Here is a 229579-nt window from a genome sequence, read left to right as displayed (position 1 = left end):
TCCGCCGCACCGAAACGCTGCCGCTCGGCCCCTTCGCGCAACCGAAGAGCGAAGCCGAAGCGCTCGCCGCCTTGCGCGAGCTCGCGGACAAGAACCAGGTGTTCCGCTCCTACATCGGCCAGGGCTATTACAACGCCCATACGCCGACGGTGATCCTGCGCAACGTGCTCGAAAATCCGGCGTGGTACACCGCGTACACGCCGTATCAGCCTGAAATTTCCCAAGGCCGTCTGGAAGCGCTCCTGAACTTCCAGCAGATGGTCACCGACCTGACCGGCCTCGCGATCTCGAACGCATCGCTGCTCGACGAAGCGACCGCCGCCGCCGAAGCGATGACGCTGTTGCAACGCGTCGGCAAACCGAAGTCGAACGTGTTCTTCGTTGCCGACGACGTGCTGCCGCAGACCATCGAAGTCGTGAAGACGCGCGCGACGCCGGTCGGCATCGAAGTGAAAGTCGGCCCGGCCGCTGAAGCCGCCGACGCCAACGCATTCGGCGTGCTGCTGCAATACCCGGGCGTGAACGGCGACGTGCGCGACTACCGCGCGCTGACCGAAGCGATCCACGCGGCAGGCGGCCATGTCGTCGTCGCCGCCGACCTGCTCGCGCTGACGCTGCTTACGCCGCCGGGCGAATGGGGCGCGGACGTCGCGGTCGGCAATACGCAGCGTTTCGGCGTGCCGGTCGGCTTCGGCGGCCCGCATGCCGCGTACCTCGCGGTGCGCGACGAATTCAAGCGGCAAATGCCGGGACGTCTGGTCGGCGTAACCGTCGACGCGCAAGGCAACCCCGCGCTGCGTCTCGCGCTGCAAACGCGCGAGCAACACATCCGTCGCGAGAAGGCGACCTCGAACGTATGCACCGCGCAGGCGCTGCTCGCGATCATGGCGAGCATGTACGCGGTCTATCACGGCCCGCGTGGCCTGAAGACGATCGCACTGCGCGTCAATCGCATCGCCACGCTGCTCGCCGAAGGCGCGAAGCAGCTTGGCTATCAGCTCGTCAACGAAACTTTCTTCGACACGCTCACGTTCGACACCGGCGCACGCACGCAAGCGCTGCACGACGCGGCTACGGCCAGGCGCATCAACCTGCGCCACGTGAGCGCGACGCAAGTCGGCCTGTCGATCGACGAAACCACCACGCGCCACGATCTGGCCGACCTGCTCGCGGTGTTCGCTCAAGCGGCCTTCACGAGCGACGTGCCGCAAGTCGACGCGCTCGACGCCGCGCTCAACGCATCGAACTCTGCGTCGGTGCCGGCCGCGCTCGAACGCACGAGCGCGTACCTGACGCATCACGTGTTCAACCGTCATCATTCGGAAACGGAAATGCTGCGCTATCTGCGCAGCCTGTCGGACAGGGACCTCGCGCTCGATCGCTCGATGATCCCGCTCGGCTCCTGCACGATGAAGCTGAATGCGACGTCGGAAATGCTGCCGGTCACGTGGCCCGAGTTCGGCCAGATCCATCCGTTCGCACCGACCGAACAAACCGTCGGCTACCGCGAGATGATCGATCAGCTCGAAGAGATGCTGGTCGCCGCGACCGGCTATGCGGCCGTGTCGCTGCAGCCGAACGCGGGCTCGCAGGGCGAGTACGCGGGTCTTTTGATCATCCACGCCTATCACGCGTCGCGCGGCGAAGCGCATCGCGATGTCTGTCTGATTCCCGCTTCGGCGCACGGCACGAACCCGGCGTCGGCGCAAATGGCCGGCATGCAGGTCGTGGTCGTGGCATGCGACGCGCAGGGCAACGTCGATATCGAAGACCTGAAGAAGAAGGCCGCGCAGCACGCCGATAAGCTCGCGGCGATCATGATCACGTACCCGTCGACGCACGGCGTGTTCGAGCAGAACGTCCGCGAAATCTGCGAGATCGTGCATGCGCACGGCGGCCAGGTGTACGTGGACGGCGCGAACATGAACGCGATGGTCGGCCTGTGCGCGCCGGGTCAGTTCGGCGGCGACGTCTCGCACCTGAACCTGCACAAGACCTTCTGCATTCCGCACGGCGGCGGCGGACCGGGCGTCGGTCCGGTCGCGGTCGGCGCGCATCTCGCGCAGTTCCTGCCGAACCAGACTTCGTCGGGCTACCAGCGCGCGGAGGATGGCATCGGCGCGGTGTCGGCCGCGCCGTACGGCTCGGCGTCGATCCTGCCGATCTCGTGGATGTACATCGCGATGATGGGCGCGAAGAATCTGACCGCCGCGACCGAAACCGCGATCCTCAACGCGAACTACGTCGCCAACAAGCTCGCGCCGCACTATCCGGTGTTGTACTCGGGCCCCGGCGGCCTCGTCGCACACGAGTGCATTCTCGATCTGCGTCCGATCAAGGACACGAGCGGCATCACCGTCGACGACGTCGCGAAGCGCCTCGCCGACTATGGCTTCCACGCGCCGACGATGAGCTTCCCGGTACCGGGCACGCTGATGGTCGAACCGACCGAGTCGGAGTCGAAGGAAGAGCTCGACCGCTTCATCGAGGCGATGATCGCCATCCGCGAGGAAATCCGCGCGGTCGAGGAAGGCCGCGCGGATCGCGAGGACAATCCGCTGAAGCACGCGCCGCACACGGCGGCGGTCGTGATCTCGGACGACTGGAAGCACGCGTATGCGCGCGAGACCGCCGCCTACCCGCTGAAGACGCTGATCGCGAGCAAGTACTGGCCGCCGGTCGGTCGCGCGGACAACGTGTACGGCGATCGCAACCTGTTCTGCTCGTGCGTGCCGATCGCCGATTACGAGTAAGCAGTGCGAGGCGGCGAGACGTCATGCGTGGCGCTGTGAAGGTCCGTCGGCGTCCGCGAGCGGTCCACCCGCGGTCCTGTCGTTGAAAGCCGCAACCGGCTAACATCACACACCGAATCAGCCTAACGAGGAGTTTCGCATGGCGCGAAAGGTGCGATTGATGCAAAGCCGGGCCGAGGCGGCAGGCGTCCGTCCGTGGCGGCCCGCTTACGCGGTACTGTTGGCCGCAGCGGCCGCGTTGCTGCCGCTGCGCGCGGCGCAGGCCGCGATGAATTTCTGCGCGGCGCCGGCGCTGCAAACGAGCGAGCGCACCAATGCCGACCCCGGCGTCAAGGCGCTCGTCGCCAACGTGCAGGCACATCTGAACGAGCAGCCGCATGCGCTCGCCAAATTGCACACCGAGGGCACGCTGCCGCACGAGGGCATCTACGATCAGAGCGTCGAAGCGGAGAAGGATCTCGACCTGCTGCGCGACGCCGCGCTCGCGTGGCGCGCGACCAGCGACGACCGCTTCCTGAAGCTCGTCGACCGTCTGCTGTACGCGTGGGTCACGACCTATCAGCCGAGCTTCAATCCGATCGACGAAACGCGTTTCGAAGGTCTGATCCTCGCGTACGACATGACCGCGAGCGCGTTGCCCGTCAAAACGCGCAACGCGGCGATGGCGTTTCTGACGAAGCTCGCGAACGGCTACATCGCGCAGATCGACGCGCAGCCGCGGCCGCTCACGGGCACGTTCCGCAACAATTGGCAAAGCCACCGCATCAAGCTGATCGCGATGGCGGCATTCACGCTCGACAACCGCAAGATGATCAACGCCGCGCAGCGGCTGTTCGTCGAGCATATCGGCGACAACATCGCCCCGGACGGCTCGACGATCGACTTCGGCGAGCGCGATGCGCTGCACTACGTGACCTACGATCTGCAACCGCTGGTGACGGCCGCGCTCGCCGCGCGCCGCCACAACCGCAACTGGCTGCAAGAAAAGGGCGCGAACGGCGCGACGCTGCTCGCCGCGCTGAATTGGCTCGTGCCGTTTGCTACCGGCGCTCAGACGCATGAGGAATTCGTGCATTCGAACGTCGCGTTCGATGCAAAACGTCGCGAGGCCGGCTTGCCCGGCTATTCGGGTCAGTGGGATCCGAAGAACGCGACGGAACTGTTTCACCTGGCGGCCCGTCTCGATGGACGCTTTACGCCAGTCGCGCTGCAGCTCGCACCGACGCCGCCCGCGTGGCTCGCCGTGTGCTTGCCGCTGCCGGCGCGCTAAACTCTTTATCTATAGGCAGGGAGCAGTACATGGCAGTCAGCGTCTTCGATCTCTTCAAAATCGGCATTGGTCCCTCGAGCTCGCACACGGTCGGGCCGATGCGCGCGGCGCTGATGTTCGTCCAGGGACTCGAGCGCGACGGGCTGCTCGCTTCCACCGCATCGGTGAAAGCGGAGCTGTACGGCTCGCTCGGCGCGACCGGCAAGGGACACGGCACCGATCGCGGCGTCATGCTAGGCCTGATGGGCGACGCGCCCGACACCGTCGATCCCGAGACGATCGCGCAACGGCTCGAAGCAGTGCGCACGTCGCGCCAACTCGCGCTGCTCGGCACGCACGAGGTGCCCTTCGTGCAGAAAGAGCACATCGCGTTTTATCGTCAGGCGCTGCCCGAGCATCCGAACGGCCTGAAGCTGTTCGCCTTCGATGCGCAAGGGGCAACGCTGCGCGAGTCGACCTATCTGTCGGTCGGCGGCGGCTTCGTCGTGACGGCCGGCGCGCCGAACACGAAGGTATTGAGCGCCGTCGATCAGCTTCCGCATTCGTTCCGTACCGGCAACGAATTGCTCGCGCTGTGTGCGGCGAGCGGCAAGAGCATCGCGCAGCTGATGTCGGAAAACGAGCGCGTCTGGCACAGCGAGGAAGAAACGCGCGCGGGTCTGCTGAAGATCTGGGACGTGATGCAATCATGCGTCGCGCGCGGATGCGGCATCAACAATCCCGATGCCGATGGTCACTTGCCCGGACCTTTCCAGGTGAAGCGGCGCGCGCCGCAGCTCTATCGCGCGTTGACGGGCAACCCTGAGCGCGCGTTGCAGGACCCGCTGTCCATGGTCGACTGGATCAACCTGTACGCGATCGCCGTCAACGAAGAGAACGCGGCGGGCGGGCGCGTCGTCACCGCGCCGACCAATGGCGCGGCCGGCATCATTCCGGCGGTGCTGCATTACTACACGCGCTTCATGCCCGGCGCGAACGAGCAGGGCGTGATCGACTTCCTGATGACGGCCGCCGCGATCGGCATCCTGTACAAGCTGAATGCGTCGATCTCCGGTGCGGAGGTGGGCTGTCAGGGCGAAGTCGGCGTCGCATGCTCGATGGCCGCGGGCGCGCTGGCCGCCGTGATGGGCGGCACGCCGAAGCAGGTCGAGAATGCCGCGGAAATCGGCATGGAGCACAACCTCGGGCTCACCTGCGATCCGGTTGGCGGCATGGTGCAGATTCCGTGCATCGAGCGCAATGCGATGGCATCGGTGAAGGCGGTCAATGCCGCGCGCATGGCGTTGCGCGGCGACGGCAGCCACTACGTATCGCTCGATTCGGTGATCAAGACGATGCGCGAAACCGGCGCGGACATGAAGACCAAGTACAAGGAAACGTCGCGCGGCGGACTGGCGGTAAATATCGTCGAGTGTTGAGTGGTTGAGCGCGGCATTCAATTGCGTGCGATCGCATCGGAAAAGCGCGGGCCCTGCGGCTCGCGTTTTCATTTGCGCAATCGTGTTGCGCGCACGCCGATCGAACAGTTGCGCTGCGCCATGACAGCGCCCACGTGCTCGGCGTAAGCTGTCGAAGCGCCCATCGGCCGCTGTTGCACGTTCCCCCGATGCGGCTCCATCCCAACGCACCCACGCACTGCCAGGAGGCTTCTTCGCAATGTCGCTGCCGAATGCTCCCGCTGCCAATTCCGCTTCCAATTCCGTTATCGCTTCCCATACCGCACGCACGACCGGCGCGCGCCTCGTCGTCGATGCGTTGCTCACACACGGCGTCGAGCGCGTGTTCTGCGTCCCCGGCGAAAGCTTTCTCGCCGTGCTCGATTCGCTGCACGACGAAACCGGGCGCATCCAGACGATCGTCTGCCGTCACGAAGCCGCGGCCGCGAACATGGCCGAAGCGCTCGGCAAGCTGACCGGCCGCCCGGGTGTCGCACTCGTCACGCGCGGGCCGGGCGCGACGCATGCGTCGATCGGCGTTCATACTGCGTTTCAGGACTCCACGCCGATGATTCTGCTGATCGGTCAGTGCGCGCGCGAACATCTCGATCGCGAGGCCTTTCAGGAGATCGACTACCGGCGCATGTTCGGTCAGATGGCGAAGTGGGTCGCGCAGATCGACGACCCGAAGCGCATCCCCGAATATCTGAGCCATGCGTTTCATACGGCCACCTCGGGGAGGCCCGGGCCGGTCGTGCTGGCGCTGCCCGAAGACGTGCTGAGCGATGCCTGCGACGCGGTGCCTGGCGCACCCGCTTATCACCGCGTGGCGGCGTCGCCATCGGCCGCGCAGATCGCGAAGCTGCGCGAGTTGCTCGAAGGCGCGCAACGGCCGATGGTGATCGCCGGCGGCAGCGGCTGGACAGAGGCCGCATGCGCGGACCTGCGGCGTTTCATCGAAAACTGGCAGTTGCCGATTGGACTCGCGTTCCGCTTCCAGGACACCTTCGACAACGAGCATCCGAACTACGCGGGCGACGTCGGTCTCGGCATCAATCCGGCGCTCGCTCAGCGCATTCGCGACGCGGACTTGCTGCTCGCGCTCGGTCCGCGCCTCGGCGAAGCGACAACCAACGGCTACACGCTGCTCGACATCCCGAAGACGAAGCAGACGCTCGTGCATGTGCATCAGGGCGCGGAAGAACTGGGCCGCGTATATGCGGCCGATCTGCCGATCGTCTCGGGCATGCCTGAGCTTGCGGCGATGCTTGCGGAACTGGAACCGTCGCCGTCCGGCAGGCTCGCCTGGGCGGGCGCCGCTGAGGAAGCGCATCGCGCGTATCTGGATTGGCGCAAGCCGCGCCCAATTCCCGGCGACGTGCAGATGGGCGAAGTGATCCAGCAGTTACGCGCCCACTTGCCCGACGACGCGATCCTCACGAACGGCGCGGGCAATTACGCGACGTGGCTGCATCGGCATTTCTCGTATCGGCACTTCCGTTCTCAGCTCGCGCCGACGAGCGGCGCGATGGGCTACGGCGTGCCGGCGGCGCTCGCGGCAAAGTCGCTGTATCCACAGCGCGTGGTGGTCGCGCTCGCCGGCGACGGCTGCTTCATGATGGCCGCGCAGGAGCTCGCGACAGCGATGCAGTACGACCTGCGCGTGCTGTTCATCGTCGTCAACAACAGCCAATTCGGGACAATCCGCATGCATCAGGAGCGACACTATCCGCATCGCGTGCATGGCACCGGCCTCACGAATCCGGACTTCGCGGCATTCGCGCGATCGTTCGGCGCGCATGGCGAAACCGTTGAACGTACCGGGGATTTTCTGCCGGCGTTGCAACGCGCGATCGAATCGCAGCTGCCGGCCGTGATCGAAATTCGCATGCCGCAGGAAGCGAGCACGCCCGCGGCGACGCTCGAGATGATTCGTGAGCAGGGGAGGAAGATGCGCGGGCAGTGAAAATCGCCACGTGGCCTGACAGCGTGTCGAATGCGCCGCCCATAAAAAACCCCGCCAGAGCGGGGTTTTCTATTATCAACCGTAGTCAGCAAAAAACTTACTTGCCGCCCACGCTTTGCAGCGTCGTCCACTTGCCATCGACGACCTTGTACAGCGTGATACCACCGTTCTTCAGATCGCCGCGCGCGTCGTATGCGAGGTTGGCCGACGTCACGGCCGGCTTCGACGTCTTGGCGAGCACCGGCAGGTACCTGGCAGGATCGGTCGAGTTCGCGTTCTTCATCGCGGCGAACATCGCCATCGCGCCATCGAACGCGTACGGCGAGTACGTTTGCACGTCCTCGTTGAAGCGCGCCTTGTACTTCTCGACGTATGCCTTGCCGCCCGGCATTTCTTCGAGCGGCAGACCGGCGAGCGAAGCCACCGTGCCGTTCGCCGCATCGCCGGCGAGCTTGATGAAGGTCGGCGTGTGGACCATTTCGCCGCCCATCAGCGGCGCCTTCACGCCGAGCTGCTTCATCTGCTTGACCATCGGTGCGGCTTGCGAATCCGCGCCGCCGTAATAGATCAGATCCGGGTTCGACGACTTCAGCTTGGTCAGGATCGACTTGAAGTCGACGGCCTTGTCGTTCGTGTATTCGCGATCGACGATCGTCGCGCCTGCCGCCTTCGCAGCCTTCTCGAACTGATCCGCAAGACCCTGGCCGTAAGCGGTGCGATCGTCGACGATCGCGATCTTCTTCATGCCGAGGTTCTTCACCGCGAACGTGCCAGCAACCGAGCCTTGCTGCGTGTCGGACGTCATCATGCGGAAGGTGGTCTTGAAGCCCTGCTGCGTGTATTCCGGCGCCGTCGCCATCGCGATCTGCGGAATGCCCGCGTTCGCGTAGATGCGCGAGGCCGGAATCGTCGTGCCCGAGTTGAAGTGGCCCAGCATGCCCTTGATGCCGTCATCCACGAGCTTTTGCGCGACCGTCGTGCCGGTGCGTGGGTCGGCCTGGTCGTCGGCCGAGTCGAGCACGATGCGAACCGACTTGCCGCCGATCACCGGCTTCGTCGCGTTGAACTCTTCGACCGCGAGCGTGATGCCGTTCTGGAAGTCCTTGCCATAGTGCGCCTGTGCGCCCGTCATCGGACCGGCGAAACCGATCTTCACGTCTTCCGTCGATTGAGCGTTGGCCATCCCCGCCAGCGACATGGCGGCAACCAGAGCTGCGCCTGCCAGCTGTTTCATTTTGTGTTGCATAGCTTCTCCTTGATACCAGGTGTGGATGGAGCGGTGTCGGGGTCGCCGTGCCGCTTCCTTTCTATTGAATAAATCGCCGAGGTTCGCTCAACCGATCGTCATCAAATTCGCATTGCCGCCTGCCGCCGCGGTATTCACGCTGACCGAGCGCTCGGTGAGCAGACGCTCGAGCGCGTAGTCCTCGTCGCCGCTCGCGAGCGCACGGGCCGCGACGCCCTGCACCGACACGATCGGCCCCGCGCGCTTCGCGACCTCCTTCACGAGCGCAAGCAGCTCATCGCTGTCGCCTTCGAACAGCACGGCGTCGAACGGCGCGTCGGCGCTCTTCTTCACGCTCGCGTGGGCCTTCAGCGACGCCGGCAATTGCGAAACCAATTGTTCACCGGCCGCGCCCTCGAACAACGCACGATTTCCCGTAGCCAGCGCCGCCGCGAACTGCACGCGCGCGCCGCTCGCCGTCGACGCGATACACAGCACCGTGCCGCGTGGGCCCAGCGTGTACGTATTGCGCTCGCCGGTCGGCCCCGACAGTACCGCGGTCGCGCCCGCCGGCACATGCGACAGATAGCCGTCGCAACGCGCGGCAAGCTGCGGCTCGCGCTCGGCGATCAGCCAGTCGCGCAACGCGCTCAGCGCGGCCGCCGGATTGTCGCCCTGTTCTGCAGCCTGCGCCGCCTGCGGTACTTCGACCACCAGCGCCTGCGCGAGCGACTTCGGCAAACCAGCCGGACGCGTTGCGAGCAGACGCTGCAGATATAACGCGCCGCCGGCCTTCGGCCCCGTACCCGACAGTCCTTCGCCGCCGAACGGCTGCACCCCGACCACCGCGCCGATCACGTTGCGGTTCACGTAGATGTTGCCTACGTGTGCGCGGCTGATCACGTGCGCGATCGTTTCGTCGATGCGCGTGTGGATGCCGAGCGTCAAACCGTAACCCGTCGCGCGAATCTGTTCGAGCAGCTTGTCGAGCTGGCTGCGGCGATAGCGCACCACGTGCAGCACCGGACCGAACACTTCGCGCTTCAGCTCGTCGATGCTGTCGAGCTCGATCAGCGTCGGCGGCACGAAAGTACCCTGCGTCGCGCCCTCCGGCAGCGGCAGTTGCTCGACCTTGCGGCCCTTGTCGCGCATCGCCGCGATGTGGGCGTCGATGCCGCGCTTCGCGTCCAGGTCGATCACCGGGCCGACGTCGGTCGACAGCCGATCCGGGTTGCCTAGCGCGAGCTCGCGCATCGCGCCCGTCAGCATTTCGAGCGTGCGGTCCGCGACATCGTCCTGCAGACAAAGAACGCGCAACGCCGAACACCGTTGACCGGCGGAGTCGAAAGACGACTGCAGCACGTCGGCGACGACCTGCTCGGCGAGCGCCGACGAGTCGACGATCATCGCGTTCTGGCCGCCGGTTTCGGCGATCAGCGGAATCGGCTTGCCATCCGGATCGAGTCGGCCGGACAGCGTCTTGTTGATCAGACGCGCGACTTCGGTCGAGCCGGTAAACATCACCGCACGCGTGCGCGGATCGGCGACCAGCGCGGCTCCGACCGTCTCGCCATTGCCCGGCAGCAGTTGCACCGCGCCCGCCGGCACGCCCGCTTCGCGCAGAATTCGCACCGCCTGAGCTGCGATCAGCGGCGTCTGCTCGGCCGGTTTCGCGAGCACCGTGTTGCCGGCCGCGAGCGCGGCGGCCACCTGGCCCATGAAAATCGCCAGCGGGAAATTCCACGGGCTGATACAGACCACCGGACCGAGCGGCCGATGCGTGTCGTTCGAAAACTCGTCGCGGATCTGCGTCGAGTAGTAGCGCAGGAAGTCGATCGCTTCGCGGATTTCCGCGACCGCGTTGGCGAGCGATTTGCCCGCTTCGCGCACCACGAGGCCCATTAGCGTGTGCATCTGCGCTTCGAGCAGATCCGCGGCACGCGCGAGGCAGTCCGCGCGCGCTTCGACCGGCGTCGCCTGCCAGATCGGCGCGGCGGCCACCGCATGGCCGAGCGCGGCGCTCACGTGCTCCGCCGTCGCTTCGACGACCGTGCCGACGAGATCACGATGGTCGGCCGGGTTGCGCACGTCGCGCCCGGCGCCGACCGCGATCTGGTTGTCTTCGAGCATTGGCGCCGCGCGCCACGGATGATGCGCGCTCGCGAGCAGCGCCGACGACAGCGACGCGAGCCGATGCTCGTTCGACAGATCGAAGCCCATCGAATTGAGCCGTTGCGCGCCATACAGGTTGCGCGGCAGCGGAATGCGCGCGTGCGGCGCGCCGAGCGGCACGATCCTCGACGCTTCCTCGACCGGATCGGCGACCAGGTCCTTGATCGCGACGGATTCGTCGGCGATGCGGTTCACGAACGACGTGTTCGCACCGTTCTCGAGCAGCCGGCGCACGAGGTACGCGAGCAGCGTCTCATGCGTACCGACCGGTGCGTACACGCGGCACGGGCGGTTCAGCTTGTCGCGGCCGGTGACTTCTTCGTAGAGCTGCTCGCCCATGCCGTGCAGGCACTGGAACTCGTACTGGCCGGGGTAGTAGTTGTTGCCTGCGAGCTGATAGATCGCCGACAGCGTGTGCGCGTTGTGCGTCGCGAACTGCGGATAGACGGCATCGGGCGCGCCGAGCAGTTTCTTCGCGCAGGCGAGGTACGACACGTCGGTGTAGACCTTGCGCGTGTAGACCGGATAGCCTTCGAGGCCGTCGACCTGCGCGCGCTTGATTTCCGTATCCCAGTACGCGCCCTTCACGAGCCGCACCATGACACGGTGGCGGCTGCGGCGCGCCAGATCGATCAGGTAGTCGATCACGAACGGGCAGCGCTTCTGATACGCCTGCACGACGAAGCCGATGCCGTTCCAGCCTTGCAGCTCCGGATCGAAGCACAGCGCTTCGAGCAGGTCGAGCGAGAGTTCGAGGCGGTCGGCTTCTTCGGCGTCGATATTGAGGCCGATGTCGTAGCGGCGCGCAAGGATCGCGAGCGAACGCACGCGCGGCAGCAGCTCGCTCATCGTGCGTTCCTGCTGCGCGCGCGAGTAGCGCGGATGCAGCGCCGACAGCTTGATCGAGATGCCGGGGCCTTCGTAGATGCCGCGGCCGCCCGCGGCCTTGCCGATCGCGTGGATCGCCTGCTCGTACGACGCGTAGTAGCGCTGCGCGTCGGCCTCGGTGGTGGCCGCTTCGCCGAGCATGTCGTATGAATAGCGGAAACCGCGCGCCTCGTACTTGCGGCTGTTCGCGAGCGCTTCGGAAATGTTCTCGCCGGTCACGAACTGCTCGCCCATCAGGCGCATCGCCATGTCGACGCCCTTGCGGATCAGCGGCTCGCCGCCCTTGCCGATCAGGCGCGTGAGCGCTGACGACAGGCTCGTCTCGCTATTGGTCGTCACGAGCTTGCCGGTGATCATCAGCCCCCAGGTCGCCGCGTTGACGAACAGCGACGGCGCCTGGCCGACGTGCGATTTCCAATCGCCCTTGCTGATCTTGTCGCGGATCAGCGCGTCGCGGGTCGCGCGGTCGGGAATGCGCAGCAGCGCCTCGGCGAGGCACATCAGCGCGACGCCTTCCTGGCTCGACAGCGAAAATTCGTGGATCAGCCCTTCGACGCCGCCGCCCTTGCTCTTCGAGCGCAGCGTTTCGACGAGCTTGCCGGCCATCGCCTGCACGTCGCCGGCGAGGTTGGCCGGCAGACGCGCCTGGCCGAGCAGGAACGGCACGCACTCGGGTTCAGGGCGGCGATACGCGGCGGTGATCGCCGCGCGCAGCACCGACTGCGGTTGCACGTTCTGCGCGAAATCGAGGAACGGATGGGACGCGCCGTCTTCCTCGTTCTCGACCGCCGCGCCGTCGGCGAGATCGGCCGTGCCGGTTGCGCCTGACAGTTCGGGCGGCAACTGGCCGTGCTCGATCTTTTCGAGGTAGGCGAAAATCGCCTGCTTGATCAACCAGTGCGGGGTGCGCTCGAGGCGGGTGGCGGCATCTTTGAGCCGGGAACGCAGGAGGTCGTCGACCTTGACGCCAAGGGTGGTGCTAGCCATGTTTCCTTCTCTGATACCGGGCGCGAGCCTGGCGAAAGACTAAAAGTTGGGCGAATCGTACGCCTCCAAATAAAAAGGTGCAACCAAATCGGCAGGTTGGTTGCACCCCGTCGGAAGCCTTATGGAACGTGGGTTTCCGGGTGGTGGCCGACAGTCGAACCGGAGTGTTTTCGATCGGTACTTTCCCTGGCGTGATTCTTTTTGAAATAAGCCTTATCAAACGACTTCGCGCGCCGATATACAGAAGCACGATGACGGACGGCCCGAAACGTCGGTTTCAGGGCACGCAGAAAAGATAAACGGGGTTCCCGAGGGTTGGTGTGATGGAAAAGTGGCTGGTAATACTGGGCATCTGGGCGCTGTGCGCGGCCTGTGCGGTGTTTTTCATTCGAGGCGCGACAAGGGGCTCGAATCGGCGCGAAGAGGAGCGCAAGCGTGCGAGCGCGGCCTCGCGTGGATCGGCGGGCAATACGCGAAACGCGCTGAACGACTGAGATCAGGAGAGAGCGCGCAACGGCTCATGAAGCCGGATGCGCGCGAATGTGGGGATTCGCGACTGGATTGGCGCGGGGATTTGCGCCTGAAGATCGCTGTTGGATCAGCGCGGCCCGAGCGACGGCGCAACCGGCTCGAACCGCGCACAGACATCGCCGGGCGATACCAACTGGTCATGCAGACCACACAGTCGGCTATCGGCGACGCTCGCGCCGAACCCTGAACTGAACACGGCAAGCCCCGGGATACGCTGCTCGAGCGCATCCCGTTCGCTCACGCGATGCCGGCATGCGGCGCAGCAGGGCGCGTCCGCCGCGCTGCTGCGCTCTACGGCGCCTATGTATGGCGTAGCGCCGGCGCCACGATCCATCGAAATCTTCACGGCGTTATCCGAGGCTGTTCCAGTACGACGCGAACACGTGTGCGGACAGCGCGTAACCGATCGCGATATTGACCACCACGCCCGCTGTGAACGCGAGGAACGGCTTCAGACCGGTCGCGGCAAGCGAGCGGAAGCGCGTCGTCAGACCGATGCTCAGGAAGCAGAAGGTGAACGCCCACGTGCGCAGCACCGTGATTGGCGCGACGAACTGCGGCGTGACGACCTGACGGTAATCGGCGAGTGAATAATGGCTCGCGATCCACGTGACCAACGCCGACGCGATCACGAAGCCGATCACGAACTTGGGGAAACGCGCCCAGATCTCACCGGCATTCGCGCGCGCGGCGACGCCGCTGTCCTGCGCTTCCCAGCGCGTCGTCGCGACGATTGCGAGCACGAACGCCCAGATGCCGATCCAGATGTCGCGGCCGACCACCTTCATCAGCGTGAAGGCCTGCAACGACGCTTCCGGCGCGCCGGCGATCGCGCCGCCCGCGTGGCGCGCGAAATCGCCGTACGCCTGGGCGGCTGCGATGCCCGCGGCGTCGGCGAATTCGGAGGTGCCGATCCAGGCGCCGGCGACGGCCGTCGGCAGTCCGAGCGAGCGCGACGCGAACGGCAGCACGAAGATCATCACGATCGCCCACAGCACGACCAGCGTGATCGCGACCGACGCCTGCTCGCGTTTCGCCCGTACCGCGCCGGCAATCGCGATCGCCGCAGACACGCCGCACACCGCGCCGCCGACGCCGAGCACGGCGGCAAAGCGTCGATCGAGTCCGAATGCTCGCGCAACGAGAAAGATCACGAAGAACGTCACCAATGACACGATGCTCGCCTGGACGACCGCGACCGGACCGGCCCACACGAGCAGCGTGAACGGCAGCGTCGCGCCGAGCAGCACGATACCGACCTTGATGTAAAACTCGACGCGCAGCCCGGCCGCGAGCCACTCCGGCAGCGTGAACAGGTTCGACACGAGCAGCCCGAGCGCGAGCGCGACGAGCGGCGGCTCGAGGTTGTACCTGGACGCGTCGACCCATGCGCCGAGCGTCAGAATCAGCGCGGAAGCGACGAACACCACGATGAAGGCGGCGAGAAACGCGCCGACGCGCTGCCGGAGCAGGGCGACGCTCGCGCCGAACAGCACCGCGAATGTCGCGAATAGCGCGAAGTAGTTGGGTAGATGCTTGCCGATGTCCTGCGCGGCCTGCGCGACGCTCGACCATTTGGCCGGCGCAACCGCGAGCCACTTGATGCTGCTGCCCGACGCGAACAGCGCCCACGCGATCACGATCACGAGCAGGCCGACGCCCGCGGCGAGCCAGTCTTCGGTCAGCGAAAAGCCGCTGCCTCGTGCGGTTTGCGCGTCTTGTGTACCTTGCCGCTGACCCGGCGCGGCGCCCTCCGGCACGGTGTGATGGGTGTCGCTCATTGCACATGCCCCGCGAAAGTTGAGTGGCATCGGCGCGAAGTTATTGTCGTTTAGCCTCAAAATGCGCCGATTTGGCGACTATAGGCGAGCGGGATCGCAAAGCGAAACGATCATTCGCTCTATGGATATGACTCAAAGAAGTATGGCGGGCGTCATCTGGCCCGTGGCGTCAGATGTCGAGCGGATCGACTTCGAGGGTCCAGCGCAGCACGCCCTTGAGCGCGCGCAACAGTGGCTGCCACGCGCGCAGCGTAGCCTGCAGCGCCGCGCGCGATGCGCTTTCGATCAGCAGCTGCGCGCGATGCACGTGCATCACCTTGACGATCGTGAGCGGCACTGCGTCGTAGACGGTGACGCGCCCGGCGGCAGGAATCCGCGCAAGTTCGGCGGCGGCCTGCTGCAGAAACGCGAGCGCCGCTTCGAGCGTGCGGCCTTCGGCGCGCAACAGCGCCTGGTAGACGAACGGCGGCAGGTGCGCGTCGCGTCGCTCGGCGAGCGTCGCATTGGCGAAGCCGACGTAGTCATGACGGCACAGCGCGTGATATAGCGCGTGACGCGGATAGCGCGTCTGCACCAGCACTTCGCCCGGCAGACCGGCGCGGCCCGCGCGGCCGCTCACCTGCATCAGTTGCGCGAACAGGCGCTCGCTCGCGCGGAAATCATGCGAAAACAGCGCGGTATCGGCGTTCAGCACGCCAACCAGTGACACGCGCTGGAAATCGTGTCCCTTCGCGATCATCTGCGTGCCGACCAGAATATCGACCTCGCCCGCGTGCACGTCCGAGAACAACGCCTGCGCGCTGCCCTTGCGGCGCGTGCTGTCGGCGTCGATACGCAGCACGCGGGCGCCCGGCACCGCGCTCGCAAGCGTTTCCTCGACGCGCTGCGTGCCGCGCCCGAGCGGTGCGATATCGACGTTGCCGCACTCCGGGCACGAACGCGGGATACGAGACTCCCAGCCGCAGTGATGGCAGCGCAGCGCGCGCTCGGGCTTGTGCAGCACGACGTAGGCGCTGCAGCGCGGACAACCGGCCACCCAGCCGCACGCGTCGCAGGCGAGTTGCGGCGCGTAGCCACGGCGGTTGAGGAACACGAGGCTCTGCTCGCCGCGTTCGAGACGCGCCTTTATCGCCGCGATCAACGGGCCCGACAAACCTTCGATCGATGCCCGCCCGCGCCGGCGCTCGTCTTCGAGATCGATGAGACGCACGCTCGGCAGTGCGGCCTCGGCGACGGCGCGGCGCGACAGCGTGAGCCGCTCGTAGCGGCCCTGATCTGCCTGCCACCAGCTCTCGAGCGACGGCGTCGCCGAGCCAAGCACGACCGGCACGCCGAGTTGCTTCGCCCGATAGATCGCGAGATCGCGCGCCGAATAGCGCAAGCCTTCCTGCTGCTTGTAGGCCGGATCGTGCTCCTCGTCGACGACGATGATCGCCAGCCGCGGCAGCGACGCGAGCACCGCGAGCCGCGTGCCGAGCACGATGCGCGCGCGGCCGGTGTGCGCGGCGAACCAGTTGCGGGCGCGCTCGCCTTCGGCGAGGCCGCTATGCAGCGTGACGATCGCGCTGGCGTCGAGCGCGGCGAAGCGGGCGCGGAACGCCGCCTCGAACTGCGGCGTGAGGTTGATTTCCGGTACCAGCACGAGCGCTTGCGCATCGGGCTTGCCGGCCAGAATCGCGGCGAGCGCGCGCAGATACACCTCGGTCTTGCCGCTGCCCGTCACCCCGTGCAGCAGGAACGGCGCGAAGCCGTGGGCGTCGCGGATCGCTTCGACGGCACTCGCCTGTTCGTCGGTGAGGGTTGGCAGGGCAGGCGCGGGCATGTTCGGCAGCGACGCGGCGGCGGGCACCGTGGCGGCGTCGATCACATCGAGCGTGACCCAGCCCGCCGTCTGCCATGTGTCGAGTGTCGCCAGCGCCTTCGGATGCAGCGCGCGGGCGTCGGCAGCGAGGAGGAAGTCGGCTCGAGCGAGCGCTTGCGCGAGCGCTCGGAGCGCGGTCGCGCGGGCCGGCAAGGCGTCAGGCAATACCGTGCGGCCCTCGGCCGTCAACCGATAGCGCTCTTCCGGGGCGAACAGCCGCGACCAGCGCGACGCGTCGCGCAGCGCCTGCGGCAGCCCCGGCAGCGCCACTTCGCCGAGACCGCGCTGATAGTAGTCCGCGGCGAATGCGGCGAGCGCGAGCCAATGTGTCGACACCGGCGGACACGCCGTGCAGACCTGATCCACATCACGCAGGCGCTCGGCCGGCACATCGCTGTGAGCGGTCACTTCGCAAACGAGCCCCACCACATGCCGCTTGCCAAACGGAACGCTGACGAGCGTGCCTACGACAGCCGCCCCGGAGATGTCGCAGCGGTAGTCGAACAGGGTCGGCAGCGGATGGTCGAGCGCGACGCGGACGAACATTTCGTTCACTCGGCGTGGCGCTGAGGATGAGCCGGCACGAGGCCAACTCGCGGCGCGAGGTGGGTCGCATGGGACGCGAAGCCGTAGAAGTTAAAGTAAAACCTTAATTTCACCGCTAAGTTTTGGATTCGACTGAACAATTGCGCTCGGCTCGCGGCCCTGTGGATAACTTTGTTGAGAACTTCGCTTCGACGGGCCGCAAACGGCGCGGCGACGGCCTTGTGTGGGATTCCGCACATTTCATCACGCGCCCCGCAAACCCTTGCCGGACAAGGCTCAGATCAAATGCGCCGAGCATGTGCAAGGGTCGGGGCACGATTAAAGTCTCTACCGCGCCGCAGCGTGCGAAGTGTGCATAAGTCAGCTCTTGACTTTCGTAAGACCACCATCTGGCGGCCTATTCGCGGAGCTGCGGTCCTTAGGGCGAGAGCCCAATTCGCTGCGATGCAACAAGAAACGGTAATGATTACACACTCACGCGGGCGTAGGTGCGCCACTACGAATAGCGCGGCTGTGACGATGCACTTCGTCGACCAGTTCAGCAACATGCTCTGGCGGCGTGAACTGTGAAATGCCGTGACCCAGATTGAAAACGTGGCCAGGATGGTTGCCGAAACTGTCGAGCACCGCGCGCGCTTCCATGCGGATCGCGGCAGGCGGCGCAAACAGCACCGACGGATCGATGTTGCCCTGAAGCGCCACTTTGCCACCGACACGTTCGCGCGCCTTGCCGAGGTTCACGGTCCAGTCGAGGCCCACCGCGTCGACGCCGCTCGCGGCGATGTCGTCGAGCCACAAGCCGCCCCCCTTCGTGAACGCGATGACGGGCACTTTTTCGCCGTCGTGTTCGCGCTTCAACTGACTGACCACCTGCTCGATGTAGCGCAGCGAAAAGCGCTGATAGATGCCATCGGCGAGCGCTCCGCCCCATGTGTCGAAAATCATCACCGCTTGCGCGCCGGCTTCGATCTGCGCGTTCAGATATGCCGCGACCGAGCGCGCGTTGACCTCGAGAATCCGCTGCAGCAGATCGGGACGCGCGTACAGCATCGATTTGACGGTGCGAAAGTCCGCCGAGCCGCCGCCTTCCACCATGTAGCACGCGAGCGTCCACGGGCTGCCTGAGAAGCCGATCAGAGGCACGCGCTGGCGGCCCTGCGCGTCCTTCAGCGCCGAGCGGATTTCACGCACGGCGTCGGTCACGTAGCGCAGTGTCGCGTCGATGTCGGGCACCGTCAGGCGCGCGACGTCGTCTTCGGTGCGCACCGGACGGGCAAATCTCGGCCCTTCGCCGTTGACGAACTCGAGACCGAGGCCCATCGCGTCGGGCACGGTCAGGATGTCGGAGAACAGGATTGCGGCGTCGAGCGGATAGCGATCGAGGGGCTGCAAGGTGACTTCCGTCGCGAAAGCCGGGTTCTTCGCGAGACCGAGGAAACTGCCTGCGCGGCCGCGCGTGGCGTTGTATTCCGGCAGATAGCGGCCAGCCTGCCGCATCAGCCAGATCGGCGTGTAGTCGGTGGGCTGGCGCTGCAGCGCGCGCAGAAAAGTGTCGTTCAGGAGTTGATGGGCCACGTTGCGTGCGACTGAAGAGCTGAGGGCAAAGGAGCATTTTACCGGAGGCGGCTCCGGACATCGCGCGTCGCGGGGTAATGAATGTGGCGACGGCGCGTCGTGGGAAGCGGGCGGAAAGCAGCTCGGACGCACCTCGATCAACTACCGCCCGCCACTGCCCGCACGGGTCAGGGTCGATGTCTTCCGCTGCCCGGGTCGCCCTGGCTGAACGGCCGATGTTCAAGCCCGCGCTGCCAAGCTACTATCCAACAGCTTTACCGATGAATTGCACACTACACACCACCAGGAGACTCGATGAAGAAGGCAGCACTCGCAATGCTCGGCGCGCTCGCCGGCGTCCTGATGCACGTCGGCGTAGCCAGCGCGCAAAACGCCGCGCCCGCGCCGTCCAGGCTCGACGACATCATCAGCCGCGGCACGCTGCGCGCTTGCACTACCGGCGACTACAAGCCGTATTCGTTCTACAGGGGCGATGGCCAGTTCGAGGGCATCGATATCGACATGGCTGAATCGCTCGCGAAGTCGCTCGGCGTGAAGGTCGAGTTCGTCAAGACGTCGTGGTCGAACCTGATGAACGACTTCGTCGCAAAGTGCGACATCGGCATTGGCGGTGTGTCGCCGACGCTCGAGCGCCAGAAGCATGCGTTCTTCACTCAGGCTTACATGATCGACGGCAAAACGCCGATCGTCCGTTGCGACGACGTCAACAAATATCAGACGGTCGCGCAGATCGATCAACCGTCCACACGAGTGATCGTCAATCCGGGGGGCACCAACGAGAAGTTCGCGAAGCAATACTTCACGCACGCAAACGTGACCGTTTATCCGGACAACGTGACGATCTTCAAGCAGATCCTCGCGGGCAAGGCGGACGTGATGGTGACGGATGCGTCGGAAACGCTGCTGCAGCAGAAACTCAATCCCGGCCTCTGCTCGGTGCATCCGGACAAGCCGTTCCAGTACGGCGAGAAGGCCTGGTTGCTACCGCGCGGGGATGTCGCGTTCCAGCAATACGTCGATCAGTGGCTGCATCTCGCTCGAGCGACCGGCGAGTATCAGGCTATCTCGGACAAGTGGTTGAAGTGAGCCGACCGTGTCCGTTGGAGGCCGTCAGTTGCTGACTGATTGCGAGGGCGGCCTGCGCGCGCCTGGAGATTTGGGTGCCGGCGATGATGTAACGAAGGGCCCTTTCCAATACGCTGCACAAGCGGATTCGCTTTGCTGCATTGCATCACAGGTTTTTCATCGAATTGCGATGTATTTCGGGGCAGGGTCACAGCGCTGGTTCCGCAGGAAATTCTTCGATCGAAAGCTGCAGACGCAACCATTTCACGCTGATGAGTGACCCAATTTCTGCTGCACCAGGCGCCATGAATGGCATCAATCATGCGTATTAAATTGCGGCATAGTCATCGGTAATAACTACGTTTTAAAGGTTTCATTTTGGCAATAAATCCCGCAGCGCCTTATCTGGCGGGCGTTACAACCTGAAACACTTTGTTACCGCGTTCCTAGAGTAATTCGCCCACAATGCCCTCAACGGTTTCAACACGGATGTGGCTGTGTGCGTGGTGTGAGCGGATACGATGCACTTGCCGGTCGGCGCTTGCCGAAGCCCTGTAAAGGGGCATCCCTGCTGGGGCCGTCATCGACGCAGGGGCGTCGTGATAACCGTCCCATCTTTGGTCTCCTCGCGCTAACCCCGTAGCGTGTGGTTTTTAGCGGGCTCCAGGCCCGCTTTTTTTTCGCCTGCTCAAACGTTTGCGCGCGACGAATCCTCGCCGCGCAACTCCCGTTCTACCGTACCTATTGGCATATTTGGCTGCGCAGCGTGCTGCGGCGGCGTCATGCCGTCTTGTCCTCTCTGAGTTTCAACTCGCCGATCATCCGTTCGCGCATCACGAATTTTTGCACCTTGCCGGTCACGGTCATGGGCAGTTCATCGACGAAGCGGATATATCGCGGCACCTTGTAGTGCGCAATCTGTCCCTGGCAGAACTGCTGGATTTCTTCTGCCGTCGCCTGTTCGCCGGTCCGCAGCACGATCCACGCGCATACTTCTTCGCCATACCTGGTATCGGGCACGCCGAACACCTGCACGCTCTGGATCTTCGGGTGACGGAACAGAAACTCCTCGATCTCGCGCGGATAGATGTTTTCGCCGCCGCGAATCAGCATGTCCTTCAGCCGGCCTACGATGTTGCAATAGCCTTCGGCGTCGAGCGTCGCCAGGTCGCCCGTGTGCATCCAGCCGTCGACGATACTCTCGTGCGTCTTCGCGTCGTCCCCCCAGTAACCGAGCATCACCGAGTAGCCGCGCGTGCATAGCTCGCCCGTTTCGCCGACCGGCACGATATTGCCGAGCGGATCGACGATTTTCACTTCGAGATGCGGCTGGATGCGCCCGACTGTCGTCGTACGCTTGTCGAGCGGATCGGTCGTCGAGCTCTGGAACGAGACTGGGCTGGTTTCCGTCATGCCGTAGGCGATCGTGATCTCGCTCAGGTGCATCTTCGAGACGACCTTCTTCATCGTCTCGATCGGGCACGGCGAGCCCGCCATGATGCCGGTGCGCAGCCGCGAGAAGTCGTACGAGGCGAAGGTCGGATGGTCGAGTTCTGCGATGAACATCGTCGGGACGCCGTGCAGCGCGGTGCATTTTTCCTCCGCGGTCGCGGTGAGTGTCGCGGCCGGATCGAAGCCCTCGCCCGGAAACACCATGTTCGCCCCGACCGACACGCACGCGAGCACCGCCAGCACCATCCCGAAGCAGTGGTACAGCGGCACTGGAATGCACAGGCCGTCCTGCTCGCTGAGCCGCATCGCCATCGCGATATAGCGCGCGTTGTTCACGACGTTGCGATGCGTCAGCGTCGCGCCCTTCGGATTGCCCGTCGTGCCGCTCGTGAACTGGATGTTGATCGGCTCCCGGCACGACAGCGTCGCGCCGATCGCATCGAGCCGAGTGGCGTCGAACGACGCACGGCCACGCTCGATCACGTCGGAAAAGCTCAGCATGCCTGGCGTCTCCGTGTCGCACATGCGGATCACGTAGCGCAGTTCCGGCAGCCGCGCGGCATGCAGTTCACCCGGCGGCTGCGTCGCCAATTCGGGTGCGAGTTCCTGCAGCATCTCGAGGTACATCGACGTCTTGAAGCGCTCGGCGGTGATGATCGTCTTGCAACCGGCCTTGTTCAGCGCGTATTCGAGCTCCGCGAGCCGGTAGGCAGGATTGATGTTGACGAGGATCGCGCCGATACGCGCGGTCGCGAACTGCGTCAGCAGCCACTCGACGCGGTTCGGCGACCAGATGCCGACGCGATCGCCCTGCGCGATGCCGAGTGCAAGCAGCCCGGACGCAAGCACATCCACTTCCTGCGCGAATTCGCTCCACGTCCAGCGGATGCGCTGCTCCCGAAACACCACGGCCGGCCGGTCGGGAAAGCGCGCCGCGGTGTCGCGCAGAAGCTCGCCGACGGTCGCTTCGCTCAACGGATTTTCAGTCGACCCGCGCACATACGACAGTCCATCCGCGGGTTCGATGAGCGCACCTTCTCCCGAGCTATGCGTTGCCATGGTGTTGTCTCCGTGAGCGCAAGCGCGCTCGATTGAAATGAATTTGAAATCGATTGTGCACCGGCGCGTATCCGGCCGGCATCAAGTCTTACCCGCACCGCGTCGCATCGACCGCGGCGAGCGGTGACCGTCCGTTTCTCCAACCTCGTGGATTTCGCCGACCTTTACGTAAACGTCAACTAGCTATCAAAAAAAAGCAGCCGCGCAGGCTGCTTTCTTCCACTACGTGCTGCCTTAGTGCTGGCCGCGCAGCTTGCGCAAACGCTGGATTGCCGCGAGCTGCGCCGTCGCGTACGCGAGTTCCGCCTGTGCGGTCGCGTACTCGAGGTTCGAGCCCGTGTTCTGCAGCGCCTCTTCCGCACGCTTGCGTGCGTCTTCGGCCTTGGCTTCGTCGAGATCCTTGCCGCGGATCGCGGTGTCGGCGAGAACCGTCACTGCACCCGGTTGGACTTCGAGGATGCCGCCGGCGACGAACACAAACTCTTCTTCGCCGTTTTCAACTTCGATGCGCACCGCACCCGGACGGATCCGCGTGATGAGCGGCGTGTGGCCCGGCAGAATGCCGAGTTCACCCGCTTCGCCTGGCAGCGCGACGAACTTCGCCTGGCCCGAGAAGATTTCCTCTTCCGCGCTGACGACGTCTACTTTAATGGTTGCCATATGTGTCGACTCCTGTCGACGAGAGTTAGCGCTTGAGTGCTGACTCCCGTCCCATGCAAGGCGGGTTGAGCGTAATCAGAGACGCTGGCTTTGCGCAACACTACCGTTTTGGCAGCCGTGATGCGCGAGGTCGGCGCCCGCTTCGTTACACCCGACCTTTACTGGATCTTCTTGGCTTTTTCGAAGGCTTCGTCGATCGTGCCGACCATGTAGAACGCTTGCTCCGGCAGGTGGTCGCACTCGCCTTCGACGATCATCTTGAAGCCACGGATCGTTTCCTTCAGCGGCACGTACTTGCCCGGCGAACCCGTGAACACTTCAGCGACGTGGAACGGCTGCGACAGGAAACGCTGAATCTTGCGAGCGCGCGCGACGGAAAGCTTGTCTTCCGGCGCGAGTTCGTCCATGCCCAGAATCGCGATAATGTCGCGCAGTTCCTTGTAGCGCTGCAGCGTTTGCTGCACGCCGCGCGTGATCGAGTAGTGCTCTTCGCCGATCACGTGCGGGTCGATCTGACGCGAGGTCGAATCGAGCGGGTCCACCGCGGGGTAGATACCGAGCGAAGCGATGTCACGCGACAGCACGACGGTTGCGTCGAGGTGGCCGAAGGTCGTAGCCGGCGACGGGTCGGTCAAGTCGTCTGCAGGGACGTACACTGCCTGCACCGACGTGATCGAGCCAGTCTTGGTCGACGTAATACGCTCCTGCAACTTACCCATTTCTTCAGCCAGCGTCGGCTGATAGCCCACTGCCGACGGCATACGGCCGAGCAGTGCCGACACTTCGGTACCGGCCAGCGTGAAACGGTAGATGTTGTCGACGAAGAACAGCACGTCGAGGCCTTCGTCACGGAAGTGCTCGGCCATCGTCAGGCCGGTCAGCGCGACGCGCAGACGGTTGCCCGGCGGCTCGTTCATCTGGCCGTACACCAGCGCGACCTTGTCGAGAACGTTCGAGTCCTTCATTTCATGATAGAAGTCGTTCCCTTCGCGGGTACGCTCGCCCACACCGGCGAACACGGAGTAACCGCCGTGTTCCTTCGCGATGTTGTTGATCAGTTCCATCATGTTCACGGTCTTGCCCACGCCGGCGCCACCGAACAGACCCACCTTACCGCCCTTCGCGAACGGGCAGATCAGGTCGATAACCTTGATGCCGGTTTCGAGCAGCTCGGTCGACGGCGACAGTTGGTCGAACGCCGGAGCCTTCTGGTGGATCGCACGCGTGGTTTCACTCGAGATCGGGCCGGCTTCGTCGATCGGACGGCCAAGCACGTCCATGATACGGCCGAGGGTCGGCTTGCCGACCGGCACGCTGATCGGGTTGCCCGTGTTCTTGACGATCGTGCCGCGGCGCAGACCATCCGAAGCACCCAGACAGATGGTACGGACCACGCCGTCGCCCAGCTGCTGCTGGACTTCGAGCGTCAGTTCCGAACCTTCCAGAATGAGCGCGTCGTAGATCTTCGGCATGGTTTCACGCGGAAATTCCACGTCGATCACCGCGCCGATGCACTGTACGATCTTGCCTTCTACCAAAGCAGTAGTACTCATCGCTTTTCCTTTAGATACTCAATTCTTCACTCGCGCAAAGGCGCAGTTTCTCCGATGGGTACGCCGCTCGGGCGCACACGCAACGACCTGCCTGACCGGGGTCAGACGGCCGCCGCTCCACCGACGATTTCCGACAGTTCTTTCGTGATCGCGGCCTGACGGCTCTTGTTGTAGACGAGCTGCAGATCGTTGATGACCGTCTTCGCATTGTCCGAAGCGGCTTTCATCGCGACCATGCGGGCCGACTGCTCCGATGCCATGTTTTCCGCGACGGCCTGATAGACCAGCGCTTCGACATAACGCACCAGCAGTTCGTCCACCACTGCCTGCGCATCCGGCTCGTAGATGTAGTCCCACTGCGTGCTCGGCGTCGTACCGTCTTCTTCCGTGCGCTCGAACTGGTCCGCCGACAATGGCAGCAGTTGCTCGATCACCGGCTCCTGCTTCATCGTGTTGACGAAGCGCGTGTACGCGAGGTACACCGCCGAAATCTTCCCTTCCGAGTACAGGTCGAGCTGCACCTTCACAGCGCCGATCAGTTTTTCCAGATGCGGCGTATCGCCCAGTTGCACGACGTTCGACACGACTTTCGCCTGCAGTCGGTTCAGGAAGCCCAAGCCCCTGCTGCCGATCGCGGTTGCCTCGATCGTCTTGCCCTGGCCTTCCAGTTCCTTGAACTTCTGCAGCGACGCACGCAGCACGTTGGTGTTCATCCCGCCGCACAGACCTTTATCAGTCGTGACGAGGATGATGCCGGCCGCCTTCGCGCCTTCGTTCGACACCATGAACGGGTGACGATACTCCGGGTTCGCGCGGCTCATGTGCGCGGCGATATCGCGGACCTTGTCGGCATACGGGCGAGCAGCGCGCATGCGCTCCTGAGCGCGGCGCATCTTCGATGCGGCCACCATCTCCATCGCTTTCGTGATCTTGCGCGTGTTTTGCACGCTCTTGATCTTGCCGCGAATTTCCTTCATTCCAGCCATTGCTTGCTCCTTTGTCGGCCCGAGTTAGCGCTTTAGCGCTTACTCGGGTCCCATGCAATGCGGCCGAAGTAGCGCGGGAGCATTCGCATGCGGCCCGCGCCGCTTCAAGGTCCGTTTATGCCTTGCGGATCACTCGCGGATCAATAAGCGCCGGACTTCTTGAAGTCTTTGACGGCCGTGTGCAGCAGGCCTTCGTCGTCCTTCGAGAGTTCCTTGGTATCTTCGATACGCTTGACCAGGTCAGCATGGCTCGACTTCAGGTGGTCGCGCAAGCCTTTTTCGAACGGCAGGACTTGAGCAACTTCGAGGTCGTCGAGATAGCCGTTGTTCGCCGCGAACAGCGACACAGCCAGTTCCCACACTTGCAGCGGCTGATACTGCGGCTGCTTCAGCAGTTCCGTCACGCGGCGGCCGCGCTCGAGCTGCTTGCGGGTCGCTTCGTCGAGGTCCGATGCGAACTGCGCGAACGCAGCGAGTTCGCGGTACTGCGCCAGGTCGGTACGAATACCGCCCGACAGCTTCTTCACGACCTTCGTTTGAGCCGCGCCACCCACACGCGACACCGACACGCCAGCGTTAATTGCCGGGCGGATACCTGCGTTGAAGAGGTCGGTTTCAAGGAAGATCTGGCCATCGGTAATCGAGATCACGTTCGTCGGAACGAATGCGGTCACGTCGCCTGCCTGCGTCTCGATGACCGGCAGTGCCGTCAGCGAACCGCTCCTGCCCTTCACTTCACCATTGGTGAACTTCTCGACGTACTCTTCCGAGACGCGAGCAGCACGCTCGAGCAGACGCGAGTGCAGATAGAACACGTCACCCGGGTAAGCTTCACGGCCCGGCGGGCGGCGCAGCAGCAGCGAGATCTGACGGTATGCCCAAGCCTGCTTGGTCAAGTCGTCATAAACGATCAGCGCGTCCTGGCCGCGATCGCGGAAGTATTCGCCCATCGTGCAGCCGGCGTACGGCGCGAGGTATTGCATCGCGGCCGATTCCGAAGCCGAAGCGGACACGACGATCGTGTATTCCAGCGCGCCGGTTTCTTCCAGCTTGCGCACCACATTCATGATCGACGAAGCCTTCTGGCCGATCGCGACGTAGATACAGAAGAGGTTCTTGCCCTTCTGGTTGATGATCGCGTCGACTGCGACCGCGGTCTTGCCGCACTGGCGGTCGCCGATGATCAGCTCACGCTGGCCACGGCCGATCGGCACCATCGCGTCGATCGACTTCAGACCGGTCTGGACCGGTTCCGAAACCGACTTACGCCAGATCACGCCCGGAGCAATCTTTTCGATTGCATCGGTCTTCTTCGCGTTGATCGGGCCTTTGCCGTCGATCGGGTTGCCGAGTGTGTCGACCACGCGGCCGAGCAGTTCCGGACCCACCGGCACTTCCAGAATGCGGCCCGTCGTCTTGACGATGTCGCCTTCCGAAATGTGTTCGTATTCACCCAGAATCACGGCGCCGACCGAGTCGCGCTCGAGGTTCAGTGCGAGACCGAAGGTGTTGCCCGGGAATTCGAGCATTTCGCCCTGCATCACTTCCGACAGGCCGTGGATACGCACGATACCGTCGGTCACGGAGATCACGGTGCCCTGGTTGCGAACGTCTGCGCTCGCTTCAAGGCCCTGGATCCGGCTCTTGATCAGCTCGCTGATCTCAGAGGGATTGAGTTGCATTATTCGCTCCTGATAGTCAATTCTGTTGCGTGCCAGCCGCTAAAACGCGAAGCGCTTCAGGCCGTCAGGACCGTTTGCATGCTGGCGAGCCGCGCGCGGACCGAGGTATCGAGCACTTCGTCGCCGACCGTCACGCGTACGCCGCCGATCAGCGAGTGATCGACTTCGACCGTCGGTTTCAGCTTACGCTTGAACTTGCGTTCGAGGCTTGCGACGAGTTCGTTCAACTGCGCACCTTCGAGCGGGAATGCGCTGACGATCAGCACATCTGCTGCCCCTTCGCGGGCGTTCTTCAACTCTTCGAACTGCGAGGCGATTTCCGGCAGCAGCTGCAGGCGATGGTTGTCCACCAGCATCTGCACCAGATTCTTCGCTTGCGCGTTGTCCTTGAGCGGCGACTTGACCGCGGCCAGCAGCAGATCGCTTACCTGGGCACGGCTCACTTTCGGGCTCGAGGCGATCGACAGCACTTCGGGCAGACGCGCAACCTGTGCCAGCTCCTGCACGAGCGTGGACCAGGCGGCGATGTCACCAGCTTCGGCCACGCCAAACAGCGCTTCCGCGTACGGACGGGCGATGGTTGCAAGTTCGGCCATGATCAGAGCTCGGCTTTCAGTTGATTCAGCAGGTCAGCATGAGCCGCCTGGTCGACTTCGCGCTGCAGGATCTGTTCAGCGCCCTTCACAGCGAGTGCAGCAACTTCGCCACGCAGCGCTTCGCGCGCCTTCACGACTTGCTGATCCGCGTCGGCCTTCGCCTGCGCGATGATGCGGGCGGCTTCCGCCTGCGCCTGAGCCTTGATTTCGTCGGCGACTGCGACAGCGCGCTTTTCAGCGTCGGCAATGCGTTGCTGGCCGTCGTTGCGAGCCTGAGCCAGTTCCTGGTCGACGCGCTTGTGAGCGGCTTCGAGTTCCTGCTTGCCCTTTTCCGCGGCGGACAGACCGTCGGCGATCTTCCTCGCGCGCTCGTCGATGGCGTTGATCAGCGGCGGCCACACGAATTTCATCGTGAACCACGCGAGGATCAGGAACACGACCATTTGCGCAAACAGGGTTGCGTTGAGATTCACGGTGTTTCCTTAAACGTTGCTAGTTCGGAAAGTGAAACGGCAAGGCGCTCATCGATTCTGCTCGATCAGCGCCCCAGTACCCGTTCCGCCCTGCGCCTTTACCAGTTATAGCTCAGGCGCAAACCTCCGAGGAACCTCAGCCTGCCAGCTTCGAGAGCAGCGGGTTCGCGAACGCAAACAGCATTGCCACACCAACGCCAATCAGGAACGCCGCATCGATCAGACCAGCCAGCAGGAACATCTTGGTTTGCAGCGGGTTCATCAGTTCCGGTTGACGGGCGCACGCTTCAATGTACTTGCCGCCCATCAGACCGATACCGATACAGGCGCCGATAGCACCCAGGCCGATGATGATGCCGATACCGATGGCGGTCAGACCCTGGATGTTGGCGATGAAAGCTTGCATGATCACTCCTTTGTGAAAAGTCTTTTAGAACTGGTTGGAACTGGGATTTGAAAAACTACAATTCTTTGCCGACAACGCAGGTTAGTGCGTGTCGTGTGCCTGGCCGATGTACACCAGCGTCAGCATCATGAAAATGAACGCCTGCAGCAGAACGATCAGGATGTGGAAGATTGACCACACTGTGCCGGCGACCACGTGGCCGATGAAGCCAAGCACCGTCGTGTCCGCGCCGAAGCTCCAGAGGCTGCCGAGCAGGGCAATCAGCAGGAACAACAGTTCGCCCGCGTACATGTTGCCGAACAACCGCATGCCGAGCGAGACCGTCTTCGCGACGAACTCGATGATGTTCAGTGCGAGGTTCGGGATCCACAGCAGCGGATGCGCGCCGAACGGAGCGGACAGCAGTTCATGCACGAAGCCGCCAGCGCCCTTGATCTTGAAGTTGTAGTAAATCATCAGCACGAACACGCCGAGCGCGATACCGATCGTGCCGTTCAGGTCGGCGGTCGGCACGATGCGGTGGTGCGGGATGGCTTCGGACAGACCCAGCCAGCCGATCACACGGCCCGGCAGGTCGACGGGAATGAAGTCGAGTGAGTTCATTAGCGCGACCCAGACGAACACGGTCAGCGCGAGCGGCGCGATGAAGGTGCGCGAGCCGTGGATCATGGCCTTCGATTGATCCTCGACCATTTCGACCAGCATTTCGATCGCGCATTGGAAGCGACCCGGCACGCCGGCCGTTGCCTTGCGGGCTGCCAGATGCAGCACGAAGATCGTGACGAGGCCGCACACGATCGACCAGAAAAGGGTGTCGAGATTCCACACATGGATGTCGAAAATCGACGTCTGGTGTGCGGTGGAAAAGTTCTGCAAGTGGTGCGCGATGTACTCGGACGGATCCATTGCGCGCGTGCCTTCGCTAGCTGCCATATCGTTAAAGCCACCCAAATTGTCGAAAATCGTTCGAGGCCGCTCCCGCCGGAACACTGTGTTGCGGGAACGCGCCGGGTGCGGGCCCTGTCTCACCCGCACGCCCGTGCCGGCGCTGCGCGCCGGCCTTAAATTCTTTTTGCTGCTGTTTTTTGTGCTGCTACCTTAGCGCCACGCCAAGGCGATCCAGTAAGTCTTCAGCGCGATGAGGTAGGTCACGAGCAGCGGAATCCAGCGTACGTCGTGATACCAGAAGGCGATTGCGACAAACATCGCAATCGTTGTCCCCATCTTGAGTGCTTCGCCGATCATCCAGCTCATCACGGTCTCGGCGCCGCCCTGCTTTTTCAGTCGTGCCGCGAACAACGCGCCCGGCACCCAGCAGATCGCCCCTCCGAGGAACGCGGACAGCGCAGCAGCGCCCGGCGGCTTGTAGAACAGCCACCACAACAGCGTTGCGACCAGGGACAAAACCATTTGCGCTGCGACGACCCTGAACGGCGTTACGCGCGATGGACGACCCACGCCGGGACCAAACAGCTTTTCCGCCTCGGCCCGCGTGAGCGGAACGATATTGTTATCTTCCTGCGCGTCATCCCACGCTTCGGCCGGATCGAACTGCCGACTGGAGGACATCTCGGGTGCGGAGCGTTCAGCGCGGTGTCTGTCGTCACCATTCTCCGGCGACAGATTCGACGTTTTGACCGCCATCGCAATGTTCCGAAAGTCTCGTTCAGCCCGCGAGTTTACGCAGCGCTTACGGGGTTGCCGTGCAATTAAATCCGGGCGATTGTAAGCGATAGTTGCAGGCAATTCAAGACTTTAGGCCAGCCTATAACCGCGTGAAACTTCCCTTCATGATGCGGTAAAACGTACGCTAACGACGCGAAACACGTCAAATGTAAGGCGGGCGGGGGGCGGCAAAACCCGTGCGGGTGGTCGCGTGGATCGAAGCTCGTTGGCAGCGCGTTCCGACGCAGCGGCAGACGTCTCGAAAATGCAACAAATGCCTCGTTTTTAAGGGCTGAACGGGATAGCTCTTCTAATGAGCTGAATCAGCCTCACCGCAAATTTCGATGATGATCGGGTCGCTTTTGATAGCGGCTCGTCAGGATGATTATCGCGTGAATGTGGAGCGTCTGAAGCTAGGATTCCTGATTATTCGTGCATCGGTTGTTTGGGAATCCACAATAGTCGCTCGCACCGAGGTAGACCAACTCGCGGCAGTGCTCATGCACAGGCCGCCAGCCGTTCACCACTCTTGCCTGCTGAGCGCCAATCTGTGCTCAGACGTTCGCGTTCCCGCGCAAACGAACCAGAATGCCTTCCAGCGCGTCGAGATCGCCGAAGTCCACCAGCACCTGGCCGCGACCACGTCGGCCGAGCTTGATTTTCACCGTAGCGGACAGCAGGTCCGACAGTTCCTCTTCCAGGCGTCGCGTGTCACGGCCGCCGTCCGGATTCGCGCGGGCCTTGGCCGCCGGCGTCACCTTCGTGGTCATCGCAACCAGCTTTTCCGTCTCGCGCACAGACAGGCGCTTGTTGACGACCTGGTTGGCCAGCGTGATCTGCGTCGCGGCATCGACGGCGAGCAGCGCGCGAGCGTGGCCCATGTCGAGATCGCCGGCGAGCAACATCGTCTGTACCGGTGTCGCAAGGTTCAGCAGACGCAGCAGGTTCGACACCGCGCTGCGCGAGCGGCCCACCGACTCTGCCGCCTGCTCATGCGTGAAATTGAATTCGTCGAGCAGGCGCTGGATCCCCTGGGCCTCTTCGAGGGGATTCAGATCCTCGCGCTGGATGTTTTCGATCAGCGCCATCGCCGCGGCGGCCTGGTCGGGCACGTCCTTCACAAGCACCGGCACCTCGTCGAGGCCCGCAAGCCGCGCCGCGCGAAAACGCCGCTCCCCCGCGATGATCTCATAGCGGTCCGCCGCGATCGGACGCACGAGAATCGGCTGCATCACCCCTTGCGCGCGGATGCTCGCCGCAAGCTCCTGCAGCGCGCCTTCGTCCATGCGCGTGCGCGGCTGGTATTTGCCCGCCTGCATCTTGCCGAGCGGCAATACGTTCGGTGCGCCGTCGATCACCGCTGCCTCGGTGATATCGGCGGTGCCGCCGAGCAATGCCTCCAGACCGCGGCCCAGTCCCTTCTTTCTTGCTACTGCATTCATCGTGCTTCCTCGATCCGCTTAGGATGCCTGGGGCGCGTCGTTCAGCGCGCGCACCCGCTCAATCATTTCGACGCCGAACTGCACGTACGCCTGCGCGCCTCGCGACGCCCTGTCGAACACCACACCGGGCAGCCCGTAGCTGGGCGCCTCGGCCAATCGCACGTTGCGTGGAATCACCGCGTCGAAGACCTTGTCGCCGAAGTGCTCTTTCAATTGATCCGAGACTTGCTGTTGCAACGTAATGCGCGGATCGAACATGACGCGCAGCAGACCGATCACCTTGAGGTCGCGATTCAGATTCGCATGGACCTGCTTGATCGTGTTGACGAGGTCGGACAGCCCTTCGAGCGCGAAGTATTCGCATTGCATCGGAATGACGACGCCGTGCGCGGCGCATAGTCCGTTGAGCGTCAGCAGTGACAAAGCGGGCGGGCAATCGATCAGCACGAAATCGTACTCGCCCTCGACCCCGGCGAGCGCCGCCTTCAGTTGACGCTCGCGATTCTGCATGCTGACGAGTTCGACCTCGGCGCCCGCGAGCTCACGGTTCGCGGGAAGCACGTCGTATCCGACCGCCTCGGGCCGTACGCGCGCATCGGCCACCGACACGTTGTCCACGAGCACCTCGTAGACCGTGTTCGTACATTCGGCCTTGTCGATGCCGCTGCCCATCGTGGCGTTGCCTTGCGGGTCCAGATCGATGAGAAGGACTCGCTGTCCCTGCGCTGCCAGGCTCGCGGCCAGATTGACTGTGGTGGTCGTCTTGCCGACGCCGCCCTTCTGGTTCGCAACGCAGAAGATTTTTGCCATCGTTGGTGTGTCCCTTTTGCTGCTTGGATGAAGTGAAAATCGTTGAGGGTGTTGACAGGCCGAAGCGGCCGTCAGCTTTCGGGGTCCACTCGCACCTCGATCAGATGCCGCTCGGCGTCGAGCGACGGCACGTTCAGCCGGATGATCTGTTCCACGTGAGCGCCCGCCGGCAGACGCGCGATTTCGGCATCCGACCGCATACCCTTCATCGCCCAAATTGCGCCCTGCTCCGCAACCAGATGACGGGCCAGTGTAACGAAATCCGAGAGTTCTGCGAACGCGCGCGAGACAATTACGTCGAACTTTGCCGGTACTTCGGCGCCAGGCCGCAGCGTCTCCACCCGACCGGTCACAACCGACAGGTTCGCGAGGCCCAGTTCCGCCTTCGCCTGCGACTGAAAGGCAGTCTTCTTATGGACGATGTCGTTCGTCGTGATGGTCCAATCGGGCAGCACGATCGCGAGCACGATGCCCGGCAGCCCCCCGCCCGAACCGACGTCGAGCACCGACGACGGCCCGCGCGGCGCCAGGTGCGGCACGATCGATAGCGAATCGAGAATGTGCTGGATTAGCATCTGCCTCGGATCGCGGATCGCTGTCAGGTTGTAGACGTTGTTCCACTTCGCGAGCAGCGCGACGTAATCGAGCAGCTCGCGCTGCTGCGCGTCGCTGAGTTCGAGACCAAGTTCACGGACACCTTCCGCCAGCAATGACGCCAAGGCCTGCTGGTCGATTCCCCTCTGCGCTGCCGTCATTGAACCACCGGCGTGCTGTCGGCGCCGGGCTCGGCGGACTTCGACGGACGACGCCCGAGGCCACGCTTCAGATGGACCATCAGCAGCGAGATGGCGGCAGGCGTGATACCGGAAATACGCGACGCCTGTCCGATCGTTTCCGGCCGGAACTGCATCAACTTCTGGCGAGCTTCGAACGACAGCCCACGGACCTCGGTGTAGTCCAGCCCGTCAGGCAGACGCGTGTTCTCTTGCGCCTCGTTGCGTTCGATCTCACCGGCCTGTCGGTCGATATAGCCCTGATATTTGACGGCGATTTCGATCTGTTCCTTGATTTGCGCGAGCAGCACGGGGTCTTCCGCAAGTGCTTCGGGTGCGCCACAAGTGCCGTCACGCAGCCCGCAGACGCCATCGTAGCTGACGCCCGGACGACGCAGCAGGTCCGCGAGACTATATTCGTGGTCGATTGACTTGCCAAGCAAGGCGGTCGCCTCTTCTGCCGATAAGGTCTTAGGATTGACCCAGGTTGAACGCAAGCGCTGTGTTTCACGTGAAACAGCGTCACGCTTGCGACTGAAGGCGTCCCAGCGGCCGTCATCGACCACGCCGAGTTCGCGCCCGATCTCCGTCAGCCGCATATCGGCGTTGTCTTCGCGCAAGCTCAGACGGTATTCCGCGCGGCTCGTGAACATCCGGTACGGCTCGGACACCCCGCGCGTGACTAGATCGTCCACGAGCACGCCGAGATAAGCCTGGTCGCGACGCGGACACCATGCTTCCTTGCCTTGCACGAACAGACCGGCGTTGATGCCGGCCAGCGTGCCCTGCGCAGCTGCCTCTTCGTAGCCGGTCGTCCCGTTGATCTGTCCGGCGAAGAACAGGCCACTGATCACCTTCGTTTCTAGGGATGCCTTCAGGCCACGCGGATCGAAATAGTCGTACTCGATCGCGTAGCCCGGGCGCAGGATATGCGCATGCTCGAGGCCGCGCATCGAACGCACCAGCTCGAGCTGCACGTCGAAGGGCAGGCTCGTCGAGATCCCGTTCGGATAGAACTCGTTGGTGGTCAGACCTTCCGGCTCGAGGTAGATCTGATGCGATTCCTTCGACGCAAACCGGTGAATCTTGTCCTCGATCGACGGGCAATAGCGTGGCCCCACCCCCTCGATCACGCCGGTGTACATTGGCGAACGATCGAGACCGCCGCGAATGATGTCATGTGTCCGTTGATTCGTATGCGTGACCCAGCACGGCACCTGGCGCGGGTGCTGCTCGACACGCCCGAGGAACGAGAACACCGGCACCGGGTCCAGATCGCCGGGCTGCTCTTCGAGCTGCGAATAGTCGATCGTGCGACCGTCGATTCGCGGTGGCGTACCGGTCTTAAGCCGGCCCTGCGGGAGCTTCAGCTCTTTCAACCGCGCCGACAGCGAAACCGCAGCCGGGTCGCCCGCGCGTCCGCCGGTGTAGTTGTTCAACCCCACGTGAATCTTGCCGTCGAGGAACGTGCCCGCCGTCAGCACCACCGCGCGCGACCGGAAACGAATACCCACTTGCGTGATGGCGCCGACCACGCGGTCGCTCTCGACCATCAGATCGTCGACGGCCTGCTGAAATAGCCAGAGGTTCAGCTGATTCTCTAGACGATGGCGGATCGCCGCTTTGTACAGCACGCGGTCAGCCTGAGCGCGCGTCGCGCGGACCGCCGGTCCTTTCGACGAATTCAGGATCCGAAACTGGATGCCGCTTTCGTCGGTAGCGGCCGCCATGGCGCCACCCAGCGCGTCGACCTCCTTGACCAGATGGCCTTTGCCAATGCCGCCAATCGACGGATTGCAGCTCATCTGACCAAGGGTCTCGATGTTATGGGTCAAAAGCAGCGTTTTGTTGCCCATGCGCGCCGACGCCAAAGCAGCTTCGGTGCCGGCATGACCGCCGCCGACGACGATTACGTCAAATTCTGTGGGAAAAAGCATCGCGGGATCTCACGCCAGATCGTCGCGTGAGCCTTCAAAAGAAATGTATGGGCGAATTATAACGGGTTCAGTTTCGGCCCGAATTTCGTCCGAATGGTGAAACAATAAAAAAGCGGTGTGTTTCACGTGAAACACACCGCTTCCAGAGACAGCGATCAGCGAAATAAGTGCGGGCTTATGCGATCTTTTTGGCAAGACCGAGATAGGTTTCGATCACCCGGGGATTTTGCGCGAGGTCGGTTGCCGGTCCTTCCAGTGCCAACTCGCCGGTTTCCAGCACGTAGCCGTAGTCCGAGATCTGCAATGCAGCGCGCGCATTCTGCTCGATCAGCAGCGTCGCGACGCCCGTCTGCCGCAACGCGCTGATGATGTGAAAGATTTCCTTCACGATCAGCGGCGCGAGACCGAGGCTCGGCTCGTCCAGCATCAGCAGATCGGGCTTGCCCATCAGGGCGCGGCCGACCGCGAGCATCTGCCGCTCGCCGCCGGAAAGCGTGCCGGCCGCCTGCTTGCGCCGCTCCTTGAGCCGCGGAAACAGTTCGAACACCGGTTCCAGCTGATCGAGAAAGTTGCGCTCCCCTGCTCGCTTGCGCCGGTAGGCGCCAAGCAGCAGATTGTCCTCGACGGTCATCGAAGCGAAAAGCTCGCGCTTTTCCGGCACCAGGCACATCCCAAGCGCAACGCGTTTTTCGACCGGCATCGCGCTGACGTCGTCGCCCTGATAGGAAACCGCGCCTTTCGCATGACCGGACGTCGGCAACGCGCCCATGATCGCATTCAGCAGCGTCGACTTTCCCGCGCCGTTCGGGCCGATCACGGAGACGATCTGCCCCGCCCGCACCTTGATCGCCGCATTGTGCAGCGCTTCAACCTTGCCGTAGCGGACGGACAATTGGCTCACTTCGAGAATCGGTCCCGCCGCCGCCACGCCGGTCGTTGTCATGTCGTCCATCATTCCACCCCACCCAGATACGCTTCGAGCACCGCCGGATCCTGCTGGACTTCCTGCGGCAGGCCCTCAGCGATCCGCGTGCCGAACTCCATCACCACGAGCCGGTCCGTCAAATTCATCACGAAATCCATGTCGTGCTCGACGAGCAGCACGCTCATCCCTTCTGTCTTCAGTCTGCGCAGCAGTTCGGCGAGCTGAAGCTTTTCCTGATACCGCAGACCAGCGGCCGGTTCATCGAGCAATAGCAGAGTCGGGTCGCAGCACAGGGCGCGCGCAATTTCGAGAATCCGCTGTTGACCAAGCGCCAGGCTGCCCGCTTCGTCATACATGTGCTGTTCGAGGCCGACGCGGCGAATCTGCCGAGCGGCTTCGGCCATCAACCGCTGCTCTTCGGAGCTGTTCAGCCGCACGACACTGCGCCACACGCCCGCATGGCCACGTAGATGCGCACCGATCGCGACGTTCTCGAGCACGGTCATACCCGGCAGCAGCTTCACGTGCTGGAACGTCCGGCCGATGCCGCGCTTGACGATTTCACGCGAACTCAGCGCATCGATGCGCTCGCCGCGGAACGTGATCTCGCCGCTTGTCGCCTGCAGCACACCGGTCACGAGATTGAAGGTCGTCGACTTGCCCGCGCCGTTCGGTCCGATCAGCCCGATGATCTGCCCTGCTTTGACCTCGAAGCTGACGTCGTTCACCGCGACGAGACCGCCGAACTGCTTGCGCGCCTTGTTCACCGTCAGCAGGTCTTCGCCGGTCTGTGGCTTGTTGCGCTGCGGCAGAGGATCCGCGTGATCGGCGAGATGCGCCCGCGGGCCACGCGGGAAAAAGCGCGCGACGAACGGCCAGACGCCCTGCCGCGCGTACTGCAGAAGCAGCACCATGATGATGCCGAACACGATCACTTCGAAGTTGCCGTTCTCGCCGAGCAGTTTTGGCAGCAGCGTCTGCAAATAATCCTGCAGCACGGTCAGGATCGCCGCGCCGAGCACCGCGCCCCAGACGTGCGAGACGCCGCCCACCACCGCCATGAACAGGAACTCGATGCCGTGATTCAGTCCAAACGGCGTCGGATTCACGGCGCGCTGCAAGTGCGCGTACAGAAAACCCGAGACCGACGCAAGCACCGCCGCATAGACGAAAATCACGACGCGCATCCAGCCGGTGTTGACGCCCATTGCCTCGGCCATCAGACCACCGCCGCGCAACGCGCGGATTGCGCGACCCGGCCGGCTATTAAGCAGATTCTGAACAGAGACGACAGCACCGAGCACGACCACCCAGATCAGGTAATAGATATGGCGGCCGGACTCGAGATTGATCCCGAAAACATTCAACACCGGGATGCCGTTGATGCCGTCGTACTTGCCGAGCATGTCGAGATTGCCGAACAGGTAGAACAGCGCGAGCCCCCACGCAATCGTGCCGAGCGGCAGAAAGTGGCCGGATAGGCGCATCGTCACGAGACCGAGCATCAGCGCAACCAGGGCAGTGACGATCACGCCCGCGATCAGTGCGAGCCACGGCGACACGCCGAAGTTCGTCGTCAGATACGCGGTTGCATACGCGCCGATGCCAACGAACGCGGCCTGCCCGAAGCTCGTCATCCCGCCGATGCCGGTCAACAGCACGAGGCCGATCGCGACGATCGAATAGAGACCGATGTAGTTCAGCAGCGTGACCCAGTACTCGGGTACATGGATCGGATACGGCAGAACCGGCAAAGCGAACAGCACCACGAGGAACAACCAGAAGAACTTCTTTTGCATGATTCGTTTCATCGTGTCACTCCTCTTCCTCTTCGGCGTGCGGACTCGCAAGACTGCGCCACAGCAGCACCGGGATGATTAACGTGAACACGATCACTTCCTTATAAGCACTAGCCCAGAACGACGAATACGACTCCAGCAGACCAACCAGAATCGAGCCGGCCGCCGCCAGCGGATAGCTGACCAGACCGCCGATGATCGCGCCCACGAAGCCCTTCAAACCGATCAGGAAGCCCGAGTCGTAGTAGATCGTCGTGAGCGGCGCGACGAGGATGCCGCACAGTGCGCCGAGCCCCGCCGCAAGCGTGAATGCAAGGCGTCCCGCCTGCGTGGTGCCGATGCCGACGAGCCGCGCGCCGAGCCGGTTCACCGACGTCGCGCGCAACGCCTTGCCCGAGATCGAGCGATCGAAGTACAAATACAGCGCGCCGATCAGCACGGCCGCGGTGCCGATCACCCACAGGCTCTGTCCGGAGATCGACAACGTGCCGATGTTGAACGTCGCATCGGAAAACGCGTTGGTGCGCGAGCCTTCGGCGCCGAACATCACGAGGCCGAGACCGACCATCACGAAATGCACGGCCACCGCGACGATCAACAGCAGCAGCGTGGTCGCCTCCGCGATCGGCTCGTAGGCAAGGCGATACACGAACGGACCCATCGGAATCACGATCAGCAGCGTCAGCGCGATCTGCACGATCATCGGCAGCGGCTGCAGGAAGATGCCGCGCGTGAGTGCGTAGACCGCGATCGGAAACAGCAGGTACTTCCCCGCCAGCACGGGCAGCGTGCGCGCCGCATGACGACGCCGCTCAGCATGCCGCAACACGGCCACCGTCTCGACGACGAAGCATGCCGCGCCCATCGCCATCAACAGCCAGCAGGTGGCCGGAAACTTCTGCGTTTGCAGTGCGGCGAGCGTCAACGCACCGTACGAAACGAACTCCCCTTGCGGGATGAAGATCACCCGCGTGACGGAGAACACCAGCACCAGCGCAAGCGCGAGCAGCGCGTAGATCGCGCCGGTCGTGATGCCGTCCTGCGCGAGGATCGCCGCAATTGATAGATCCATACTTCCTCGTCCTGAAGCGTCGAAATCGAACAACCGGGAAACAGTCGCGACGGCGCGGTGCGAAGCCGGCCATCGATCTGCATGTCTGAAAAGACAACCGCCGCGCCGGGACGCGGCGCGGCGGTCGATGCCATTGTCGTCGAACACAATGGCAATGCGGCGTCATGCACCGCAGATTGCGCGAGAGGCGCGTACCGCTACTTGTTTTTGTAAATCGTCTTAGTTGTTCTGCAACTTCCACTTGCCGTCGACGATCTGCACGATCACGCGTGCGCGCTGGTCGAGGCCGTTGTGGTCGTTCGCGGTGGTGTTCATGATGCCGTGCGACACTGGCAGCTCCTTGATGTTTTCGAGCGCGTTGCGCAGCGCCGCGCGGAACTCCGGCGTGCCCGGCTGGGCGGTCTTCAGCGCGACCGGAATCGCAGCCTGCAACATCTGGCCGGCATCCCATGCGTGGCCGCCGAAGGTCGCGACCGAACCCGCGCCATAAGCCTTCTCATAGGCGTTCTTATAGGCTTCCGACGACTTCTTCACCGGGTTCGAATCCGGCAATTGATCGACGACGAGAATCGGACCGGCCGGCAGCAGTTCGCCTTCGCAATCCTTGCCGCACACGCGCAGGAAGTCGTTGTTCGCGACCCCGTGAGTCTGATAGATCTTGCCCTTGTAGCCACGCTCCTTCAGCGTCCTGGCCGGCAGCGCCGACGGCGTGCCCGAGCCCGCGATCAGCACCGCGTCGGGATTCGCGCCCATCGTCTTCAGCACCTGGCCCGTCACCGATGCATCAGTGCGGTTGAAGCGCTCGTTCGACACGATCTTCAGGTTGTGCGCTTTCGCGGCGGCGTCGAACGTCGTGTTCCAGCTGTCGCCGTATGCGTCCGAGAATCCGATGAAGCCGACCGTCTTCACGCCGTGATGCTGCATGTAATCGGCGATCGCTTCGGCCATCAGGCTGTCGTTCTGAGGTGGTTTGAATGCCCATGCGCGCTTCGCATCCATCGGCTGAATGATCGCGGCCGATGCCGCGAGCGAGATCACCGGCGTCTTGCCCTCAGCGGCCGGATCGAGCATCGCGAGCGAATTCGGCGTGACGGTCGAGCCGATGATCGCGTCGACGTGGTCTTCGTCGATCAGCTTGCGCGTGTTCTGCACGGCCTTGCTGGTGTCCGACCCGTCGTCGAGGATGATGTACTGCACGCTCTTGCCGCCGATCTCCTTCGGCAGCAACGCGATCGTGTTCTTTTCAGGAATCCCGAGCGACGCGGCCGGCCCCGTCGTCGACAACGTGACGCCGATCTTCACCTGCGCGAATGCAGCCCCCGCGCCGCACATCAGCGCCATCGCGATGCCGGTGCGTACCCAATGCCTTGTCTTTTTCATTGCGAGTCTCCAAACGCTTTGAAAAGCGCCTATCTGTAAACCGGCTTGCTGGGCCGGGTGTTTGAATCTAGTGAGCGGGTTCAGGTGTGCCAAGCATGGTTTTCCCTGCTCGGCACGCATACCTTCCCCAGCTGCGTTGGGTACCGCTCCTCTCGCGTCGCGCGAGTGCGCATTCGCGTCATACACCGCGTTTCTGTGCCGCGGCTTTATTCCAACCAGGCATCTCACAAACCACTAATATGTTAGTAGTTTGCGTTCTGCATTATCGACGGTCAAGAGAGCGTGCGCCAAATGCGGGTTTGTCCTGAAGCAGCGAAACCACACTTTTGCGCGATGCGGACACCTGGCCCGGGTAATAAAAAAGACGCGTCAACTGCACGCGTCTTTTTCGATGAGGTCCCGTGGCGCAGAGCCTTCGCTCAGTCGCCGGAGAGCTTCCACGTGCCGTCGACGATCTGCACCATCACGCGCGCCTGCTGATCGAGGCCGGCATGGTCGTGCCCGTTCATGTTGAAGATGCCGTGCGACGCGGGCAGATCTTTCGTGCCTTCGAGCGCGGCACGCAGCGCCTCGCGGAATGCCGGCGTGCCTGGCTGCCCCTTCTTCAACGCGAGCGGGATCGCATGCTGCAGCAGCAGACCCGCGTCCCATGCGTGACCGCCGAACGTCGACACCGACCCCGAGCCATATGCCGTTTCATACGCATGCTTGTACGCGAGCGCGCTGTTCTTCACCGGATTCGCCTCAGGCAGTTGCTCGGCGACCAGCAGTGGGCCAGCGGGCAGCCACGTGCCTTCGCAATCCTTGCCGCACACGCGCAGGAAGTCGTTGTTCGCGACGCCGTGCGTCTGATAGTACTTGCCCTTGTAGCCGCGCTCCTTCAGCGTTTTCTGTGGCAGCGCGGCCGGCGTGCCCGCACCGGCGATCAGCACCGCGTCCGGGTTCTGCGACATCATCTTCAGCACCTGGCCCGTGACCGATGCATCGTTGCGCGCGAAGCGCTCGTTCGCGACGATCTTGATCTTCGCGAGATCAGCGGCTTTGCTGAATTCCTTGAACCAGCTCTCGCCGTACGCGTCGGAAAAGCCGATGAACGCGACCGTCTTCACGCCGTGATTGGCCATGTGCTGCGCAATCGCCGTGGCCATCAGAATGTCGTTTTGCGGCGTTTTGAAGACCCATCCACGCTTCGCGTCCATGGGCTCGACGATGCCTGCGGACGCGGCCAGAGAGATCATCGGCGTCGAGGTTTCGGCAGCGACGTCGATCATGGCGAGCGAGTTCGGCACGACGGTCGAGCCGATCAGTGCATCGACGTGGTCTTCGCTAGTGAGCTTGCGGGCGTTCTTGACCGCCTGGGTGGAATCGGTTGCGTCGTCGAGGACGATGTAGTCGATCTTCTGGCCCGCCACTTCTTTCGGCAGCAGCGCGATCGTGTTCTTTTCCGGAATGCCGAGCGATGCGGCCGGTCCTGTTGCCGACACGGTGACGCCGATTTTCACGTCCGCGAATGCATGGCCGCTCCAAGCAGCCGAGACCCCTGTGGCGACCAATGCCGCGCTGATCCAACGCAATGCCGACTTCATCCTGCTCCTCTATTAACCCCGTTATTCAATTGCAATTAAATCCGCGGATTTAATTGCCAACCCAATGGTCGGTGAATAGCGAGTGTAGCGGACGCAAGCGCCGTGCTGCAAGCGTTTCGCAGGCTTGTGATGTTTACCTCAGCGGCTAACGGAGAGTAAAAAATGGCGCGTGAAATAGCCGGGAGATCGCGTCAAAAAATTTGATAAACACAAATAAAAAAGCGCTGTTGGATATCAATCCAACAGCGCTTTCTTCTGGGCACTGAGTGCCTCACTTGTCTCCTCGTTCTCCACCTGCAAATTCGTGGTGCATCAGAACTGCATGAAGATTAAACGACCACCCCAACAGTCACAACTAGCAATTACCCTAGTGGTGCACTGCGGCACCGGATTGGGGCGCGTAGGGCGCTTTTCGTCGCACGGTTTGCCACAGGTTCACCCGAGTCCCTGATCCAGCGGACCTTCAGCACGAGCCGCAATTAGATCGGACGTCGAAGCAATTTCGTACCGCACTGCATCAAGCGAGCGACCACGCGGGCGGGATCAAACAGCCACTCTCAAGCCCGCAACGGTCGCACTCGCGCGACGATCTCACCGACGATGCCGCGCCGAAACGCCAGCACACACGCGATGAAAATCAGCCCGGTGACGATCGTCACCGATTCGCCGAGCGAGCGGAACCAGTCGATGCCGGTCATCGACGCGAGTGCCGAGCCGATATCGCCGAGCCTGTCTTCGAGCGACACGATCAACGCGGCGCCGAGCAACGGCCCGAACAGCGTGCCCATGCCGCCCACCAGCGTCATCAGGATCACGAGGCCGGACATCGTCCAATAGGCATCGCTCAGCGTTTCGAAGCCTTGCACCAGCACCTTCAGCGAACCCGCGAGACCCGCAATGCCGGCCGACAGGATGAATGCGAGCAGCTTGAAACGGTCGGTGTCGTAGCCGAGCGACACCGCGCGCGGCTCGTTTTCCTTGATCGCGACGAGCACTTGCCCGAACGGCGAATGCACGATCCGCACGATCAGCAGGAAAGCCGCGACGATCACCGCGAGCACGACGAAATATAGCGCGACGTCCGAAGAGAGATCGAGCACGCCGAACAGCTTGCCCCGCGGCACGCCTTGCAGACCGTCTTCCCCGTGCGTGAACGGCGCCTGCAGGAACACGAAGTAGACCATCTGCGCGAGCGCGAGCGTCACCATCGCGAAGTAGATACCCTGACGGCGAATCGCGAAGAAGCCGACGACGAGCCCAAGCAGCGTCGCCGCCGCGGTGCCGCTCAGCACGCCGAGCTCCGGCGAAAAGCCGAGCGTCTGAATCGCATAGCCGGTCACGTAACCGGCCGACGCGAGAAACATCGCATGACCAAAGGACAGCAGGCCCGTATAGCCGATCAGCAGATTGAAGGCGGCCGCGAACAGCGCGAAGCACAGCACCTTCATCACGAAGAGCGGATAGATGCCGAGCACCGGCACCGCGAGCAGCACGATCAGCAGCAGACCGTAGAGCACCTTTCTCTGCATCATTTTTCCCTGCCGAAAAGACCCGCCGGACGCACGAGCAATACGAGCGCCATGATCACGAAGACGACGGTCGCCGACGCCTCGGGGTAGAACACACGCGTGAGTCCTTCGACTACGCCGAGCATCAGGCCGGTCAGGATCGAGCCCATGATCGAGCCCATGCCGCCGATCACGACCACCGCAAACACGGTGATGATCATCGACTGGCCCATCAGCGGCGAGACCTGAATCACCGGCGCGGCGAGCACGCCGGCAAACGCCGCGAGCGCGACGCCGAAGCCGTAGGTCAGCGTGATCATCAGCGGCACGTTGACGCCGAACGCCTCGACGAGCTTCGGGTTTTCGGTGCCCGCGCGCAGATACGCGCCAAGCCGCGTCTTCTCGATCACGAACCATGTCGCAAAGCACACGACCAGCGACGCGACCACCACCCATGCGCGATAGTTCGGCAGATACATGAAGCCGAGATTGGTCGCGCCCGACAGCGCCGACGGCACATCGTACGGCTGGCCCGACGAGCCGTAGATCGAATGGAACACGCCCTCGATCACGAGTGTGAGGCCAAACGTCAGCAACAGGCCATACAGATGATCGAGCTTGTAAAGCCAGCGCAGCATCGAGCGCTCGATCGCGACGCCGACCAGCCCGACGATCAGCGGCGCGAGCACGAGCATCACCCAGTACGGCAGATTGAAATACGACAGCCCCATCCACGCGAGCATCGCCCCGAGCATGAACAGCGCGCCATGCGCGAAGTTGATCACGTTGAGCAGGCCGAAAATAATCGCCAGCCCGAGGCTCAGAATCGCGTAGAACGAGCCGTTCACGAGCCCGAGCAGAAGCTGGCTCAGCATCGCCGGTAGCGGAACGCCAAAGATGTCCATTGAAGCCCTTAGCCCTTCAAGCCATCGTCAAGGTGAGATCGGTGACGCACGATCCGGCCGGCACGCGACGAGCGGCGACGCTGCCCATCGCGTGCGGCATCTGAAACGGTTATCCGCCAGCGCGTGCCCCTGCAGCGCCGGCGGTTCTCTCAGGTCTGCGCGGTCCTCGACCGCTTACTGCGCCCGCGCTTACTTCCACAGCGCGCAGCGGGTTTGCGCCTTGGTCGTGAAGACCTGATCGCCCGGAATCGTCGCAGTGATCTTGTAGTAATCCCACGGCTCCTTGGATTCCGCCGGCGTCTTCACCTGCATCAGGTACATGTCGTGGATCATGCTGCCGTCCTGACGGATGTAGCCCTTCGCGTAGAAGTCGTCGATCTTCGTCTTGTGCAACTGCGCCATCACCTTGTCCGGATCCGTCGAGCCCACCGCCTGCACCGCCTTCAGATAGTTCATCGCCGCCGAGTAGTCGGCAGCCTGCAGGCTCGACGGCATCTTCTTCATCTTGTCGAAGTAGCGCTGCGACCACTTACGCGTGTCGGCATCCTTGTTCCAGTACCAGCTGTCCGTCAACACGAGACCTTGCGTCGTTTCGAGACCGAGGCTGTGCACGTCGTTGATGAACATCAGCAGCGCGGCGAGCTTCATCGTCTTGGTGATGCCGAATTCCTTCGCGGCCTTGATCGCGTTGATCGTGTCGCCGCCCGCGTTCGCGAGGCCGAGGATCTGTGCCTTCGACGCCTGCGCCTGCAGCAGGAACGACGAGAAGTCCGACGCCGACAGCGGATGACGCACCTCGCCGAGCACCTGGCCGCCGTTCGCCTTCACGACCTCCGCGGTCGCTTTTTCGAGCGCCTTGCCGAATGCGTAGTCTGCCGTCAGGAAGTACCAGGTCTTGCCGCCCTGCTTCGTCACGGCCGAGCCCGTGCCGTTCGCGAGCGCGGTCGTGTCGTATGCGTAGTGGATCGTGTACGGCGTGCATTGCTCGTTGGTCAACGTATCGGCGCCGGCGCCGACGCTGATATAGACCTTGTGCTTCTCGCCCGCGACGGTGTTAGTCGACAGCGCGGTCGCCGAGTTCGTGCCGCCGATCACCATGTCCACGCCGTCGCGGTCGAACCACTCACGAGCGCGCGATGCCGCGATGTCCGCCTTGTTCTGGTGATCCGCGTACAGCACCGTGATCGGCTTGCCGTTGACCTTGCCGCCGAAGTCGGCGACCGCCATCCGGATCGCTTCAAGACCGCCCTGCCCGTCGATATCCGCGTACAGCCCCGACATGTCCGTGATGAAGCCGATCTTCACGGCATCGTCGGCCGCTTGCGCGCTGCCCAGCGTCAGTGCGGTGCCGGCGGCGACTGCGAAACAGAGTGAGGCAATTCGCGCGAGTGGGTTCTTTTTCATGCATGTCTCCTGGTTCTTCGCTTGTGGTTATCAGAGGCAGTCGGGCGCGCGTGTGTCCGCGTCTATACGCCCAGTAAATCGTGCAGCACCGGCATCTTGCCTTCGAGCTCGCTAGCCCCGAAATGCTCGACGATCATGCCGTGCTCCATCACATAGAAACGATCCGCGAGCGGCGCGGCGAAGCGGAAGTTCTGCTCAACCATCACGATCGTGTAGCCGCGCGCCTTCAGCGTAACGATCATGCGCGCGAGCGCCTGCACGATCACGGGCGCGAGCCCTTCCGAGATTTCGTCGAGCAGCAGCAGATTCGCGCCGGTGCGCAGAATCCGCGCGACCGCGAGCATCTGTTGTTCGCCGCCCGAGAGCCGCGTGCCCTGACTCATGCGCCGCTCGTGCAGATTCGGGAACATCGCGTAGATTTCCTCGAGCGACATCATGTGCGCCTTGTCGCCGACGGGCGGCGGCAGCAGCAGATTTTCCTCGCACGACAGGCTCGAAAAAATGCCGCGCTCTTCCGGGCAATAACCGATGCCGCAATGCGCGATGCGATGCGTGGGCAAGCCGACGGTTTCGCGGCCGTCGATACGGATCGAGCCGGTACGGCGACCCGTGAGGCCCATGATCGCGCGTAGCGTCGTGGTGCGGCCCGCGCCATTGCGTCCGAGCAGCGTCACGACCTCGCCGCGGCCGACCGACAGATCGACGCCGTGCAGAATGTGGGATTCCCCGTACCAGGCTTGCAGTCCCGCGATTTCCAGCGCGGGTGCGCCGCTTTTCGTTTCGTTCGCTTCGAGGCCTTCGCGCTCGACCGTCGTATTCATGCGTGGGCTCCGGCGAGCGCCGCGTCAGCGCTGCCCATGTAGGCTTGCATCACGAGCGGATTCTTCGACACTTCCGCGTAGCTGCCCTCGGCGAGCACTTCACCCCGTTGCAGCACGGTGATCGTGTCGGAGATACCGGCGATCACATTCATATTGTGTTCGACCATCAGGATCGTGCGTCCGGCCGACACTTTCTTGATCAGCGCGGTCACGCGATCGACGTCCTCATGACCCATGCCTTGCGTGGGCTCGTCGAGAAGCATCAGTTCCGGCTCCATCGCGAGCGTGGTCGCGATTTCAAGCGCGCGCTTGCGGCCGTAGGCGAGCTCGACCGTCAATACATCGGCGAAATCGGTCAGGCCGACCTGGGTCAGCAGATCCATCGCGCGATCGTTCAGACGGCGCAACGTACGCTCGCTCTTCCAGAAGTGAAACGCGGTGCCGAGCGAGCGCTGCAACCCGATGCGCACGTTCTGCAATGCCGTCAGATGCGGAAATACCGCGGAAATCTGGAACGAACGGATGATGCCGCGCCGCGCGATCTGAGCTGGCCGTTCGCCGGTGATATCGACACCGTTGAAAACGATCTGGCCCGCGGTGGGTTCGAGAAATTTGGTGAGCAGATTGAAGCAGGTGGTCTTGCCCGCTCCATTGGGGCCGATCAGCGCATGGATCGAGCCACGGCGCACGCGCAGGTTCACACCGTTCACGGCGACAAAGCCTTTGAACTCGCGGGTGAGGCCGCGCGTTTCGAGAATCGTATCGCCGAGAATCATGTTCCCTTCCATACGGAGTAAGGCGAAGCACTACGATCTTTCCGCGCGAAGCTCTGCGCGACTTGTTGTTTTTGCGGCACCCCTTGCCGCTCCTTGGCGTGCTGCACCAATCCGTACGGTAATCCATGGCGTGGCACGCAGCATGGCTGCCATTGTCGCGCCAATGATGCAGCGCAATCATTGGGATTTGCACTTAGGGAACGAGGCCCGCGCCGTGCGTATGTGGCGCGCGGTTCACACGCTTCACGTACGCGGCGAAAAACCTGACCGATGCGCTCACCGAGTCATGTCACACAACTGACATCGACGCGTCAACACCGGTATGCGCGGCCATGCTGCCGCTCACGCGCGCGCGGCGATCCTCGCGGATCATGTCGCTGGCGCGCTCGGCGATCATCAGCGTCGGCGAATTGGTGTTACCTGACGTGATGTTGGGCATCACCGACGCATCGACGACACGCAAGCCCTCGACTCCGATAACTCGTAGCCGGTTGTCGACGACCGCGGCGGGATCGTCGGTCGTGCCCATGCGGCAGGTGCCGACCGGATGGAAGATCGTCGTGCCGACCGCGCCCGCGGCCTGCTGCAATTCTTCTTCACTTTGATACTGGAGGCCCGGCAGGATCTCCCGTGGCTGATAGCGCGCGAGCGCGGGCGCCGCGACGATGCGACGCGTCAGACGTAGCGCGTTCGCGGCGACGTGGCGGTCGTAGTCGGTCGACAGATAGTTCGGCGCGATCAACGGTGGCGCGCAAGCATCGGCCGACGCAATATGAATGCTGCCGCGCGACGTGGGGCGCAGCTGACACACCGAAGCCGTGAACGCATTGAAGCGATGCAGCGGTTCCCCGAAGCGATCAAGCGACAAAGGCTGCACGTGATACTCGAGATCGGGTCGCGACAGCGAGCGATCGTCGGCGTCGGACTTCGCGAACGCGCCGAGTTGCGACGGCGACATCGACATCGGTCCGCTCTGAAACAACGCGTACCGCATGCCGATCATCAGCTTGCCCCACCAGTGCGCGGACATCGTATTCAGCGTGCGCACGCCCTGCACCTGATACGCCATGCGCAGTTGCAGATGGTCCTGCAGATTTTCACCGACACCGCGCAGATCCTGAACGACCTCGATGCCGAGATTCTGCAGACGCGCGCCATTGCCGACACCGGACAATTCGAGCAGTTGCGGCGAGTTGACCGCGCCGGCGGAAAGGATCACTTCGCAACGCGCTTTGGCGAGATAGTCGACCTCGCCGCCACGATATTCGACTCCGGTGCAGCGGCGGCCATCGAACACGACACGCTGCGTGTAGGCACCGGTGATGACCGTGAGGTTCTCCCGCTTCAACGCGGGCCGCAAAAATGCCTTCGACGCATTCCAGCGAATGCCACGCTTCTGGTTGACGTCGAAGTAGCCGACACCAGTGTTATCGCCGCGATTGAAATCGTCGGTGGCGGGGATGCCGGTTTGCTGCGCGGCTTGCGCGAACTCTTCGAGAATCTTCCATTTGAGGCGCTGCTTCTCGACGCGCCACGGTCCGCCCGCGCCGTGCGCTTCGTTGGCGCCGCCGTGGTGATCCTCGCTGCGCCTGAAGACCGGCAGCACCGCGTTCCAGGACCACGTCCTGTCGTTCGTCACACGCGCCCACTCGTCGTAGTCTTCCCGCTGACCGCGCATGTAGATCATGCCGTTGATCGACGAACTGCCGCCGAGCACACGCCCGCGCGGATACGACAGCGTGCGGCCGTTCAGACCCGGCTCGGCCTGGGTCTTGTACAGCCAGTCCGTGCGCGGATTGCCGATGCAATACAGGTAGCCGACCGGCACGTGAATCCAGTGATAGTCGTCCTTCCCTCCGGCTTCGAGTAGCAGCACGTGGATGTCGGGATCTTCGGTGAGCCGGTTCGCCAGCACGCAGCCGGCGGTACCCGCGCCGACGATGACGTAGTCGAACTCGCCTTCGAGTCGCCGCGCGGCGCGAGGCGTACTGTCGGTATGACTCATCGTTCAGCCTCCTAAGCATTTTCGCGGCGCACGCGTGGCTGCTCGATCGCTTCCACGCGTGCGCCGCGAAGCGCTTTTATTGCGCTTTTATCGTTTTCCTGGCGCGCTTGCCGACTTGATGCCGCGCAAAGCCGCCAGCTTATTTGGCGACCGGCATCGTGAATTCGGCGCCCTTCGCGATGCTGTCAGGCCAGCGCTGCATGATGCTCTTGTAGCGCGTGTAAAACCGCACGCCTTCCTCGCCGTACGCATGATGATCGCCGAACAGCGACTTCTTCCAGCCGCCGAACGAATGCCAGGCCATCGGCACCGGAATCGGCACGTTGATGCCGACCATGCCGATCTCGATCTGCCGGGAAAACGCGCGTGCAATGCCGCCGTCGGACGTGAACAGCGACACGCCGTTCGCAAACTGATTCGCGTTGATCAGTTCGACTGCGGAGGCGAAGTCGGGCACGCGCACGACGCATAGCACCGGTCCGAAAATCTCCTCGCGGTAGATCTTCATGTCGGGTAACACGTCGTCGAACAGCGTGCCGCCGAGGAAGAAACCCTTCTCGTGCCCCGCGACCTGATGACCGCGCCCATCGACGACGAGCTTCGCGCCCGCGGCGACGCCAGCGTCGATATAGCCGAGCACCTTGTCGCGATGCGCGCCGGTGACGAGCGGCCCCATCTCGGCCGCCGCTTCCATGCCGTTGAGGATCTTCAGGCTATTCACGCGCGGCGTCAGACGCTCGATCAGCTCATCGGCGATATGCCCCACCGCGACCGCCACCGAAATCGCCATGCAGCGCTCGCCGGCCGAGCCGTAGGCGGCGCCGATCAGGGCGTCGACGGCCTGGTCGAGATCGGCGTCGGGCATTACGACGAGGTGATTCTTGGCACCGCCCAACGCCTGCACGCGCTTGCCGCGCTTCGTGCCTTCGGTGTAGATGTATTCGGCGATTGGCGTGGAGCCGACGAACGACAGCGCGCTGACTTCCGGATGCACGAGCAGCGCGTCGACCGCGACCTTGTCGCCGTGCACGACGTTGAACACGCCGTCCGGCAGGCCGGCTTCCTTCAGCAGTTCGGCGAGCCGGTTCGACGCGGACGGATCGCGTTCGGACGGCTTCAGCACGAAGGTGTTGCCGCACGCGAGCGCGACGGGGAACATCCAGCACGGCACCATCATCGGGAAATTGAACGGCGTGATGCCCGCGACCACGCCGAGCGGCTGCCGCAGATTCCAGTTGTCGATGCCGCCGCCAATCTGATCGGTGAAATCGGTCTTCAGGAGATTCGGGATGCCGCACGCGAATTCGACGATCTCGATGCCGCGCATCACCTCGCCCTTGGCGTCGGAAAACACCTTGCCGTGTTCGCGCGTGATCAGCTCCGCGAGCTCATCGTGATGACGGTCGAGCAGTTCCTTGAACTTGAACAGCACCCGCGCGCGTTTGATCGGCGCGGTTTCGCTCCAGGCGGGAAACGCGGCTTTGGCGGCAGCGACCGCGGCGTCCACCTCGGCGACGCTCGCGAGCGGCACGCGCGCGCTGACGCTGCCGAGCGCCGGATTGAAGACGTCGCCGAAGCGCCCGCTCGTGCCTTCGACCGTCTTGCCGTTGATGAAATGGCTCAGCGCGGGTGCACTCGCCGCGCTGCGTGCGGCTTCGTCCTGCGCGGTTGCGTCGGAATATGTCTCGCTCATCTCGTTCCTCTTTCCTGTGAAATCTTCCGCTTCGCGCTCGATGCCGCGCGCACAAGCGTGCTGAACACCAAGCGTACGGCCCCTACGAGCGACAAATCCAATGAGTAATGCTCAACTGCGCCATAAGCCGCGCTAATATCAGCATATGGATCTGACTCTCCTTAGGGCCTTCGTCACGGTCGCACGCGAGGGCAACCTTACGCGTGCCGCGGTGCAACTGCATCTGACCCAACCTGCCGTCAGCCTGCAAATCAAGCACTTGCAGGAGACGCTCGGCGTGACGCTGTTCACGCGGAATTCGCACGGGCTCGCGCTGACACGCGACGGCCAGGCGCTGCTGCCGCATGCCGAACGCGCGCTCGGCGCGGCAGCCGACGTGCAGCGGGCGGCGCAGACGCTGCGCCAGGAAGTACGCGGGCGCCTGCGCATCGGCACCATTCTCGACCCCGAGTTTTTGCGCCTCGGCGGTTTCCTGAAGCAGCTCGTCGAGACCTGGCCGCTGATCGAAACCGCGCTGCGCCACGGCATGTCGGGCTGGGTGCGCGAACAGATTCGCGCGGGCGAGCTCGACGTCGGCTATTACATTGGCCTGCCCGCCGACGACGACACGCGCGACGGCGCCACGTTTCACGCGGTCACCCTCACGCATTTCCAGTATCGCGTGCTCGCGCCGGCGGGCTGGAAAGATCGCGTGAAGGGTGCGCGAGACTGGCGCTCGCTCGCGGCGCTGCCGTGGATCTGGACGCCGCCGGCGTCCGCGCACAACCGGCTGCTGTCGCGCTGTTTCGGCGAAGCGGGTGTGAAGCCGGTCAAGGTGGCCGAGGTGGACCAGGAGCCGTCGATGCTCGATCTGGTCAAATCGGGCGTCGGTCTCACGCTTGCGCGCGACGCAACCGCGATCGCGGAGGCGCATGCGCACGCGCTGACGATCGTCGATGGCATAACCGTGCCGACGCAGCTGAGCTTCATCACGCTCGACGAGCGCAAGGACGAGCCAGCGATCGCGGCGGCGTTGAAGCTGATCGAACAGCAGTGGGCGATTTGAGCGGGGACGGTCTGACGCGTTGCGATATGAGCCTCGCTAATGCCCGCCCTCTACCACTTGTCCGCCGAGCTGAAACCGCTCCGTCACGAAGTTTTTGCTAGATTGTCGGTTTGCGCTCGCGCAACGCCCTCGCAACTTTCCGTTCCGCCTGGCTTCGTCCTTCCCGGCGGGCTCCGCCCGGCAACACCAGCAACTCCGGAGCCGCCGGTCACTTCCCCCATCCACAGGAGCCTGACATGGCACGCAACATCGAAATCAAAGCCCGCGCCCAGCATTTCGACCAACTGCGCGAGCGCGCCGCACAGCTCGCGACGGACGCGCCGCTGATCTTCCGCCAGCAGGACTTTTTCTACGACGTGCCGCGCGGCCGCCTGAAGCTGCGCCAGTTCGACGACGGCACGCCGGCCGAGCTGATCTTCTATCAGCGCGACGACCGCGACGGCCCGAAGGCGTCGTACTACACGCGCAGTCCGGTGACGAATCCCGAAGCGATGCATGCGCTGCTCGCGACCGCGCTGACCACGCGCGGCATCGTCTCGAAAGAGCGGCACGTATATCTGAGCGGGCGCACGCGGATTCATCTGGATCGCGTCGACGGTCTCGGCGATTTCGTCGAACTCGAAGTGGTGCTCGCGCAGGACGACGACGAAGAAGGCGGCCACGCGGAAGCACAAGCGATGTTCAAGAGCCTTGGCGTATCGGAAGCGGATCTGGTGCCGGTCGCGTATGTCGATCTGCTGAATGCCGGCGACGAGCCGCAGCGGGCGGCATAGAGATCCCGTCACCGCAGGGCCGCGGCAAGGCATGCGCGGCTCCCTCTTCCTGTCAGTCGGCACTGCCGGCAACGGCTTCGAACCCTCAAACCGCCGCCGCCCCCGGCGCCAGATGCCCGAGCGGCAACGGCCCATTGCGCTTGAACGTGGTCAGCACGATATTCGAGCGCACGCTATCGACACCCGGCACGCGCATCAGCTTCTTCATCACGAAGGTCGACAGGTAATTCAGATCCGGCGCGACGATGCGCAGCAGATAGTCGGCATCGCCGACGACCGCGTGACATTCGAGCACTTCGGGCAGCAAGTCGATCTGCTGCTGAAACTGCTCGATGATCGAATCGCCGTGATGCTTCAGCTTCAGGCTCGTGAAAGCGGTGACGCCAAGCCCAAGCTTTTCGGGCCGCAGCACGACGCGATAGCCATCCACCACGCCGACCTGTTCCAGCCGTTGCAGGCGTCGCCCGATCTGCGACGGCGACAGCGGCACCTGCTCCGCCAACTGCTGATGCGTGGCGCGGCCGAAGCGCTGCAGCACGTCGAGCAGCGCGAGATCGAAGTGGTCGAGTTCAAGCATGGCGAAATCCCGCATTAATTGGTCATTTAGCGTACGATTATCGCATATCAACCAGCTTATACGCGAAACTTGCGCCCCTTCCGCACGTGCTTCGCGCTGGAACGCGTGATGCGCACGCGTTATCGCATCGATACGTTCCAACAAACCTATTTCGTCATCGATGACTTCGCGCAACTTTTCCACGTCGCGCAAACCGACTTCACGCCGCGGCTGACGAAGCTCGCCAACGCACCTGCCTACGCGGCGGGCGACCTGTTCGACGGCGACTGCGTGATTGCGCGCGGAACCCGCGAGGGTTGGAACACCGGCGGCGACGTTTGAACGAAAAGCCATCGCAAACCGATCCGGCCCAGCGTGCGGGCGAGCGTTGCGCAACCATGAAAAAATGACGGATTCGTCCGCCTGCCGGCGAGCGAGTTCGACGAGCGAGGTAACACCATGATTCAGAAACTGACGTCCGACGAGCGAACCCAGCAACTGGCGAAACTGAATCGCTGGCAAAGCGTGGCTGAGCGTGATGCGATTCGCCGCGCGTTCGAGTTCGCCGACTTCAACGAGGCCTTCGGCTTCATGACGCGCGTCGCGATCAAGGCGCAGGAGATGGACCACCATCCCGAGTGGTTCAACGTGTACAACAAGGTCGACATCACGCTGTCCACCCATGAAGCGAACGGCGTGACCGAACGCGACATCGCGCTTGCCGCATTCATCGACGGGATTACTATGTAATACAAATAATTACGGGCCTTTATGCGTGTTTATGCATAACTCGCCGCGTAATCAGGTGACCATGAAAGGACAATGCAGGCAATTCCCTAGGCAAACCTTCAGTTCGACAGGCTATTCTTAAGTTGAACGTAAGCTTCCCAGGCCTGCCTTGCAATCGGGTCGAAACGATCGAGTGATAGCGACTGCTGACGCTGTACAATCAGCAGCGCATACGGCTTGGAGAGCGCGCTTGCCTCCTTGCACAGAACGTGTTCGTCGCCGCTTGAAGGTGAGCGGGTGCGCCAGAAGTTGATCGCGGCTTCCAGTTCGTGAATGCTGATCTCGGACATGACTTCGTGATGGCTGGCACGGTGCTTCGATTCGGCTCGACAGCTGCTTCGTGGCGCGTCTGCCGCCGCTTCGCACGCTGGCTGTGTAGCAGGCGCCCCGGCGAACCACTTGCCCAAACGCCTAAACCCATTGTAATTGAGCGAAATCCATGCGACTCCTTCTGATCGAAGATGACCGCCCCATCGCACGCGGCATCCAAAGCAGTCTCGAACAAGCCGGCTTCACCGTCGACATGGTCCATGACGGCATCTTTGCCGAGCAGGCCCTCACGCAAAATCGCCACGAACTCGTGATCCTCGATCTGGGTCTGCCGGGCATCGACGGCATGACGCTGCTGTCGCGTTTCCGCCAGAGCAACCGTCACACGCCGGTGATCATCCTGACCGCGCGCGACGAACTGAACGACCGCGTGCAAGGCCTGAACTCGGGCGCGGACGACTACATGCTGAAGCCGTTCGAGCCGGCCGAGCTCGAAGCGCGTATTCGCGCGGTGATGCGCCGCAGCGGTCCGCACGGTGACATGCCGCGTCCGGAAGTGTCGTTGGGCGGCGTGCGGCTGTCGGGTGTCGACCGCCGCATCTTCAACGACGACAAACCGCTCGAACTGTCGCCGCGCGAATTCGCGGTGCTCGAAATGCTGCTGCTGCGTCATGGGCGCGTCGTCAGCAAGGCGCAACTACAGGATCATCTGACACACTTCGGCGGCGACCTCGGCGATACCGCGATCGAAGTTTACGTGCACCGCGTGCGCAAGAAGCTCGAGAACTGCCGTGTCGAAATCGTCACCGTGCGTGGCTTTGGCTACCTGTTGCAGGAAATTCGCCAGGCCGCATAATCGTCGTGAAGGCCGCGCATTGCGTCGCGGCCTGACGGCCCTGGAGCTGCGCCGCGCACCGGCTGTGCCCGCGGCGCCTTGTGCCGGGCCCCGGGCCGTTTCAAGGCGCCTCGCGCCATTACTACCGCAGTTGCCACCGCAGTCACAACTTTCCCGCGCGTTCGATCATGCACCAGCCGGCCGCCAATAGTCTGCGCCGCACGCTGCTGCGGCGCCTCGCTGCTCCCCTGTCGCTGCTCGCGCTGATGAGCGGCCTGATCGCTTACTGGCTCGCATGGCAGTACACGCAGCACGTGGTCGACCGTTCGCTCGCGGACCTCGCGACCGCGATCTCCAAACAGATCCAGATTGCCGGACCGGAAGCGCCGATCACGGTGCCGCCGCTCGCGCAGGCGATGTTCTCCGACCCGGTCGAACATCTGGTCTACCGGATCAGCACCGGCGACACCGAAATCGCCGGCGATCACAATCTGCCGCTGCAAGGCACCAACGTGCGCCGCATGCATTACGCGTACGTGTTCGAGACGCAGCACGAAGGCGTGACCGTGCGGGTCGCTCAGGTGCGCGTCGATCAGCCGAGCGGTAATCCGATCGTCGTCGAAGTCGGCCAGCCCGTGCATCACCGCTTCCGCATCGCCGCCGAGTTCCTCATCGCGATCATGATGCCGTTATTGCTGCTGCTGCTAGCCGGCTGGGTGATCGTGTGGCGCGTCGTCAATCAGCAGCTCAATCCGCTGACGGCGCTCGCCGATTCGCTGAACCGGCAAACGCACACGTCGCTCGAGCCGGTCGACGAAACCTATGTGCCGGACGAGATCCGTCCGCTGACGGGCGCGCTGAACGCGTTGCTCGATCGTCTGAAAGCCGCCCTCGATGCGCAACGTAAATTCATCGCCGATGCCGCGCATCAGCTGCGCACGCCGCTCACCGCCGTGAAGCTGCATGCGGAGCAGGCGGTCGTCGCACGCGATCCGCAGCAGACGCTCGCCGCCGTGCGCGAACTGCGCGCCGCGGCCGATCGCGCCGTGCGGCTGTCGAATCAATTGCTGTCGCTCGCGCGCGCCGAGCCGGGCGAACAGGCGGCCCGCTTCGTCAATGTCGACATGGCCGCGCTCGCGTTCGACACCGGCGCCGAATGGGTGCCGCGCGCCCTACCGGTACACGTGGACCTCGGCTTCCAGCGCCTCGACGATCCGTCCAACGATGACCCGCTGATGGCGCGCGGCAACCCTGTGCTGCTCCATGAAGTGATCGCGAATCTGCTCGATAACGCGCTGAAGTATGTGCCGCCTTCGCGGGTCGACGGCGGGCGTATCACGGTCACAGTTTCGCAGACGCTGATCGACGATCTGCGCATGGCCGAGATCGTCGTCGAAGACAACGGGCCGGGCGTGCCGCGTTCGCAGCAGGCGGATCTGTTCAAGCGATTCTTCCGCGGCGACGGGCAGACCGAGGCGGGCGTCGACAGCGGCGCGGGTCTGGGCCTCGCGATCGTCCACGACATCATGGTGCTGCATCATGGCAGCGTGCATTACGAGGACGCACCGGAGGGCGGCGCACGCTTTATCGTGAGGATTCCGTTGCTGCCGCCCGGTGCGTCCGCAGGCGCTGCCACCGCCAATGATGCCAACGCACGGCGCGCCACGAAAAAACCGGCGCACTCGGCGCCGGTCGATTTGTAGAAGGTTTGCCCGGCTGCCGCGGCGGCGTTCGCCTCAGCGCTTCGATCAGCGCAGACAGCTACCGCCGCGCACCGACCCGCGGCTCATTTCTTCTTCGATTTCTTCGCCGATTTGCTCGACTTTTCGCCCTTGTCGGCGCCTTTACCCGACTTGCCGCCGCCCTTGCCCTTCTGCGGCGGTGCCAGCATCGTGCCGCGGCACTTGCGCGCGCCGCAGCGGCATTCGTATTCTTTTTTCAGCTTTTTCGTCTGACGCGCGTCGATCACGAGGCCGTAGTCGTAAAAGACTTCCTCGCCCTCCGCGATATCGCGCAGCGCATGCACGTACACGTGTCCGTCGATTTCCTCGGCTTCGCAGTTCGGCGCGCATGAATGATTGATCCAGCGCGCGCTATTGCCGTTCACCTTGCCGTCGATGACCTTGCCGTTATCCAGCGCGAAATAAAACGTGTGATTCGGTTCAGCCGGATTATGCGGATGGCGGCGCAACGCTTCTTTCCAGGTAATCCGCTCGCCCTTGTATTCGATCAGTCGCTCGCCGGCCGCGATCGGTTCGAGGGCAAACACGCCTTTGCCGTGCACACCCGAACGGCGCACGGCGATCCTGCGTGAATTCATTGAATGAATCCTTGTGAAGAACTGGGGAATCAAATCTGGCAATCGTCAGGCACGTCGTGCACGCGGCTTTTTTCTGACGCGAATAGCAAACGCGGCGCCCTGAAAGCGCCGCGTCGACTTGCGACGCGCACCGCGCCACAACCGGCATCCTACACGTTGTCCACGGCTTCCTTCAACCGTCAGCCGATGCGTTCGTTCAACGTGCGACGGGCGTCATCGTTGACCAAACGAAATGTCGCCGAACAGCGCCTTCTGCTCACGCGGTTGTGAACGCCAGTACTGCGGCGGCGCTTCGACGGTCGCACCGAGGTTAGCGGCGGCGTGCCACGGCCAGCGCGGGTTATAGAGCAGCGCGCGAGCCAGCGCGATCAGATCGGCATCGCCCGCTTCGATCAGCTGCTCGGCGTGCAGCGGATCAGTGATGAGTCCGACGCCGATCGTCGTCAGACCGGTTGCGTGCTTGACCGCCTTCGCGAACGGAATCTGATAGCCCGGCTCGAGCGGAATTCGCTGCAGCGGCGAGACACCGCCCGACGACACGTCGATCCAGTCGCAGCCGCGCTTTTCCAGCTCGTGTGCAAACGCGATCGTGTCTTCGAGCGTCCAGCCGCCTTCGACCCAGTCCGTCGCCGACACGCGCACGCCGACCGGTTTGTCGGCAGGAAATGCGGCACGCACGATGTCGAAGATTTCGAGCGGAAAACGCATGCGGTTTTCGACCGAGCCGCCGTAGTCGTCGGTGCGCTGATTGGCGATCGGCGACAGGAACTGATGCAGCAGATAGCCATGGGCGGCATGCACTTCGAGCGCATCGATGCCAAGACGCGCGGCGCGCCGTGCGGACGCGGCGAACGCCTCGCGAATCCGGTTCAGGCCGACGACATCGAGCGCGAGCGGCGGCTCCTCGCCCGGCTTGTGCGGCAGCGCCGACGGCGCATGCGGCAGCCACCCGCCTTGCGACACCGAAATCAGCTGGCCGCCTTCCCACGGCACGTGGCTCGATGCCTTGCGGCCCGCGTGCGCCAGTTGCATCGTCACGTAGACGTGCGAATGCTTGCGGATCGCGGCCAGCACCGGCACGAGCGCCTCTTCGGTCGCGTCGTCCCACAAGCCGAGATCGCCGGGGGTGATGCGCCCGTCCGGCTCGACGGCGGTTGCTTCGATGCACAGCATGCCCGCGCCGGACAGCGCGAGACCGCCGAGGTGAATCATGTGCCATGCGGTCGCTTCGCCGCGTTCGGCGGAGTACTGGCACATTGGGGAGACGACGATACGATTGGGAAGCGTCACGCTACGCAGCGTGAGCGGAGAGAAAAGCGCGCTCATGGATTACGCCCAGTGAAAGCCCGAGAGCGATCGAGGATAGCACCGCACGCGGTTTACTGCATGAACGTGGCACCTGGCTGGCCGCTTACGTCGCCATTCGGCTAGCCATTCAGACTTGCGTCTCGACGTGATCGAGCCATTCGCCAAACATGCGGCACGCGGCGGCTTCGAGCACGGGACCGTATCGACCGGTGTCGGCGCGCAACTGACGCGCGTCGATGCCGTGGCCCGAGAGTTCGTTCGCATTCCCTATCAGCCAAGGTTCGAACCGATCGGTGCGGATCTCGGGATGACACTGCAAGCCCAGTACGTGATCGCCCCATGCGAAGGCCTGATTCTCGCAAGCCGGGGTCGATGCCAGACGGGTCGCGTTGGCCGGCAGATCGAAGGTGTCGCCGTGCCAATGCAGCATCGAGGTATGAGCGCCATCGAGATGACGCAGCGGCGAGGCGCGGCCGGCATCGGTCAGCGTGAGCGGCGTCCAGCCGAGTTCGGCCTGAGCCGCGGGGTGGACGCGCGCACCGAGCGCCCGCGCGATCAGTTGTGCGCCAAGGCAGATACCGAGTGTCGGCAGGCCGGCCGCGATGCGTTTTTCGATCAACGACAGCAGCGGCGCGAGCGTGGGGTACAGCGCGTCGTCGGTAGCGCTGATGGGGCCGCCCAGCACGACCATCAGCGACGCGGCAACCGGATTGGGCGCCTCGATACGGGCAACGCCCACATCGAGATAACGGACCGGACGCCCGCGCTCGCCGAGCACGAGCTCGAGACTGCCCAGATCCTCGAAGTGCACATGGCGGATGGCGAGTACTTCCCGATTCATCGGCCTGCCCTATCTTCAGGTTGACTAACGACCTGCCGCCAACGACTTTATCCTTGCACGGCACCAGCCGGCAAGCAGGCGGCGCATACCGCCCGCCGTCGCCGGCCAGGCCATGTTAGCGGATTGCCCAGCAAGACGCCGGTTATTGGGCGAAGATCTTCCAGGTCTTCTTCTGGGTGGCGACGTCCGCCGTTTCATGCACGGAGCAGTCGAGACGCACATCGGTGTCCAACATGTTCAGGTCGAGCAGCGCGCAGTGATGCGGCGTCTTCTTCGGATTCTTGCTCGGCTGGAAATGCGTGCAGCTCAGGCACATACGATGCGACGGAATCGTGTTTTGCGCTTCGAGCTGATAGATGGTCTTGAGCAGCGTGCGATAGAACACGGACTGCTCGTCCTCGCCCAGCGTGCCGACCGCCTTCGAGAGGAAGTCCGGCCATTGCGCGGCGCGTTTGGCAGCGGTGCGGCCACGCGAGGTCAGACGTACCGCGAGCGCGCGACCGTCGTCGAGTGCGCGACGCTTTTCGACGAGGCCCTTGGTCTCGAGCGTGCTGACCGCATCGCTGGTGGTCGCGGCAGTCAGCGCCGTTTCACGCGCGATTTCGCCGAGACGCATCGGCCCCTTTCGTTGCATCAACAGCACGAGGATCTCGCCCTGGGTCGGCGTAAGGCCCGCGCCTTCCGCCCATTCCCAAGCCTGGCTTCGCATCGCCGTGCTCAATCGCAAGAGGCTGTGGGTCACTCGCCCGGCTGCCTGTTCTCCGTATACGCCTTCGCTCATAATCTTCGATTCGTTTATTTACCGCTTTGGTGCAATGCCGGCGGCTGCCTGCCGGAGTACACCCGTTGCGTGTGTGGGGTAGCTTCGTCCAACCGCGGATGAAACCGTTTGTACTATCTCAAAAATACACCGTCTTGGAAGCCGAAGGCGGCGAAAAACGACATTCTATGCGACAGCGGCTAATCGTACAGCTAACTTATCCAACGCGAGCTGTGGATAAGCAGGGGAAAACGTTTGGACAGCCTGTGTACCGTTTTGCAACAAGCACTTGCAGCGTGTTGAACGTTTCCTCGGTTGCGCTTGCCAGGCGTGGCCGGAGCCCGTTTTACGAGCACAGTTATCATTTCCCCAGCGCATTGACTTTGCAGGAAATTATTCAGTTGTCCACAGCCTTTGGCAATGCCTGCTTACGACTACTAGGCTGGTATACGTAAACTTTCGAAAAACCTGAAGGGTTGCGCGCGCGAAAAACCATAAAAATTTTCTTACGAAAAAAAACCCGCACGCGGCGGGTTTCGTCGGAACGTCGCGTAGCTGGCGCACGCAAACGGTTTCATGAAGTCTTCGCGACTAGGCGCGCCACTGCAGACACTGCTGGCGTACCGCTTCGTGCAAGGACTTTTCCTGCGCAAACACACTGCGCAGCCACGTCGCGTCGTTGACCTGACCGCGCGCGATCGCGCCGACTTCGGCCAGCGCATTCACCGAGCCGAGCGCTTCCGCATGCGGTCCGATCTGTTCGAGCGTTTCCAGAATATCTTCGGAAATCGTCTTGCGTTCACCGGTTTGCGGATTGATGCAGGTACCACCGAGTCCGAAGCGGCAGGCTTCGAAACGGTTGAACGTGTAGACCAGATAGTCGTCTTCCTGCGGCATGATCGGCTTATCGAGCAACAAATGACGCGCGAGCGTCTGGATGTAGCAGGCGATCGCCGCGGCGCGATCCACCGAAAACGGCGTATCCATCACGCGGACCTCAATCGTGCCGAAGCCCGGCTTCGGACGGATATCCCAGTAGAAATCCTTCATGCTGTTGACCACGCCCGTGTGGACCATCTTCGAGAAATACTCCTCGAAGCTGTCCCACGTCAGCACGAACGGCGCGCGGCCCGACAGCGGAAACGCGAACACGGAATTCAGACGTGCCGAATGAAATCCGGTATCGACGCCCTGTACGAAAGGCGACGACGCGGACAACGCAATGAAATGCGGGATGAAGCGCGACATCGAATGCAGCAGATACAGCGCGCTGTTCGGATTCGGGCAACCGATGTGCACGTGCTGGCCGAACACGGTGAATTGCTTCGCGAGATAGCCGTATAGCTCGGAAATATACTGAAAGCGCGGCGTATCGACGATCTGCCGCTCGCTCCATTGCTGGAAAGCATGGGTGCCGCCACCGCACAGACCGACGTTCAGATGATCGGCCGCGGACACCAGCGTGTCGCGAATCTTGCGCAGATCGGTGACCGCCTGTTCGTGCGACGTGCAGATGCCGGTCGACAGCTCGATCATGCTTTCGGTGATTTCCGGCGTGATATTGCCGGGGATTTTTTCGTCCTTGATGAGGCGCAGCAGATCCGTGCCGGCTTTGGTCAGATCATAGTCGTGCGTATTGACGATCTGCATTTCGAGCTCGATACCGAACGTGAACGGTTTCGAGTCGATGAAGGGTTCGAGTGACATGGCGTCCCCTGAGTCAGGTCGTTTGAGGCGAAGGAATTGAAAGACGGGTTCGTGAAACGCGCATGGCAGCCCATGCGCGTTTCACGCTTACCCCTCGCGCCGCTCGGCGACGAGCGCGAGGCTGCGATAGACGAGCCACGGCCCGAGAATCTGCAGCACGAAAATCGAACACATAGCGATTGCGCGCAGCTGCGGATCGAAGTTCGGATACAGGTTGTACGTGTCGTCGACGAGCAGATACGCGAGCGCCGACATCGGTGACAAGGACAGGCCGAGCGCGATGCCCTGCTTCAAGTTCAGCCCGCTCGGCTTCGCGAACGCCAGCACGCCGACCAGCTTCGCGACGAGGCGAGCAACGATCAGACCCAGCGCGGCGACTCCGCCCAACGCGATGTGCTTCCATTCGAACGACGTCAGCGTCAGCACGAACAGGATCACCGTCAGCAGCCAGCCCGCGGTGCCGAAATGCTCTGGCCACAACTGCGGACGCACTTCGTGATTCTTCACGATGATGCCCGCGGCGAGCAGCGCGAGAATCGTCGACAGCTTGAACAGATGCGCGATCGCGATCGCGAGCAGCACGAGACCGAACAGCGCCACGAACGAATGCTCGTCCTGCATGTTCAGGCGCCGATAGAAGAACGTGCAGGTGCGCGCGAGCAGATACGCGAGCACGAGCGAGCCGACCAGCAGGTACAACGGCTGCAGGATGGTCGCGAACACGTTGCCGTAAACCTCCTGATGCAGCCAGCTCGACACGAGCTTTTCGATCACGACCGCGTACATGCTGTTCAGCGCGGTCAAGGTCAGAAGACGCTGCGTGACCTGGCCTTCCGCGCGTAGTTCGGTTTTGAGCTGGATCACCATCGCGGGCGATGTCGCCATCGCAATCGCGGCGAGTACGGTCGCGACCATCAGCGGCACGTGCAGAAACAGCAACACGGGCAGCACCAGCACGAAAGTCAGCGTGGCTTCGGCGACGCTCGACAGAATCAGCCACGGATTGCGGCGGATCCAGCGCAGATCGAGCCGGCTGCCGAGTTCGAACAGCAACAGGCCGAGCGCGACGTCCAGCAGCGGCCGCGCGGCGCTCGCGGAATCCGCATCGATCACGCCAAAGCCTGCCGCGCCGGCCACGAGTCCGATCACCGCATAGCCGGAAATGCGCGGTAAACGCCACGCGCGATAGCAAAGCTCGCCGCACAGACCGGCGGCAAGCAATGCAAGACCCGCCCAGAAAATGGCGTCGGGCGAAAGCGGCCACGCTGGCAAAAACGAAAACGCCGAATTCATCGTAATGGGTTCTCCTTGGCAGCAACGGCAGACGACACGAACCGGCGCACACGCACGCCGTCACGAGCGCATCGGGAGCGCACGTTGTCGCAAGCGCTTCGCGAAATCAGCGTTGCGAGGTTTCAATGATCGGATGATCGGAATGCGCCACGGCCGCGAAGAACCGCACGGAGTCGGGCACATACACGGGATGCGGCAGTAGCAACAGGCGCGCTGAAGGAACGCCGTCGACCTTGAATCAGATTCTGTTTGACCGGCACCGTTCCATTGCTGCGCGTGCCGTCAGTTGCTGTGGCACGACGCGGAAAAACGGGGATTGTGCCATAGCTTTTTCCGGGTTAACCGAAAAGACGTTAACTCGCAGGCAAAACGGTAAAAAAGAACGTTATTTTTCCAGTGAACGGAAAAAGCGACCTTTTTTCGAGGTATCGCATCAGTTTCGACCACGTCGCGAACGGCGAATCGGCTCCCGGGCGTTACCGCTACTTCGGTGATTTCGATGCGCGGATTTGTCGTTAACGCAGCGCGTCGAGCGATCCGTTTTACGCGAACTCGAACGAAATTCAGCTAGCCCGATAGGCAGGGCGTTAGCCCCGTCTTTGCTGTTTACTGGTTTACCGTATGTATACGTAGTAACAGTTAACAAGCTGCCTCGGTTTCTGTGGATAACCTATGTTTACCGAAACAAATCATCGAGTTCCCGGCCGCATAACCGGATGCACAGCATGTGCGGCGGCTGCCGGTATACGCGAGCAACTTTTCGCACTTTTTCGCGATGTCCCAGTTACCCCGTTTACGTCCACAACGGTTCCACACGACTTGCGCCGGTTAACCGCGCGGTTATCCACAGGTCGCAGTGGATAAGCCGGAGTCCTGGTTAACCTTGTTTACAGGGCGGGCGGAGTTAACGTGCCGGGCGCGGAGATAACTTCGCAATGGTCGAAGCCGGTTAACCGATCGTTCCCTGTCGCAAGGACCGCAGCAGAAAACGCCCAGGGTCGATGTCTTCCGCGAGATCGCGTTCGAGCGGCCACGGCTCGCCTTCGATCTGCGAGGCGATCAGTTCAGCGCCGAGCGCGGCCCACACCAGCCCGCGAGAACCATAAGCGAATGCGCCGTACAGACCGTCGAGACGCGGCAGATCGAGCGGCCATGCGCCGCGCAGGCGGGCAGCATCGCGGGCGGCAGCGGCTTCGTCGGCGAGCTGACCGATCATCGGCATGCGATCCGAGGTCACGCAGCGAAACGCAACGCGTCCGGCGAGCGAGGTCAGCGGCGCGGCATCGAGTGCGCTTGCGAACGACGGCAACATCTGCGCGACGCGCTCGATATTCTCGCGATGACCGTCCGCGCGCAGCGACGGGTCGGGGTCGTCGAGTTCATAGGTCGCGCCTGTCAGCGTGACATCGTTCGCGAGCGGCACGGCGTAGCCCTCGCCGATCACCGGCAGCGCAAGCGGCGCGACGGTACCCGCCGGCAGCAAGCTCAACTGACCACGAATGCTGCGTGTCGGCGCATGACGCAAGCCAGCGATGCGCGCAGCTTCATGCGCACCGGCGACGATCACGACTGGCGCTCGCGCGACTACCTTTCCCGCGGTATCGAAGACGGTCCACTGATCGCCGGAACGTTCGAGCCGCGCGACGTCGACACCGAAGCGTCGTTCGAGCAAGCCGCCTGCCGATGCGAATTGCGCCGCGCACAGCGAAGCCGGATCGATCCAGCCGCCGCGCGGAAAGAACCAGCCGCCACGCGCGAGCGGCACGCCGGCGAGTCGCTCGGCATCGGACGCGCACACCGGCGTCACGTAGTCGGACGGATAGCGGAACGCGCCGATGGCCTCGCCGATTGCGCGTGCCTCGTCGTCGTCCGCGGCGATCTGCAGCAGACCGCGATCGCCGCGCGCGAGCCGATGCCCTGCACTTTCGAGCGCGGCCCAACGATTGAGCGCGTACAGAAAGCCCGCCCGCGTGACGCGCGACGCGACGCTGTCGTCGCGCGAAATCATTGGGTGGAATACGCCGGCTGGATTGCCAGACGCATCTTGTGCAACCGACGCATGCCGCTCGAGCGAAGTCACGCGCCAGCCGCGCGCCGCAAGCCGCTCGATCACCGCGCAGCCGGCCAGTCCCGCACCGATCACGACCGCGTGTCGTTCGTCGTGCCCGAACGGCGCGGGCGGCTCATAACGGCGCACACGCCAGCGCGGCGCGAAGCGGCCGACCAGCATCGCGCGTTTCCAGCCGAAGCCGTCGACCTTCCGATACTCGAAGCCGCATTGCGTCAATGCGCGTTTGACGTCGCCCGCGCTGCTATAGGTGGAGAAGGTCGCGTCATCGCCCGCGACGCGCGCGAGCGCCTTGAAGATCGCCGGGCTCCACAGCTCGGGATTTTTCGCGGGCGCAAAGCCATCCAGATAGAACGCATCGGCACGCAGCCGCAAGGTGGGCAGGCTGTCGAGCGCATCGGCGAAGATCAACGTCAACACGACGCGGCCGCCTTCGAATTCGAGCCGGTGCGTGCCGGGCACGAGCATCGGCCAAGCGTTCGCGAGCGTGTTCGCGAGCCCGGCGATCAGCGGATCGGAGATCGTCGTTGCGTGAACGCGGCGCAGATCGGCGGCGCTAAACGGATGTTTTTCGGTCGACACGAAATGCAGCCGCTCGCAGCGAGCCGGATCGGCGCGCCATGCGGCCCACGTGACGAGAAAGTTGATGCCGATGCCAAAGCCGGTTTCGAGCACGGTGAACGTACGGCGGCTCTGCCATCTTTCGGGCAATTCGTTGCCGCGCAGAAAGACGTAGTGAGCCTGCTCGAGCGCGCCGACGGCGCTGTGATAGATGTCGTCGTAGTGTGGTGAAAAGGGGCTGCCGTTGTCGCGGAAAGCGAGGACGGCGGGGATCAGCGGATCGGTCATGCGCGACGGGAAAACACGCTCAAAAGGTCGCTCGAAAGAGCGGGTTCGATGGTTCGAGCCGGCGCGCGCTGCGCGCGAGTCGCCGTAAAAGACCCATCAGGACGCATTTAGACGCTTTGCTGCGTTGGCAAAAACCAACGCTAACCCCCGCCAGGACTGGGTTTCAGCCCTCGTTTAGGGGGTGCAGAGGGGCAAAATTTCGATTTCCTTGCAAGAACGGCCCGAAAACCGTGCAATTCCTCGAAACCCTTATCCTGATTGGGTTTGCGCTGCGCTATCATAGCAAGCGCCGCGAAGGGAGCGGCAGCACGGCCGCCGAACAGGGTTTTGTCCGGCGCGGGAGATCGTCAGGATCAGGGCCGCAGCTGCTCGACGGCGCGGTGCGCGCACGTATAATCGGCGCGGTCGCGCTGTTCGTATCAACCTAACTCAGAAAGGAACCTTAATGAACAAACAGGAACTGATCGACGCTGTCGCAGGACAGACGGGCGCCAGCAAGGCTCAAACCGGTGAAACGCTGGACACGTTGCTTGAAGTGATCAAGAAGTCTGTGTCGAAGGGTGAGGCGGTCCAGTTGATTGGCTTCGGCAGCTTTGGTTCGGGCAAGCGCGCAGCGCGTACGGGTCGTAATCCGAAGACCGGCGAAACTATCAAGATCCCGGCTGCCAAGACCGTCAAATTCACGGCAGGCAAGGCGTTCAAGGACTCGGTCAACAAGCGCTAGGCAGATTCCTGCCGGGCAGTTGACACCCGCGAGAAAAACCCGCCAGTGGCGGGTTTTTTTTCGTCCATGCATATGGTTCAAGCGCGGGACGTGCTTCGTTCAGTCATGACGATGCGCGTTCTCGCCGTGGTCATGTCCGCCATGTTCGCAGTCGTCGCCGTGCCCGTGATGATGATGGCCGCGATCATCATCATGATCGTGGTCGTCGAACTCCCACGCCGGAAACGGATCAGGGAACTGCTGCCAGGCTTGCGGCCCGAGCGCGTATTCGTCGTCGGTGAGCAGACAGGCGTCGAACTTTGCGCGCCAGATGGCGGGGTCGATATCCACGCCGATCAGCACGAACTCCTGACGACGATCGCCGATGCTGGTATCGTCCGGCGCGCCGTACCAGTCGGCGGCGATTTCGGCGGCCAGCTCGTCGTCGCCTGCCGGCCATTCGCTGCGATCCTGCGCGGCCCACCACATGCCCGCCGGACCGTGCCGGCAAGCGCCACCGGCCTGCGATAGCGAACCGCCGATATCGTTGCGCGTCGCGAGCCAGAAGAATCCCTTGCTACGCAGTACGCCCTTCCACTCCCGATGCAGCAGCTCCCACAGCCGCTGCGGATGAAACGGCCGGCGTGCGCGATAGACGAAATGGCCGACGCCGTATTCGTCGGCTTCGCTGCGATGCATGTGGCCGTGTTGACCGCCGTGCTCGTGCTCGAGTGCCGCGAGCCAGCCCGGCGCATTCGACGCTTCGTCGAAATCGAAGCGTCCGGTGTTCACGATCTGGTCGAGCGGCACGTCGGCGAAGCGACTCACGAGCTGCACCGCGCGCGGGTTCAGGCGTGCGAGGATGCGCTGCAAACGCGCGAGCTCGTCGGCGCTGACGAGATCGATCTTGTTCACGACGAGCACGTCACAAAACTCGATCTGCTCGATCAGCAATTCGACGATCGTACGGTCGTCGTCTTCGTCGACCGTGATGCCGCGTTCGGCGAGTGCATCGGCCGACGCGTAATCGCGCAGGAAGTTGAACGCATCGACGATCGTGACCATCGTATCGAGCCGCGCGACGTCGCCGAGCGACGCGCCTTCGTGGCCCTCGAATGTAATGGTGTCGGCACTCGACATTGGCTCGGCGATGCCGCTCGATTCGATCACGAGCGCGTCGAAGCGATTTTCGCCGGCGAGGCGACGGATTTCGTTTTGCAGCTCGTCGCGCAGCGTGCAGCAGATACAGCCGTTCTCGAGTTCAAGAACCTGCTCGTCGACGCTCGACAGGTCGGCCGCCTGGCGCATGAGCGTCGGGTCGATATTGACCGCGGCGAGATCGTCGACGATCGCGGCGACGCGCAACCCGGCGCGATTTGCGAGGATGTGATTCAGGAGCGTGGTCTTGCCGGCGCCCAGAAAACCGGAGAGCACGGTGATGGGCAATAGCGGCTGGTTCATCGCGGTACGGAATACGGGAGGATTGAAAGGCGTGCCGGGGGCGGGGCCAAATGGTCGGCGTCGCTGCGACGGCGCGACAGCAGCATGAAGCCGCATTGTGCATTAAAACGGGCGCAGCCTGCGCGAGCGACAGCGCTGGGGAAGCCTACCGCGCGGGCATCAACTTCCAGCTGCGCAGAATCGCGGCGATCTGTTGCGAGTATTTGTCCCGCAACGCCGGCGTCTCAGAGTGGTATGCTCCGACCGCCTGCCAGGTATTGCCGTACTTGTTCATCTGGCGGCGCAGATGCCACGCCGCGATATAAACGTTCTTGCACGGCTCCATCAGCGTGCCCTGCGAGATCCCGTACTGGGCGAGCACCGGCAGATGCACCGAATTGATCTGCATCACACCGTAATCGGTCGAGCCGTTCGCGTTCTTGTGCTGCGCATCCGGCCGGTTGTGCGACTCCTGCCACGCGATAGCCCGTAAAATCAATGGGTTGACCTTCTGATACTTAGCCGCTTCGTCGAAGCAGTCGGCGCGCGCGGAGCCGGCTGCGACGAGCAGCGCGAGCGTGGCGGCGACGGTGACGAGCGGACTTTTCATCGGTCAACAGGATTGGATAAACCCGAGGTAAGAATCGGTAAGGCAGTTTGCCGGCCGCATTTTCGGCCGCAACGGCAAGCTGGCCGGGCATTTGTCGAGCATCGGGGAAAACCCGCGTCAGCAAACACATAGCAGTGAGTCGAACGGCTCGTATCATACCGGCAGTCCGACCTTCGTCAAGTTGGCTAACCGACATAAGACCGTACAAAGCCGGGTAATGGCGTCCAGGTACGGTGCCGGTTAGCTTTCAATTTAATAACCACCCTGCGATTCCGTAAGGATTCGCATGAGGCTCCTTGTTTTGTTTCAAATCCGACATGAAAAGCTGTTACTGTTCGTTTTTTTCGGACGTCGGGACGCTGGAGCTCGAAGCGAAACTCGCTTTTGGGGCCGGCTCACAGACCGACCGGGCGGTAGCTTGCTGCCAGGTCCGCATCGCATGACCGTCGGTGGCAGAGGCTGCCGGCATCGATATCACATTCCATGAGAAGAAATTGTATGGCTTTGCGTCGCGTGGCAACGGCGCTGCTGGTGGCTGGACTGATCACCGCGCAGACAGCACAGGCAGAGGTGACACTCAACTTCGTCAACGCCGACATCGACCAGGTCGCCAAGGCGATCGGCGCGGCGACCGGCAAGACGATCATCGTCGATCCGCGGGTGAAGGGGCAACTGAACCTCGTGTCCGAAAACGCGGTACCCGAGGATCAGGCGCTCAAAACCCTGCAGTCCGCGCTGCGCATGCAGGGCTTCGCGCTCGTGCAGGATCACGGCGTGCTGAAAGTGGTGCCCGAGGCCGACGCCAAGCTGCAAGGCGTGCCGACCTACGTCGGCAACGCGCCGACGGCGCGCGGCGACCAGGTCGTCACGCAGGTCTTCACGCTGAGGAACGAATCGGCCAACAACCTGCTGCCGGTACTGCGTCCGCTGATTTCGCCGAACAACACCGTCGCGGCCTACCCCGCCAACAATACGATCGTCGTCACCGACTACGCCGACAACGTGCGACGCATCGCGCAGATCATCGCGGGCATCGATAACGCGGCAGGCCAGTCGGTGGCGGTCGTGCCGCTGAAGAATGCGAATGCGATCGACATCGCGCAGCAGATGAACAAGATGCTCGATCCGGGCGCGATAGGCAGTACGGACGCGACGCTGAAGGTGTCGATCGCGTCGGATCCGCGCACCAACTCGCTACTGATGCGCGCGTCGAACACCGCACGTCTCGCGGCGGCAAAGGAGCTCGCGAAACAGCTCGACGTGCCGACCACGATGCCGGGCAACATTCACGTCGTGCCGCTGCGCAACGCGGACGCGACGAAGCTCGCGCGCACGCTGCGCAACATGCTCGGCAAGGGCGGCGGCGAAGGCTCGTCGGGCGGCGCGAACGAGGCGAACTCGTTCAACCAGAACAGCAGTGGCGGTGGCGGCGGCGGTCTGTCGAACGCCAGCAATTCGACGGGCACGTCGGGCACGCCACCGTTGCCGTCAGGCGGACTCGGCGGCAGCTCGATGAACTCGCCGTTGGGCGGCGGCGCCTCGGGCTCGAATAGTAATAGTGGCGGCTTTCTCGGCGGAGACAAGGAGAAGAGCGAAGACCAGGGCGGCGGCATGATCACGGCCGATCCCGCAACCAACTCGCTGATCATCACGGCGCCCGAAGCGACGTACCGCAACTTGCGCGCGGTGATCGACCAGCTCGATGCACGTCGCGCGCAGGTGTATATCGAGGCGCTGATCGTCGAGCTGAACTCGAATACGAGCGGCAACCTCGGGATTCAGTGGCAGGTCGCGAACGGTAACCTGTTTGCCGGTACCAACCTGTCGACTGGCTCGGGCAACAGCATCATCAACCTGACGGCGGCCGCGGCCGCTGCCGGCTCGACCGGCGGTCTCGCTACGGCACTGGGCGCCCAGAACTTGCAACAGGGCCTGAACGTCGGCTGGATCCACAACATTTTCGGCGTGCAGGGTCTCGGCGCGCTGCTGCAGGCGCTGTCGCAGACCGCCGACGCGAACGTGCTGTCCACGCCGAACCTGATCACGCTCGATAACGAAGAAGCGAAGATTATCGTCGGTACCAACGTGCCGATCCAGACCGGTTCGTACTCGAACCTGACGAGCGGCACGACGAGCGCGGCGTTCAACACGTTCGACCGTGTCGACGTCGGTCTGACGCTGCACGTGAAGCCGCAGATTACCGACGGCGGCATCCTGAAGCTGCAGCTCTACACGGAAGATTCGGCGATCGTGAACGGTACGAACAACGCGGCGACGAACCCGGCGGGCCCGGAATTCACGAAGCGTTCGATTCAGTCGACCGTGCTGTGCGATAACGGCGAGATCATCGTGCTCGGCGGCCTGATGCAGGACAACTACCAGGTCAGCAACAGCAAGGTGCCGCTGCTCGGCGACATTCCGTGGCTGGGCCAGCTGTTCCGCTCCGAGCAAAAGACGCGCGACAAGACTAACCTGATGGTATTCCTGCGCCCGGTCATTCTCGCCGATCGCGACACCACCCAGGCCGTCACGGCGAACCGCTACGACTACATCCAGGGCGTGCAGGGTGCGTACCGTTCGGACAACAACATCATGAGGGATCGCGACGATCCGGTCGTGCCGCCGATGCCGCTCGGCCCGAGCCAGGGCGGTGCGCCGGCGCTGAACCTGTTCGATCTGAACCAGATGCGCCGCCAGCAGATGATGCCGCAGCAGGCACCGCAACAGGTGCCTCAACAGGTACCGCCGCAGGCCGTGCCGCAAGCCAGCGCGCGGCCCACCACGCAACCCGTGCCGCAATCGATGCCGCAAACCGTGCCGCAACCGGCGGTCGTCGATCCGGCCAGCGGCGTGGTGCCGAGTACGGTATCGCCGGGAGCGCGTCCGTGACGCAGACGCCCGCGCAAACCGCGCCATCGCAAGGTCTGTTGAACGGCGACGCCGTCGGCGAGCGCGCGGCGCCCTCGCCGCTCGCCGCCCGGCTCGTGCCGTACGGTTTCGCGCGCAGCGGCCAGGTCCTGGTCGCGCATCAGTATGCCGATAGCCTCGAAGTCTGGATCAGCGAGCGCACGAGCGAAGCCGCGCTTGCCGAAATCGCGCGCAACTACGGCACGGTATCGGTGGTGCGCGTGCCCGCCGACGATCTCGCGCAGGCGATCAACCAGGCCTACGCGCGCCAGGACGGCAGCGCCGCGCAGGTGGTCGGTGAAGTGGAAGGCGAAGTCGATCTGTCGCGTCTGATGCAGGACATTCCCGAGGTCGAGGATCTGCTCGAATCGGAAGACGACGCGCCGATCATCCGCATGATCAACGCGCTGCTCACGCAAGCGGCGCGCGAACAGGCATCGGATATTCATATCGAGCCGTTCGAGAATGCGTCCGTGGTGCGCTTTCGCGTCGACGGCACGCTGCGCGACGTGGTGCGGCCGAAAAAAGCGCTGCACGGCGCGCTGATCTCGCGGATCAAGATCATGGCGCAGCTCGACATCGCGGAGAAACGTCTGCCGCAGGACGGCCGCATTACGCTGCGCGTCGGCGGTCGTCCGGTCGACGTGCGCGTATCGACGCTGCCGACCGGCCACGGCGAGCGCGCGGTGCTGCGGCTGCTTGAAAAAGACGCGGCGCGACTGAATCTCGAAGCGCTGGGCATGGCATCCGACACGCTCGGCAAGTTCGACAAGCTGATCGGCAAGCCGCACGGCATCGTGCTCGTGACGGGCCCGACCGGCTCCGGCAAGACCACGACGCTGTATGCGTCGATGTCGCGACTGGAGACGGCGACCACCAACATCATGACGGTGGAAGACCCGATCGAATACGACCTGTCCGGCATCGGCCAGACCCAGGTCAACGAGCGGATCGGCATGAGCTTTGCGCGCGCGTTGCGCTCGATTCTGCGTCAGGATCCGGACATCATCATGATCGGTGAAATCCGCGACCTCGAAACCGCGCAGATCGCGGTGCAGGCCTCGCTGACCGGCCACCTGGTGCTCGCGACGCTGCACACGAACGACGCGGCATCCGCCGTCACGCGTCTGACCGACATGGGCGTCGAGCCGTATCTGCTCGCGTCGTCGCTGCTCGGCGTGCTCGCGCAGCGGCTCGTGCGGCGGCTGTGCCCGGTGTGTCGCGAAGAGCGCACGGAAGAGGACGGCAGCAAGCGCTGGCATCCGGTCGGCTGCGACCGTTGTGGCCAATCCGGTTACGCGGGACGGCGCGGCGTCTACGAGCTGCTGCTGATCGATGAGACGATCCGTTCGCTGATCCACCGCAACGCGGCGGACGCCGAAATTCTCGAAGCGGGCCGCGCGCACGGCATGCGCACGCTGCGCGAGGATTCAGAGCGCTGGCTCGCATCGGGACTGACGTCGCTCGAAGAAGTGATTCGCGTGACGGGCGGAGCATAAGCGCATGCCGGCATTCCGTTTCGAAGCGATCGACGCGGCGGGCAAGGCACAAAAGGGCGTGCTCGACGCCGACAGTGCACGCGGCGCGCGCACCAACCTGCGCTCGCAGGGACTCACTCCGCTCGTCGTCGAACCGGCGGCGTCGCGTACGCGCGGCGAGCGCAATCAGCGGCTCGCGCTCGGGCGTCGTCTGTCGCAGCGCGAGCAGGCCATTCTGACGCGGCAACTCGCGAGTCTGCTGATCGCGGGCCTGCCGCTCGACGAAGCGCTCGCGGTGCTCACCGAGCAGTCGGAGCGCGACTACATCCGCGAGCTGATGGCGGCGATTCGCGCCGAAGTGCTCGGCGGTCATTCGCTCGCGAATGCGCTGCAGCAGCATCCGAAGGACTTCCCCGAGATCTACCGGGCGCTCGTCGCGGCCGGCGAACATACGGGCAAGCTCGGCCTGGTGCTGTCGCGGCTCGCCGACTACATCGAGCAGCGCAATGCACTGAAGCAGAAGATCGTGCTGGCGTTCACGTATCCGACGATCGTCACGATCATCGCGTTCGGCATCGTCACGTTCCTGCTCAGCTATGTGGTGCCGCAGGTCGTCAACGTGTTCGCGAGCACCAAGCAGCAATTGCCGTTTCTGACGATCGTGATGATGGCGCTGTCCGGCTTCGTGCGGCACTGGTGGTGGGCGATGCTGATCGGCGTGATCGTAATCGTCTATCTGGTTCGCGCGACGCTCAGGCAACCGGGCCCGCGGCTCGCCTTCGACCGCTGGCTGCTGACCGCGCCGCTGATCGGCAAGCTCGTGCGCGGCTATAACACGGTCCGCTTCGCCAGCACGCTCGGCATTCTGACCGCGGCGGGCGTGCCGATTCTGCGCGCGCTGCAAGCCGCGGCCGAAACGCTCAGCAACAATGCGATGCGCGAGAACATCGACGACGCGATCGTGCGAGTGCGCGAAGGTACGTCGCTGTCGCGCGCGCTCGGCAACACGAAGACGTTTCCGCCGGTGCTCGTGCACCTGATCCGCTCGGGCGAAGCGACCGGCGACGTGACGACGATGCTCGATCGCGCGGCCGATGGCGAAGCGCGCGAGCTGGAGCGTCGCACGATGTTCCTGACGAGCCTGCTGGAGCCGCTGCTGATCCTGGCGATGGGGGGCGTGGTGCTGGTGATCGTGCTCGCGGTGATGCTGCCGATCATCGAACTGAACAACCTCGTGCAGTAGTAGTCGTCGTAGCGCGAGGAAGGAAGAGAAAGGATTTGCGCGGCATGCGGTATCAGCCGCGCAACCGCTTCGGGTTTCAGCGCACGTAAATGGTGGGACCGCTGGAGTAGGCGGGGAGGAAGATTTCCGAGTGGGCGCCATTGCGGTCGATGATGATCGAGCGGGCGCGGACTTCGGAGAGCCTGGTGCCTTGCATCAGCGTGCTGCCGAGCGACACCGCACGCGGCGGCTCGCCACCGACGCTGACGATTGCCGCGGCGCCTTTGCTCAACGCGAGGATGCCGAAGAGATGGATGTCCTGATTGACGTTGCGCGTGAGCTGTCCGCCGAACAGCGTCGCGGCCTGATCGGTCGAGACCTGCGCATGCGCCGCCGCAGCCGGCAACGGCGCGCCGGACAACGTGATGAGCGTGATGACCCAGTAGGTCAGCGTCGCGCAGAAAGCGGCGAACAGCGCGAGCGACAGGAGGCGGATTTGGATGGCGTTCATGCGCACATTGTACGGACTATTGTGAAAATTGCGGTGGGTTGAAGCCCTTCAACTGCATGACATTAAAATGACGGCCCGGCGTGTTCAATCTGATAAGCCGGGCCGAAAATTTCACCTGAAAAGAGGTAGCAACCTATGCAACTGTCGACCATTCGCCGCGCTGACAACGCGGGTTCGCGCGGCCGTCGTCAACGCGGTTTCACGCTGATCGAAATCATGGTCGTGATCGCCATTCTCGGCATTCTCGCCGCGCTGATCGTGCCGAAGATCATGAGCCGTCCGGACGAAGCGCGGCGCGTTGCCGCGAAGCAGGACATCGGCACCGTGATGCAGGCGTTGAAGCTCTATCGCCTCGACAACGGCCGCTATCCGACCCAGGAGCAAGGCCTGCACGCACTGATCGAAAAGCCGTCCACCGACCCGGTGCCGAACAACTGGAAGGACGGCGGCTATCTCGAGCGTCTGCCGAACGATCCGTGGGGCAATGCGTACCAGTACCTGAATCCCGGCGTGCACGGCGAGGTCGATGTGTTCAGCTACGGCGCCGATGGCAAACCGGGCGGCGAAGGCAACGACTCCGACGTCGGGTCCTGGCAATGAACAGGCTGAACCCGGCATCCCGGCAGACTCGATGATGTTCATGCACGCGCCCTCCTTGCCACCGGTTCGGCCGCTTGTTTCGCCAGGCGCCCTGCCCGCCACGCCGTTATGTTCGCGGCGCGTGCAAGCGTGCGTGCTTCACCGATGCATTGCTGTATGAATTTCCGTTGATCGTCGATGGCCGGCACTATGCGCACGTCCGCTTGCAAGTCCCGTGTGGACACTCCGTGTACGCCTTCGCGGCCGCGCTCCCGCCTGCGCCGCCGCCGCGCGGCAGGCTTCACGCTGCTCGAAATGATGGTCGTGCTCGTGATCGCGGGCCTGCTCGTGTCGCTGACCGCGGTCACGATGACCCGCAATCCGCGCACCGATCTGAACGAGGAAGCGCAGCGTCTCGCGTTGCTGTTCGAATCGGCTGGCGATGAAGCGCAGGTGCGCGCGCGGCCGATCGCGTGGCAGCCGTTCGAGGGCGGCTTCCGTTTCGATCAACGCACCCAGGACGGCTGGCGTCCGCTGCGCGACGAACTGCTCGGACCGCGTCAGTGGGAAGGCGGCGTGACCAGTGTCGCGATCAGTTACCCGGGCTCGGATTCGCACGCCGATCGCATCGTGTTCGGTACCGAGGCGATCGACGTGCCGGTCCAGGTCACGCTGTTTTCGGCGGCCGGCCAGGCGACGATCGTCGGTACCGGCAATGGCCGCTACGAGGTGCGCTGAGATGCGGATGCTTCGCTATGGCAGGTCGGTCCGTGCCCCTTCCCTCTTCATGATGCGCGATGTCGGGTGCCGCGAGGAGCGTGGCTTCACGATGATCGAGGTGCTGGTCGCGCTCGCCATCATCGCGATCGCGCTTGCCGCGTCGCTGCGCGCGGTCGGCAGTCTCGCGAGCGGCGAAGCCGATCTGCACCGGCGTCTGCTCGCCGGCTGGAGCGCGGACAACGCGCTCGCGGACCTTCATCTGAAGCATGCATGGCCCAACATCGGCTCAACGAGCTTCGATTGCTCGCAAGGCAATCTGCAACTGCGCTGTACCGAGCATGTGACGGCGACGCCGAATCCGGTGTTTCGCCGTGTCGAAGTGATGGTGACGATGCCTGGGCAGTCCGGCAATCTCGCGCAGATGGTCACGGTGGTCGCGAATGAAAACAACCGCTCGCTGTGAGCGCCGCCGCCGTTATGGCGCGCGCGGCTTCACGCTGATCGAACTGCTGGTCGCGATCGCGATCCTCGCGGTGATCGCCGTGCTGTCATGGCGGGGGCTCGATCAGATCATCCGCGGCCGCACGACGATCACGAACGCGATGGAAGACGAACGCGTGTTCGCGCAGCTGTTCGACCAGATGCGCATCGACGCACGCCAGGCCGCCAGCGACGACGAATCGGGCCAGGCCGCGGTCTCGGTGTCCGGCAACGCGCTGAAGATCGTGCGGCACATGGTGCTGCCGGCCACCGCGCCGCGTCTGCAGGTGGTGCGCTATCAGATCTCGAACGGCCGCGTGGTGCGCTACGCGTCGCCGCCGCTCGGCAACGTCGGCGAATTGCGGCGCGCGTTGCACGGCAGCGACGAAGGCTGGAGCGCGGTGCCGCTGATGGGTGGCGTCGGCTCGATCTCGGCGCGCATGTACGTGCCGAAGCTCGGCTGGACAATACGGATGAACGACGTACAGACCGCGATGACCGAGGCCGTCAACAACCTGAAGGTGCCGCAGCTCGGCAACGCGCCGATGCCGCGCTCGGTGACGGGGCTCGAGGTCAGCATCGGCGCAACATCGCTCGCGCGGCCGGTCACGCGCGTTTTTCTGGTCGGAGAATGACATGACGTTCTCCTCGTCGTCGTCGAAAAAGTCGGCATCTGGTTCGCGCGTGGCCGGCGCGCGCGAGCGCGGCGTGGCCATCATCAGCGCGCTGCTCGTGGTCGCGCTGTCGGCGATCCTCGTGTCCGGCATGTTGTGGCGCCAGCAGGTGCAAATCCGGCGCATCGAGAATCAGCGGCTGTTGTCGCAGGCGCAATGGGTCGCGCGCGGCGCGCTCGACTGGACCCGGCTGATTCTGCGCTCCGAAGGCGATACGTCGGCTGGCATCACGTATCTGGGCGGCTTGTGGGGCGTGCCGATCGCGAAAACCCGGCTGTCGGATTTTCTCGGCCAGATTGGCGAGGTACGCGCTGAGCAAGGCGCGGCCACCTACCTGTCGGGCTCGATCGAGGACGCGCAGTCCCGATTCAATCTGCGCAATCTGGTCGCAACTCCGGCGCCCGGCGTGACGCAAATCAGCGCCGAGCAGATGGCCGCGTATCAGCGCCTGCTGGTGTCGCTCGGCCTGAGCGGGCAGCTCGCCAAAGTGACCGCGCTGCACGTGCGCGCGGGGCTGTCGCAATCGGCGACGCGCTTTCAGACCGGCACGTCGATCAGCAGCACGCCGCAGGTGGGTGGCGGCGGCGGTATGACGGGCGGCAACTTCACGAACCAGCCCGGCATCGAGGACGGCGACGACAACGTGGCGGTCGCGCCGCTGCTGATGACGAGCGTCGATTCGCTGCTCGACATTCCGGGCTACACGCCGGAGATCGTCGCGAAGCTGCGGCCGTTCGTCACCGTGCTGCCTACGACCACCGCGATCAACATGAACACCGCGTCGGCCGAAGTGATCGCGGCGGTGGTGCCGGGCATGACCGTGTCGCAGGCGCAAGCACTCGTCGCGCGGCGCCAGACCGTGTTTTTCCGCAACGCCGGCGACGTGCAGCTCGCGCTGACCGCCGCCGGTGTGCAATCGGTGTCGATCGATCCGAACCAGTTCGACGTCAATTCGAGCTACTTTTTAGTCCACGGCAGTGTGCAGCACGAGCGCGCCGAAGTGGATCGCACGACGCTCGTCTATCGCGATCCGCTAACTCACACCACGCGTATCGTGCGGGTACAAGACCAACTATGAACAACGCAATCCACAGAGAGAGTGGCCTTTGAGCACGCTGATCGTCCTATTGCCACCGCGTGATCCGGCGGTGCCCTCGCAGGAATGGCAACTGCCCGAGCTGCCGTTCGTGCTGCTCGACAAGACGGGGCGCACGCAGCGCGCCGGCCGCTCGGCACTCGCGCTGCTGCCGCGCGCCGGCACGACGGTGCTGATGCTCGCCGCGCGCGACCTGCTGCTGATGCCCGCGACGCTGCCGCCGCTGCGTGGCCCGAAGCTGCGCCAGGCGCTGCCCAATATCGTCGAGGATCAACTGATCCAGGACCCGCAGACCTGCCATATCGCGGTCGATCCGCAGGGGCTTGGTGAAGGTCGGCACCTGCTCGCGATCATTGATCGCGGCTGGTTCCGTTTCATCTGTGAGGCGTTCACGGCGGCCGGTCATCGCAGTCTGCGCGCGGTGCCGGTCACGCGTTGCCTGCCGCTGGCACCGGTGACCGAAGTTGCCGCGAACGACGATGAAACAGCCGAAGTGCGCGAGCCGGCGATGGCCGGCGGGGCGAGCGTCGCGACGTCGCTACCGGGCATCGCGCCGGTGGTCGCGCCCGAAGCGCCGTCCATCGTGCCGATGGTGGCCGCGGTGCTCGGTGCGGTCGTGCAGACCGCACCCGCGCTGCTCGTCGAAGGCGCGCTCGACAGCGGCGTGCCGCGCGTCGAACTGGCGATTGCACGCGGTGTCCAGGGCGAGGGTTTCGCGGCGCCGGCCGATGCGGTGAACGCGACGCTGTCCGCGCTAGCGGGTGCGGCGCCGGTGTCGCTGTACATGCTGACTGAGGTGCCCGGCAACGAGCCGAACCAATCCACGACGAGTCCCGCGCGGCTCGCCTCGCATATTCACGGCGCGAGTCCGCTGCCGTTCGAGCAGCTCGCGCGGCGCGCGCTCGAATGCCGCTTCGACCTGTGCCAGTTCGAATTCGCGTCGCAGCCGTGGCGCCTCGATCGCGCGACGCTGCGGCGTCTGCGTCTGCCGATCGTGCTCGCGCTCGCCGCGCTCGTCGTCGCGATCATCGGCGCGAACGTGCAGTGGCTGATGCTTGCGCGTCAGCGTGACGCGATCAACACGCAGATGACGGAGCTGCTGCTCAATACGTTCCCGAAGACGACCGTCGTACTCGACGCGCCCGATCAGATGGCGCGTCAGGTGCAACAGCTGCGCGTGGCGGCGGGCGAGCTGTCGCCGGAGGATTTCCTGTCGCTCGCCGACGGCCTCGCGCGCTCGCTGTCGCCGCTGCCGGTCAACGGCATTGCCGCGCTCGACTATCACGAGCACCGCCTCGACGTGACCTTCAAACCCGCGGTCAAGGTCGACCCCGACTTCGCCAAGCGCCTCGCGCGCAACGGCCTTACCGGCGCGATCGACAGCAGTACCGGCAAGTGGACCATCAGGAACGGACAATGAAAGCTGAACTCGCTCAAACATGGGCTGGCTTCTGGGACCAGCGCACCGATCGTGAAAAGGCGCTGCTGACGTGGGGCGGCGCCGCGCTCGCCGTGGCGATTGCGTGGTCGGTGCTGTGGGCGCCCGCGCAGGATGGCCGCGCGCACCTGCGTGAATCGCTGCCCAGCCTGCAGCGGCAGCTTGCGCAGATGACCGCGCAGTCGAACGAGGCGCGCTCGCTGTCGGCGGCCGCGCAAGGTGTCGCGCCGACCGGCGCGGCGCTGAAGGACGCGCTTTCCGCATCGCTCGGCGAACATGGCCTCGCCGCGACGCAGGTGCAGTTCGTCGGCAACGCGGTGCAGGTGCAAATGAAAAACGTGGCGTTTCCGGCCTGGACCGCGTGGGTCGATGACGTGCGCAAGCAGTTCAAGGTGCAGGTCTCCGAGGCGCACATCACCGCGTTGAAAGACGACGGCCAGGTCGATCTGACGGTCGCGCTGCAACCGTCGACCGCGAAATAACAAACGCGCCGCTCGCTACAGGATCTCGCATGAATTACTGGATGTGGCGCCTGCGTGCGGCGCTGCCGTGGCTGGTGGTCGCCGTTTTGTCGGTGGCGGCCGTGACGCTCGCGTTACTGCCGGCCGCCTGGATTACGCCGCAGTTCGCGCGGCAAACGCACGGGCACGTCAATCTCGTCGACGCCGAGGGCTCGCTGTGGCACGGCTCGGCGACCCTGATGCTGGCCGCCGGCGCCGATATGAGCGCGGCGACGCTGCTGCCTGGTCGGATCGAATGGCGCACGGCGTTCTGGCCGCTTTTCACCGGACGCGTGCGCATGGTCATGCGCCATAGCGAGGCGATGCCCGACCCGGTCACGGTCGAAGCGACGCCGCGCGGCGCAACCGTCACGCCGGGCGTGCTCGCGGTGCCGGCGTCGCTGCTCGCGGGGCTTGGCGCGCCATTCAACACGCTCGATCTGCAGGGCAACGTGCAACTGTCGTGGTCCGGGTGGCGCAGTTTCAACGGCGAAGCGTTCGGCCAACTGACGATGACGCTCGACGACGTCAGCTCCCGGGTGTCGCTCGTGAAGCCGCTCGGGTCGTACCGGGTCAGGTTTCAGGCGCAGGGCACGTCGTCGGTGCTCGATCTGAGCACGATCAAGGGTCCGTTGACGCTGACCGGCAGCGGCACGGTGTCGGCCGCATCGATGTCGTTTCATGGCACGGCGAGCGCCGCGCCGGAACAGCACGATAACCTCGCCGGCCTGCTGAATCTGCTTGGCCGGCCTAGCGGGCCGGATACGGTGGCGCTGACGTTCGTGCACTGAGTTGGGGCTGACGTGCGCTGATGTGTGCCGAGGCGCGTGGTTCGCGCGCGTGGCGCGATGAAAAAAGAGGCATGGCCGCGAGTTGCGACCATGCCTCTTCTGTTTTGTGGCGTTGCTGCGCGGCGAGCGCAGCGGACATTATTTGCTCTGCACCCGCGCTTGCGGCGCGTCTGTGCCCGACGCGGTGCTCTGTGCGATGGACGGCGCGCCGACTGAGGTGGCCGCAGCCGTCGGCGCCGATGCCGGCAGCGGCGCGGGCGCCGCGACATCGCCGGTCTCGCGATTCATCTGCGACGCGTCCCAGCCGCCGCCGAGCGCCTTCACGAGCCCCACCGACGACACCATCCGCTGCCCGGCGATATTCTCGAGCTTCTGTTCGGCCGTGAAAGCCGTGGTCTGCGCGGTCAGCACATTGACGAAGCCGACCGTACCCGCCTTGTACTCGTTCGTCACGATGGCGAGCGCCTGGCGCGCCGAGTCGACCGCCTGCCGCTGCACGACGATTTCCTGTTCGAGGATGCGCAGCGACACGAGGTTGTCCTCGACGTCCTGGAACGCGGCGAGCACCGTCTGCCGATAGGTCGCGACATCCGCGTCATAAGTGGCACGCGCGGCCTCGGTTTGCGCTTTGCGCAGGCCGGCGTCGAAGATCGTCCCGGCCAGTTGCGGGCCGAGCGTCCAGAAGCGCGACGGCAACGTCAACAATTGCGAGAACACCGAGTTCTCGAAGCCGCCGGTCGCCGACAGCGTCAGCGACGGGAAGAAGGCGGCGATCGCCACGCCGATCTGCTCGTTCGCCGCCGCGGCCTTGCGTTCCGCCGATGCGATATCCGGCCTGCGTTCGAGCAGCGCGGAGGGCATCTGCGCAGGGACGGCGGGCGGCGTCGCGGTGAGCGGCATCGGCGGCAGGGAGAACATCGACGCGGGCACGCCGACCAGCACCGCGATCGCGTGCTCGTCCTGCGCGCGCTGGATGCCGTTGTCGATCGCGGCGGCCTGCGCCGATTGCAGCTGCGTTTGCGCCTGGATCACGTCCGAGCGCGCGGCGACGCCGGCCGCGTACTGATTCTGCGTGAGTTGCAGCGAGCGCTGATAGGCGATCACGGTGTCGTCGAGCAGCTTCTGCGTGGAGTCGAGCGCGCGCAGCAGGAAGTAGGTCTGCGCGAGCGTGGCCTGGGCGGACAGGCGCGCGTTCGCGAGGTCGGCGGCCGCGCCCTGCTGGCCGGCTTTCTGCGCGTTGACCGAGCGCGTGACCGAGCCCCACAGGTCGGGCTCCCAGCTCGCCGTCATCTGCACGTTGAAGCTGTTGGTGATGCCCTCGCGACTGGTCGCCGTAGTCGCATTGCCACTGGATTGCGTGCCGTTGCCCGAGCGCGTCGCGCCCGCCGACGCACCGATCGTCGGGAAGTACGCTGCCCGCGCTTCGCCGACGAGCGCGCGCGCCTGCCGGTAGCTCGCGGCGAATTGCGCGATGGTCTGGTTCGCGGTGTTGAGCTTGGCTTCGAGTTCGTTGAGCTTCGGGTCTTCATAGATCGCCCACCAGTCGCCGCGGTCGTGTTGATCGGCGGGTTCGGCGACTTTCCAGCCGGGCGCGGCTTCCTTGAACGACGCGGGGATCTCGGTGGCCGGCCGCTGATAGTTCGGACCGACCGCGCAGGCGGCCAGGAGCGTCGCGCAGGCCGCGCTCACGGCAAGGGACAGGACGCGCGGCGCAAGCGCTCGCGACATTCGATCAGACTGCATGCAATGAATTCCTTCTGGACGCCGCAATGCGGCCGGGAATGGCGCCACCGGCCGGGCGAGATCGTGGTCTGCCGGAATGTTAGCGTATGAGCCCGGGCGAGCGCGGGAAACTGAAAGCCGAAAGGTTAATGCGATGCGGTGCGCAGGTGTGTTACTTGCGGTGACGCGCTGGTTACGCGTTGTTACCGGCGGCGCGAGGGGTTGCGGGTTCGCGGTCGTTCAGATGGCTAGACGAAGCGAAACTGTGTGCCGAAAAGTGCGCTGCGAATCGGTGCACCTTCAGAGCCGCGATTCCGTGGATTGGGTCTGCTGGCGTTGACGCTGACACGCGAGCTTGCCAGCGGAGGCCCGGCACGACGCACCGCCAGGCGCGAGGCAAGCGTTACCGCTGTTGGCCGTCGCGGGGACGAGGTTTCCCGCCTTTATCACGAAGCTTTCCTTCGGCAGCACGATCTCGCTGGATTCCGCGCCCACAACGCTGCCTTTCCTCGCCCGCTTCGTCCCCCTTCGATGCTCGGCCCACGCGAGCAACGCGACACCCACCGACCCACCCGGCAGCACGAACAGTCCCGCAAACAGCGCGAGCTTCCACCAGCGGTGTCGGCCCTGGAAGGTATGGAGTGCGGAATCGGTCAGTGAGCGGCTGAGGCCGCCAAGCGTGTTTTTGAGGTACAGCATCGGGGAAATCCTTTGGCGCGCGTCGCGAGGCGGGCGGCGTGCGATCGATCGGTCAGAACATGGTCTCGAATGGCGCAGGATGCGCGAAACTCATTGCTTGTCATAATATTGACTATGCAATCAAATTTCAAGATACTGTGCGGCGCAATTGATTCGACTGTTGTATTTCGGTTGGCCTCGTTGCGCACCGCAAAATGCGATTTGACTTGTCTGCTTAGGCAGCTAAACTTCGTCTTGCCTGGATGTTGCGGATACCCCATGACTGATGGCCCCTACAAAGCGGACGAGGTCGAGCTCACGAGCAGTCTCGGCTACTACCTGACGAAAGCGCGCAACGTGCTGGTCGAGCGCACGGACCGTGCGGTCAAGCCGCTCGGGCTCACCGCGCAGCAGATCGGCGTGATTCTGATGCTGTCGTCGCGGCGCGCGAGCACGCCATTCGAGTTGTCGCGCGCGATGTCGTACGACAGCGGCTCGATGACGCGTCTGCTCGACCGGCTGGAAAAGAAGGGCTTCGTCGTGCGCACCCGCAGCAGCGACGACCGACGCATGGTGAAACTTGAGCTGACGCAGCAGGGCCACGAGGCCGCGCGCCAGTTGCCGAACCTCGGCGCAACTGTGCTGAACGACCAGTTGCGCGGTTTTACCGCGGAGGAGCACGCGACGCTGATTCACCTGCTCGCCCGTTTCATCGCAAACGGTCCCGAGGGAGACGCCGACGTGGGTTGCGGACCGGCGCCACCGCCGGACGAGCCGCCGGGATGAGCCGAAGCATGCGTCAAACAATGGTCGTCGTCGGATGGCGGCGGCGCGTCATCACGAAGTACTAGCAGGACAATCACGAGGCGCTTTTGCAAGGCGTCATTGTCATCAGATATCTGTCTGGGCAGAGGATGATGCGGCATGCAAGCATGGTATCTGAAACACGCGATAAGGCTGCCGCGACAAGCTTTCGCCGCCTGAGGAGAACAAACCTATGGATGCCACGGCTTCCAACGCCACGCTGCCCGCAGCAGAACTCGCCCCGCTCCAGGGCGGCACGCTCGCGCTGCTGACCGTCGGCCTTGCGCTCGGCACCTTCATGGAGGTGCTCGACACCTCGATCGCGAACGTCGCGGTGCCGACCATTTCCGGCAGCCTCGGCGTCGCCGCAAGCCAGGGCACCTGGGTGATCTCGTCGTACTCGGTCGCCTCGGCGATCGCCGTGCCGCTGACCGGCTGGCTCGCGCGACGCGTCGGCGAGGTACGACTTTTCACGCTGTCCGTGCTGCTGTTCACGATCGCGTCGGCGGCCTGCGGTTTCGCGCACAACTTCGAATCGCTGATCGCCTTCCGGCTCGTGCAAGGGCTCGTGTCCGGGCCGATGGTGCCGCTGTCGCAGACGATCCTGATGCGCTCCTACCCGCCCGCCAAACGTGGACTCGCGCTCGGCTTATGGGCGATGACTGTGATCTGCGCGCCGATCTTCGGCCCGGTGATGGGCGGCTACATCACCGATAACTTCACGTGGCCGTGGATCTTCTACATCAACGTGCCGATCGGCCTGTTCTCGGCGTTCTGCGCGTATCTGCTGCTGCGTGGCCGCGAGACGCAGACGACGCGCCAGCGCATCGACGCGGTGGGCCTCGTGCTGCTCGTGACCGGCGTGTCGTGTCTGCAGATGATGCTCGACCTCGGCAAGGACCGCGACTGGTTCAACTCGACGTTCATCGTGGCGCTCGCCGTGATCGCGCTCGTGTCGATCGCGTTCCTGCTCGTGTGGGAGTTGACCGAGAAGGAGCCGATCGTCGACCTGTCGCTGTTCAAGGATCGCAACTTCGCGCTCGGCGTCGTGATCGTCTCGTTCGGCTTCATGGCGTTCTTCGGCTCGGTGGTGATCTTCCCGCTATGGCTGCAAACGGTGATGGGCTATACGGCCGGCCTCGCGGGTCTCGCCACGGCACCGGTCGGATTGCTCGCGCTGTTTCTGTCGCCGATGATCGGCAAGAACATGCATCGGCTCAATCTGCGCATGGTCGCGAGCTTCGCGTTCATCGTGTTCGCGCTCGTATCGTTCTGGAACTCGACGTTCACGCTCGACGTGCCGTTCGGCCACGTGATCCTGCCGCGGCTCGTGCAGGGGATCGGCGTCGCCTGCTTCTTCGTGCCGATGACGACGATCACGCTGTCGAGCGTGTCCGACGAGCGTCTTGCAAGCGCGTCGGGTTTGTCGAACTTTTTCCGCACGTTGTCGGGCGCGATCGGCACCGCGATCAGCACGACGTTCTGGGAAAACGACACGATCTATCACCACGCGATGCTTGCAGATACGGTCAACACGTATTCGGCGAACACCAACGCCTATACGAATGCGCTGGCGGGCGCCGGGCTCTCCGGCGACAGCCTGACCGCGCAGCTGAACCAGGTGGTGACGAGTCAGGCGTACATGATGGCCACCAACGACTTCTTCCGCATCTCGGGCGCGGCGTTTATCGTGCTGGCGGTGCTCGTGTGGATCACGAAGCCGCGCAAAGGCACCGGGCCTTCATTAGGACACTGAAGCAAACGCGCGGCAGCGGCGAACGCATCGCCGCTGCGGCCACCGCTCGATCTATTGCGACATCGCCTCGCCATTCGGCAGCCTGGTCGTGTTACGGGGCATCGTCTCCGGATGCGTCGCATCGGGCGCGTTCTGCGATGGCGTCGCGCTGCCTTGCGGCGCGCTGGCGGCTGTGCCCGTGGTGCCTCTCACATACTGCTTGAAATCCGCACCGGCTTCCCACGGATTCGGCTTGCAGCCGAGCGAGCTGTCGCAATGCGCCGAAAAGCCGATCGTGGTAGTGCCATCGGGACCTGCGGCGCGCGTGATCTGAAACGCGAGCGCGCGCTTGCCGCCGTCCGGGCCGGCGGTCTGGATCAGCGAGTCGTTAGCGGTCTCGATCTTGTACTTCGAATGACTCGCGACCCACGTTTGCGCCCGTTGCCACCAGAGGTCGCATTCGGCCTTGTTCGAACACGTCAACGGCCTGGTCGCGATCTGCATGACATCGGGATCGACCTGACCCTGGGTCGAGCATGCCGTCGTCGCCAAGAAACACAGCGCGGCCAACAGAGCTTTGTTCCTCACGTCGATACCTCCCCTGTGGAGCATGTCATAAGATTTTGGACCACCCCATCGAAGCGGTGTTTCACCCAGATCAGAGAATCGCGACGTCGCGCGGAGTATTTGCCGATTCCGGGGACGCCTGAAGAGCGCAATCCGTAGAGGTTACCTGCGCGTTACTCGGGGCAAAGAAAAAGCGGCCACGTGGGCCGCTTGAAGCACTTCCAGGATGCTGTGGTCCGAACGCTCAGACGCTGAAGCGATTGAGCGTATAGGCCCGATACGCAGCGACGAACGCATCGAACGAACCAACCTCGTCGCGTTCGAGCTTCGTCTGTTCGTCGAGCGATCGCACCGCGAGGTCGGCAAACGCCTTGGACTGCGCGGCATCGAGCGGACGCGCACGGAAGTACGCGGCGTGCGCTTCGCTTTGCGCGAGGCCGAACGCGAGGAAGCTTTGCTGCTGGTCGCGCATCGTTTGCAGCACGCGCGCCGATGGCGTCAGCGACACGTCCGCGAGCTTCGCGCGTTGCGCGGCGACCGCGCGCGCGTGTTCGTCGCCGCCCTTCAGGCTGTCGAGCACGGCCGCCGCGGCGTCGATTTTCACGAGCAGTTCGTCGGCCCAGTCGATCATCGCGACCGGCTTGCCGTCGCGAACCAGTTCGAGGCCTGGCTTGCGGCCTTCCATCGTCACGCGGCCGAAGTTCTGGTTCGCTTCGGTGTACGCGGGCGGAGGCAGGGACGCGCTGTCGTCGAGCGCGCATACGAGCAGGTACGCGTCGAGAAAGCGCGACGTTTCGAGCGAAATGCCGGCCGGCTCGAACGGATCGATGTCCATGCAACGCACTTCGACGTATTGCACGCCGCGCGCGGCGAGCGCATGCAACGGCCGCTCACCCGGATACGTGACGCGCTTCGGACGAATCGTCGAATAGAACTCGTTTTCGATCTGCAGCACGTTGGTGTTGATCTGCACCCACTCGCCGTCGCGTTGCGTGCCGATCTGCTCGTAGGCGGGATACGGCTGGCTCACGGCTTTCGCGAGCGCGTCGAGATAGCCGGGCAGCGTGTCGTAGTCGGCGTGCAGCGCGGCTTGCGCGGTCGTGTTCGAATAGCCGAGATCGCTCATGCGCAGGCTGGTCGCGTACGGGCGGTACAGCGTGTCGGCGTCGAACGTCTCGAGCGTGTGTTTGCGATCGCGGAGAAAGCGCCGATCGAGCGCTGGCGACGCGCCGAACAGATACATCAGCAGCCAATTCGTGCGGCGGAAATTGCGGATCAGCGCGAGGTAGCGGTCGGACTGGAAGTCGACGGCGTTCGCGGTGGATTGCTGATCGGCGTGCAGCAGGCGCCACACGTCTTCGCTCAGCGAATAGTTGTAGTGGATGCCCGCGATGCACTGCATCGTGCGGCCATAGCGCAGCGCGAGGCCGACGCGGTACACGTACTTCAGCTTGCCGATGTTCGAGGTGCCATAGTGCGCGATCGGAATGCCATCGTCGGTGGCGGGCAACAGTCCCGGCATCGAGTTGTTCCACAGGATCTCGTCGCCGAGCTCCGCGTAGACGAAACGATGCAGCACGTCGAGTTGCGCGAGGGTTTCGGCGGCGTCCTGCTCAGCCGGCGTGATCAGCTCGAGCAGCGCCTCGGAGTAGTCGGTCGTCAGCGACGGGTGCGTGAGCGCCGAGCCGAGCCCGCGCGGATGCGGCGTCATCGCGAGCTGGCCGTTGCGCGTCACGCGCAGGCTTTCCCTTTCGATGCCGCGCAGGCCGCGTATCAGCACATCGCGCTGCGGGCTCGAGTCGAGCACGGACAGGCGGTGCGAAAGCGCGTCGGTCGTGCAGGAAGGTGTGGTGTTTGGCATTGATGCAAGTCGGGCGTTGCCGGTCGCCGTGTATCGCCAGACGATCCATAGACGGTATAGCGGCTGACAACGTTCGGCGGAATTTTCAGTAGCGGGCACTTTAACATCTCGCCAGAACCGCTGCTTGCGGCCGCTTCGGCGGAGTTTCAGCGGGCACGTCGAGGTCGCGCTGAACTACGCCATCGGCATCGGCACGTCGCGACGACGCTCAGCTCATCCCCCGCGCGCAGCGCCCGCCCGATCCGCCACCTCGTTCCACAGATGCATCGCGGCATACGCGCGATACGGCCGCCACGCGTCGGTGCGGCTGCGCTGTTGCGCGGGCCGTACGAGCGAAGGATCGCGCGCGCAGATCGATTGCATCAGCACGAGATCCGCCTCGGGCCATGCATCGGGATCGCGCCATGCACGCATCGCGACGTATTCGACGGTCCATGGGCCGATGCCCGCGAGCGCGAGCAATGCGGCGCGCAGGCTCGCGGCGTCGACGGTGTCGCTGCTGTCGAGCGGCACGTCGCCGCTCGCGACCGCACGCGCGAAGCCCTGCAACGCGGCGACGCGTTTGCCCGGCATGCCGATCTGCGCGAGATCGACTTCGGCGAGCGCGGCCGGCGTCGGAAAACGCCACGCGGTGTTTTCGTGCGGATGCCCGTCGATGCGTTCGCCCGCTCGCTGCACGAGCCGTCCGATGATGGTCGTCGCGGCCTTCACGCTGACCTGCTGACCGACGATCGCGCGCACCACCAGTTCGAAGCCGGACCACGCGCCCGGCACGCGCAGGCCGGGCACCGCGGCGACGAGCGGCGCGAGCCAGAGGTCCGCCGCGAGTCCGGCGGCGATCTTCTTCGGATCGGCGCGCAGATCGAACATTCTTGCGATTGGCGCGGCGAGTGCATCGGCGTGGCGGCTCGCCGGCCCTTCGATGCTCGCGACGATGCAGCGCTTGCGCGGATGCAGCCGCACGCTGAGTGTGCCGCTGTCGCCGTTCCAGTCGATCGCGCGACGATACGCGCCGTCCTCGACGGCTTCGACGCCAGGCGTCGCGCGGCCGCTGAAAAAGCGCAGCAGCCGCGGCCAGTCGAACGGTGCCTTGAACGGCAATTCGAGAGTTGCAACCTCGTGAAGCGTGCTCAAGCGGCGTGATCCAGTTGGGAGTTGTGGGAGTCGGCATCTGTGCGGCTTGCGTCGCGGCGGGGCGCGTCGCTGGCTGAAACGCCGCCTGCGTGCTGCGCCTCATTGTCGAGCAACGCGGCCTTGCGCGGCAGCCCCCAGCGATAGCCGGCGAGCGCCCCGCCCTTCTGCACGACGCGATGGCAAGGAATCGCGAGCGCGACCGGGTTGGTCGTGCATGCGCTCGCGACGGCGCGCACCGCCCGCGGCGAGCCGACCGCCTCGGCGATCTGCGAATAGCTGCGTGTCTCGCCGTACGGGATTCGCCGCAGCGCATCCCATACGCGCTGCTTGAATGCGGTCGACGCGATATCGAGCGGCAACTCGAAGTCCTGGCGCGTGCCGCGCAGATACGCGTCAATCTGTGCGATGAACGGCGCGAGCCGGCCGGCGTCTTCGCGCAGCTCGGCATTCGCGAACTCGCCGCGCAATTCGTCGATCAGCAGCGCGGTGTCGTCGCCGAAACCGATCTTGCAGATGCCCTTGTCAGTCGCGGCGACCAGCACGAAGCCGAGCGAGGTCGGCGCGCTCGCATAGCGCACCGTCAGGCCTGCGCCCTTGCGGCGATACGCGGACGGCGCCATGCCGAGCTCGGCCGGCGCGCTGTCGTACATTCGCGACGGCGAGCCGAAACCGGCGTCGAGCGTCGCGCGCGTGACGTCGGCGCCGCCCTGCAGCGCATCGCGCAACGCGGCGCCGCGCTGCGCGGCCTGGTACTGACGCGGCGAGACGCCGACCACGCGCTTGAACAGGCGCTGCAAATGGAACGGGCTCACGTGCACGGCATCGCTCAGTTGCGCGAGCGTGAGGCGCTGCTGCGGATCGGCGTCGAGCGCGGCGCACGCCCTGGCGACGATGTCGAGCTCGCGCGGCAGACCGCCGGGCTGGCAGCGCTTGCAATCGCGAAAGCCCGCGGCGCGCGCGGCGGCGGCATCGGTGAAGAAAGCGACGTTTTCGCGGCGCGGCTGGCGCGACGCGCACGACGGCCGGCAGAACACGCCGGTCGTCCTGACCGCGTAGAAGAATGCGCCGTCGGCATCGCGGTCGCGGTGGGTGACGGCGTCCCAGCGTTCGTCGTCGGTGCGCCACTGGGTGGTGTCGACGTCGGCGGCGGCGCGCATGGGGGCGGAATGGCGAGTGGTGGGGTTCATGATGTCCTGGGGCCCGGATGGGCAGGCAGTGTCGATGCTCATCAATCTAGGCCCGAACGCTACACAGTACGCGCCGGATCTTGCTCTGTCATTCGGACGCGCTTGTCCGTACCCATAGTGGGGTCAAACCCGGCAAATCGCGATCCGAAACGCCTTGGAATGCCCTGCGGCCGGACGTTTTGCCTCAAAGTGCGGCAATTTCGCACGATATCGGGTTTTCCCTTAAAAAGTTATTGCGTCGCACCAAGCCGATGTGTATATTAGTCCTTGTCTCCTCCATGTCTCCTCCTGATATGGATTCAGCCCGCTCCACTTGAGCGGGCTTTTTTTTGCCTGCGTTTTCTGTCCGCGCCTGGTCCGCATTTGGTCCGGTTCGCCCACGACTTCCCGCCGATCCACTCCGCCCTTTCCTTTCTCCTACACTTCCTAATCGGTTCTCCGAACTAGCGAAAGGGCGTTCGACATGAAAATCCACATTCGCGAGATCGACCACGTCGTGATCCGGGCGACGCACGTCGAAACTCTCGCGCGCTTTTACTGCGACGTACTCGGTTGCAGCGTTGAAAAGGAGCAGCGCGAACTCGGCCTCACGCAACTGCGCGCGGGCCGATCACTGATCGATCTGCTGCAGGTCGGCGCGAAGCTCGATCGCGCGGAAAACGGCGCGGCGGGCACGGGGCGCAACATGGACCACCTGTGTCTGCGCGTCGAGTCGTTCGACGCCGACGCGCTGAAGGCGCATCTGAGCGCGCATGGCGCGCGGCTCGGCGAACAGGGAGTGCGTTATGGCGCGGACGGGTTCGGGCCGTCGCTGTATCTGTTCGACCCGGAGGGCAATATGGTCGAGCTGAAGGGGGCGCCGGAAGCGGCGCGGGTCACGTCGCTCTGAATGCGAGAACGAAGCGGCGCAAAAACTGGTTCAGACCTGAGCCGTCACGCATCGGCGGGCGCCTTCAGTATGGTCCAGTCGATCTTCACCGCATCGGCTTCGGCGCTGCCGAGCCATGCTTCGCCGTCCTGCACCGTGCATTGCAGCCGCATCGTGCGTTCGGCAAGCGAGCCGAGCGATGCCGCGACGTCTTCGCCGAGCGTCCAGACCGTCACGTTGCGCAGGCGCTCGACCTTGTTGCGCACGCCCTGCCACCAGATTTCCGAAGTACGCCCGCCATACGCGATCACGACCACGTGATTCGCCCGCCCGCTCGCCTTGGCGATGCGGCGCTCATCGGGCTGGCCGACCTCGATCCACGTGTCGATCGCGCCGGTCAGATCCTTCGCCCACAGATCCGGTTCGTCGACATCCGACAAACCTTTGCAGAACTCCAGCCGTTCCTGCGCGAACAGCGCGAACGCGGCGACGCGGACCATCATCCTGTCGTCGGTTTCGGAGGGGTGACGGGCGATCGTCAGCGAATGGTCGGCGTAATAGTGCCGGTCCATGTCAGCGATCTGCAGTTCCGCCTTGTATATCGTCGATTTGAGAGCCATGCCGTTGCTAAACCAGGCGCTCGCTCCACCGGAGCGCAGCGAAAATGAATCGTCGACGGCGCGTTGCCGTTTCTTGTGTTTGCTGTACATCGTATGTTCCTCCCGCGCCGTCAGCCGGTGCCTATGACACAGAAGGAAGCATTTACCGGGCCACTGCCGGTTCCGTGGTCGTGCCGTACACGTCGCGAGCCGCATCTCGCAGCGCGTCGAGCACGACGGCGGCCGCCGGCGACAACAGATGCGACTGGCGCGTGATGATACCGAATGTATCCATCCTGCAAGGCAAATCGATCGGGACGCGCTTCAATACCCCGTACTGTTGGTACTGACGCGCCACTTCATCGGGCAATACCGCCAACATGTCGCTTTGCAGCAGCAGGCTCGAAATCGCGAGGAAGTTGTTCGTATTGACGACGTTCTGCGGCGGATTCAGGCCGATCTGCGAAAACACCAGATCGAAGCGATGGCGCAGCACGCTGCCCGGCGGATGCAGCACCCACGCTGCGTTGACGATACCGCGCAGCGTCAATCCCGTTTCATTTTCGAGCGGATGGCCGGGACGCGCGACCACGCACAGCGGTTCGTCGGCGAGCGGTTCGTAGCGCACGTCGGTCTTGAACTGGTTCTGCCGTTCGAGCACGCGGCCGATCATGATGTCGAGATCCCCTTCGGCGAGCCGCGGCAGCATCACGTCGGAGGTCTCGACCTCGGCCCAGATCTGCAACTGCGGATAACGCTCCTTCACGCTCGCGATCGCGCGCGGCACCATCGTCGCGGCGGCCGCGGCGATCACGCCGATACGCACCTGACCCGCGAGCCCCGAGCGCAGCGCCGAGATTTCGTCGTGCGCCTGGCTCAGGTTCGACAGCACCATGCGCGCGTGGCGGATCATCACCTCGCCGTACAGCGTCGCATGCATACCGTGCGGCGTGCGGTCGAACAGGCTCACGCCGAGCATGTCCTCGAGCTCTTTCAACAGGCGCGACGCGGCCGGTTGCGTCATGCCGAGCACGTCGGCCGCGCGGCGCACGTTGCCCTCCTCCTCCATCGCGGCAAGCAGCAGTAACTGGCGCGTCTTCAGCCGCGCGCGCACGAACCAGTTCGAATAGCTACGCGTCATCGCAGGGTCTCCTGGGTTTTTACGAGCGATGTTTGTACGTTCTTCCTCTGAAGCTCCATGATGCCATACCGAAACTGATATCGGAGAAGCCTAAAAAGGGATTGGAAAGTTATTGGGCCGGCTCATACCATTCGTGGACTTTGTGAACTTACGGTGCGCCTTTTTTCGCCGATGAACCGCGATCCGCTCGTCCCCCTCGTTGCCAGCCCGTTTCGCCATTACATCAATGGCGGATGGGAGACCGGCGCGACCACGGGCCTGTCGCTCAATCCGTCGGATCTCGACGAGCCGGTCGGCGAATACGTGCGCGCCGACGTGCGGCAGACCGACAGCGCGATCGAGGCTGCGCACGCGGCGTTTCGCGACTGGTCGCTCGCCTCCGCACAGCGCCGCGCCGACGCGCTCGACGCGATCGGCAGCGAAATGCTCGCGCGCCGCGAGGAGCTGGCCCGGCTGCTCGCGCGTGAAGTCGGCAAGGTGCTGCCCGAGGCGCTCGCCGAAGCGACGCGCGCAGGGCAACTGTTCAAGCTGTTCGCGGCCGAGGCGCTGCGCGCGTTCGTCGAGCCGCTCGCGTCGGCGCGTGCCGGCGTCGAAATCGACATGACGCGCGAGCCGCTCGGGGTGGTCGGCATCATCGCGCCGTGGAGCGCGCCGCTCGCGATCGCCGCGGCGAAGATCGGCGCCGCGCTCGCGCACGGCAACTGCGTCGTCTACAAGCCGGCCGAATCGGCGCCGGCCTGCGCGGCGGCGCTCGCGTCGATCGTCAGTCGCGCGGGCTTGCCGGCCGGCGTGTTCAACCTCGTGATGGGCAGCGGACGCAAGGTCGGTGCGCGCATCGTCGCACATCCGCTCGTCGCGGCGATCAGCTTCTCAGGTTCGTCCGACACCGGCACGCGCGTGCTGCAGGCCGCCGCGACGCGCCAGGCGCGCGTGCAGCTCGAGATGGGTGGCAAGAATCCGTTCGTCGTGCTGGCCGACGCCGATCTCGACGGCGCGGTCGACGCGGCGCTCACCGGTGCCTTCAGCGCGACCGGCCAGCGCAGCACGGCTGCCGCGCGGCTGATCGTCGAACGCGCGGTGTTCGCGCCGTTCGTCGACGCGTTGCAGGCAAAGCTCGCGAAACTCACCGTCGATCACGCGTTGAAGCACGGTACCGATATCGGCCCGGTGGCGAACGCCGCGCAGCTCGAACGCAATCTCGACTACGTGCGCGTCGGCGAGCAGGAAGGCGCGCAGTTGCTGCGCGGCGGGCGGCAACTGGAGCGCGCGACGCGCGGCTATTTTTTCGAGCCGGCGCTGTTTATCGGCGAATCGGAGCATCGCATCGCGCGTGAAGAGATTTTCGGGCCGCTCGCGGTCGTGCTGCGCGCGGACGATTACGAACACGCGCTACATCTCGCGGACGACACCGCCTACGGACTGTGCGCCGGCATCTGCACGCGCTCGCTCGAACGCGCGCGGCATTTTCGCCGCCACGTGCAGAGCGGTCTCGTCACGATCAATCTGCCGACCACGGCCGTCGAGCATCACGGACCCGGCGGCGGGCGCAAGGCGTCGGCCTATGGCGCGAGCGATGCCGCGTTCTGGACCGCCGTGAAAACGGCGTACCTGGCGAGCTAGAAGCAATGAGCCGCGCCACCGTTTTCACCGCGACTCGAGCGAACCGCCCGGCGTGCCGCGCGCAGATCCGCCCCGATTCGCGCGACGGCTGACGCCGCCCGCGTTACCCCGCTGCAACTACACGACATCAACGCAGCTTTTCACCCCCAGGAGACAGTAGATGACCAGCAAGCTTCGCCGTTTGACCCTGACCGCGATGGCCGCCGCCGCCCTCGCCGCCCCGTTCGCCGCACAACTGTCCGCCCACGCGGATGAGCCGCTCAAAGTCGGCTTCCTCGTGAAGATGCCCGAACAGGCGTGGTTCATCAACGAACAGAAAGCCGCGAGCGCGCTCGGCAAGAAGGACGGCTTCTCGGTCGTCAACATCGGCACGCCCGATGGCGAAAAAGTGCTGGCCGCGATCGACAACCTCGGCGCGCAAGGCGCGAAGGGCTTCGTGATCTGCGCGCCCGACGTGCGTCTCGGACCGGCGATTCAGGCGCGCGCGAAGCGCTACAACATGAAGTTCGTGACCGTCGACGACCAGCTGGTCGATTCGACCGGCAAGCCGCTGGCGAACGTGCCGCACCTCGGCATGTCGGCCTTCAAGATCGGCAACCAGGTGGGCCAGGCGATCACCGACGAAATGAAGCGCCGCGGCTGGAAGCCTGAGGAAGTCGGCGCGCTGCGTATCACGGACTATGAGCTGCCGACCGCGAAGCTGCGCACCGACGGCGCGACGCAGTCGCTGCTCGCCGGCGGCTTCAAGAAGGAAAACGTCTTCGACGCGCCGCAGAAAACCACCGACGACGAAGGCGGCTTCAACGCGGTGTCGCCGGTGCTCGCGCAGCATCCGAACATCAAGAAGTGGGTGATCTTCGCGCTCAACGAGGAAAGCGTGCTTGGCGGCGTGCGCGCGACCGAACAGCTGCATATTCCGGCCGCGGACGTGATCGGCGTCGGCATCAACGGCGCGGGCGAGGCGTTCGCCGAGTTCCAGAAGAAGGAACCGACGGGCTTCTACGGCACGATCGCGGTCAGCTCGACGAACCACGGCAAGGAAAGCACCGAGAACCTCATCGAGTGGATCAAGGACGGCAAGCAGCCGCCCGCCGACACGCAGACCACCGGCAAGCTGATGGTGCGCGGCAACTGGCTGGACGTGCGCAAGGAACTGGGTATTTAAGCGAGGTTCTCGCAGCAGACGGCGGGCCGCCTCGTGCCTCGCGTTTAGCGCGAGCGCGGCCCGCTCAGGTTCATCCGTTCGAGGTTTTTCGATGACGTCCTTATTCACCGGGTCTGATGCCAGCGAGGCGGCGCTCGCGCCCTCGCCTGCATCGACGCCCGCATCCGACGCCCCCTATCTCCGGCTCGACGGCATCACCGTGCGCTTTCCGGGCGTGCTCGCGCTCGACCAGGTCTCGCTAGAAGTGCGCCGCGGCGAGGTGCACGGCCTGATGGGCGAAAACGGCGCCGGCAAATCGACGCTGCTGAAGGTGCTGTCCGGCGTCAATCATCCTGTCTCGGGCACGTTGTCGCTCGACGGCGTCGAGCAGCAGTTCGCGACGACCAAGGCGGCGATCGCCGCGGGCATCGCGATCATCTATCAGGAACTGCATCTGGTGCCGGAGCTGACGGTCGCCGAGAATCTGATGCTCGGCGCCCTGCCGAATCGCTTCGGCGTACTGGACGAAAAGGCTTTGGTCGCGCGTGCGATGCGCGAGCTCGAACGGCTCGGCGAAAAGCTCGATCCGTCGCAGCAGGTCAAGCATCTGTCGATCGGTCAGCGGCAGATGATCGAAATCGGCAAGGCGCTGATGCGCGACGCGCGCGTGATCGCGTTTGACGAACCGACCAGCTCGCTGTCGTCGCGCGAAACCACGCAACTGTTCCGCATCATCCGCGCGCTGAAGGCCGAAGGCCGCGCAATCATCTACGTCACGCACCGGATGGATGAAGTCTACGAACTGTGCGATCGCGTCACCGTGTTTCGCGACGGCCGCCGCATCGACACCTTCGAGGCCGGCGCGGGACTCGACCGCGATCGGCTGATCAGCTGCATGGTGGGCCGCTCGATCACCGATGTGTACGGCTATCGCGCGCGCGAGCACGGCGACGTGCAGCTTCAGGTCGACGGCCTGATGGGACCGGGCCTGCGCGAACCGGCATCGTTTTCGGCGCGCAAGGGCGAGATCGTCGGCTTCTTCGGGCTCGTCGGCGCGGGCCGCTCCGAGCTGATGAAGCTGATCTACGGCGCGGTCAAGCCGAGCGCCGGCGAGGTCGCGCTGAAGGGCAAGCGCGTGCAGTTCGCCACGCCGCGCGACGCGGTGCGCGCCGGTGTCGCGCTGTGTCCCGAGGATCGCAAGCAGGAAGGCATCGTGTCGATCGCGTCGGTGTCGGACAACCTGAACATCAGCTGCCGCCGCCACTTCAGCCGCTTCAACGTGCTCAACGGCCGCAAGGAAGCGCAGACCACGCGTGAATTCATCGGCAAGCTCGCGATCAAGACGCGCAACGGCGACACGCCGATCGGCACGCTGTCCGGCGGCAATCAGCAGAAGGTGATCCTGTCGCGCTGGCTCGCCGAAGAGATCGACGTGTTCCTGATGGACGAGCCGACGCGCGGCATCGACGTCGGGGCGCGCAGCGAGATCTATGCGCTGCTGTATGGGCTCGCCGAGGCGGGCCGCACGGTCATCGTCGTGTCGAGCGATCTCGCCGAGGTGATCGGCGTGACCGATCGCGTGATCGTGATGAAGGAAGGCCGCATCGTCGGCGATCTGCCGAAGGCGCAGGCCACGCCGGATGCGCTGATCAAGCTGGCATTGCCGCGCTGATCGCCCAACGGATCGCGCCACCAACCAGACCCCCTACCGAATACCGCAACGAAAACGGCATTGAATGGAACAGACATCATGAATACACCTTCCACCGATTCCTCGACCCCCGCCGTCGCCTCCGTGGGCTTGACCGCGCGCGCCGCGCGCACCTGGGACCTGATCAACAAATCCGGCATCGTGATGGTGTTCGTCATCCTGTTCGCGGTGCTGTCGCTCACGGTCCCAGACTTTCTGAGCACGCGCAATATCCAGGGCCTGCTGCTGTCGGTCACGCTGATCGGCTCGATCTCCGTCACGATGATGTTCGTGCTCGCGCTCGGCGAGGTGGACCTGTCGGTGGCGTCGATCGTCGCGTTTTCGGGCGTGGTGGCTTCCGTGCTGATCACCGCGACGCACAGCGTGTTAGTCGGCATCACGGCCGGCGTGCTCGCGGGCGGCGCGGTCGGGCTCGTCAACGGCACGCTGGTGGCGCGCTACAAGATCAACTCGCTGATCGTCACGCTCGCGATGATGGAGGTCGTGCGCGGCCTCGCGTACATCACGTCGAACGGCGACGCGGTGATGATCTCCGAGGAGCGCTTCTTCGACCTCGGCGGCGGCTCGTTCCTCGGCATTTCTTATCCGATCTGGAGCAACATCGTCGGCTTCGTTCTGTTCGGCTTCCTGCTGAAAAAGACCGTGTTCGGCAAGAACGTGCTGGCCGTCGGCGGCAATAGCGAAGCGGCTGTGCTCGCGGGGCTGCCCGTCACGCGGATCAAGATCACCGTGTTCGTGCTGCAAGGCCTCGTGACCGGCTTCGCGGGCGTGATGCTCGCGTCGCGCATGAGCCTCGGCGATCCGAAGACGTCGGTCGGGCTCGAACTCGGCGTGATTTCCGCGTGCGTGCTCGGAGGTGTGTCGCTGACGGGCGGTGTCGCGACGATCTCCGGCGTGCTGGTCGGCGTGCTGATCATGGGCTCGGTGCAGGACGCCATGAGCCTGCTGAACGTACCGACGTTCTATCAGTATCTGATTCGCGGCGGCATCCTGCTGCTCGCGGTTCTGTTCGACCAGTTCCGTCGCAGCAAGCGCGTGCACTGACGCGCCGTTGCTCGTGGCCGGTTTCCTGCGCTTTGCGAGAAGGCGTACTGCCGATGCGGGTCGATAAAACCCGCATCGGCTTTTTTATTGCAGGTGAAGCCTGGCAAGTATCAAAAGCAATAAAAAACGGCTTGGCATCGGAATGCCCAAGCCGTCTCTTTTAGCTCACGCGCTCACGCCTGCGACTTTTAAAGCCGCAGCGGATACGCATGCGACCGTATTCCGGCTTTTGCCGGAATACCGGTGTTGTACTTATTGCTTGATGAATCGGTCGTTCGCCCAGAGCCCCTCGGTATCGCTATTGGCTGAATTCACGAACTCGACGTCGTGGCCGACTACGCGCACCACGCGGAAACTCGAGTCGGTCGGAGTCGACACGCATTGATATCCGGAGAAGAATTCCTGCATCTGCTGCTGTTCACCGGCTTGCGCGTGGTGATCGGCGGCATCGAGCTTGTCCTTCGATACGCAGCCATAGGCATTGGCCTTGAACTGGATCGTTTGCTGCGGCTTGATCACGACGTCTTGCGCCTGAACGCTAGCGGCAGCCAAACCCGCGATGGCGAAAACAACGGCAATTCGAGTTTTCATTCGTTCCTCCGGGGCGGGCCGAAAAAAATCTCGGTTAGCTATGTATTTAACTTTAACGGTGGACCCGCATCTCGCACTTTAGGAGAACCGATGAGAACGACAAGCACATCTTGTGTGCGATCGCAACAGTGGCGAATTGTCGCACCTGCTGTCGAAGCTGATTAAAGCTTGAGCACACGCCCGACTGAATGGCAATGAAATGAATAACTAAAAATCCACTCCCGCACACGGCTTAGCTGGTAAAGCTTTGTGCACGCATTCACGTAAACGCGTAGCGTCAATTAAGCGATTTAATACAATTTAATCAATGGGTTTGTGCATCGCACACAAAGTCATTCCACAGGCAAAAGCTGCGATGCGCAATAACGGGGCAAGTGCAGAAAATAAACAGTGCCAGCCGTCTCTCACGGGCTTTGGTGAAACGCTTGCAACGCGCCATTGCCGAAAAGGCATGAAAAAAAGCCGCGCGGCGCAAAGCCGCGTGGACAGGCGAGGGGGGCGCGATCGCAGTGCGATGTACCCTTCGCGTGCGGCCTGAATCCAGGTGGATCTTCGTCGAGCCCATATGCGGGTACAGGCGGTGCTCTACAATGAAAACGAATCTCCTGCACCCGGAGGCTATCGTGAACGAGCACGTAATACTCGGGATTTTTCTGGTCGTTCCGCTGCTGATCGTCATGTTTCTTTTTTCCGACGAACTGTGGCAGGAGCATCGAGACCTGCACGACGGACGGCCGTTGCGAGCGCGTCGCCGACGCATCGACTGGCGGCATCCGCTACGCCGTTCGCGCGAGCGGCTCTGAGATTGCGAAGCGGGTCCCCAAAGAAAAAAAGCCTGCCACAGGGGCAGGCTGAAAAAAGAGATCCACACTCAATGCCTTGAACACAAGGCAATAGCAGTCTAGTCGCGACGCGCCAATCGGTGGTTTCAACGGCTTTTACAGTTGTTACCGGGCGTGACCGTAATGCGGGGCGCGACGTTGCGTCGGCAGGCCTCGCGTCGCGCTTCAGTGGGCGCGCCAGTGCGCGCGAATCTGTTTGGCGAGCGCTTCGAGCGTGTCCGGATCGGCGATCTCGCGCGCATGCAGCTTCAGCGGTTGGCCTTCCCAGCGCGGAATCACGTGGAAATGGACGTGCGGCACTGTCTGTCCCGCCGCCGCGCCGTTGAACTGGCCGATGAACACGCCGTCAGGACGCAGTGCCGCGCGCACCGCGATCGCGAGCTTTTGCGCCATGCGCGTCGACGCGACGAGCGCCGCATCCGACAGATCGAAAATTTCCGCGACCGCTTCCTTCGGCACGACGAGCAGATGGCCGTCGGCCTGCGGCATCAAGTCCATGAAAGCCAGCGCCTGGTCGTTTTCGGCCACCTTGATGCACGGTAGTTCGCCGCGCAAGATTTTGGCGAACGGGTTGCTGTCGTTGTAGCTCATCGCGTTTCCTTTCATTTGGGCTGGGTTCGATTCACGGGTCGAGCGGGGTACTGATTTTCGCGTAGCTTCGCTCCGCGGGTTTCCTATTCTCTACCCGAACGCTTACGCCACGCGTGCGGCACGCCGGATCGCTTGAGGTGGCTGGCCGAACGCGCGCAAAAACGCGCGCCGCATCCGCTCGGGGTCGATGAAGCCAGTGTCGGCTGCGACGGTTTCGATCGAATGACGGCCGGTTTCGAGCATCGTGCGAGCCGCTTCGACACGCAGCGCCTCGATCGCGCGGGCCGGCGACTGGCGCGTCTCGTCGCGAAACGCGCGGCTGAACTGGCGCGGGCTCAGATGCGCGACGTCGGCGAGCTGCTCGACGGTCAGCGGCTCGCGCAGATGGCTCTTCGCATACGACAGCGCGTTCTGGATCCGATCGGATTTCGGTTCGAGATCGAGCATCGCGGAGTACTGCGATTGCCCGCCGGTGCGCCGGTGATAGACCACGAGCTTCTTCGCGATCGCGCGCGAAACCGCGACACCGAGGTCGTTCTCGACGAGCGCGAGGCACAGATCGATACACGCGGTCATGCCGGCCGACGTCCACACCGAGCCGTCGACGATGAAGATGCGGTCCTCGTCGACCCGCGCGCGCGGAAAGCGCCGTTGCAAATCGCGCGCATGCGCCCAGTGCGTAGTCGCGTGGCGGCCGTCGAGGATGCCCGCTTCGGCGAGCACGAACGCGCCGGTGCAGATGCTCGCGGTGCGGCGCGAGGCGGCGAGGGCGTCGTTCAGAAACGCGAGCAGCCCCGGCGACGACGGCGCGATCTCCATCGCGCCGGTGACGATCACCGTGTCGTAGGCGGGATCGCCGAACGGGCGCGTCGCGACCTCGACGCCCGCCGAGCTGCGCACCATGCCGCCGTGCTCGGAGATCACCGTGACGTCGTACGCGGGCTCGCCGGTGTCCTGATTGGCGAGTTCGAAAATCGATACCGCGACCATGTCGAGGATCTGAAAGCCCGGAAAGACCACCACGCCGATGCGTTTCATTTGCGATGTCCGGAAACGAGGGAAATACGACATTTGAGACAAAACAGTACGCGCCTAAACTCAGCTCGTCAACCCCCGCCGTATCAGCGCAAATGCCGCCAGGCGGCGAGTTCACGGATGTTCCCATTCACCGGACAGGGCGGCCGCATCATGCGCAGCCCGCAAGGAGAGCTTCAATGGCAACGCAGGCAGACAAGGGCGTACAAGGCAATTCGAACGAAGGCAAGGGTACGGCGGTGGTCACGGGCGCATCGTCGGGTATCGGCGCGGTCTACGCGGACCGGCTCGCGCGACGCGGCTACGACCTGCTGCTGATCGCGCGCGACGGCGCACGCCTCAGCAGCCTCGCCGACCGGCTGACGAAGGAAACCGGCCGCCGCGTGAGCACCGTCAGCGCCGATCTGACCGACAAGGCCGACGTGCGCCGCATCGAGAACCAGTTGCGCGCCGAGCGCGGCATCACGATGCTGATCAACAACGCGGGCGTCGGCGCGACCGCGACGCTGCTCGACTCCGACATCGATGAACTCGAGCAGATGATCGAGCTGAACGTGACCTCGCTCACGCGCCTGACGGCGGCGGTGTTGCCGGGCTTTATCGCGCGCGGCGCCGGTACGGTGATCAATATCTCGTCGATCGTCGCGCTGGCGCCGGAATTGTTGAACGGCACCTATAGCGGCACCAAGGCCTACGTGTTGAACCTCACGCAGTCGCTGCATCACGAGGTGGGCGGCAAGGGCGTGCGGCTGCAGGCGGTGCTGCCGGGCGCGACGAGCACCGCGTTCTGGGATCGCGCGGGTCTCGCGGTCGAGAACCTGCCTTCGCAGATCGTGATGAGCGCCGAGGACATGGTCGACGCGGCGCTTGCCGGTCTCGACCAGGGCGAGCTGGTGACGATCCCGTCGTTGCCCGATGCCGCCGACTGGGAGCGTCTGAACAGCGCGCGTTTGCATCTGCAGCCGAATCTGTCGCGCAGCGCGCCGGCCGAGCGCTATACGCGCGCCGTGGCCGCGTAAGCCGAAGGTTGAGGAGGGCGGCGCCAGACTCAGCCGCTCACGGCCACCTGATTCCTGCCGTCGTGTTTCGCGCGATACAGGCCGACGCCGGCGGCCTCGATCAGCGTCGTGACCGGTTCGGCGGCCGACGGCACCACCATCGCCGCGCCGATGCTGATCGTGACGACGCCCTCTGCCGAGCCCGCATGGGTGATCGCGCGGTCTTCGACCGCGATGCGGATTTTCTCCGCGAGCAGGCGCAAGCCGCCCGCCGACGTGTCCGGCACGACCACCGCGAACTCCTCGCCGCCGAAGCGCGCGGCGAGATCCAGTGAATGGCCGAGGCATGCTTCGATCGTATGCGCGACGCTCTTCAGCACTTCGTCGCCGGCGACGTGCCCATAGGTGTCGTTGTAGGCCTTGAAGTGATCGACGTCGATCATCAGGAGGCCGAGGCCGGTCTTGTCGCGGGTGCCGCGGTGCCATTCGGCGGCCAGGTACTGGTCGAGGTAGCGGCGGTTCGACAGGCCGGTCAGACCGTCCGAATGCGTGAGCCGCTGCAACTCCAGATTCGTCGCCAGCAGTTGCCGCTGAGATTGCCGCAGCGCGCGGTACGCCTCGTCGCGTTGCAGCAGGTGTAGATACGCGCGCGAGTGATAGCGGATGCGCGCTATCAGCTCGATGCGGTCGGGCAGCTTCACGAGGTAGTCGCTCGAACCGGCCGCGAACGCCGCGCTTTTGACGAGCGGCTCTTCGTTGGTCGACAGCACGACGATCGGGATGTCGCGAGTGGCGGCATTCAGCCGGTATTGCCGCACCAGCGTCAGACCGTCGGTGCCCGGCATCACGAGATCTTGCAGGATCACCGTCGCGCGCGTTTCTTCGGCGCAGTGCACCGCGTCTTCCCATGACGCGCAGTAGCGAAAGTCGATGCCCGGCTCGTCGGCGAGCGCCTCGCGCACCCCCTCGGCGATGACCGCCTGGTCGCCGACCAGCAGCACCGTGATCGGGCACTCGGCCGCCGGCGGGTCGGCGAGCATGCGAGCGAGCGCGTCGTCGCTGGCGAGACTGGGCGCATCCTCCGCGACGAGCGCGTGCGCCTGCGCGTTCGCGTCGTCTGCGGGATGCAGCGTTGCGGCGTTCTGGGGCGGTTTAGAGGTATCCATGTGGTTCGGCCAGGATGAAGTTCAGGGAGGGCACGTCAGCTTGCGGGGAGGCGAGGCGCTCGTTGACCACTGCCATTGGTCAGATAATAGTCGGCGCGCGCATCAAGGCCAGCGCGGCGATCTTCCCCGCGATGCCTGGATGAAAAGCAGCGCAATGCCTTGGGTGGGTTAACGCGTCCAACGTTATGCACCTGTTACAGAGTTAATCTCCGGTTACCAACTGCAGCATCTATTTCCGCGCGCGCCGGCGACAATTCGTCCATGCCTGAACGGCGGGAGCTCAATATGAAAAAGATCGCAGTGGCGTTGGTAATGGCGGGTAGTTTGACGGTGGCGGGCCAGGCGTCCGCGCACGGACACGGCGGCGATGTGGTGGGTGCGCTGATTGGCGGCGCGGTGCTGGGCGCGGTGGTCACCTCGGCGTTGACGCCGGCGCCGGTGGTCGCGTATCCGCAGCCGGTCTACGCCGAGCCCGCGTACCAGCCCGCGCCGGCTTACGTGGCACCGCCGCCCGGATATTGCTACGACCAGTATCAGCGCGCATATGTCGCGTGCGGCGCACCGCCGCCCGGACAGTACGGCTATGCGCAACCGCAACCCGAGCCGCAGTGGTGAGCGCGGCCAGGCTCTGATGCGCGGATGATTCAGCCGAACAACGCGCAGACAAAAAGGCCGTCGCCCAATGCGACGGCCTTTTTCCATTTGAGGCACGGCTTAATGCTTGTGATGCAGCCACTCCGCGTAATGCGTGTCGAGCCAGCGCTCGAGCCTGGGCGGCCTGGACGGGTCGCGGTGACGCGACATCATCCAGATGGCAAGGCCGACCACCAGCATGACGGCGGGCCCCATCAGATAAGCGAGCATTGATTCAGGCATCGGAACCTCCGTATCGGCTTGCATCCATCTCTCAGTGTAGGCGAAGGAAGCGGGGAAAGAACGACGATGTCAAACGGTCCAGAGAAGCGAAAAAAGGCGCATTTGCGCCCGGTTTGGAAACCTGTTTTTTTGATGAATTTTCCTTTATTTGCTTAGGGTCTGGGCGAGGTCGCATTAGCCTGTGTACCATCCTGTTACCGGCCTGACGGCAAGCGTCACATGGCGCCAAAACCCATGACAATGCCGTCAAGCCGTCCCGTTCGCCGTCTACCGCGCGACTTCCATCTGGCTATCGACAAAGTCCGCCCAACTCTGAAGCATGCGACGCTGCCACGCCGCTTCGTCGGTTGCTTCACGCTTCGCGATGTCGCCCCCCGCAGCTGTTTGCTGTTCCATGTCGCGCAGATGCGACGACGCGGTGCGACGAAAGTCGTGGAGCACGAAATGCTCCACGTCGAGCCCCAATGCCTTGACTGCCTGGTTCAGCGTGCTTTTCGCGATCGGCCGATCGTCGCCCCTGACGCTCGGGAACACGAACGTCTCGCTGGTGCGCCCGCGCCGCAGCTCGCGCAGCAGCGCAACCGCCTGACGCGGCAGACGGACGACGCGGTCCTCGCGCGCGTTCAGGCGCGCGGCGGGGATCGTCCACAGCGCGTCGTCGAGATCGAACTCGACCCATGTCGATTCGACGAGGTCCGCTTTGCGTGCCATCGTCAGCACCAGCAGATGCAGCGCGAGCTTCAGCGGACGGCGGATATTGGATGTGTCGATCGTGCGCAGCATGACACCGATCTCGGCGCCGGACAGCACGCGGGTGCGGCTGTCGAAGGTCGCGATCGAGCGCGCCGGTACGACTTCCGCGGGATTGCCGGTCGCGAGCTGGCGCGCGATCAGGTATGCGTACAGGCGCTTCACGACGTTGCGCGTGTGCAGCGCCATTTTCGGCGAGCCGCGGCTTTTGATGCGCTCGCAGATCGCGACGACGTCGTCAGCGGTGACCGCGCCGATCGGCTTGTTGCCGATCGCGGGCAGCACGTCCTTGTCGAGCGCGCGCCGCGTGGTGCGGCGATATTCATCCGACTTGCCGGCCAGCGCCGTCGCGAGATAAAGCTCGGCCGCTTCGCGCAGCACGTCGGCCTTGCTCTCGGCACCGCGATCGCGCCGCGCGGTGGCGACCGGCGAGATGCCCTGCGCGACGAGCGCTGCGTACCTCTGCGCCTTCGCGCGTGCGACGCGCAGCGAAATCATCCGGTAATCGCCGATGGTCGCGAGCGGCTGACGCTTGCCGTCCAACGTATAGCGGAAGCGCCAGACCTTGGTGCCGGTCGTCATGACCTCGATCACGAGGCCGTTGCCGTCGGCGACGCAGTAGCGGGTCGCGCGCGGTTCGAGCGCGCGGATCTCGGATTCGGTGAGCGGGGTGGCGAGGCGGGGCATGCTTTGGGGACGCTGTACGTTTAGGCTCGGACAGCTGGATTCTAAACCTTTGCCCGGTTGTGTACCAAAAATCCGGCGGGTTTTTGGTCGACGGAGTGCGATTTTCGCGTGTGCGGCAGCGGCGCCGATCCCGCCGCGAGAGCCTATATGACGGCCGCATTGCGGCGACGCACAAGTTCGGCGTTACTTACCGATACAGAATCGGCTGAAAATCACGCCGAGCAGATCGTCCGAACTGAACTCACCGGTGATCGAGTTCAGTTGATCCTGCGCGAGCCGCAATTCCTCGGCGAACAGATCGAGCGCCTGCGCGTTCTGCTCCGCATGCACGGCGGCGGTCGCCAGATGCTCGTCGGCCGCGCGCAACGCGATCAGGTGCCGCTCGCGCGCGAGATAGACGCTCTCCGCGCCCGCCTGCCAGCCGGCAATCCGCAGCAGTTCGTCGCGCAGCAGCGCGACGCCGTCACCCTTCTTCGCCGACAGCCGCACCTCGCTAAGTTCGAGGTCGGCGTCGAGCGCCTGCGTCGCGGGCGCGAGCCCTGTCAGGTCGGTCTTGTTCAGCACGCGGACGACGGGCACGCCGCGCGGAAAGCGTCCGGCGATCGTTTCGTCGCCGGCCGTCATTCCGGCGCGCGCGTCGAGCAGATGCAGCACCACGTCCGCGCGCTCGATCTCGCCCCACGTGCGCTCGATGCCGATCTTCTCGACCTCGTCCTCGGTCTCGCGCAGGCCGGCCGTGTCGATCACGTGCAGGGGGATGCCTTCGATCTGGATCGTCTGCGCGACCTTGTCGCGCGTGGTGCCGGCGATCGGCGTGACGATCGCGAGTTCGGCGCCGGCGAGCGCATTCAGCAACGACGACTTGCCGACGTTCGGCTGCCCCGCCAGCACGACCGACAAACCTTCGCGCAGCAACGCGCCCTGGCGCGCCTCGCTCAGCACGTGCGCGAGACGCTCGCGTATGCGCACGAGCTTGCCGCGCGCGTCGGCGGCTTCGAGGAAGTCGATTTCCTCTTCCGGGAAGTCGAGCGTCGCTTCGACCAGCATCCGCAGCGTGATCACCTCTTCGACCAGCGCGTGGATGTCACGCGAGAACGCGCCGTCGAGCGAGCGGCCGGCCGAACGCGCGGCGGCCTCGGTGCTTGCCTCGATCAGATCGGCGACGGCCTCGGCCTGCGCGAGGTCGAGCTTGTCGTTCAGAAACGCGCGACGCGTGAATTCGCCGGGCTCGGCGAGCCGTAGACCGAACGCGCGGCCGGCGTCGATGCAGCGCTGCAGGACCAATTGCAGCACGACCGGGCCGCCATGGCCTTGCAGTTCAAGCACGTGCTCGCCGGTGTACGAGTGCGGCGCCGGAAAGTACAGCGCGATGCCGCGATCGAGCGGATTGCCGCTCGTGTCGAGAAACGGCACGTAGCTCGCGCGCCGCGCCGCGAGCGTCTGGCCGGTGAGGGCCTGCATCAACGGCTGGGCCGCCGCCGCGCCAGCGCGGCCGAACGAAATCCGCACGACGCCGATGCCTCCCCGGCCGGGCGCGGTAGCAATGGCAACGATGGAATCGGAGTCGGTCGTGAGCATGTGAAGTCGGGCGAAACGGGAGGGGAAGGGCAGGGCCGCGTCGGTCGAGCCGGCGCGAGGCATTGTAACGCGCGCGCCTCGCACGGAAGGGCTGGCGACAAGGACGCGAAGCGGATGACGTGCCCGTTCGCCCCTATCGGTTGAACAACTCGGATTTATCCCAATTAAGCTAGGATTATTACCGCGCTACTTAGGAATTATTGAGACTCGGCAGGAACTGCAGTTCAGGCAAAGCCAAGCCTGGCAGTCGAGAGATGAAAAAAATCAAATTCGCGCAATGCGTTATGGGGCGCGCGCTGCAAGCTAAAACTATCTCAAATAAGAGAAAACAAAGCTTGATCGGTTGTCAACTGGCTGAACTCCGAATTGCACAATCTGGCCCATGCCGACCGACAAAGAAAAAGCCGCCTTCGCCAAGAGGCTGAAGGATCTGCTGGAGCCGCTGAAAATCCGCGGCGGGACCAAACTCGCCGAGCAATTCAATCTTCGCTATTACGGCGAGCGGCCCGTGACGCCCCAGACCGCACACAAATGGCTGACTGGCACGACGATCCCGAAGCCGGACAAGTTGCGCACGCTCGCCGAATGGTTGAACGTCAAGGAGCACTGGCTCCATTACGGACCACCGCCCGGCGCCAGCGCACGACCGATGGCACGTGGCGAAAAATATCCGCCGACACCCGAAACGATCGAACTCGCTTCGAAGATCGCATCGTTGACCCCGAAGGACCGGAATCTGGTCGAGGAAATGATCGTGCGTTTTTACGGCGAAGATTCCGACGAAGAGTGAACGACGAAACTCAAGCGCAGCCGCCCGCCGCATTTCCTTCAACCGCACCATAAAAAAAGCCGCCCGGTTCGCACCGGGCGGCTTTTCGTTTTGAGCTTGCGTCACGGCGGCCCTGCGGGCCACCACCGGACGGAACCTCAGGCCGGCTTCGCCTTCGAGCTGCCCATCATCCGCGTGATGTAGTACTGCTGCGCGATCGACAGCACGTTGTTCACGACGTAGTACAACACGAGACCCGCGGGGAAGAAGAAGAACATCACCGAGAACGCGATCGGCATGAACATCATCATCTTCGCCTGGACTGGGTCCGGCGGCGTCGGGTTCAAGCGGGTCTGCAGGAACATCGACACGGCCATCAGGATCGGCAGGATGAAGTACGGGTCCTGCTGCGACAGATCCTGAATCCATAGAATCCACGGCGCGCCGCGCATTTCCACCGACGACAGCAACACCCAGTACAGCGAGATGAACACGGGGATCTGGATCACAACCGGCAGACAGCCGCCGAACGGATTGACCTTCTCGGTCTTGTACAGCTCCATCAGCGCCGCGTTCATCTTCTGCGGATCGCCCTTGAAACGCTCGCGCAGCGCCTGCATGCGCGGCGTGATCGCCTTCATGCGCGCCATCGACTTGTAGCTCGCGGCCGACAGCGGGAAGAACACCGCCTTGATCAGCACCGTGAGCAGCACGATCGACCAGCCCCAGTTGCCGACATAGCTGTGGATCTTCGACAGCAGCCAGAACAGCGGCTTCGCGATGATCGTGACCCAGCCGTAGTCCTTCACCAGATCGAGACCCGGCGCGATACCTGCGAGCATCTTTTCTTCTTCCGGACCGGCGAACAGACGCGCGGACACGCTGACGGTCTGGCCCGGTTGAATGGTCGGCAAAGCCTCCTTCATGCCGACGCGATACAGCGACGGATCGATCTTCTCGGCGTAGAACTCGCGCTTCACGCCTTCCTGCGGAATCCAGGCCGACGCGAAGTAGTGCTGGACCATCGCGACCCAGCCGTCGTTGGCCGACGTCGCGAAGTTTTGCTTGTTCTTGTCGAGATCGCTGAACGTCATCTTCTGGAAGTGATGCTCGTTCGTGTAGACAGCCGGTCCGATGAACGTGTGCGAGAAGCGTGGCGTTTCGACCGGCTGGTCGTCGCGCACGAGTTCCATATAGAGCTGCGGCGTCACCGGCGTGGTGCCGACGTTCTGGACCTTCGTCTCGACGCCGATCACGTAGCTGCCGCGCGTGAACGTATACGTCTTGATGACCCGGAGGCCGCCCTTTTCCGGTGACTCGAAGCTCATCTGGAACGAGTTCTGGCCGTCGGCCAGATGGGTCGGCTGATTCGGCATCAGCGTAAAGATGTCGTTGTGATTCGGGAAGTCACCGCCGAGCAGGCCAGTGCGCGCCAGATACGTGTGATTGTTCGTTTTGTCGAACAGCGTGATCACGAGATCCGGCTGCTTGCCGTCGCCCTGCTTGACGAGCGACAGGCGCGACAATGTGGCACCGCGGGTGTCGATTTCGCCGCTATAGACGTCGGTGCCGAACTTCACGGGCTGCGATTGCTCGGCCGCTGGCGCGTTGCCCGGCGCGGCCGCGTTGGTGGTCGGCAGATCGGCCGGCTGGGTGCCCGGTGTCGTGGTGCCCGGCGCGGCGCTGCCGGCGGTCTGGGTCGGCGTCGTGCTCGGGAAGAACATCGACGGGCGTCCGTGGTCGCGTTGCCAGTTGTCGAACAGCATGACAGCTGACATGAAAAAGATGACCCATAGGACGGTGCGTTTGATATCCATGCGTTGTCTCAGTGTCGATGGAACGGCGCGTCAGCGCTTTTCAGAGGTGGGTGGCGGGACGAGATCGATGCCGCCCGCGGAAAACGGGTGGCAGCGGCAAACACGCCTCACGGCGAGATAAGTCCCGCGCGCGGCGCCATGATACTGGATTGCCTCGCGCGCGTAATCAGAGCAGGAAGGGTAAAAACGGCACCGGTTGCCGAGCATGGGGCTCACGGCAAGCTTGTAAAAGCGCAATAAAGCGAAGAGTACCGTTTGCATGGCAGGTGCGGCCGTACGGCGCCGCGCAACGTGAAGTACAGGACGACGCCCGCGCTCTGAAGCTGCCGGCGCAACGCCCGTTGCGGCGACCGTGGTGCGGGCGGTCACTGCGTCATTCCGTCCTGGGCGCCTCCGCGGGCGGCGCCTGACGACGGGTAATTTCGCGCGCTGCCTTGTCGAGCAGCGCCTCGATTTCGCTGCGGCACAGCGACTTCAACGGCGACGACGACGCGCTCGGCAAAGCTTTTTTGTCGAAACGCGCGTGTAGACGCAGCAGCACATCCCAACCGCCGAATTCCGCGCGACGCAGCCGGAAGGCTTCGCGCGCGATCCGGCGCACCAGATTCCGCGTAGCCGCGCGCGGCGCATACTTCTTACCGATCACGAGGCCAAGACGCGCCTCGTTGCCGGTGGGCCGGCCGTACACGACGAAGTGTGCGGTACGGCGCCACGGCCGCAAACGAAAAACGGATGAAAATTCATCCGTTTTTAGCAGCCTTGCGGCTTTGGGGAAGGCGGCTTGCGCTCGCAACGGAACCGAGCCCGGTTGCTGCGCCCCGGCCGCTCCCGCTTCGCCGCGGGTTTCGGTCACAGCGCGCAATCCGCTTGCCTTAGATCGCGAGGCGCTTGCGGCCCTTCGCGCGACGTGCGTTGATGACCTTGCGGCCGCCAGCGGTCTTCATGCGAACGCGGAAGCCATGGGTGCGCTTGCGACGGGTAACGGAAGGTTGGTAAGTACGTTTCATGTTGCTCTCACTTGATCGAAAAAAACCGCGCGATCATCGCTGAAAGCGCAATGGCCGGTGGTTTACTGAAATTGGTTTTCGCGGAACCCGCTATTTAAACTGGTTTTCCGTTGGTCGTCAATAGTTTAGCCGTCGTCTGGCGCAGCCGGGGGTTGCCGGACCAAGCGATCGGTCCCTGTGGATAACTCACTTTCGGGTTCGTTTTGGCGTTAGAATCTCGCCTTACTTCCCAAAAATGTTGCACGCCGCTCCGGCACGCTTGTCCCGCAGACCGTTGTGGCACAGGCGCCTGGGGCCGTTACGCCTGGCTGCTCAGGGCCTTGTTGCGCGTCCGCGACAGGGGCAGCGGCGACCGCCGTGCACACCATAACGATAGCAACTTGATGAACGAATTCTGGCAACACTGTTCCGCATTGCTGGAGCGTGAGCTTACGCCCCAGCAGTACGTGACGTGGATCAAACCCTTGGCCCCGGTCGCCTTCGACGCCGATGCGAACACGTTGAGCATTGCCGCGCCGAACCGCTTCAAGCTCGACTGGGTCAAGAGCCAGTTCTCCGGCCGCATCGCGGATATGGCCCGCGATTTCTGGCATGCGCCGGTGGACGTGCAATTCGTATTGGATCCGAAGGCCGGCATGCGTAGCCCAACGGCCGCGGCGCCGGCTCCGTCGTCGGCACGCCCGGCTTCGGCCGCGCCGCAGGGCGGTAATGCCGGCGGCGTCGCGGCCGTCCATGCGGCTGTCGGCGCCGTGCACGCCGCGCATGCCGCGCGCGCGAATCCCGCAGCCGCGGCTGCGGCGCTCGCAGCGCAAAACGCGAATTCGCGCAGCGCCGCCGAAGACGTCGCAGACCTCGATCTGCCGAGCCTGGACGCGAACGAAGCCGCCGCCGGACGTCGCACGTGGCGCCCAGGCCAAGGCGTGGGCGCGACGGCATCCAGCGAGAGCGACTCGATGTACGAGCGCTCGAAGCTGAACCCCGTGCTGACCTTCGACAACTTCGTGACCGGTAAGGCGAATCAGCTCGCGCGCGCCGCGGCGATCCAGGTCGCCGACAACCCCGGCATTTCGTATAACCCGCTGTTCCTGTACGGTGGCGTGGGCCTCGGCAAGACACACCTGATCCATGCTATCGGAAATCAGTTGCTGATGGACAAACCCGGCGCGCGGATTCGCTACATCCACGCGGAACAGTACGTGTCCGATGTCGTGAAGGCGTACCAGCGCAAGGCGTTCGACGACTTCAAGCGCTACTACCACTCGCTCGATCTGCTGCTGATCGACGATATTCAGTTCTTTTCGGGCAAGTCGCGCACGCAGGAGGAATTCTTCTACGCTTTTGAGGCGCTGGTCGCCAACAAGGCGCAAGTGATCATCACGAGCGATACGTATCCGAAGGAAATCTCGGGTATCGACGATCGCCTGATCTCGCGCTTCGACTCCGGCCTGACGGTGGCGATCGAGCCGCCCGAACTCGAAATGCGCGTCGCGATTCTGATGCGCAAGGCGCAATCGGAGTTCGTGAGCCTGAATGAGGACGTCGCGTTCTTCGTCGCGAAGCATCTCCGCTCGAACGTGCGCGAGCTCGAGGGCGCGCTGCGCAAGATCCTCGCGTATTCGAAGTTCCACGGCCGCGAAATCACGATCGAACTGACCAAGGAAGCGCTGAAAGACCTGCTGACGGTGCAGAACCGGCAGATTTCGGTGGAAAACATCCAGAAAACGGTCGCCGACTTCTACAGCATCAAGGTCGCGGACATGTATTCGAAGAAGCGTCCGGCGAACATCGCGCGGCCGCGGCAGATCGCGATGTACCTGGCGAAGGAATTGACGCAGAAGAGTCTGCCGGAAATCGGCGAGCTTTTCGGCGGGCGCGACCACACGACGGTGCTGCACGCGGTGCGCAAGATCGCCGACGAGCGCAGCAAGGACGCGCAGCTGAATCACGAACTGCACGTGCTGGAGCAGACGCTGAAGGGCTAAACGGGCTGGCCGCACGCGACCGTGAAACGGACGTCGGCGGCAGGAAACGCTGGAAGCGGCCACGCAGTGGTTTGAATGAGGCCGCGAAAACGCTGTAAATCGAGAAACGGGCAGGGGACCCCACAACCCGGCGGCGCTGTCGGGTCCGAACGGGAAATGACAAGGAACGCGACGGTAAGCGGGCAGAAGCGATGTAAAAAGCGCGGCAAACCCGTGACGAATTTGCGGCGCAACCGGCCAGAAGTGGCGGAACAACGAGCCTGCGAACCGGTAGCGCCGCGCAGCGGCGCGACAAGTCGGCGGCAGCCCGGACCACGCCGTACAAAATCGACCTGTTTATTCCCGAACTCGCCCCCATTTTAGTGAGGCGGTCCCGTTTTCAGGCACAATACAGGTTTAACCGCCCGGCGGCGACGGGCGGATTTCACGCCGTGTCGGGCGCTTTTCAGGGCGCCGGCGGGGAGCCGTGGCTGCGCGCTGAAAAGCTTGTCCCGTAAGGCGTGCAGGCCGTTATATCAACGAAGGAACCCTATGCAACTGGTCAAGACCGAACGCGACAACCTCCTCAGGCCGCTGCAAACCGTGAGCGGCATCGTCGAACGCCGCCATACGTTGCCGATCCTCGCCAATTTGCTGATCACCAAGAACGGTCCTGACGTATCGTTCCTGTCGACCGACCTGGAGTTGCAGATCACCACGCGCGCCGATTTCGGCGTGGGCGGCGATTCGGTCGCGACCACGGTGGCGGCGCGCAAGCTCCTCGACATTCTGCGCGCGATGCCTGACGGCCAGGTCACGCTGACGCTGAACGACAAGCGTCTGACCGTGCAATCCGGCAAGAGCCGCTTTGCGCTGCAGACGCTCGCCGCGGACGAATTCCCGACCGTCGCTCAGGCCAAAGACTACGGCGCGAGCTTGGTGGTTCCTCAAAAGACGTTCCGCCAGCTGCTCGGCATGGTCCATTTCTCGATGGCCCAGCAGGACATCCGCTACTACCTGAACGGCATGCTGCTGGTGGTGGACGGCGATCAGCTGATGGCGGTCGCGACCGACGGTCACCGTCTCGCGTTCTCGTCGATGAAGATCGAGGGCTCCTTCGCGCGCCACGAAGTGATCATTCCGCGCAAGACGATTCTCGAACTGCAGCGCCTGCTCGAAGACATCGACGACACGCTGAAGATTGACATCGCGCAGACGCAGGTCAAGTTCACGTTCGGTCAGGTTGAACTCGTGTCGAAGCTCGTGGAAGGCAAGTTCCCCGACTTCCAGCGCGTGATTCCGAAGTCGCACCAGAACAAATTCCAGATTGGCCGCGAAGAACTGCAGCGTTCGCTGCAACGCGCGGCGATTCTGACGTCGGATAAGTTCAAGGGCGTGCGCTGCATCGTCGAGCCGGGCCAGTTGAAGATCATGTCGACCAACGCCGATCAGGAAGAGGCGCAGGAAGAACTGGAAATCGCATACGACGGCGACAGCGTCGATATCGGGTTCAACGTCACGTATCTGCTCGACGTGCTCGCGAATTTGAAGGTCGACATGCTGCAGGTGAGCCTGGGTGATGCCAGCTCCAGCGCGTTGATCACGATTCCCGAGAACGACGAATTCAAGTACGTGGTGATGCCGATGCGCATCTGACGCGTCCAACATCAAGAAGAACACCAAGGGGCGCAGCGCCCCTTTGGCGTTTTTATGGCGTTTTGAAAAGTCCAGAGCAGCAACCTTGCAGTAACGCAGAACCGGAAAAAATCCATGACTGAAACGAACAATACGCAGCCCGATAACAGCTACGGCGCCTCGTCCATCCAGATCCTCGAAGGTCTGGAAGCCGTGCGCAAGCGGCCTGGGATGTACATCGGGGATACATCGGATGGCACCGGTTTGCACCACCTCGTGTTCGAAGTGCTCGACAACTCGATCGACGAAGCGCTCGCCGGCCATTGCAACGACATCCAGGTGATCATCCACGCGGACAACTCCGTGTCGATCACCGACAACGGCCGCGGCGTGCCGACCGGCCTCAAGATGGACGACAAGCACGATCCGAAGCGCAGCGCCGCCGAAATCGTGATGACCGAGCTGCACGCCGGCGGCAAGTTCGACCAGAACAGCTACAAGGTGTCGGGCGGCCTGCACGGCGTGGGCGTGTCGTGCGTGAACGCGCTGTCGGCGTGGTTGCGCCTCACCGTGCGCCGCGACGGCAAGAAGCACTTCATGGAATTCCACCGTGGTGTGCCGCAGAACCGCGTGCTCGAAGAGATCGACGGCGTGACCACGTCGCCGATACAGGTGATCGGCGACACCGAAAACCGCGGCACCGAAGTGCATTTCATGGCCGATGAAAAGATTTTCGGCAATGTTGAATACCACTACGACATTCTCGCGAAGCGGATTCGTGAGCTTTCGTTCCTCAATAACGGTGTGCGGATTCGATTGGTGGATCAGCGCTCGGGTAAGGAAGAGGATTTCGCGTTCGTCGGCGGCGTGAAGGGTTTTGTCGAGTACATCAACAAGAACAAGTCCGTGCTGCACCCGAACATCTTCCACATCATGGGCGAGAAGGATAGTGTGGGCGTCGAAGTGGCGATGCAGTGGAACGACAGCTACAACGAAAACGTGCTGTGCTTCACGAACAACATTCCGCAGCGCGATGGCGGCACGCACCTTACCGGTCTGCGTGCGGCGATGACGCGCGTGCTGAACAAGTACATCGCCGATCACGAAGTCGCGAAGAAGGCGAAGGTCGAAACGTCGGGCGATGACATGCGTGAAGGGCTGTCGTGCGTGCTGTCGGTGAAGGTGCCGGAGCCGAAGTTCAGCTCGCAGACGAAGGACAAGCTGGTGTCGTCGGAAGTGCGCGCGCCGGTGGAAGAAGTGGTCGCAAAGGCGCTCGAGGAATTCCTGCTCGAGACGCCGGGCGACGCGAAGATCATCTGCGGCAAGATCGTCGATGCGGCGCGTGCCCGCGATGCGGCGCGCAAGGCGCGTGAGATGACGCGCCGTAAGGGCGTGCTCGATGGTGTCGGTTTGCCCGGCAAGCTCGCGGATTGCCAGGAGAAGGATCCGGCGAAGTCGGAGATTTATATCGTCGAGGGTGACTCGGCGGGTGGGTCGGCGAAGCAGGGGCGTGATCGGAAGTTTCAGGCTATCTTGCCGCTGCGCGGCAAGGTGCTGAACGTCGAGAAGGCGCGCTACGACAAGCTGCTTTCTTCCGAGCAGATCGTTACGCTGATTACCGCGCTTGGCTGCGGGATCGGCAAGGAAGATTACAACCTCGACAAGCTGCGCTATCACCGCATCATCATCATGACCGATGCTGACGTCGATGGCGCGCACATCCGGACGCTGTTGTTGACGTTCTTCTATCGGCAGATGCCGGAGATGATCGAGCGCGGGTATATCTATATCGCGCAGCCGCCGCTTTACAAGATCAAGGCGGGGAAGGATGAGCGGTATCTGAAGGATGAGTCGGAAGTCAACGCTCATATTCTTCGGCTCGCGTTGCAGGGGTCGGAGTTGGTGGCTTCTGAAGGTGCGACTCCGATTACCGGGGATGCGTTGGGTGAGTTGGCTCGGGCTTATCTGTTGGCGCAGGCAGTGGTTGATCGGTTGAGTCGGCTGTATGACGCTGGTGCGCTCGAGGCGGTGATGGATGGCGTCGTTATCGACCTCTCCAGCGAGCAGGCGGCCGAAGCTTCGGCTCGCGCGCTTGAGGCGAAGCTGCGGGATGATGCGCTGAAGCCGGAAGTGCGCGTTACGACGATGTATGACCCTGTGCGGGAGCTGCGCTCGCTGCGCGTCGCGCGGACGCATCATGGGAATCAGAAGATTTCTGTGATCGATGAAGAGTTTCAGTTGACTGCGGATTATCAGCAGCTTGTGACGACCGCTAATACGTTCAAGGGGTTGATTGGCTCTGGCGCTGTGATCAAGCGTGGGGAGCGGAGTATGGCTGTCACCGACTTTAAGAGTGCGATGAAGTGGCTGCTGGCTGATGCTGAGAGGAATATGTCCAAGCAGCGCTATAAAGGCCTCGGGGAGATGAATCCGGAGCAGCTTTGGGAGACGACTATGGATCCTGCGGTGCGGCGTCTTCTTCGGGTGCAGATTGAGGATGCTATTGCTGCTGATGGCATCTTTACTACGCTCATGGGGGATGATGTGGAGCCGCGCAGGGCCTTTATTGAGTCGAATGCGTTGAGGGCGGGGAATATCGACGTTTGAGGGTGTATGTAGGTAGACGCATAACCTGAGAAAAACGGGCCCGTAAGTTGAGAAACTTATGGGTCTTTTTATTAATAGTCAGGCTGATGAACAATACTTCGACGTGCTGATACTGCTTGAGCTTTTCTTCCTGCTCGCCGAGTCGACATTCAGGCCAAACAGCTGTTGGTGGCTTTCTTCGAGTTTTTGCTCCTCTCCCGCTCAGGAATCAACCTGGGGGCGGCGAAGTGAAATGGGCGCCACGCTCGCGCGCCGACCGCGCTCGGCGATTCCGGACGGCTAAAGGCGACTCGAATCCTCGACTTTCTGGACATGCGCGACCCGGCGAATCGATAAAGTGTCTGCCGTCTGCCGTCTGCCGTCTGCCGTCACCGTCTGTCGTATCACGACAATTCTGTCATTTGCATTGCATTCCTGCCCGGACCGCCTATAACGCTGCATAAATAACTCTGTCCGTACTCATGGGAGACGGCCATGTTCGCAAGTGTGAGAGGCTTGCCGTTCCTTTTGCTAGTCCTTGTGCTCCTTTGCATTCCGCGCGTCTCCTACGCGCAGGTGGCGCGAATGGAAGTCATTCCATTCGAGTCGATGACGCTTACAGACGAGCAATTTCTGGCCGGAAGCGAAGACGGCAAGCGCGTGACGATAGCCGGTGAATTGCGGCTGCCTCGATCCGGGACCGACAGGCTGCCCGCCGTCATACTGCTGCACCCGTCTGGGGGTATCGGCGGCCAGATAACGGACTGGGAGCAGTGGTTCCTGTCCTTGGGCGTTGCCACTTTCGTTGTCGACAGTTTCACGAGCCGAGGCATAGAAAACACAATCAATGACCAGAGTCAGCTTGGCAGACTCGCCCAGACAGAAGACGCGTATCGCGCGCTCAGCCTTATTTCCAAAAACCCTCATGTCGAGGCGAGCCGCGTGATGCTAATGGGCTTTTCCCGTGGAGGGCAAGACACGCTCTACGCGAGCATGGTGCGCTTCCAGAAAGCGCATGCCGATGCGTCCACTCCAGGATTTGCAGCCTATGTTCCGCTTTACCCGGACTGCAGTGCCCACTACCTCGATGACGACAACGTATCAAAGGCTCCCATTCGCATATTCCATGGAAGTGCAGACAACTATGACCCGGTCGCGCCTTGCAAAGCCTATGTGGAACGGCTGAAAGCCAAGGGGGCGGACGTAGAGCTGACCGAGTTTGCCGGGGTTAATCATATTTTCGATGCGCGCGCCTTCGCACATCCAACCCCCCTGCCGAAAGCGCAAACAGTGCGCAATTGTGCATGGGAAGAACACAGTGCGGGACAATTGCTTAACGTCAAAAGCAACCTGCCATTCTCATATGCGGACCCCTGTGTCGAACGGGGCGTGACAATCGGGTACGACGAGAGCGCGACGGAGCAAACGAAGAAGGCAATAGCCAACTTGGTTACCACTACGCTCAAGCCGACACCGACACGTGCCCCGTAATTCCGTTGAGACTGGCGGGAACAGCATTGCTTTGGGCTGTTACGTAAAACGCGCGGAGATTTGCTTTCTGCGCGAACGGGGCGCCACTATTCAGTTGCCGCTAACGAGATCTTCAAAAAATGGCCTTTCACTCGAGGCCACTTATCCACATCCCCCTTTGGACAACTTTTGTAAAAACAGCCGAACACATTGTGGGCGAAACCTTGATAAATGCGCCGCGTTAACCGGTCGGCTAAAACTTCTCCCTGGCTCCGTTAACCTGTCCGCCCGCGCTCCCAAGGGTTATCGATTCTGCAGCGCGTTGATCCGTAAACGAATTTCCACGTTATCCACAGCCGAACGCCCCACTTGTTAACTATTACTACGTATACATATATAAAGACTATAAAAACCGGAGAAGCACGCCGAAACACGCGCAACGTATACGCACATAACGACAGCAACATCGCAGGACGCAGAACCAGCGAGCACCAACGCAGCCACCCACACCTCACCCCAACGGCAAACAAATCTCCGTAACCAACTCCGCAGGCGCAGTCTCCTTGGGACTGTTCAAATACTCCTCAAACACCGGCGCATCCGCTGCCTCCCTCCCAGACTGCACGAGCCAGGTCCCGTACAACCACTCATAAGCCGCTCGCATATCGCTATACGGCCCAACATGCCGTAACACCGCATATTCCCCACCGCGTATACGCGTGGCAGAAACCGCCCCACCCATCCCAACGGCCGAAGCCACTTCAGCCATCACAGGCCCCGGCAACAACACACCCGCCTTCGACCGCAACGCCTTCTCCTCGACCACTCCCGGATCATCGAAGTAAACCCCGATCATCCGCATCTGCGCCTCCAGCAGATTATGTTTCGCAAGCCACCCCAACAAAGCATCAAAAGCCTTTCCGATCTGCATATAAGGTCCGACATGATCGACCGACAAAATCTCCATCGGCTCCACATAACGAATCACGACCTCACGAATCATCGTCATCTGATCGTCTCCTGAAAGCGCCGGACGAAACCGGCTATGCGTGCCTTGCCTGCGATACTGCGCCGGCGGCACACCAAACACCGCGCGAAACGTCCGCGAAAAAGACTGCAAACTGCTATACCCCGAACGCTAGGCAATCTGAGCAATCGGCATCGAACTACTCGCAAGAAAACCTGCTGCGCGATGCAACCGTAAACGCCGCACGGTCGTCGCGACCGTCTCGCCATACATCGCCTGATAAATCCGGTGCCAGTGATACGGTGACAAACAAGCAATCTCGGCAAGCCGTCCTATATCGAGCGGTCCGTCGAGGCGATCGTAGATATGGTCGAGCACGCGTGCGAGTCGCGTCTCGTATCGAGCCCGATGTTCTGATTCGTTCATGACTGGACCGCAGAAAATTGGCGCGAGAGGATGCGAACAAAGTATCACGTCAGCGAGTGTCAGCCGTTTACCAAATCCTGCGGATTTCAAGCGGTGCGCACAAAGGGGATTGAGCGCCTGTTGACCGCGCCCCGTGGACGCGAGCAGGAGCGCCAAACACAGCATCGGCAAACAGCCCCAATCTCCGCAACGTGACGCTGCCGCCGTTTGGCGCTATCGTGTAGTGAGCAGCACCAGCACCAGCACCAGCACCAAGCAACCCGCAGCATGTAACCGCCGTTCCCATTCCTACCCGCGTTCGCGCGAGGCGATGGAGCCGCAAACATGAGCTACACCGAGTCGATCGGCAGTCGCACGTACCGCTTCGCCGACCTGAAGACCCTGCTCGCGAAAGCGAGCCCGCAACGCTCGGGCGACCAGCTCGCAAGCATCGCGGCAGCGAGCGAAGAAGAGCGGGTCGCCGCCAAAATGGCGCTCGCCGAGGTGCCGCTACGCACGTTCCTGAACGAACCGCTGATCCCCTACGAAACCGACGAAGTCACCCGCCTGATCATCGACGATCACTCGCCAGCAGCCTTCGCCGAAATCTCGCATCTGACGGTAGGCGACTTCCGCAATTGGCTACTCAGCACCACAACCGACACCGACGCACTCACCCGCATCACCGAGGGCCTAACACCAGAAATGGTCGCCGCCGTCTCAAAGCTGATGCGCAACCAGGACCTGATTACCGCCGCCCGTAAGCGCCCGGTCATCACCCGCTTTCGCAACACGGTCGGTTTACCGGGCCGCATGTCCGTACGCCTGCAACCGAACCACCCAACCGACGACGTCAAAGGCATCGCCGCCTCGATGCTCGACGGCCTGATGTACGGCTGCGGCGACGCGCTGATCGGCATCAACCCCGCGAGCGACAACCTCGCCGCGATCACGAAGCTGCTGCAGATGATCGACGACTTCCGCCAGCGCTATCAGGTACCGACGCAGTCGTGCGTACTCACGCACGTGACGAGCACGATCGCCGCGATGGAAAAAGGCGCGCCGGTCGATCTCGTATTCCAGTCGATCGCCGGTACCGAAAAAGCGAACGCGAGCTTTGGCATTTCGCTCGCGCTGCTGCAGGAAGCGTACGAGGCGGGGCTGTCGCTCCAACGCGGCACCGTCGGCAGCAATCTGATGTACTTCGAAACGGGGCAGGGCAGCGCGTTGTCGGCGGATGCGCATTTCGGCGTTGACCAGCAGACCTGCGAGGCGCGCGCCTATGCGGTCGCGCGCAAGTTCAAGCCGTTTCTGGTGAACACGGTAGTCGGTTTCATCGGCCCCGAGTATTTGTACGATGGCAAGCAGATCACCCGCGCGGGTCTCGAGGATCACTTCTGCGGCAAGCTGCTCGGCGTGCCGATGGGTTGCGACATCTGCTACACGAACCACGCCGAAGCGGACCAGGACGACATGGACAATCTGCTGACGCTGCTCGGCGTAGCGGGCATCAATTTCATCATGGGCGTACCTGGCGCGGACGACGTCATGCTCAACTATCAGAGCACGTCCTTTCACGACGCGCTGTACGTGCGCGACGTGCTCGGTTTGCGCCGTGCGCCGGAATTCGAGGAATGGCTGGAGTCGATGCAGATCATCGACGCACGCGGCGCGTTGATCGGCGCATCGGCGCGGCAACCGCTGCTCGAGAGCGCGCGCGACTGGATGGGGATCGCATGAGCGAGAACGACGCACTCGACAAGGACCCGTGGAGCGCACTGGGTCGGTTTACGCAGGCACGCATCGCGTTGGGCCGAGCGGGCAACAGCCTGCCGACCGCACCATTGCTCGCGTTCAATCTCGCGCATGCGCAGGCGCGCGACGCCGTGCACCATCCGCTCGACGTGGACCCGCTGCACGCACAACTGCGCGCGCAAGGTTTCAACACGCTCGACGTGCATAGCGCCGCGCCGGATCGCGAGCATTATTTGAGGCGCCCTGATCTTGGGCGGCGTCTGTCGGAGGAGAGTCGCGCGACGCTTGGCCGACTACCATCGCAATCAAGCGATGTGCTGTTTGTGATCGGCGATGGTCTATCGGCGTTCGCCGCATCGAAGCAGGCCGTACCGTTGCTGCAAGCTATACATCCAAAGCTCGCGGGTTGGACCATCGGTCCCGTAGTGGTCGCGCGTCAGGCACGCGTCGCACTCGGCGACGAGATCGGCGAATTGCTCGACGCGAAAATCGTTGTGATGCTGATCGGCGAGCGGCCGGGTTTGAGTTCGCCGGATAGCCTCGGCATCTACGTCACGTACGCGCCGAAAACGGGGTGCAGCGACGCCCAGCGCAACTGCATTTCCAACGTGCGCCCGCAAGGCCTCGACTATCCGCAGGCCGCGCACAAGCTGCACTATCTGCTCACGCGGGCGAGGAAGCTGAGACTGACAGGGGTGGGCTTGAAAGACGACAGCAATGAGCTGCTAGCCAGCGCTCCGACGCATCCTGCCGTGAACGACGGTTCAGCGTAGGACGCAACGAGCGCAAACCTCGCACGCCCACTCACTTGCGCAACAACCTCAACCCATTGCCCACTACCAGCAAACTCGCACCGACATCTGCGAACACCGCCATCCACATCGTGCCGAAGCCCATCAACGTCAGCACGAAGAACACGCTCTTGATGCCAAGCGCGAGCGCGATGTTCTGCACCAGCACCCCGTACGTCGCCTTCGACAACCGGATAAACGCCGGAATCTTCCGCAGATCGTCGTCCATCAACGCGACGTCGGCGGTTTCGATCGCGGTGTCGGAACCCATCGCACCCATCGCGAAGCCGATGTCAGCGCGCGCGAGCGCGGGCGCATCGTTGATGCCGTCGCCGACCATGCCGACCGTCGCGCCATCGCTCGACCATTGCGTGAGCGCGTCGAGCTTGTCCTCGGGCAACTGATCGCCGCGCGCTTCATCGACGCCGACCTGGTGCGCGATCGCCTCGGCGGTATGACGGTTGTCGCCGGTCAGCATCGTGGTGCCGACGCCGAGCCGCCGTAATTCGGCGACGGCGGCGCGGCTCGTTTCCTTCACCGTGTCGGCGACCGCAAACAGCGCGAGCACGCGCTGCGCATCGGCGAGCATCACGACGGTTTTGCCGTGCTGTTCGAGCGCATCGAGACGCGCTTCGAGTTGCGGCGAGCAGCGGCCCAGTTCCTCGACCAGGCGATGATTGCCGAGCCAGTACCCGATACCGTCGATATCGCCGCGCACGCCGCGTCCAGCGATCGCGTCGAACGCATCGACGTGCAGGTGTTCGACGCCGTCGTCATTGGCGGCAGCAGCGATCGCCATCGAAACAGGGTGGTCGGAGCGGCCCCCGAGGCTTGCCGCAAGCGTACGGTATCGGAACGTTTCACCCGCGTCACCAACCACCTCAAACTCCGTCTGCACTGGCTTCCCGTGCGTAATCGTCCCGGTCTTATCGAGCGCCAGCCGGGTCAGCTTGCGACCCTGTTCGAGATAAACGCCACCCTTGATCAGAATCCCCTTGCGCGCCGCGGCCGCGAGCCCGCTGACGATCGTCACCGGCGTCGAAATCACGAGCGCGCACGGACACGCGATCACGAGCAGCACCAGCGCCTTGTACACCCACGCGTGCCAGGCTCCACCGAACACGAGTGGTGGGACCAGAGCGACGGCGAGCGCAATCGCGAACACGATCGGCGTATAAACGCGCGCGAATTCATCGACGAAGCGCTGGGTCGGCGCCTTCGTGCCCTGCGCCTCCTCGACCGCGTGGATGATCCGCGCGAGCGTCGTGTTGCCGGCGGCCGCCGTCACTTGATAATCGAACGAGCCCGCCTGGTTGATCGTGCCGGCGAATACGGCGTCGCCGATCGCCTTGTCGACGCGCAGGCTCTCGCCGGTGATCGGCGCCTGATCGACGCTCGAGCGGCCCGCGACGATTTCGCCATCGAGCGCGATCCGCTCGCCCGGCTTCACGCGCACGAGCGTCCCGGGCACGATCGCGTCGACGCGGACGGGCTGCCACGCTCCATCGGGCTGCTGCACGCTGGCCTGTTCGGGCGTGAGCCGCATGAGCCCTTCGATCGCGTTGCGCGCGCGGTCGAGCGAGCGCACCTCGATCAGCTCGGCGATCGTGAAGAGCACCATCACCATTGCCGCTTCGGGCCACTGGCCGAGCAGCGCCGCGCCGGTCACGGCGATGCTCATCAGCGCGTTGATGTTCAAGTTGCCGTTGCGCAGCGCGACCCAGCCCTTGCGATATGTCGTGAGGCCACAGGAGGCAATCGCGACGACCGCCATACCCGCCACCACCCAGGCCGGCGCGCCGAGCCAGCTAGCGGCTTCTGAGGCTCCCGCGACGATGCCGGCGAGGATCAGGGGCCACCACGGCTTGCGCATTGCGTCAGTGGCTGCCTGGGGCACCGCGTCGGCGTTCCCACCCTTTCCGGCGTCGCTTGCCAGTTCGGGCGTGAAGTCGAGCGAGCGCAGGGCGGCCAGGACCGACTCGAGCGCCTCCGGCGCGTGGACGACAGTCAGCACGCGCTGCATCAGGTTGAAGTCCATGCTACGCACGACCGGCATACGGCCGAGTTTCTTGCGGATCAGCGCTTCCTCGGTCGGGCAGTCCATCTGCAGGATGCGGATTGCGGTGCGAAGGTCGTCGCCGAGGGCTTCGGACGGAGGCAGGCGCAGCGACGCAGGCGCAAAAGCGCTAGCGGCGCAGCAAGCGACAGCAGCGTGATCATGGGCGTGGCCGTGATCATGGTCGCGCCGCGCATCAACGTCGCCGCAACCCCCGTGTGTACAGGCTTCCTCGCGTTCCGGACGATCGGTGGCAATACGGCAGGTGTCAGGCATTGGTGGCTTCCTCGTGCGATTTGTGGTCTAGTAAACACCCTGAAGCCACTACAAGGTCAAGGCCGCGTGGAGGAAGGGTCCATGAAAATCGGCGAACTGGCGAAAATCGCCCATTGCACGACGGAAACCATCCGTTTCTACGAAAAAGAGCGCCTGCTGCCCGAGGCGGAGCGCACCGAAGCCAATTACCGCAGTTACACGGCAAAGCATGTCGAGCGCCTGCGCTTCATTCGCAATTGCCGCGCGCTCGACATGACTCACGACGAAATCCGCGCATTGCTGCGTCTGACCGACGCGCCGGCGAACGGCTGCGGCGGCATGCATACGCTGGTCGACGAGCACATCGCGCACATCGACACGCGTATCGAAGAACTGCAGCAGCTGAAGGCGCAACTGACGACGCTGCGCGACCAATGCCACGGCGAGCATCCGGTCGAAGACTGCGGCATCGTGCACGGCCTGACCGACATGGATGTGGCCGTGCCGCGTCCGCGGCATACGCATCTCGGCTGACGCCATGCTTGCCGTCGAGCGCTATCGCGTCACGACCCAGCGCCGGCGCGGCAACCCCATACACGGCAAGGCCGCAGTGCGACCTTGCCGATCGATCATCGAATCCAGTTGGAGAATCAACGTGTTCACCTGTAGAAATCAGTCCTGCGGCGCGCAGTGGGAGCAATCCGACGTCGTCATCAAGAACGAAGGCCAGGGGCTGCTGTTCCGCTGCCCGCTGTGCGGCGCGCGCAATTACGTCGAGCGTTTCGACGGCGACAACGGCGCGGTGCTGTACGAGCAGTTGCCGGGCCGCCCCGATCAGGGCCCGATGGCCGAGTAATCGCGATTCCTACAGACGATCCTATGAACAGTCCCACCGCCGCCGGCGCCGCATTCAGCGAACTGCCGCTACCGCCCGCCACCCTCGCGAACCTGACGCAGCTCGGCTACGTCGAGATGACGCCAATCCAGGCCGCGAGCCTGCCGATCGCGCTCGCCGGTCAAGATCTGATCGCGCAGGCGAAAACCGGCAGCGGCAAGACCGCGGCGTTTTCGCTGGCGCTGCTCGCGCGCCTCGATGTACGCAAATTCGGCACGCAGGCAATGGTGCTGTGCCCGACGCGCGAACTCGCCGATCAGGTCACGCAGGAAATCCGCCGTCTCGCGCGCGCGGAAGAAAACATCAAGGTGCTGACCTTGTGCGGCGGCACGCCGATGCGTCCGCAGACGGCGAGCCTCGAACATGGCGCGCACGTCGTGGTCGGCACGCCGGGCCGCATCATGGATCACCTCGAACGCGGCAGCCTCGATCTGCAATCGCTGAACACGCTCGTGCTCGACGAAGCCGACCGCATGCTCGACATGGGTTTCTTCGACGACATCGCGAAAGTCGCCAGGCAATGCCCGAAAGAGCGCCAAACGCTGCTGTTTTCGGCGACGTACCCCGAGGGCATCGCGAAGCTGAGCCAGCAATTCCTGCGAAACCCGAAGGAAGTCAAACTCGCCGAGCGGCACGAGGACAGCAAGATCCGTCAGCGCTTCTACGAAGTGACCGAAGACGAGCGTCTGCACGCGGTCGGTCTGCTGTTGAATCACTATCGTCCGGTCAGCACGATCGCGTTCTGCAACACGAAGCAGCAGTGCCGCGATCTGCTCGACGTGCTGCGCGCGCAGGGCTTCCATGCGCTTGCGCTGCACGGCGAACTCGATCAGCGCGAGCGCGATCAGGTGCTGATCCAGTTCGCGAACCGCAGCTGCTCGGTGCTCGTCGCGACCGACGTCGCCGCGCGCGGCCTCGACATCGCGCAACTCGAAGCGGTGATCAACGTCGACGTGACGCCGGACCCGGAAGTGCACACGCATCGCATCGGCCGCACGGGCCGCGCCGATCAGGAAGGCTGGGCGCTGAGTCTCGCGAGCATGGACGAGATGGGGCGCGTCGGTGGGATCGAGCAGGCGCACAAGCGCGACGTCGAATGGCACAAGCTGGCCGAGCTGAAGGCGGCCAGCAACGACCCGCTGCTGCCGCCGATGGAAACGCTGCAGATCCTCGGCGGCCGCAAGGACAAGATCCGTCCCGGCGACGTGCTCGGCGCGCTGACCGGCGACGCCGGCTTCGCGGGCTCGCAGATCGGCAAGATCAACGTGACCGACATGTCGACCTATGTCGCGGTGGAGCGCAGCATCGCGCGCGAGGCGGTGCGCCGGCTCAGCGCGGGCAAGCTGAAGGGGCGCAAGGTCAAGGTTCGTTTGATGGACGAAGCATGATTCACCCGAAGTTCCGGCTTTCATTGAAAGTCCAATAACTCGAAAAACGGCCGCGTCAGCGGCCGTTTTCGCGACCGGGCCGCTCAGCATCACATTCCTTCATACCTACGCAGTTACCCGCATTCCCCGAAATCCGCACCGCGTCCCCGCAAACCATGAAGCCGCCGGCTTAGGCCTGCGTCGAGCGGCTTCGCGCGAGCCATGAAGAAAACGCATGCCGCGCATGACAAAGTTTCGATTGTGAGCGTTCTTTGGCTGATGCCTAATCACCCCACCGGAAGGAACGCCCCGCCGCCGCCATTCGCGCGGCCGCCGGCGGGTGTAGAAAGGGAGAAAGTCTTATGCAGAGCGCCATGCAAGCCCGCTCGAAACTGCCGGACGTCGGCACCACCATTTTTACCGTGATCGGCCAACTGGCCGCGCAACACGATGCGTTGAACCTGTCGCAGGGCGCGCCGAATTTCGCGCCGGACCCGAAGCTCGTCGACGGCGTCGCGCAGGCGATGCGCGCCGGCCACAACCAGTACGCGCCGATGGCCGGCATCGGCGCGCTGCGCGAAGCGCTCGCCGACAAGGTCGAAACGCTGTACGGCGTGCGCTACGACCCCGCCAGCGAGGTGACCGTGCTCGCGAGCGCGAGCGAAGGTCTTTATTCGACGATCAGCGCGCTCGTGCATCCGGGCGACGAAGTGATCTACTTCGAGCCGTCGTTCGACAGCTACGGCCCGATCGTGCGCCTGCAGGGCGCGAAGCCGGTCGCGATCAAGCTGTCGCTCGATCACTTCCGCGTGAACTGGGATGAAGTCGCCGCCGCGATCACGCCGAAGACGCGCATGATCATCGTCAACACACCGCACAATCCGACCGCGACGATTTTTAGCGACGCCGATATCGAGCGGCTGAAGGCGCTCACGCGCAACACCGACATCGTGATTCTGTCCGACGAGGTCTACGAACACGTCGTGTTCGACGGCGCGAAGCATCAGAGCATGGCGCGCCATCAGGAACTCGCCGAGCGCAGCGTGATCGTGTCGTCGTTCGGCAAGTCGTACCACGTGACCGGCTGGCGCGTCGGCTATTGCCTCGCGCCCGCCGCGCTGATGGACGAGATCCGCAAGGTCCATCAGTTCATGGTGTTCTCCGCCGATACGCCGATGCAACACGCGTTCGTCGACGCGCTCGCCAATCGCGACAGCTACCTCGGCCTGTCCGACTTCTATCAGAAGAAACGCGATCTGCTCGCGCATGCGCTGCGCGAATCGCGCTTCGAGCTGTTGCCGAGCGAAGGCAGTTTCTTTATGCTCGCCCGATTCCGCGGCTTCTCCGATGAAAGCGACAGCGATTTCGTGCTGCGCCTGATCCGCGATGCGCGCGTCGCGACGATTCCGCTGTCGGCGTTCTACACCGACGGCACGGATTCGGGGCTGATTCGCCTGAGTTTCTCGAAGGACGACGCGACGCTGCTCGAAGGCGCGCGGCGTTTGTGTGAAATCTGAGCGCGCGAGAGCACACTCGAAGTATCGAAGTCATCAAAGTATTCGAAGAATGAAGGGAGATGTTATGAAGTTGCTCAAGTGCTTGTTGGCGCTGGCCTGTGCCGGCGCGTCGCTCGCAACATCGTCGGCCGCAAGCGCCGCCGATACCGCGACGCTGCGTTTCGGCCTCGAAGCGCAGTACCCGCCGTTCGAGTCGAAAGGACCGAACGGCGAACTGCAAGGGCTCGATATCGACGTGGGCAACGCGGTCTGCGCGGCCGCGCACATGACGTGCAAGTGGGTCGAAACCTCGTTCGACGGCCTGATTCCGGCGCTGCAAGGCCGCAAGTTCGACGCGATCAATTCAGCGATGAACGCGACCGAGCAGCGCCGCCAGGCGATCGATTTCACGACCGTCGTCTATCGCGTGCCGTCGCAACTGATCGCGCGCAGCGACAGCGGTTTGCAGCCGACGCCTGAGTCGCTGAAGGGCAAGCGCATCGGCGTACTGCAAGGCTCGATTCAGGAGACCTTCGCTAAGGTGCATTGGGAACCGGCCGGCGTGATCGTGCTGCCGTATCAGGATCAGAACCAGGTCTATGCCGATCTGACGGCTGGCCGTCTCGACGGCACGCTCGTGCTCGCGCCGGCCGGACAAACGGGCTTTCTGTCGAAGCCCGAAGGTAAGGGCTACGCATTCGTCGGTCAGCCTGTGCGTGACGACAAGATTCTCGGCAGCGGCATCGCATACGGCATTCGCAAGGGTGATACCGCGCTGCGCGATCAGTTGAACGCCGCGATCGCGAAGGTGCAAGCCGACGGCACGGTGAAGACGCTCGCCGCGAAATATCTCGGCAATATCGACGTCAGCGCGAAGTAATCGCGTAGCGTTCGGGCGGCGGCGCCGTTTGCGAGCGGCGCCGCGCGTTCGCTTGTTGGCCATGCGTTTGACGGCTACGATACGTAGGCTTCGCGAAGTCGGAGACAACGGCGAAGTCGGCGGATCAACCGGAGAGCGCGCATGAGCGAGACGATCGAAGCGACAAGCGCTGCGAACACCGCACGCGCAAAAGGCGCAGACGCGCCGCGCTTCTGGCGCAGCGCGGCGCTGCCGTTCATCGAGGCGCGTTCCATCGACGATGGCCGCAAGGTCTGCTACGCCAAACATTCGCACGAAACGTTTTCGATCGGCGCGGTGACGGGAGGCCGCAGCGTGTATCTGAACCGCCACGCGCGGGAATGGGTCGGCGCGGGCGCCGTCGTGATGATGAACCCCGACGATGTGCACGCGTGCAACCCGGTTGCCGGCGAGCGGTGGTCGTATCGGATGCTGCACGTCGACGTTGCGTGGTTCACGAAACTGCAGCACGAGCTGGGCTTCAACGAGAACCATGCGTTCCGCGCGTTTTCGCAGATCATGACGCTCGACGCCGCGCTGTTCGACGGCCTGAACCGGCTGTGCGCGATTCTCGCCGGTAACGACGACGACAACGACACCCTGCGCAAGGAAAGCGCGGCCATCACCTTCTTCTCCAGCGTGCAGCAAACGCTCAATCCGGCGAGCCTGCCCGAGCGTGCCGTGAGCGGCCAACTCGCGCGCGCCGCGGAGTACATCGCCGAAAACTGCACGCGCGCGCTGAAACTCGACGATGTGTGCGAAGCCACCGGGCTGTCCGCGTCGCACCTGATACGCGCGTTCAAGCTGCGCTACGGCATGACGCCCCACGCGTATCTGATCAACCGACGCATCCAGTACAGTCGCGCGCAACTGCGGCGCGGGGCACTGATCGCCGATGTCGCGCTCGATGCCGGCTTCGCCGATCAGGCGCATTTGCAGCGCACCTTCGAGCGGCTGGTGGCGGCGACGCCGGGCCAATATCGCAGCGGAGCGTGACGCGGCATGAAGCCGCCTCAGGAAGCAGGCGCGGCTCGCGTCACTCCACAAGCAGATACATTGCACTGAGCGCGAGCAGCGCCGCCATCACGCGATTGAACACCCGGACCCGCTTCGCTTCACGCAGATGCCTGCGCAAAAACGTGCCGGCATACGCCCAGCTCGCGATCGATAGATAGCAGATCACGAAGTACAGCACCGTGAATTGCCAGACGAGCCCGCCGTCGCCGCCTGCCGCATACGCGCCCATGCCGGCCAGCGACGCGAGCCACGCCTTCGGATTGAGCCATTGCATGGCCGCGCCGTGCGCGAACGACGGCCCGCGCGGCGGCTTGTCCGCGCCGAGCTGGCCGTCATCGATGGTGAGCTTGTAGGCCATGTAGAGCAGAAAGCCCACGCCCGCCCATTTGACGATCTCGATCAGATTGGGAAAGCGCGCGAGCAATTCGTGCAGGCCGAGGCCGATCAACAGAAGCAGCAACGTGAAACCGACCGTCGCGCCAGTGACGTGCCGCAGACTCGCGGCGAGCCCGTGCTGCGCGCCGGCGCTCAGCGCGACGACGTTGACCGGGCCGGGAGAAATGGAACTGGCGAGCGCGAACGCGGCCATCGAGAGTAATGCGGTCATCGGATGCCTCGAAACGTGAGTGTGCGAATGGATTGCGACGCTCAACGGTAACGAGGCGGCGAGGGCATGTATTGAAGGAAATTGCCCAGTCGATAAGAAGTTAAAACCGCTGCGGCTTCAACGGTTCACAAAAACATTAGGTAATGACGCGATGATTCGATAACAAACACGCGTTTGAATTTAAAAAAGAAATACGCGCAAACGTTACCGAGGAAAAACAATTTTTGAATTATCAGGTAAATTCTATTTATCGAAACTTATGATATGCCCCTATGCAGCGGGCGATTATTCGGCCCGATAAACAGTCCGAAGCCTCGAAAATGCGTGATTCCACTTGCGTATGGATTCGCTATCTGCTCGGTGCTCTGTCCCAACAAACCGGAAGCGTAGTGAGCACTTCGACAAACTGAGTCCCGCCGTTGGAAACGCAGAGCACATGATCCACAAAAGAAAGGCCCGGTTTCGCGTCTTGATCGCACGGGCGCGCAGATGGCGGATGCCACGCGATGGCGTCATCTACGCGGGATGCGGCGTGGTGCTCGCAATGCTCGCGCTGTGTGGCTACGCGCTGTATCAGAGCCGCGAGGATGCGATTGCGCGCGCACTCGATTCGACGCGCGATGTCGCGACGATCACCGAGCGCGACATCGCGCGCAATTTCGAGCTGTACGCGCTGTCGCTGCAGGCCGTCGCCGATGGCCTCGGGCGTCCGGGCGTGCTCGATTCGCCGCGTTTGCGGCGCGAGATCCTGTTCGATCGCGCGGCGACCGGGCAATACGTCGGCGCGATGGTGGTGATCGACGCACTGGGCAACGTCGTGATCGATTCGGATAGCGACGTGCCGCGCGGGGGAAACCTCTCGGACCGTCCGTACTTCAGGATTCATCGTGAAGATCCGGATCTCGGGCTCGATGTCAGCGCGCCGTACAACTCGAGACTCAGACCCGGTTCGCGTAGCATCGCGCTGAGCCGGCGACTGTCCCGGCCTGACGGATCGTTTGCGGGAATCGTCGCGCTCGGTATCGATCAGGAGTATTTCGCGAGCCTGTTCGCGGATCTGCGGATCGGGCAGCATGGCTCGGTGTCGATCGTCAGAACGGACGGCACGATCATCGTGCGACGGCCCGACGATCGACACGTGACGGGCAGCGACATCAGCAAGACGCCGTTCTTCCAGCACCTGCTCGCGAAAGACGAGGGCAGCTTTATCGCGTCTTCGCCGCTCGACGGCGCCGAGCGGCTTTACTCGTTCAGACGGATTCCGCAATTGCCGCTGATCGTGCTGGTCGCCGAGGCGACCGACGATATCTATGCGGGCTGGTGGGGGCGCGCGCTGACGATCGGTTCGCTGATGCTGATCTTCGGGATCGGCGTGATCGTGTTGGCGGCGTGGCTCGGCGCCGAGTTGCGGCGTCGACAGCGGGTGGAGCACGAGCTCGAACGGCTTGCCGGCACGGACGGACTCACCGGCCTGCCCAATCGCCGCGCGCTGTGCGAAACGCTCGAGCGCGAATGGCTGCGCGCGCGCCGCACGGGCAGCGTGTTATCGCTGCTGTTCGTCGATATCGATCACTTCAAAGCCTATAACGATACCTACGGTCACCAGGCCGGCGACGTCGCGCTGACCGCGGTCGCGCGCTGCATCCGCAGGGTGATCCAGCGGCCGGGCGATTGCGTCGGTCGATACGGCGGCGAGGAGTTCGTCGTGGTGCTGCCGGATACCGACGCCGCCGGTGCCGGGGTGGTCGGCGAGAACATCCGCGTGGCGATCGGCGAGTTGGACATCGCGCACCAGGGCTGCGAGTTCGGTCGCGTGACGGTCAGCATCGGCGCGACCACGTCGCGGTCGGATCGGGTGACGGATGTCAGCGTCGTCGTTCGGGCTGCCGATGAGGCGTTGTATACGGCGAAGGCCGGTGGCAGGAATAGGGTTGCGCAAATGGGAGTTGGGTGACCGGTCGCTCCTGATTTTTCTGCACCGGAAATGAAGAAGGGTTGCGACGCTTTCGCGTGCAACCCTTTCTGATTTCCGCGACGTGCTACCTCGCGCCGGTTGTCGATGCCTGGATTAGAACGAGCCAGCGATAACGCGCACCAGCCCACTGCGCAGCGGCGGCGCTGCTTCAGCGAACTCGAGATTCACCTTGTTGGCGACGCTCAAGATGCGGGTCTGATACGTACGATAGTTCGTATCTTCGCTGTAGGTCACGGTTGTGCCGCCACTGTTGCCTTGGTGCAGGTTGTGTGTGGAGTTTTCGTGGCTCGCTACGCCACTGTGCTGGCGCTCCTTGATTTGCACGTCGGTAATGGCGGTGTAGTACACGTCTTTAACTGCAGCGTTGGCGACCAGTTCGATCAGGCCGCCCGCGAGGGCCGCGCCAGCGATCGGCGCGGCATGTGTGCTACCAAACGATGCCGCGGCGGCCGCGCCAAGAAAGGCACCGCCAAGAGGGGCGCCATATCCGCCGAATGCTTCCTGGGCCGCCGACGGAGCGACCTTGCCTACCTGCAGGATGTTTGCCTGAAGAATATATTGCGCATGGTCGGGGTCTCCGACGATGCGGTATCCCTTGCCCGAGACGGCCGCTTTCACGTCAGCCGCGATGTCGAAATCAGGCTTGTCGGAGGTATTGCGAATCTGCACGAAAACAGTCTTTTTCGAATCGGCGACCGGGTCCAGGAAGATCGTGTCCGACATCTTTGTCTGGACATCCAGGTCGTGCTTGCTGATCGCAACCTGGGTCGCCGCACACCCGGTCAGCAAGCTGGTGGTGCCGGCCGTAGCCAGAAGAACTGCTGTAAGTGCAAGTTTGTTCAATTTCATAACTTCCCCTGTGTTTCTGCAGCAGATCACTACGGTCCCCTGCTGCACGCTGGCCAATCATTTGAATTAATTTCTTCGCAGATACCCGTCCTTGCATTCTTGTGAGGAAAGGAAGGGCATGTGGAATGTCGGCCGCTAGCTTGAGAATCTTTAGGGTTAGAAGTGAAATTATGCTAACTGGTTAATGGCATGGCCATTACGCGGGAGCGGGTGTTGGGCGTATGGTGATAGGGTCGCCAGCTTGCGTAATCTCGCAGTAGTTTGCGAATGGGCGTGCCGCAGCCGGGTTGTCCCATTTACCGGCACAGGCGACAGAACGCAAAAAGCCCGGTCGCAGTGACCGGGCTTTTTGCTTGAATCTGGTGGTGGGGCGTGAGTGACTCGAACACTCGACCTACGGATTAAGAGTCCGCTGCTCTACCAACTGAGCTAACGCCCCAACAGAAGCGAAATTATGCAGGATCTTTTTGAGATTGCCAAGCCCTTTTCGCAGTGTTATTAAAACGATCGCATCGCCCGAACTTGAGCGTTCCCTCGACAAAGCCGCCATCCCGAAAACATCGACGCGTCCAACGCTGCCGGTATCATGTCGCGGACACCTCCCGCACGCAGCATCGCGGCTTTCGCCCGGGGATTCCCATGGATGACAAAGAGATTACGGAGCTGCTCGACCGAGTTCTCGCCCCCTGGGTCCGGGCGCTCACGTTGACGCCGATCAAGGTCGACGAGGAAAGTGCCACGCTGCGTCTGCCGTTCTCTGGCGAGTGGCGACACTCGGGCGGCAAGATCAGCGGCCAGGTATTCATGGCGGCCGCGGACACGGCGATGGTCGTCGCCATCACCGCCGCGCTCGGCGGCTTCAAGCCGATGAGCACGGTGTCGCTGAATATCAACTTCATGCGCGCGGTCCGCAAGGGCGATGTGCTGATCAAGGCGCGCGTGCTGCGCATGGGCCGCAATCTCGTGTTTGGCGAAGTCGAACTGTTCGACGAAGGCGGCAACATGGCGGTTCAAGCCACTACGACTTACGCGCTGCTCGAGTGAATGCGCGTCGGACCCGAGGGCGCCGCCAACACAATCTGCGCGCAGCAAGAGCAAAGGAAAGCAAGGAAAAGCAGCATGTTCGATCAGGTCGTATTCGCCGGCGGCGGCAACCGCTGCTGGTGGCAGGCGGGTTTCTGGGACGTCGTGCAGCCGCAACTCGACATCCGTCCGCGCGTGATCACCGGCATTTCGGCCGGCGCCGCAACCGCGTGCATGATTTACACGCGCGGCGACTCCGACTGGGTTATGCGCTATTACGAAGACGCACTGCGCCACAATACGCGCAACGCCTACTGGGGCAATCTGCTGCGCGGCGAGTCGGTGTTCCCGCATTACCGGATCTACCGTCAGGCGCTGCTCGATATCTATGGCGACAAGTTTTCCAGGCTCGCGCAGGCGCCGGAAATCCGCATCGGCGTGTCGCATCTGCCGCGCTGGCTCGGCGCGAGAAGTGCGGTCGCGGCAGGGCTGGTCGCGTACAACATCGAAAAATACGTGCGCAAGACGCTGCATCCGACGCTCGGTCGGACGCTTGGCTTTCATCCGGAATTCGTGCGCGCGCAGGATTGCGCGAGCGTCGACGAGTTGGCCGACCTGATCCTGCAATCGTCGAGTACACCGCCGTTCACGCCGGTTCTGCGGCGCAACGGCCGGCCGGTGCTGGACGGCGGCATGGTCGACAACGTGCCGGTCGGCGCGCTAGATGCCGACGCGCCGGGCAACGTGCTCGTGATGGTCACGCGTCTTTATCCGCGGCCGCAGATGTTCGTCGTGCCACACGGCGTCCAGCAGCGGCTTTACGTGCAACCGTCGCGCAAGGTGCCGATTTCGAGTTGGGATTACACGAGTCCGTCACAGATGGTGCACGCCTATAACCTTGGCCGTGCCGACGGTGAGGTCTTCCTTGAACGCATCCCTGCATTGATGGAGGCGGGAGCGCACGAAGCGCGATGAGCGACGCGGCGGGCGGGGCGGGCACACATCTGATCCGCTGGCCGCCTCGCCCACCAATCACCGCCGACGCCCGCCCTGCAACGCCTCCGGATTCGCGACACTGGCGGTATCGCCGGCATCGAACGCGAGGATGTTGTTGAACGCCGCCGAAAAATACAGTTCGTAGCTCTCCCGCTCCACGTAGCCGATGTGCGGCGTGCAGATCACGTTCTCCATGCGCAGCAGGCTGTAGCCTTGCAGGATCGGCTCGCTTTCGTAGACGTCGATCGCGACCATCCCCGGACGGTTGTGCGACAGCGCGTTCACCAGCGCACTCTCTTCGAGCAGCTCGGCGCGGCTCGTGTTCACGAGCAGCGCGGTCGGTTTCATGCGCATCAAATCGTCCTGCTTGACGATGCCACGCGTGTCGTCGTGCAGACGCAGATGCAGGGACAGCACATCGCTGGTCTCGAACAGTTCCTCACGACTCGCCGCGACGCTGTAGCCATCGGCGCGAGCGGCTTCGCGCGAGTGCTCGCGGCCCCAGATCAGCACGTTCATGCCGAACGCCTTGCCATAGCCAGCGAGGAGTCGGCCGATCTTGCCGTAGCCCCAGATCCCTAGCGTCTGTCCGCGCAGCACTTGCCCCAACCCGAAGTTCGGCGGCAGCGCCGACGTCTTCAGCCCCGACTGCTGCCAGGCGCCCTGTTTAAGGTTTGCCACGTATTGCGGAATACGCCGTTGGGCGGCCATGATGAGTGCCCACGTCAGTTCGGCCGGCGCGACCGGGGAACCGCTGCCCTCGAGCACGGCAATGCCGCGCTCGGTACAGGCCGCTAGATCGATGTGGCTCGACACTTTGCCAGTCTGACTGATCATGCGCAAACGCGGCAGCTTGTCGAGTAGTTGCGATGTGATGCGGGTACGTTCGCGAATCAGAACGAGGGCGTCGACTTCCGCAAGACGGCTCGCAAGTTGTCCGAGACCGCGCACGGTATTGTTGAATACTTTGACTTCCTGGTCGGCCAGCAATTGAAAGCAGTCGAGCTTGCGAACGGCGTCCTGGTAATCGTCGAGGATGGCAATCTTCATGGTATGTAATTTGCGGCGCACCTTGTTGGTGCGAACGGAATGTTATGCTGACTGTCCCACCATGTGACTTAGGTCACACGTTAGTCTGGCTAGATGCCCTACCGTAGAAGCTGTCGCACACAAAAGAACGGCAACGCTACGTGAAGGCGAATTGAGAACGTTTTTAGCAGTTTGTTGCGTGTTGAGGCAAGCCGCTTTACACAAGGTTGCAGAAGCCTTGTAGGAAGCGCGCCTCCGCCTGGCAAGCTGTGTGGCCCAGGACGATCTGCGCAATCATGCGCCGCCAGTGGAAAATTGACACGTCGGCGCGATGAATTCAATGCCTCTCGCATGCAGCGTCCCCGGGCTTGTACCGTTTTTCTATTGCTTCAAACGGAGACAAGTCGATGAATCATCCCTCGTTCGAAGGCCAGCCCACTATCGAGGCGCCCACATGGATCAAACACCGCAAGCTGATCGACTGGGTCCAGCGCATCGCCGCGCTGACCAAGCCTGAAAAAGTGGTCTGGTGCGACGGCTCGCAGGAAGAATATGACCGCCTGTGCGCGCAGTTGGTCGAAGCCGGAACCCTGAAGAAACTCAACCCCGCCAAGCGTCCCAATTCCTATCTCGCCTGGTCCGATCCGTCCGACGTCGCGCGCGTCGAGGATCGCACCTTCATCTGCTCGCAGCACGCAGAGGATGCTGGCCCCACCAACAACTGGATCGCCCCGGCCGAAATGCGCTCGACGCTCGACGGCCTGTTCGATGGCGCGATGCGCGGCCGCACGATGTACGTGGTGCCGTTCTCGATGGGCCCGCTCGGCTCGCCGATCGCGCATATCGGCGTCGAGTTGAGCGACAGCCCGTACGTCGCGACCAATATGCGCATCATGACGCGCATGGGCCGCAAGGTGTATGACGTGCTCGGCGAGGACGGCGAGTTCGTGCCGTGCGTGCATTCGGTCGGCGCGCCGCTCGCGGAGGGCGAGCAGGACGTGTCGTGGCCTTGCAACAAGACCAAGTACATTGTGCATTTCCCCGAATCGCGCGAAATCTGGAGCTTTGGCTCGGGCTATGGCGGCAATGCGCTGCTCGGCAAGAAGTGCTTCGCGCTGCGCATCGCATCGACGATGGGCCGCGACGAGGGCTGGCTCGCCGAACACATGCTGATTCTCGGCGTCACCTCGCCGGACGGGCGCAAGCATCACGTGGCGGCGGCGTTTCCGTCGGCGTGCGGCAAGACCAACTTTGCGATGCTGATCCCGCCGGCGGGCCTGAACGGCTGGAAAATCTCGACGATCGGCGACGACATCGCGTGGATCAAGCCGGGCAAGGACGGCCGCCTGTACGCGATCAATCCGGAAGCCGGCTACTTCGGCGTTGCGCCGGGCACGAGCGAAAAGACCAACTACAATGCGCTCGCCACGTTGAAGGAAAACGTGATCTTCACGAACGTCGCGCTGACCGACGACGGCGACGTCTGGTGGGAAGGCATGACCGACGAGCCGCCGGCGCATCTGATCGACTGGCAGGGCAAGGACTGGACGCCGGCCGAGGCAAAGGAAACCGGCCGCAAGGCGGCGCATCCGAACGCGCGCTTCACGGCGCCGGCTTCGCAGTGCCCGTCGATCGACGCGGACTGGGAAAACCCGGCCGGTGTCGCAATCGACGCATTCATCTTCGGTGGCCGCCGCTCGACCACCGTGCCGCTCGTCACCGAAGCGCGCAACTGGGTCGAGGGCGTCTACATGGCGGCGACGATGGGCTCTGAAACCACCGCCGCGGCGGCTGGGCAACAGGGCGTGGTGCGCCGCGATCCGTTCGCGATGCTGCCGTTCTGCGGCTACAACATGAGCGACTATTTCACTCATTGGCTGAAGACCGGCGAGCGTCTGCGGCAGTTGAGCGCGAAGCTGCCGAAAATCTTCTGCGTGAACTGGTTCCGCAAGGGCGCGGACGGCAAGTTCGTGTGGCCTGGCTTCGGCGAGAACATGCGCGTGCTGAGCTGGATGGTCGGCCGCATCGAAGGCACCGCGCAGGGCGAAGAGCATGCGTTCGGCATTTCGCCGCACTATGAGGACATCGACTGGAGCGGGCTGAACTTCAGCCGCGAGCAGTTCGAGCAGGTGATTTCCGTCGATGACGCTGCATGGCGCGACGAGCTCGTGTTGCACACGAAGCTGTTTGACACGCTGCAACACGGTCTGCCGCCGGCACTGACTGAGGCGAAGCGCGCGCTCGAGGAAAAACTCACAGCGTGATTATGTGAGTGCTCACTCAGCATAAAAAGCCGCCCTCGGGCGGTTTTTTCGTTGGGTGCCCGGTTTATTTCCGTTTTTTCGAGTTCCGCAACGGCCGAACGACCGTTGCGTCTGTTCGAACAAAAAAGACAGAGCAAGCTGCAGCGCAGCAGATTGTTTTTGATTTGGGAATAATCGCTGGTCCGACCCCGGTTTTATCGACACAGTCGTACCAAAATTGACAATATTTCCTATTTTGCGGGCAACTTCTGCACGATTTTGCGAGTCGTAGGAGAATTCCAAGTTCGCTTCACTGGTTTTCACCAATTGTCAGGAAGCAGTAACAAGGCAGGGAGTCGTCCTATGGATCATTTGCAGTCGATGCGAGTTTTCGTCAAGGTGGCGGATCTCGGCAGTTTTGCCCGCGCCGCGAGCGCCATGGATATTTCCAACGCGGTCGCCACCCGTCACGTTGCCGACCTCGAGGGCCGTCTTGGTACGCGGCTGCTCAATCGCACGACCCGCAGCTTGTCGCTGACCGAATCCGGTCAGGTCTACCTCGAGCGCGCCCGTCAGATTCTCGACGAACTGGAAGACGTCGAACAGATGGTGGTCGCTCGCAATCACGAACCCGTCGGCACGCTACGCATCGTCGCGCCCGTCGTGTTCGGGCTGCATAACCTCGCGCCCGTGCTGCAAACGTACGCGGAGCGCTATCCAAAAGTCATTCCCGACGTCACGCTGGTCGATCGTCAGGTGGACCTCGTCGAGGAGGGCTTCGACGTCGGCGTCGTGATCGCGCGGCAAATGCGCAGCGCGAGTATCGTTACGCGGCGTCTGACCACGGGCTGCATGACCGTCTGCGCGACGCCGGCTTATCTGGAAAAGCATGGCATGCCGACGCGTCCCGAACATCTGCTCGAGCACCCGTGCCTGAGCCTGCCATCCGAATACTGGGGCGATGAACGCGTGTTTACGGGGCCGGAAGGTGAAGTGCGCGTGCGGCCGTCGAACGTGATCGTCGCGAACAACACGGAGATGCTGAGACAGTTTGCGCTGCTCGGCATGGGCACCGCGATTCTGCCGAGCTATCTGATCGGTCGCGACATGACGCGCGGCCGGCTCGTGCGTTTGCTCGGCGATTACCGTTTGCCGCAGGTCGAGATCAATATTGCGTACCCAAGCCGCCGTCACCTGCCGGCCAAGGTGCGCACGTTCATCGACCATCTGGTCGAGCACTTCAACCAGACGCCGAACAGCGTGCTCGGCGAGCAGTGGATCAAGGACGGTCTGGAGCGTCCGGCGACGTCGGCCGCGTTCGAGACTGCCGAGTCGCGCGCACCGGAAGCGTTCGATGGCGCCGAGCCGCTGTCGCGGCTTCTCGATAGCGAGCTGTCGCCGGCGGTGCCGAAGCCGATGACGAAGTCGTCCAATCGCAGTCCACGCCCGACGGCGTTGTCGCCGCTGTAAATCTCTGAATGTCGAAGCCCGCAGCGATGCGGGCCGGCATTAAAAAGGCGCAGTCACCTCAAGTGACTGCGCCTTTTTTCATGGACAGATGCGGACTACACCGCGGGCTGTGCACGGATCGCCGACTGCGGTGGCTAATGTAGCTATTCCTGCTACCACCGCGAGCCGCCGATCCGAATCTCGCCCTACTAGCCGGCTTTTCGCGCCGCGGTCTTTTTCGCCGGTGCCTTCCTGGCCGCCGCGGACTTGGCGGCGGGCGCCTTCTTCGCCGCCACCTTCTTTTCCGCCGGCTCGGCCTTCACGGCCACCGCGGTATCACCTTCGTCCGCTTCCGGCATCGCCTTGGCCGCGGAACGAGCACCCGAAGTCTTCGCCGCTGCGGTCTTCGCCGCCGCCGGCTCCTTCTTCTCGAATTCGAAGCCGATCTTGCCGTCGTTCTGCTTGACGAGGAAAGCTTTGAAGTTACGGCCGGTACGCGACGACTTGAAGTTCGTCAGCAGATCGGTGCGACCCTCCTCGAGCAGTTTGGCCATCTGCTCGCGGGCGATTTCCTGCTGCAGGATCACCTTGCCGGAACGGAAGTCGCACGACTTCGGATTCGCCACCGAGTTTTCGCAGACGTAGCTCATGCCATGCTCGAAAACGCGGCCTTGGCACTTCGGACACGCGCCGACCGGCTGCTGATCGGAGAAGTCGGGCGGCTCGCCGTCTTCGCCGGCCGCGTCCTGGCCGAAGTCGAACTCGAGCTTGTAATTCTTGATCTCGTCGTCGAGCGACAGTTTCAGGATCGCCGAGAACGGCCGCCCCATCTTGCTGCGGAAGCCCGACAGCGGCCCGATCGTCTTGTTCTGCAGCAGTTCTTCGACTTCGGCGATCTCGAACTGACGGCCGCCCGGAATCTTCGAGATCGAGAACTCGCACTTCGAGCACGCGAAACGCCGGTAGTTTTCCTTCACCTGGCCACCGCAATTCGGGCAAGGTGTCTGCAATGTCGCGTAATCGCCCGGGATCGTGTCGGAATCGTATTCCTTCGCGCGCTTGACGATAGTCTGCGTCATGCGCGCGATTTCCTGCATGAACGCGTCGCGTGGCAGGTTGCCGCGCTCCATCTGCGACAGCTTGTATTCCCATTCGCCGGTTAGCTCCGGCGCAGTCAGCTCCTTCACGCCGAGGCCGCGCAGCAGCGTCATCAGCTGGAAGGCCTTGGCGGTCGGAATCAGATCACGGCCTTCGCGGATCAGGTACTTTTCGGTGAGCAGACCTTCGATGATCGCCGCGCGCGTTGCCGGCGTGCCGAGCCCCTTGGCCGCCATCGCTTCGCGCAATTCGTCGTCTTCGACCAGTTTTCCCGCACCTTCCATCGCCGACAGCAGCGTCGCTTCGTTGTAGCGCGCTGGTGGCTTCGTGACCAGTTGCTGTGCGGCGATCTTGTCGGTCTTGACCTTTTCGTCTTTCTGCACCGGCACGAGGTTCGCATCGTCGCCGCTGGTTTCGCGGCCGTAGATCTGCAGCCAGCCCGGCTCGACGAGCACCTTGCCTTCGGTCTTGAAGTGATGGCCGACCACCTCGGTGATACGCGTCGTCACTCGGGATTCGGCGGCAGGGAAGAACACGGCGAGGAAGCGCTTCACGACGAGGTCGTAGAGCTTCTGCTCCGGCTCGGACAGATTCTTCGGCGCCTGCAGCGTCGGGATGATTGCGAAGTGGTCGCTGATCTTCGAGTTGTCGAAGATGCGCTTGTTCGGTTTCACCCAGCCCTTGTCGAGCACCTGCTTCGCGAACGGCAGGTAGTTGTTGCTCTCCTTGAGCATGCCGAGCGTCTGCTTGACCGTGTCCAGATAGTCTTCCGGCAGCGCGCGCGCGTCGGTTCGCGGATAGGTCAGTACCTTGTGCTTTTCGTACAGCGCCTGAGCGAGACCCAGCGTGTTCTTTGCCGAAAAGCCGAAGCGGCCGTTGGCTTCTCGCTGCAGACTGGTCAGGTCGAAGAGCGCGGGCGACAGCTGCGTCGACGGTTTCGACTCCTCGGTCACCGTGCCGAGCTGGCCGCGGCAAGCCGCGACGATCGTCTCTGCCGCTGGCAACGCCCAGAGGCGCGAATCGCGCTTCTCCGGATCGAACTCGTCGCGCTTGAATTTCGGGTCGAACCAGCGGCCTTCGTAGAAGCCGGCCGCGCAGACGAACTCCGCCTTCACTTCCCAGTAGTCGCGCGGCACGAAGCGTCGAATCTTCTCTTCGCGCTCGACGACGATCGATAGCGTCGGCGTCTGCACGCGCCCGACCGTGGTCAGGAAAAAGCCGCCGCCCTTGCTGTTGAACGCGGTCATCGCGCGTGTGCCGTTGATGCCAACGAGCCAGTCCGCCTCCGAGCGGCAACGCGCCGCGTCGGCGAGCGGCTGCATCTCTTCGTCGCTGCGCAGACGCGCGAAACCGTCGCGAATGGAGCCGGCCGTCATCGACTGCAGCCACAGCCGTTGCACCGGCTGTTTGGCTTTCGCGTGCTGCGCGATCAGGCGGAAAATCAGTTCGCCCTCGCGCCCCGCGTCGCATGCGTTGATCAGACGGTCGATGTCCTTGCGCTTCATCAGCCTGGTGAGCACCTTCAGGCGCGACTCGCTCTTCGCGATCGGATTCAGATCGAAATGCGGAGGAATGACGGGCAGATTGGCAAAGCTCCACTTGCCGCGCTTGACTTCGTAGTCGTCGGGCGCGGCGATTTCCAGCAGGTGGCCCACTGCCGACGAAAGGACGTAGTCGTCGCTTTCGTAGTACTCGTCATGCTTGGTAAAGCCGCCCAAAGCGCGCGCGATGTCGTTCGCGACAGAAGGCTTTTCGGCGATGATCAGTGCTTTGGACATGACTCGATGTGAGGTTGGTAGATCCGGGTTGGTGGCCTTGAGGGCCAACATGGCGCGCGACGCTCGCTTGAGACCTCTTTCGACCCAATAACGACCGCTTTATAGCACAAGGTGCGAACCCAACGGGTCAAGTGCCATAAAAGCGCGTCATCATAATTGCGCGTCCAGAGGTTGATCAACTGCGGCAAACGCCGCGTGCGGACAGCGATGCCAGCCGCGATGCTGTCCCAAATGATCGGCGGGGACCTGTGCCGCAAGTCGCGCGTCGCGAGGCTTTCCGTTTGACCGGGCGGCGCGCGAGGCCGCCTTCAGGCGACCGCCAGCGCCGGCCGCAGCTTTGGCGCACCGGTTACGCCGGGCAGCGCGGTCAGATCCGACAGCATCCGCTCGACGATCGACACCTGTGGCAAAACCGTACCGAAAAACCGTGTCGTCACCGAGTCTTCGATCAGGACGGTCGGGAAATTCTCGACGTCCAGATCGTCGAACCGATCCGCATGAGTTTCGATGTCGATCCATGCGAAACAGACTTCCGGGTGCCGCTCGGCCAGTTGGTTGAAGGAGACCCGGTACTCGCGACACGTTCCGCACCACTCCGCGCACAGGCATGCAACGAACAGCGTGTCGGGTTCGTTGACGCGCTCGGCGATCCGGTCCTGGTCGGTGTCGAGGTTCAGCGCGGGCATGAAGTGATTTCCTTGTGTGTTTTGTCGGGTGCTTTGGCGCGAATGTAGCATGGCCGGTCGCGAAAAGTTGCCAATCTGCATTGACGCCGGTCAGTCTCGGCTCAGTCATGATGGGCTCGCATGAAGCGGCCGCCGGGCAGCAGCGTGACCTCGCCGGCGAGTTCGAGCCGGAGCAAGGCGGCGTGCAGGGCGGCGTTCTCCATCTCGGTACGGGCGGCGAGAATTTCAAGCGTGGTCGGCGAATGGCCGAGCGCGGCGAGCAGACGCTGTGCGTCAGGGGCGAGCGCCGGCTGCGGGGCCGGCCCGGACGCCGGTGCGTCGGCGAAGGCTGCGGTCGTAGCGGGCAAAGCGGTCCCACCCGACGAAACGTGCAAACCCGCATGCTCCAGCGGCACGGCCCGCTTCGCCGAGCGTCTCGCATCGCCCGCCGGCCGCGGGGCAAAACCGAGCTCCTCCAGCACCTCGTCAGGCGTTTCCACGAGCCGCGCTCCCTGCTTGATCATCCGATGACAGCCGCGCGACAACGGCGCGTAAATCGATCCGGGCAACGCGAACACGTCGCGCCCCATCTCATTGGCAAGCCGCGCGGTAATGAGCGAACCGGAACGCATAGCCGCCTCGACGATCACGACTCCGCTGACCAGTCCAGCGATCAGCCGGTTGCGCTGTGGGAAGTTGGCGGCGCGTGCCGACGTGCCGAGCGGCCACTCCGAGAGAATCGCACCCTGCGCGGCGATCTGCCGCGCGAGCGCTTGATGCGCGGCGGGATAGACGAGGTCCGCGCCGGTGCCTACCACCGCGACCGTTCCGCCGACACCTTCCAACCCGCCCCGATGCGCGGCGCCGTCGATGCCGAGTGCGAGCCCCGATACGACCGTCACGCCCGCCGCCGACAGTTCTCGCGCGAACCGCCGCGCATCCTCGATGCCCTGCGGCGTCGCGCTGCGGCTGCCGACCAGCGCGACCGCGCGCGTATGCAGCAAATCAAGCCGGCCCTTTATATATAGGAGCGGTGGCGGATCGGGGATCGTCAGCAGCGCGGGCGGATAGGCGGGATCGTCGAGCGTGACGATCTGGTTGCCCGGCTGCTCGCGCCATGCGAGCACTGCATCGAGCTGGCCGTCGAACGCTGGACCCGGCGGCGCCAGCACCGCGCGCGCCGCGGCGTCACCGGCGACCTCCGCGAGCGTCTCCGGCGACTGCGCCAACAGCGCCTGCGGCAGCCCGAATGCGCCCAGCAACAGGCGCAACGCCGCGGGTTTTAGGCCCGGCGCAAGTGACAACCGCAGCCAGGCGGCAAGTTCGATACGGGTCGCGGGCAAGGTCTGCATGCGGGTCGCTCCTCTGGCGGGGCCTGCGGGCAGGCGGGCGCCATGCTAAAATTTTCATCATCCGAAATAAAAACGCGGAAATAAAACGGCAATGAGCCGCGAATAATCGCGGCGCCGCGCTTACCGGCGCGGGTTCGTCGTCGGGCGCACGAGGCGCGTTGAATCGAACCGGTTCGACATCATCTATCCTCTGCGTATTACGACGGGCTCACAACCTGGCCAAATGGCCAACGCGAGCCTCCAACGGTTGGCGGCGTCTCAAATCACACTCGAAATCATGGCTTTACTGAGCATCCTCAATTACCCGGACAAACGGCTGCACAAGGTGGCGAAGCCAGTCCCGGAGGTCAACGACCGTATCCGCCGTCTCGTCGCGGACATGGCCGAAACGATGTACGCGGCGCCCGGCGTCGGCCTCGCCGCCACCCAGGTGGACGTGCACGAACGCGTGATCGTGATCGACGTGTCGGAAACGCACGACGAACTGCTCGCGTTCATCAATCCGGAAATCGTCTGGTCGAGCGATGAGAGGAAGTTGTCGGAAGAGGGCTGCCTGTCGGTGCCCGGGATCTACGACAACGTCGAGCGTGCCGAGAAAGTGCGCGTGCGTGCGCTCAACGAGAAGGGCGAAACGTTCGAGCTCGATTGCGAGGGGCTGCTCGCCGTGTGCATCCAGCACGAGATGGATCACCTGATGGGCCATGTGTTCGTCGAGTATCTGTCGCCGCTGAAGCAAACGCGCATCAAGAGCAAGATGAAGAAGCTCGCCCACGCGATGTAACGCGCTTTCAACTTGCCTACCGCCCCATTCATGAGTCATTCGTTGCGCGTCATCTTTGCCGGCACACCGGAATTCGCCGCGGCCGCGCTGGCCGCGATTCATGGCGCCGGGTTTGCCGTGCCGCTCGTCTTGACGCAGCCGGACCGGCCGGCGGGTCGCGGCATGAAGCTGCAGGCGAGTCCGGTCAAGCGCTACGCGCAGGAGCACGGCCTCGCGGTTGCGCAGCCCACGTCGCTGCGCCGCGCTGGCAAATATCCACAGGAAGCCGCCGCCGGAATCGAGCAACTGCGCGCGACGCCGCACGATGTGATGGTTGTCGCCGCCTACGGGCTGATCCTGCCGCAGGAAGTGCTCGACATTCCGCGCTTCGGCTGCATCAACATCCACGCGTCGCTGCTGCCACGCTGGCGCGGCGCGGCGCCGATTCATCGCGCGATCGAGGCGGGCGACGCGCAAACCGGCATCACGCTGATGCAGATGGACGCTGGACTCGACACCGGCGCGATGATTTCCGAAGTACGCACCCCCATCTTCGCCGACGACACCACCGCCACGCTGCACGACCGCCTCGCCGGGGACGGCGCGCAACTGATCGTCGACGCACTGATCGAACTCGAGCACAGCGGCAAGCTGACGTCGATCCCGCAACCAACCGACGGCGTGACCTACGCCGAGAAAATCGCCAAGCACGAAGCGGCGCTCGACTGGCGCCGGCCGGCCGAGGCGCTTGCGCGTCAGGTGCGCGCGTTCGACCCGTTCCCCGGCGGCGCCGGCACGCTCGACGACGGCAGCACCGTCAAGATCTGGGCCGCCACCGCCGTAGCCCCGCCGGCGTCGGGCAGCAACAAGGCGCCAGGCACCATCGTCGAGGTTGCGCCCGACGGCGTGCTGGTCGCTTGCGGCGAAGGTGCACTGCGTCTGACGCAATTGCAGAAGCCCGGCGGCAAGCGCCTGCCGGTGCGCGAATTCCTTGCTGGCTCGCCGCTCGCCGCAGGTCAGCGCTTCCAGCTTCCCGAGGCGCAATAAGCGCGTCTCGCACGCCGGAGCATCGTCCATTCGGCCGGTGTTCTCCGCGCCCGCCGCGAGCGTGACGCGCGTTAGAATCCTCCATGCAGCAGACCAGGTTTTCGAGGGTTCGTCACATGTTCGGCATCGTCCATTTCGAGTTTTTCATCGTCGCGGTTTTTCTCCTGAACATCACGCCGGGGCCGGATACCGCTTATATCGTCGGGCGCAGCGTCGCCCAGGGCCGCGGCGCGGGGCTGATGTCGGCGCTCGGCATTTCGGCGGGCTGCTGCATTCACTCGCTTGCCTGCGCGTTTGGACTGACCGCGCTGCTGGCCGCGTCGGCCACGGCGTTCACCATCGTCAAATTCGTCGGCGCGATTTATCTGATCTATCTGGGGGTGCGCCTGATCTTCACGAAACCGGCCGCGGATGCGCCCGCCGGCGATGCGCGCGCGTCGTCCACGCCGAAGTCGCTGCGGCAGTTGTTCCTGCAAGGCTTCTGGACCAACGTTCTGAACCCGAAAGTCGTGCTGTTCTTCGTGTCGTTCTTCCCGCAATTCGTCACGACGGGCAGCGAACACAAGACCTTCGCGCTTCTCACGCTCGGCGCGGTCTTCGTGCTGATGAGCATGGTCTGGAACAGCTTCGTCGCGTGGATCGCGGGCAGCGTCACGCAGCGTTTCTCGGGCAAACCGGCGGTCAAGCGCTGGCTCGATCGCGGCGTCGGCAGCGCGTTCGTCGGGCTGGGCATCAAACTCGCGAGCGCCTCGCGATGATTGAATTTTCCCGCATCGCCCCTATCTAACATTTCGCTTACAATCTGGCGCCGCAATCGCGCGGCACGGAGATGAAGGCCACGCTCGGGGCAAGGAGTTGCAGACATGTTTAACTGGGTGAAAACCGCGATGTTGATGGCCGCGATTACGGCCCTTTTCATCGTGATCGGCGGGATGATCGGCGGGTCGCGCGGCATGATGGTCGCGCTCGTGATCGCCCTTGGGATGAATTTCTTCTCGTACTGGTTCTCCGACAAGATGGTCCTGCGCATGTACAACGCGCAGGAAGTCGACGAAAACAGCGCGCCGCAGTTCTATCGGATGGTGCGCGATCTCGCCACGCGCGCGAACCTGCCGATGCCGCGCGTCTACCTGATCAACGAAGACGCGCCGAACGCGTTCGCCACCGGCCGCAACCCGGAGCACGCGGCAGTCGCGGCGACCACCGGCATTCTGCGCGTACTGTCCGAGCGCGAAATGCGCGGCGTAATGGCGCACGAACTCGCGCACGTGAAGCATCGCGACATTCTGATCTCGACGATTTCGGCGACCATGGCCGGCGCGATTTCCGCGTTGGCGAACTTCGCGATGTTCTTCGGCGGCCGCGACGAAAACGGCCGTCCCGCCAACCCGATCGCGAGCATCGCGGTTGCGCTGCTCGCGCCGATTGCGGGTGCGTTGATCCAGATGGCGATTTCGCGTGCGCGCGAATTCGAAGCCGACCGGGGCGGCGCGCAGATTTCGGGCGACCCGCAGGCACTGGCGTCGGCGCTCGACAAGATCCATCGCTATGCGAGCGGCATTCCGTTCCCGACGGCCGAGGCGCATCCGGCCACCGCGCAGATGATGATCATGAATCCGCTGTCGGGCGGCGGTATCGCGAGTCTGTTCTCGACGCACCCTGCGACCGAGGAACGCATCGCGCGTTTGATGGAAATGGCGCGCACCGGGCGCTTCGACTGAGGCGCCGCGTCGCTCGGCGCGTCGAGCCTGAAGTACTGAAGAGCGGGCCCGCGAGGCCCGCTTTTTTTCACACCGTTCGTCGCCACTGCGCGACAGCGTCTGCGGCCACCACCCACGCATGGCGGCGCCCCACCGGCGCCACGCTACAATGTGCGCTGATTGCGCCGCGCGCACCGTGCGGCTTGCCCTTGTTCCCTTCATGACTTCAAAGCCTTCCTCGCGTTTTGCTTCCTCGTCGGCGCGTTCGCGCGAATCCCGTTTGTCGACGCTGCAACTGTCGCCCGAATCGCTCGGGTTCGCACTCGATTGCGCGGCCCAGGCCGTCGGCGCCGTGCGTCTCGGCGCGGCCCTGCCCGCGGCGCTGCAAAGCGTTTTCGTGGCGGTGCCCGAGGACAACGCCGCAGCGGCGCGCGGCGCGGTGCAGGATATCGCCTATCGCACGATGCGCCGTCTCGCGACCGCCGAGTGGCTGAACGCGAAGCTGGTGAAGAAGGCGCCTCCGCCGCACGTCGCGCATGTGCTCGCGTGCGCGCTCGCGCTGCTCGTCGACGACGAAGCGAGCGCCGCCTATACGCCGTTCACGGTCGTCGACCAGGCGGTCAGGGTGATTGGCGCGCGTCGCGAGTTCGCGTTCGCGAAGGGGCTCGTCAACGCGGTGCTGCGCAACTTCTTGCGCGAGCGCGACACGTTGCTCGCCTCCCTGCAAGCCGATGAAGTAGCGCGCTGGAACTATCCGGCCTGGTGGATCGACGCGGTGAAGCGCGCATGGCCCGAGGCGTGGCAATCGGTGCTGGCCGCCGGCAACACGCAAGGTCCGCTGACGTTGCGCGTGAACGCGCGCCATTCGACGGTCGACGCCTATCTGCAAGTGCTGCAACGCCAGCAGATCGCCGCAAGCAAGGCTGGCGAGTACGCGGTCACGCTCGCGACGCCAATGCCGGTCGAGCGCATTCCGGGCTTCAGCGAAGGTGTCGTGTCCGTGCAGGACGCAGGGGCGCAACTCGCCGCGCAATTGCTCGGCGTGCGCGACGGGATGCGTGTGCTCGACGCATGCGCGGCCCCTGGCGGCAAGACCGGGCATCTGCTCGAACTCGCCAACATTCAAGTGGTCGCGCTCGAAAGCGATGCGTCTCGCGCGCGCCGCATCGGCGAAAACCTGCGGCGTCTGAAGCTCGAAGCGGAAGTGCGCATCGGCGACGCGGGCAACCCCGCGCAATGGCACGACGACCTCGACCAGCCGTTCGACCGCATCCTCGCCGACGTGCCGTGCTCGGCGTCGGGCATCGTGCGGCGTCATCCGGATATTCGCTGGCTGCGTCGTCAGTCCGATATCGCCGCGCTCGTCGCCGAACAGCGCCGCATTCTCGACGCGCTGTGGCCGCTCGTGAAACCGGGCGGCGAGTTGCTTTACGTTACCTGTTCGATCTTTCCCGAAGAGGGCGAGTTGCAGGCACAGTGGTTTGGAAACCAGCACCAGGATGCGGTACGATTGGACGCGCCGGGGCAGCTTTTACCCTCAGTTGCCCGCGCGCCCGCCGACCCATCGGCCGGTTCTCATGCTGGACGACCTGCTGAATTCAGCGCCGGCACGGACTCAGACCACGACGGATTTTTCTACGCGCGCTTTCAGAAACGGTGACCATAAAACGCTTCTTCCCGCTTCGGCTCGCTGCCGTGCTCTGGATCGCGCTGGCCGTCTGGCTTGCAGCGCCGGGCGCGGCGCACGCTGACTCGATAGCGGTGCAGCGGGCGTCGCTGCAGGCCGACAACGGCGGCTGGAGTCTCGACGCGCATTTCGAATTCCAGCTGAACAGCAATCTCGAAGACGCGGTCAATAAAGGCATTCCGCTTTATTTCACGACCGATTTCGAACTGAGCCGGCCGCGCTGGTACTGGTTCGACGAGCAGCCGGTCAGCGTGTCGCAAAGTTTGCGGCTGTCGTTCCAGCCACTCACGCGCGAATATCGCGTGTCGAGCGTGCAGTCGGGCGGCTTGCAACTCGGCTTTTCCACGCTCAACGATGCGCTCGCGGTGATCAAGCACGTGACGTCGTGGCACGTGATCGACCGCAATCAGGTGCGGGTCGGCGAAACCTATAACGCGTCCGTGCGCATGCAACTCGACATCGGGCTGATGCCCAAGCCGTTCCAGATCGACGCGGTGAACAACCGCGACTGGAACCTCGCCTCCGATTGGAAGCGCTTCACTTTCACGGCCGCCGATCGTGCTAAATAAAGTGCGCTCATCTTCCACCAGTGTCAGCAGCATCGTCGTGCGCGTGCTCGTGTCGACGGTCGCGGTGACGGCCGTGTTGCTGCTCGTGTTGCTGGCCGCCGCCAGCGCGAACACCGAATTCTTCGACCGCTATTACCAGTGGCTGTATGCGGCCAACGTCGCGGTCGCATTGATCTTTCTGCTGGTGGTGGCGACGCTCGTCGTCATCATCATCGTGCGATTACGCACGGGCAAATTCGGCACACGGCTGCTCGCGAAGCTCGCGTTCTTCATGGCGCTGGTCGGTGTGGTGCCGGGCGGCATCATCTACATCGTGTCGTATCAGTTCGTGTCGCGCAGCATCGAATCGTGGTTCGACGTGAACGTCGAAACCGCGCTCGCGTCCGGCCTCAACCTCGGGCGCGGCATGCTCGACGCGTCGCTGTCCGATCTGCAGACGAAGGCGCGTCTGATGTCCGAGCAGCTCGCGAGCGCGGATGCGGCCGGCACCACGTTGACGCTGCTGCGTTTGCGCGACCAGTTCGGCGTGCAGGACGCGACGATCGTCGAGCCGACCCGCAGCATGTCTGGCGCGACGCCGGACATGCACGTGGTCGCGCAGGCATCCGGCAACTACGCGATGCTGCTGCCGAACGATCTGCCGACACCGCTGATGATCGAGCAGGCGCGTGGCCACGGCTATGCGGCGATCGAAGGCGAAGTGGACGGCGATCCGAATGCGCACGGCGGCAAGGGAGCGCTGCGTCTGCGCGTGGTGCAGCGTATTCCCGATGCGAACGCGTCGCTATTGCAGCCCGCCGAGCGCTTCCTGCAACTGACGCAGCCGGTCTCGACGACACTCGCGCGCAATGCCGACTCGGTGCAGCGCGCGTATCGCGAGTATCAGGAGAAGGCGCTCGGCCGCACCGGCCTGCGCAAGATGTACATCGGCACGCTGACCCTGTCGCTGTTTCTCGCGACTTTCATCGCGATGATGCTCGCGCTGGCGCTCGGCAATCAGCTCGCGCGGCCGCTATTCCTGCTCGCGCAGGGCACGAAGGAAATTACCGAGGGCGACTACACGCCAAAGCGCGAGATCAAGTCGCGCGACGAACTCGGTTTCCTCACGCAGTCGTTCAATGCGATGACGCGGCAGTTGTCGGAAGCGCGCGGGGCGGTCGAGAAAAATCGTATCGCGCTCGAGCATTCGAAAGCGTATCTCGAGAGCATCCTCGCGAACCTGACCGCGGGTGTGTTCGTGTTCGACCGGCAATTCCGGCTGACCACCGCGAATCGAGGCGCCGAGCGGATTTTCCGTCAGCCGTTCCAGACGGTGCTCGGCTCGTCGCTCGATCAGATCGGCGTGCTCGGCGAATTCGGCGCGATGGTGCGCAAGGCATTCGCCGATCGCGAAGCGGCGAGTGAAGACGGCCATGACGACAACGGCCATTGGCAGCAGCAGTTCTCGGTGCCGGTGCCCGGCGAAACCGAGCCGCTCACGCTGCTCGTGCGCGGCGCGCGCCTCCTCGCGGCGAACGAGCGCGACGCTGAAGGCATGCAGACCGCGGGCTACGTGATCGTGTTCGACGACATCTCCGACGTGATCTCCGCGCAGCGTTCGATCGCATGGGGCGAAGTCGCGCGGCGCCTCGCGCACGAGATCAAGAATCCGCTCACGCCGATTCAACTGTCGGCCGAGCGTTTGCAGATGAAACTCGCCGACAAGCTCGCGCCGTCGGATGCGGACGTGCTGAAGCGCGGCGCGACGACGATCGTCAATCAGGTCGCCGCGATGAAGCAGATGGTCGACGATTTCCGCGACTACGCGCGCACACCGCCCGCGGTACTCGCGCATCTGCAATTGAATGGTCTGGTCAGCGAGGTGCTCACGCTGTACGGTATCGAAGAAGGCAAGGGCGCGATCCAGGTCGAGCTGGCGGCCTTGCCCGCGATACGCGGCGACGCGACGCAGTTGCGTCAGGTGATCCACAACCTGCTGCAGAACGCGCAGGACGCGGTCGCCGAAGTCGCGCATCCGCGTGTTTTGCTCGAGACGAGGACAGTAGAATACGGAGACCCCGACGCGCAAGGCAAGGCACGCGTCGCGGTGCGTCTGACAGTGTCGGACAACGGACCGGGCTTCCCCGCGCGTATCCTCACGCGCGCGTTCGAGCCGTACGTGACGACCAAGGCCAAGGGTACGGGTCTGGGACTTGCGATGGTCAAGAAGATCGTCGACGAACATGGCGCGCGCATCGACATTCGCAATCGCATGAAGGCCGGCGACGTGATCGAAGGCGCGCAGATTTCGATTCTCTTCCTTCAACTGGCGGACGACCCCGCGCAGCCGGGTGCACCTGGTTCGGGTGCCCATCCGGCGCACGGCGGCGCGTCGCAGGGAACGACAAAAGCAACAGTGCAGACAAGGGCAGCGTAAATGGCAACCATCCTGGTGGTAGATGATGAAATGGGCATCCGGGAACTGCTCTCGGAGATCCTCAGCGACGAGGGACACGTCGTGGAGGCCGCTGAAAACGCGCAGGAGGCGCGCGAGTTCCGTCTGCGTCAGGCGCCGGACCTCGTGCTGCTCGACATCTGGATGCCGGACACCGACGGCGTGACGCTGCTCAAGGAATGGGCCGCGCAAGGTCAATTGACGATGCCCGTGATCATGATGTCCGGTCACGCGACGATCGACACCGCGGTCGAGGCCACCAAGATCGGCGCGCTCAACTTCCTCGAAAAGCCGATCGCGTTGCAGAAGCTACTAAAGGCGGTCGAGCAGGGACTCGCGCGTGGTAACGCGGCGGCCGTGCCTGGCGGCGTGGCTGCGAAGCCGGCGTTGCCGGTCAGCGCATCGTCAGTCGCGTCGTCGGCCGCGTTGCCGATACTGTCGTCCGATGGCGTCGGCGGCGGCGCGCTCGTCGCGCAAACCGCGTCGATCTCGTTCGACATTCCGCTGCGCGATGCGCGCGATGCGTTCGAGCGCGCGTACTTCGAATATCACCTCGCGCGCGAGAACGGCAGCATGACGCGTGTCGCGGAGAAGACCGGTCTCGAGCGCACGCATCTTTATCGCAAGCTGAAGCAACTCGGCGTCGATCTCGGCAAGAACAAAGGGGAGTGAGCGCCACGTGTTGCATGCGAACGCGGCCCGGCAGATTATTTATGAAAGGGCTTGCTGAACTGCGGATCGCTTGATATAGTTTCGTTCTTCGTTGGCCCGGTAGCTCAGTTGGTAGAGCAGCGGATTGAAAATCCGCGTGTCGGTGGTTCGATTCCGCCCCAGGCCACCAGGATTCAGCCCCAGGAAATCGCAAGATTCCCTGGGGCTTTTCCGTTTGGCGGACAAGTCGTCACTTCGGCTTGCCACGCAGTTGAAGCCGCGCGCGTGGGACAGCTGGTGTCGGCGACTTCGGTGTGGCGTGATAAAATCGCGCCAGTTCAAGGACTTGCATGCAGGCGTCGCACGCGGTCGTGCACCGCGCGAATGCAGTGCCGAGCATGTCGCACCGAAGCACCCAATCCTTCGCCCGACGATCGGCGGTATAAGCGCCCAGTCACGTTCCCGCGCAACGCGCGACCTATACTGCTTTGGGCCGGCACAGTGCCGGCACACGTCGCGCCGCGTTGCTTGCATGGCGCACCTCGCGCAGCGCGACGTGGCACTCTCATTCACGGAGTATCACGGTGATCCGCAAAGACGCTAAGCGTAGCGCGCTCGTGCTGTTTTCCGGCGGCCAGGATTCTGCCACGTGTCTCGCGTGGGCGCTCGACCGTTACGACACGGTCGAAACGGTCGGCTTCGATTATGGTCAGCGTCATCGTGTCGAACTCGAATGCCGCGAAGGATTCCGTCAGGCCGTCGTGCGTGCGTTTCCGGCGTGGGCCGATCGTCTCGGCGACGATCACACGATCGACCTGTCGCTGCTCGGCGCGATCAGCGACACCGCGATGACGCGCGAGATCGAAATCGAAGCCACGGCCAATGGGTTGCCGAACACGTTCGTGCCGGGCCGCAATCTGATGTTCATGACGATCGCCGCGGCCATCGCGTATCGGCGCGGTTTGCAGGTGCTGGTCGGCGGGATGTGCGAGACGGACTTCTCGGGCTACCCCGATTGCCGCGACGACACGATGAAGGCGCTGCAGGTCGCGCTGAATCTCGGCATGGACACGCGCTTCGCGCTGGAGACGCCGCTGATGTGGCTCGACAAGGCCGACACGTGGCGCCTCGCGCGCGCGCTCGGCGGCGACGCATTGGTGGAACTGGTGCGCGTCGAGACGCATACCTGCTACGTCGGCGAACGGGCCGAGTTGCACTCATGGGGCTTCGGCTGCGGCGAATGCCCGGCATGCCGGTTGCGCAAACGCGGCTACGAGGCCTACCTCGCCGGAGAAAAAGTCACCGAACCGGTCTGACGGCTCGCGCGAGAGCGCGCATCATAGATTCAGGAACACAGGACAGAAAGCAGCATGACGTACGCGGTCAAGGAAATTTTCTACACGTTGCAGGGCGAGGGCGCGAATGCCGGGCGGCCGGCCGTGTTCTGCCGTTTCGCGGGCTGCAATCTGTGGTCGGGCCGCGAAGAGGATCGCGCGGACGCCGTTTGCCGTTTCTGCGACACCGATTTCGTCGGTACCGACGGCGAGAACGGCGGCAAGTACCGCACACCTGACGAACTGGTCGCGATGATCGCGTCGCAATGGCCGCAAGGCGAGGGCGAACGCTTCGTCGTGTGCACTGGCGGCGAGCCGATGCTGCAGCTCGATCAGCCGCTCGTCGACGCGCTGCACGCGGCCGGCTTCGAGATCGCGATCGAGACCAACGGCTCGCTGCCCGTGCTCGACACGATCGACTGGATCTGCGTGAGCCCGAAGGCCGACGCGCCGCTCGTCGTGACGAAGGGCAACGAACTGAAGGTCGTGATCCCGCAGGACAACCAGCGCCTCGACGACTACACCAAGCTCGACTTCGAGTATTTCCTCGTCCAGCCGATGGACGGCCCGTCGCGCGACATCAACACGAAACTCGCGATCGACTGGTGCAAACGTCATCCGCAGTGGCGCCTGTCGATGCAGACTCACAAGTATCTGAACATTCCCTGATTTGCCGTGCTGACGATTACCCGAAAACTCGAATTCGATGCGGGCCACCGCATTCCCGATCACCGCAGCCAGTGCCGTAATCTGCATGGCCATCGCTACGTGCTCGAAATCACGCTGCAAGGCGATCTGGTCGACACCGAAGGCGCGCCCGATCGCGGCATGGTGATGGACTTCGCCGACGTGAAGTCGCTCGCCAACGAGCACCTGGTCGACAAGTGGGACCACGCGTTTCTCGTCTACGAAGGCGACACGCAGGTGCGTGACTTCCTCGACAGCATGGCGGGTCACAAGACGGTCGTGATCGATCGCATTCCGACCGTCGAAAACCTCGCCGCGATTGCGTTCGACATTCTCGCGAACGTCTACGACGCGCACTACGGCGTGAACCTGCGCCTGCACAAAGTGCGTCTGTACGAGACGCCGAATTGCTGGGCCGAGGTGGTCCGCGACTCGCTTCCCACCTGAATCCACGCCCCGCCACGCGAACGAACTCTCGCGTTATTGTCACGGTATGATCGTTCCGACCAACACACGGAGCGAGACATGCCGGTCACAGCATCGCGTCGCAGCAGGCAACGAGGCCGTCAGCGCCCCGGTGCCTGCCTGATCCACTATCTGGCCCCGCTTCGCATTGCAAACCTGCGCGAGGCCAGCCGATGAGCACCTTCACCAACTCCCTCAAACAACGTCTGAAGGACAACGCGCCGCTGATCGGGCTGTGGTTGTCGCTCGGCAGCGAGGCCGCCGCGGAAGCACTCGCGCACGCCGGCTTCGACTGGCTGCTGATCGACATGGAGCACGCGCCCAACGATAGCGGCGGCGTCGAGTCGCAATTGCGCGCGATTGCCGCCGCCCATCTGCCGAGCGAGCCGGTGGTGCGGGTGCCCGCGAGCGAGCCGTGGCTCGTCAAGCGCGTGCTCGACGCCGGCGCGCGCACGCTGATGTTCCCGAACATCGAATCCGCTGAAGACGCGGCACGCGCCGTGCGGCTCACCCAATATCCGACCGCCGAGGCGCTCGACGGCCTGCGCGGCGTCGCGGGCGTCGTGCGCGCGGCCGGTTACGGCATGCGGCGTGATTACGTGCAGACGGCCAACGCCCAGATCGCGACGATTGTGCAGATCGAATCGGCGCGCGGCTTGCGGGAGGTCGAGCAGATCGCGGCGACGCAGGGCGTCGATTGCCTGTTCGTCGGGCCGGCCGATCTGGCCGCGAGCCTTGGTCATCTCGGCGACGCGAAACACGCGGACGTGCAGGCGGCGATGGCGCATATCGTCAGCGCGGCGGACAAGGCCGGCATTGCCGCCGGCATCTTCGCGATGGACGTGGCGAGCGCGCGGCAGCATCGCGACGCCGGTTTTCGCTTCGTCGCGCTAGCCGCCGACGTGATCTGGATGTTGCGCGCGACGCGCCAGGCATTACAGGAGGTGAGGTCATGAACGGCAGAGTGCAGGGGGGCGCCGGGCGGATGATCACGCGAGTGACCGCGCAAGTGACCATGGCGGCGGCGCTGCTCGCGACTGGGGCGTGGAACGCCGCGTATGCACAGGATCACGTTGCCAAGGCGAACGATCCGCAGACGCAATCCGCGGTGGCCGACTACAACGCCGGCAACCTTGGCGCGGCGCTGAGCGAATTCCGCCAGGCCGCCGAGCGCGGCAGCCGGCTTGCGCAGTTCAACTACGCGATGATGCTGCTCAACGGCGAAGGCACGCCGGTCAACGTCGACGAAGGCAAGAGGTGGCTGCGCAAGGCCGCCGACGCGAACATGTCGCACGCGCAATACGTGTACGGCAAGATGTACGACGATGGCGAGTTCGTCGGGCGCGATCCGGTGGAGGCGCATCGCTGGTTCATGAAGGCGGCCGCGCAGGGCCATGTGCAGGCGGAGCTCGCGCTCGCGAATCAGTTCCTCGACGGACGCGGTACCGAGCGTGACAACAAGCAGGCGTTCGTCTGGTACAAGAAAGCGGCGCAGGGCGGCGACATGACCGCGCAGTACGTGACCGGCTCGTTCTACGAGCGTGGCGGCGATGGTGTCGACCGGAATCTGAATGTGGCGCGCGCGTATTACGCGGCCGCGGCGGCGCAGGGCGATCCGGCCGCGCGCCTGAAGTATCAGCAGTTGAGCGCGCAGCTGCGCGATCAGAAGGAAGTGAAGCCGCAGTAACGAAGCAGCAATAAAGGGCGCTCGCAACGAGCGCCCCTTTTTTGGATTGTCGTTTGCTGCGTGCCGCTAGCTACGGGTTAGCTCTGCATCAACCGCTTCTGTCGCGCGACGCTCATGATCAGCCCGACCGCGACGCCCAATGTAGTCAGCGCGGTGCCACCGTAACTCATGAACGGCAACGGCACGCCGACCACCGGCAGGATCCCGCTCACCATGCCGATATTGACGAACGCGTACGTGAAGAACGCCATCGTCAACGAGCCGGCCAATAATCGCCCGAACAATGTCGCGCCGTTGGCCGCGATGTAGAGCCCGCGCGCGATCAATAGCATGTACAGCGTGAGCAGCACGATTCCGCCTGCCAAACCGAACTCTTCCGAAAACACCGCGAAGATGAAGTCGGTGTGCTTCTCGGGGATGAACTCCAGATGCGCCTGCGTACCCTTCAGCCAACCCTTGCCGAGCGGGCCGCCCGAGCCGATCGCGATCACCGCTTGAATCGTGTGGAAGCCTTTGCCGAGCGGGTCAGAGGTCGGATCGAGCAGCGTGCAGATGCGGTGCTTCTGGTAGTCGTGCATCAGCGGCCACTGCACTTCGGGCTGACAGATCTTGTCCTGGAACGCCGCGATCGACGCAACCGCAATCACGGCCGCGATCAGCACCGGCACGATCAGCTTGAAGCTCAGCCCCGCGAAGTAAATTACGAACAGGCCGGCCGCGAACACGAGCACGGCCGTGCCGAGGTCGGGCTGCTTCGCGATCAGGCCGACCGGCACGATCAGGATCACGAAGCCGACCAGGTAGTCGTACCAGCGCATCACGCCTTCGCGGCGCTGGTAGTACCAGGCGAGCATCAGCGGTGTGGCGATCTTCATGATTTCCGATGGCTGGATCACCACGCCGACGTTGATCCAGCGCTTCGCGCCCTTGCGCGTAAGGCCGAACATCGCGACCGCGACCAGTAGCGCGATCCCGAACGCGTAGAGCGGGACCGCGAAGCGCATCAGCGTATTGGGCGGCACATTGGCGAGCCCCCACATCAGCACGAAGGTGAGCAGGATGTTGCGCAACTGGTCTTCGACGCGGCCCGGCATGTCGAGTGTCGCGCTGTACAGCGTGACGATGCCGACGCACAGCAGCAGAAACACGATCAGTGCGAGCGGACGGTCGAAGCCTACGAACATCCGCTTGATGCGCTCGAGCCAGGCGCGCTTGTCGAATTGCATGCCTTTCTCCTTATTCGTCGATGCCGCCGGCGGCCGGCTGGCGCGGCGACGAGCCCTGGAAGCTGTCCTCGCGCGATGGTGCCGCGACGCTCGGCGCCGGCTCGCTTGCCGGACGGGGTTGGTGCGGGGCGCCGGACGTACGCGACGCGGATTTCTTTGCCACGGACGAAGCCGCTGCCGGCGCGGTGGCCGGCACCGTTGCCGCCGCGCCAGCCGACGCCGCCACCGGCGCAGACGCGCCATTCGCGCCCGAGGCCGGAACGGCCGCCGACGCACCGGAGGCCACCGCGGCAGCCGCCGCCCCAGGCATCGGCAGTGCCGTAAAGCCCGCCGCAATCTTGAGCGAGTGAGCGCCCTCATGCGAGGCCGGCGTATCGCCGACCTGCGGCGCGGATGCTTCGAGCGTGGTCGATGCCGCTACCGCGACGGCCGCTTCTTCCGCGCCGGGCTTGTTCTTGCCGACCAGGTAATAGTCGAGCACTCTGCGCGCGATCGGACCGGCCGCCTCCGCGCCCCAGCCGCCGTTTTCGACGACCAGCGCGAGTGCGATCTTCGGTTGATCGGCCGGCGCGAAGGCGATGAACAGCGCGTGATCGCGCAAATTCTCGGCAACCGCGTGACCTTTGTAGTTCGCGCCTTGCAGCGAGTACACCTGCGCGGTACCGGTCTTGCCGGCCGCCTGATATGGCGCGCCCGCGAACACTTTGGCCGCCGTGCCGTTCGTGACCACGCCTTCCATCGCGCGCTTGATGAAGTCGATGTCCTGCTGCTTGACCGCGATCTTGTCGCTCGGATCGCGCACCACCGGCCGCGTGTCCTTCGTGATCGGATTCTCGATGTCGCGCACGAGGTGCGGCTTCATCACGACGCCGTTGTTCGCGAGCGTTGCGGTGGCATGGGCGAGCTGCAGGATCGTGAACGAGTTGTAGCCCTGGCCGATGCCGAGGCTGACCGTTTCGCCTTCGTACCACTTCTGCTGCTCGGGGCGGCGGTACGCGTGGCGCTTCCAGTCGGTCGACGGCAGGATGCCCTTCGCTTCGCCGGCGATGTCGATGCCGGTGATCTGCCCGAAGCCCCACGGCTTCATGAAGTTCGCGATGTTGTTGACGCCGAGATCGTGCGCGAGCATGTAGAAGTACGTGTCGTTCGACACGACGATCGCGCGGTTCATGTCGATCCAGCCTTGGCCCGAGCGCACGTCGTTGCGGAACGTGTGGCCGCCGAACGTGTAGTAACCGGGGTCCTGGAAGCCCCAGCTCGGTGTGCGCTTGTGCAGCGTCAGCGCGGCGAGCGCCATGAACGGCTTGTAGGTCGAGCCCGGCGGATAGGTGCCGTGCAGCGGCCGGTTCAGGAGCGGATGGTCGGGCGAGTTGTTCAGTTCGTCCCAGGTCTGCTGGTCGATGCCGTCGACGAAGGAATTCGGATCGAAGCTCGGCGCCGACACGAACGCGAGCACGTCGCCGGTGGACGGCTCGATCGCGACGAGCGCGCCGCGGTGTCCGGCGAACGCCTGCTCGGCGACCTGCTGAAGGCCGATGTCGAGCGACAGCACGAGGTTGTTGCCCGGTGTCGCCTGGGTGCGCGACAGCGTACGCACCGGGCGGCCGCCCGCCGTCACCTCGACTTCCTCGAAACCGGTCTGGCCGTGCAGCTCGGTCTCGTAGCTCTGCTCGACGCCGATCTTGCCGATGTAATCGGTGCCCTTGTAGTTGTTCGCGTCAAGACGCGGATCGTAGTGGTCCGGGTCGCTGTCGTTCTGATCGCTGGCGTCGTCGATGCGGTCCTGGTCGCGTTGCGAAATCCGTCCGATGTAGCCGATCACATGCGCGGCGGTCGGCCCGAGCGGGTACTGGCGGAACAGCCGCGCGCGCACTTCGACGCCAGGGAAGCGGAAGCGCTGCGCGGTGAAGCGCGCGACTTCGTCGTCGGTCAGGCGCGTGCGGATCGGCAGACTTTCGAAGTTCTTCGAGTCTTCCTGCAGCTTCTTGAAGCGGCGACGGTCGCGCGCATCGATCGACACGACGGTGGCGAGGTTGTCGATCACGTTATCGAGCGTGTCGTTCAGCTTCGACGGGGTGATTTCAAGCGTATAGGCGGAGTAGTTCTTCGCGAGCACGACGCCGTTCCGGTCGGTGATGATGCCGCGGTTCGGCACGATCGGCGCGACGGAGATGCGGTTTTCATCGGCTTGCAGCGAGTACTTGCTGTAGTGCCAGACCTGCAGGAACAGGAAGCGGAAGCCGATCAGCCCGAAGCAGACAAACACGAACAGGCCCGCCGCCGCGACGCGCAGGCGGAATTTCGTGAGCTGCTGTTGAGTGTCCTTGAATTCGGTCATGCGATTCTGCAAAAGGCCGGCATGCGGCCATCAAGAGTGTGCGCCCAAACTGGCCGCGGCCGGTGGGTCCGATGCGGGATCAAATGGGGCGCGTATCGTCCGGGTCGGCGGGGCGGCGCTGCGGCATCAGCAGCAAGATGCTGGCGACCGGCCACAGCGCCGCTTCGACGAAACCGTCGATCAGATAACTCCAGCCCGGAAACGCCGCGCCGGTCAACAACCGGATCACGAACGGTACCAGTTGCGCGACGACGAGCAGCGGCATCACCGCGAACATTTGCACGCCGAGCGACATCCACAGCACGCGGCGGTGAATCGTGATCGCGCCGTACGACAGCAGCGTGTAGGCGAGCGCGTGCTCGCCGAGCAGGCTCGCGTTGTGCACGTCCATCAGCAGACCGAGCAGAAACGCGATGCCCATGCCCACCTTGCGCGGCTGATGGACATTCCAGAACAGCAGCACGAGTGCGACGAAATCGGGCACGCCGGCGAGACGCCCCCACGGCATCAGGTTCAGCAGGAACGCGGAAGCGAGGCTGAACGCGATGAAGTACGGGTTGACGGGCTGCAGGATGTATTGCGGGCGATTCATGGCTGAGCCCCCGGCTCGGCTTGCGGCTTCACGTTCTTCGCGGCGGCCGGCTTTTCGGCTTTCCTGTCGGCTGCGGGCTTTTCGGACTTCTTGTCGGCCGCAGCTTTGCCCGGCGCCTTTTCCACGGATTTGGCTGCGGGCTTTTCGGTCGGCGCTTTGTCGGCGGCGTTCCTGTCGGCTGGCCTGGCGGCGGATTTGTCCGCCGCGCCCTTGCCGTCCGCTGCTTTGGCGCCCTTCTTCGCTTTCGCTTCCTTTGCGACGGTTGCCGCATCGGGTTCGTCCGCCGGGCGCGGCGGCGCGTTGTTCTGGACGTGCAGCACGAGCACCTGACGCGCACCGCGCACCGCGGCGACCGGCAGACTGACTACGCGCGCAAACGCGGTGTCGGCCTGCTTGTCGACGCGCACGACCTTCGCGACCGGCAGCCCCGGCGGATACACGCCGTCGAGGCCGCTCGTGACGAGCTCGTCGCCGGTCTGGACGTCGGCGCTGATCGGCACGAAGCGCAGATCGAGCGTGTCGCCCTTCGGCGTACCGTAGATCACGCTGCGCAAGCCGGTGCGCAGAATTTCGACCGGCACCGCCTGGTCCTTGTCCGTCAGCAGCGTGACTTCGGCCTGCAGCGGGAACACCCGTGTGACCTGGCCGATCACGCCATCTTCGTCGACGACCGGCGAGCCGTTCTGGATGCCTTGCTGCGCGCCGCGTCCGATCACGACCTTCTGCGTGAACGGATCGCGCGTGTCGTACTGGATTTCGGCGGGCAGCGATTGCGTGGTGAGGCTCTGCGACAGTTGCATCAGCGCGCGCAAATGGCCATTTTCGGCGGCGAGCGACGCGGCCAGATTGGCCTGCTGCGACAGCCGCAGATCCTTCGCGCGCAGCTTCGCGTTCTCGTCGCGTAGCGTGGCGCTCGTCACGGCGAGGTCGGCGGCGCCCATGAAGATGTCGCGCGGCACGAGCGCTGCGCGCTGCAAAGGATAAAGACCCGCGCCGAGCACGCCGCGGACGATTTCGAGCGTCTGGAAGCGGGCATCGGAGATCAGCAGGGCGAGCGCCAGCACGACGAAGAACACCAGTCGGGCCAGAGCGGAGGGGCCTTGCTTGAACAGGGGCGGCGGACTGTATTCCATGGTCGGCGCCGGGGGCGTGAGCGGTTGGGTGAGACGGCGACGCGCAAGGCGCGCGCGGTCAGCGCGCGGAGGCTGGTCGGCCCAGCCAACGACAAAGCGGCCCACAAGGGGCCGTGTGCCAGATCCGCGCTACTGACATGGGAGGAAGGCTCGCTTACTCGTACGAGAAGATGCTGCCGAGCTTGTCCATGCGTTCGAGCGCCATGCCCGAGCCGCGCACGACGCAGGTCAGCGGGTCTTCGGCGACGAGCACCGGCAGGCCGGTTTCTTCGGCGAGCAGGCGATCGAGGTCGCGCAGCAGCGCGCCACCGCCGGTCAGCATCATGCCGCGCTCGGCGATGTCCGCGCCGAGTTCCGGCGGCGTCTGTTCCAGTGCGATCTTCACCGACGACACGATCTGGTTCAGCGGATCGGTCAGCGCTTCGAGGATTTCGTTGCTGGAGATCGTGAAGCTGCGCGGAATGCCTTCCGACAGATTGCGGCCCTTCACTTCCATTTCCTTGACTTCGGAGCCCGGGAACGCGGAGCCGATTTCCTTCTTGATCGCCTCGGCGGTCTGCTCGCCGATCAGCATGCCGTAGTTGCGGCGGATGTAGTTGACGATCGCTTCGTCGAACTTGTCGCCGCCGACGCGCACCGAGCCTTTGTACACGATGCCGCCGAGCGAGATCACGCCGACTTCTGTCGTGCCGCCGCCGATGTCGACGACCATCGAACCCGTTGCTTCCGACACCGGCAGGCCCGCGCCGATCGCGGCAGCCATCGGCTCTTCGATCAGATACACCTGCGAGGCGCCCGCGCCGTGCGCGGCTTCCTTGATCGCGCGACGCTCGACCTGGGTCGAACCGCACGGCACGCAGATGATGATGCGAGGCGACGGCGAGAACATGCGCGATTCGTGAGCAGTCTTGATGAACTGCTTGATCATCTGCTCGGTGACGGTGAAGTCGGCGATCACGCCGTCTTTCATCGGGCGGATCGCCTCGATGTTGCCCGGCACCTTGCCGAGCATCTGCTTGGCTTCCTTGCCGACTGCCTGAATGGTCTTCTTGCCGTTGGGGCCGCCTTCCTGGCGGATCGACACGACCGACGGTTCGTCGAGAACGATGCCCTTGCCGCGCATGTAGATAAGGGTGTTGGCGGTGCCGAGGTCAATCGCCAGATCGTTGGAGAAGTAACTGCGCAAAAAACCGAACATTCAAAATCCTGTCTCGCTGGGGGCCGGGCCTCGCACCGTATGCGTAGGGCGGCAGCGGAAAAATAACAGCTTCAACCGGGCGGTAGCGACGCCACATGAACTTGAAGCCGCGGGGGAGTCTACCGGAGGCCGTTGCAAAGCCAGGGCGGAAAGCGCCGGACGTTCTTGGAATTGTCCGTAAGGCCTTGGTAAGTCGGTCCGGGTTTGGGTCGAACGCGTAATGATACCTTATAATTTTGGATGTTTTGAAGGAAACGGAGCGCACATTTTGTCGTTGCCGCTCCTTTTTCCGGATTGTCCTATCTTGTCGTAACCCGCTGTTACAACGCGACTTTTTAACTGTTGTGACATTCCACCCTTTCCGGTGACTGCATGGCTCTGACCCTGACCGATGTAAAACGCATCGCGCATCTCGCGCGACTCGAACTGGCCGATGCCGACGCCGAGCACACGCGTGCCCAGCTCAATGATTTTTTCGGCCTCGTCGAGCAGATGCAGGCGGTCGATACCACCGGCATCGCGCCGCTTGCCCACCCGATCGAGCAAATCGAAGACGTCGCGCTGCGTCTGCGTGACGACGCCGTCACGGAGACGGTCGAGCGCGAGGCTTTCCAGCGCCCCGCGCCGGCCGTTCAGGACGGCCTGTACCTCGTGCCGAAGGTGATCGAATAAAGACCCGCCCGGCAGACCCCGGGTCTGGCGTCGGCGCGAGCCTCCGTGGTCCAGACGCGCGTCCTCGCCGCGAAGCTTGCCGGACCGGTCTGCCGACGGGCAACCGAACGCCTCCACGGCGGCGTGACCACGCTGCCGCGCTTTCCAGGATAAAACGCAATGCATGAAAAAAGTTTGAGCGAACTGCGCGCTGCGCTCGCGGCCAAGGAATGCTCCGCAGTCGAACTGGCGCAGCTGTACCTGAAGCGGATCGACGCGGCCAATAGCCTGAACGCGTTCATTCAGGTCGATCCGGAACTGACGCTCGCGCAGGCGAAAGCCGCCGACGCGCTGCTGCACACCGGCCATGCGGGCCCGCTGGTCGGCCTGCCGATCGCGCACAAGGACGTGTTCGTCACGAAGGGCTGGCGCTCCACGGCCGGCTCGAAGATGCTCGCGAACTACGAAAGCCCGTTCGACGCGACCGTGGTCGCGCGTCTGCAGAACGCCGGCATGGTGTGCGTGGGCAAGACCAACATGGACGAGTTCGCGATGGGTTCGTCCAACGAGAATTCGTATTTCGGCGCCGTGCAGAATCCGTGGGACCGCAAGGCCGTGCCGGGCGGTTCGTCGGGCGGCTCGGCTGCCGCCGTGGCCGCGCGTCTCGCGCCCGCCGCGACCGGCACCGACACCGGCGGCTCGATCCGCCAGCCGGCGTCGTTCTCGGGCATCACCGGCATCAAGCCGACGTACGGCCGGGTGTCGCGCTACGGCATGATCGCGTTCGCGTCGTCGCTCGACCAGGGCGGCCCGATGGCGCAAAGCGCCGCGGACTGCGCGACGCTGCTCAACGCGATGGCCGGCTTCGACGAGCGCGACTCGACGAGCCTCTCGCACGAGCGCGAGGACTACACGCGCTATCTCGGCAAGTCGTGGCAGGACGGCGGCACGGACAAGCCGCTCGCCGGTCTGCGCATCGGCCTGCCGAAGGAGTATTTCGGCTCCGGTCTCGCCGACGACGTGCGCGCGTCGATCGACGCCGCCTTGAAGCAGTACGAAGCGCTCGGCGCGACGCTCGTCGAGGTGTCGCTGCCGAAGACCGAACTGTCGATCCCGGTCTACTACGTGATCGCGCCGGCCGAAGCATCGTCGAACCTGTCGCGTTTCGATGGCGTGCGGTTTGGCCATCGCGCGGCCGGGTACCGCGATCTGCTCGACATGTACAAGAAGTCGCGCGCCGAAGGCTTCGGCCCGGAAGTGAAGCGCCGCATTCTGGTCGGCACCTACGTGCTGTCGCACGGCTACTACGACGCGTACTACCTGCAGGCGCAGAAGATCCGCCGCATCATCGCGCAGGACTTCCAGCAAGCGTTCAAGCAGTGCGACGTGATCATGGGACCGGTCGCGCCGTCGGTGGCGTGGGACATCGGCGCGAAGGGCGACGATCCGGTGCAGATGTATCTGGCCGACATCTACACGCTGTCGGTGAGCCTCGCCGGCCTGCCGGGCATGAGCGTGCCGTGCGGTTTCGGCGCGGGCGCGAACGCGCAGCGTCCGGTCGGTCTGCAGATCATCGGCAACTATTTCAACGAAGCCCGGATGCTGCAGGTGGCCGACGCGTTCCAGCGCGCGACCGACTGGCACCGTCAGGCACCGGCAGGAGTGTGAGCACCATGACCAAACAATGGGAAGTCGTGATCGGTCTGGAGACCCACACGCAGTTGTCGACACATTCGAAAATCTTCTCGGGCACCGCGACGCAATTCGGCGCCGCGCCGAACACGCAGGCCAGCCCCGTCGATCTGGCTTTGCCGGGCACGCTGCCGGTGATGAACCGCGGCGCGGTCGAACGCGCCATTCACTTCGGCCTCGCGATCGGCGCAACGGTGGCGCCGCGCAGCATCTTCGCGCGCAAGAATTATTTCTACCCGGACCTGCCGAAGGGCTACCAGATCAGCCAGTACGAAATTCCCGTCGTGCAGGGCGGTCAGATGACGATCCAGGTGCCGGCCAATGAAAAGGCGGGCAAGGAAGCGTACGAGAAAACCATCAACCTGACGCGCGCCCACCTCGAGGAAGACGCGGGCAAGTCGCTGCACGAAGACTTCGCGGGCATGACCGGCATCGACCTGAATCGCGCCGGCACGCCGCTGCTCGAAATCGTCACCGAGCCGGAAATGCGCAGCGCGGCCGAGGCCGTTGCCTACGCGAAGTCGCTGCACACGCTCGTCGTGTGGCTTGGCATCTGCGACGGCAACATGCAGGAAGGCTCGTTCCGCTGCGACGCGAACGTGTCGGTGCGTCCGGTCGGCCAGAAGGAATTCGGCACGCGCACCGAGACCAAGAACCTGAACTCGTTCCGCTTCCTCGAAGAAGCGATCCAGTACGAAGTGCGTCGCCAGATCGAGCTGATCGAAGACGGCGGCACGGTGGTGCAGGAAACGCGTCTGTACGATCCGGACAAGCGCGAGACGCGTTCGATGCGCAGCAAGGAAGACGCGCATGACTACCGCTATTTCCCCGACCCCGACCTGATGCCGCTCGTGATCGACGCCGCGTGGGTCGAGCGCGTGAAGAGCGAGATGCCGGAACTGCCGGAAGCGATCCAGCGGCGCTTCGTGTCGCAGTACGGACTCACGCCGTACGACGCGAACGTGCTGACCTCGAGCAATGCGACGGCCGCTTACTACGAAGCGGTGGTCGCCAAGTTCGGTGCGGCCAACGCGAAGGTCGCGGCGAACTGGGTGATGGGTGAAGTGTCGTCGCAGCTCAATCGCGAAGGCCTCGACATTGCCGCGTGCCCGGTCTCGGCCGCGCAGCTGGCGCTGGTTCTGCAACGTATTGCCGACGGTACGATCTCGAACAAGATCGCTAAGGAAATCTTCCTCGCGATCTGGGAAGAGAAGGCCACCGACGAAGCCGCCGCCGATCGCATCATCGAGGCGAAAGGCTTGAAGCAGATTTCGGACACCGGCGCGCTCGAAGCGATCATCGACGAAGTGCTCGCCGCGAACCAGAAGTCGGTCGACGAATATCGCGCCGGCAAGGAAAAGGCGTTCAACGCGCTGATCGGCCAGGCGATGAAAGCAACCAAGGGTAAGGCCAACCCTGCTCAGGTCAATGAATTGCTCAAGAAGAGGTTGTCCTGAGTTGAAGTGCCGCGGCCGGGCGTGATCGCGCCCGTGTCACCACGGGCCGTTGCCGGATCCAAGCAGGGCAACGGCCCGTTTTATTTTGCGGACCCGCTTCAGCCGGTTAAGCGTAGGTAAGCGTAGACCTTGGAGTGTATGCATGACAAAGCAACCCGATCTCGACGATTTCCGCGTGCCGTATTTCGACGACGGCAAGAAAAAAAACCACTTCTCGCTCGACCATTTCGATCCGAAGGCGAAGCCGTTTTCGAGCGGCTCGAAAGACGCGGACCGCGCGCGTCTGTCGGAAGTAGGCCTGCTGCTCGACAACCTGCAGGAGCGGCTGCACGCGCAGCGCAAGCGCCGCGTTCTGCTAGTGCTGCAAGGCATGGACACGAGCGGCAAGGACGGCACGATCCGCGCGGTATTTCACGAAGTCGATCCGCTCGGCTTGCGCATCGTGCCGTTCAAGGCGCCGACGCCCGTCGAACTCGCGCACGACTTCCTGTGGCGCGTGCATTCGCAGGCACCCGCGGCCGGCGAGCTGACGATCTTCAACCGCAGTCACTACGAAGACCTGCTCGTGCCGACCGTGCTGGGCGCGCTCGACGCCGCGGGGTTCCAGCAGCGGTGCCGCCACATCCGTCAGTTCGAGGAGATGCTCGCCGACAGCGGCGCGACGATTCTCAAGTGCATGCTGCACATTTCAAGGGACGAGCAGCGTGTGCGTTTGCAGGAGCGCATCGACGATCCGCTGAAGCACTGGAAATTCGACGTGTCGGATCTCGAAGCGCGCAAGCAGTGGGACGCGTATCAGTCGGCGTATCGCGACACACTGGCCGCGACGTCGACCGAATACGCGCCGTGGTACGTGATTCCGGCCGAGTCGAAGACGCATCGCAACGTGATGGTCGCCGAACTGCTGCTGCGCACGCTCGACGCGCTGAAGCTCGAATATCCGCCGGCCAAGGAATCGCTGAAGGGCGTCAAGGTCGAGTGAACGCGGCCTTGCCCCTTGGCTTCAGAAACGAATCGAACAAAAGAGGAAAGACATGTTGCGTGTGATTACCGCCAACCTCAACGGCATCCGCTCGGCGGCGAAGAAGGGCTTTTTCGACTGGTTCGGCGAACAGGGCGCCGACGTGCTTTGCGTGCAGGAAATCAAATGCTCGCAGGACGACATGACGCCGGAGTTCATGGCGCCGCATGATTTCACCGGCTATTTCCAGCATGCGGTAAAAAAGGGTTATAGCGGCGCGGGCGTCTATACGCGTCATGAGCCGGACGAAGTGGTTATCGGCTTCGGCAGCGAGGAGTTCGACCCGGAAGGGCGCTACGTCGAGCTGCGTTTCGGCAAGCTGTCGGTGGTCTCGGTGTATGTGCCGTCGGGGTCGAGCGGCGACGAGCGCCAGCAGGCCAAGTTCCGTTTCATGGACGAGTTCATGCCGCATCTCGCCGAGCTGGCGAAGGAGCGCGAGGTCATCGTGTGCGGCGACGTGAACATCGTGCACAAGGAAATCGACATCAAGAACTGGAAGAGCAACCAGAAGAATTCGGGCTGCCTGCCCGAAGAGCGCGCATGGCTCGACAAACTGTTCGACGAAGTCGGTTATGTGGACGTGTTCCGCACGCTCGACCAGCGGCCCGAGCAGTACACGTGGTGGAGCAATCGCGGTCAGGCGTATGCGAAGAACGTCGGGTGGCGGATCGATTACCAGATCGCGACGCCGGGCATCGCAAGCAAGGCGAAGCGCACCGACGTGTTCCGCGACATCAAGTTCAGCGACCATGCGCCGCTGACCGTCGACTACGACCATAAGGTCAAGATCAAGAAGTAAGCAAGGCGCGGCGCTTGAGCGCGCCGCTCTCCGACAGCACCGATATCAGTCGCGCGCCGGCTTGCGGGTCGGCCGACCGATGCCTGCATAATCGGGCAACTCGTCGACGCTCTTGCCGATTGCCTTCGCGTACAGCGGCAGCATGTCCGGCAGCCGCTTGATGATGTCGTCGCGGCGCGCCGGCGTGTACGGGTGCACGTAGATGAAGCCCTGGCCGCGACTGCCGCGCGTCGCCTGCGCGAGCTTATCCCATAGCGTGACCGCCGCGCGCGGATCGAAGCCGGCGCGCGACGCGATATCGCTGCCAATCACGTCGGCTTCGGTTTCGTCGGTGCTCTCGTACTTCATTTCCAGCAGACGCGAACCGATGCCGAGCGGCGCCATGCCCAGATCGGCGAGGCCGAACAGTTGCGGAATCGTGCCGGACGAATCGAGCTGGCTCGCCTGCAACTGACCGAGCCGCATGCGCGCGTGCTCGCGCAACGCGTGCGCGATCTCATGGCCGATCAGCATGCCGACCTCGTTGTCGTTCAGGCGGACGCGATCGAGAATCCCGCTATAGACGACGATCTTGCCGCCCGGCAGGCAGTACATGCGGATGTCGTTCGAGCGCACCACCGCGACTTCCCACTTCCAGAGCTTGGCTCGCTCGTTCCATTTCAACGAGTACGGAATCATCCGGTTGATGATCGCGCGCACGCGCGTCACGCGCGCGTCCGTCTCGCCGTACAGGCGGTTCGAGTGGCTGGCGCCGTAGACGATCTGGCTGAACTCCTCAGCGGCCTGCGCCTCGAGCATCGACGACGGGATCAGGTTGCGGAACACCATGTAGCCGCCGTAGCGCAGTTGCGGGCTCACGTAGTAGGGCGGCGGGACGGCCGCGGGGGCCGATGCCGCGGCGGGCGCTTTGGCGGTGGCGGGAGGGGGCGCGGGCTGCGGCGCGGAGCCGGAGGTAGCGGCGCCCGGAGCGCTACCGCTAGCGCTGGGCGTGCCCGGGGCACCGGCGTTGGCACCGGTGCTGTTATTCGCGCCGGGATTGGCACCGCCGGCGCTGTTGTTGCCGCTGTTGCCGGCTGCAGCCGAAGTCGCGTTTTCCGCGGCGCTGGTGCCGCTGGTCGCGGACCTGGCCGCAGGCATTGGGGCCGGGTTGGGCGTCGGACCGCTGGTGGTCGCGGCGGCGGCGGCCGGCGCGGGCGCTTGCGCGCCGCTCACCGGGCTCGCGCCAGTCGCTGGCGTGCCGGCCGCATAGGCGCCCGCCGGCATCGCCAGCGCGACGCTCGCGCAACCGAGGATGCTCACGGCGCCGAGTGCGGTGCGGCGCGCGCGGGTCGGAATCGGTACCTTCACGACCGGTCCCTCCACGGCGCGATACGCACCAGCAGCAGCATGCCGGGCACCGCGAGCGCGGTGCAGAGGATGAAGTAGTCGAACCAGCCCATCCGCGCGACCACATAGCCGCTCGCCGCCGACGCGAGCGTGCGCGGCACCGACGCGAGGCTCGTGAACAGCGCGAACTGCGTCGCGGTGTAGCGCGGATCGGTGGTGCTCGCGATATACGCGGTGAAAGCGGCCATCGTGAGACCGGTGGCGAAGGTCTCGAAGCCGTACACGAGCGCGAGCGCGACCGAGCGTGGATCGAGCTGCACGCTCCAGTCGATGCCGACGAACGACAGCAGCTTCGTCGTCCCCTGGCTCAGTGCGACGGCCATGTTGTAAATCGCGGCAAGTCCGGGCGAATCCGGGCCGAGATGCGCGAGCCACGCGAAGCCGAGCGTCGACACCATCTGCAGCAAACCGAAGATCCACAAGCCGCGGCCGATGCCGATCTTCATCAGCCAGATCCCGCCGACGATGCCGCCCGCGAGACTCGCGCCGAACGCCGTGGTCTTGGCGATCACGCCGATCTGCGTGCGCGAAAAGCCGATGTCGAGGAAGAACGACGTGGACAGCGTGGTCGCCATCGTATCGCCGAGCTTGTACAGGAAGATGAAGCCGAGCACGAAAAGGGCAGTGCGCCAGCCGTCGCGCTGAATGAATTCCCTGAACGGCTCGACGATCGCCTCGCGCAGATTCTTCGGCGGCTCGCCGTGCACCTCGGGCTCGCGCACCACCAGTGTCATCAGGACGCCCGGCAGCATGAACGCGGCCGTTACGATGAAGACGGTGCTCCACGGCAGATGATCGGACAAAATCAGCGCGAGCGAACCGGGCACGAGCGCCGCGATCTTGTACGCGTTCACGTGCACCGCGTTGCCGAGGCCCTGCTGCGTGTCGCTGAGCAATTCACGCCGGTACGCGTCGATCACGATGTCGGAGCTCGCGCCGAAGAACGCGACCAGAGCGGTCAGCGCGGCGACGGTCCAGATCGATTCGCGTGGCGACACGAAACCGAGCGTCGCCATCGCGCCGGCCACGAGCAATTGCGTGACGAGCATCCAGCCGCGCCGTCTGCCGGGCCGCCAACCGGGCACGCGCGGTACGTAGCGGTCCATCAGCGGTGCCCAGACGAATTTCCAGGTGTACGGAAACTGGATCAGCGCGAAGAGGCCGATTTCCTTCAGATTGACGCCTTCCGAGCGCAGCCACGCCTGCACGAGGTAGACGAGCGTAAACAGCGGCAATCCCGACGTGAAGCCGAGAAAGACGCAAATCAGCATGCGCGTATTCAAAAACGCGCGCCAGCCGGGATGTTCTTCGTGAGCGGTAAGTGCGGGCGCCTCGTGCGGCGGGTTCGACATGTGGATAAGTGACGTTAGCTTTTCTTGACGCGATAGACCGCAAGACTACCACGCCAGTTCACGCCCCAACGCACCACCTGTCCATCATGCAGCACGACGCGATCGAGAATCTCGATGCCGACCTCGGGCGCGAGCGCTTCGAAGTCCTTGATCGTCAGCACACGCACGTTCGGCGTGTTGTGCCATTGATAAGGCAGCGACTTCGACACCGGCATACGCCCCTGCAACACCGACAGCCGATGCGCCCAATAGCCGAAATTCGGAAACGACACGATGCATTGCTTGCCGACGCGCACCGTCTCGCGCAGGATCGCCGCGGTCTGATGAATCGTCTGCAGCGTCTGCGACAGCACCGCGAAATCGAAGCTGCCGTCTTCGAACAGGCGCAGGCCGTCTTCGAGATTCTGCTGGATCACGTTGACGCCCTTCTGCGTCGCGGCGAGCACGCCGGCGTCGTTGATCTCGATGCCGTAGCCCTGCACGTCCAGTTCTTCGTTCAGCAGCGACAGCAACGAGCCGTCCGCGCAGCCGAGATCGAGCACGGTCGCGCGCGGTTCGACCCAGCGGGCGATCGCGCGGAAGTCCGGGCGCAATGCCAGGTAATCAAGTGCTCGCTGGTTCATGCGTTGACCTCGTTTGCAATGCGTTCGTAGTAGGCGCGCAGCAGGTTGTGATAGCGCGCATCGTCGAGCAGGAAGGCGTCGTGGCCGTGCGGCGCGTCGATCTCCGCATAGGTGACCGTGCGCTTGTGGTCGAGCAGCGCCTTCACCAGTTCGCGCGAGCGTGCCGGCGCGAAACGCCAGTCGGTCGAGAAGCTCGCGATCAGATACTTCGCGGTGGTGTGCGCTAGCGCGGCGGTCAGATCGCCGTCGAAGGCCTTGGCCGGATCGAAGTAATCGAGCGCGCGCGTGATCAGCAGGTAGGTGTTCGCGTCGAAGTAGTCGGCGAACTTGTCGCCCTGATAGCGCAGATACGATTCCACTTCGAATTCGACGTCGAAGCTGAAGTTGTAGTCATCGAGCGCGCCTTCCGCGCGACGCAGCGAGCGGCCGAATTTTTCGGCCATGTCGTCGTCCGACAAATACGTGATGTGCCCGATCATCCGCGCGACGCGCAGGCCGCGCTTCGGTTTCACGCCGTGCGCGTAGTAGTTGCCGCCATGGAAGTCGGGGTCTGACAGGATCGCCGAGCGTGCGACCTCGTTGAACGCGATGTTCTGCGCGGACAGTTTCGGCGTCGATGCGACCACGATGCAATGCGCGACCCGCTCCGGATACATCATGCTCCACGCGAGCGCCTGCATGCCGCCGAGACTGCCGCCCATCACGGCGGCGAAGCGCGTGATGCCGAACGCGTCGGCGACGCGCGCCTGAGCGTTGACCCAGTCTTCGACGGTGACGACCGGAAAGGTCGCGCCATACGGCTTGCCGGTCGCGGGGTCGATGCTCATCGGCCCGGTCGAGCCGAAGCACGAGCCGAGGTTGTTCACGCCGATCACGAAAAACCTGTCGGTATCGAGCGGCTTGCCCGGGCCGACCATGTTGTCCCACCAGCCGATGTCCTTCGGATTGTCGGCGTACACGCCCGCCACGTGATGCGATGCGTTCAGCGCGTGGCACACGAGCACCGCATTGCTGCGCGCGGCATTGAGCGTGCCGTAGGTCTCGACCATCAGGTCGTAGCCTGCGAGCGAGCTGCCGTTGCGCAATGGCAGCGGCTCGGTGAAATGCATTTTTTGGGGAGCGACGATGCCGATGGATTCCATTCATTCCGCCATTGAGTCAACAGGGCGGCTAAACGGCGTCGGCGAAGCACGAAGAGAAGGACGGTGTGCGCAGCTGACGACCTCTTTAGCCGCATTTATAGTGAACCGCGGGCCTGGGGCCAAGGGTTCGCGCGCCCGCAATCGAGTCAGCAAATCGGCGCGTGAAGGGGTGTGAAACCGGGTGCAACGTGCTTCGGGATGCCTTGGCGCGGTCCGTTATGCATCGGAAGGCCGCGGCAACATCAGGCGCAAAGTATAGCGGAAAATTCCGCGCGGCAGCGGCACGGGCGATGCCGCGCGAAGGGGGCGAGTCCTCGCGGACTACTGAAGAATCAGCAGCAGTTGCTCGTCCGCGTGTTCGGCGGGCGGCCGCGCGAAACCGCTGCGCACATAGCGATGCCAGCGGCCGATCACGTAGCTCACCACCAGGCTCGCGCGAATTGCAGGATCGTAGTCGGCAGGCAACGCAGCGGATTGCGGTGCGGTCTGCGGGCCGGCGTTGCCTGTGACGTCGTTATTCGCACGGGCAAGCGCTTCGGTCTGCGCGAGCCGCAAGCACTGCTTCAGCGATGCCTCGACGCGCTCGAGCATCTGGTTCACGCGCTCGGTGAGTCGCTCGTGCTCGCCGATCAGCGCCTCGCAGGTCAGCACGCGCGTCATGCCGGGATTTTTCGCGGGAAAGTTGAGCAGCATCAGCGCGATCGCGCGCGCCTGCAGCACGCCGTTGTTTTCGTGATTGGTGATCTGGTTGATGAGGCCGAACAGCGTCTGCTCGATGAACTCGATCAGCCCTTCGAACATCTGCGCCTTGCTGGCGAAATGGCGATATAGCGCGGCTTCCGACACACCGAGCCGGGCGGCGAGCGCGGCCGTGGTGACCTTCTCGCGCTTCGGCGCCTCGAGCATGCTGGCAAGCGTCTGCAGGATGTGCACGCGACGCTCGCCCGGCTTCGGACGCGGCGCGCGTGTTGCGGCGGGCGCCGCCGCGGGGGAGGCTGCGGCTGAGGTTTCGTCAGGCTTGTCGATCGGCTGCATGGCTGTGGTCCCCCGGCTGATGTCGTTGGCGGCTTTCGTCCCTACTGTCCCGGCTTGCGTCCCTTCCATCGAACCGAGCGCGTGCCCAGTCGTAGCGATTTTAGCGAACGAATGCTGCGGTCGACATAATGCGGCCGGCCGGTGCCGGGCAGGCGCGTCGGTACACCGTCCGCGTGCGGCTTGCGCGGCAGGTGCCCGGTGATCCACACGGTGCGGATGCCGAGCCGTCGATAGTTTTTCAGGTGCGAACGCGTGTCCTCGACGAGGATCGCGTCTTTCAGCGACACGTGCGCGTCGCGCATCGCGCGGCGCAGCATCGCGTGATCGGGCTTCGCGCGCCATTGGCGGCGATCGCGCATGTGCTCGATCGCGATCACGCGCTCGAATAGCCGCTCGATGCGCAACTCGGCGAGCACCGCGCGCGCGTAGGTTTCGGGCGCGTTGGTCAGCACGATCTTGCGGCCCGGCAGCGCCGCGATCAGACGCGCGACGCCGCGCTCGTGACGGATCATCGAGCAGAGGTCGGGGAACGTGTGCACGACCTTCAGGAAGTCGTGCGCGTCGAGCGGATGGTGGCGCGTGAGACCGAGCAGTGCTGCGCCGTAGCGCAGCGTGTAGCCGGTGCGCAGACGGTTGGCTTCGTCGATGTCGACTTGCAGCGCGTCGATGATGTACTGGGTCATGCCGCGATTGATCGCGGGGAAAATGGCATGTGACGCGCGGTGCAGCGTGTTGTCGAGATCGAACAGCCAGACGGGCTTGCCGCCTGCGAGGTCAGGACGGCGGCGCCGCGAAGTGGGGGTGCGCATGGTGAATTTCTTCAGCCGCTGACGGGCGTTTCATGCTGCGGATGCGCAGAGATTGCCACATCAACATCAACGCTCGGGGGCGCGCATGGACTGCCGGCTGCGAGGTGGGGCACAGGCGTCGCGCCGCTCGGACGCAACCCCTGTGCCGGGGATGCCGCAACGATCAATGCGAGCGGATCATCGTGCCGAACGGCTGTTCGGTCAGAATTTCGAGCAGCACCGAGTGCTCGATGCGGCCGTCGATGATGTGCACCGAGCGCACGCCGCTCTTCGCCGCATCGAGCGCGGACGAGATCTTCGGCAGCATGCCGCCGGAGATCGTGCCGTCTTCGAACAGACCGTCGATTTCGCGCGCCGACAGGTCGGTCAGCAGATTGCCTTCCTTGTCCATCACGCCGGGGATGTTGGTCATCATGACGAGCTTTTCGGCGTTCAGCACGACCGCCAGCTTGCCCGCGACGAGATCCGCGTTGATGTTGTACGACAGGCCGTCTTCGCCGAAGCCGATCGGCGAGATGACCGGAATGAACGCGTCGTCCTGCAACGCCTTCACGACCGCCGGGTTGATCGACTCGACTTCGCCGACCTGGCCGATGTCGACGTACTGGCCCGGAGTTTCGCGATCCGGCATCAGCATCTTGCGCGCGTGGATCAGGCCGCCATCCTTGCCGGTCAGGCCGACCGCGTGGCCGCCGAAGTGGTTGATCAGCATCACGATGTCCTGCTGCACCTCGCCCCCGAGCACCCATTCGACGACTTCCATCGTCTCTTCGTCGGTGACGCGCATGCCCTGGATGAACGTGCCCTGTTTGCCGATTTTCTTAAGCGCCTGGTCGATTTGCGGACCGCCGCCGTGCACGATGACCGGGTTGATGCCGACCAGCTTCAGCAGAATCACGTCGCGCGCGAAGCCCTGTTTCAGACGCTCTTCGGTCATGGCGTTGCCGCCGTATTTGATGACCACGGTCTTACCGTGATACTGACGGATGTAAGGCAGCGCCTCGGCCAGAATTTCGGCTTTCAGGGTGGGCGCAATCTGCGAGAGGTCGGGAAGCTCGGACATGGCGGCAGGCTCGGGCACGGAACAGTTGAAACAGCGCGAATTGTACAGGACTGGCGCGCTGCAACAGGGTTTTCGGCCGCGGCGCGAGCGACGGGCGGTGCAGGCTTGGCGTACCGCACCATGACGCGCCGCGGGGGTGGCGAACAGCAAGCGTAACGCACTTGCGTGACGGCTGTGCATTGGCCGAACGGACGACTGCACCTGAGCGTGTCAGTCATGGCATCATGGCTTGATCAATGTCCCCGGCCCTGAGCGCCGATCTGCGATGAAATCGTCTTCCCCCCGCTCCGAACGCAGCGCACGCTGTCCGCGCTGCGGCAATGCTTTCGACTGCGGCATGCAGACTGATCCGTCCAACTGCTGGTGCCGCGCGCTGCCGCCGCTACCGGTCGAGCGGTTAAAGCCAGGCGGCCGGTGTCTGTGCCCGGAGTGTCTGGCCGCGGAGATTGCACAGGCGACACACGAGGCGAGTGAGCATGAGCGGCCGTGATGGTCGGATTTGCCCCGGGGCCGATCAGAAACCGCCGACGCGCGGCGATGCTGCGCCACCCGCGCCCGCAGATCGCGCACAATCGCTTCCAGCGCCGGCTCCGATTCGCCGAACCGCGACTGCCGATCCGGGGCGATCGCGTCGGCGTGCCGGCTGGCCATCCGCAGCGTGTAGCCGGCGCGGAATTGTGCGACGGCGTTTTCCGGGTCGAGTGGGGCGATAATGGCGGGCGTCGTCGAGCGCGTGCAGTTTGGCCGCGGCGGCGAAGCAACGGGCTTCATCTGCCGCGGCGCCACTGGCTCGGGCCGCGGCGGCGTAACGGGTAGACTAGGGTCATGCACCGTATAACCAACACCGGCCGCGTCAATCTCGGTCATCTGTTCTGGCTGCGCAGCCTCGCGATCATCGGTCAGCTGCTGACGATCGCGTTCGTGCAGATCTTCCTCGGCGCCAATCTGCCGTTGCCCGCGATGCTGCTCGTGATCGGGCTCGAAGTGCTGTTCAACGCGCTCACGTGGTGGCGCGTGTCGCAGCAGCGTCCCGAGTCCAACCTCGAGCTGTTCGGGCAGATCTGGGTCGATCTCGGGGCGTTGTCGGCGCTGCTATTCCTGTCCGGCGGCACCACCAACCCGTTCGTGTCGCTGTACCTGCCATCGCTTGCGATCGCGGCGGCCGTGCTGCCGTGGTATCTGATGGCCTGGCTCGCGGCGTTCGCGGTCGCCTGCTACGCGATGCTCAGTTTCGATTCCGTGCCGCTCAATCTCGAGAATCCCGCCAACCTGTTCGACTACTACCGCTCGGGCATGTGGGTCAACTTCATGGTCAGCGTGGGGCTGATTGCGTGGTTCGTCGCGCGCATGTCCCGAGCGCTGCGGCTACGTGACGCAGCGCTTGGAGAAGCGCAGCAGCGCTTGCTCCACGACGAACGGGCGGTCGCGCTCGGCGTGCAGGCGGCCACCGTGGCCCACGAAATCGGCACCCCTCTGTCTACAATCGCGATGTTGTCCGAAGAATTGCGCGACGCGGCGCGGACCGACGCGGGACTCGCCCCCTACCGCGCCGATCTCGAGCTGCTCGAGCAGCAGATGATGCTGTGCACGTCGGCGCTCGCGCGGTTGCGCAGCCGCGCAACGACCACGACGAACCGCCAGCCGGTCGACGAATGGCTCGAATCATTTGCCGAGCAATGGCGCCTGCGCCATCCTCACGTGAAGTTCGAGCGGCTTGGCACACCGCCCGCCGATGTCAGTCTCAACGACACGGCGGCCGTCAGCCAGATACTGACGATCCTGCTCGACAACGCCGCGCGCGCGAGCCGCGATCACGTGACACTGTCCTGCGTGCTCGCGCCACGCGGCGACCAGATCGTGTTCGAAGTGTGCGACCACGGTCCGGGCATTCCGGCCGCGCTGCGCGGCTCGCTCGGCGCGATGCCGGTGGAGAGCACGCAGGGCGGTCACGGCGTCGGCCTGTATCTGGCGTTTTCGGCGGCGGCGCGTCTGAAGGGATCGATCGAACTGACCGACGCCAACGGCGGACGGCCGCGCGGCACGCGTGCGGTGCTGCGACTACCGCTCGCCGCGCGCAAGATTTCCGGAGCGAGCCCACATGGCGCCGCGCCATCCAACACGGAGAAACAGGCATGAGCGAGAAGAATTTTCTGGTGATCGACGACGACGAAGTGTTCTCCGGCATCCTCGCGCGCGGCTTGACGCGGCGCGGCTACACGGTGACCGAAGCACACAACGCGGACGAGGCGATCCGGCTCGCGAATCAGCAGAAGTTCAGCGAGATCACCGTGGACCTGCATCTCGGCAACGACTCCGGCCTGACGCTCGTCGCGCCGTTACGCGATCTGCAGCCCGATGCGCGCATGCTCGTGCTGACCGGCTACGCGAGCATCGCCACCGCGGTGCAGGCGGTCAAGGACGGCGCCGACAACTATCTCGCAAAGCCCGCCAACGTCGAGACGATCCTGTCGGCGCTGCAAAGCGAGGCGAGCGCGTTGCAGGCCGAGGAGGCGATCGAGCATCCGCAGCCGCTGTCGGTGGCGCGGCTCGAATGGGAGCATATCCAGCGTGTGCTCGCAGAACACAACGGCAATATCTCGGCGACCGCGCGCGCGTTGAACATGCATCGGCGCACGTTGCAGCGCAAGTTGGCGAAGCGGCCGGTGAAGCAGTAGGCGGCGATCTTCTGGCGCGGCGTTGGCTGTTCGAGGCGCCGCCGCGGGAAGGGCGGCACAAAACAAAACGGGCTGCCTATGCGAAGGCAGCCCGTTTTTCATGCATCAGCGCTTCGCGCTGCCACCGCGCATGTCAAAGCACGTAGCGCGACAGATCCTCGTCTTCGGCGATTTCGTTCAACGCGCTATCGACATACGCCGCGTCGATCTGCACTGCATGGCCCGAATGATTGCCGGCCGAGAACGACACTTCTTCGAGCAGTTTTTCAATCACCGTATAAAGACGCCGCGCGCCGATGTTCTCGGTCTTCTCGTTGACCGAGTACGCAATCTCGGCGAGACGGCGGATGCCGTCGTCGGCGAATTCGAGGTGCACGTCTTCGGTCGCGAGCAGGGCCTGGTATTGCTTGACGAGGCTCGCGTCCGTCGACACGAGGATCGATTCGAAGTCGTTGACCGACAGCGAATCGAGCTCGACGCGAATCGGAAAGCGCCCCTGCAGCTCGGGAATCAGATCGCTCGGCTTCGCGAGGTGAAACGCGCCGCTCGCGATGAACAGGATGTGATCGGTCTTCACCATGCCGTACTTGGTGTTGATCGTCGTGCCTTCGACGAGCGGCAGCAGATCGCGCTGCACGCCCTGACGGGACACTTCACCGCCGCCCGCTTCGTTGCGCGACGCGATCTTGTCGATTTCGTCGAGGAACACGATGCCGTTCTGCTCGACGTTCTGCACCGCCTTGCTCTTCACCTCTTCGTCGTTCAGCATCTTGCCGGCTTCTTCGTCGGTGAGCACCTTCAGCGCTTCCTTGACCTTCATCTTGCGGCGCATCTTCTTGCCGCCGCCGATGTTGGCGAACATCGAGCGGATCTGCTCGGTCATGTCTTCCATGCCCGGCGGCCCCATGATGTCCATGCCGACCTGCGGCTGCTCGACGTCGAGCTCGATTTCCTTGTCGTCGAGCTGGCCTTCGCGCAGGCGCTTGCGGAACGTTTGACGCGTCGTGCTGCCTTCATCGGCGGTGTCGGTCGAGCTCGAGCTCGAACCGAAGCCGACCGGCCGTGCGGTTGGCAGCAGGATGTCGAGGATGCGGTCTTCGGCCAGATCGCCGGCCTTGGTCCGCACCTTGCGCATTTCGGTTTCGCGGGTCTGCTTGACCGAAATTTCGATCAGGTCGCGCACGATACTGTCGACGTCGCGGCCCACGTAGCCGACTTCGGTGAATTTGGTCGCTTCGATCTTGATGAACGGCGCGTCCGCGAGCTTCGCGAGACGCCGCGCGATTTCGGTCTTGCCGACGCCGGTCGGTCCGATCATCAGGATGTTCTTCGGCGTGATTTCCTGGCGCAGCGGTTCGTCGACCTGCTGACGGCGCCAGCGGTTGCGCAGCGCGACCGCCACGGCCTTCTTCGCGCGGCCTTGGCCGATGATGTGTTTGTCGAGTTCGGAGACGATCTCGGCGGGGGTCATGGTGCTCATCGATGGGTCCTTACTCGATCGTCTCAATGACGCGGTTATGGTTCGTGTAGATGCACATGTCGCCGGCGATTTCCAGCGACTTTTCCACGATGTCGCGCGGCGACAGCTCGGTGTTGTCGGCAAGCGCCTTCGCGGCCGCCTGCGCGTACGCACCGCCCGAGCCGATCGCACAGATGCCGCCTTCGGGATCGAGCACGTCGCCGTTGCCGGTGATGACGAGCGTGGTGGTCGCGTCCGCGGCGATCAGCATCGCCTCGAGACGACGCAGCATGCGGTCGGTGCGCCAGTCTTTCGCGAGCTCCACGGCCGCGCGCGTCAGATTGCCCTGATGTTTTTCCAGCTTCGCCTCGAAGCGGTCGAGCAGCGAGAAGGCATCCGCCGTGCCACCGGCGAAGCCGACCAGCACCTTGCCGTTGTAGATGCGCCGGACCTTCTTCGCGCCGCCTTTCATGACGATGTTGCCGAGCGTGACCTGGCCGTCGCCGCCGAGCGCCACCTTGTTGCCGCGGCGCACGGAAACGATCGTCGTGCCGTGAAATTGCTCCATATGCGTTCCTCTTTGCAAAACGGGTAGAACGCGGCAGCGCTGTGCGCTACCGCATGAATCCAGTCAGCGGACGGCGCGCCGGCTGGCGCGCTCGTGAGCGCATGTCCGATCTATTTTAGGGCGCGCGCGGTCATATCAAGATCCGCCGGAAGGCATAGGACGAAAAACTGAAAATCCGCTCAGGGAGCCTGAGAAACGAGGCGGGAAGGGACGGCGGGGCGGGACGGATGGCGGAGCATGCGCGGATGTCGCGCAAAAAGAAAAGGCGCACGGTTCACCGTGCGCCTCTCGACGAAGCAGCGTTTTCAGGGCGCTAAGCCGAAGCCGCGCCGCAGATAATCAGTCGCCGAACAGCTTCTGGCGCAGTTCGCGGCGCTCCTGGGCTTCGAGCGACAGCGTAGCCGTGGGCCGCGCGAGCAGACGCGGAATGCCGATCGGCTCGCCGGTTTCCTCGCACCAGCCATAGTCGCCCGCCTCGATTCGCGCGATCGATTGCTGCACCTTCTTCAGCAGCTTGCGTTCGCGGTCGCGCGTGCGCAGTTCGAGCGCATGCTCTTCCTCGATCGTGGCGCGATCGGCCGGGTCCGGCACGATGACCGTTTCGCGCAGGTTCTCGGTCGTCTGGCCGGCATTGCGGAGAATGTCCGCCTGCAACTGTTCGAGCCTGTTCTTGAAGAAGGCGAGCTGATCCGCATTCATGTAATCCTTGTCGCTCATCTTCAGGATTTCGGCTTCGGTCAAGAGTCGTTTCGTCGTCATCTGGCTTACTTCTTCAATGTGAGGCAAAACTCATAGGGCCCGCACTTTCGTATTGCCCGCAAACGCGTCGCGCGGACGCGCAGCGCAGGGTGGCCACGAACGTTGGACTGTCGTGACGCCGAAGCGCCTGGCGCCCACACACCGGGCGTTGCTAGCTACGCCGCTGCGGGGCCGAACTCCTCTGGAAACCGATTCACACATGCTCCTGAGGCATCGCTCGCCGACGAGCGCGTGCCTTTTCAGGCCGTGCCCGCCGGCGTTTTCGGCGTGTCTCCGGACAAGATTTTCCGGCGCCGTTTCAGGCCCGTCGCGGGATACGCGCGACCGGGCAATTCGTTGTCATTCTCCAGTGGGCACGTATTGTAACTGAATCACAATACGGCACCGCAACTGCTGAAAGCCGGCCTGCGGCGCTGCGATATCCCGAAAATATAACGCGCAGAAAGCCAAAAAGCGATGGTCGTGCACGCTTTAATACAGCAGGGTTTTCACGCGTTTTTCATATGGCCTGGATTCGAAAGGCCTCGGCGCCGCGGCGTCGCAGTTTCAGCAGAGGATTCACGCCCGCGCAGTCGGCGGCGGGCGTCTCACCGCACTAGAAGTAGCACGGCGCATGCCGCGCTGCGGGCGGCGCGTCGTGGGCTTGCTCCGAGGCTTGCTTGCGCGACGGCGCTGCGCCCGCTCAGGCGAGGCAGGCGTCGAGACCGTCGGTGATCAGATCGCGCGGCAGTTCGATGCCGATGAACACCATCTTGTTGGTCTTCTTCTCGGCCGGTTGCCATTTCGCGGCGAGGTCGCTGCCCATCATTTGATGCACGCCCTGGAACACGACCTTGCGATCGACGCCCTTCATGTACAGCACGCCCTTGTAGCGCAGCAGGTGCTCGCCATAGATCTGCAGGATGCCGCCGAGGAAGTCTTCGAGCTTGTTCGGATCGAACGGACGATCGCTGCGGTACACGAATGACTTGATCTTGTCGTCGTGATGCGCATGGTGGTGATGTCCGTGATCATGGCCTTCGTGATCGCAATGGCCATGGTCGTGATCGCAATTGGCGTGATCGTGGTCATTGTCGCCTTGCGTGTGGCCGTGCTCGTCGTGCGCGTGCGCGTGGCTATGCGCGTGTTCGTCTTCACTCAGGAAGTCCGGATCGATTTCGAGCTTCGAGTTCAGGTTGAAGCCGCGCAGATCGAAAATTTCCTTGATGTCCGCCTCGCCGAAATTGACGACCTTGATCGCCGCCTTCGGGTTCATGTGCAGCAGACGGTGGCGCAGATCGGCCACGTGCCGCTCGTCGACGAGATCGGCCTTCGTGATGAACAGCCGGTCCGCGAAACCGACCTGGCGCTGCACCACTTCGTGCTCGTCGAGCTGATGATTCGCGTGCTTCGCGTCGACCAGCGTGATGATCGCGTCGAGCAGGAATTCGCTCGCGATCTGGTCGTCCATGAAGAAGGTTTGCGCGACCGGGCCCGGATTCGCGAGGCCGGTGGTTTCGATCACGACGCGGTCGAAGTCCACTTCGCCCGCCTGCTTCTTCGCGGCCAGATCATTGAGCACGCGCGACAGGTCGCCGCGAATCGTGCAGCAGATGCAGCCGTTGCTCATCTGGATGATCTGCTCGCTCGTGTCCTGCACGAGGATCTCGTTGTCGATGTTCTCTTCGCCGAACTCGTTCTCGATGACGGCGATCTTCATGCCGTGCTTTTCGTTCAGGATGCGCTTGAGCAGGGTGGTTTTGCCGCTGCCGAGAAAGCCGGTCAGGATGGTGACTGGAATCATGTGGGTCGCCTGTAAGTCGTGAAACGGTGCGTGATCGGACGCTAGCGCGCAAGGCTAGCCAGATGCGTTAGGCGGGCCGCCGCTGCCAGATGGCGCGGACCCTGTCCAGCCGGTCATTGAAACATATTTGCCAGGCGGGCGCAGGGGCGGCCGCCTGCGCGGAGGCGGCCGTCAGCCGCCGCCACGCGCAATCACCGGGAAAATAAGGGCGATCAGGTGATTTGCAACAGCAGCCCCTTCAGATACTCGCCTTCGGGGAACGCAGTGAGCAGCGGATGATCGACGCCCGCGCCAAGGCGCTTCAGGATGCGTGCGTCGACGCGTGCGTCGGCGGCCGCGCCCGACACGATCTTCTGGAACAGCTCGGGATCGATCGCGCCCGAGCACGAGTACGTGAACAGCAAACCGCCCGGGCGCAGCAGCTTCAGGCCCGTCAGATTGATGTCCTTGTACGCGCGCGAGGCGCGGTCCACGTGCTCGCGCGATGGCGCGAATTTCGGCGGATCGAGCACGATCAGGTCGAAGCGATCGCCTTCGTCGTAGAGGCGCCGCAATGTCTTGAACGCGTCGGCGTCGAGCCAGGTCGCGCGGTCGGCGTCGAAGCCGTTGGCCGCGACGTTCTGCTGCGCGAGCGCGAGCGCTTCACCCGACGAATCGACCGACACCACGCGCTTTGCGCCACCCCTGAGCGCCGCGAGCGAAAAGCCGCCGGTGTAGCAGAAGCAGTTCAGCACGTCGCGATCTTTCGCGAACTGCTGCACGAGCAGGCGGTTATCGCGCTGGTCGACATAGAAGCCGGTCTTGTGGCCGTTGCGCACGTCGACGTGATAGCGCACGCCGTTTTCGCTCGCGATCAGCTTCTCGGAAGGCGGCTCGCCCGCGAGCACGCCGGTGATCTGCTCGAGCCCTTCCTTCTGACGGATCGACACGTCCGAGCGCTCGTAGACGTTCGGGCAGCCGGTCGCGCCGACCAGCGCCGCGACGATCGCGTCCTTCCACGCTTCGACGCCGGCCGCCATGAACTGACAGACGATCTGGCTGCGCTGATCCGCGTCCTCGGCGACGTAGTAATCGACGATCAGGCCCGGCAGACCGTCCGCCTCGCCGAAGATCAGCCGCACGGCGCCGGTGTCGCGCACCATCGCCTGACGATGCGCGAACGCGCGCTGAACGCGGCGCTTGAAGAACGCGTGATCGATCGGCTCGGCTTCGTCGAAGCTCCAGACGCGCGCGCGGATCTGCGAGTGCGGGCTGTAGGCGGCGCGGGCGAGAAAGCGGCCATCGTGCGCGCGCACGAGCACGGTCGCGCCGGGCGCGGGGCGGCCGTCGACGTGCTCGATCGCATTGGCATAAACCCACGGATGGCGGCGCAGCAGCGATTTTTCTTTCGACGGTTTGAGCGTAACGGTATTCATCAGGTGTAGGTAAAGTGCAAGCGAAGGCGGCGCGTCGTGGCGCGCGGCGTCAGTCGCGTGATCAGTTGCGTTTCTTTGCGCGAGGATGCGCGCTGTCGTAGACGTGGGCGAGGTGCTGGAAATCGAGGCCCGTATAAACCTGCGTCGCGGTGATGCTCGCGTGGCCGAGCAGCTCCTGCACGGCGCGCAGGTCGCCGCTCGACTGCAGCACGTGCGTCGCGAACGAATGGCGCAGCACGTGCGGATGCACGTTGGCCGGAATGCCGGCGGCGAGCGCCGCGCGCTTCACGCGCTCGCGCACGACGTTCGGCGACAGCCGGTTGCCGCGCGCCGACAGGAACAGCGGATGCGGATCGTGGCGGACCATCGGTTCGCGCACCGCGAGCCATGCGTTCAGCGCCGCGACCGCCTTGCTGCCCACCGGCACGACGCGGCGCCGGTTGCCTTTGCCGAGCACTTCGACTTCGCCGGAATCGAGTTTCAGCCAGCCGGCCGAGCGATAGCCGTCGACGTCGGCGAAACGCACGTCGAGGCCGACCAGTTCGGCGAGGCGCAAGCCCGACGAGTAGAACAGCTCGAGCATCGCGTGATCGCGCAGGCCTTCAGGCGAGTCGGCGGGCGGGCTGTCCATCAGGCGCGCGGTGTCGTCGACGGAAAGCGCCTTCGGCAGCATTTTCGCCTGCTTCGGCGCGCGCACCGCGGCGACCGGATTGGCCGGCAACTCGACGTGGCCCGCGAGCCAGCGATAAAACGCCCGCCATGCCGACAGCCGATGGCCGATCGACCGCGCGGTGAGACCGCCCGCATGCGCGCGCGCGACGGCGCCGCGGATGTCGACGGCGGTGAGGCTTTCGAGCGCTCGGCCTTTGGCGAGCTGCTTCAGTTCCGCGAGCTCATGCGTGTAGCCGCGCAGCGTGTGCGCCGACAGCCGCCGCTCGTGCTCGAGATGCGACAGGTAGGCGGCGATCGGGTCGGCGGCGGTCACGGTACGCGGTGACGTTGGGTGGCGCGGCTCAGCGCGGCAGCAGCCGGCTCAGCGCGGCGCTCGCGAGCGCGCCGATCTGCGTGAGGAAATCGGTGGCCATGCCTTCGTGGAAGCGCCGCGGGTCGGATGAGCCCATCACGAGCAGGCCGAACGTCGGCGCGTCTTCGACACCTTCGGGGTCGCGCAGCGCGAGCAGCGCGATCGATTCGGTGCTCTGCGCCGTCCCGTTCGACGCGACGCCGAGGTCGTCGGTCGCGCTCGTTGCCGCGCTTGCCGCCGGGTTGGTCGTCCCGTTGGACGCGACCGCAGCTTGCGCGAGCCATTGCGCGGCCTCGAAGCCGGTGTTCGCGCCGCAGTACGGCGTGCTCAGGCTGCCCGCGAAAATGCGCACTTCCTCGCTGACGTGGCGCGCGAAGTCCGCTTGCGCATACGGCTCGGCGATGTCCCACACGCGCAGCGCCGCTTGCGGCACGTCGAAGATGTCGCGCAGACCGCCGGCGATCGTGCGCGGCAGCGCGTAGGGATCGCGCTCGGCCATCACACGGATGGTCCAGCGGTTGAATTTCGACGCGATGCTGTCGTTCTCGTGACCGTAGCGCAGCAGTTCGGCAAGACGCCGCTCCAGATGCTTGTTCTTGTCGCGCAGCATCTCCATCTGCCGCTCCTGCAGCGACACCGCGGCTTTGCCGTGCGGGTTCGCGAGCCGGATCGTCGCGAGCGTTTCCGCGTGTTCGACGAAGAATTCGGGATTGGCGAGCAGGTATTCGGCGACTTCGCGATCGTTCATGGTTTCGGCTAGAGGACTACGGGACGGCCGCCTCACGGCGGCGCGTCGGTCAATGAGTTAGACGGAGGGTGCCATGTCGGCCGGGCTGGACGGATTGTGCTGCGTCGAGTCCGACGAGGCGCTCGACGCCTCTTCGGCCAACTCGATCTCCCCTTCGAAGACGGTGGCTGCGGGGCCGGCCATCAGCAGCGGCGCGCCTGGGTGCGCGCTGTCCCACGTGATGGTCAGATCGCCGCCGTGCGTATGTACGAGCACCGGCGAATCCAGCAGCCCGCGCCGGATGCCGGCCGCGACCGCCGCGCACGCGCCGGTGCCGCACGCGAGCGTTTCGCCCGCGCCGCGTTCGTAGACGCGCAGCCTGATCTCGTTGCGGTCGACGATCTGCATGAAGCCCGCGTTGACCCGCTGCGGGAAGCGTGTGTGCCGCTCGATAGCCGGACCTTCGACGAGCACCGGGAACACCTCGGCATCGTCGACGACCTGCACGGCGTGCGGATTGCCCATCGACACCACCGACATCCAGCGCGTCATGCCGTTCACGTCGAGCGGCCAGAGCGTATCCGCGCCTTCGCGGCGGCCTTGCAGACCCTTGGTCGCGAACGGCACGAGTTCGGGGTCGAACACGGGCGTGCCCATGTCGACGATCACTTCGCCGTTGTCCTGCATCGTCAGCGTGATCGTGCCTTTCTGGACCTGCACGCGCACGCTGCGCTGGTCGGTGAGACCGCGCTCGCGCACGAACTTGACGAAGCAGCGCGCGCCGTTGCCGCAGTGTTCGACCTCGCCGCCGTCGCAATTGAAGATGCGATATCTGAAATCGACGCCTTCGACGGTCGGCTTTTCGACCAGCAGCAACTGGTCGGCGCCGACGCCGAAATGGCGGTTCGCCAACGCGCGCACCTGCGCCGTGGTTAGATCAACCGGTTGGGTATAGCCGTCGAGTACGACGAAGTCGTTGCCCGCGCCGTGCATTTTGGTGAATTTGAGCTTCACGTTTTCCGTGTATCCGTTGCTGCGTAGGGCTTCGCGCGTGCGGGCGGAGCCGGAAATCCCGGCCTCACCGGTCGTTGGGCGAATCGCCCATTGGAGCCGTGCCCGGCCAATAGCAGATGATACACGTTGGCACATCGGAAACGGTACGGCAGGCGAGGAGCCCAGCCCCACCTTCAATACACCCCCGGCACCCCCGGCGGGCGTGTCTTGAACCGCTTGTGCACCCAGTAATACTGCTCGGGCATCAGCGGAATCTGCTCTTCGAGAAACTCGTTCATGCGTCGCGCATCAGCGTCATCGTCGCCGGTCGGATAGTCGTCCCAAGATTTGAAGACCTTGAGCCGGTAGCCCTTGTAGTTCGGCAGCACCTCGCCGATGAACGGTACGACCTGCGCATGCCCGACCTTGGCGAGACGGCCGACCGCGGTCAGCGTGCAGGTCGGCACGCCGAAGAACGGCACGAACGTCGAATTGCGCGCGCCGTAGTCCATGTCCGCGCCGAGCATCACCGGTTTGCGTTCGCGCAGCCAGCGCAGCACGACGCGCGCGCTGTCCGCGCGGCTCGCCATGTCCGCGCCGAAACGCGCGCGCGCTGCTTTCGCGGCTTCCTCGAACTCCTGATTCGACATTGGCTGATAGAGGGAGCCGCACTGGCGCTTCAGCGAGTAGTTCAGAAAGATCGAACCGGCCTCGATGCCGACAAAATGAAAGCCGAGAAACAATGTGGGCGGCAGGTTCGGGTCCGTCAGGTCGATCGCGCTGTCGAGCTGGATCAGCTTGTCGAGCTTCTTCGCCGAGCCGAACCACTGCACGCTGCGCTCGAGATAGCTGCGGATCGCATGACGGAAGTGTTTTTGCGCGACGTCCTCGCGGCGCTCGTCGCTCCAGTCGGGGAAGCACAGCTTCAGATTCGTATGAACGATGCGCTTGCGACGGCTCGGGATCTGGTAGAGCAGCCAGCCGAGCCCGTCACCGAGACGAGCGACCAATCCGTAAGGCAACAGCGCAAAGAGTTTGAGCAGCCCGATCGCGAGCTTCGCGCCGTAGCGGCTCAGCATGCAGCCTCCAGGCGCGCGGCGCCGCAGGGGGCGAAATTGTGGAAAGCGGAAAAATTGAGGTGATACCGCACTCGTTTCGACTCTGTGACATTCAAAGGAAGTCGCTATAATAAGGGCTTCGCCGAGTTAATAGACAACTTGCGGGGCGAAGCCGGCGGGTGCGGTCCATGGGTTTTCATGGGTTATGCGTCCATCGGTCAGGTAATCCGCTAAAGCGTCGCCGCTTCAGACTCCCGAAGTCGGCTACGTGGAACGCAACCGTAACCACTAACAGGAGTCTGCAACGTGGCAAACGACTATCTCTTCACTTCCGAATCCGTTTCCGAAGGCCATCCCGACAAAGTCGCGGACCAGATCTCGGACGCGATCCTCGACGCCATCCTCGCTCAAGACAAGTACTCGCGTGTCGCGGCCGAAACGCTGTGCAACACGGGTCTCGTCGTGCTGGCCGGTGAAATCACCACCACCGCGAACGTCGACTACATCCAGATCGCGCGCAACACGATCAAGCGCATCGGCTACGACAACACCGACTATGGCATCGACTACCGCGGCTGCGCGGTGCTCGTCGCCTACGACAAGCAGTCGCCGGACATCGCCCAGGGCGTGGACCGCGCGCACGACAACAACCTCGATCAAGGCGCGGGCGACCAGGGCCTGATGTTCGGTTACGCGTGCGAGGAAACGCCGGAACTGATGCCGCTGCCGATCCACCTGTCGCACCGCCTCGTCGAGCGTCAGGCGAATCTGCGCCGCGACGGCCGTCTGCCCTGGCTGCGTCCGGATGCCAAGTCGCAGGTCACCGTGCGCTACGTCGACGGCAAGCCGCATTCGATCGACACCGTCGTACTGTCCACCCAGCATTCGCCGGACATCGAGCTCGACACGCTGCGCGAAGCGGTGATCGAGGAAGTGATCAAGCCGACGCTGCCGGCCGAGCTGATCAAGGGTGACATCAAGTTCCTCGTGAACCCGACCGGTCGTTTCGTGATCGGCGGTCCGCAGGGCGATTGCGGTCTGACGGGCCGCAAGATCATCGTCGATACGTACGGCGGCGCGGCTCCGCACGGCGGCGGCGCATTCTCGGGCAAGGATCCGTCGAAGGTGGACCGCTCGGCAGCGTACGCCGGCCGTTACGTCGCCAAGAACATCGTGGCCGCGGGCCTCGCATCGCGCTGCCTGATCCAGGTGTCGTACGCGATCGGCGTCGCCCAGCCGACCTCGGTGATGGTCAACACGTTCGGCACCGGCCGCGTGTCGGATGCGACGATCACGGAACTCGTGCGTCAGCATTTCGACCTGCGTCCGAAGGGCATCATCCAGATGCTCGACCTGCTGCGCCCGGTCTACGAGAAGAGCGCGGCGTATGGTCATTTCGGCCGCGAAGAGCCGGAATTCACGTGGGAAGCCACCGACAAGGCGCTCGCACTCGCCGAAGCGGCAGGCACTGAGCCGGTCGCGGCGCTTGCCGAATAAGGGCGAGCCGATCGCCGCTTGAAAGCAAACAAACCCCGCCGGCGTGAGCCGGCGGGGTTTTTCTTTGTCTATCGATGGCGTAGCGATGCGGCCGCGCGAAGCACGTCGTCGAGGCGGCGCGCTCGAAGTCTTGCGGTGCTCGAAGTCAGCCCAGCGGTGAACGGCCAGCCGGTCGGCAGATCAGCGGTCTAGCCACTCAACGCGCAACTGCAATTCACCGGCCCAGCAATCTCACCGGCTCGCAAACGCAAACGCAAACGCGAACCACCCGCCGCTGCTCGCCGACAGGCGACGCGGTCGGCGGCTCGCAGGCGTGCGCATCGCCGGCGCGCGTTTCGCGACCGCGAGGCGCAACGGAGTCGGTTTGCGCAGCAGCGTGCGCAGCGACAGACGGCGCGTGCCGCTCTGCTGGCGTAGCGCCGAGAAGAACGTATGGAACCAGGTGCGAAAGCCGTCAATGGCCTTCGCGTCGCGCCACTGCTCGCCGAGCGCGCGGGTGCGCGCGGCATGATGGCGCAGCGCCCGCATCATATGGCGGCGCGCGGGACGCGCCGCTTTCAGCGCGGCGCGGGTAAGACGGGTGCTCAAAAGAGTATGCATGGCTTCACATTTAGGCAATGAACCGCACGTCGGCGCGTGCACCGGATGTGCACGGACAAACAGCACCATATGTGCCAATGACGGGGTTGCGATGAACGGCCTGAAAGCGGGAAATTCGGTCCGGGTCGTGGCGCGGGAGATTGCGACGCGAAACACGGCGCACAGCGCAGCGAAGGTACAACGCGGAGAAACCGACGGCACGGGCCCTGACGGCCTGCGCACAACAGAAAACTGCGTAAGCGACGATCGACATGCGAGCAGGCTACACGGGAATCATGACGTCAGAAAGTCGGTTATTACCCTGCGAGACCGGATTTCTCCGCGGATCGAATCGTCGCGGATGCCAGTCTGCTGTCACCCCTTACGGGCGATTTGCGTGCGCGTTTGCCCAGCGAATGTGCGGTGCGGGCGCGCCGCGCGCCTGAAACCGGTGCATTGGCGCGCCGCGAAAAGCGAAGGCGACCGCCGCAAAAGATCAGCAGGACGCAGGAGCCTCTGGCGGTGAACCAACGCATCCCGATCGCGCCCGTTTTACAATCGAACATCAGTTAGTCGACGGTAACGGAACGCCATGTCACTCCATTCGAAGAAAGAGCAGATTCAAACGTTGCGGGAGCAGGGTTTTGTCGTCGTGCCAGGACTCGTGTCGCCCGAGCGTTGCGAGGAGCTGAAGCGGATCGCGCAGCGGCAGCTGCAGGAAGCGGCGGCGCCGATCGAATTCGAAGCGGATTTGCAGTATCCGGGCGCGCCGTCATCGAAGGATGCTCCGGGCGGACATACGGTGCGGCGCCTGCTCGACGCGTACGGTCGTCACCCCGCGTTCGCGCAATGGGCGACCGCGCCCGAAATCCGTGGCTGGATGGAGCTGTATTTTGGCGAGGAGCCGCGGCTATCGCGCGCGCATCACAACTGCATGATGACCAAGCACCCCGCGTACGGCAGCCTGACCGGCTGGCATCGCGACGTGCGCTACTGGTCGTTCGAGCGCGACGATCTGGTGTCGGCGTGGCTCGCGGTCGGCCCGGAAACCGTCGATAATGGCGCGCTGTGGTTCGTGCCGCAATCGCACGGCGCCGCGTTCACATCGGACCGTTTCGACGAAGCGAAGTTTTTCCGCGCGGATCTCGCCGAGAACGAGGCCGCGATCCGCACGGCCGTGTCGCCCGAGCTGAAGACTGGCGACGTGGTGTTCTTTCACTGCAACACGCTGCACTCGGCCGGCAAGAATCTGAGCGACCAGGTGAAGTTCTCGCTGGTGTTCACCTATCACGGCGCAAGCAATGTGCCGCTGCCCGGCACGCGCTCGGCCGCGAAGCCCGAGATCGCGTTCTAGATTATTTTGGTCGCGAGCCTCGCGCCGACGCTCAGCGCTTGCGCCCCGACATCGCGATTCCCGTCAGCCCGGCGAGCGTCGCCACCACGCCCGCGACGATCAGCACGATCGCCTTGTTGCTTGGCGAGCCGGTAAAGAAGCGCGACACGTCGCTGCTCACCGAATTGAATGCCTGCCCGCCGAAATACAGCAGCACGATACCGCCGACAATCAGCGCGATCGAAATCGCTTTCGTCATCTGCACCTCCCATCAACCTGAACCGGCCAGAGTGTAGGTGAGGCGTGCGTGCTCGTCCATCCCGCATACTGGTTGCGCTGCAAGCGCCGCGTCGATTGGCTAACATAGCGGTCTGGCCGCACCGCGGCGACACCACAACAACAAATCTCCTCAGCAGCATGCCTCCCGCAACGCGCGAATCCTCACGCCCTCCATCCTCGGGCGATCTCATCGACAAGGACACTAGCAATGGCTTACGAAGCAGCTTCAGAACGCTATTCGGACATGCAATACCGCGTCTGCGGCAAGTCGGGTCTCAAACTGCCGGCGCTGTCGCTCGGCCTGTGGCACAACTTCGGCGACACCACGCCGATCTCGACGCAGCGTGACATCCTGCGCACGGCCTTCGACCTCGGCATCACGCACTTCGATCTGGCGAACAACTACGGCCCGCCGTACGGCAGCGCGGAAACCAATTTCGGCCGTCTGTTCAAGGACGATTTCAAACCGTATCGCGACGAGTTGCTGATTTCGTCGAAGGCCGGTTGGGATATGTGGCCCGGTCCGTACGGCCAGGGCGGCGGCTCGCGCAAATATGTGCTCGCGAGTCTCGATCAGAGCCTGAAGCGCATGGGCCTCGATTACGTCGACATCTTCTATTCGCATCGCTTCGACGCGCACACGCCGCTCGAGGAAACCGCGGGCGCGCTCGCGAGCGCGGTGCAGCGGGGCAAGGCGCTGTACATCGGCATCTCGTCGTACTCGTCGGCGAAGACGCGCGAAATGGCGAAGCTGCTCGCCGAATACAAGGTGCCGCTGCTGATCCATCAACCGTCGTACAACATGCTGAACCGCTGGATCGAACACGACCTGCTCGATACGCTCGATGAAGTCGGCGCGGGCACGATCGCGTTCACGCCGCTCGCGCAGGGATTGTTGACCGGCAAGTATCTGAACGGCGTGCCGGAAGATGCGCGCGTCAACAAGCCGGGCGGCGGTTCGCTCAAAGACGAGCATCTGAGCCCGCGGAACATCGAGCACGTGCGGAAGCTCAACGACATCGCGCAGCGCCGTGGTCAGAGCCTCGCGCAGATGGCGCTCGCGTGGGCGTTGCGCGACCCACGCGTGACCTCGGTGCTGATCGGCGCGAGCCGCGCGGAGCAGGTGCGCGAGAACGTCGGCGCGCTGAAGAAGCTCGCATTCTCGGCCGACGAACTCGCCGAAATCGATCGCTATGCGACCGAAGGCGGGATCAATCTGTGGGAAAAGCCGTCGACGGATCAGGCGATCTGATCGCGTGAGGAGCCGTCCGCGCAACAGGCGGACGCACGCAAGGGCAAAACGAAGCCGCACGCTCAGCGTGCGGCTCTTCTGCAGGTACTTCGCCGCGCCGCTACACGAGCGCCGGCAGACCCTCGACCAGCGCCACCGCGCACATCACACCGATCAGCGCGCCCAGCACACGCAGCCCGTTGTGTCGCAACTCGGTCTTGCAGGGCAGCGCGCCGACGAATAGCGCGCCGGCCAACGCCATCGGAATGACCAGGATGAAATCGCCGATCGTAAAGTAGGTCATCTTCGTCTCCTCCCATGCGGGATGGTTGCTGTGTCGTTTCAGCAAGGGCCGCGGCTTCGAAATCATGCAGCGCCTTTGCACGAATCGAGTATAGGAGACCGATCGAGCGGCGCGACGGCGCAAGCTGGCGCGTCGGCGCTTATTCGTAAGCTGCTGAACCCAAGCGTGGCGCGGCCCGCGGCGATTGGCGCGGCGCAACAAAACGCGGCGGAAAATATCAAACGTTCGCTTACGCAAGCCTTTCGTTTTGCCGCCGATCCATGCGGGTTGGCTGATTGCGGCCCGGCTCGCGGTGCCCGCACCGCGCAACGCGACCGATGCGCCGGACTATTCGCGCCCGCGCAGGCGGCTCGCCGCGATCAAGCCGATCACGAGCAGCGCACCGACTAGCCCGACGACGCCGTTCCAGCCATGACCGGCCCACACATGGCCGCCGTACGAACCGACCAGGCTCGAGCCGATGTAGTACGCGAGCAGATACAGCGCAGCGGCCTGGCCTTTCGCGTCTTTCGCCAGACGCCCGACCCAACCGCTCGCGACCGAATGCCCGGCAAAGAACCCGAACGTGACGCAGGCGATACCGGTCGCGATCGCCGCGAGCGGATGCAGCATCGTCAGCGCGAGGCCGAACACCATCAGCAGCAGGCTCCCGATCAGCACGCGTGCACGGCCGAACGTGTCGGCCATGCGCCCGGACCATGGCGACGCGACTACGCCAACCAGATAGACGATGAAAATCGCGCCGATCTCCGTCTGATTCAACCGATACGGCGGCGCGAGCAGCCGGTAGCCGATGTAGTTGTACAGCGTGACGAAGCTGCCCATCAGCACGAAGCCGAGCAGGAACAGCAGCGGCAGACCCGGTCGCGTGAACTGGCGCAACAGCAGCGTGCGGTGATGCGCGAAGCCGAGCCCGCGGCGCGGCACGAAATGGCGCGACGGTGGCAGCAGCGCGCGGAACGCGAGCATCGACAGCAGGCCGAGCACGCCGATCGTGCCGATCGCGACGCGCCACGAAAACAGATCCGCGACCACGCCGGTGATGACCCGCCCGGCCATGCCGCCGATCGCCGTGCCGCCGACGTACAGGCCCATTGCCAGACCGAGGCCGTCGGGATGCACTTCCTCGGCGAGATAAGCCATCGCGACCGCCGGCACGCCGCCGAGCGCGAGCCCTTCGAGCGTACGCAGCACGAGCAGCTGGTGCCAGTGCGGCGCGACCGATACGCCAATCGTCAGCACCGACGACACCGTCAGCGACAGCGTCATCAGCTTGTGCCGGCTCCAACCCTCGGAGACGAAACCGGCGACGAAGATCGCGAGCGCGAGCGCAGCAGTGGATAGTGACAACGACAGACTGCTTTGCGCCGGCGTTACGTTGAACGCTTCGGAGAACGACGGCAGCAGCGGCTGCACGCAGTAGAGCAGCGAAAACGTCGCGTAGCCGGCGAACAGCAGCGCGAGGCTGGCACGCCAGTACGCGCGCGAGCCGCGTTCGAGATAAGGGATGTCCGACACGGTGGTGGTGCTTGCGCAAGCAGCTGAAGCTGCGCCGCGGGAGGGAACGGCAGATGCAGTCCGCTGGGGTTGCCGCGGCAGGGTCACAACAAAACTCCTTGGGTCACACGGAAACGCGCAAAAGTGTTAAGGATACGCTGAAAACGCGTTTCAAGCCGGCGTCGCGGGCAACGCGGCGTGCCAATGGTGACCCGCAGCGCTCCATCCGCAACATATCGCGCGCCTGTCTCCCGGCGCTAGCCGTGCGCCCCGGCTTCACTGCCCGGCGCCGGCGCCCGCGTCGCCCCCGAAGTCGCCGTCGACGGATGCACGAGCGCGTCGTCGCCCGGCAGTATCGACGTATCCCAGCCGCCGCCGAGCGCCTTCACCAGCGCGACGCTCGCGGCCATCCGGCGGCGCGCGATCGCGGCCGCGTTGCGCTCGTTGGTCAGCGCGATCGTGCCGGCATCGACGGCGGGGAAAAAAGTCGCGGCCGATAAACGGAAGCAACAGCAGCGACGCGCAACAGCACGCGAGAAACAGCGTGACGAACAGTCCCGGTCGCGCGACTCGCGCTTCGTGATGTAAATCCGCGGGCTTGTGGTGATAGCGCAGCAGATACTTCGCGAGCGTCGGCACAAGCGTACGCGAGAAGAAGTACGACGCGAGCATCGCGAACACCACCGCTTCGGCAAGCGGAATGAACAGATAGTGCGCGACACCGGTGAGCAGAAACATCGGCACGAACACGATACAGATCGCCAGCGTCGACACCAGCGTCGGAATCGCGATCTGATGCGCGCCGTCGAGAATCGCCTGTTCTAGCGTCTTGTCCTGTTCGAGCTGATGGTTGATGTTTTCGATCGCGACGGTCGCATCGTCGACGAGAATCCCGACCGCGAGCGCGAGGCCGCCGAGCGTCATGATGTTGATCGTCTGACCGAGCGCGGACAACGCGATGATCGACGTGATCATCGACAACGGAATCGATACTGCGATGATCAGCGTCGCGCGCCAGTTGCCGAGGAACAGCAGAATCATCAGGCCCGTCAGGCACGCGGCGATCAGCGCTTCACGCAATACGCCCTGCACGGATGCACGCACGAACAGCGATTGGTCGGCGACGGGATCGATATTCAGCGACGGCGGCACCAGATTGCGCAGCGTCGGCATCATCGTCTTGATGCGGTCGACGATATCGAGCGTGGACATTCCGTGTGTTCGATATCGTTGACCGCCACCGACAAGCCGCGCTCGTAGTTCAGCGCGATGCGCCGCTCCATTTCGTCGGCGGGCAGGCCGTTATACGACCAGATGACCGAGAGCACCGGAATATCGATGTTCGGAAAGATGTCGGTGGGCGTGCGCAGAATGGTCAACGGTCCGACGATCAGCAATAGCAGCGCCAGCACGACGAACGTCTAGGGGCGCCGTAGCGCGAGACGAACGATCCACATGACTAGCGCAGACGAATGAAATGAGCGGCGAGCGCGCCGCGCGGATCGGAAACCCAGGCGCGCACCACGGCGCGAAGGCAGGTGCGAAGCCGCGCGGCGCCCGCATCTGGCAGATCGTTCTGGCAGTGCAGGTTTTTGATGTCTCCCCCCGCAGGGTTTATGATGGTCTGCATTACGACGTCTGACGCCGAGATAATCGGCCGTGCGCAGCGTAATGGGAATAGGGCGAAACGACGGGTGAAAGCCTTCTATTCGCCTTCCCAAAGCCCCGCAAAGCGGGAACAATGACTCGAACCTCTTACGCGCCATGCGCGCGACAGATTAAGTGCGCACGCAACGTCAAATGCGAAGCGGCGTTTTTATCATCACCTCGACCGGCGTGAAATCATAAAGCCGGCTAAGGGAAGCGGGGAATTATCATGGAAGTCGGTTCCATTGTCCGATCGGTACATATCGCCGTGCCGCAAGGCGCGCGCGGAATCGTCATGCGCATTCTTGGCGACATGGCGATGGTGGCGTGGTACGCCGGCGAGCCCGGCGCCTCGCAACAACTCAATACCGAACCCTTTTTCCTGGAAGATCTGATCGATACCGGCGACCTGATACGTCCGGCCGGCGCGCAGACGCATTGAACGAGAGGCTTACCGGTTGCTCATTGCCGTTGTGTGATCCGCAGGTGCGGGCTGTAGTGATGCTGTAAGGTGAGATCGGCTCGCCAGCATCGCCGTGGGCCGATGCGCGCGTCGATTCACGGCGGGTCCCAAATCAGCCCGTATTTCTAGCGATGCCACGCACGCATTGTGAGTCGTCGCCCTCGTCTTTACCCGCGGCGCGGCGCACAATGCGGGGCATGAACGACACCGACACCATTCCCGACAATTCCCATCCCGAGGCCGGCGCCGATGGCGCCGTGCCATTCGCGCGGCTCACGCCGGAAACCGTGCTCGACGCGATCGACGGCGTGCTCGCAACGACCGGCGTGCGTACCGACGGCCGTCTGCTGCCGCTCAACAGCTACGAAAATCGCGTGTATCAGGTCGGCGTCGAAGACGGTCCGCCCGTGGTCGCGAAGTTCTATCGTCCCGAGCGCTGGAGCGACGCGGGAATTCTCGAAGAGCACGCGTTCGTCGCCGAACTCGTCGCGCGCGAGATCCCAGCAGTGCCCGCGCGCGTGCTCGATGGCCGCACGCTGCACAGCTTCGACGGCTTCCGCTTCTCGGTCTTCGAGCGACGCGGCGGTCGCGCGCCGGATCTCGACCGGCGCGACACGCTGGAATGGCTGGGGCGTTTCATCGGACGCATTCATGCGATCGGGCAGACCCAGGACTACGCAGAACGTCCCACGCTAAACATCGACACGTTCGGCTACGAGCCGCGCGACTTCCTGCTCGCGCACCGTTTCGTGCCCGACGATCTGCGCACCGCGTGGGAAACCGTCGTGAATCTCGCGCTCGAAGGCGTCGCGGGTGCGTTCGAGCGGGCTGGCGAGATTCGCAGGCTGCGTCTGCACGGTGACTGTCATCCGAGCAACGTGCTGTGGACCGACGCGGGCCCGCATTTCGTCGATTTCGACGACAGCCGCATGGGGCCCGCGATTCAGGATTTGTGGCTGCTGCTGCCGGGCGAGCGCGCGGAGGCGTCGCGCGCGCTGGCCGATCTGCTCGCCGGTTACGAGGATTTCTGCGAATTCGAGCCGCGCGAGCTGTATCTGATCGAAGCGCTGCGCACGTTGCGGCTGATTCACTATCAGGCATGGCTCGCGCGCCGCTGGAACGATCCGGCGTTTCCGGCCGCGTTTCCGTGGTTCAACACACAGCGCTACTGGGAAGATCGCATCCTCGAGATGCGAGAGCAGATCGGCGCGATGCAGGAAGGGCCGTTGTGGCCGGTTTGACGTGTTGACGGTCAAGGCGCCTGCGACGCCACATTCGACGACTCCACCAAGGTCGATCTGACGATCACCTCCGCGCGCACGTCCCGCCCAATCGCTTCGATTGCGGGACGCATGCGCGTGAAATCGTCGGGCGTGCAGACGTCGCTGTCGAAATGGGTGGCGCCGTCGCGCGTCATCGTGACCACGTTGCTGCGCGGGTCGAACGCGTACTGCGACGTGAAATCGACGAAGCGGTCCTGCGTGCGTTGCGCCTCCGGCATGTCGAGCACGCGAAAATTGGCCGGCAGTTCGATGCGCGCGCGTTCGTGGATCGCGAGGTTGTGGCACACGAACGGCTGCGTGCGCTTGCGTTCGCCGAGCCAGTAGCGCGTGTCGGCTTCGACGCCGCCGCCGAGGCTCGTCAAGGCCGGAATCGAGGCCGTCATGCCGGTCACCACGAGACTCTCGAGCGTGCCTTTCATCGTCAGCGTGAGCGGGCCGTCGGCCGCGCTGAGGTCGCTCGTCGTCAGCGTCGCGGTGCCGCGCAGATTCGCGTTGCGCAACTCGGTCTGAATCGATTCCTCGCGTTGCGCGGGCGTTTGCGTGCGCAGCCGCGCGCGGGCCTGCTCGGCGTACGGCCCGGCATCCTGCAGCCGATACGTGAAGCTCGCCGAGCCATCCGGTTCGATCTTGATCGCGAGATCGGTGCTGCGCGACATCTGCGCGGTGGCCGGCGTTTGCGCGAGCACGCCGTCGCCGATCAGCACGGTAGGACGGTCCATGTCGGACGAAGGCAGAAAACCGAATTCGACGTTCGACGCGGTCGAATCCGCGTACATCTGCAAATCGGGCAGCCACGTGATCGCATGATTGATGACGCCGTAGCCCGGCACACTCGGCAGCGTGTAGATCGTGCCGCTGCTGATCAACGCCGGCTCGTTGCGCACGCCGACCGCGTCGAGCAGCGCGCCGTAGAGCGCGACGTGGTCCTTGCAGTCGCCATAGCGGTTCGCGAGAATCGCGCTCGCGCTGTGCGGCACGACGGCGCCACGTCCGACGTAGATCGCGACATAGCGGATATTGCGGCGAACCCAGTCGTACAGCGTTTTGGCTTTGTCGTGTGGGGTGTGATCGTGCGCGGTCAGCTGCTGCGCGAACTGGGTGATCGCGACGTCGTGCGCGCCCGGGTCGGCCGCGGAGCTGCGATAGGAGGCGGCGAACGCGGCATAGCTCGGGAAGGTCGACACCATCAGCCGATCACCGTACGACACGTACGCGACCGAGCCGCGTTCGAGCCGGTCGAAGTGTGCCTTGTCATAGCGGAATTCGTAACGCGTGCGGCCGTCGCGCGTGACCGGTGTCACTGCGCTGAAGCCGCGCGCGTCCGCATACAGCGGCTTGTCGGCGGGCAGGTCGTAGATCAGGCGGAAGTTGCGGGTCGGCGCGAGATCGGGCGGTGTGAAGTCGCTGAATTCGCCCGGCACTATCGGCTGACGCTGCGTCTTGCGGTACGTCAGATGCACGCGCGCGCCGGGTTCGACCGCGGGGAACACGATCACCTTTTCCTGGATGTGCTGGAACATCGGCGCGTCGAACGAGCGGACTTCCTGCACGTCGCGGATCTGCTCGGGCGCAACATCGTGGCGCTTGCCGTCGGCGGTGACCGTGTAGGCCTCGAGGATCTGCACGTCGGCCATGTTGCGGTTGAACCAGACGTATTGCTGAGCGACCCGCTCGACGCCGGCTTCGTTGTTCACGCGCAGCGTCATCGAATCGAGCTTCGCATACGAGCCGTCAGCGTTGACGGCGAAGGTCTGCGTCTCGGCTTCGTTGGTGTAGGGATCGTCGAGGTTGAGCGGCGCGCTCGCGCTCGCGGCGTGAATGCCGGCCAGCCAGCCGGCGGAGGCAAGGACCACGAGGCAGCGTCGCATGACGGCGGGCTACACGCTGCAAGCGGCGCCACCCGACGCCGCAATCTCCCGCGCGGCCTTCGCGCCTTCGACCTGCAATAGCGTCGGCAGCGACACGCCATTTTTCGCCGCCGTCACCTCCGCCAGAATCGACACCGCGATCTCGGGCGGCGTCCTGCTGCCGATATAAATGCCGACAGGTCCATGCAAGCGGGCCAGTTCGGCTTCGTTCAGATCGAACTCCTTCAGGCGCTCGCGTCGCGCCTGATTGTTCCTGCGCGAGCCGAGCGCGCCGACATAAAACGCCGGCGTCTTCAATGCTTCCATCAGCGCGAGATCGTCGAGCTTCGGATCGTGCGTGAGCGCGATTACCGCGCAGCGCTCGTCGAGCTTCATGTCGATCACGGTATCGTCCGGCATCGTGCGTACGATCTTCGTGCCCGGCACGTCCCATTCCTCGGTGTATTCCTCGCGCGGATCGCAGACCGTCACCTGATAATCGAGCCCCACCGCGATATGGCACAGGTAGCGAGACAACTGCCCGGCGCCGATCACTAGCATCCGGTAGCGCGGGCCGTGGATCGTCAACAGACGCTCACCGTCGAAATGCACGCCGTCGGTCGCCTGCGCGTTGTCGAGCCGCACCGCGCCCGTCGTCATGTCGAGTTCGCGCGCGACGAGCCGGCCATTTTCGACCGCGTGACACAGCTCGGCGATGCCGCTTTGCCGCGTCAACGGTTCGAGCACGAGCTGGATCGTGCCGCCGCACGGCAGGCCGAAGCGATGCGCTTCCTCGGCCGTGATGCCGTACTTCACCGCCTCCGGATGTGTCTGCTCGATGCCCCGTTGCCGCACGCGATCGATCAGATCGTCTTCGATGCAGCCGCCCGACACCGAGCCCACCACGAGGCCGTCGTCGCGCACCGCGAGCATCGCGCCCTCGGGACGCGGCGACGAGCCCCACGTCTTCACGACCGTCACGAGGAGCGCGCGATGTCCGTCCGCCAGCCAGCGGGCGCTGGTTTTCAGAACTTCGAGATCCACGCTGTCCATGATTTCTTCCCTTTCTTTGCTTCGCCGCCGGACTCGCCGTCCGCGGCCTCGTTCGATTCCGTTTGCCCGGAGGCGGATGCGGCTTCGGTATCCGCCGAGGCGTCGCCTTCCGCTGTTTCATGAGCGCTATTGTCTCCCGACAGCTGGGCGCTCAAGCGCTTGAAAAACTCCCCCGCAATCTTGCGCGCCGCACCGTCGACGAGCCGCGAGCCGATCTGCGCGAGCTTGCCGCCGACCTGCGCATTGGCGGTGTAGGAGAGCTTCGTCGCGGCATCGCCGTCGGCTTCGAGCGTGACATGCGTGTTGCCCTTGGCGAAACCCGCGGCGCCGCCCTGGCCTTCGAACACAATGGTGTAGGTGTTCGGCGCATCGATATCGGTCAGTTGCATGCGCCCCTTGAAGCGCGCCTTGACCGGGCCGACCGCCGCGACCAGCGTGACCAGGTACGCGTTTTCGCCGTCCGGGTCGATGCTTTCGCAGCCGGGGATGCAAGCGCGCAGAATCTCCGTGTCGTTCAACGCGTCCCAGGTTTGCTGCTGCGCGACCGGCAGCGTATGAGTTTCGCTCAATTCCATGACGTTGCTCCTGCGAGTGTCGTCGCGGCGACGGCGTGGCGAGGCGCGCGCGTCAGTTGCGCGAGATCGTGGCCGAACGCTGCGAGACTGTCTAGATTATGAACCGGACGATGCGCGTCGACATACGGCAGGATCGCCTGCACGCCGCGCGCCTTCGGAGTAAACCCGCTGAACCGCAGCAGCGGATTGAGCCACACGATGCGATGCGCGAAGCGTGCGAGGCGCGCCATTTCGGTATCGAGCACGTCGATCGCTTCGTGATCGAGACCGTCGGTGACGAGCAGCACCGTCGCACGACCTGTGAGCACGCGGCGCGCCCAGCGTCGGTTGAACTCGGCGAGCGCTTTGCCGATGCGCGTGCCGCCCGACCAGTCGACCACCTGATCGCTGAGCGTCGCGATCGCGACGTCCGGATCGCGTTCGCGCAATGCGCGCGTCGCGTTCGTGAGCCGCGTGCCGAACAGAAACACCTGCAGACGTTCGCGCGACTGCAACAACGCGTGGCAAAAGTAGAGCACCGCGCGCGAGTAGTTGCTCATCGAGCCGGAAATGTCGAGCAGCAGCACGAGCGGCGGCTTGCGCTCCACCCTCGCGCGATACTTCCACACGGTCCAGTCGCCACCGGCGCGCACCGCATGCCGCGCGCTCGCGCGCAAGTCCGCATGCGTGCCGTGCGATGCCGCCTTCAGGCGCCGCGTCGATTCGGTTGCGAGCGGCAGCCGCTGGCCGCGAATCAGATGCCGCAGCGTGCGCCATTCGTCGGCGTTCAGCGTGTCGAAATCGCGATGACGCAGCCGCTCTTCTGCGCTGAACGTCAACTGCGCATGCAACTCGTGCTGTTCGGTTTCCTGCGGCGCATTCAGATGCGGCGAGGGTGGCATGCGCACCGCGAGCGCATCGGCGAGACGGTTGTTGCGCTTCGGCGGTGGCAGCCCGTCGCGCACTTTCGGCAGCAGCAGCGCGCGCAGCTTGCCTTCCCAATCGGGGTCGCGCCAGAACAGATCGAACGCGGCATTGAAGAGTTCGCGTTCGTCGGGCGCGGTGACGAGCAGCGCGGCAAGCGCGGCGTGCACGTCGTCGCGGCGGCCGAGGTCGATCCACTGCAACGCGGCGAGTGCGTCGACTGCTTGTGCGGGCGACATCGGCAAGCCGGCGCCGCGCAGCACGCGCACGAAATGGACGACGTTGCGCGCGAGCGTGGGCGCAGTGTGCTGGTTCGTGTCGTCGAGCCTGCCTGAGCCGGTTCCGTTCGTCATGCCTACGACCCTCACCCGGACAGACACTGCGCGATCTGCGCGGCATCCACACGCGCGAGATCGTCCTGATACTTGAGCAGTACGCCGAGCGTGTTCTGCACCGATTGCGGATCGAGCTCCGTGACCGACAGCGCTTCGAGCGCGCGGCACCAGTCGATCGTCTCGGCGATGCCGGGCGCCTTGAACAGATCCATTCCGCGCAGCCGATGCACGAAGTCGACCGCGCGCCGCTGCAATTGCGCCGACGTTTGCGGCGCGCGCGCGGCGACGATCTCCAGTTCGCGATCGCGGTCCGGATAGCCGATCCATTGATACAGACAGCGGCGCTTCAACGCGTCGTGAACTTCGCGCGTGCGGTTCGACGTCATGATGACGAGCGGCGGCTGCGTCGCGCGCACGGTGCCGTATTCGGGAATCGATACCTGGAAATCCGAAAGGAGTTCGAGCAGGAATGCCTCGAACGGTTCGTCGGCGCGGTCGATTTCGTCGATCAGCAGCACGCGCCGCGCGCCGGGATGGTTTTCGTCGGGCATCAACGCCTGCAGAAGCGGACGCTTCAGCAGGAATTCGCCACGATATAGCGTGTCGTTGTCGGGGCGCTCGCCGCTCGCTTCGGCAAGCCGCAGCGCCATGATCTGGCGCGGGTAGTCCCATTCATAAAGCGCGCTCGCGGTGTCGAGGCCTTCATAGCATTGCAGGCGCAGCAACGTGGTGCCGAGCATGCCCGCCGCGGCTTTCGCGAGCTCGGTTTTACCGACACCCGGCTCGCCTTCGACGAACAACGGCCGCTCCATGCGCAGCGCGAGATACAGTGCGGTCGCGAGCTCGCGGCTCGCGAAATAGCGTTGGGCGGCGAGTTGGGCGAGGGTGTCGTCGATCGAAGCCGGCTGCATGGTGATCCTGAATCTGCGCGACAGGCCATGGCAAAGCGTGGCGCGAGTGAAGAACGCAATGGCCGCGAGCCCGGCGTCGAACTGTCGCGCCGGCTCGCGAAGTGAACGAAGCCGGCTTGCGCGCACCGTGGTGAAGGCGCGGCAAGCCGGGGCGCCTGGCGAGGATCGCTAGGCATTTGCCTTCGTGACCGCGCGCGCCGCGAGCACCGGAATCAGATGCGCGCGATACGCGGCGCTCGCGTGCATGTCGTCGTTCAGCTCGTCGGGCGACACGCTGACCGCGCGTGCCGCGTCGGGGGTGAAGTTCGCCGACAGCGCGCTTTCGAGCTCGGCCACGCGAAACACCGATGACGCCGCCCCCGTTACCGCGACGCGCACGCCGCTCGCGGACTTCGCGACGAACACGCCGACCAGCGCGAAATGCGAGGCCGGATTGCGGAATTTCTCGTATGCGGCACGCTCAGGCACCGGAAACTCGACGGCGACGATCAGCTCGTCGGGCGCGAGCGCGGTCTCGTACATGCCGACGAAGAAATCGCCCGAAGCGATACGCCGCCGGTCCGTGACGATCGTCGCATCGAGGCCCATCGCCGCCGCCGGGTAGCACGCGGCCGGGTCGTTGTTCGCGAGCGAGCCGCCGATCGTGCCGAGCGCGCGCACCTGGCGATCGCCGATATTCGCGGCCAGCTCCGCGAGCGCGGGCAACACGCGCCGCACGTCCGCGTGTTCGGCGACGTCCGCGTGACAGACGGCTGCGCCGATCGTCACCGTGCTGGCGTCGACGGTGATCGTCCTGAGCGCGGGAATGCGCGTCACGTCGATCAGTTGCGACGGCTGCGCGAGACGCAGGCGCATCGTCGGCAGAAGGCTCTGGCCGCCGGCGAGGAACTTCGCGTCGCTGTCGGCGGTGAGGGCTGCGGCGGCCGCTTGCGGATCCGTCGCGCGTTGATACTCGAATGAATACATGTCGAATGCTCCGCTCAGGATCGTTGGGTCAGGCTTGCTTCGCCGCTTGAATCGCGGACCAGACGCGATGCGGCGTGGCCGGCATCTGCAGATTGGTCACGCCAAGCGGCGCGAGCGCGTCGATGATCGCGTTGATCACGGCCGGCGGTGAGCCGATCGCGCCCGCTTCGCCGCAGCCTTTGACGCCGAGCGGATTGTGCGTGCACGGCGTGCCCTTCGACGTTTCGACCGTGAAGTCGGGCAGGTCGGACGCATGCGGCATCGCGTAGTCCATGTAAGAGCCGGACAGCAACTGGCCGCTGTCGTTGTCGTACACGCAGCGCTCGAGCATCGCCTGACCGATGCCTTGCCCGAGCCCGCCATGCACCTGACCTTCGACGATCATCGGATTGATCACGTTGCCAAAATCGTCGACCGCGGTGAACTGCTGGATGCGGGAGACGCCGGTGTCCGGATCGACTTCGATCTCGCAGATATACGCACCCGACGGATACGTGAAGTTGGTCGGATCGTAGAACGCGCTTTCTTCGAGCCCCGGTTCGAGCACGTCGAGCGGATAGTTGTGCGGCACGTACGCGGCGAGCGAGATCTCCGCGAACGCCTTGGTGCGGTCGGTGCCCGCGACGCGGAACACACCGTTCCTGAACTCGATGTCTTCAGCCGACGCTTCGAGCAGATGCGCGGCGATCTTCTTCGCCTTTGCTTCGATCTTGTCGAGCGCCTTCGAGATGGCCGAGCCGCCGACCGCGATCGAACGCGAACCATACGTGCCCATGCCGAACGCGATGCGGCCGGTGTCGCCGTGCACGATCTCGACGCTTTCGAGCGGAATGCCGAGGCGGTCCGCGACGACTTGCGCGAAGGTCGTTTCATGCCCCTGGCCGTGACTGTGCGAGCCCGTGAACACGGTGACCGAGCCGGTCGGATGTACGCGGATCTGGCCGACTTCGAACAGGCCCGCGCGCGCGCCGAGCGCGCCCGCGATGTTCGACGGCGCGAGACCGCATGCCTCGATGTAGCACGAATAGCCGAGGCCGCGGCGCTTGCCGTTCTTTTCGGATTCCTGCCGGCGTGCGGCGAAGCCCTCGACGTCCGCGAGCGTGAGCGCGCGCGCGAGGATCGCGTTGTAGTCGCCGGTGTCGTAGGTGAGGCCGACCGGCGTCGCGTACGGGAATTGCGTGATGAAATTGCGGCGGCGGATTTCCGCGGGGTCGAGTTTCATCTCGCGCGCCGCGGCTTCCACCAGGCGCTCGACGACGAACGTCGCTTCCGGCCGGCCCGCGCCGCGATACGCATCGACGGGAACGGTGTTGGTGAAGACGGCCTTCACTTCGGCGTAGATCGCGGGCGTCGCATATTGGCCGGCGAGCAGCGTCGCGTACAGGATCGTCGGCACGCTCGACGCGAACGTCGACAGATACGCGCCCATGTTCGCGATCGTATGCACGCGCATGGCGAGGAACTTGCCGTCGGCGTCCAGCGCAAGCTCGGCTTTGGTCACGTGATCGCGGCCGTGCGCATCGGAGAGGAACGCCTCGGAGCGCTCGGCGGTCCATTTGACCGGCCGGCCGATCTTCTTCGACGCCCAGGTGAGCGCGACGTCTTCGGCGTACAGGAAGATCTTCGAGCCGAAGCCGCCGCCGACGTCCGGCGCGATCACGCGCAGCTTCGATTCCGGCAGCGACAGCACGAACGCGGCCATCAGCAGCCGCTCGACGTGCGGGTTCTGATTCGCGACGTACAGCGTGTAGCTCTCGTCCTGCGCCGAATAGTTCGCGTTGACCGCGCGCGGTTCGATCGCGTTCGGCACGAGGCGGTTGTTGACGATATCGAGCGTGGTTACGTGCGCGGCTTTCGCGAACGCGGCGTCGGTCGCGGCCTTGTCGCCGTGGCCCCAGTTGTAGCAGACGTTGTCGGGCACTTCGTCGTGCACGGCCGCTTGACCAGGGTCGGCCGCATGCGCGGTATCGACGACGGCCGGCAGTTCTTCGTAATCGACCTCGATCAGTTCGGCCGCATCTTTCGCCGCCTTGATCGATTCAGCGATCACGAGCGCGACCTGATCGCCCACGTGCCGTGCTTTCGTATGCGCGATCACCGGATGCGGCGGCTCGTTCATCGGCTTGCCGTCGGTGCTGTGGATCAGCCAGCCGCACGGCAGTCCGCCGACGTTGTCGGCGGCGAGATCCGCGCCGGTGAAGATCGCGATCACGCCCGGCGACTGTTTGGCCGCGCTCGTGTCGATGCTTCTGATCTTCGCGTGCGCGTGCGGTGAGCGCAGGAACACCGCGTAGGTTTGCTGCGGCAGCACGATGTCGTCGGTGTACTGGCCTTTGCCGGTCAGGAAGCGATAGTCTTCCTTGCGTTCGACGGCGGCGCCAATCAGGCTCTGTGTATCGGGTGCGTTCATCGTCGGCTCCTCAGGCGGCGGTTGCGCCGGTGGCATTCGCGCCGGCAGATGCGCTCGATGCGGCGGACTTCATACCCGCGGCGCCTTCGAGCACGGCCTTGACGATGTTGTGATAGCCCGTACAGCGGCATAGGTTGCCGTCGAGCTGCTCGCGCACCTCGTCGCCCGTCAGATCGGGTTGACGCTGCACCAGCGACACCGCGTTCATCACCATGCCCGGCGTGCAGAAGCCGCATTGCAGACCGTGGCAGTGCTTGAACGCGGCCTGCATCGGATGCAGCGCGCCGTTGTGCGCGAGCCCTTCGATGGTCGTGACTTCCGCGCCATCGGCTTGCACGGCGAGGATGTTGCAGGACTTGATCGCGCGGCCGTTCAGATGCACGGTGCAGGCGCCGCATTGCGCCGTATCGCAGCCGACATGGGTGCCGGTCAGACGGAGTTGATCGCGCAGGAACTGGACAAGCAGGGTGCCAGGGTCGACTGAGGCGCTCACGGGCGCGCCATTGACCGTCAGACTGATGCTGATCGCCATGAAGCTGTCTCCTTTGTCGACCGCAGTTAGCGCTTCAGCGCTTACTGCGGTCCCATGCGTTTATCGCGGTCGATCGGAGCGAGCGCGTTGGCGTATCGATCCCTGCCTCGGCGCAGACCACGATCCCATGCAAGATAGTTGCTGTGGGTGAGACCGGACCTGTGATTGTTATTGCTCCCTGCTTTGCTTCGACTGCGTGCTGACTTCGATTCGCCAGGTCCGATGAGGGTACTACGGGTTTTACAAATCTGCCGAAAAGTAAAGCACAAATCGCGCGGGCGCGCTATGAGGGGAAGTGTGTCGGCGCGCACGAGCGCACGAAGAGAACACGGCGGCCACGGAATGGGACGCCGCAAAGACAAGTGCCCCGTCTGCGGAGCATGACGGGGCGCATCGATAGATCAGCGGAAAGCGAGGCCACGCTCGCGAGCATTCAGCTCATTGGCGTGGCTTCATCGAAACGGCGCTTTACTTTGCCAGTTTCGAATGACGGCGCGAGTAGCCGAAATAGATAACCATGCCGATCAGCAGCCAGATCACGAACGCGCCCCACGTGATGCCTTGCAGGTTCAGCATCAGGAACAGGCACGATGCGACCGCGAGCACCGGCACGACCGGCACGCCAGGGCAACGGAACGCGCGCGGCAGCTCTGGGTGCGTCTTGCGCAGCACGAGCACCGCGATCGACACCATCGAGAACGCCGCGAGCGTACCGATATTGATCAGCTCAGCCAACACATTGAGCGGCACCAGCGCGCCGATCAGGCCGAAGAAGATGCCGACGAGCCACGTCGTGAAGAACGGCGTCGCGAAACGCGGATGCACTTTCGACAGCTTCGCGGGCAGCAGGCCGTCGCGCGACATCGCGAAGATCACCCGCGTCTGACCGTAGGCCATCACGAGAATCACGGTCAGCATGCCGAGCACGGCGCCGAGGTCGATGAAGCCGGCGACCCAGTTCTGCCCCGCGAGTTGCAGCGCGTACGACACCGGGTGCGAAATGCCCATGAACTTCCCGGACGGCACGATGCCGGTGACGACCGCGGCCACGGCCACATACAGCACCGCGCACACGCCGAGCGACGCGATGATGCCGATCGGGAGGTCGCGCTTCGGATTCTTCACTTCTTCGGCCGCCGACGACACCGAGTCGAAGCCGATGAACGCGAAGAACATCACCGCGGCCGCGCCGAACACGCCGCTCCAGCCGTGAGGCATGAACGGGTGCCAGTTGGCCGGCGTGACGTGAAACACGCCGACGCCGATCACGAGCAGCACGACGACGACCTTGATCGCAACCATGATGTTGTTGATTCGCGCGGATTCGCGCACGCCGAGCGACAGCAGCGTGGTGATCGCCATCATCACGAGGAAGGCGGGCAGGTTGAACAGCGTTTCGTGTCCGGGGACGGCGCCGGGGGCTGCGCTCAGCGCCATCGGCAGCGATACGCCGAAGCCCGACAGCAACGACTGCAGATAGCCGGACCAGCCGACCGACACCGCCGAGGTCGCGAGTCCGTACTCGAGCATCAGGTCCCAGCCGATGATCCACGCGGCCAGCTCGCCGAGCGTCGCATACGAGTACGTGTAGATCGAACCGGCGACCGGAATCGTCGATGCGAATTCAGCGTAGGCGAGCGCGGCGAAGCCGCAGGCGATCGCCGCGATCAGGAACGAGATCATCAGCGCGGGACCGGCCTGTAAGGCGCCCGTGCCGGTCAGCACGAAGATGCCGGTGCCGATGATGGCGCCGACGCCGAGGAAAGTCAGGTCGAGCGCGCCCAGCGCCTTTTTCAGGCCGGCGGTCTGAGCGCTCGCCGCAAGCATGTGCTCGACGCTCTTTTTGCGAAACAGGGACATTGGCGTGGGTCTCCAGTGGTGCACGCGTGTTGCGCGCCGAATGTCGGGAAAACCCGCGATTCTAGCGGATGCGTGTCGCCGGGCTGGGTCGCGCGGCGCTTTTCTGGGCCAAGGCGATGGGCGGAAACTCCCGCCAGGAGGTGATTTCGAGGAGGTCTTGCGGTGCCGGAAGCGGGGCGGCAGTGAAGCTATTTACTGAATAGTCAATTGATGAGGATGGAATCTCTCCGATTGCGCCGGCGCCACGATCGGACGACTGCGGCGCAACGCCGCAGGCACGGCTGGCGGCGCCTGCTGGGCTAGCCCGCCATCGCGGGATTCAGATCGACGAGGCGGTTGCTCATTACATAGAAGGTCAGCTCGGCGTTGTTGCGCAGCTTCATCTTGTCGAGCAGCCGCGTGCGGTACACGCTGACCGTCTTCACCGACAGCGACAGCGCGGCCGCGATATCGGTGAGACGTTTGCCGGACGCGAGCATGCACAGCGTCTGGTACTCCCGATCGGACAGCTTTTCGTGCGGCAACTGCTCGCCGTCGAACGACACGTAGTCGGCGAGCGCCTCGGCCATCTCGGGGCTCACGTACTTGCGGCCCGCCGCGACCTGCTGGATCGCGCCGATCATCTGCGCGGCATCGACCGTCTTCGACAGATAGCCGGACGCGCCGGCTTTGAGCGCGCGCACCGCGTACTGGTCCTCGCGGTACATCGAGAACATCAGCACCGCGACGCGCGGCGCCTTGCGCTTCAGACGCTTGAGCACCTCGACGCCATTCATGTCGGGCAGCGAAATGTCGAGCAGCACGACGTCGAAGCTCTGGTGGACGACCAGGTCGAGCGCTTCGGAGCCGCTTTGCGCCTCGGCGACCTCGCGTGCGACGCCGCGATCGAGCAGCAGATGGCGAACGCCCTGGCGGACCACCGCGTGATCTTCGACGATCAGGATGCGCAGGCTCATGGTCGCGGGCTCACGATTGCAGCGCGCGCCGGGCGGCGCGCGGCGTTGGGGCGGCCGCGAGCAGCGCGTGCCACGCGAAGCGGGCCTGGATCAGGGTGCCGCGCGGGGTGATGGCGGCGTTGCTGCCAGTGCCGCTGTCCTCGCCACGACCGACGCTCGTGCGCCTCGCGCTGATTCGCAGCGTGCCGTCGAATGCGGCGCAGCGCGCCTGCATGCCGGCGAGGCCGAAATGACCGCCGGTTTTTTTCTGGCCACCGCGTTCGCGCGCGCCGCGCGGCAGGCCGATGCCATCGTCGCTGACGAGGAGCCTCAGATGACGCGCACCAGTTTCGACGCGCAGGTCGGCGCAGGTCGCGCGCGCGTGCTTCGCGACGTTGTTCAGCGCTTCCTGCGCGACGCGGAACACGGCGAGCGCGGCATCGGCGGGCAGGCGCGCGAGCCGCGCGTCGCCGCTGCAGGTGAAGGTGGTGCGCAAGCCGGTGCGCGTGGAGAAGTCGCGGGCCCAGCACTGCAGCGCGCCGGCGAGGCCTGTCTCGAACGACGGCGCGTGCAGTTGCGCGATGGCGTCGCGATTTGCCGCCTGCACGGCGTCGAGCGAACGATTCGCGACCGCGAGCGCGGCCGCGCATTGCGGCGGCGCGTCGGGGGGCAGCCAGGTTTCGATGCCGGCGAGCGCGAAGCGCGTCGCAGTCAGCTCGGCGCCGACGCCGTCGTGCAGCTCGCGCGCGACGTGACGGCGCACGCTTTCCTGCGCGTCGACCAATTCGGCCGACAGCTCGCGTACCCGCGCGCGCAGCCGCTCGATCTCGCGCGCGGCGAGCGATGGCATGTCGAAGCCATCACGCTGCGCGGACGAAGCCAGCGCAGCGTTGAACGGGACGGCAGTCGACGTATCCATGAATTTCCCTCTCAGGAGGCGGAGTGGACGGCGAAGCGGGCACGCGCAGACGGAATCAAAGCCTGCGAATCACGAGGTTTCGCGTCGGACGAAACACGATGGCCCAACGTAACGAAATTTACATTCAGTAACAACTCTGGTGGACGACGATCGGTGCATGAATTCGTCTGATCTCGCGGTGCGATCATATCTCAAAAAGATTAAAAAAGCAGTCGCACCAAGGCTTAGCGCAGAGTCTTCAGAGATTACATGATGTTTACCGCGGACTCGTGCTGTCAGAGGAATTCTGACAGCGAAGGTGACGCAACGCGCTCCAATTTGTAACGGAGCAACAAAAAAAGGAGCCCGGAGGCTCCTTTTTTGGAATTCGCGGCGCGCGGGCCGCGAAGAAGAATGCCGGCCGGCTTAGCCGACGAAGGCCTTTTCGACCACGTAATGGCCCGGCTCGTTGTTGCTGCCTTCCTTGAAGCCCGCGTCTTCGAGCAGCTTGCGCGTGTCGCGCAGCATGTGCGGGCTTCCGCACAGCATGACGCGGTCGTCCTCGAGCGAGAAACCCGGCACGCCGAGGTCGGCGAACAGCTTTTCGGTTTCGATCAGCTCGGTGATGCGGCCGCGGTTCTGGAACGCTTCGCGCGTGACGGTCGGGTAGTACAGCAGCTTTTCCTGTACGAACTCGCCCAGGTGTTCATGCGCCGGCAGGTGCTCGGTGATGTATTCCTTGTACGCGAGTTCGTCGACGAAACGGCAGGTATGCGTGAGGACCACGCGCTCGTAGCGGTCGTAAATGTCCGGATCCTTGATGATCGACATGAACGGCGCGAGGCCCGTGCCGGTGGACAACAGCCACAGCGTCTTGCCCGGCAGCAGGTTGTCGGCCACCAGCGTGCCGACCGGCTTCTTGCCGATCAGCACTTCGTCGCCGACCTTCAGGTGCTGCAGACGCGATGTGAGCGGGCCGTCCTGCACCTTGATGCTGAGGAATTCGAGATGTTCTTCGTAGTTCGCACTGGCGAGGCTGTATGCGCGCAGCAGCGGCTTGCCCTCGACCTGCAGGCCCACCATCGTGAACTGGCCGTTTTCGAAACGGAACGACGGATCGCGCGTGCAGGTGAAGCTGAAAAGCGTATCGGTCCAGTGATGGACGCTCAGGACGGTTTGTGAATTCAGGTTGCTCATGGCTTCTTGGATAGTGCGAAAACAAAGGCGGCCAGTCGTCTGAGCCGGCCGGCACGGCAAGGGGCGATGCTGCGCTGACCCGTGGTCGGGACTCCCGCGCAATCCGTCATTTTACCGTGCCCGCCGGGGCGGGGCCGCGGCGCTGCGGTCGAGCGTGGTAAAGCGGGTTGCCAAACCGGGAAGCGGCGGCGCCGGCTTGCTGGCGCCGCGAAGTACGTTGGCGTGAGTGCGGCCGTGCTTCAGCGGGGTACGGCGATTCGGCGAACGCCGCGAAGGGCGGCTGCCATTGGTTGCCCGGCAGGCGCGAAAGCGACGCGCCGCAAGGGCAACATTGTCAAGATGATACCGAAAGGCGGCGTGCGCTGCAGCATTGACCCTGCTGATAAAACTGGCAAACGGGGCGGAACCCTGCCGGCGCCATCGAGATCGCCTCGTTTTCGACTTTCGTTTGCGTGCCGCGATTTTTTGGGGAATACGCCCGACGTTGCCTCGTTTACGCAGGACGCGAGTCGCGCGAAGCCAGACGGTGCGGTGGCTGCGCGACTCGTCCTGGCGGCTGCGGCCGCCCATGTGAGTAGGAGGTGTCAAATGGAGGCTTCTCGTGCGATATCTGCATCCGGTTTATACACTGGCTTCGACGGGTTGGTGATACTCCTCAGGGCGGGCTCGTCAAGGAACTGAAAGATCCCAACCTGCTGGACGCCCCCTGGGATCTCACTGTGATCGACGGGGGGCGATTCGTCCGGGTCTTCGTCGCGGATGTGTTGAACGGAAAGGTCGCGCGGATCGATCTTGCCATCGGCGAGGATGGCGTTCAGGTGCTGCCTGGCTCCACGAATACGGCGACCGTCTGGACGTTGCGCACCGACAGTCAATAAGGAAACCGGGGACGACGATCGGGGACGTCGTGACGCGTCGGGGACGCGTCACGGTCACACGGTTTCGCGGCGAGTCTATCGGTACACAGAGATGGGTCGGGGGCGGCGATTGTGGCTGCAAGCCTCGGCCAAGTAAGGAAATTCTGTCCGATGGAATTGATGACGCCAATTCGCGGGTGCCGCTTGCTCACACCGCCGGCACCCGCTTTTTTCCGCGCTGTTTCAACACGCGCGCCTGCAGCACGATCACGAGTAGCAGGAACACGCCGCGAATCACCGATTGCCAGTACGCGGACAGACTGATGAACCCGAGCCCGTTCTCGAAGTTCAGCAGATTGAACACGAGCCCGAGCAGCAGCACGCCGGCAATCGTCATCGCGACGGAACCCTCGCGCCCGTGGCGACGCTCAGATTCGCGGAACGGCACCAGGTTGATCTCCTGGTAGATCGTGCTGATGCCCGCTTCGCGCGCCTGCTTGGGCGTGCGGAAATCGAGCATCGTCGTGACGAGCTGCAGCTTGTCCATCTCGGCCATCGTGCTTTGCACGACCGTCTGGCCGTCGCGCATCACGGTCACGCGATCGCACAGCGCGTACAGCTCGTCGAGCCGGTGCGAGACGAAAATCACCGCGCGGCCGTCGTCGCGCAGCTTGCGCACGACGGTGAACAGCAGTTCGACTTCGCGCTCGTCGAGCGACGACGTCGATTCGTCCATGATCACCATCTTCGCGTCCGACGACACCGTGCGCGCAAGCGCCACCATTTGCCGCGATGTCTTCCTCCAGTAACCGGTGACGGTTTATTTGCTTTTCGTGCTGCTCGGGATTGCCTCTGTCCAGCCGGGGGGCCGACGTTGGTTCGCCGGCGAGCGCGCGATTGGCTATGACCCACCGTCGCGCTGTCTTCCCGACCCGACGTGCCGATTATTCCACTCAAAATTATTATCGGTCAATCACTAATAATATTAGTTGTCGCCGGTTTTGCCTCGGTAATTACCCGGACCGAGGTGCGTTCAACCAGCGGTCCGTCGAGCTTGACCGTGCGATGGCGCACCGGCGCGCCGGCTGCGCGGTTGTGCTCTTCCTGCAGCAGCGTTTCGACGGCCCAGCGGCCGAGTTCGTAGTTGGGCAGCACCACCGTCGACAGCGGCGGATGCGTGTGGCGCGCGATTTCCTGGTCGTCGTAGCCGAGCACCGACACGTCCTCGGGCACGCGCAGGCCGAGCTGCTTGAGCGCCTCGATCGCGCCGATCGCGGTCAGGTCGTTGGCGCAGAAGATCGCGGTGGGCGGATTGGCCTCGCGCATCAGCGACAGCGTCAGCTCGAAGCCGAGGCCGGGGCTCCAGTCGCCGTCGCGCACGAGTTCGGCCGCGAAAGGCAGATCGGCGGTCGCGAGCGCGGTGCGGTAGCCCTTCAGGCGGTCTTTCGCGGCGTCCTGCCACGGCTCGCCGTTGATGTAGCCGATGCGCCGATGGCCGGCCTGCAGCAGGTACTCGGTCGCCAGATGGCCGCCCGCGACCTCGGCTGGCACCACGGACGAGAACGTGCTGTCGCCGGTGTAGCAGTTCAGCAGCACGGTCGGCACCTGCGACAGCGCGGTCGGCGGCGCGACCTTGCGCGTGTAGACGGTCGCGTAGATCACACCGAACACGTGCGGATTGGTGAGGACCGTGTCGAGTACCTGTTTTTCGATGTCGGCGTTGCCGTGCGTCGAGTAGACCGCGAGCATCTTGCCGCTCACGTACGCGGCGTCGCGCGCGCCGTCGATGTTGACGACCGGGTGCGGGCTCGTCGAGATTTCGTCGGCCAGATAGACGATCAGGTTGCGCTCGTCGCTCGATGCCGCTACGGGCGCGCGCAGCGACAGCCGGTAGCCGAGGTCGTGCGCGGCCTTCAGCACCTTGTTGCGGGTCGCATCGGAGAATTTCGCGCCGGCCGCGTTGTTGAGCACGAGCGAAACGGTGGATTGCGACACGCCGGTGAGCTTGGCGATGTCGGTCATGGTGGGACGGCGTTGAGTCGATTTTTTCATTGTGCGGGCCGCGCGGAGGCGGCGCTGAAGCGGGGGATGCCAGCGGCATCATGCTGCTGACGGTACCACTAATAATATGCGCGCGGCAACGCGCGCTAACCCGCCATTTGGGAACGGAGCATACGGTCCGTTACTGGCCTTTTTTGACCGAATTTATTACTAATAATATTGACCAATGGTGCGGTGTCGTGCGATTCTCGCTCGGGGCGGACTGAGGTGGTCCGCCGGCCGCGGGGTGCGCGGCATGTCAAAGGAGATATGAATGCACGTTGATGCCACTTTCCGCTCGCGGTTTCGCCGCGTCTGACCATGCGCGACGTTTCCCTGAATCCTGCCCGGCCGCGCGAGGCACATGCCGTGACTCGATCGGCGACTCAACGCTCATGGCTCGACGATCCCGCGCTCGCCGCGCGCCTCGTCACGTTGTCGGCCGGTGCGTTGCGAGCGGTGCTCGCGCCGGACGTTGGCGGCGCGCTCGCGGCGTTCTACGAAGTCACGCCGGAAGGTCCGTTGCACTGGCTGCGGCCGGCGCTGCCGGAAGCGTTCGAAGCGCGCGATCCGCTGCGCATGGCGAGCTTTCCGCTGTTCCCATACTGCAACCGGATTCGCGATGCGCGCTTCGCGTTCGACGGCGCGACGATCGATCTCGCCGGCAACGACCCGCGTTTCGCCCACGCGCTGCATGGCAACGCTTGGCGGCATCCGTGGCGCGTCGGCGCGCGCAGCGAAAGCGCGGTGGACTTGCACTTCGAGCACGAACCGGATGCGAGCGTGACTGGCGACTGGCCGTTTCGCTATCGCGCGCGGCAGCGTATCGAGTTGCGCGGTGGCGCGCTCCACATCACGATGTCCGCGCGGAATCTCGCCGGCCGGCCGATGCCGTTCGGCATGGGCCATCATCCGTACTATCCGCGCACCGCGTCGACGCGCATCCATGCCGACGTGCAGGCGATGTGGCATGCGGACACCGACGTGCTGCCGACGCATCTCGGCCCGCATCCCGCCGTCGACGCATTGCGCGCGGGCATGTCGCCCGATGCGTTCGATCTCGACAACAACTTTTCGAACTGGTCGCGCGTGGCGACGATCGCGTGGCCCGACGAGCGCCGCAATCTGACGATGCGTGCCGACGCGCCGTTCGATCACCTGGTCGTGTTCGCGCCGGTCAACGATCCGCAGCTATGCGTGGAACCGGTCACGAATACGACCGATTGCTTCAACGCGGTTGGTACACAAGAACACGTCGGTGGCTGCGTATTGCAGCCGGGGGACGAGATCGAAGCGGCGTTGAGCTGGACGCCGCATCGCGAGTGAGGGGGACGCGCTTTCCGTTGGCGAAAGCTCAACCAACAGACGCGCTCACTCCAGCCGCAACTTCGCCATATACGGTAAATGATCGGACAGCCACGCGGTCTCCTGCGTCGGCTGGATCCATTCGACCGGCTGCATGTCGCGCACGAACATCTTGTCGAGCGACAGCGCCGGCGAGAACGCCGGGAACGTGCGCGCCGGTTCGCCGAGCAGCGTCGCGACTTCCTGCAAGCCATGCTCGCGAAAGAGCGGCACCGAGTCGTTGCGCCAATCGTTGAAATCGCCGGCCAGCACGAGCGGACCGTCGGGGGCTTCCTTCGCGATCCAGTGCGCGATCCAGTCCATCTGCCGCAACCGCGCCGGACGCGTCAGCGCGAGATGCGCACAGAGCAACGTGACGAGTCGTCCGCCGAACGTCGCACGCGCGACCAGCAGGCCGCGCTTTTCGAAGCGGTGCGCGGAGATGTCCCAGCGGCCGCCGAGATCGAGCGGATGCGGCGACAGGATCGCATTGCCGTGCCGCCATGACGGCTTGAACACGTTCGGGCCGAGCGCGACTTCGAGTTCGAGCGCGCGCGCGATTTCGGTTGCCTGACAGTGCCATACGTCGGTCAGTGGATCGCCCATCGGCGTGCCGAAACTGCTCGCCAATACCGGCGACGGCATACGCCGCGCCATCGCTTCCTGCAGGAAGTATGCGTCCGCGTGGGTCGATTGAACCCAGCGCTGCATCGCCTGCCAGGCCTGAAAACCGAGCGGTGTGCGGCCCTTGTGCAGGTTCCAGCTCACCGCGACGAAATCGTTCGGCGCGAGGTTCTCGCGGATCAGTTCTTCTGGGTTTCGCATGCCGCGTTATCCACGTGTTCTGTTTGAGCGCGTCGGTAAGGCGCGCGGTTCCTGTCAGTTCGGATTGCTGCTGCCGGTCGCGGCGCCATTGCCGCTCATGCCGCCGTTCGTGCCGTTGCCGTTCGCACCGTTGCTCACGACGTTCGCATGCACGCGGTACACGAGGTTCGGATTGTGATCGACGATCGTCCAGCTCGCCCATTGATCCGGCGGCACCACGAGACCCGGGTGGCTCGCGCTCACCTGGCGCGGCTGCGGCGGCAGCTTGCAGCCGATGTCGGTGCGCGCCGCATTGTCGTCCTCGAGCGTTTCCTGTGTGTCGATCGAAAACATCACGCCCTCGGGATCGACGCGCAGCGGCGACACCGTGATCGTGCGTGACAGATCGATGCTGCCGGCCGGCTGGTCCTTGCAGCCGACCTCGTGTTGCACGACCTGGTGATGCGTATCCGTGCGAGCCTGGCCGACGGTGGTGGTGCCGTCGAACGAATCGATCTGCTGGCCATCTTTCACCACCTGCAGCTGCCATTGCACGACCTGCTGCGCTGGCCGTTGTTGCCCGTGGGCGAGCAACGAAGCGCCAAGCAGCATGGCCACGATACTGGTTTTCCACATAAAAAGGATCTCCGCTCACGCGTCGCTTGCGTGGGTGCCTCGTAGCAATTAGAGAGCCATCTTACCCCCGATGGCCGCAACGATTTCTGACACGGTCGAGGAGGGCCGGTTCAGCAACACGCCATTCCCGATAAGGATGGGATGCCAGCGATCGTTAGCAGCAGAGCCACATGACTGCTGGCTTGCACGCGTTTGTGTCCTCGCTACACTGGACTCGAACCGGCGCTCACAAGGCGCCGCCGCTGCAGAATCAGCCAGACGGGGTGAGCGATGACGACAGCAATGGTCAAACAGGAAATCGCCGTGGCCTCGTTCAGCCGGGTGTATGACCTCGACGAGGTCGAAAGTGCGCTGAACGGTCTCGGCGAGGGCGCGAACGAGGCGCTGCGCGCGACCTACGAAAAGATGCTGAAAACCGGCAATCTGCGATTCTGCGTGAAGCCGAACCGGATGCCGTCGATCGACGATCTGATCGGCGCGCTGCCCAATTTTTCCGCACCGCTCGACGACATCCGCAAGCAGGTCGCGCTGTGCCTCGAAACCGAGGACCGGCTCGAACTGATGCCGATCCTGTTGCTCGGCGAGCCCGGCATCGGCAAGACGCATTTCGCGAAGCAGCTCGCGCGCCTGCTCGGCACCGCGTACCAATACGTCGCGATGAGTTCGCTGACGGCTGGCTGGATTCTGTCGGGCGCGTCGTCGCAATGGAAGAACGCGAAGCCGGGCAAGGTGTTCGATGCACTCGTGAACGGCAGCTACGCGAACCCGGTGATCGCCGTCGACGAAATCGACAAGGCGAGCGGCGATTCGCAATACGATCCGCTCGGCGCGTTGTACGCGCTACTCGAACACGACACCGCCCAGAGTTTCATCGACGAGTTCGCCGAGATACCGATCAACGCGGGCAACGTGATCTGGATCGCGACCGCCAACGACGAACGCGCGATCCCCGAGCCGATCCTGAACCGCATGAACGTCTACGAGATCTCGCCGCCGGACCACGCCGGCGCGCGACGCATCGCGCAGTCGATTTACGACGAGATCCGCGGCGCGCACAACTGGGGCCTGCGCTTTCCGGGGACGCTTGGCGAAGCGACCCTCGATGTGCTCAAGCGGGCGTCGCCGCGCGAGATGCGCCGCGCGATCCTGAACGGCTTCGGCGCGGCGCGCATCGCGGGACGCGACCAGATCGAGCCCGCCGATATCCGCCTCGATTACGGAAACCGGCGAAAACCGATCGGTTTTTGAGGTTTTCGGTCGGTTTTTTGCACCCAAACCCCGCTTCTCTGGAATTTGGGGAGCTGTCTCGGCAAATTCGGACAGCCTGCGTGGTGAATGCCGGGGCAATTATTGCTATTTTCGATGTGGAGCGCAGAATCGAGCCAGCTTGCGCCGCCATCGCCTGGTCGGCGCGCACGAACGTTTGTCACTTCTGTCTGTACCGAGTCGTACAATTTTCCGTGGCGGTGATAAAAAGACATAAGCAGACCAGCGGACAGATGCGTTCGACAACAAACGGAACGCGGCGGCGAGGTGCCGTTCTTGTCTTCCTTCCATCGGCTGAACGAGGCAGCGCGCGGCCCAATGCGCCGCGTCAACGGATATGGATCAGATCGAATGTGTAGTGATCGGCGCCGGCGTGATCGGCCTCGCGACGGCGCGCGCGCTGGCGGCGCGCGGGCGCGAGGTGATCGTGCTGGAGGCCGCCGACGCCATCGGCGTGGGCACGAGTTCACGCAACAGCGAAGTGATTCACGCGGGCATCTACTACCCGCGCGGATCGCTGAAGGCCACGCTGTGCGTGCGCGGCCGCGAAATGCTGTATGACTATTGCGCCGAGCGCAACGTGCCGCATTCGCGCTGCGGCAAGCTGCTCGTCGCCACGTCGCGCAACCAGATTCCGCAGCTCGAAAGCATCATGGCCAAAGGGCGCGACAACGGCGTGCTCGACCTGTTGCGCGTCACCGGCGATCAGGCGCAGGCGCTCGAACCGGCGCTCGAATGCGTGGAGGCGGTGTTTTCGCCGCAGACGGGGATCGTCGATAGTCATCAGTACATGCTCGCGCTGCAAGGCGATGCCGAGCGCGACGGCGCCGTGTACGCGTTCCATGCGCCGGTCGAGGCGATCGAGGCTCACAACGGCCGTTTCACCATCGCGGTCGGCGGTGCGGCGCCCACCACGATCAGCGCTGCCTGCGTGATCAACAGCGCGGGTCTGCATGCGAACGCACTCGCGCGCAAGATTCGCGGACTCGACTCGCGCCACGTGCCGCCGCTCTACTTGGCGCGCGGCAATTACTTCAGCATTTCGGGGCGCGCGCCGTTCAGCCGCCTGATCTATCCGATGCCGAACGAAGCCGGCCTCGGCGTGCATCTGACGCTCGACCTGGGCGGCCAGGTGCGCTTCGGCCCCGACGTCGAATGGGTCGATACGATCAATTACGACGTCGATCCGCGTCGCGCGGAGTCGTTTTATGCGGCGATTCGCGCGTACTGGCCGGCCTTGCCCGATGGCGCGTTGCAGCCGGCGTACGCCGGTATTCGTCCGAAGTTGTCCGGCCCGGGCGAGCCCGCCGCGGACTTCATGATCCAGGGGCCGGCCGCGCATGGCGTGCGCGGGCTCGTCAATCTGTTCGGCATCGAGTCGCCGGGGTTGACCGCATCGCTTGCGATTGCGCAGCGGGTCTGCGAGCTGAGCGGGCGGCCTTGAGGCTGCGTTTGGACCGTACCGATCCGCTTATCTTTAGCATTTGGAATATCACGGGCGACGGCGACGTTGCTATGCTTGGCGAACGCTGTCATCAGAACGGCGTTGATTCCCATATAAATGGAGTGCGTTCCCCATGAGATCTTCCCGTCGTACGTTTTTGATCACCAGCATCGGTGTGGCATCGACGTTCGCGCTGTCGCGCCAGGCGTTCGCCGACGCGCCGAAAGTCTCCGAAACCGATCCGACCGCGCAGGCGCTTGGCTACAAGGCGGACGCGAGCAAGGTCGACAAGGCGAAATTCGCCAAATACACGCCTGGCGAGCAATGCAGCAACTGCAGCTTCTTCCAGGGCAAGGCGGGCGATGCCTACGGCCTCTGCCCGATGTTCGCGGGCAAGCAGGTCGCGGCCACGGGATGGTGCAGCGCCTATAACAAGAAGGCCTGATCAAGCCTGCGCTTGAGGTGCTTGCAAGTGCGCACGGGATGCGCCGCAATCCCGCGGCCCATCCCGTGATTGTGCGCATAGTGGCGCTGCGCGGCGCGTGCGGCGCAAGCCGGGGTGGTTTTTCAAAGCTTCATTGCAGTGGACCGCTGGACTTTTAGCGGCGCGCATTCATCAATGGTGGTCGCCTGTCGAACCACGGCCGTGCCGCCTCGAGTTGCGCGGCGAGTCTGAACAGAGTCGCCTCGCCGCCGCTACGCGCCGCGAACTGCACGCCGATCGGCAGCCCGCGCGCATTCCAGTACAAAGGCACCGACATCGCCGGCTGGCCGCTCAGGTTGAACAGCTCCGTGCATCCGGCCCACGCGAACGCCTTGTTCGACGCTTCGAACAGCAGTTTCTTCATCAATCGTTCTAGCGGCATCGTGGTGATCGCGCGCATCTGCATGCGCTCGACCGAGCTTGGTCGCATCTCGCCGATCTTGATCGGCGCGGACGCGAGCGTCGCGCACAACAGCACGTCGTAGCGGTTCAGCAGGTCGGTCAGACGCGCGGTGATGCGGCGCTGTTCGTCGAGCGCGGCCGGTAAGCCCTGCTCGCCGAGCTTGCGGCCGACGTGCGCCATCGCCCATGTCGAAATCTCGAACTCGCCGCGCGTTGGCTTGTGGCCGGTGATGCGCTCCGCGTTCAGCACGAGGTCCTCGGCGGTCACCGACCACAGCGTCAGGAACGCATGACGGACCGCCGCGAAATCGACGCCGAGCGACACCGGCTCCAGACGATGGCCGAGTGAGCTCGCGAGTTGCGCGGCGTCGTCGAGCGCGGCGCGCGCATCGGCCGATAACGACGGCGCGAGCATCGGCTCGGTCACGTAGGCGATCGTCAGCGGTTTGCACGGCTCGCGCGTCGCGCCGAGAAAGGTGCCGGGCGCGCCGCTCGGCCGCTCGGCGTTGCCGGCCAGCAGATCGAGCAGCAACGCGCTGTCGCGCACGCTGCGCGACACGGCGTGATCGATGCCGAGTTCGCCGGCGCCGGCCTGCGCCGCGCGCGGCACGCGACCGCGCGAGGGTTTCAGGCCGAACAGTCCGCAGCACGACGCCGGAATCCGGATCGAGCCGCCGCCGTCCGACGCATGCGCGAGCGGTACGATGCCGGCAGCGACCGCCGCCGCCGCGCCGCCGCTCGAACCGCCCGGCGTGTGATCGATATTCCACGGATTACGGCACGCGCCAAATAGTTCGGGCTCCGTATAAGGCATCTGGCCGAGTTCGGACGTGCTGGTCTTCGCGAAGATATTCAGACCCGCCGCTTTCGCGAGCGCGACGACCGGCGCATCCTGAGTCGGAATGAAGTGGCGGTAGTGTCGGCTGCCCATTGCCATCGGCAGTCCCGCAACGGGCGCGCCGAGATCCTTGATCAGGAACGGCACGCCGGCGAGCGCGGCGTGGGCGGCGGAGTTGTCCGTTCCGTTCGCGCCGTCGACGGTATTCGCGCGATTCGCGTCTTCGCGCGACGCACGTTGGCGGGCCGCATCGTAGTCCTTCAGAACGACCGCGTTGATCGCGGGATTGACGGCCTCGGTGCGCGAGATCGCGACGTCGATCAATTCGCGCGCGCTGACCTGGCGCGTGCGCACGAGTTCGGCGAGGCCGATGGCGTCATGAGCGAGATAGTCTGATTGCACGTCGGTTGAGCCCTCGCGGTCGGTTGGCATGCTGCGTCGAATTCGTGGCCGGCCATGCACGCGCGACTGGGGCGTTTCGCTCGGCATCGCGTTGCCCCGCTCGGGCGTCGCACATGTGAAAAGACGGCGTGTCGGCCGACACGCCGTCTTGCACAGAGTACCCGAGTTGAGCGCCGACGTGACTCATGTGAATTCGAGTGCGCACTTCAAATGCGCGAGCGTGCGATCACATGCGCAACGCGGCGGGGCCGACTGAATGCCGGAACCGCGGATTACATCCGCTCGCCGAGGAACGTCAGCGTGCGGCCATGCGCCAATGCCGACGCGTGCTGGTTGTACGACGCACGCTCCGAGCAGTTGAAACCGTGATCGGCGTTCGGGTAGATGTTGAATTGCACGTCGGCGCGACCCGCGAAGCGCTCCTGAATCTGGCCGATGTCCGACGGCAGAATATGCGCGTCGAGCTCGCCGTAGTGGAACTGCATCGGCACCTTGATGTTCGCGGCTTTGTCGAGATGGTTATGGATGCCGCCGCCGTAGTAGGCGACAGCGGCGTCGACCGAACCGGCCGCCGCGGCCAGATAGGCGAGACGGCCGCCGAAGCAGTAGCCGATCGCCGCGATCTTGCCGGTCACTTCCGGCAGCGCGCGCAAGGCGGCCGCAGCGGCGCCGAGGTCGGCGACCGCGTCGTCGACCTTGGTTTTCTGCATCAGCTCGATGCCCTTTTCGCGATCCTTGCCGTCATACGTCAATTCGACGCGCGGCTGCACGCGCCAGAACACGTCCGGGGCGAGCGCGACATAGCCGTCCTGCGCGTACTGATCCGCGACCGAGCGGATATGGCCGTTCACGCCGAAGATCTCCTGAATGATGATGACGGCCGGTCCCTTGCCGCCCTTCGGCAGCGCGAGGTAGCCGCCGAAACTGTCGTCGCCGGCGGGGATGTCGATCCATCGGGAAGTCGTGCTCATGCTGTTCTCCATTGACTCGCGCGAGCGCCGCGCGAGGTCGGTGTGTACGAAACGCTCAAGGCCACGAGGCCCTGCAACGGGCGGTTAGTTTGCCATCAAAAGAACCGCCTTGCAGCGAGGCGGGACGGGGCCTCGCGGGTGATGCGGCGTGCTTCCATTCTCGTCAGGCGATTGAAACGATCTCGATAATTCATTTCTCCGCGATGGCGCGTGTCGGTAAAGTCAGCGCGTGATGGCTCGCGCGTGTCAGCGCATCTCGCGAACATGTTGGCGAGCGCATGAATCAGCACATCGACGGCTTTGCGCCGGAAGGAAACGAACATGAATGAAGGCGGTTTCGTGACGCCGTTCGCCGAGCACTTCCAGATGCGGGTACCCGTCGTGCAGGCGCCGATGGCCGGCGGCGCGACGACGCCGGCGCTCGTCGCGGCGGTATCCAATGCGGGCGGACTTGGTTTTCTCGCGGGGGCGGCGCTCGCCTGACTTTCGCGCGCAACTGGAAACGCTGATCGAATTGCGGGTGCCGGTCGCCGGCTTTACGTTCGGACTGCTAGCAGCGGACGACGTCGAGCGTTTGCACGCGAGCGGCAGCTATGTAGTTGGGACTGCGACGCATGTTGCCGAAGGCATCGCGTGGCGCGATGCGGGCGCCGATGCCGTCGCCGCGCAAGGCGCGGAGGCGGGCGCGCATCGCGGCACGTTCATCGGCGCATTCGAAGATGCGCTGGTCGGCACGATGGCGCTCGTGCCGCAACTGGTCGACGCGACCGGGCTGCCGGTGCTCGCGGCCGGCGGCATCATGGACGGTCGCGGCATCGTCGCGGCACTCGCGCTGGGCGCGCAAGCCGCGGTGATGGGCACCGCGTTTCTGACCACCCGCGAGAGCGCGATCCCCAAGGTATGGAAAACCCGCGTGCGCGGCATGGCAGATACCTCGACCACGGTGACGCGCGCGATCACGGGCCGCCACGCGCGCGGCATCCGCAATCCGTTGATACAACGTTTGCGCGAATCGGCGGACAGCATCGCGCCGTATCCGGTGCAAAACGCGTTGACGCAGGAGCTGCGGCAAAACGCGGCGCGTGCGCAGAACGGCGATTACCTGTCGTTGTGGGCGGGGCAGGGTGCGCTGCTTGGCCACACGCGCGACGAAGCAATCGGCGCGATCGAACTGATGGCGCAGCTCGAGCAGGAATGGCAGGCGGCCTCCGTGCGAATCGCCGCGTTCTTGCGTTGATTGCATGGCCGATTTAAGGCTGATTTAAGTTTTTTTACCGCGCTCACAATCCTGTGCGGCACGCCACATTTTTGAGTTGAAAAACCCTTCGAATCATATGTGACAGAAGCCGGAAAATGGCTAAATCCGCGCCCGCGGAGAAACTTCCCAATTAGCGGAAACCCGCATGGGCTGGGGCTTTCCGGCCCGCTCG

The 229579-nt window shown here is 64.0% G+C and carries 200 protein-coding genes, 2 tRNA genes and 5 pseudogenes (1 of these 207 running past the window's edge); 86 read left to right on the top strand and 121 right to left on the bottom strand.

Annotated elements, in window-relative coordinates:
• The 4 genes from gcvP to F6X39_RS01290 all read left to right on the top strand — a co-directional run.
• On the top strand, positions 1-2753 hold the 3' portion of the coding sequence (gene gcvP / locus F6X39_RS01305) for an aminomethyl-transferring glycine dehydrogenase (RefSeq protein WP_187615218.1). Its footprint begins 184 nt before the window's first position; only the last 2753 of its 2937 coding nucleotides appear in the window; its start codon lies off the left edge, out of view; it ends in the stop codon at positions 2751-2753.
• Positions 2754-2892: 139 nt separating this feature from the next.
• Positions 2893-4023: an alginate lyase family protein gene (locus F6X39_RS01300; RefSeq protein ID WP_090802419.1), complete on the top strand. Its 1131-nt coding sequence runs from the start codon at positions 2893-2895 to the stop codon at positions 4021-4023.
• A gap of 29 nt (positions 4024-4052) precedes the next feature.
• Positions 4053-5441: an L-serine ammonia-lyase gene (locus F6X39_RS01295; protein ID WP_187615216.1), complete on the top strand. Its 1389-nt coding sequence runs from the start codon at positions 4053-4055 to the stop codon at positions 5439-5441.
• Between the two features lie 238 nt (positions 5442-5679).
• The gene (locus F6X39_RS01290) at positions 5680-7425 is read left to right on the top strand and encodes a thiamine pyrophosphate-binding protein (protein WP_187615214.1); all 1746 of its coding nucleotides are present in this window, start codon (positions 5680-5682) and stop codon (positions 7423-7425) included.
• A gap of 97 nt (positions 7426-7522) precedes the next feature.
• Here F6X39_RS01290 and F6X39_RS01285 read toward each other — a convergent pair whose 3' ends face one another.
• From F6X39_RS01285 to hemE, 6 genes are all read right to left on the bottom strand, one after another.
• Positions 7523-8671: a branched-chain amino acid ABC transporter substrate-binding protein gene (locus F6X39_RS01285; RefSeq protein ID WP_187615212.1), complete on the bottom strand. Its 1149-nt coding sequence runs from the start codon at positions 8669-8671 to the stop codon at positions 7523-7525.
• A gap of 87 nt (positions 8672-8758) precedes the next feature.
• Positions 8759-12697, bottom strand: a complete 3939-nt coding sequence (gene putA / locus F6X39_RS01280; protein WP_187615210.1) for a trifunctional transcriptional regulator/proline dehydrogenase/L-glutamate gamma-semialdehyde dehydrogenase — start codon at positions 12695-12697, stop codon at positions 8759-8761.
• Between the two features lie 598 nt (positions 12698-13295).
• A complete protein-coding gene (locus F6X39_RS01275; protein WP_260321177.1) occupies positions 13296-13469 on the bottom strand; it encodes a hypothetical protein in 174 nt (57 codons plus the stop codon).
• A gap of 109 nt (positions 13470-13578) precedes the next feature.
• On the bottom strand, positions 13579-15009 hold the full coding sequence (locus F6X39_RS01270; RefSeq protein WP_187615208.1) for a YeiH family protein: 1431 nt from the start codon (positions 15007-15009) through the stop codon (positions 13579-13581).
• Positions 15010-15178: 169 nt separating this feature from the next.
• Positions 15179-17416: a primosomal protein N' gene (locus F6X39_RS01265; RefSeq protein WP_187615206.1), complete on the bottom strand. Its 2238-nt coding sequence runs from the start codon at positions 17414-17416 to the stop codon at positions 15179-15181.
• A gap of 474 nt (positions 17417-17890) precedes the next feature.
• The gene (gene hemE, locus F6X39_RS01260) at positions 17891-18991 is read right to left on the bottom strand and encodes a uroporphyrinogen decarboxylase (protein ID WP_187615204.1); all 1101 of its coding nucleotides are present in this window, start codon (positions 18989-18991) and stop codon (positions 17891-17893) included.
• Between the two features lie 294 nt (positions 18992-19285).
• On the opposite strand from hemE, the gene F6X39_RS01255 reads away from it, so the two are divergent.
• A complete protein-coding gene (locus F6X39_RS01255; RefSeq protein WP_184051712.1) occupies positions 19286-20077 on the top strand; it encodes a transporter substrate-binding domain-containing protein in 792 nt (263 codons plus the stop codon).
• Positions 20078-20836: 759 nt separating this feature from the next.
• On the opposite strand, the gene F6X39_RS01250 is transcribed toward F6X39_RS01255, so the two are convergent.
• From F6X39_RS01250 to F6X39_RS01125, 26 genes are all read right to left on the bottom strand, one after another.
• Positions 20837-22567 carry an AMP-binding protein gene (locus tag F6X39_RS01250; protein ID WP_187615203.1) on the bottom strand — a complete coding sequence of 577 codons (1731 nt, stop codon included), beginning with the start codon at positions 22565-22567 and terminating at the stop codon, positions 20837-20839.
• A gap of 234 nt (positions 22568-22801) precedes the next feature.
• The gene (locus F6X39_RS01245) at positions 22802-23227 is read right to left on the bottom strand and encodes a F0F1 ATP synthase subunit epsilon (RefSeq protein ID WP_008917918.1); all 426 of its coding nucleotides are present in this window, start codon (positions 23225-23227) and stop codon (positions 22802-22804) included.
• Between the two features lie 158 nt (positions 23228-23385).
• Positions 23386-24780 carry a F0F1 ATP synthase subunit beta gene (atpD, locus tag F6X39_RS01240; protein WP_184036913.1) on the bottom strand — a complete coding sequence of 465 codons (1395 nt, stop codon included), beginning with the start codon at positions 24778-24780 and terminating at the stop codon, positions 23386-23388.
• Between the two features lie 101 nt (positions 24781-24881).
• A complete protein-coding gene (gene atpG / locus F6X39_RS01235) occupies positions 24882-25766 on the bottom strand; it encodes a F0F1 ATP synthase subunit gamma (protein ID WP_184036910.1) in 885 nt (294 codons plus the stop codon).
• Between the two features lie 140 nt (positions 25767-25906).
• Positions 25907-27448 carry a F0F1 ATP synthase subunit alpha gene (atpA, locus tag F6X39_RS01230; protein ID WP_184036907.1) on the bottom strand — a complete coding sequence of 514 codons (1542 nt, stop codon included), beginning with the start codon at positions 27446-27448 and terminating at the stop codon, positions 25907-25909.
• Between the two features lie 56 nt (positions 27449-27504).
• Positions 27505-28044 carry a F0F1 ATP synthase subunit delta gene (locus F6X39_RS01225; protein WP_187615202.1) on the bottom strand — a complete coding sequence of 180 codons (540 nt, stop codon included), beginning with the start codon at positions 28042-28044 and terminating at the stop codon, positions 27505-27507.
• A 2-nt stretch (positions 28045-28046) separates the two neighbouring features.
• Entirely contained in the window at positions 28047-28517 is a 471-nt protein-coding gene (locus F6X39_RS01220; protein ID WP_090802394.1) for a F0F1 ATP synthase subunit B, read from the bottom strand.
• 136 nt (positions 28518-28653) lie between these two features.
• On the bottom strand, positions 28654-28923 hold the full coding sequence (gene atpE / locus F6X39_RS01215) for a F0F1 ATP synthase subunit C (RefSeq protein WP_007180033.1): 270 nt from the start codon (positions 28921-28923) through the stop codon (positions 28654-28656).
• 81 nt (positions 28924-29004) lie between these two features.
• Positions 29005-29856 (bottom strand): F0F1 ATP synthase subunit A, encoded by an 852-nt coding sequence (atpB, locus tag F6X39_RS01210; RefSeq protein WP_026225522.1) that lies wholly within the window; start codon positions 29854-29856, stop codon positions 29005-29007.
• Between the two features lie 165 nt (positions 29857-30021).
• Complete coding sequence (locus F6X39_RS01205; RefSeq protein WP_090802391.1) at positions 30022-30567, bottom strand: ATP synthase subunit I; 546 nt, start codon at positions 30565-30567, stop codon at positions 30022-30024.
• A gap of 575 nt (positions 30568-31142) precedes the next feature.
• The gene (locus F6X39_RS01200; RefSeq protein WP_187615201.1) at positions 31143-32030 is read right to left on the bottom strand and encodes a ParB/RepB/Spo0J family partition protein; all 888 of its coding nucleotides are present in this window, start codon (positions 32028-32030) and stop codon (positions 31143-31145) included.
• Between the two features lie 18 nt (positions 32031-32048).
• Positions 32049-32840, bottom strand: a complete 792-nt coding sequence (locus tag F6X39_RS01195; protein ID WP_090802387.1) for a ParA family protein — start codon at positions 32838-32840, stop codon at positions 32049-32051.
• A 71-nt stretch (positions 32841-32911) separates the two neighbouring features.
• The gene (gene rsmG / locus F6X39_RS01190; RefSeq protein ID WP_187615200.1) at positions 32912-33595 is read right to left on the bottom strand and encodes a 16S rRNA (guanine(527)-N(7))-methyltransferase RsmG; all 684 of its coding nucleotides are present in this window, start codon (positions 33593-33595) and stop codon (positions 32912-32914) included.
• On the bottom strand, positions 33592-35550 hold the full coding sequence (gene mnmG / locus F6X39_RS01185) for a tRNA uridine-5-carboxymethylaminomethyl(34) synthesis enzyme MnmG (protein WP_187615199.1): 1959 nt from the start codon (positions 35548-35550) through the stop codon (positions 33592-33594). The genes rsmG and mnmG overlap by 4 nt, the downstream gene beginning before the upstream one ends.
• 175 nt (positions 35551-35725) lie before the next feature.
• The gene (locus F6X39_RS01180) at positions 35726-36502 is read right to left on the bottom strand and encodes an ABC transporter ATP-binding protein (RefSeq protein ID WP_187615198.1); all 777 of its coding nucleotides are present in this window, start codon (positions 36500-36502) and stop codon (positions 35726-35728) included.
• Positions 36502-38286: an ATP-binding cassette domain-containing protein gene (locus F6X39_RS01175; protein WP_187615196.1), complete on the bottom strand. Its 1785-nt coding sequence runs from the start codon at positions 38284-38286 to the stop codon at positions 36502-36504. Before F6X39_RS01175 ends, F6X39_RS01180 begins: the two co-directional genes overlap by 1 nt.
• Positions 38287-38290: 4 nt before the next feature.
• A complete protein-coding gene (locus F6X39_RS01170; RefSeq protein WP_187615194.1) occupies positions 38291-39346 on the bottom strand; it encodes a branched-chain amino acid ABC transporter permease in 1056 nt (351 codons plus the stop codon).
• A gap of 219 nt (positions 39347-39565) precedes the next feature.
• Positions 39566-40726: an ABC transporter substrate-binding protein gene (locus F6X39_RS01165; RefSeq protein ID WP_187615192.1), complete on the bottom strand. Its 1161-nt coding sequence runs from the start codon at positions 40724-40726 to the stop codon at positions 39566-39568.
• A gap of 419 nt (positions 40727-41145) precedes the next feature.
• On the bottom strand, positions 41146-42312 hold the full coding sequence (locus F6X39_RS01160) for an ABC transporter substrate-binding protein (protein WP_187615190.1): 1167 nt from the start codon (positions 42310-42312) through the stop codon (positions 41146-41148).
• A gap of 557 nt (positions 42313-42869) precedes the next feature.
• A complete protein-coding gene (locus tag F6X39_RS01155) occupies positions 42870-43841 on the bottom strand; it encodes a branched-chain amino acid ABC transporter permease (RefSeq protein WP_187615339.1) in 972 nt (323 codons plus the stop codon).
• Positions 43841-44725, bottom strand: a complete 885-nt coding sequence (locus F6X39_RS01150) for a branched-chain amino acid ABC transporter permease (RefSeq protein WP_184036882.1) — start codon at positions 44723-44725, stop codon at positions 43841-43843. The genes F6X39_RS01155 and F6X39_RS01150 overlap by 1 nt, the downstream gene beginning before the upstream one ends.
• Before the next feature lie 189 nt (positions 44726-44914).
• Complete coding sequence (locus tag F6X39_RS01145; RefSeq protein WP_187615189.1) at positions 44915-46129, bottom strand: ABC transporter substrate-binding protein; 1215 nt, start codon at positions 46127-46129, stop codon at positions 44915-44917.
• A gap of 62 nt (positions 46130-46191) precedes the next feature.
• On the bottom strand, positions 46192-46950 hold the full coding sequence (locus F6X39_RS01140) for an ABC transporter ATP-binding protein (RefSeq protein WP_187615188.1): 759 nt from the start codon (positions 46948-46950) through the stop codon (positions 46192-46194).
• Positions 46947-47726, bottom strand: coding sequence for an ABC transporter ATP-binding protein (locus tag F6X39_RS01135; protein WP_018418872.1), 780 nt, complete (start codon positions 47724-47726; stop codon positions 46947-46949). The genes F6X39_RS01140 and F6X39_RS01135 overlap by 4 nt, the downstream gene beginning before the upstream one ends.
• A gap of 289 nt (positions 47727-48015) precedes the next feature.
• Positions 48016-49731 carry a GMC family oxidoreductase gene (locus F6X39_RS01130; protein ID WP_187615187.1) on the bottom strand — a complete coding sequence of 572 codons (1716 nt, stop codon included), beginning with the start codon at positions 49729-49731 and terminating at the stop codon, positions 48016-48018.
• A gap of 139 nt (positions 49732-49870) precedes the next feature.
• Positions 49871-51424: a CoA-acylating methylmalonate-semialdehyde dehydrogenase gene (locus F6X39_RS01125; protein ID WP_262412945.1), complete on the bottom strand. Its 1554-nt coding sequence runs from the start codon at positions 51422-51424 to the stop codon at positions 49871-49873.
• Between the two features lie 145 nt (positions 51425-51569).
• Here F6X39_RS01125 and F6X39_RS01120 point away from each other — a divergent pair, with 145 nt between their 5' ends.
• A complete protein-coding gene (locus F6X39_RS01120) occupies positions 51570-52469 on the top strand; it encodes a LysR family transcriptional regulator (protein WP_187615186.1) in 900 nt (299 codons plus the stop codon).
• A gap of 236 nt (positions 52470-52705) precedes the next feature.
• Complete coding sequence (locus F6X39_RS01115; RefSeq protein ID WP_187615185.1) at positions 52706-53242, top strand: class IV adenylate cyclase; 537 nt, start codon at positions 52706-52708, stop codon at positions 53240-53242.
• Positions 53243-53327: 85 nt separating this feature from the next.
• Here F6X39_RS01115 and F6X39_RS01110 read toward each other — a convergent pair whose 3' ends face one another.
• Positions 53328-53819: an Lrp/AsnC family transcriptional regulator gene (locus tag F6X39_RS01110; protein ID WP_090805519.1), complete on the bottom strand. Its 492-nt coding sequence runs from the start codon at positions 53817-53819 to the stop codon at positions 53328-53330.
• A gap of 75 nt (positions 53820-53894) precedes the next feature.
• On the opposite strand from F6X39_RS01110, the pseudogene F6X39_RS01105 reads away from it, so the two are divergent.
• Positions 53895-54140, top strand: a pseudogene (locus tag F6X39_RS01105) (phenylalanine 4-monooxygenase); the annotation flags it as partial.
• Between the two features lie 117 nt (positions 54141-54257).
• Positions 54258-54548, top strand: coding sequence for a 4a-hydroxytetrahydrobiopterin dehydratase (locus tag F6X39_RS01100; RefSeq protein ID WP_187615184.1), 291 nt, complete (start codon positions 54258-54260; stop codon positions 54546-54548).
• A 98-nt stretch (positions 54549-54646) separates the two neighbouring features.
• Here F6X39_RS01100 and F6X39_RS01095 read toward each other — a convergent pair whose 3' ends face one another.
• Positions 54647-54877, bottom strand: a complete 231-nt coding sequence (locus tag F6X39_RS01095) for a DUF3717 domain-containing protein (protein WP_187615183.1) — start codon at positions 54875-54877, stop codon at positions 54647-54649.
• Positions 54878-55026: 149 nt separating this feature from the next.
• On the opposite strand from F6X39_RS01095, the gene F6X39_RS01090 reads away from it, so the two are divergent.
• Both F6X39_RS01090 and F6X39_RS01085 read left to right on the top strand, forming a co-directional pair.
• Positions 55027-55713, top strand: a complete 687-nt coding sequence (locus tag F6X39_RS01090) for a response regulator transcription factor (RefSeq protein WP_013090980.1) — start codon at positions 55027-55029, stop codon at positions 55711-55713.
• A 167-nt stretch (positions 55714-55880) separates the two neighbouring features.
• Positions 55881-57395: a sensor histidine kinase gene (locus tag F6X39_RS01085; protein WP_187615182.1), complete on the top strand. Its 1515-nt coding sequence runs from the start codon at positions 55881-55883 to the stop codon at positions 57393-57395.
• An 83-nt stretch (positions 57396-57478) separates the two neighbouring features.
• Here the strand turns inward: F6X39_RS01085 and F6X39_RS01080 are convergent, their stop codons facing one another.
• From F6X39_RS01080 to mnmC, 7 genes are all read right to left on the bottom strand, one after another.
• Positions 57479-58012, bottom strand: a complete 534-nt coding sequence (locus F6X39_RS01080) for an SET domain-containing protein (RefSeq protein ID WP_018418882.1) — start codon at positions 58010-58012, stop codon at positions 57479-57481.
• 213 nt (positions 58013-58225) lie between these two features.
• Positions 58226-59338: an NADH:flavin oxidoreductase/NADH oxidase gene (locus F6X39_RS01075; protein ID WP_187615181.1), complete on the bottom strand. Its 1113-nt coding sequence runs from the start codon at positions 59336-59338 to the stop codon at positions 58226-58228.
• A gap of 109 nt (positions 59339-59447) precedes the next feature.
• Positions 59448-60161, bottom strand: coding sequence for a glutamine amidotransferase (locus F6X39_RS01070; RefSeq protein ID WP_187615180.1), 714 nt, complete (start codon positions 60159-60161; stop codon positions 59448-59450).
• 142 nt (positions 60162-60303) lie between these two features.
• Positions 60304-60942 (bottom strand): MarR family winged helix-turn-helix transcriptional regulator, encoded by a 639-nt coding sequence (locus F6X39_RS01065; protein WP_187615179.1) that lies wholly within the window; start codon positions 60940-60942, stop codon positions 60304-60306.
• Between the two features lie 570 nt (positions 60943-61512).
• The gene (locus F6X39_RS01060) at positions 61513-62628 is read right to left on the bottom strand and encodes a YbdK family carboxylate-amine ligase (RefSeq protein ID WP_184036839.1); all 1116 of its coding nucleotides are present in this window, start codon (positions 62626-62628) and stop codon (positions 61513-61515) included.
• Between the two features lie 87 nt (positions 62629-62715).
• A complete protein-coding gene (locus tag F6X39_RS01055; RefSeq protein WP_090802344.1) occupies positions 62716-63921 on the bottom strand; it encodes a cation:proton antiporter in 1206 nt (401 codons plus the stop codon).
• Positions 63922-64870: 949 nt separating this feature from the next.
• Complete coding sequence (gene mnmC, locus F6X39_RS01050; protein WP_187615178.1) at positions 64871-66838, bottom strand: bifunctional tRNA (5-methylaminomethyl-2-thiouridine)(34)-methyltransferase MnmD/FAD-dependent 5-carboxymethylaminomethyl-2-thiouridine(34) oxidoreductase MnmC; 1968 nt, start codon at positions 66836-66838, stop codon at positions 64871-64873.
• 230 nt (positions 66839-67068) lie between these two features.
• Between mnmC and F6X39_RS01045 the strand changes: the two genes are divergently transcribed.
• Both F6X39_RS01045 and F6X39_RS01040 read left to right on the top strand, forming a co-directional pair.
• Positions 67069-67266 (top strand): hypothetical protein, encoded by a 198-nt coding sequence (locus F6X39_RS01045; RefSeq protein WP_090802341.1) that lies wholly within the window; start codon positions 67069-67071, stop codon positions 67264-67266.
• 17 nt (positions 67267-67283) lie between these two features.
• On the top strand, positions 67284-67562 hold the full coding sequence (locus tag F6X39_RS01040; RefSeq protein WP_018418891.1) for an HU family DNA-binding protein: 279 nt from the start codon (positions 67284-67286) through the stop codon (positions 67560-67562).
• Positions 67563-67661: 99 nt separating this feature from the next.
• Here F6X39_RS01040 and F6X39_RS01035 read toward each other — a convergent pair whose 3' ends face one another.
• Together F6X39_RS01035 and F6X39_RS01030 are read right to left on the bottom strand one after the other, a co-directional pair.
• Positions 67662-69002, bottom strand: coding sequence for a GTP-binding protein (locus F6X39_RS01035; protein WP_187615177.1), 1341 nt, complete (start codon positions 69000-69002; stop codon positions 67662-67664).
• A 145-nt stretch (positions 69003-69147) separates the two neighbouring features.
• Positions 69148-69591, bottom strand: a complete 444-nt coding sequence (locus tag F6X39_RS01030; protein ID WP_187615176.1) for a lytic transglycosylase domain-containing protein — start codon at positions 69589-69591, stop codon at positions 69148-69150.
• A gap of 498 nt (positions 69592-70089) precedes the next feature.
• On the opposite strand from F6X39_RS01030, the gene gspD reads away from it, so the two are divergent.
• The 3 genes from gspD to gspF are packed head-to-tail and all read left to right on the top strand — an operon-like array spanning position 70090 to position 75219.
• Positions 70090-72480, top strand: a complete 2391-nt coding sequence (gene gspD / locus F6X39_RS01025) for a type II secretion system secretin GspD (RefSeq protein WP_187615175.1) — start codon at positions 70090-70092, stop codon at positions 72478-72480.
• Positions 72477-73997 (top strand): type II secretion system ATPase GspE, encoded by a 1521-nt coding sequence (gspE, locus tag F6X39_RS01020; protein WP_410449855.1) that lies wholly within the window; start codon positions 72477-72479, stop codon positions 73995-73997. Before gspD ends, gspE begins: the two co-directional genes overlap by 4 nt.
• 4 nt (positions 73998-74001) lie before the next feature.
• Entirely contained in the window at positions 74002-75219 is a 1218-nt protein-coding gene (gspF, locus tag F6X39_RS01015; RefSeq protein ID WP_018418896.1) for a type II secretion system inner membrane protein GspF, read from the top strand.
• A gap of 76 nt (positions 75220-75295) precedes the next feature.
• Here gspF and F6X39_RS01010 read toward each other — a convergent pair whose 3' ends face one another.
• Entirely contained in the window at positions 75296-75709 is a 414-nt protein-coding gene (locus tag F6X39_RS01010) for a type II secretion system protein N (protein WP_184060983.1), read from the bottom strand.
• Positions 75710-75844: 135 nt separating this feature from the next.
• Between F6X39_RS01010 and gspG the strand changes: the two genes are divergently transcribed.
• From gspG to F6X39_RS00970, 8 genes are all read left to right on the top strand, one after another.
• Entirely contained in the window at positions 75845-76309 is a 465-nt protein-coding gene (gene gspG, locus F6X39_RS01005; protein WP_184036820.1) for a type II secretion system major pseudopilin GspG, read from the top strand.
• Positions 76310-76486: 177 nt separating this feature from the next.
• A complete protein-coding gene (locus F6X39_RS01000; RefSeq protein ID WP_187615174.1) occupies positions 76487-77026 on the top strand; it encodes a GspH/FimT family pseudopilin in 540 nt (179 codons plus the stop codon).
• Between the two features lie 52 nt (positions 77027-77078).
• On the top strand, positions 77079-77471 hold the full coding sequence (gspI, locus tag F6X39_RS00995) for a type II secretion system minor pseudopilin GspI (protein WP_184069951.1): 393 nt from the start codon (positions 77079-77081) through the stop codon (positions 77469-77471).
• Entirely contained in the window at positions 77449-78123 is a 675-nt protein-coding gene (locus F6X39_RS00990) for a type II secretion system protein J (protein ID WP_187615173.1), read from the top strand. The genes gspI and F6X39_RS00990 overlap by 23 nt, the downstream gene beginning before the upstream one ends.
• A 1-nt stretch (position 78124) precedes the next feature.
• Complete coding sequence (gspK, locus tag F6X39_RS00985; protein ID WP_187615172.1) at positions 78125-79240, top strand: type II secretion system minor pseudopilin GspK; 1116 nt, start codon at positions 78125-78127, stop codon at positions 79238-79240.
• Positions 79241-79268: 28 nt separating this feature from the next.
• On the top strand, positions 79269-80678 hold the full coding sequence (gene gspL / locus F6X39_RS00980; protein ID WP_187615171.1) for a type II secretion system protein GspL: 1410 nt from the start codon (positions 79269-79271) through the stop codon (positions 80676-80678).
• Positions 80675-81178: a type II secretion system protein M gene (locus tag F6X39_RS00975; RefSeq protein WP_184003022.1), complete on the top strand. Its 504-nt coding sequence runs from the start codon at positions 80675-80677 to the stop codon at positions 81176-81178. The genes gspL and F6X39_RS00975 overlap by 4 nt, the downstream gene beginning before the upstream one ends.
• A 29-nt stretch (positions 81179-81207) precedes the next feature.
• Positions 81208-81987, top strand: coding sequence for a type II secretion system protein N (locus F6X39_RS00970; RefSeq protein WP_187615170.1), 780 nt, complete (start codon positions 81208-81210; stop codon positions 81985-81987).
• A gap of 138 nt (positions 81988-82125) precedes the next feature.
• Here F6X39_RS00970 and F6X39_RS00965 read toward each other — a convergent pair whose 3' ends face one another.
• Together F6X39_RS00965 and F6X39_RS00960 are read right to left on the bottom strand one after the other, a co-directional pair.
• Entirely contained in the window at positions 82126-83730 is a 1605-nt protein-coding gene (locus tag F6X39_RS00965; RefSeq protein ID WP_187615169.1) for an efflux transporter outer membrane subunit, read from the bottom strand.
• A 279-nt stretch (positions 83731-84009) separates the two neighbouring features.
• Positions 84010-84408 carry a hypothetical protein gene (locus tag F6X39_RS00960; protein WP_187615168.1) on the bottom strand — a complete coding sequence of 133 codons (399 nt, stop codon included), beginning with the start codon at positions 84406-84408 and terminating at the stop codon, positions 84010-84012.
• Between the two features lie 258 nt (positions 84409-84666).
• Here F6X39_RS00960 and F6X39_RS00955 point away from each other — a divergent pair, with 258 nt between their 5' ends.
• The gene (locus F6X39_RS00955; RefSeq protein ID WP_018418907.1) at positions 84667-85173 is read left to right on the top strand and encodes a MarR family winged helix-turn-helix transcriptional regulator; all 507 of its coding nucleotides are present in this window, start codon (positions 84667-84669) and stop codon (positions 85171-85173) included.
• Between the two features lie 211 nt (positions 85174-85384).
• On the top strand, positions 85385-86947 hold the full coding sequence (locus tag F6X39_RS00950) for a DHA2 family efflux MFS transporter permease subunit (RefSeq protein WP_187615167.1): 1563 nt from the start codon (positions 85385-85387) through the stop codon (positions 86945-86947).
• Positions 86948-86998: 51 nt separating this feature from the next.
• On the opposite strand, the gene F6X39_RS00945 is transcribed toward F6X39_RS00950, so the two are convergent.
• The 4 genes from F6X39_RS00945 to ada all read right to left on the bottom strand — a co-directional run bounded on the left by F6X39_RS00945 (position 86999) and on the right by ada (position 91645).
• A complete protein-coding gene (locus F6X39_RS00945) occupies positions 86999-87514 on the bottom strand; it encodes a hypothetical protein (protein WP_187615166.1) in 516 nt (171 codons plus the stop codon).
• A gap of 223 nt (positions 87515-87737) precedes the next feature.
• The gene (gshA, locus tag F6X39_RS00940; RefSeq protein WP_187615165.1) at positions 87738-89354 is read right to left on the bottom strand and encodes a glutamate--cysteine ligase; all 1617 of its coding nucleotides are present in this window, start codon (positions 89352-89354) and stop codon (positions 87738-87740) included.
• Between the two features lie 213 nt (positions 89355-89567).
• Positions 89568-90488, bottom strand: a complete 921-nt coding sequence (locus F6X39_RS00935; protein WP_187615164.1) for a DNA-3-methyladenine glycosylase family protein — start codon at positions 90486-90488, stop codon at positions 89568-89570.
• A complete protein-coding gene (ada, locus tag F6X39_RS00930; RefSeq protein WP_187615335.1) occupies positions 90485-91645 on the bottom strand; it encodes a bifunctional DNA-binding transcriptional regulator/O6-methylguanine-DNA methyltransferase Ada in 1161 nt (386 codons plus the stop codon). Before ada ends, F6X39_RS00935 begins: the two co-directional genes overlap by 4 nt.
• A gap of 493 nt (positions 91646-92138) precedes the next feature.
• Here ada and F6X39_RS00925 point away from each other — a divergent pair, with 493 nt between their 5' ends.
• Positions 92139-92564, top strand: a complete 426-nt coding sequence (locus F6X39_RS00925; RefSeq protein ID WP_018418913.1) for a VOC family protein — start codon at positions 92139-92141, stop codon at positions 92562-92564.
• A gap of 44 nt (positions 92565-92608) precedes the next feature.
• Here F6X39_RS00925 and F6X39_RS00920 read toward each other — a convergent pair whose 3' ends face one another.
• Both F6X39_RS00920 and F6X39_RS00915 read right to left on the bottom strand, forming a co-directional pair.
• Positions 92609-93163 carry a YaeQ family protein gene (locus tag F6X39_RS00920; protein WP_187615333.1) on the bottom strand — a complete coding sequence of 185 codons (555 nt, stop codon included), beginning with the start codon at positions 93161-93163 and terminating at the stop codon, positions 92609-92611.
• A gap of 142 nt (positions 93164-93305) precedes the next feature.
• Complete coding sequence (locus F6X39_RS00915; RefSeq protein WP_187615163.1) at positions 93306-94283, bottom strand: LysR family transcriptional regulator; 978 nt, start codon at positions 94281-94283, stop codon at positions 93306-93308.
• Between the two features lie 171 nt (positions 94284-94454).
• Here F6X39_RS00915 and F6X39_RS00910 point away from each other — a divergent pair, with 171 nt between their 5' ends.
• From F6X39_RS00910 to araH, 4 genes are all read left to right on the top strand, one after another.
• Complete coding sequence (locus F6X39_RS00910) at positions 94455-95903, top strand: aldehyde dehydrogenase family protein (protein WP_187615162.1); 1449 nt, start codon at positions 94455-94457, stop codon at positions 95901-95903.
• A 160-nt stretch (positions 95904-96063) separates the two neighbouring features.
• Complete coding sequence (locus F6X39_RS00905; RefSeq protein WP_187615161.1) at positions 96064-97068, top strand: arabinose ABC transporter substrate-binding protein; 1005 nt, start codon at positions 96064-96066, stop codon at positions 97066-97068.
• 91 nt (positions 97069-97159) lie between these two features.
• Positions 97160-98719, top strand: a complete 1560-nt coding sequence (gene araG / locus F6X39_RS00900) for an L-arabinose ABC transporter ATP-binding protein AraG (protein WP_187615160.1) — start codon at positions 97160-97162, stop codon at positions 98717-98719.
• A 78-nt stretch (positions 98720-98797) separates the two neighbouring features.
• Entirely contained in the window at positions 98798-99802 is a 1005-nt protein-coding gene (araH, locus tag F6X39_RS00895) for an L-arabinose ABC transporter permease AraH (protein ID WP_187615159.1), read from the top strand.
• 252 nt (positions 99803-100054) lie between these two features.
• Here araH and sap1 read toward each other — a convergent pair whose 3' ends face one another.
• Positions 100055-100393: a surface attachment protein Sap1 gene (gene sap1, locus F6X39_RS00890; protein WP_018418921.1), complete on the bottom strand. Its 339-nt coding sequence runs from the start codon at positions 100391-100393 to the stop codon at positions 100055-100057.
• A 623-nt stretch (positions 100394-101016) separates the two neighbouring features.
• On the opposite strand from sap1, the gene F6X39_RS00885 reads away from it, so the two are divergent.
• On the top strand, positions 101017-101196 hold the full coding sequence (locus F6X39_RS00885) for a hypothetical protein (RefSeq protein ID WP_090805511.1): 180 nt from the start codon (positions 101017-101019) through the stop codon (positions 101194-101196).
• A gap of 204 nt (positions 101197-101400) precedes the next feature.
• On the opposite strand, the gene F6X39_RS00880 is transcribed toward F6X39_RS00885, so the two are convergent.
• Positions 101401-101826 carry an HIT family protein gene (locus F6X39_RS00880; protein ID WP_184036775.1) on the bottom strand — a complete coding sequence of 142 codons (426 nt, stop codon included), beginning with the start codon at positions 101824-101826 and terminating at the stop codon, positions 101401-101403.
• A 102-nt stretch (positions 101827-101928) separates the two neighbouring features.
• Positions 101929-102864 (bottom strand): GlxA family transcriptional regulator, encoded by a 936-nt coding sequence (locus F6X39_RS00875; RefSeq protein ID WP_187615158.1) that lies wholly within the window; start codon positions 102862-102864, stop codon positions 101929-101931.
• A gap of 176 nt (positions 102865-103040) precedes the next feature.
• On the opposite strand from F6X39_RS00875, the gene F6X39_RS00870 reads away from it, so the two are divergent.
• Complete coding sequence (locus F6X39_RS00870) at positions 103041-103880, top strand: SDR family NAD(P)-dependent oxidoreductase (RefSeq protein ID WP_187615157.1); 840 nt, start codon at positions 103041-103043, stop codon at positions 103878-103880.
• Between the two features lie 29 nt (positions 103881-103909).
• Here F6X39_RS00870 and F6X39_RS00865 read toward each other — a convergent pair whose 3' ends face one another.
• Complete coding sequence (locus F6X39_RS00865; protein ID WP_187615156.1) at positions 103910-105025, bottom strand: diguanylate cyclase; 1116 nt, start codon at positions 105023-105025, stop codon at positions 103910-103912.
• A 285-nt stretch (positions 105026-105310) separates the two neighbouring features.
• Between F6X39_RS00865 and F6X39_RS00860 the strand changes: the two genes are divergently transcribed.
• The gene (locus F6X39_RS00860; protein WP_090802296.1) at positions 105311-105640 is read left to right on the top strand and encodes an ecotin precursor; all 330 of its coding nucleotides are present in this window, start codon (positions 105311-105313) and stop codon (positions 105638-105640) included.
• A gap of 99 nt (positions 105641-105739) precedes the next feature.
• Here the strand turns inward: F6X39_RS00860 and F6X39_RS00855 are convergent, their stop codons facing one another.
• The 3 genes from F6X39_RS00855 to mnmE form a co-directional block, all read right to left on the bottom strand.
• Positions 105740-105901, bottom strand: coding sequence for a hypothetical protein (locus tag F6X39_RS00855; protein WP_184036753.1), 162 nt, complete (start codon positions 105899-105901; stop codon positions 105740-105742).
• A gap of 267 nt (positions 105902-106168) precedes the next feature.
• The gene (locus F6X39_RS00850) at positions 106169-107338 is read right to left on the bottom strand and encodes a tyrosine-type recombinase/integrase (RefSeq protein ID WP_187615155.1); all 1170 of its coding nucleotides are present in this window, start codon (positions 107336-107338) and stop codon (positions 106169-106171) included.
• A 183-nt stretch (positions 107339-107521) separates the two neighbouring features.
• Positions 107522-108916 carry a tRNA uridine-5-carboxymethylaminomethyl(34) synthesis GTPase MnmE gene (mnmE, locus tag F6X39_RS00845; protein WP_187615154.1) on the bottom strand — a complete coding sequence of 465 codons (1395 nt, stop codon included), beginning with the start codon at positions 108914-108916 and terminating at the stop codon, positions 107522-107524.
• Between the two features lie 382 nt (positions 108917-109298).
• Between mnmE and F6X39_RS00840 the strand changes: the two genes are divergently transcribed.
• Positions 109299-109706 carry a helix-turn-helix domain-containing protein gene (locus tag F6X39_RS00840; protein ID WP_018418931.1) on the top strand — a complete coding sequence of 136 codons (408 nt, stop codon included), beginning with the start codon at positions 109299-109301 and terminating at the stop codon, positions 109704-109706.
• Positions 109707-109843: 137 nt separating this feature from the next.
• Here F6X39_RS00840 and yidC read toward each other — a convergent pair whose 3' ends face one another.
• From yidC to rpmH, 4 genes are all read right to left on the bottom strand, one after another.
• Positions 109844-111502, bottom strand: a complete 1659-nt coding sequence (yidC, locus tag F6X39_RS00835; RefSeq protein ID WP_187615153.1) for a membrane protein insertase YidC — start codon at positions 111500-111502, stop codon at positions 109844-109846.
• Between the two features lie 30 nt (positions 111503-111532).
• Positions 111533-111763 carry a membrane protein insertion efficiency factor YidD gene (yidD, locus tag F6X39_RS00830; RefSeq protein WP_167050029.1) on the bottom strand — a complete coding sequence of 77 codons (231 nt, stop codon included), beginning with the start codon at positions 111761-111763 and terminating at the stop codon, positions 111533-111535.
• A 112-nt stretch (positions 111764-111875) separates the two neighbouring features.
• On the bottom strand, positions 111876-112355 hold the full coding sequence (gene rnpA / locus F6X39_RS00825) for a ribonuclease P protein component (RefSeq protein WP_410449846.1): 480 nt from the start codon (positions 112353-112355) through the stop codon (positions 111876-111878).
• Positions 112356-112374: 19 nt separating this feature from the next.
• Positions 112375-112509, bottom strand: a complete 135-nt coding sequence (gene rpmH / locus F6X39_RS00820; RefSeq protein ID WP_004198824.1) for a 50S ribosomal protein L34 — start codon at positions 112507-112509, stop codon at positions 112375-112377.
• Positions 112510-112892: 383 nt separating this feature from the next.
• On the opposite strand from rpmH, the gene dnaA reads away from it, so the two are divergent.
• The 5 genes from dnaA to F6X39_RS00795 all read left to right on the top strand — a co-directional run bounded on the left by dnaA (position 112893) and on the right by F6X39_RS00795 (position 120182).
• Positions 112893-114491, top strand: coding sequence for a chromosomal replication initiator protein DnaA (dnaA, locus tag F6X39_RS00815; protein WP_222945076.1), 1599 nt, complete (start codon positions 112893-112895; stop codon positions 114489-114491).
• A 531-nt stretch (positions 114492-115022) separates the two neighbouring features.
• Positions 115023-116126: a DNA polymerase III subunit beta gene (gene dnaN / locus F6X39_RS00810; RefSeq protein WP_187615150.1), complete on the top strand. Its 1104-nt coding sequence runs from the start codon at positions 115023-115025 to the stop codon at positions 116124-116126.
• Between the two features lie 114 nt (positions 116127-116240).
• A complete protein-coding gene (gene gyrB, locus F6X39_RS00805) occupies positions 116241-118712 on the top strand; it encodes a DNA topoisomerase (ATP-hydrolyzing) subunit B (RefSeq protein ID WP_187615149.1) in 2472 nt (823 codons plus the stop codon).
• 58 nt (positions 118713-118770) lie between these two features.
• A complete protein-coding gene (locus tag F6X39_RS00800; RefSeq protein WP_187615148.1) occupies positions 118771-118995 on the top strand; it encodes a hypothetical protein in 225 nt (74 codons plus the stop codon).
• 281 nt (positions 118996-119276) lie between these two features.
• The gene (locus F6X39_RS00795; protein WP_262412443.1) at positions 119277-120182 is read left to right on the top strand and encodes a dienelactone hydrolase family protein; all 906 of its coding nucleotides are present in this window, start codon (positions 119277-119279) and stop codon (positions 120180-120182) included.
• 490 nt (positions 120183-120672) lie between these two features.
• On the opposite strand, the gene F6X39_RS37500 is transcribed toward F6X39_RS00795, so the two are convergent.
• Both F6X39_RS37500 and F6X39_RS37495 read right to left on the bottom strand, forming a co-directional pair.
• Entirely contained in the window at positions 120673-121170 is a 498-nt protein-coding gene (locus F6X39_RS37500) for a GyrI-like domain-containing protein (RefSeq protein WP_410449842.1), read from the bottom strand.
• A 129-nt stretch (positions 121171-121299) separates the two neighbouring features.
• Positions 121300-121710: a helix-turn-helix domain-containing protein gene (locus tag F6X39_RS37495; RefSeq protein ID WP_410449840.1), complete on the bottom strand. Its 411-nt coding sequence runs from the start codon at positions 121708-121710 to the stop codon at positions 121300-121302.
• Between the two features lie 168 nt (positions 121711-121878).
• Between F6X39_RS37495 and F6X39_RS00785 the strand changes: the two genes are divergently transcribed.
• Positions 121879-123273, top strand: coding sequence for an ethanolamine ammonia-lyase subunit EutB (locus F6X39_RS00785; protein ID WP_184074354.1), 1395 nt, complete (start codon positions 121879-121881; stop codon positions 123271-123273).
• Positions 123270-124061 carry an ethanolamine ammonia-lyase subunit EutC gene (gene eutC, locus F6X39_RS00780; RefSeq protein ID WP_187615146.1) on the top strand — a complete coding sequence of 264 codons (792 nt, stop codon included), beginning with the start codon at positions 123270-123272 and terminating at the stop codon, positions 124059-124061. The genes F6X39_RS00785 and eutC overlap by 4 nt, the downstream gene beginning before the upstream one ends.
• Positions 124062-124092: 31 nt before the next feature.
• Here eutC and F6X39_RS00775 read toward each other — a convergent pair whose 3' ends face one another.
• On the bottom strand, positions 124093-126411 hold the full coding sequence (locus tag F6X39_RS00775; RefSeq protein ID WP_187615145.1) for a heavy metal translocating P-type ATPase: 2319 nt from the start codon (positions 126409-126411) through the stop codon (positions 124093-124095).
• Positions 126412-126492: 81 nt separating this feature from the next.
• Here F6X39_RS00775 and cadR point away from each other — a divergent pair, with 81 nt between their 5' ends.
• The 6 genes from cadR (at position 126493) to F6X39_RS00745 (ending at position 132042) form a co-directional block, all read left to right on the top strand.
• Entirely contained in the window at positions 126493-126924 is a 432-nt protein-coding gene (gene cadR, locus F6X39_RS00770) for a Cd(II)/Pb(II)-responsive transcriptional regulator (protein ID WP_184074348.1), read from the top strand.
• A gap of 121 nt (positions 126925-127045) precedes the next feature.
• Complete coding sequence (locus tag F6X39_RS00765; protein WP_090802271.1) at positions 127046-127246, top strand: hypothetical protein; 201 nt, start codon at positions 127046-127048, stop codon at positions 127244-127246.
• Positions 127247-127269: 23 nt separating this feature from the next.
• Positions 127270-128673: an ATP-dependent RNA helicase DbpA gene (gene dbpA / locus F6X39_RS00760; protein ID WP_187615144.1), complete on the top strand. Its 1404-nt coding sequence runs from the start codon at positions 127270-127272 to the stop codon at positions 128671-128673.
• Positions 128674-129014: 341 nt separating this feature from the next.
• The gene (locus tag F6X39_RS00755; RefSeq protein ID WP_184074344.1) at positions 129015-130169 is read left to right on the top strand and encodes a pyridoxal phosphate-dependent aminotransferase; all 1155 of its coding nucleotides are present in this window, start codon (positions 129015-129017) and stop codon (positions 130167-130169) included.
• A 64-nt stretch (positions 130170-130233) separates the two neighbouring features.
• Positions 130234-131028, top strand: coding sequence for an ABC transporter substrate-binding protein (locus F6X39_RS00750; RefSeq protein ID WP_018418949.1), 795 nt, complete (start codon positions 130234-130236; stop codon positions 131026-131028).
• A gap of 141 nt (positions 131029-131169) precedes the next feature.
• Positions 131170-132042 carry an AraC family transcriptional regulator gene (locus F6X39_RS00745; protein ID WP_187615143.1) on the top strand — a complete coding sequence of 291 codons (873 nt, stop codon included), beginning with the start codon at positions 131170-131172 and terminating at the stop codon, positions 132040-132042.
• Positions 132043-132082: 40 nt separating this feature from the next.
• Here the strand turns inward: F6X39_RS00745 and F6X39_RS00740 are convergent, their stop codons facing one another.
• On the bottom strand, positions 132083-132670 hold the full coding sequence (locus F6X39_RS00740) for a LysE family translocator (protein ID WP_187615142.1): 588 nt from the start codon (positions 132668-132670) through the stop codon (positions 132083-132085).
• Positions 132671-133166: 496 nt separating this feature from the next.
• Between F6X39_RS00740 and F6X39_RS00735 the strand changes: the two genes are divergently transcribed.
• Positions 133167-134624 carry a sensor domain-containing diguanylate cyclase gene (locus F6X39_RS00735; RefSeq protein ID WP_262412441.1) on the top strand — a complete coding sequence of 486 codons (1458 nt, stop codon included), beginning with the start codon at positions 133167-133169 and terminating at the stop codon, positions 134622-134624.
• A 114-nt stretch (positions 134625-134738) separates the two neighbouring features.
• On the opposite strand, the gene F6X39_RS00730 is transcribed toward F6X39_RS00735, so the two are convergent.
• Both F6X39_RS00730 and F6X39_RS00725 read right to left on the bottom strand, forming a co-directional pair.
• Positions 134739-135494 carry a complement resistance protein TraT gene (locus F6X39_RS00730; RefSeq protein WP_184040829.1) on the bottom strand — a complete coding sequence of 252 codons (756 nt, stop codon included), beginning with the start codon at positions 135492-135494 and terminating at the stop codon, positions 134739-134741.
• A gap of 363 nt (positions 135495-135857) precedes the next feature.
• Positions 135858-135933: transfer RNA gene (locus F6X39_RS00725), tRNA-Lys, on the bottom strand.
• 200 nt (positions 135934-136133) lie between these two features.
• Here F6X39_RS00725 and F6X39_RS00720 point away from each other — a divergent pair.
• Complete coding sequence (locus tag F6X39_RS00720) at positions 136134-136538, top strand: PaaI family thioesterase (protein ID WP_187615140.1); 405 nt, start codon at positions 136134-136136, stop codon at positions 136536-136538.
• Positions 136539-136613: 75 nt separating this feature from the next.
• The gene (locus F6X39_RS00715; protein WP_184025761.1) at positions 136614-137492 is read left to right on the top strand and encodes a patatin-like phospholipase family protein; all 879 of its coding nucleotides are present in this window, start codon (positions 136614-136616) and stop codon (positions 137490-137492) included.
• A gap of 57 nt (positions 137493-137549) precedes the next feature.
• Here F6X39_RS00715 and F6X39_RS00710 read toward each other — a convergent pair whose 3' ends face one another.
• Positions 137550-138563, bottom strand: coding sequence for a D-2-hydroxyacid dehydrogenase family protein (locus F6X39_RS00710; protein WP_184025762.1), 1014 nt, complete (start codon positions 138561-138563; stop codon positions 137550-137552).
• Positions 138564-138949: 386 nt separating this feature from the next.
• Here F6X39_RS00710 and F6X39_RS00705 point away from each other — a divergent pair, with 386 nt between their 5' ends.
• Positions 138950-140806, top strand: coding sequence for a phosphoenolpyruvate carboxykinase (GTP) (locus tag F6X39_RS00705; RefSeq protein ID WP_187615139.1), 1857 nt, complete (start codon positions 138950-138952; stop codon positions 140804-140806).
• 12 nt (positions 140807-140818) lie between these two features.
• Here F6X39_RS00705 and F6X39_RS00700 read toward each other — a convergent pair whose 3' ends face one another.
• Positions 140819-141109 (bottom strand): hypothetical protein, encoded by a 291-nt coding sequence (locus F6X39_RS00700; RefSeq protein WP_187615138.1) that lies wholly within the window; start codon positions 141107-141109, stop codon positions 140819-140821.
• A gap of 39 nt (positions 141110-141148) precedes the next feature.
• Here F6X39_RS00700 and F6X39_RS00695 point away from each other — a divergent pair, with 39 nt between their 5' ends.
• Positions 141149-142255, top strand: coding sequence for a LysR family transcriptional regulator (locus F6X39_RS00695; RefSeq protein ID WP_090802249.1), 1107 nt, complete (start codon positions 141149-141151; stop codon positions 142253-142255).
• A 188-nt stretch (positions 142256-142443) separates the two neighbouring features.
• Here the strand turns inward: F6X39_RS00695 and F6X39_RS00690 are convergent, their stop codons facing one another.
• The 3 genes from F6X39_RS00690 to dprA all read right to left on the bottom strand — a co-directional run bounded on the left by F6X39_RS00690 (position 142444) and on the right by dprA (position 147127).
• Positions 142444-145110, bottom strand: a complete 2667-nt coding sequence (locus tag F6X39_RS00690) for a DNA topoisomerase III (RefSeq protein ID WP_187615137.1) — start codon at positions 145108-145110, stop codon at positions 142444-142446.
• A gap of 308 nt (positions 145111-145418) precedes the next feature.
• Complete coding sequence (locus tag F6X39_RS00685; protein WP_187615136.1) at positions 145419-145796, bottom strand: thioredoxin family protein; 378 nt, start codon at positions 145794-145796, stop codon at positions 145419-145421.
• Between the two features lie 101 nt (positions 145797-145897).
• On the bottom strand, positions 145898-147127 hold the full coding sequence (gene dprA / locus F6X39_RS00680; protein ID WP_187615135.1) for a DNA-processing protein DprA: 1230 nt from the start codon (positions 147125-147127) through the stop codon (positions 145898-145900).
• Positions 147128-147404: 277 nt separating this feature from the next.
• Here dprA and def point away from each other — a divergent pair, with 277 nt between their 5' ends.
• From def to F6X39_RS00610, 14 genes are all read left to right on the top strand, one after another.
• A complete protein-coding gene (gene def, locus F6X39_RS00675) occupies positions 147405-147908 on the top strand; it encodes a peptide deformylase (RefSeq protein WP_090805503.1) in 504 nt (167 codons plus the stop codon).
• 30 nt (positions 147909-147938) lie between these two features.
• Complete coding sequence (gene fmt, locus F6X39_RS00670) at positions 147939-148934, top strand: methionyl-tRNA formyltransferase (protein ID WP_187615134.1); 996 nt, start codon at positions 147939-147941, stop codon at positions 148932-148934.
• 116 nt (positions 148935-149050) lie between these two features.
• A complete protein-coding gene (locus F6X39_RS00665; RefSeq protein WP_187615133.1) occupies positions 149051-149692 on the top strand; it encodes a LysE family translocator in 642 nt (213 codons plus the stop codon).
• A gap of 105 nt (positions 149693-149797) precedes the next feature.
• The gene (htpX, locus tag F6X39_RS00660) at positions 149798-150655 is read left to right on the top strand and encodes a zinc metalloprotease HtpX (protein ID WP_018418965.1); all 858 of its coding nucleotides are present in this window, start codon (positions 149798-149800) and stop codon (positions 150653-150655) included.
• Positions 150656-150854: 199 nt separating this feature from the next.
• Positions 150855-152294, top strand: coding sequence for a 16S rRNA (cytosine(967)-C(5))-methyltransferase RsmB (gene rsmB, locus F6X39_RS00655; RefSeq protein WP_187615132.1), 1440 nt, complete (start codon positions 150855-150857; stop codon positions 152292-152294).
• Complete coding sequence (locus tag F6X39_RS00650) at positions 152291-152890, top strand: DUF4390 domain-containing protein (protein WP_184025788.1); 600 nt, start codon at positions 152291-152293, stop codon at positions 152888-152890. The genes rsmB and F6X39_RS00650 overlap by 4 nt, the downstream gene beginning before the upstream one ends.
• Positions 152880-155306 (top strand): sensor histidine kinase, encoded by a 2427-nt coding sequence (locus tag F6X39_RS00645; RefSeq protein WP_187615131.1) that lies wholly within the window; start codon positions 152880-152882, stop codon positions 155304-155306. The genes F6X39_RS00650 and F6X39_RS00645 overlap by 11 nt, the downstream gene beginning before the upstream one ends.
• A complete protein-coding gene (gene esaR / locus F6X39_RS00640) occupies positions 155307-155996 on the top strand; it encodes a response regulator transcription factor EsaR (RefSeq protein ID WP_184025800.1) in 690 nt (229 codons plus the stop codon). It abuts the gene before it with no gap.
• A gap of 93 nt (positions 155997-156089) precedes the next feature.
• Positions 156090-156165 (top strand) — tRNA-Phe (locus tag F6X39_RS00635).
• A gap of 394 nt (positions 156166-156559) precedes the next feature.
• Positions 156560-157291 (top strand): 7-cyano-7-deazaguanine synthase QueC, encoded by a 732-nt coding sequence (queC, locus tag F6X39_RS00630; protein ID WP_187615130.1) that lies wholly within the window; start codon positions 156560-156562, stop codon positions 157289-157291.
• 54 nt (positions 157292-157345) lie between these two features.
• Positions 157346-157978, top strand: coding sequence for a 7-carboxy-7-deazaguanine synthase (gene queE, locus F6X39_RS00625; RefSeq protein WP_187615129.1), 633 nt, complete (start codon positions 157346-157348; stop codon positions 157976-157978).
• Positions 157979-157987: 9 nt separating this feature from the next.
• Positions 157988-158443 carry a 6-carboxytetrahydropterin synthase QueD gene (queD, locus tag F6X39_RS00620; protein WP_187615331.1) on the top strand — a complete coding sequence of 152 codons (456 nt, stop codon included), beginning with the start codon at positions 157988-157990 and terminating at the stop codon, positions 158441-158443.
• Positions 158444-158634: 191 nt separating this feature from the next.
• Positions 158635-159417, top strand: a complete 783-nt coding sequence (locus F6X39_RS00615) for an HpcH/HpaI aldolase family protein (protein ID WP_187615128.1) — start codon at positions 158635-158637, stop codon at positions 159415-159417.
• A 29-nt stretch (positions 159418-159446) separates the two neighbouring features.
• Positions 159447-160148 carry a tetratricopeptide repeat protein gene (locus F6X39_RS00610; protein ID WP_410449871.1) on the top strand — a complete coding sequence of 234 codons (702 nt, stop codon included), beginning with the start codon at positions 159447-159449 and terminating at the stop codon, positions 160146-160148.
• Between the two features lie 77 nt (positions 160149-160225).
• On the opposite strand, the gene rodA is transcribed toward F6X39_RS00610, so the two are convergent.
• The 5 genes from rodA to F6X39_RS00585 all read right to left on the bottom strand — a co-directional run bounded on the left by rodA (position 160226) and on the right by F6X39_RS00585 (position 166635).
• Positions 160226-161374, bottom strand: a complete 1149-nt coding sequence (rodA, locus tag F6X39_RS00605) for a rod shape-determining protein RodA (RefSeq protein WP_187615126.1) — start codon at positions 161372-161374, stop codon at positions 160226-160228.
• A 10-nt stretch (positions 161375-161384) separates the two neighbouring features.
• Entirely contained in the window at positions 161385-163712 is a 2328-nt protein-coding gene (gene mrdA, locus F6X39_RS00600; protein ID WP_187615125.1) for a penicillin-binding protein 2, read from the bottom strand.
• A 79-nt stretch (positions 163713-163791) separates the two neighbouring features.
• A complete protein-coding gene (mreD, locus tag F6X39_RS00595) occupies positions 163792-164304 on the bottom strand; it encodes a rod shape-determining protein MreD (protein WP_090802227.1) in 513 nt (170 codons plus the stop codon).
• Positions 164301-165437, bottom strand: a complete 1137-nt coding sequence (mreC, locus tag F6X39_RS00590) for a rod shape-determining protein MreC (RefSeq protein ID WP_184025840.1) — start codon at positions 165435-165437, stop codon at positions 164301-164303. Before mreC ends, mreD begins: the two co-directional genes overlap by 4 nt.
• A gap of 154 nt (positions 165438-165591) precedes the next feature.
• Positions 165592-166635 (bottom strand): rod shape-determining protein, encoded by a 1044-nt coding sequence (locus tag F6X39_RS00585; RefSeq protein ID WP_004189550.1) that lies wholly within the window; start codon positions 166633-166635, stop codon positions 165592-165594.
• Positions 166636-167007: 372 nt separating this feature from the next.
• Here F6X39_RS00585 and gatC point away from each other — a divergent pair, with 372 nt between their 5' ends.
• The 5 genes from gatC (at position 167008) to F6X39_RS00560 (ending at position 172255) form a co-directional block, all read left to right on the top strand.
• Positions 167008-167307: an Asp-tRNA(Asn)/Glu-tRNA(Gln) amidotransferase subunit GatC gene (gene gatC / locus F6X39_RS00580; RefSeq protein WP_018419087.1), complete on the top strand. Its 300-nt coding sequence runs from the start codon at positions 167008-167010 to the stop codon at positions 167305-167307.
• 159 nt (positions 167308-167466) lie between these two features.
• Positions 167467-168954, top strand: coding sequence for an Asp-tRNA(Asn)/Glu-tRNA(Gln) amidotransferase subunit GatA (gene gatA, locus F6X39_RS00575; RefSeq protein ID WP_187615124.1), 1488 nt, complete (start codon positions 167467-167469; stop codon positions 168952-168954).
• Positions 168955-168959: 5 nt separating this feature from the next.
• Positions 168960-170435: an Asp-tRNA(Asn)/Glu-tRNA(Gln) amidotransferase subunit GatB gene (gene gatB / locus F6X39_RS00570; protein WP_187615123.1), complete on the top strand. Its 1476-nt coding sequence runs from the start codon at positions 168960-168962 to the stop codon at positions 170433-170435.
• 142 nt (positions 170436-170577) lie between these two features.
• Positions 170578-171417: a PPK2 family polyphosphate kinase gene (locus F6X39_RS00565; RefSeq protein WP_187615122.1), complete on the top strand. Its 840-nt coding sequence runs from the start codon at positions 170578-170580 to the stop codon at positions 171415-171417.
• A gap of 52 nt (positions 171418-171469) precedes the next feature.
• On the top strand, positions 171470-172255 hold the full coding sequence (locus F6X39_RS00560; RefSeq protein WP_184025852.1) for an exodeoxyribonuclease III: 786 nt from the start codon (positions 171470-171472) through the stop codon (positions 172253-172255).
• A 45-nt stretch (positions 172256-172300) separates the two neighbouring features.
• Here the strand turns inward: F6X39_RS00560 and F6X39_RS00555 are convergent, their stop codons facing one another.
• From F6X39_RS00555 to argB, 7 genes are all read right to left on the bottom strand, one after another.
• The gene (locus tag F6X39_RS00555; RefSeq protein WP_410449826.1) at positions 172301-173602 is read right to left on the bottom strand and encodes a M48 family metalloprotease; all 1302 of its coding nucleotides are present in this window, start codon (positions 173600-173602) and stop codon (positions 172301-172303) included.
• The gene (locus F6X39_RS00550) at positions 173599-174993 is read right to left on the bottom strand and encodes an AmpG family muropeptide MFS transporter (RefSeq protein ID WP_187615120.1); all 1395 of its coding nucleotides are present in this window, start codon (positions 174991-174993) and stop codon (positions 173599-173601) included. Before F6X39_RS00550 ends, F6X39_RS00555 begins: the two co-directional genes overlap by 4 nt.
• A gap of 14 nt (positions 174994-175007) precedes the next feature.
• A complete protein-coding gene (gene metW, locus F6X39_RS00545) occupies positions 175008-175616 on the bottom strand; it encodes a methionine biosynthesis protein MetW (RefSeq protein ID WP_090802214.1) in 609 nt (202 codons plus the stop codon).
• The gene (locus tag F6X39_RS00540) at positions 175613-176758 is read right to left on the bottom strand and encodes a homoserine O-succinyltransferase MetX (RefSeq protein ID WP_184068976.1); all 1146 of its coding nucleotides are present in this window, start codon (positions 176756-176758) and stop codon (positions 175613-175615) included. The genes metW and F6X39_RS00540 overlap by 4 nt, the downstream gene beginning before the upstream one ends.
• Before the next feature lie 321 nt (positions 176759-177079).
• The gene (slmA, locus tag F6X39_RS00535; RefSeq protein WP_187615119.1) at positions 177080-177793 is read right to left on the bottom strand and encodes a nucleoid occlusion factor SlmA; all 714 of its coding nucleotides are present in this window, start codon (positions 177791-177793) and stop codon (positions 177080-177082) included.
• 41 nt (positions 177794-177834) lie between these two features.
• Entirely contained in the window at positions 177835-178602 is a 768-nt protein-coding gene (locus F6X39_RS00530; RefSeq protein WP_187615118.1) for a pyrimidine 5'-nucleotidase, read from the bottom strand.
• Between the two features lie 163 nt (positions 178603-178765).
• Complete coding sequence (argB, locus tag F6X39_RS00525) at positions 178766-179665, bottom strand: acetylglutamate kinase (RefSeq protein WP_018419098.1); 900 nt, start codon at positions 179663-179665, stop codon at positions 178766-178768.
• Between the two features lie 265 nt (positions 179666-179930).
• On the opposite strand from argB, the gene F6X39_RS00520 reads away from it, so the two are divergent.
• The 3 genes from F6X39_RS00520 (at position 179931) to F6X39_RS00510 (ending at position 182340) form a co-directional block, all read left to right on the top strand.
• The gene (locus F6X39_RS00520) at positions 179931-180155 is read left to right on the top strand and encodes a cysteine-rich CWC family protein (RefSeq protein ID WP_187615117.1); all 225 of its coding nucleotides are present in this window, start codon (positions 179931-179933) and stop codon (positions 180153-180155) included.
• Positions 180156-180490: 335 nt separating this feature from the next.
• Positions 180491-181801 (top strand): ATP-binding protein, encoded by a 1311-nt coding sequence (locus tag F6X39_RS00515; protein ID WP_187615116.1) that lies wholly within the window; start codon positions 180491-180493, stop codon positions 181799-181801.
• The gene (locus tag F6X39_RS00510) at positions 181798-182340 is read left to right on the top strand and encodes a response regulator transcription factor (protein WP_184025882.1); all 543 of its coding nucleotides are present in this window, start codon (positions 181798-181800) and stop codon (positions 182338-182340) included. Before F6X39_RS00515 ends, F6X39_RS00510 begins: the two co-directional genes overlap by 4 nt.
• Before the next feature lie 133 nt (positions 182341-182473).
• On the opposite strand, the gene hslU is transcribed toward F6X39_RS00510, so the two are convergent.
• The 9 genes from hslU to F6X39_RS00465 form a co-directional block, all read right to left on the bottom strand.
• Positions 182474-183820 carry an ATP-dependent protease ATPase subunit HslU gene (hslU, locus tag F6X39_RS00505; RefSeq protein WP_090802203.1) on the bottom strand — a complete coding sequence of 449 codons (1347 nt, stop codon included), beginning with the start codon at positions 183818-183820 and terminating at the stop codon, positions 182474-182476.
• Positions 183821-183830: 10 nt separating this feature from the next.
• Positions 183831-184367, bottom strand: a complete 537-nt coding sequence (gene hslV, locus F6X39_RS00500) for an ATP-dependent protease subunit HslV (protein WP_184051150.1) — start codon at positions 184365-184367, stop codon at positions 183831-183833.
• A gap of 339 nt (positions 184368-184706) precedes the next feature.
• Positions 184707-185126 (bottom strand): RNA polymerase-binding protein DksA, encoded by a 420-nt coding sequence (dksA, locus tag F6X39_RS00495; protein WP_090802202.1) that lies wholly within the window; start codon positions 185124-185126, stop codon positions 184707-184709.
• Positions 185127-185808: 682 nt separating this feature from the next.
• On the bottom strand, positions 185809-186909 hold the full coding sequence (locus F6X39_RS00490) for a CobW family GTP-binding protein (protein WP_187615115.1): 1101 nt from the start codon (positions 186907-186909) through the stop codon (positions 185809-185811).
• Positions 186910-187121: 212 nt separating this feature from the next.
• Entirely contained in the window at positions 187122-188324 is a 1203-nt protein-coding gene (locus tag F6X39_RS00485; protein WP_187615114.1) for a class I SAM-dependent rRNA methyltransferase, read from the bottom strand.
• Between the two features lie 61 nt (positions 188325-188385).
• Positions 188386-189309, bottom strand: a complete 924-nt coding sequence (gene xerC / locus F6X39_RS00480) for a tyrosine recombinase XerC (RefSeq protein WP_187615113.1) — start codon at positions 189307-189309, stop codon at positions 188386-188388.
• A gap of 28 nt (positions 189310-189337) precedes the next feature.
• The gene (locus tag F6X39_RS00475; protein ID WP_187615112.1) at positions 189338-190096 is read right to left on the bottom strand and encodes a DUF484 family protein; all 759 of its coding nucleotides are present in this window, start codon (positions 190094-190096) and stop codon (positions 189338-189340) included.
• A 57-nt stretch (positions 190097-190153) separates the two neighbouring features.
• Positions 190154-191089 carry a diaminopimelate epimerase gene (dapF, locus tag F6X39_RS00470; RefSeq protein WP_187615111.1) on the bottom strand — a complete coding sequence of 312 codons (936 nt, stop codon included), beginning with the start codon at positions 191087-191089 and terminating at the stop codon, positions 190154-190156.
• A 173-nt stretch (positions 191090-191262) separates the two neighbouring features.
• A complete protein-coding gene (locus F6X39_RS00465; RefSeq protein WP_187615110.1) occupies positions 191263-192147 on the bottom strand; it encodes a lipid A biosynthesis lauroyl acyltransferase in 885 nt (294 codons plus the stop codon).
• 285 nt (positions 192148-192432) lie between these two features.
• On the opposite strand from F6X39_RS00465, the gene metK reads away from it, so the two are divergent.
• Positions 192433-193623: a methionine adenosyltransferase gene (metK, locus tag F6X39_RS00460; RefSeq protein ID WP_187615109.1), complete on the top strand. Its 1191-nt coding sequence runs from the start codon at positions 192433-192435 to the stop codon at positions 193621-193623.
• Positions 193624-193854: 231 nt separating this feature from the next.
• Here the strand turns inward: metK and F6X39_RS00455 are convergent, their stop codons facing one another.
• The gene (locus tag F6X39_RS00455) at positions 193855-194223 is read right to left on the bottom strand and encodes a hypothetical protein (RefSeq protein ID WP_187615108.1); all 369 of its coding nucleotides are present in this window, start codon (positions 194221-194223) and stop codon (positions 193855-193857) included.
• Between the two features lie 571 nt (positions 194224-194794).
• On the opposite strand from F6X39_RS00455, the gene F6X39_RS00450 reads away from it, so the two are divergent.
• Positions 194795-195556 carry a phytanoyl-CoA dioxygenase family protein gene (locus F6X39_RS00450; protein ID WP_187615107.1) on the top strand — a complete coding sequence of 254 codons (762 nt, stop codon included), beginning with the start codon at positions 194795-194797 and terminating at the stop codon, positions 195554-195556.
• Between the two features lie 31 nt (positions 195557-195587).
• Here F6X39_RS00450 and F6X39_RS00445 read toward each other — a convergent pair whose 3' ends face one another.
• Complete coding sequence (locus tag F6X39_RS00445) at positions 195588-195794, bottom strand: DUF3185 family protein (protein WP_018419114.1); 207 nt, start codon at positions 195792-195794, stop codon at positions 195588-195590.
• Positions 195795-196022: 228 nt separating this feature from the next.
• Here F6X39_RS00445 and mgrA point away from each other — a divergent pair, with 228 nt between their 5' ends.
• On the top strand, positions 196023-197066 hold the full coding sequence (gene mgrA, locus F6X39_RS00440; RefSeq protein ID WP_187615106.1) for an L-glyceraldehyde 3-phosphate reductase: 1044 nt from the start codon (positions 196023-196025) through the stop codon (positions 197064-197066).
• Between the two features lie 100 nt (positions 197067-197166).
• Here the strand turns inward: mgrA and F6X39_RS00435 are convergent, their stop codons facing one another.
• From F6X39_RS00435 to F6X39_RS00420, 4 genes and pseudogenes are all read right to left on the bottom strand, one after another.
• Positions 197167-197349 carry a hypothetical protein gene (locus F6X39_RS00435; RefSeq protein WP_090805541.1) on the bottom strand — a complete coding sequence of 61 codons (183 nt, stop codon included), beginning with the start codon at positions 197347-197349 and terminating at the stop codon, positions 197167-197169.
• 327 nt (positions 197350-197676) lie between these two features.
• The gene (locus F6X39_RS00430; protein WP_018419117.1) at positions 197677-198867 is read right to left on the bottom strand and encodes an MFS transporter; all 1191 of its coding nucleotides are present in this window, start codon (positions 198865-198867) and stop codon (positions 197677-197679) included.
• A 236-nt stretch (positions 198868-199103) separates the two neighbouring features.
• Positions 199104-200258 (bottom strand): annotated as a pseudogene (locus tag F6X39_RS00425) (efflux RND transporter permease subunit).
• 47 nt (positions 200259-200305) lie between these two features.
• Positions 200306-200476, bottom strand: coding sequence for a hypothetical protein (locus tag F6X39_RS00420; protein ID WP_187615105.1), 171 nt, complete (start codon positions 200474-200476; stop codon positions 200306-200308).
• Positions 200477-200722: 246 nt separating this feature from the next.
• Between F6X39_RS00420 and F6X39_RS00415 the strand changes: the two genes are divergently transcribed.
• Both F6X39_RS00415 and F6X39_RS00410 read left to right on the top strand, forming a co-directional pair.
• A complete protein-coding gene (locus tag F6X39_RS00415; RefSeq protein ID WP_018419122.1) occupies positions 200723-200935 on the top strand; it encodes a hypothetical protein in 213 nt (70 codons plus the stop codon).
• Between the two features lie 209 nt (positions 200936-201144).
• Positions 201145-202197: a serine/threonine protein kinase gene (locus tag F6X39_RS00410; protein ID WP_410449818.1), complete on the top strand. Its 1053-nt coding sequence runs from the start codon at positions 201145-201147 to the stop codon at positions 202195-202197.
• Positions 202198-202208: 11 nt separating this feature from the next.
• Here the strand turns inward: F6X39_RS00410 and F6X39_RS00405 are convergent, their stop codons facing one another.
• The 12 genes from F6X39_RS00405 to F6X39_RS00350 all read right to left on the bottom strand — a co-directional run bounded on the left by F6X39_RS00405 (position 202209) and on the right by F6X39_RS00350 (position 216661).
• Positions 202209-204107, bottom strand: a complete 1899-nt coding sequence (locus tag F6X39_RS00405) for a DUF3857 domain-containing transglutaminase family protein (RefSeq protein WP_187615103.1) — start codon at positions 204105-204107, stop codon at positions 202209-202211.
• 9 nt (positions 204108-204116) lie between these two features.
• A complete protein-coding gene (locus F6X39_RS00400) occupies positions 204117-205139 on the bottom strand; it encodes an XdhC family protein (RefSeq protein ID WP_187615102.1) in 1023 nt (340 codons plus the stop codon).
• On the bottom strand, positions 205112-205714 hold the full coding sequence (locus F6X39_RS00395; RefSeq protein WP_187615101.1) for a CoxG family protein: 603 nt from the start codon (positions 205712-205714) through the stop codon (positions 205112-205114). Before F6X39_RS00395 ends, F6X39_RS00400 begins: the two co-directional genes overlap by 28 nt.
• Positions 205705-206970: a vWA domain-containing protein gene (locus F6X39_RS00390; protein WP_187615100.1), complete on the bottom strand. Its 1266-nt coding sequence runs from the start codon at positions 206968-206970 to the stop codon at positions 205705-205707. The genes F6X39_RS00395 and F6X39_RS00390 overlap by 10 nt, the downstream gene beginning before the upstream one ends.
• Positions 206971-206981: 11 nt before the next feature.
• Positions 206982-207863: an AAA family ATPase gene (locus F6X39_RS00385; protein ID WP_090802637.1), complete on the bottom strand. Its 882-nt coding sequence runs from the start codon at positions 207861-207863 to the stop codon at positions 206982-206984.
• Positions 207864-208031: 168 nt separating this feature from the next.
• Positions 208032-208829 (bottom strand): FAD binding domain-containing protein, encoded by a 798-nt coding sequence (locus tag F6X39_RS00380; RefSeq protein ID WP_187615099.1) that lies wholly within the window; start codon positions 208827-208829, stop codon positions 208032-208034.
• 28 nt (positions 208830-208857) lie between these two features.
• Positions 208858-211239: a xanthine dehydrogenase family protein molybdopterin-binding subunit gene (locus F6X39_RS00375; RefSeq protein WP_187615098.1), complete on the bottom strand. Its 2382-nt coding sequence runs from the start codon at positions 211237-211239 to the stop codon at positions 208858-208860.
• 10 nt (positions 211240-211249) lie between these two features.
• Positions 211250-211771 carry a (2Fe-2S)-binding protein gene (locus F6X39_RS00370; RefSeq protein ID WP_187615097.1) on the bottom strand — a complete coding sequence of 174 codons (522 nt, stop codon included), beginning with the start codon at positions 211769-211771 and terminating at the stop codon, positions 211250-211252.
• A gap of 468 nt (positions 211772-212239) precedes the next feature.
• Positions 212240-213631 carry an amino acid permease gene (locus F6X39_RS00365; protein ID WP_187612075.1) on the bottom strand — a complete coding sequence of 464 codons (1392 nt, stop codon included), beginning with the start codon at positions 213629-213631 and terminating at the stop codon, positions 212240-212242.
• Positions 213632-213930: 299 nt separating this feature from the next.
• Positions 213931-214587: a response regulator transcription factor RqpR gene (rqpR, locus tag F6X39_RS00360; RefSeq protein WP_090802643.1), complete on the bottom strand. Its 657-nt coding sequence runs from the start codon at positions 214585-214587 to the stop codon at positions 213931-213933.
• Between the two features lie 10 nt (positions 214588-214597).
• Positions 214598-215485 (bottom strand): sensor histidine kinase, encoded by an 888-nt coding sequence (locus F6X39_RS00355; RefSeq protein WP_187615096.1) that lies wholly within the window; start codon positions 215483-215485, stop codon positions 214598-214600.
• Positions 215486-215890: 405 nt separating this feature from the next.
• Complete coding sequence (locus tag F6X39_RS00350) at positions 215891-216661, bottom strand: ferredoxin--NADP reductase (RefSeq protein WP_018419136.1); 771 nt, start codon at positions 216659-216661, stop codon at positions 215891-215893.
• A 581-nt stretch (positions 216662-217242) separates the two neighbouring features.
• Here F6X39_RS00350 and F6X39_RS36465 point away from each other — a divergent pair.
• The gene (locus tag F6X39_RS36465; protein WP_262412380.1) at positions 217243-217539 is read left to right on the top strand and encodes a hypothetical protein; all 297 of its coding nucleotides are present in this window, start codon (positions 217243-217245) and stop codon (positions 217537-217539) included.
• 187 nt (positions 217540-217726) lie between these two features.
• On the opposite strand, the pseudogene F6X39_RS00340 reads toward F6X39_RS36465, so the two are convergent.
• The 3 genes and pseudogenes from F6X39_RS00340 to F6X39_RS00330 form a co-directional block, all read right to left on the bottom strand.
• Positions 217727-217936 (bottom strand): annotated as a pseudogene (locus F6X39_RS00340) (ABC transporter permease); the annotation flags it as partial.
• A 96-nt stretch (positions 217937-218032) separates the two neighbouring features.
• A pseudogene (locus F6X39_RS00335) lies at positions 218033-218308 on the bottom strand (sugar ABC transporter ATP-binding protein); the annotation flags it as partial.
• A 179-nt stretch (positions 218309-218487) separates the two neighbouring features.
• Positions 218488-219540, bottom strand: a complete 1053-nt coding sequence (locus F6X39_RS00330) for a LacI family DNA-binding transcriptional regulator (protein ID WP_187615095.1) — start codon at positions 219538-219540, stop codon at positions 218488-218490.
• A gap of 339 nt (positions 219541-219879) precedes the next feature.
• Between F6X39_RS00330 and F6X39_RS00325 the strand changes: the two genes are divergently transcribed.
• A complete protein-coding gene (locus tag F6X39_RS00325; RefSeq protein WP_222945074.1) occupies positions 219880-220884 on the top strand; it encodes an aldose 1-epimerase in 1005 nt (334 codons plus the stop codon).
• A gap of 45 nt (positions 220885-220929) precedes the next feature.
• Here F6X39_RS00325 and F6X39_RS00320 read toward each other — a convergent pair whose 3' ends face one another.
• The gene (locus F6X39_RS00320) at positions 220930-221727 is read right to left on the bottom strand and encodes an endonuclease/exonuclease/phosphatase family protein (RefSeq protein WP_090802649.1); all 798 of its coding nucleotides are present in this window, start codon (positions 221725-221727) and stop codon (positions 220930-220932) included.
• A gap of 54 nt (positions 221728-221781) precedes the next feature.
• On the bottom strand, positions 221782-222342 hold the full coding sequence (locus F6X39_RS00315) for a hypothetical protein (protein WP_187615093.1): 561 nt from the start codon (positions 222340-222342) through the stop codon (positions 221782-221784).
• Positions 222343-222612: 270 nt separating this feature from the next.
• On the opposite strand from F6X39_RS00315, the gene F6X39_RS00310 reads away from it, so the two are divergent.
• The 3 genes from F6X39_RS00310 to F6X39_RS00300 all read left to right on the top strand — a co-directional run bounded on the left by F6X39_RS00310 (position 222613) and on the right by F6X39_RS00300 (position 225497).
• The gene (locus tag F6X39_RS00310; RefSeq protein ID WP_184026014.1) at positions 222613-223590 is read left to right on the top strand and encodes an AAA family ATPase; all 978 of its coding nucleotides are present in this window, start codon (positions 222613-222615) and stop codon (positions 223588-223590) included.
• A 355-nt stretch (positions 223591-223945) separates the two neighbouring features.
• Positions 223946-225052: an NAD(P)/FAD-dependent oxidoreductase gene (locus F6X39_RS00305; RefSeq protein WP_187615092.1), complete on the top strand. Its 1107-nt coding sequence runs from the start codon at positions 223946-223948 to the stop codon at positions 225050-225052.
• A 133-nt stretch (positions 225053-225185) separates the two neighbouring features.
• Positions 225186-225497 (top strand): high-potential iron-sulfur protein, encoded by a 312-nt coding sequence (locus tag F6X39_RS00300; RefSeq protein ID WP_184026020.1) that lies wholly within the window; start codon positions 225186-225188, stop codon positions 225495-225497.
• A gap of 154 nt (positions 225498-225651) precedes the next feature.
• On the opposite strand, the gene F6X39_RS00295 is transcribed toward F6X39_RS00300, so the two are convergent.
• The 3 genes from F6X39_RS00295 to F6X39_RS00285 form a co-directional block, all read right to left on the bottom strand.
• Entirely contained in the window at positions 225652-227208 is a 1557-nt protein-coding gene (locus F6X39_RS00295; RefSeq protein WP_222945073.1) for an amidase, read from the bottom strand.
• A gap of 242 nt (positions 227209-227450) precedes the next feature.
• Positions 227451-228149, bottom strand: a complete 699-nt coding sequence (locus F6X39_RS00290; protein WP_187615091.1) for a dienelactone hydrolase family protein — start codon at positions 228147-228149, stop codon at positions 227451-227453.
• Between the two features lie 95 nt (positions 228150-228244).
• Positions 228245-228472, bottom strand: a complete 228-nt coding sequence (locus F6X39_RS00285; protein WP_187615090.1) for a hypothetical protein — start codon at positions 228470-228472, stop codon at positions 228245-228247.
• Between F6X39_RS00285 and F6X39_RS00280 the strand changes: the two are divergent.
• A pseudogene (locus F6X39_RS00280) lies at positions 228471-229386 on the top strand (NAD(P)H-dependent flavin oxidoreductase). The gene F6X39_RS00285 and the pseudogene F6X39_RS00280 overlap by 2 nt on opposite strands.
• The last annotated feature ends 193 nt before the right edge of the window (positions 229387-229579 follow it).

This window comes from Paraburkholderia sp. UCT2, assembly GCF_014397665.1.
Classification (GTDB): domain Bacteria; phylum Pseudomonadota; class Gammaproteobacteria; order Burkholderiales; family Burkholderiaceae; genus Paraburkholderia; species Paraburkholderia tuberum.
Note: the sequence above shows the minus strand (reverse complement) of the source record. Positions and strands in the feature narration are given on the sequence as shown.

Coding starts and splice junctions, on each gene's coding strand:
- F6X39_RS01300 (WP_090802419.1), top strand. CDS start 2,893: ATGGCGCGAAAGGTGCGATTGATGCAAAGCCGGGCCGAGGCGGCAGGC.
- F6X39_RS01295 (WP_187615216.1), top strand. CDS start 4,053: ATGGCAGTCAGCGTCTTCGATCTCTTCAAAATCGGCATTGGTCCCTCG.
- F6X39_RS01290 (WP_187615214.1), top strand. CDS start 5,680: ATGTCGCTGCCGAATGCTCCCGCTGCCAATTCCGCTTCCAATTCCGTT.
- F6X39_RS01285 (WP_187615212.1), bottom strand. CDS start 8,671: ATGCAACACAAAATGAAACAGCTGGCAGGCGCAGCTCTGGTTGCCGCC.
- putA (WP_187615210.1), bottom strand. CDS start 12,697: ATGGCTAGCACCACCCTTGGCGTCAAGGTCGACGACCTCCTGCGTTCC.
- F6X39_RS01270 (WP_187615208.1), bottom strand. CDS start 15,009: ATGAGCGACACCCATCACACCGTGCCGGAGGGCGCCGCGCCGGGTCAG.
- F6X39_RS01265 (WP_187615206.1), bottom strand. CDS start 17,416: ATGTTCGTCCGCGTCGCGCTCGACCATCCGCTGCCGACCCTGTTCGAC.
- F6X39_RS01255 (WP_184051712.1), top strand. CDS start 19,286: ATGAAGAAGGCAGCACTCGCAATGCTCGGCGCGCTCGCCGGCGTCCTG.
- F6X39_RS01250 (WP_187615203.1), bottom strand. CDS start 22,567: ATGGCAACGCATAGCTCGGGAGAAGGTGCGCTCATCGAACCCGCGGAT.
- F6X39_RS01245 (WP_008917918.1), bottom strand. CDS start 23,227: ATGGCAACCATTAAAGTAGACGTCGTCAGCGCGGAAGAGGAAATCTTC.
- atpD (WP_184036913.1), bottom strand. CDS start 24,780: ATGAGTACTACTGCTTTGGTAGAAGGCAAGATCGTACAGTGCATCGGC.
- atpG (WP_184036910.1), bottom strand. CDS start 25,766: ATGGCTGGAATGAAGGAAATTCGCGGCAAGATCAAGAGCGTGCAAAAC.
- atpA (WP_184036907.1), bottom strand. CDS start 27,448: ATGCAACTCAATCCCTCTGAGATCAGCGAGCTGATCAAGAGCCGGATC.
- F6X39_RS01225 (WP_187615202.1), bottom strand. CDS start 28,044: ATGGCCGAACTTGCAACCATCGCCCGTCCGTACGCGGAAGCGCTGTTT.
- atpE (WP_007180033.1), bottom strand. CDS start 28,923: ATGCAAGCTTTCATCGCCAACATCCAGGGTCTGACCGCCATCGGTATC.
- atpB (WP_026225522.1), bottom strand. CDS start 29,856: ATGGCAGCTAGCGAAGGCACGCGCGCAATGGATCCGTCCGAGTACATC.
- F6X39_RS01205 (WP_090802391.1), bottom strand. CDS start 30,567: ATGGCGGTCAAAACGTCGAATCTGTCGCCGGAGAATGGTGACGACAGA.
- F6X39_RS01200 (WP_187615201.1), bottom strand. CDS start 32,030: ATGAATGCAGTAGCAAGAAAGAAGGGACTGGGCCGCGGTCTGGAGGCA.
- F6X39_RS01195 (WP_090802387.1), bottom strand. CDS start 32,840: ATGGCAAAAATCTTCTGCGTTGCGAACCAGAAGGGCGGCGTCGGCAAG.
- rsmG (WP_187615200.1), bottom strand. CDS start 33,595: ATGACGGCAGCGCAGAGGGGAATCGACCAGCAGGCCTTGGCGTCATTG.
- mnmG (WP_187615199.1), bottom strand. CDS start 35,550: ATGCTTTTTCCCACAGAATTTGACGTAATCGTCGTCGGCGGCGGTCAT.
- F6X39_RS01180 (WP_187615198.1), bottom strand. CDS start 36,502: ATGGACGACATGACAACGACCGGCGTGGCGGCGGCGGGACCGATTCTC.
- F6X39_RS01175 (WP_187615196.1), bottom strand. CDS start 38,286: ATGAAACGAATCATGCAAAAGAAGTTCTTCTGGTTGTTCCTCGTGGTG.
- F6X39_RS01170 (WP_187615194.1), bottom strand. CDS start 39,346: ATGGATCTATCAATTGCGGCGATCCTCGCGCAGGACGGCATCACGACC.
- F6X39_RS01165 (WP_187615192.1), bottom strand. CDS start 40,726: ATGAAAAAGACAAGGCATTGGGTACGCACCGGCATCGCGATGGCGCTG.
- F6X39_RS01160 (WP_187615190.1), bottom strand. CDS start 42,312: ATGAAGTCGGCATTGCGTTGGATCAGCGCGGCATTGGTCGCCACAGGG.
- F6X39_RS01155 (WP_187615339.1), bottom strand. CDS start 43,841: ATGCAGAGAAAGGTGCTCTACGGTCTGCTGCTGATCGTGCTGCTCGCG.
- F6X39_RS01150 (WP_184036882.1), bottom strand. CDS start 44,725: ATGGACATCTTTGGCGTTCCGCTACCGGCGATGCTGAGCCAGCTTCTG.
- F6X39_RS01145 (WP_187615189.1), bottom strand. CDS start 46,129: ATGAAAAAGAACCCACTCGCGCGAATTGCCTCACTCTGTTTCGCAGTC.
- F6X39_RS01140 (WP_187615188.1), bottom strand. CDS start 46,950: ATGAATACGACGGTCGAGCGCGAAGGCCTCGAAGCGAACGAAACGAAA.
- F6X39_RS01135 (WP_018418872.1), bottom strand. CDS start 47,726: ATGATTCTCGGCGATACGATTCTCGAAACGCGCGGCCTCACCCGCGAG.
- F6X39_RS01130 (WP_187615187.1), bottom strand. CDS start 49,731: ATGAGTCATACCGACAGTACGCCTCGCGCCGCGCGGCGACTCGAAGGC.
- F6X39_RS01125 (WP_262412945.1), bottom strand. CDS start 51,424: ATGAGCGAGACATATTCCGACGCAACCGCGCAGGACGAAGCCGCACGC.
- F6X39_RS01120 (WP_187615186.1), top strand. CDS start 51,570: ATGGATCTGACTCTCCTTAGGGCCTTCGTCACGGTCGCACGCGAGGGC.
- F6X39_RS01115 (WP_187615185.1), top strand. CDS start 52,706: ATGGCACGCAACATCGAAATCAAAGCCCGCGCCCAGCATTTCGACCAA.
- F6X39_RS01110 (WP_090805519.1), bottom strand. CDS start 53,819: ATGCTTGAACTCGACCACTTCGATCTCGCGCTGCTCGACGTGCTGCAG.
- F6X39_RS01100 (WP_187615184.1), top strand. CDS start 54,258: ATGATTCAGAAACTGACGTCCGACGAGCGAACCCAGCAACTGGCGAAA.
- F6X39_RS01095 (WP_187615183.1), bottom strand. CDS start 54,877: ATGTCCGAGATCAGCATTCACGAACTGGAAGCCGCGATCAACTTCTGG.
- F6X39_RS01090 (WP_013090980.1), top strand. CDS start 55,027: ATGCGACTCCTTCTGATCGAAGATGACCGCCCCATCGCACGCGGCATC.
- F6X39_RS01085 (WP_187615182.1), top strand. CDS start 55,881: ATGCACCAGCCGGCCGCCAATAGTCTGCGCCGCACGCTGCTGCGGCGC.
- F6X39_RS01080 (WP_018418882.1), bottom strand. CDS start 58,012: ATGAATTCACGCAGGATCGCCGTGCGCCGTTCGGGTGTGCACGGCAAA.
- F6X39_RS01075 (WP_187615181.1), bottom strand. CDS start 59,338: ATGAGCGCGCTTTTCTCTCCGCTCACGCTGCGTAGCGTGACGCTTCCC.
- F6X39_RS01070 (WP_187615180.1), bottom strand. CDS start 60,161: ATGAATCGGGAAGTACTCGCCATCCGCCATGTGCACTTCGAGGATCTG.
- F6X39_RS01065 (WP_187615179.1), bottom strand. CDS start 60,942: ATGAGCGAAGGCGTATACGGAGAACAGGCAGCCGGGCGAGTGACCCAC.
- F6X39_RS01060 (WP_184036839.1), bottom strand. CDS start 62,628: ATGTCACTCGAACCCTTCATCGACTCGAAACCGTTCACGTTCGGTATC.
- F6X39_RS01055 (WP_090802344.1), bottom strand. CDS start 63,921: ATGAATTCGGCGTTTTCGTTTTTGCCAGCGTGGCCGCTTTCGCCCGAC.
- mnmC (WP_187615178.1), bottom strand. CDS start 66,838: ATGACCGATCCGCTGATCCCCGCCGTCCTCGCTTTCCGCGACAACGGC.
- F6X39_RS01040 (WP_018418891.1), top strand. CDS start 67,284: ATGAACAAACAGGAACTGATCGACGCTGTCGCAGGACAGACGGGCGCC.
- F6X39_RS01035 (WP_187615177.1), bottom strand. CDS start 69,002: ATGAACCAGCCGCTATTGCCCATCACCGTGCTCTCCGGTTTTCTGGGC.
- F6X39_RS01030 (WP_187615176.1), bottom strand. CDS start 69,591: ATGAAAAGTCCGCTCGTCACCGTCGCCGCCACGCTCGCGCTGCTCGTC.
- gspD (WP_187615175.1), top strand. CDS start 70,090: ATGGCTTTGCGTCGCGTGGCAACGGCGCTGCTGGTGGCTGGACTGATC.
- gspF (WP_018418896.1), top strand. CDS start 74,002: ATGCCGGCATTCCGTTTCGAAGCGATCGACGCGGCGGGCAAGGCACAA.
- F6X39_RS01010 (WP_184060983.1), bottom strand. CDS start 75,709: ATGAACGCCATCCAAATCCGCCTCCTGTCGCTCGCGCTGTTCGCCGCT.
- gspG (WP_184036820.1), top strand. CDS start 75,845: ATGCAACTGTCGACCATTCGCCGCGCTGACAACGCGGGTTCGCGCGGC.
- F6X39_RS01000 (WP_187615174.1), top strand. CDS start 76,487: ATGGCCGGCACTATGCGCACGTCCGCTTGCAAGTCCCGTGTGGACACT.
- gspI (WP_184069951.1), top strand. CDS start 77,079: ATGCGCGATGTCGGGTGCCGCGAGGAGCGTGGCTTCACGATGATCGAG.
- F6X39_RS00990 (WP_187615173.1), top strand. CDS start 77,449: ATGAAAACAACCGCTCGCTGTGAGCGCCGCCGCCGTTATGGCGCGCGC.
- gspK (WP_187615172.1), top strand. CDS start 78,125: ATGACGTTCTCCTCGTCGTCGTCGAAAAAGTCGGCATCTGGTTCGCGC.
- F6X39_RS00975 (WP_184003022.1), top strand. CDS start 80,675: ATGAAAGCTGAACTCGCTCAAACATGGGCTGGCTTCTGGGACCAGCGC.
- F6X39_RS00970 (WP_187615170.1), top strand. CDS start 81,208: ATGAATTACTGGATGTGGCGCCTGCGTGCGGCGCTGCCGTGGCTGGTG.
- F6X39_RS00965 (WP_187615169.1), bottom strand. CDS start 83,730: ATGCAGTCTGATCGAATGTCGCGAGCGCTTGCGCCGCGCGTCCTGTCC.
- F6X39_RS00960 (WP_187615168.1), bottom strand. CDS start 84,408: ATGCTGTACCTCAAAAACACGCTTGGCGGCCTCAGCCGCTCACTGACC.
- F6X39_RS00955 (WP_018418907.1), top strand. CDS start 84,667: ATGACTGATGGCCCCTACAAAGCGGACGAGGTCGAGCTCACGAGCAGT.
- F6X39_RS00950 (WP_187615167.1), top strand. CDS start 85,385: ATGGATGCCACGGCTTCCAACGCCACGCTGCCCGCAGCAGAACTCGCC.
- gshA (WP_187615165.1), bottom strand. CDS start 89,354: ATGCCAAACACCACACCTTCCTGCACGACCGACGCGCTTTCGCACCGC.
- ada (WP_187615335.1), bottom strand. CDS start 91,645: ATGCGCGCCGCCGCCGACGTCGACACCACCCAGTGGCGCACCGACGAC.
- F6X39_RS00925 (WP_018418913.1), top strand. CDS start 92,139: ATGAAAATCCACATTCGCGAGATCGACCACGTCGTGATCCGGGCGACG.
- F6X39_RS00920 (WP_187615333.1), bottom strand. CDS start 93,163: ATGGCTCTCAAATCGACGATATACAAGGCGGAACTGCAGATCGCTGAC.
- F6X39_RS00915 (WP_187615163.1), bottom strand. CDS start 94,283: ATGACGCGTAGCTATTCGAACTGGTTCGTGCGCGCGCGGCTGAAGACG.
- F6X39_RS00910 (WP_187615162.1), top strand. CDS start 94,455: ATGAACCGCGATCCGCTCGTCCCCCTCGTTGCCAGCCCGTTTCGCCAT.
- F6X39_RS00905 (WP_187615161.1), top strand. CDS start 96,064: ATGACCAGCAAGCTTCGCCGTTTGACCCTGACCGCGATGGCCGCCGCC.
- araG (WP_187615160.1), top strand. CDS start 97,160: ATGACGTCCTTATTCACCGGGTCTGATGCCAGCGAGGCGGCGCTCGCG.
- araH (WP_187615159.1), top strand. CDS start 98,798: ATGAATACACCTTCCACCGATTCCTCGACCCCCGCCGTCGCCTCCGTG.
- sap1 (WP_018418921.1), bottom strand. CDS start 100,393: ATGAAAACTCGAATTGCCGTTGTTTTCGCCATCGCGGGTTTGGCTGCC.
- F6X39_RS00880 (WP_184036775.1), bottom strand. CDS start 101,826: ATGAGCTACAACGACAGCAACCCGTTCGCCAAAATCTTGCGCGGCGAA.
- F6X39_RS00875 (WP_187615158.1), bottom strand. CDS start 102,864: ATGAAACGCATCGGCGTGGTGGTCTTTCCGGGCTTTCAGATCCTCGAC.
- F6X39_RS00870 (WP_187615157.1), top strand. CDS start 103,041: ATGGCAACGCAGGCAGACAAGGGCGTACAAGGCAATTCGAACGAAGGC.
- F6X39_RS00865 (WP_187615156.1), bottom strand. CDS start 105,025: ATGGATACCTCTAAACCGCCCCAGAACGCCGCAACGCTGCATCCCGCA.
- F6X39_RS00860 (WP_090802296.1), top strand. CDS start 105,311: ATGAAAAAGATCGCAGTGGCGTTGGTAATGGCGGGTAGTTTGACGGTG.
- F6X39_RS00855 (WP_184036753.1), bottom strand. CDS start 105,901: ATGCCTGAATCAATGCTCGCTTATCTGATGGGGCCCGCCGTCATGCTG.
- F6X39_RS00850 (WP_187615155.1), bottom strand. CDS start 107,338: ATGCCCCGCCTCGCCACCCCGCTCACCGAATCCGAGATCCGCGCGCTC.
- mnmE (WP_187615154.1), bottom strand. CDS start 108,916: ATGCTCACGACCGACTCCGATTCCATCGTTGCCATTGCTACCGCGCCC.
- F6X39_RS00840 (WP_018418931.1), top strand. CDS start 109,299: ATGCCGACCGACAAAGAAAAAGCCGCCTTCGCCAAGAGGCTGAAGGAT.
- yidC (WP_187615153.1), bottom strand. CDS start 111,502: ATGGATATCAAACGCACCGTCCTATGGGTCATCTTTTTCATGTCAGCT.
- yidD (WP_167050029.1), bottom strand. CDS start 111,763: ATGCAAACGGTACTCTTCGCTTTATTGCGCTTTTACAAGCTTGCCGTG.
- rpmH (WP_004198824.1), bottom strand. CDS start 112,509: ATGAAACGTACTTACCAACCTTCCGTTACCCGTCGCAAGCGCACCCAT.
- dnaA (WP_222945076.1), top strand. CDS start 112,893: ATGAACGAATTCTGGCAACACTGTTCCGCATTGCTGGAGCGTGAGCTT.
- dnaN (WP_187615150.1), top strand. CDS start 115,023: ATGCAACTGGTCAAGACCGAACGCGACAACCTCCTCAGGCCGCTGCAA.
- gyrB (WP_187615149.1), top strand. CDS start 116,241: ATGACTGAAACGAACAATACGCAGCCCGATAACAGCTACGGCGCCTCG.
- F6X39_RS00800 (WP_187615148.1), top strand. CDS start 118,771: ATGGGTCTTTTTATTAATAGTCAGGCTGATGAACAATACTTCGACGTG.
- F6X39_RS00795 (WP_262412443.1), top strand. CDS start 119,277: ATGGAAGTCATTCCATTCGAGTCGATGACGCTTACAGACGAGCAATTT.
- F6X39_RS37500 (WP_410449842.1), bottom strand. CDS start 121,170: ATGACGATGATTCGTGAGGTCGTGATTCGTTATGTGGAGCCGATGGAG.
- F6X39_RS00785 (WP_184074354.1), top strand. CDS start 121,879: ATGAGCTACACCGAGTCGATCGGCAGTCGCACGTACCGCTTCGCCGAC.
- eutC (WP_187615146.1), top strand. CDS start 123,270: ATGAGCGAGAACGACGCACTCGACAAGGACCCGTGGAGCGCACTGGGT.
- F6X39_RS00775 (WP_187615145.1), bottom strand. CDS start 126,411: ATGCCTGACACCTGCCGTATTGCCACCGATCGTCCGGAACGCGAGGAA.
- cadR (WP_184074348.1), top strand. CDS start 126,493: ATGAAAATCGGCGAACTGGCGAAAATCGCCCATTGCACGACGGAAACC.
- dbpA (WP_187615144.1), top strand. CDS start 127,270: ATGAACAGTCCCACCGCCGCCGGCGCCGCATTCAGCGAACTGCCGCTA.
- F6X39_RS00755 (WP_184074344.1), top strand. CDS start 129,015: ATGCAGAGCGCCATGCAAGCCCGCTCGAAACTGCCGGACGTCGGCACC.
- F6X39_RS00750 (WP_018418949.1), top strand. CDS start 130,234: ATGAAGTTGCTCAAGTGCTTGTTGGCGCTGGCCTGTGCCGGCGCGTCG.
- F6X39_RS00745 (WP_187615143.1), top strand. CDS start 131,170: ATGAGCGAGACGATCGAAGCGACAAGCGCTGCGAACACCGCACGCGCA.
- F6X39_RS00740 (WP_187615142.1), bottom strand. CDS start 132,670: ATGACCGCATTACTCTCGATGGCCGCGTTCGCGCTCGCCAGTTCCATT.
- F6X39_RS00735 (WP_262412441.1), top strand. CDS start 133,167: ATGCCACGCGATGGCGTCATCTACGCGGGATGCGGCGTGGTGCTCGCA.
- F6X39_RS00730 (WP_184040829.1), bottom strand. CDS start 135,494: ATGAAATTGAACAAACTTGCACTTACAGCAGTTCTTCTGGCTACGGCC.
- F6X39_RS00720 (WP_187615140.1), top strand. CDS start 136,134: ATGGATGACAAAGAGATTACGGAGCTGCTCGACCGAGTTCTCGCCCCC.
- F6X39_RS00715 (WP_184025761.1), top strand. CDS start 136,614: ATGTTCGATCAGGTCGTATTCGCCGGCGGCGGCAACCGCTGCTGGTGG.
- F6X39_RS00710 (WP_184025762.1), bottom strand. CDS start 138,563: ATGAAGATTGCCATCCTCGACGATTACCAGGACGCCGTTCGCAAGCTC.
- F6X39_RS00705 (WP_187615139.1), top strand. CDS start 138,950: ATGAATCATCCCTCGTTCGAAGGCCAGCCCACTATCGAGGCGCCCACA.
- F6X39_RS00695 (WP_090802249.1), top strand. CDS start 141,149: ATGGATCATTTGCAGTCGATGCGAGTTTTCGTCAAGGTGGCGGATCTC.
- F6X39_RS00690 (WP_187615137.1), bottom strand. CDS start 145,110: ATGTCCAAAGCACTGATCATCGCCGAAAAGCCTTCTGTCGCGAACGAC.
- F6X39_RS00685 (WP_187615136.1), bottom strand. CDS start 145,796: ATGCCCGCGCTGAACCTCGACACCGACCAGGACCGGATCGCCGAGCGC.
- dprA (WP_187615135.1), bottom strand. CDS start 147,127: ATGCAGACCTTGCCCGCGACCCGTATCGAACTTGCCGCCTGGCTGCGG.
- def (WP_090805503.1), top strand. CDS start 147,405: ATGGCTTTACTGAGCATCCTCAATTACCCGGACAAACGGCTGCACAAG.
- fmt (WP_187615134.1), top strand. CDS start 147,939: ATGAGTCATTCGTTGCGCGTCATCTTTGCCGGCACACCGGAATTCGCC.
- F6X39_RS00665 (WP_187615133.1), top strand. CDS start 149,051: ATGTTCGGCATCGTCCATTTCGAGTTTTTCATCGTCGCGGTTTTTCTC.
- htpX (WP_018418965.1), top strand. CDS start 149,798: ATGTTTAACTGGGTGAAAACCGCGATGTTGATGGCCGCGATTACGGCC.
- rsmB (WP_187615132.1), top strand. CDS start 150,855: ATGACTTCAAAGCCTTCCTCGCGTTTTGCTTCCTCGTCGGCGCGTTCG.
- esaR (WP_184025800.1), top strand. CDS start 155,307: ATGGCAACCATCCTGGTGGTAGATGATGAAATGGGCATCCGGGAACTG.
- queE (WP_187615129.1), top strand. CDS start 157,346: ATGACGTACGCGGTCAAGGAAATTTTCTACACGTTGCAGGGCGAGGGC.
- F6X39_RS00615 (WP_187615128.1), top strand. CDS start 158,635: ATGAGCACCTTCACCAACTCCCTCAAACAACGTCTGAAGGACAACGCG.
- F6X39_RS00610 (WP_410449871.1), top strand. CDS start 159,447: ATGATCACGCGAGTGACCGCGCAAGTGACCATGGCGGCGGCGCTGCTC.
- rodA (WP_187615126.1), bottom strand. CDS start 161,374: ATGCAATTCGACAAGCGCGCCTGGCTCGAGCGCATCAAGCGGATGTTC.
- mrdA (WP_187615125.1), bottom strand. CDS start 163,712: ATGACCGAATTCAAGGACACTCAACAGCAGCTCACGAAATTCCGCCTG.
- mreD (WP_090802227.1), bottom strand. CDS start 164,304: ATGAATCGCCCGCAATACATCCTGCAGCCCGTCAACCCGTACTTCATC.
- mreC (WP_184025840.1), bottom strand. CDS start 165,437: ATGGAATACAGTCCGCCGCCCCTGTTCAAGCAAGGCCCCTCCGCTCTG.
- F6X39_RS00585 (WP_004189550.1), bottom strand. CDS start 166,635: ATGTTCGGTTTTTTGCGCAGTTACTTCTCCAACGATCTGGCGATTGAC.
- gatC (WP_018419087.1), top strand. CDS start 167,008: ATGGCTCTGACCCTGACCGATGTAAAACGCATCGCGCATCTCGCGCGA.
- gatA (WP_187615124.1), top strand. CDS start 167,467: ATGCATGAAAAAAGTTTGAGCGAACTGCGCGCTGCGCTCGCGGCCAAG.
- gatB (WP_187615123.1), top strand. CDS start 168,960: ATGACCAAACAATGGGAAGTCGTGATCGGTCTGGAGACCCACACGCAG.
- F6X39_RS00565 (WP_187615122.1), top strand. CDS start 170,578: ATGACAAAGCAACCCGATCTCGACGATTTCCGCGTGCCGTATTTCGAC.
- F6X39_RS00560 (WP_184025852.1), top strand. CDS start 171,470: ATGTTGCGTGTGATTACCGCCAACCTCAACGGCATCCGCTCGGCGGCG.
- F6X39_RS00550 (WP_187615120.1), bottom strand. CDS start 174,993: ATGTCGAACCCGCCGCACGAGGCGCCCGCACTTACCGCTCACGAAGAA.
- metW (WP_090802214.1), bottom strand. CDS start 175,616: ATGAACCAGCGAGCACTTGATTACCTGGCATTGCGCCCGGACTTCCGC.
- F6X39_RS00540 (WP_184068976.1), bottom strand. CDS start 176,758: ATGGAATCCATCGGCATCGTCGCTCCCCAAAAAATGCATTTCACCGAG.
- slmA (WP_187615119.1), bottom strand. CDS start 177,793: ATGCAGCCGATCGACAAGCCTGACGAAACCTCAGCCGCAGCCTCCCCC.
- F6X39_RS00530 (WP_187615118.1), bottom strand. CDS start 178,602: ATGCGCACCCCCACTTCGCGGCGCCGCCGTCCTGACCTCGCAGGCGGC.
- argB (WP_018419098.1), bottom strand. CDS start 179,665: ATGTCCGAGCTTCCCGACCTCTCGCAGATTGCGCCCACCCTGAAAGCC.
- F6X39_RS00520 (WP_187615117.1), top strand. CDS start 179,931: ATGAAATCGTCTTCCCCCCGCTCCGAACGCAGCGCACGCTGTCCGCGC.
- F6X39_RS00515 (WP_187615116.1), top strand. CDS start 180,491: ATGCACCGTATAACCAACACCGGCCGCGTCAATCTCGGTCATCTGTTC.
- F6X39_RS00510 (WP_184025882.1), top strand. CDS start 181,798: ATGAGCGAGAAGAATTTTCTGGTGATCGACGACGACGAAGTGTTCTCC.
- hslU (WP_090802203.1), bottom strand. CDS start 183,820: ATGAGCACCATGACCCCCGCCGAGATCGTCTCCGAACTCGACAAACAC.
- hslV (WP_184051150.1), bottom strand. CDS start 184,367: ATGGAGCAATTTCACGGCACGACGATCGTTTCCGTGCGCCGCGGCAAC.
- dksA (WP_090802202.1), bottom strand. CDS start 185,126: ATGACGACGAAACGACTCTTGACCGAAGCCGAAATCCTGAAGATGAGC.
- F6X39_RS00490 (WP_187615115.1), bottom strand. CDS start 186,909: ATGATTCCAGTCACCATCCTGACCGGCTTTCTCGGCAGCGGCAAAACC.
- F6X39_RS00485 (WP_187615114.1), bottom strand. CDS start 188,324: ATGAATACCGTTACGCTCAAACCGTCGAAAGAAAAATCGCTGCTGCGC.
- F6X39_RS00475 (WP_187615112.1), bottom strand. CDS start 190,096: ATGAACGATCGCGAAGTCGCCGAATACCTGCTCGCCAATCCCGAATTC.
- F6X39_RS00465 (WP_187615110.1), bottom strand. CDS start 192,147: ATGCTGAGCCGCTACGGCGCGAAGCTCGCGATCGGGCTGCTCAAACTC.
- F6X39_RS00455 (WP_187615108.1), bottom strand. CDS start 194,223: ATGCATACTCTTTTGAGCACCCGTCTTACCCGCGCCGCGCTGAAAGCG.
- F6X39_RS00450 (WP_187615107.1), top strand. CDS start 194,795: ATGTCACTCCATTCGAAGAAAGAGCAGATTCAAACGTTGCGGGAGCAG.
- F6X39_RS00445 (WP_018419114.1), bottom strand. CDS start 195,794: ATGACGAAAGCGATTTCGATCGCGCTGATTGTCGGCGGTATCGTGCTG.
- mgrA (WP_187615106.1), top strand. CDS start 196,023: ATGGCTTACGAAGCAGCTTCAGAACGCTATTCGGACATGCAATACCGC.
- F6X39_RS00435 (WP_090805541.1), bottom strand. CDS start 197,349: ATGACCTACTTTACGATCGGCGATTTCATCCTGGTCATTCCGATGGCG.
- F6X39_RS00420 (WP_187615105.1), bottom strand. CDS start 200,476: ATGCAGACCATCATAAACCCTGCGGGGGGAGACATCAAAAACCTGCAC.
- F6X39_RS00415 (WP_018419122.1), top strand. CDS start 200,723: ATGGAAGTCGGTTCCATTGTCCGATCGGTACATATCGCCGTGCCGCAA.
- F6X39_RS00410 (WP_410449818.1), top strand. CDS start 201,145: ATGCGGGGCATGAACGACACCGACACCATTCCCGACAATTCCCATCCC.
- F6X39_RS00405 (WP_187615103.1), bottom strand. CDS start 204,107: ATGCGACGCTGCCTCGTGGTCCTTGCCTCCGCCGGCTGGCTGGCCGGC.
- F6X39_RS00400 (WP_187615102.1), bottom strand. CDS start 205,139: ATGGACAGCGTGGATCTCGAAGTTCTGAAAACCAGCGCCCGCTGGCTG.
- F6X39_RS00395 (WP_187615101.1), bottom strand. CDS start 205,714: ATGGAATTGAGCGAAACTCATACGCTGCCGGTCGCGCAGCAGCAAACC.
- F6X39_RS00390 (WP_187615100.1), bottom strand. CDS start 206,970: ATGACGAACGGAACCGGCTCAGGCAGGCTCGACGACACGAACCAGCAC.
- F6X39_RS00385 (WP_090802637.1), bottom strand. CDS start 207,863: ATGCAGCCGGCTTCGATCGACGACACCCTCGCCCAACTCGCCGCCCAA.
- F6X39_RS00380 (WP_187615099.1), bottom strand. CDS start 208,829: ATGTATTCATTCGAGTATCAACGCGCGACGGATCCGCAAGCGGCCGCC.
- F6X39_RS00375 (WP_187615098.1), bottom strand. CDS start 211,239: ATGAACGCACCCGATACACAGAGCCTGATTGGCGCCGCCGTCGAACGC.
- F6X39_RS00370 (WP_187615097.1), bottom strand. CDS start 211,771: ATGGCGATCAGCATCAGTCTGACGGTCAATGGCGCGCCCGTGAGCGCC.
- F6X39_RS00365 (WP_187612075.1), bottom strand. CDS start 213,631: ATGTCCCTGTTTCGCAAAAAGAGCGTCGAGCACATGCTTGCGGCGAGC.
- rqpR (WP_090802643.1), bottom strand. CDS start 214,587: ATGAGCCTGCGCATCCTGATCGTCGAAGATCACGCGGTGGTCCGCCAG.
- F6X39_RS00355 (WP_187615096.1), bottom strand. CDS start 215,485: ATGGATACGTCGACTGCCGTCCCGTTCAACGCTGCGCTGGCTTCGTCC.
- F6X39_RS00350 (WP_018419136.1), bottom strand. CDS start 216,661: ATGAGCAACCTGAATTCACAAACCGTCCTGAGCGTCCATCACTGGACC.
- F6X39_RS00330 (WP_187615095.1), bottom strand. CDS start 219,540: ATGACCGACATCGCCAAGCTCACCGGCGTGTCGCAATCCACCGTTTCG.
- F6X39_RS00325 (WP_222945074.1), top strand. CDS start 219,880: ATGCGCGACGTTTCCCTGAATCCTGCCCGGCCGCGCGAGGCACATGCC.
- F6X39_RS00320 (WP_090802649.1), bottom strand. CDS start 221,727: ATGCGAAACCCAGAAGAACTGATCCGCGAGAACCTCGCGCCGAACGAT.
- F6X39_RS00315 (WP_187615093.1), bottom strand. CDS start 222,342: ATGTGGAAAACCAGTATCGTGGCCATGCTGCTTGGCGCTTCGTTGCTC.
- F6X39_RS00310 (WP_184026014.1), top strand. CDS start 222,613: ATGACGACAGCAATGGTCAAACAGGAAATCGCCGTGGCCTCGTTCAGC.
- F6X39_RS00305 (WP_187615092.1), top strand. CDS start 223,946: ATGGATCAGATCGAATGTGTAGTGATCGGCGCCGGCGTGATCGGCCTC.
- F6X39_RS00300 (WP_184026020.1), top strand. CDS start 225,186: ATGAGATCTTCCCGTCGTACGTTTTTGATCACCAGCATCGGTGTGGCA.
- F6X39_RS00295 (WP_222945073.1), bottom strand. CDS start 227,208: ATGCCAACCGACCGCGAGGGCTCAACCGACGTGCAATCAGACTATCTC.
- F6X39_RS00290 (WP_187615091.1), bottom strand. CDS start 228,149: ATGAGCACGACTTCCCGATGGATCGACATCCCCGCCGGCGACGACAGT.
- F6X39_RS00285 (WP_187615090.1), bottom strand. CDS start 228,472: ATGTTCGTTTCCTTCCGGCGCAAAGCCGTCGATGTGCTGATTCATGCG.